The sequence below is a fragment of the Pseudoalteromonas luteoviolacea genome, assembly GCF_001696455.1.
Lineage (GTDB): Bacteria > Pseudomonadota > Gammaproteobacteria > Enterobacterales > Alteromonadaceae > Pseudoalteromonas > Pseudoalteromonas luteoviolacea_C.
In genome coordinates, this window is record NZ_MAUJ01000004.1 from 288,358 (window position 1) to 491,556 (window position 203,199).

Annotated in this window: 153 protein-coding genes, 1 tRNA gene and 4 pseudogenes (1 of these 158 only partly in view); 96 read left to right on the top strand and 62 right to left on the bottom strand. The window is 43.3% G+C overall.

Translation table 11 applies throughout. The annotated features are described in order from the left end of the window. The 5 genes from cgtA to galU all read left to right on the top strand — a co-directional run. Window positions 1-699, top strand: the 3' portion of a protein-coding gene (gene cgtA, locus A7985_RS14210) for an Obg family GTPase CgtA (protein ID WP_065791133.1). Its footprint begins 450 nt before the window's first position; only the last 699 of its 1,149 coding nucleotides appear in the window; its start codon lies off the left edge, out of view; its stop codon occupies window positions 697-699. Between the two features lie 51 nt (window positions 700-750). After that, window positions 751-1,242, top strand: coding sequence for a type 3 dihydrofolate reductase (folA, locus tag A7985_RS14215; protein ID WP_065791134.1), 492 nt, complete (start codon window positions 751-753; stop codon window positions 1,240-1,242). Between the two features lie 111 nt (window positions 1,243-1,353). Further along, window positions 1,354-1,695 (top strand): DUF3718 domain-containing protein, encoded by a 342-nt coding sequence (locus A7985_RS14220; RefSeq protein WP_370671167.1) that lies wholly within the window; start codon window positions 1,354-1,356, stop codon window positions 1,693-1,695. A gap of 270 nt (window positions 1,696-1,965) precedes the next feature. Beyond that, a complete protein-coding gene (gene hpf / locus A7985_RS14225) occupies window positions 1,966-2,322 on the top strand; it encodes a ribosome hibernation-promoting factor, HPF/YfiA family (protein ID WP_063356691.1) in 357 nt (118 codons plus the stop codon). A 147-nt stretch (window positions 2,323-2,469) separates the two neighbouring features. Then, window positions 2,470-3,345 (top strand): UTP--glucose-1-phosphate uridylyltransferase GalU, encoded by an 876-nt coding sequence (galU, locus tag A7985_RS14230; RefSeq protein ID WP_065791135.1) that lies wholly within the window; start codon window positions 2,470-2,472, stop codon window positions 3,343-3,345. Window positions 3,346-3,417: 72 nt separating this feature from the next. On the opposite strand, the gene A7985_RS14235 is transcribed toward galU, so the two are convergent. Together A7985_RS14235 and A7985_RS14240 are read right to left on the bottom strand one after the other, a co-directional pair. Next, window positions 3,418-4,095: a hypothetical protein gene (locus A7985_RS14235; protein WP_065791136.1), complete on the bottom strand. Its 678-nt coding sequence runs from the start codon at window positions 4,093-4,095 to the stop codon at window positions 3,418-3,420. 119 nt (window positions 4,096-4,214) lie between these two features. Next, window positions 4,215-4,490, bottom strand: a complete 276-nt coding sequence (locus A7985_RS14240) for a ribbon-helix-helix domain-containing protein (protein WP_065791137.1) — start codon at window positions 4,488-4,490, stop codon at window positions 4,215-4,217. A 25-nt stretch (window positions 4,491-4,515) separates the two neighbouring features. On the opposite strand from A7985_RS14240, the gene A7985_RS14245 reads away from it, so the two are divergent. Next, window positions 4,516-4,902 (top strand): VOC family protein, encoded by a 387-nt coding sequence (locus tag A7985_RS14245; RefSeq protein WP_256096776.1) that lies wholly within the window; start codon window positions 4,516-4,518, stop codon window positions 4,900-4,902. Window positions 4,903-4,914: 12 nt separating this feature from the next. Here A7985_RS14245 and recG read toward each other — a convergent pair whose 3' ends face one another. The 3 genes from recG to asnC all read right to left on the bottom strand — a co-directional run bounded on the left by recG (window position 4,915) and on the right by asnC (window position 8,254). After that, entirely contained in the window at window positions 4,915-6,999 is a 2,085-nt protein-coding gene (gene recG / locus A7985_RS14250) for an ATP-dependent DNA helicase RecG (protein ID WP_065791139.1), read from the bottom strand. Between the two features lie 8 nt (window positions 7,000-7,007). Then, window positions 7,008-7,703 (bottom strand): tRNA (guanosine(18)-2'-O)-methyltransferase TrmH, encoded by a 696-nt coding sequence (trmH, locus tag A7985_RS14255; protein ID WP_065791140.1) that lies wholly within the window; start codon window positions 7,701-7,703, stop codon window positions 7,008-7,010. A gap of 92 nt (window positions 7,704-7,795) precedes the next feature. Continuing rightward, window positions 7,796-8,254 (bottom strand): transcriptional regulator AsnC, encoded by a 459-nt coding sequence (gene asnC / locus A7985_RS14260; RefSeq protein WP_065791141.1) that lies wholly within the window; start codon window positions 8,252-8,254, stop codon window positions 7,796-7,798. Between the two features lie 176 nt (window positions 8,255-8,430). Here asnC and asnA point away from each other — a divergent pair, with 176 nt between their 5' ends. After that, window positions 8,431-9,426 carry an aspartate--ammonia ligase gene (gene asnA, locus A7985_RS14265; protein WP_065791142.1) on the top strand — a complete coding sequence of 332 codons (996 nt, stop codon included), beginning with the start codon at window positions 8,431-8,433 and terminating at the stop codon, window positions 9,424-9,426. Between the two features lie 23 nt (window positions 9,427-9,449). On the opposite strand, the gene A7985_RS14270 is transcribed toward asnA, so the two are convergent. From A7985_RS14270 to A7985_RS14305, 10 genes are all read right to left on the bottom strand, one after another. Continuing rightward, window positions 9,450-11,060, bottom strand: coding sequence for a DUF342 domain-containing protein (locus A7985_RS14270; protein WP_065791143.1), 1,611 nt, complete (start codon window positions 11,058-11,060; stop codon window positions 9,450-9,452). Between the two features lie 379 nt (window positions 11,061-11,439). Next, window positions 11,440-11,832, bottom strand: a complete 393-nt coding sequence (locus A7985_RS14275; RefSeq protein ID WP_065791144.1) for a RidA family protein — start codon at window positions 11,830-11,832, stop codon at window positions 11,440-11,442. Between the two features lie 11 nt (window positions 11,833-11,843). Beyond that, window positions 11,844-13,946: a bifunctional GTP diphosphokinase/guanosine-3',5'-bis pyrophosphate 3'-pyrophosphohydrolase gene (spoT, locus tag A7985_RS14280; RefSeq protein WP_065791145.1), complete on the bottom strand. Its 2,103-nt coding sequence runs from the start codon at window positions 13,944-13,946 to the stop codon at window positions 11,844-11,846. Between the two features lie 182 nt (window positions 13,947-14,128). Further along, window positions 14,129-14,404 carry a DNA-directed RNA polymerase subunit omega gene (gene rpoZ / locus A7985_RS14285; RefSeq protein ID WP_039611918.1) on the bottom strand — a complete coding sequence of 92 codons (276 nt, stop codon included), beginning with the start codon at window positions 14,402-14,404 and terminating at the stop codon, window positions 14,129-14,131. A 133-nt stretch (window positions 14,405-14,537) separates the two neighbouring features. Further along, window positions 14,538-15,158, bottom strand: a complete 621-nt coding sequence (gmk, locus tag A7985_RS14290; RefSeq protein ID WP_065791146.1) for a guanylate kinase — start codon at window positions 15,156-15,158, stop codon at window positions 14,538-14,540. 100 nt (window positions 15,159-15,258) lie between these two features. After that, window positions 15,259-17,271, bottom strand: a complete 2,013-nt coding sequence (locus tag A7985_RS14295; protein ID WP_065791147.1) for a methyl-accepting chemotaxis protein — start codon at window positions 17,269-17,271, stop codon at window positions 15,259-15,261. A gap of 554 nt (window positions 17,272-17,825) precedes the next feature. Further along, entirely contained in the window at window positions 17,826-17,960 is a 135-nt protein-coding gene (locus A7985_RS26940; RefSeq protein WP_256096771.1) for a hypothetical protein, read from the bottom strand. Window positions 17,961-18,165: 205 nt separating this feature from the next. Then, a complete protein-coding gene (locus A7985_RS26945; protein WP_256096772.1) occupies window positions 18,166-18,300 on the bottom strand; it encodes a hypothetical protein in 135 nt (44 codons plus the stop codon). A gap of 53 nt (window positions 18,301-18,353) precedes the next feature. Next, entirely contained in the window at window positions 18,354-18,503 is a 150-nt protein-coding gene (locus tag A7985_RS26530; RefSeq protein ID WP_176716752.1) for a hypothetical protein, read from the bottom strand. A 722-nt stretch (window positions 18,504-19,225) separates the two neighbouring features. Beyond that, the gene (locus A7985_RS14305; RefSeq protein WP_065791149.1) at window positions 19,226-19,513 is read right to left on the bottom strand and encodes a helix-turn-helix transcriptional regulator; all 288 of its coding nucleotides are present in this window, start codon (window positions 19,511-19,513) and stop codon (window positions 19,226-19,228) included. A 488-nt stretch (window positions 19,514-20,001) separates the two neighbouring features. Here A7985_RS14305 and A7985_RS14315 point away from each other — a divergent pair, with 488 nt between their 5' ends. Then, window positions 20,002-21,756, top strand: coding sequence for a hypothetical protein (locus tag A7985_RS14315; RefSeq protein WP_065791151.1), 1,755 nt, complete (start codon window positions 20,002-20,004; stop codon window positions 21,754-21,756). 316 nt (window positions 21,757-22,072) lie between these two features. On the opposite strand, the gene A7985_RS14320 is transcribed toward A7985_RS14315, so the two are convergent. Beyond that, the gene (locus tag A7985_RS14320) at window positions 22,073-22,933 is read right to left on the bottom strand and encodes a YicC/YloC family endoribonuclease (RefSeq protein ID WP_063377190.1); all 861 of its coding nucleotides are present in this window, start codon (window positions 22,931-22,933) and stop codon (window positions 22,073-22,075) included. A 153-nt stretch (window positions 22,934-23,086) separates the two neighbouring features. Between A7985_RS14320 and rph the strand changes: the two genes are divergently transcribed. The 7 genes and pseudogenes from rph to trmB all read left to right on the top strand — a co-directional run bounded on the left by rph (window position 23,087) and on the right by trmB (window position 29,096). Further along, window positions 23,087-23,800 (top strand): ribonuclease PH, encoded by a 714-nt coding sequence (gene rph / locus A7985_RS14325; protein ID WP_023399777.1) that lies wholly within the window; start codon window positions 23,087-23,089, stop codon window positions 23,798-23,800. 16 nt (window positions 23,801-23,816) lie between these two features. Beyond that, window positions 23,817-24,461 (top strand): orotate phosphoribosyltransferase, encoded by a 645-nt coding sequence (pyrE, locus tag A7985_RS14330; protein WP_065791152.1) that lies wholly within the window; start codon window positions 23,817-23,819, stop codon window positions 24,459-24,461. Window positions 24,462-24,595: 134 nt separating this feature from the next. Further along, window positions 24,596-25,945 carry a UDP-N-acetylmuramate:L-alanyl-gamma-D-glutamyl-meso-diaminopimelate ligase gene (gene mpl, locus A7985_RS14335; protein WP_065791153.1) on the top strand — a complete coding sequence of 450 codons (1,350 nt, stop codon included), beginning with the start codon at window positions 24,596-24,598 and terminating at the stop codon, window positions 25,943-25,945. 4 nt (window positions 25,946-25,949) lie between these two features. Then, complete coding sequence (locus A7985_RS14340) at window positions 25,950-26,567, top strand: flavin prenyltransferase UbiX (protein ID WP_063374664.1); 618 nt, start codon at window positions 25,950-25,952, stop codon at window positions 26,565-26,567. A 43-nt stretch (window positions 26,568-26,610) separates the two neighbouring features. Continuing rightward, complete coding sequence (locus tag A7985_RS14345; RefSeq protein WP_065791154.1) at window positions 26,611-27,531, top strand: ABC transporter ATP-binding protein; 921 nt, start codon at window positions 26,611-26,613, stop codon at window positions 27,529-27,531. Window positions 27,532-27,533: 2 nt separating this feature from the next. Next, complete coding sequence (locus A7985_RS14350; RefSeq protein ID WP_065791274.1) at window positions 27,534-28,301, top strand: ABC transporter permease; 768 nt, start codon at window positions 27,534-27,536, stop codon at window positions 28,299-28,301. A 121-nt stretch (window positions 28,302-28,422) separates the two neighbouring features. After that, window positions 28,423-29,096, top strand: a pseudogene (gene trmB, locus A7985_RS14355) (tRNA (guanine(46)-N(7))-methyltransferase TrmB). A gap of 26 nt (window positions 29,097-29,122) precedes the next feature. Here the strand turns inward: trmB and A7985_RS14360 are convergent. Then, window positions 29,123-31,009, bottom strand: coding sequence for a bifunctional diguanylate cyclase/phosphodiesterase (locus A7985_RS14360; RefSeq protein ID WP_065791155.1), 1,887 nt, complete (start codon window positions 31,007-31,009; stop codon window positions 29,123-29,125). A gap of 292 nt (window positions 31,010-31,301) precedes the next feature. Here A7985_RS14360 and panP point away from each other — a divergent pair, with 292 nt between their 5' ends. Beyond that, window positions 31,302-32,927: a pyridoxal-dependent aspartate 1-decarboxylase PanP gene (panP, locus tag A7985_RS14365; RefSeq protein WP_065791156.1), complete on the top strand. Its 1,626-nt coding sequence runs from the start codon at window positions 31,302-31,304 to the stop codon at window positions 32,925-32,927. Window positions 32,928-33,348: 421 nt separating this feature from the next. Continuing rightward, complete coding sequence (locus A7985_RS14370; protein WP_247684870.1) at window positions 33,349-34,431, top strand: sensor domain-containing diguanylate cyclase; 1,083 nt, start codon at window positions 33,349-33,351, stop codon at window positions 34,429-34,431. A 6-nt stretch (window positions 34,432-34,437) separates the two neighbouring features. Here the strand turns inward: A7985_RS14370 and A7985_RS14375 are convergent, their stop codons facing one another. Continuing rightward, on the bottom strand, window positions 34,438-37,857 hold the full coding sequence (locus A7985_RS14375; RefSeq protein ID WP_065791157.1) for a PAS domain-containing hybrid sensor histidine kinase/response regulator: 3,420 nt from the start codon (window positions 37,855-37,857) through the stop codon (window positions 34,438-34,440). A gap of 398 nt (window positions 37,858-38,255) precedes the next feature. Here A7985_RS14375 and A7985_RS14380 point away from each other — a divergent pair, with 398 nt between their 5' ends. From A7985_RS14380 to A7985_RS14425, 10 genes are all read left to right on the top strand, one after another. Next, window positions 38,256-38,519, top strand: coding sequence for a DUF4212 domain-containing protein (locus A7985_RS14380; RefSeq protein ID WP_063374658.1), 264 nt, complete (start codon window positions 38,256-38,258; stop codon window positions 38,517-38,519). An 11-nt stretch (window positions 38,520-38,530) separates the two neighbouring features. Beyond that, on the top strand, window positions 38,531-40,255 hold the full coding sequence (locus A7985_RS14385; protein ID WP_065791158.1) for a sodium:solute symporter family protein: 1,725 nt from the start codon (window positions 38,531-38,533) through the stop codon (window positions 40,253-40,255). An 80-nt stretch (window positions 40,256-40,335) separates the two neighbouring features. Continuing rightward, the gene (locus A7985_RS14390) at window positions 40,336-42,174 is read left to right on the top strand and encodes a DUF294 nucleotidyltransferase-like domain-containing protein (RefSeq protein ID WP_065791276.1); all 1,839 of its coding nucleotides are present in this window, start codon (window positions 40,336-40,338) and stop codon (window positions 42,172-42,174) included. A 4-nt stretch (window positions 42,175-42,178) separates the two neighbouring features. Then, window positions 42,179-42,796, top strand: a complete 618-nt coding sequence (locus A7985_RS14395; protein WP_065791159.1) for a 3'-5' exonuclease — start codon at window positions 42,179-42,181, stop codon at window positions 42,794-42,796. Window positions 42,797-42,954: 158 nt separating this feature from the next. Continuing rightward, window positions 42,955-43,968, top strand: a complete 1,014-nt coding sequence (gene epd / locus A7985_RS14400) for an erythrose-4-phosphate dehydrogenase (protein ID WP_065791160.1) — start codon at window positions 42,955-42,957, stop codon at window positions 43,966-43,968. A gap of 30 nt (window positions 43,969-43,998) precedes the next feature. After that, window positions 43,999-45,177, top strand: coding sequence for a phosphoglycerate kinase (locus A7985_RS14405; RefSeq protein ID WP_065791161.1), 1,179 nt, complete (start codon window positions 43,999-44,001; stop codon window positions 45,175-45,177). A 144-nt stretch (window positions 45,178-45,321) separates the two neighbouring features. After that, window positions 45,322-46,386: a class II fructose-bisphosphate aldolase gene (fba, locus tag A7985_RS14410; RefSeq protein WP_065791162.1), complete on the top strand. Its 1,065-nt coding sequence runs from the start codon at window positions 45,322-45,324 to the stop codon at window positions 46,384-46,386. Window positions 46,387-47,062: 676 nt separating this feature from the next. Beyond that, window positions 47,063-47,752, top strand: a complete 690-nt coding sequence (phoB, locus tag A7985_RS14415) for a phosphate regulon transcriptional regulator PhoB (protein ID WP_023399796.1) — start codon at window positions 47,063-47,065, stop codon at window positions 47,750-47,752. A 61-nt stretch (window positions 47,753-47,813) separates the two neighbouring features. Beyond that, entirely contained in the window at window positions 47,814-49,142 is a 1,329-nt protein-coding gene (gene phoR, locus A7985_RS14420) for a phosphate regulon sensor histidine kinase PhoR (RefSeq protein ID WP_065791163.1), read from the top strand. A gap of 78 nt (window positions 49,143-49,220) precedes the next feature. Continuing rightward, entirely contained in the window at window positions 49,221-50,189 is a 969-nt protein-coding gene (locus A7985_RS14425) for a PstS family phosphate ABC transporter substrate-binding protein (RefSeq protein WP_065791164.1), read from the top strand. Between the two features lie 71 nt (window positions 50,190-50,260). Here the strand turns inward: A7985_RS14425 and A7985_RS14430 are convergent, their stop codons facing one another. The 8 genes from A7985_RS14430 to sfsA form a co-directional block, all read right to left on the bottom strand. Then, complete coding sequence (locus A7985_RS14430) at window positions 50,261-50,497, bottom strand: hypothetical protein (protein WP_063376702.1); 237 nt, start codon at window positions 50,495-50,497, stop codon at window positions 50,261-50,263. Between the two features lie 205 nt (window positions 50,498-50,702). After that, a complete protein-coding gene (gene panC / locus A7985_RS14435) occupies window positions 50,703-51,551 on the bottom strand; it encodes a pantoate--beta-alanine ligase (protein ID WP_065791165.1) in 849 nt (282 codons plus the stop codon). Beyond that, window positions 51,551-52,345, bottom strand: coding sequence for a 3-methyl-2-oxobutanoate hydroxymethyltransferase (panB, locus tag A7985_RS14440; protein ID WP_065791166.1), 795 nt, complete (start codon window positions 52,343-52,345; stop codon window positions 51,551-51,553). The genes panC and panB overlap by 1 nt, the downstream gene beginning before the upstream one ends. A 2-nt stretch (window positions 52,346-52,347) precedes the next feature. After that, on the bottom strand, window positions 52,348-52,851 hold the full coding sequence (gene folK / locus A7985_RS14445) for a 2-amino-4-hydroxy-6-hydroxymethyldihydropteridine diphosphokinase (protein ID WP_065791167.1): 504 nt from the start codon (window positions 52,849-52,851) through the stop codon (window positions 52,348-52,350). Continuing rightward, window positions 52,848-54,296, bottom strand: a complete 1,449-nt coding sequence (pcnB, locus tag A7985_RS14450; RefSeq protein ID WP_081310580.1) for a polynucleotide adenylyltransferase PcnB — start codon at window positions 54,294-54,296, stop codon at window positions 52,848-52,850. Before pcnB ends, folK begins: the two co-directional genes overlap by 4 nt. A gap of 237 nt (window positions 54,297-54,533) precedes the next feature. Next, window positions 54,534-55,499: a tRNA glutamyl-Q(34) synthetase GluQRS gene (gene gluQRS, locus A7985_RS14455; RefSeq protein ID WP_081310581.1), complete on the bottom strand. Its 966-nt coding sequence runs from the start codon at window positions 55,497-55,499 to the stop codon at window positions 54,534-54,536. A gap of 43 nt (window positions 55,500-55,542) precedes the next feature. Next, window positions 55,543-55,986 carry an RNA polymerase-binding protein DksA gene (dksA, locus tag A7985_RS14460; protein WP_063356637.1) on the bottom strand — a complete coding sequence of 148 codons (444 nt, stop codon included), beginning with the start codon at window positions 55,984-55,986 and terminating at the stop codon, window positions 55,543-55,545. A 164-nt stretch (window positions 55,987-56,150) separates the two neighbouring features. Next, on the bottom strand, window positions 56,151-56,861 hold the full coding sequence (sfsA, locus tag A7985_RS14465; RefSeq protein ID WP_065791168.1) for a DNA/RNA nuclease SfsA: 711 nt from the start codon (window positions 56,859-56,861) through the stop codon (window positions 56,151-56,153). Between the two features lie 82 nt (window positions 56,862-56,943). Here sfsA and pepB point away from each other — a divergent pair, with 82 nt between their 5' ends. Next, window positions 56,944-58,239: an aminopeptidase PepB gene (gene pepB, locus A7985_RS14470; RefSeq protein WP_065791169.1), complete on the top strand. Its 1,296-nt coding sequence runs from the start codon at window positions 56,944-56,946 to the stop codon at window positions 58,237-58,239. A 53-nt stretch (window positions 58,240-58,292) separates the two neighbouring features. Here pepB and A7985_RS14475 read toward each other — a convergent pair whose 3' ends face one another. The 5 genes from A7985_RS14475 to gpmM all read right to left on the bottom strand — a co-directional run bounded on the left by A7985_RS14475 (window position 58,293) and on the right by gpmM (window position 63,663). After that, the gene (locus tag A7985_RS14475; RefSeq protein ID WP_065791170.1) at window positions 58,293-58,712 is read right to left on the bottom strand and encodes a CBS domain-containing protein; all 420 of its coding nucleotides are present in this window, start codon (window positions 58,710-58,712) and stop codon (window positions 58,293-58,295) included. A gap of 97 nt (window positions 58,713-58,809) precedes the next feature. Beyond that, window positions 58,810-59,532, bottom strand: coding sequence for a divergent polysaccharide deacetylase family protein (locus A7985_RS14480; protein ID WP_065791171.1), 723 nt, complete (start codon window positions 59,530-59,532; stop codon window positions 58,810-58,812). Window positions 59,533-59,710: 178 nt separating this feature from the next. After that, window positions 59,711-60,934 carry a S41 family peptidase gene (locus A7985_RS14485; RefSeq protein WP_141685368.1) on the bottom strand — a complete coding sequence of 408 codons (1,224 nt, stop codon included), beginning with the start codon at window positions 60,932-60,934 and terminating at the stop codon, window positions 59,711-59,713. A gap of 37 nt (window positions 60,935-60,971) precedes the next feature. After that, window positions 60,972-62,117 (bottom strand): murein hydrolase activator EnvC family protein, encoded by a 1,146-nt coding sequence (locus A7985_RS14490; protein WP_065791172.1) that lies wholly within the window; start codon window positions 62,115-62,117, stop codon window positions 60,972-60,974. 1 nt (window position 62,118) lies between these two features. Then, on the bottom strand, window positions 62,119-63,663 hold the full coding sequence (gene gpmM, locus A7985_RS14495; protein WP_065791173.1) for a 2,3-bisphosphoglycerate-independent phosphoglycerate mutase: 1,545 nt from the start codon (window positions 63,661-63,663) through the stop codon (window positions 62,119-62,121). Between the two features lie 281 nt (window positions 63,664-63,944). Between gpmM and A7985_RS14500 the strand changes: the two genes are divergently transcribed. From A7985_RS14500 to gpsA, 4 genes are all read left to right on the top strand, one after another. Beyond that, window positions 63,945-64,376 carry a rhodanese-like domain-containing protein gene (locus A7985_RS14500; RefSeq protein ID WP_065791174.1) on the top strand — a complete coding sequence of 144 codons (432 nt, stop codon included), beginning with the start codon at window positions 63,945-63,947 and terminating at the stop codon, window positions 64,374-64,376. 12 nt (window positions 64,377-64,388) lie between these two features. Continuing rightward, on the top strand, window positions 64,389-64,646 hold the full coding sequence (gene grxC / locus A7985_RS14505; RefSeq protein ID WP_063379257.1) for a glutaredoxin 3: 258 nt from the start codon (window positions 64,389-64,391) through the stop codon (window positions 64,644-64,646). 88 nt (window positions 64,647-64,734) lie between these two features. Next, window positions 64,735-65,217: a protein-export chaperone SecB gene (gene secB / locus A7985_RS14510; RefSeq protein ID WP_065791175.1), complete on the top strand. Its 483-nt coding sequence runs from the start codon at window positions 64,735-64,737 to the stop codon at window positions 65,215-65,217. A gap of 3 nt (window positions 65,218-65,220) precedes the next feature. Then, on the top strand, window positions 65,221-66,228 hold the full coding sequence (gene gpsA / locus A7985_RS14515; protein WP_065791176.1) for an NAD(P)H-dependent glycerol-3-phosphate dehydrogenase: 1,008 nt from the start codon (window positions 65,221-65,223) through the stop codon (window positions 66,226-66,228). Window positions 66,229-66,263: 35 nt separating this feature from the next. Here the strand turns inward: gpsA and A7985_RS14520 are convergent, their stop codons facing one another. Continuing rightward, window positions 66,264-67,427, bottom strand: a complete 1,164-nt coding sequence (locus tag A7985_RS14520) for a DcaP family trimeric outer membrane transporter (protein WP_065791177.1) — start codon at window positions 67,425-67,427, stop codon at window positions 66,264-66,266. 368 nt (window positions 67,428-67,795) lie between these two features. Here A7985_RS14520 and acs point away from each other — a divergent pair, with 368 nt between their 5' ends. Both acs and A7985_RS14530 read left to right on the top strand, forming a co-directional pair. Further along, window positions 67,796-69,736, top strand: coding sequence for an acetate--CoA ligase (gene acs, locus A7985_RS14525; protein WP_065791178.1), 1,941 nt, complete (start codon window positions 67,796-67,798; stop codon window positions 69,734-69,736). 91 nt (window positions 69,737-69,827) lie between these two features. Next, entirely contained in the window at window positions 69,828-70,481 is a 654-nt protein-coding gene (locus A7985_RS14530) for a LuxR C-terminal-related transcriptional regulator (protein WP_065791179.1), read from the top strand. Between the two features lie 31 nt (window positions 70,482-70,512). Here the strand turns inward: A7985_RS14530 and purU are convergent, their stop codons facing one another. Further along, the gene (gene purU, locus A7985_RS14535; protein WP_065791180.1) at window positions 70,513-71,343 is read right to left on the bottom strand and encodes a formyltetrahydrofolate deformylase; all 831 of its coding nucleotides are present in this window, start codon (window positions 71,341-71,343) and stop codon (window positions 70,513-70,515) included. 193 nt (window positions 71,344-71,536) lie between these two features. Between purU and A7985_RS14540 the strand changes: the two genes are divergently transcribed. Continuing rightward, on the top strand, window positions 71,537-71,917 hold the full coding sequence (locus A7985_RS14540; protein WP_065791181.1) for a response regulator: 381 nt from the start codon (window positions 71,537-71,539) through the stop codon (window positions 71,915-71,917). Between the two features lie 10 nt (window positions 71,918-71,927). On the opposite strand, the gene A7985_RS14545 is transcribed toward A7985_RS14540, so the two are convergent. Genes A7985_RS14545 through A7985_RS14555 form a run of 3 tightly spaced genes read right to left on the bottom strand, consistent with a single transcriptional unit; the run spans window position 71,928 to window position 74,258 of the window. Next, window positions 71,928-72,521 (bottom strand): Crp/Fnr family transcriptional regulator, encoded by a 594-nt coding sequence (locus tag A7985_RS14545; RefSeq protein ID WP_065791182.1) that lies wholly within the window; start codon window positions 72,519-72,521, stop codon window positions 71,928-71,930. A 35-nt stretch (window positions 72,522-72,556) separates the two neighbouring features. Further along, window positions 72,557-73,429 carry a DMT family transporter gene (locus A7985_RS14550; RefSeq protein ID WP_065791183.1) on the bottom strand — a complete coding sequence of 291 codons (873 nt, stop codon included), beginning with the start codon at window positions 73,427-73,429 and terminating at the stop codon, window positions 72,557-72,559. Window positions 73,430-73,445: 16 nt separating this feature from the next. Next, window positions 73,446-74,258: an arylamine N-acetyltransferase family protein gene (locus tag A7985_RS14555; RefSeq protein ID WP_065791184.1), complete on the bottom strand. Its 813-nt coding sequence runs from the start codon at window positions 74,256-74,258 to the stop codon at window positions 73,446-73,448. A 185-nt stretch (window positions 74,259-74,443) separates the two neighbouring features. Between A7985_RS14555 and A7985_RS14560 the strand changes: the two genes are divergently transcribed. Then, window positions 74,444-75,085: an NAD(P)-dependent oxidoreductase gene (locus tag A7985_RS14560; protein ID WP_065791185.1), complete on the top strand. Its 642-nt coding sequence runs from the start codon at window positions 74,444-74,446 to the stop codon at window positions 75,083-75,085. A gap of 13 nt (window positions 75,086-75,098) precedes the next feature. Here A7985_RS14560 and A7985_RS14565 read toward each other — a convergent pair whose 3' ends face one another. After that, window positions 75,099-75,881 carry an AraC family transcriptional regulator gene (locus A7985_RS14565; protein WP_065791186.1) on the bottom strand — a complete coding sequence of 261 codons (783 nt, stop codon included), beginning with the start codon at window positions 75,879-75,881 and terminating at the stop codon, window positions 75,099-75,101. 104 nt (window positions 75,882-75,985) lie between these two features. Between A7985_RS14565 and A7985_RS14570 the strand changes: the two genes are divergently transcribed. Further along, window positions 75,986-76,699 carry a glutamine amidotransferase-related protein gene (locus tag A7985_RS14570; RefSeq protein WP_065791187.1) on the top strand — a complete coding sequence of 238 codons (714 nt, stop codon included), beginning with the start codon at window positions 75,986-75,988 and terminating at the stop codon, window positions 76,697-76,699. Window positions 76,700-76,781: 82 nt separating this feature from the next. Then, on the top strand, window positions 76,782-77,267 hold the full coding sequence (locus tag A7985_RS14575; RefSeq protein ID WP_065791188.1) for a MarR family winged helix-turn-helix transcriptional regulator: 486 nt from the start codon (window positions 76,782-76,784) through the stop codon (window positions 77,265-77,267). A 5-nt stretch (window positions 77,268-77,272) separates the two neighbouring features. Here A7985_RS14575 and A7985_RS14580 read toward each other — a convergent pair whose 3' ends face one another. From A7985_RS14580 to gorA, 3 genes are all read right to left on the bottom strand, one after another. Then, window positions 77,273-79,225, bottom strand: coding sequence for a BCCT family transporter (locus A7985_RS14580; RefSeq protein ID WP_065791189.1), 1,953 nt, complete (start codon window positions 79,223-79,225; stop codon window positions 77,273-77,275). A gap of 300 nt (window positions 79,226-79,525) precedes the next feature. Next, window positions 79,526-80,386, bottom strand: coding sequence for a substrate-binding periplasmic protein (locus A7985_RS14585; RefSeq protein WP_065791190.1), 861 nt, complete (start codon window positions 80,384-80,386; stop codon window positions 79,526-79,528). A 150-nt stretch (window positions 80,387-80,536) separates the two neighbouring features. Next, the gene (gorA, locus tag A7985_RS14590) at window positions 80,537-81,895 is read right to left on the bottom strand and encodes a glutathione-disulfide reductase (RefSeq protein WP_065791191.1); all 1,359 of its coding nucleotides are present in this window, start codon (window positions 81,893-81,895) and stop codon (window positions 80,537-80,539) included. 153 nt (window positions 81,896-82,048) lie between these two features. Between gorA and prlC the strand changes: the two genes are divergently transcribed. The 4 genes from prlC (at window position 82,049) to A7985_RS14610 (ending at window position 88,342) form a co-directional block, all read left to right on the top strand. Next, on the top strand, window positions 82,049-84,094 hold the full coding sequence (prlC, locus tag A7985_RS14595; RefSeq protein ID WP_065791192.1) for an oligopeptidase A: 2,046 nt from the start codon (window positions 82,049-82,051) through the stop codon (window positions 84,092-84,094). Between the two features lie 126 nt (window positions 84,095-84,220). Next, window positions 84,221-85,375: a response regulator transcription factor gene (locus A7985_RS14600; RefSeq protein ID WP_065791193.1), complete on the top strand. Its 1,155-nt coding sequence runs from the start codon at window positions 84,221-84,223 to the stop codon at window positions 85,373-85,375. A gap of 76 nt (window positions 85,376-85,451) precedes the next feature. Then, a complete protein-coding gene (locus tag A7985_RS14605; RefSeq protein ID WP_065791194.1) occupies window positions 85,452-86,219 on the top strand; it encodes a class I SAM-dependent methyltransferase in 768 nt (255 codons plus the stop codon). 200 nt (window positions 86,220-86,419) lie between these two features. Then, a complete protein-coding gene (locus A7985_RS14610; RefSeq protein ID WP_065791195.1) occupies window positions 86,420-88,342 on the top strand; it encodes a methyl-accepting chemotaxis protein in 1,923 nt (640 codons plus the stop codon). Window positions 88,343-88,627: 285 nt separating this feature from the next. Here A7985_RS14610 and A7985_RS14615 read toward each other — a convergent pair whose 3' ends face one another. Next, on the bottom strand, window positions 88,628-90,784 hold the full coding sequence (locus tag A7985_RS14615) for a S8 family peptidase (protein WP_065791196.1): 2,157 nt from the start codon (window positions 90,782-90,784) through the stop codon (window positions 88,628-88,630). A 366-nt stretch (window positions 90,785-91,150) separates the two neighbouring features. On the opposite strand from A7985_RS14615, the gene A7985_RS14625 reads away from it, so the two are divergent. After that, a complete protein-coding gene (locus A7985_RS14625) occupies window positions 91,151-92,338 on the top strand; it encodes an NAD(P)/FAD-dependent oxidoreductase (RefSeq protein WP_065791198.1) in 1,188 nt (395 codons plus the stop codon). 395 nt (window positions 92,339-92,733) lie between these two features. On the opposite strand, the pseudogene A7985_RS14635 reads toward A7985_RS14625, so the two are convergent. After that, window positions 92,734-93,794: pseudogene (locus A7985_RS14635) on the bottom strand (IS3 family transposase). A gap of 531 nt (window positions 93,795-94,325) precedes the next feature. On the opposite strand from A7985_RS14635, the gene A7985_RS14645 reads away from it, so the two are divergent. The 16 genes and pseudogenes from A7985_RS14645 (at window position 94,326) to A7985_RS14720 (ending at window position 139,497) form a co-directional block, all read left to right on the top strand. Further along, complete coding sequence (locus A7985_RS14645) at window positions 94,326-95,624, top strand: MFS transporter (protein WP_065791201.1); 1,299 nt, start codon at window positions 94,326-94,328, stop codon at window positions 95,622-95,624. Window position 95,625: 1 nt separating this feature from the next. Continuing rightward, on the top strand, window positions 95,626-96,912 hold the full coding sequence (locus tag A7985_RS14650) for an efflux RND transporter periplasmic adaptor subunit (RefSeq protein ID WP_065791202.1): 1,287 nt from the start codon (window positions 95,626-95,628) through the stop codon (window positions 96,910-96,912). 164 nt (window positions 96,913-97,076) lie between these two features. Then, a complete protein-coding gene (locus A7985_RS14655; RefSeq protein WP_065791203.1) occupies window positions 97,077-99,464 on the top strand; it encodes an ABC transporter permease in 2,388 nt (795 codons plus the stop codon). A 105-nt stretch (window positions 99,465-99,569) separates the two neighbouring features. Further along, window positions 99,570-100,241: an ABC transporter ATP-binding protein gene (locus A7985_RS14660; protein WP_065791204.1), complete on the top strand. Its 672-nt coding sequence runs from the start codon at window positions 99,570-99,572 to the stop codon at window positions 100,239-100,241. Window positions 100,242-100,267: 26 nt separating this feature from the next. After that, entirely contained in the window at window positions 100,268-101,884 is a 1,617-nt protein-coding gene (locus A7985_RS14665; RefSeq protein WP_218061295.1) for an MBL fold metallo-hydrolase, read from the top strand. 129 nt (window positions 101,885-102,013) lie between these two features. After that, window positions 102,014-103,342 (top strand): hypothetical protein, encoded by a 1,329-nt coding sequence (locus A7985_RS14670; protein ID WP_065791206.1) that lies wholly within the window; start codon window positions 102,014-102,016, stop codon window positions 103,340-103,342. A gap of 22 nt (window positions 103,343-103,364) precedes the next feature. Further along, on the top strand, window positions 103,365-111,674 hold the full coding sequence (locus A7985_RS14675; protein ID WP_065791207.1) for a non-ribosomal peptide synthetase: 8,310 nt from the start codon (window positions 103,365-103,367) through the stop codon (window positions 111,672-111,674). Then, entirely contained in the window at window positions 111,665-118,291 is a 6,627-nt protein-coding gene (locus A7985_RS14680; RefSeq protein ID WP_065791208.1) for a non-ribosomal peptide synthetase, read from the top strand. Before A7985_RS14675 ends, A7985_RS14680 begins: the two co-directional genes overlap by 10 nt. A gap of 119 nt (window positions 118,292-118,410) precedes the next feature. Beyond that, on the top strand, window positions 118,411-124,098 hold the full coding sequence (locus A7985_RS14685) for a non-ribosomal peptide synthetase (protein ID WP_065791209.1): 5,688 nt from the start codon (window positions 118,411-118,413) through the stop codon (window positions 124,096-124,098). A 70-nt stretch (window positions 124,099-124,168) separates the two neighbouring features. Further along, window positions 124,169-128,002: a beta-ketoacyl synthase N-terminal-like domain-containing protein gene (locus A7985_RS14690; RefSeq protein ID WP_065791210.1), complete on the top strand. Its 3,834-nt coding sequence runs from the start codon at window positions 124,169-124,171 to the stop codon at window positions 128,000-128,002. A gap of 6 nt (window positions 128,003-128,008) precedes the next feature. Beyond that, window positions 128,009-132,373 (top strand): type I polyketide synthase, encoded by a 4,365-nt coding sequence (locus tag A7985_RS14695; protein WP_081310583.1) that lies wholly within the window; start codon window positions 128,009-128,011, stop codon window positions 132,371-132,373. A gap of 42 nt (window positions 132,374-132,415) precedes the next feature. Next, window positions 132,416-133,186, top strand: coding sequence for a thioesterase II family protein (locus tag A7985_RS14700; protein WP_065791212.1), 771 nt, complete (start codon window positions 132,416-132,418; stop codon window positions 133,184-133,186). 56 nt (window positions 133,187-133,242) lie between these two features. Then, the gene (locus A7985_RS14705) at window positions 133,243-133,794 is read left to right on the top strand and encodes a GNAT family N-acetyltransferase (protein WP_065791213.1); all 552 of its coding nucleotides are present in this window, start codon (window positions 133,243-133,245) and stop codon (window positions 133,792-133,794) included. A 182-nt stretch (window positions 133,795-133,976) separates the two neighbouring features. After that, window positions 133,977-134,811 (top strand): annotated as a pseudogene (locus A7985_RS26950) (IS3 family transposase); the annotation flags it as partial. Window positions 134,812-134,983: 172 nt separating this feature from the next. Continuing rightward, window positions 134,984-135,408: pseudogene (locus A7985_RS27175) on the top strand (IS110 family transposase); the annotation flags it as partial. 1,263 nt (window positions 135,409-136,671) lie between these two features. Beyond that, a complete protein-coding gene (locus A7985_RS14720; RefSeq protein ID WP_065791215.1) occupies window positions 136,672-139,497 on the top strand; it encodes a TonB-dependent receptor plug domain-containing protein in 2,826 nt (941 codons plus the stop codon). Here the strand turns inward: A7985_RS14720 and A7985_RS14725 are convergent. Further along, window positions 139,411-140,484 (bottom strand): LysR family transcriptional regulator, encoded by a 1,074-nt coding sequence (locus A7985_RS14725; RefSeq protein WP_065791216.1) that lies wholly within the window; start codon window positions 140,482-140,484, stop codon window positions 139,411-139,413. The genes A7985_RS14720 and A7985_RS14725 overlap by 87 nt on opposite strands. A gap of 214 nt (window positions 140,485-140,698) precedes the next feature. Here A7985_RS14725 and A7985_RS14730 point away from each other — a divergent pair, with 214 nt between their 5' ends. From A7985_RS14730 to A7985_RS14740, 3 genes are all read left to right on the top strand, one after another. Continuing rightward, a complete protein-coding gene (locus A7985_RS14730; protein WP_065791217.1) occupies window positions 140,699-141,418 on the top strand; it encodes an SDR family oxidoreductase in 720 nt (239 codons plus the stop codon). A gap of 243 nt (window positions 141,419-141,661) precedes the next feature. Then, window positions 141,662-142,690: a cytochrome-c peroxidase gene (locus A7985_RS14735; RefSeq protein ID WP_063374605.1), complete on the top strand. Its 1,029-nt coding sequence runs from the start codon at window positions 141,662-141,664 to the stop codon at window positions 142,688-142,690. Continuing rightward, window positions 142,687-145,038 (top strand): hybrid sensor histidine kinase/response regulator, encoded by a 2,352-nt coding sequence (locus A7985_RS14740; protein WP_065791218.1) that lies wholly within the window; start codon window positions 142,687-142,689, stop codon window positions 145,036-145,038. Before A7985_RS14735 ends, A7985_RS14740 begins: the two co-directional genes overlap by 4 nt. Window positions 145,039-145,130: 92 nt before the next feature. On the opposite strand, the gene A7985_RS14745 is transcribed toward A7985_RS14740, so the two are convergent. Further along, window positions 145,131-146,006 carry an SDR family oxidoreductase gene (locus A7985_RS14745; RefSeq protein WP_065791219.1) on the bottom strand — a complete coding sequence of 292 codons (876 nt, stop codon included), beginning with the start codon at window positions 146,004-146,006 and terminating at the stop codon, window positions 145,131-145,133. Window positions 146,007-146,051: 45 nt separating this feature from the next. Beyond that, window positions 146,052-146,894, bottom strand: coding sequence for a type 1 glutamine amidotransferase domain-containing protein (locus A7985_RS14750; RefSeq protein ID WP_065791220.1), 843 nt, complete (start codon window positions 146,892-146,894; stop codon window positions 146,052-146,054). A 123-nt stretch (window positions 146,895-147,017) separates the two neighbouring features. Between A7985_RS14750 and A7985_RS14755 the strand changes: the two genes are divergently transcribed. Both A7985_RS14755 and A7985_RS14760 read left to right on the top strand, forming a co-directional pair. After that, window positions 147,018-147,926, top strand: a complete 909-nt coding sequence (locus A7985_RS14755) for a LysR family transcriptional regulator (protein WP_065791221.1) — start codon at window positions 147,018-147,020, stop codon at window positions 147,924-147,926. A 105-nt stretch (window positions 147,927-148,031) separates the two neighbouring features. Then, window positions 148,032-148,586, top strand: a complete 555-nt coding sequence (locus A7985_RS14760) for a hypothetical protein (RefSeq protein WP_065791222.1) — start codon at window positions 148,032-148,034, stop codon at window positions 148,584-148,586. On the opposite strand, the gene A7985_RS14765 is transcribed toward A7985_RS14760, so the two are convergent. After that, window positions 148,572-149,492 (bottom strand): LysR family transcriptional regulator, encoded by a 921-nt coding sequence (locus A7985_RS14765; protein WP_218061296.1) that lies wholly within the window; start codon window positions 149,490-149,492, stop codon window positions 148,572-148,574. The two genes, A7985_RS14760 and A7985_RS14765, sit on opposite strands and share 15 nt — an antisense overlap. Window positions 149,493-149,587: 95 nt before the next feature. Between A7985_RS14765 and A7985_RS14770 the strand changes: the two genes are divergently transcribed. The 3 genes from A7985_RS14770 (at window position 149,588) to A7985_RS14780 (ending at window position 154,177) form a co-directional block, all read left to right on the top strand. Continuing rightward, entirely contained in the window at window positions 149,588-150,109 is a 522-nt protein-coding gene (locus A7985_RS14770) for an SRPBCC family protein (protein WP_065791223.1), read from the top strand. Window positions 150,110-150,409: 300 nt separating this feature from the next. Beyond that, window positions 150,410-152,833 carry an ATP-binding protein gene (locus A7985_RS14775; RefSeq protein ID WP_081310586.1) on the top strand — a complete coding sequence of 808 codons (2,424 nt, stop codon included), beginning with the start codon at window positions 150,410-150,412 and terminating at the stop codon, window positions 152,831-152,833. A gap of 153 nt (window positions 152,834-152,986) precedes the next feature. Further along, window positions 152,987-154,177 carry an RNA polymerase sigma factor gene (locus A7985_RS14780; RefSeq protein WP_081310587.1) on the top strand — a complete coding sequence of 397 codons (1,191 nt, stop codon included), beginning with the start codon at window positions 152,987-152,989 and terminating at the stop codon, window positions 154,175-154,177. 49 nt (window positions 154,178-154,226) lie between these two features. Here the strand turns inward: A7985_RS14780 and A7985_RS14785 are convergent, their stop codons facing one another. From A7985_RS14785 to A7985_RS14800, 4 genes are all read right to left on the bottom strand, one after another. Then, window positions 154,227-155,705 (bottom strand): DUF3526 domain-containing protein, encoded by a 1,479-nt coding sequence (locus A7985_RS14785; RefSeq protein WP_065791225.1) that lies wholly within the window; start codon window positions 155,703-155,705, stop codon window positions 154,227-154,229. Further along, window positions 155,702-157,108, bottom strand: coding sequence for an ABC transporter permease (locus tag A7985_RS14790; protein WP_065791226.1), 1,407 nt, complete (start codon window positions 157,106-157,108; stop codon window positions 155,702-155,704). Before A7985_RS14790 ends, A7985_RS14785 begins: the two co-directional genes overlap by 4 nt. Continuing rightward, the gene (locus tag A7985_RS14795; protein ID WP_065791227.1) at window positions 157,108-157,839 is read right to left on the bottom strand and encodes an ABC transporter ATP-binding protein; all 732 of its coding nucleotides are present in this window, start codon (window positions 157,837-157,839) and stop codon (window positions 157,108-157,110) included. The genes A7985_RS14790 and A7985_RS14795 overlap by 1 nt, the downstream gene beginning before the upstream one ends. A 226-nt stretch (window positions 157,840-158,065) precedes the next feature. Further along, on the bottom strand, window positions 158,066-158,707 hold the full coding sequence (locus A7985_RS14800; protein WP_065791228.1) for a peroxiredoxin-like family protein: 642 nt from the start codon (window positions 158,705-158,707) through the stop codon (window positions 158,066-158,068). Window positions 158,708-158,912: 205 nt separating this feature from the next. Here A7985_RS14800 and A7985_RS14805 point away from each other — a divergent pair, with 205 nt between their 5' ends. Next, window positions 158,913-159,527, top strand: a complete 615-nt coding sequence (locus tag A7985_RS14805) for a flavin reductase family protein (RefSeq protein WP_065791229.1) — start codon at window positions 158,913-158,915, stop codon at window positions 159,525-159,527. A gap of 46 nt (window positions 159,528-159,573) precedes the next feature. Here A7985_RS14805 and A7985_RS14810 read toward each other — a convergent pair whose 3' ends face one another. Beyond that, window positions 159,574-162,075: a S8 family serine peptidase gene (locus tag A7985_RS14810; RefSeq protein WP_065791230.1), complete on the bottom strand. Its 2,502-nt coding sequence runs from the start codon at window positions 162,073-162,075 to the stop codon at window positions 159,574-159,576. Between the two features lie 714 nt (window positions 162,076-162,789). On the opposite strand from A7985_RS14810, the gene A7985_RS14815 reads away from it, so the two are divergent. The 4 genes from A7985_RS14815 to A7985_RS14830 are packed head-to-tail and all read left to right on the top strand — an operon-like array spanning window position 162,790 to window position 165,928. Continuing rightward, a complete protein-coding gene (locus tag A7985_RS14815; protein WP_065791231.1) occupies window positions 162,790-164,310 on the top strand; it encodes a curlin in 1,521 nt (506 codons plus the stop codon). Window positions 164,311-164,341: 31 nt separating this feature from the next. Then, window positions 164,342-164,740, top strand: a complete 399-nt coding sequence (locus A7985_RS14820; RefSeq protein ID WP_081310588.1) for a CsgE family curli-type amyloid fiber assembly protein — start codon at window positions 164,342-164,344, stop codon at window positions 164,738-164,740. Window position 164,741: 1 nt separating this feature from the next. Continuing rightward, window positions 164,742-165,155, top strand: a complete 414-nt coding sequence (locus A7985_RS14825) for a curli assembly protein CsgF (protein ID WP_176716754.1) — start codon at window positions 164,742-164,744, stop codon at window positions 165,153-165,155. 53 nt (window positions 165,156-165,208) lie between these two features. Beyond that, window positions 165,209-165,928 (top strand): CsgG/HfaB family protein, encoded by a 720-nt coding sequence (locus tag A7985_RS14830; RefSeq protein ID WP_370671168.1) that lies wholly within the window; start codon window positions 165,209-165,211, stop codon window positions 165,926-165,928. Between the two features lie 50 nt (window positions 165,929-165,978). Here the strand turns inward: A7985_RS14830 and A7985_RS14835 are convergent, their stop codons facing one another. The 4 genes from A7985_RS14835 to trhP form a co-directional block, all read right to left on the bottom strand. Next, window positions 165,979-166,695: a helix-turn-helix transcriptional regulator gene (locus tag A7985_RS14835; RefSeq protein ID WP_065791234.1), complete on the bottom strand. Its 717-nt coding sequence runs from the start codon at window positions 166,693-166,695 to the stop codon at window positions 165,979-165,981. 204 nt (window positions 166,696-166,899) lie between these two features. Next, complete coding sequence (locus A7985_RS14840) at window positions 166,900-168,051, bottom strand: M23 family metallopeptidase (RefSeq protein ID WP_081310589.1); 1,152 nt, start codon at window positions 168,049-168,051, stop codon at window positions 166,900-166,902. Between the two features lie 207 nt (window positions 168,052-168,258). Beyond that, window positions 168,259-168,516, bottom strand: coding sequence for a YfhL family 4Fe-4S dicluster ferredoxin (locus tag A7985_RS14845; protein ID WP_065791235.1), 258 nt, complete (start codon window positions 168,514-168,516; stop codon window positions 168,259-168,261). Window positions 168,517-168,518: 2 nt separating this feature from the next. Next, window positions 168,519-169,877, bottom strand: a complete 1,359-nt coding sequence (trhP, locus tag A7985_RS14850; protein ID WP_065791236.1) for a prephenate-dependent tRNA uridine(34) hydroxylase TrhP — start codon at window positions 169,875-169,877, stop codon at window positions 168,519-168,521. Window positions 169,878-170,101: 224 nt separating this feature from the next. Here trhP and ndk point away from each other — a divergent pair, with 224 nt between their 5' ends. The 10 genes from ndk to A7985_RS14900 all read left to right on the top strand — a co-directional run bounded on the left by ndk (window position 170,102) and on the right by A7985_RS14900 (window position 181,040). Beyond that, window positions 170,102-170,533, top strand: coding sequence for a nucleoside-diphosphate kinase (gene ndk, locus A7985_RS14855; RefSeq protein WP_063358800.1), 432 nt, complete (start codon window positions 170,102-170,104; stop codon window positions 170,531-170,533). Between the two features lie 188 nt (window positions 170,534-170,721). Beyond that, on the top strand, window positions 170,722-171,852 hold the full coding sequence (locus A7985_RS14860; protein ID WP_065791237.1) for a bifunctional tRNA (adenosine(37)-C2)-methyltransferase TrmG/ribosomal RNA large subunit methyltransferase RlmN: 1,131 nt from the start codon (window positions 170,722-170,724) through the stop codon (window positions 171,850-171,852). 67 nt (window positions 171,853-171,919) lie between these two features. Next, the gene (gene pilW / locus A7985_RS14865; RefSeq protein WP_256096773.1) at window positions 171,920-173,611 is read left to right on the top strand and encodes a type IV pilus biogenesis/stability protein PilW; all 1,692 of its coding nucleotides are present in this window, start codon (window positions 171,920-171,922) and stop codon (window positions 173,609-173,611) included. Beyond that, complete coding sequence (locus A7985_RS14870) at window positions 173,608-174,594, top strand: RodZ domain-containing protein (RefSeq protein ID WP_065791238.1); 987 nt, start codon at window positions 173,608-173,610, stop codon at window positions 174,592-174,594. The genes pilW and A7985_RS14870 overlap by 4 nt, the downstream gene beginning before the upstream one ends. A gap of 5 nt (window positions 174,595-174,599) precedes the next feature. Further along, window positions 174,600-175,721, top strand: a complete 1,122-nt coding sequence (gene ispG, locus A7985_RS14875; RefSeq protein WP_065791239.1) for a flavodoxin-dependent (E)-4-hydroxy-3-methylbut-2-enyl-diphosphate synthase — start codon at window positions 174,600-174,602, stop codon at window positions 175,719-175,721. A 143-nt stretch (window positions 175,722-175,864) separates the two neighbouring features. Then, window positions 175,865-177,142 (top strand): histidine--tRNA ligase, encoded by a 1,278-nt coding sequence (gene hisS / locus A7985_RS14880; RefSeq protein ID WP_065791240.1) that lies wholly within the window; start codon window positions 175,865-175,867, stop codon window positions 177,140-177,142. 9 nt (window positions 177,143-177,151) lie between these two features. Beyond that, window positions 177,152-177,766 (top strand): YfgM family protein, encoded by a 615-nt coding sequence (locus A7985_RS14885; RefSeq protein WP_065791241.1) that lies wholly within the window; start codon window positions 177,152-177,154, stop codon window positions 177,764-177,766. A 9-nt stretch (window positions 177,767-177,775) separates the two neighbouring features. Then, window positions 177,776-178,951, top strand: a complete 1,176-nt coding sequence (gene bamB / locus A7985_RS14890) for an outer membrane protein assembly factor BamB (RefSeq protein ID WP_065791242.1) — start codon at window positions 177,776-177,778, stop codon at window positions 178,949-178,951. Between the two features lie 72 nt (window positions 178,952-179,023). Next, the gene (gene der, locus A7985_RS14895; RefSeq protein WP_065791243.1) at window positions 179,024-180,496 is read left to right on the top strand and encodes a ribosome biogenesis GTPase Der; all 1,473 of its coding nucleotides are present in this window, start codon (window positions 179,024-179,026) and stop codon (window positions 180,494-180,496) included. Window positions 180,497-180,650: 154 nt separating this feature from the next. Beyond that, on the top strand, window positions 180,651-181,040 hold the full coding sequence (locus tag A7985_RS14900) for a VOC family protein (protein WP_065791244.1): 390 nt from the start codon (window positions 180,651-180,653) through the stop codon (window positions 181,038-181,040). Here A7985_RS14900 and A7985_RS14905 read toward each other — a convergent pair. The 4 genes from A7985_RS14905 to A7985_RS14920 form a co-directional block, all read right to left on the bottom strand. After that, window positions 181,017-181,367: a DUF2750 domain-containing protein gene (locus A7985_RS14905; RefSeq protein ID WP_065791245.1), complete on the bottom strand. Its 351-nt coding sequence runs from the start codon at window positions 181,365-181,367 to the stop codon at window positions 181,017-181,019. The genes A7985_RS14900 and A7985_RS14905 overlap by 24 nt on opposite strands. A 20-nt stretch (window positions 181,368-181,387) precedes the next feature. After that, window positions 181,388-181,966 carry a glutathione S-transferase family protein gene (locus A7985_RS14910; protein ID WP_065791246.1) on the bottom strand — a complete coding sequence of 193 codons (579 nt, stop codon included), beginning with the start codon at window positions 181,964-181,966 and terminating at the stop codon, window positions 181,388-181,390. A gap of 162 nt (window positions 181,967-182,128) precedes the next feature. Further along, the gene (locus A7985_RS14915; protein WP_063358812.1) at window positions 182,129-182,410 is read right to left on the bottom strand and encodes a peptidylprolyl isomerase; all 282 of its coding nucleotides are present in this window, start codon (window positions 182,408-182,410) and stop codon (window positions 182,129-182,131) included. 70 nt (window positions 182,411-182,480) lie between these two features. Then, entirely contained in the window at window positions 182,481-183,014 is a 534-nt protein-coding gene (locus tag A7985_RS14920) for a glutathione peroxidase (RefSeq protein WP_065791247.1), read from the bottom strand. Window positions 183,015-183,218: 204 nt separating this feature from the next. On the opposite strand from A7985_RS14920, the gene A7985_RS14925 reads away from it, so the two are divergent. Both A7985_RS14925 and A7985_RS14930 read left to right on the top strand, forming a co-directional pair. Beyond that, on the top strand, window positions 183,219-185,171 hold the full coding sequence (locus A7985_RS14925; RefSeq protein WP_065791248.1) for an ATP-binding protein: 1,953 nt from the start codon (window positions 183,219-183,221) through the stop codon (window positions 185,169-185,171). A gap of 59 nt (window positions 185,172-185,230) precedes the next feature. Continuing rightward, window positions 185,231-186,373 (top strand): response regulator, encoded by a 1,143-nt coding sequence (locus A7985_RS14930; RefSeq protein WP_065791249.1) that lies wholly within the window; start codon window positions 185,231-185,233, stop codon window positions 186,371-186,373. A gap of 1 nt (window position 186,374) precedes the next feature. On the opposite strand, the gene queG is transcribed toward A7985_RS14930, so the two are convergent. Next, window positions 186,375-187,511: a tRNA epoxyqueuosine(34) reductase QueG gene (gene queG / locus A7985_RS14935; RefSeq protein WP_256096774.1), complete on the bottom strand. Its 1,137-nt coding sequence runs from the start codon at window positions 187,509-187,511 to the stop codon at window positions 186,375-186,377. 3 nt (window positions 187,512-187,514) lie between these two features. Here queG and A7985_RS14940 point away from each other — a divergent pair, with 3 nt between their 5' ends. The 11 genes from A7985_RS14940 to A7985_RS14990 all read left to right on the top strand — a co-directional run bounded on the left by A7985_RS14940 (window position 187,515) and on the right by A7985_RS14990 (window position 199,697). Further along, window positions 187,515-189,002, top strand: a complete 1,488-nt coding sequence (locus A7985_RS14940) for a bifunctional ADP-dependent NAD(P)H-hydrate dehydratase/NAD(P)H-hydrate epimerase (RefSeq protein WP_065791251.1) — start codon at window positions 187,515-187,517, stop codon at window positions 189,000-189,002. Continuing rightward, on the top strand, window positions 188,999-189,475 hold the full coding sequence (gene tsaE, locus A7985_RS14945; RefSeq protein ID WP_065791252.1) for a tRNA (adenosine(37)-N6)-threonylcarbamoyltransferase complex ATPase subunit type 1 TsaE: 477 nt from the start codon (window positions 188,999-189,001) through the stop codon (window positions 189,473-189,475). Before A7985_RS14940 ends, tsaE begins: the two co-directional genes overlap by 4 nt. 31 nt (window positions 189,476-189,506) lie before the next feature. Continuing rightward, complete coding sequence (locus A7985_RS14950) at window positions 189,507-190,808, top strand: N-acetylmuramoyl-L-alanine amidase (RefSeq protein WP_256096775.1); 1,302 nt, start codon at window positions 189,507-189,509, stop codon at window positions 190,806-190,808. 4 nt (window positions 190,809-190,812) lie between these two features. Then, window positions 190,813-192,735 carry a DNA mismatch repair endonuclease MutL gene (gene mutL / locus A7985_RS14955; protein WP_065791254.1) on the top strand — a complete coding sequence of 641 codons (1,923 nt, stop codon included), beginning with the start codon at window positions 190,813-190,815 and terminating at the stop codon, window positions 192,733-192,735. Between the two features lie 28 nt (window positions 192,736-192,763). Beyond that, entirely contained in the window at window positions 192,764-193,654 is an 891-nt protein-coding gene (miaA, locus tag A7985_RS14960) for a tRNA (adenosine(37)-N6)-dimethylallyltransferase MiaA (protein WP_065791285.1), read from the top strand. Window positions 193,655-193,731: 77 nt separating this feature from the next. Continuing rightward, window positions 193,732-193,995 (top strand): RNA chaperone Hfq, encoded by a 264-nt coding sequence (gene hfq, locus A7985_RS14965; protein ID WP_039611821.1) that lies wholly within the window; start codon window positions 193,732-193,734, stop codon window positions 193,993-193,995. 21 nt (window positions 193,996-194,016) lie between these two features. Next, window positions 194,017-195,306 (top strand): ribosome rescue GTPase HflX, encoded by a 1,290-nt coding sequence (hflX, locus tag A7985_RS14970; RefSeq protein WP_065791255.1) that lies wholly within the window; start codon window positions 194,017-194,019, stop codon window positions 195,304-195,306. Window positions 195,307-195,397: 91 nt separating this feature from the next. Beyond that, window positions 195,398-196,561 (top strand): FtsH protease activity modulator HflK, encoded by a 1,164-nt coding sequence (gene hflK, locus A7985_RS14975; protein ID WP_063374564.1) that lies wholly within the window; start codon window positions 195,398-195,400, stop codon window positions 196,559-196,561. Between the two features lie 5 nt (window positions 196,562-196,566). After that, entirely contained in the window at window positions 196,567-197,445 is an 879-nt protein-coding gene (gene hflC, locus A7985_RS14980; protein ID WP_063374563.1) for a protease modulator HflC, read from the top strand. Window positions 197,446-197,629: 184 nt separating this feature from the next. Next, entirely contained in the window at window positions 197,630-198,946 is a 1,317-nt protein-coding gene (locus tag A7985_RS14985) for an adenylosuccinate synthase (protein WP_065791256.1), read from the top strand. 124 nt (window positions 198,947-199,070) lie between these two features. Continuing rightward, entirely contained in the window at window positions 199,071-199,697 is a 627-nt protein-coding gene (locus A7985_RS14990; protein WP_141685371.1) for a tetratricopeptide repeat protein, read from the top strand. Window positions 199,698-199,699: 2 nt separating this feature from the next. On the opposite strand, the gene A7985_RS14995 is transcribed toward A7985_RS14990, so the two are convergent. After that, window positions 199,700-201,553 (bottom strand): cation:proton antiporter, encoded by a 1,854-nt coding sequence (locus A7985_RS14995; RefSeq protein WP_065791257.1) that lies wholly within the window; start codon window positions 201,551-201,553, stop codon window positions 199,700-199,702. Between the two features lie 257 nt (window positions 201,554-201,810). Here A7985_RS14995 and A7985_RS15000 point away from each other — a divergent pair, with 257 nt between their 5' ends. Continuing rightward, window positions 201,811-203,058 carry a glutamate-5-semialdehyde dehydrogenase gene (locus tag A7985_RS15000; RefSeq protein WP_065791258.1) on the top strand — a complete coding sequence of 416 codons (1,248 nt, stop codon included), beginning with the start codon at window positions 201,811-201,813 and terminating at the stop codon, window positions 203,056-203,058. A gap of 11 nt (window positions 203,059-203,069) precedes the next feature. Here the strand turns inward: A7985_RS15000 and A7985_RS15005 are convergent. Then, a tRNA-Ala gene (locus tag A7985_RS15005) sits at window positions 203,070-203,145 on the bottom strand. Between the last annotated feature and the right edge of the window lie 54 nt (window positions 203,146-203,199).

Sequence of the window (203,199 nt, forward strand, 5' to 3'; positions counted from 1 at the left end):
AACCTAAAGTTAGAGCTTATGTTATTGGCAGACGTAGGATTACTTGGTCTTCCAAATGCTGGTAAGTCAACATTTATCCGCAGCGTTTCAGCGGCTAAGCCTAAAGTGGCTGACTATCCGTTTACAACTTTAGTACCAAATTTGGGTGTTGTTAGGCCAGAAGCAAATAAATCATTTGTTATTGCAGACATTCCAGGTCTGATTGAAGGCGCATCTGACGGTGCTGGATTAGGTATTCGTTTCTTAAAGCACTTGGAGCGTTGCCGCGTACTTTTACACGTTGTTGACGTGATGCCTATCGACGGCACCGATCCAGTGGACAATGCATTTGCAATTATTAATGAGCTGCACCAATACAGCCCAAAACTTGCGGAAAAGCCTCGCTGGCTAGTCCTCAACAAGATTGATCTACTGGCGGAAGATGAATTAGAAGAAGTGTGTGAACGTATTGCTCAAGAGCTAGATGCAGCGCAAGTTTATCGTATTTCTGCGGCGAATAAATTCAATACACAGCAACTATGCTACGATATTCAAGGCTTGTTAGATACTTTACCAAGAGACAAGTTTGACGAAGAACAGCAAGAAGAAGTTGAATTTAAGTGGGATACGTATCATCGTCAAGCAACTCAAGATAACCAGGATGACTGGGATGATTGGGATGAAGATGATTACGACGTAGAGGTAATCTACGAACGCTAATAAAGGGCCAATAGGCCCTTTTTTAATACAATATTATGATTGGAGTAAATTGTGGTTATATCAATGATAGCGGCTATGGCAAAGGATAGAGTGATTGGCGATGATAATAAAATGCCTTGGCACTTACCCGCTGACCTTCAGCACTTCAAAAAAATAACAATGGGTAAGCCGGTGATAATGGGCAGAAAGACGTTTGAGTCAATTGGTAGACCATTACCTGGAAGAAGAAATATTGTGATCACCAGAAATGCTCAGTATCAAGCTGAAGGTATCGAAGTCGCATCATCTACAGAAGCTGCATTGGCTATAGTAGATAAAATAGACGAAGTAATGGTGATAGGTGGTGGAAATATTTACGAACAGTTTCTACCCTTATGTAATAGGCTATATCTTACCTATATAGATCTCGATGTGGGTGGCGATACGCGGTTTCCTGATCACACTGTAGTGGGTGATTGGACCGAAATTGAGAGTGAATCTCATGAGCCTGACGAACGTAATCGATATAATTATAAGTTCGTAACTTTGAATAAAGGATTATGACTTTGTTGCTAACAATTGTATGGGTTGCTACAATAGTGTTTGTCCTTATGTAATAAAAAAGTGCTAGGTGAATTGGCAATGAAATTTGTACCTGTTTTGTTAAGTGTTAGTATGGGATTAGGCGCGTTTTCTTTAAGTTTTGAAACTAAAGCAAACGATCAGCTTGCAGTAACTTTATGTGAGTACATCGCTGTAGATGACAAAGGGCGTGTTCGTAAAGCGCTTAAGAGCTCACGTGTTAAGATTCGTAATGTTTTTGATGCGATTGAATGTAACGGAAACAACATGCTACGCCACGCAATTGCAAGTAATGCAGTTGAGACGGGCAAGCTGATTGTTAAAGGCCTTCCTAAAAGTGCACTGGCTGATGGCGCAGACATCGCTTGGGCTGAAAGTAACGGCCACGGTGGTTCACCTTTAATTGCAGAGATTAAAAAGCGCGCAGGTTTATAAAACTTGGCACTTATTGAAAAGCTCCCTTGAGGAGCTTTTTTACATTCTGGACCATGGAATTTAATTTTTGAACGTGTGAAATAGGGTGGAATAAGGATTTCTTCATTCGGTTGTGAAAAGCAGCAAAATAGTTAAACCAGACATAAGGTTTAAATCTGACTTAAATCAACTTTATAACAGCGTAATGACATTTTTCTTAATTTACCCCTTGAGAATTGGGTTAGTTGCTCCAATACTTATCTATAGGGTAAATAAAAAAAGGAAGATCCTATGAAGATTAATCTTTCTGGTCACCACGTTGACATGACGGATGCAGTAAAACAACATGTGCATGAAAAGTTCGCTAAGATTGCTAATCACTTTCCATCATTGTTATCACTAGATATTATCATCAGCAAAGAGCATAAAAAGTTTTATACGGAAATTAGTACAAATTATGCGGGTTCAAGAATTTCGGTAAAAGGTGACGATGATGTCATGTACCCCGCAATCGCAAGCGCTGCGAAAAAATTAGATGCATCACTAAAACACAGAAAAGGCCAGTTAAAGGCCAACAAACACGAAAAGCCAGTCAGTACCACACCGCCAATCGCGCATGAAATAATTCAAGAAATGAATTTAAATTAATCTAAAAAGGGGTCTACAATGACCCCTTTATTATTAGTTGTGTACATCCTAACGCGCAGGTTTAGTTATATATTTAAATACGGTCACTTGTAAGTTAAAATCGCGCATTAGATTTTCAAAACTATCAAAATTTTACAGCGAACATATATGAAAGCAGTGATACCTGTTGCGGGTTTAGGAACTCGTATGTTGCCAGCTACGAAGGCAATACCAAAAGAAATGCTACCAATAGTAGATAAACCGCTCATTCAGTACATAGTTAAAGAATGTGTATCAGCGGGCCTAAAAGAAATTGTGCTTGTAACCCACTCTTCAAAAAATGCAATTGAAAACCACTTTGACACGAGCTTTGAGTTAGAAGCAACATTAGAAAAGCGGGTAAAAAGAACTCTGCTAGATGAGATCAGAGGTATTTGCCCTGAAGATGTGACGATTATGCATGTTCGACAAGGTGAAGCCAAAGGCTTAGGCCATGCTGTATTGTGCGCCAAACCGATTGTAGGCGATGATGACTTTGTTGTGGTACTGCCTGATGTGATCCTTGATGAATACAGCGCTGATCAGTCTTCTGAAAACTTAGCTGCGATGGTGAAAAGGTTCCAAGAGCATGGCAGCAGTCAGATTATGCTAGAACCTGTACCAAACGAAGATGTCAGTAAGTATGGCATCGCGGATATCAATGGTGTGGAGCTTGCCCCAGGTCAAAGTACACCAATTAAGTCGATGGTAGAAAAGCCAAAGCAGTCAGAAGCCCCTTCAAACCTTGCCGTTGTAGGGCGTTACGTGCTTTCCAGAAAAATATGGGCGCTACTCAAGAAAACCCCTATAGGTGCAGGTGGGGAGATACAGCTCACGGACGCCATTGATATGTTGATGGAAAACGAAACGGTAGAAGCTTTTCATATGAGTGGTGTCGCGCATGATTGCGGCGATAAGATGGGGTATTTGAAAGCCATCGTACAGTACGCAATGAAAGATGCAACGCTCGGCGCTGAGTTTACCGATTACGTTAAGTCATTATAATAATCGCTTGACTGGGCTGTTGTAATATCACAGCAGCCTAATCTTACTTAGGCCATAAATCTAATATCAAGGCTAATGGCGCTCAAGAAACCGTTGCCAACTTATCTTTGTGTTGACTACGCGTACAGGGTTGACTATTTTTTGTAACACTTCAGAGGCTGGCTTATTAACGGCTTGGCCGTCTTCTTTTAAACCGAGTAAGTAACTCATCGTAGAGCGTTGGCCAGCTTGAATGGCGGAAATATAAATTTGCTGCTCAAAGTTAAGCCTTAAGCTGCTAATGGCGGTTTTTAGTCCTTGCTGATCGATATTTGGTAGGCCACAGCGTTGTAAATATCCCAAACGTTTTCCTTCCCCTGAAAACCAAATTCTGACTTTTTCACTATATCTCCCCGTTTTAGCCGGGAGATCATAAAGAAGTCGTTCATGCCCAAGTTGTTTAACATGCTGAATATAGTCTTCTAACCCTGCATGCCAAAGCGCAGGGTGAATTGGCACGAAACGAGGCTGGATCTTACCATGGGTTGTAAAACGGAAGGTGTGAATTGAGTCGATTTTTTCGATGTCACACAGCGTTAGATTACCCAGTTCATCACTATATGCGCCGGTGTAATATGCCAGTAACGGCAGCCAAAAATGCCAATGCTTAGGTTGCTCTCGTTTTAGTTTCTCATCGCCGTATATGAAGCCATTGAATAAACTGTATAGCTCCATATGGGTGAAGGCGCGTCTACCAAACTGAGATTTCATGGACAAGTGCTATAACTTTCAAAGAATTAATAGGTTAGTTTATAAGTTTTAAAGAGATTGATAAAGCCTTGTTATCATAATTTATTATCAGTTCTATGTAGTATCTTGTTACTACCACTTCAGCTTTTTGACTCTGTAGAATTGAGCAAATAGGTAAGGCAAGATATTCGCAGCAGTGAAGCCAAATTATCAACTTCGCCATGGCGCTCAATTGACTCTTGATAAAGAGTTGAAATAAATTTCGGAACCGTTAAGTTTTCTTGAGCTGCTATTTGTTCGAGCACTTGCCAAATTTGATTCTCAAGCGCCAGACTGGTTACGACCCCCTGTATTCGAATCGACTTCTTACTGACTTGATACAGCTGTGGGTTTTGTGAGGCGTATATTTCACACATAAAATTGGAGGCTCCTGTGGCAAAAATGCTTCACTCAATGATCCGAGTGTCAAACTTAGATAGTTCATTACAATTCTACCATGACTTATTTGATTTAGAGGTGAAGAGGCAAATAGAATTTGAGCAGTTTTCGCTGACGTATTTGGGTAATCATGCATGTGATTTTGAACTTGAATTGACGTACAACTATGCTCAGCAGGCACCGTATGAGCTTGGTAATGGTTATGGGCATCTAGCATTGGGCGTCGATGACCTAGCCATGGTTTGGGAAAAAGCCAGCAAGCTTGGATATGCTCCTATGGATATCAAAGCGCTTTATAATCAAGCGCAGCTGGTTGCTAAATTCTTTTTTATTCGAGACCCTGATGGTTATCACATCGAGGTTATTGAACGAAACGCGACCTTTGGCTAAAGAGTTGTTTGGCTAGGCCATTGCAAATTCACTGCGATTTCCCATCCACCTTAGAATAAGCGGGTCGACACAATTCGTATGATGGCGGAGTAAATCAAATGCAAGCCCTCTAATGCTGGGTAGCATATGCTTATCTCTTGTTAGATCGGCAATTTTTAGGTCGACTAAACCTGTTTGCTTTGTCCCGAGTACTTCACCTGGGCCACGAATTTCGAGGTCTTTTTCTGCAATGACAAAGCCATCATTACTGTCTCTCAGCACCCCTAAACGTTTTTGCGCTGTGTTGGATAGAGGCGCATGGTAAAGTAATAGGCAGTGTGATGCGATGTCACCTCGGCCGACTCGGCCACGTAATTGGTGCAATTGTGCCAAGCCAAGTCGTTCTGGGTTTTCAATAATAATCAAACTGGCGTTTGGGACGTCAACACCAACTTCAATCACGGTGGTTGCGACGAGTACATGATAAAGGCCAGCTTTAAAGTCTGCCATAATCTGTTGCTTTTCTTGCGCTTTCATCCTGCCGTGAACCAAAGCAACTTTGAGATCGGGTAGCTGTTTAGATAATTGTTCTGCCGTATCTTCAGCTGCCTGACATTGCAGTACCTCAGACTCATCGATTAATGTACAGACCCAGTAAACTTGTCGTTGTTGCTCTGTGCACGCATTTTCGACACGTTGTATCACTTGGTCGCGTCGAGTGTCAGGCACAGCGACGGTCATAATCGGTGTTCTCCCTGGTGGAAGTTCATCTATGACAGAGGTTTCTAAGTCGGCATAAGCCGTCATTGCCAAGGTACGTGGTATCGGTGTTGCTGTCATAACCAGTTGGTGTGGATAACACTCACCAAACTTACCTTTTTCTCTAAGGGATAAACGCTGATGGACACCAAAGCGATGTTGTTCATCAATAATAATGAGCGCTAAGTTTGAAAAAGCCACTTGCTCTTGAAATAAAGCATGCGTACCAACAACCATTTGAGCTTGGCCCGTCGCGATTTTTTCAAGTGTTTGAGTACGTTCTTTTCCTTTGGTTTTCCCGCCTAACCAACATGTTTCTATACCTAATGGTGTAAACCACGCCTTAAAGTTGAGCGCGTGTTGCTCTGAGAGGATCTCGGTTGGTGCCATTAAAGCAACTTGATATCCTTTGGCAATGGCGGTTAATGCGCTCAGAGCTGCGACTAAGGTTTTACCTGAGCCGACATCACCTTGCACTAATCGCAGCATGGGTTCTGGTTTTTGTAGATCTTGTTTTATTTCACTCACTACACGACTTTGCGCATTGGTCGGTTTAAAAGCCAGCTGAGCTAGAAATTGTGGTTCCAGTAAATTGGTTGGTGGCAGAGAAACCGCTTTTACCGCTTGGCTTTTTTGCCTAAGTTTTAGCAAGCTTAAGTTTTGTGCCAACAGCTCTTCGAATGCGAGTCTCTGCTGTGCTGGATGTTGCCCAGTCTCTAGCTGCGTTAAGTTCACATCTTGTGGTGGGCTATGCAGCAGCAGCAAGGCGTCTTTTAGGTTGAGCTGATTGGGCCTGTATTGTGGCGGAAGGTGGTCTTCAATATCATACTTTCTAAGTAATTCAACAGCTTGCTCTGCTATGGCGCGTATGCTGAGCTGCTTGAGCCCCTCCGTAGTCGGATACACTGGTGTGAGCGAGTCGCTGGCTGAGCAACTATCCTCTAATGAGTCCATTATATGGTACTCCGGATGTGCCATTTCGGGCCCAATACGGCCGCGACGAACTTCGCCAAAGCAGCGCATAAACTTGCCCGGTTGCATGGCATTTTTTTGTGCTGCAGAAAAGTTGAAAAAGCGCAGGGTTAAGCGTCCTGTCCCATCGTTAATTTGGCACACCAGCATTCGGCGCTTACCAAATGTAATATTCGCTTGTTCAATCTCACCTTGCGCAGAAACATGCATATGAGGCATCAAAGTGGCTATTGAGTATGTTTTAGCCCTGTCTTCGTACCGTAAGGGAAGGTGAAACAGCATATCTTGAACGCTTGAGATACCTAATTTAGCAAGTCGCTCAGCTGCTTTGGGGCCAACGCCTTTAAGATCGGTAATTGCATACTGTGCTAAATTAGGACTAGACATAGTTTTCCTTAAGCTTTACTAAATTTGAGCGTGTTCCAAAACGCCTCATCTGCAACAATTTCGCCGTCATCATCTAATTGTGGGTAAGGTAGTCCTTTTTCGTTACAGCGGTTAGCGATGATAGGGTGGCAGCCTTCGAAAAGCAGCTTATGCTTCACTTGAGGGTCAATCATATCTTTTCTTTCATACATACCTGCAGCATCTCTTTGTCTTTGCGCCTCATATAAAATCAACGCTGCCGCCACAGAAACATTTAATGATTGCACCATGCCAGCCATAGGAATAACAATATGTTGGTCAGCATGTTGGAGCGCTCTATCTGAAATACCTAGCCTTTCTTGCCCTACAATGACAGCTGTAGGTTTAGTGTAATCGATCTCTCTAAAGTCAACCGCACTTTCACTCAAGTTAGTGGCCAATAATTGAATGCCCGGATTTTGCTCTCGGATAGTAGCAACAGCTTGATCAATATCATCGTGCATTTGCGTATCGACCCAGTTCTTACTGCCACCTGAGGTATTATTTGTTAAGCGTCTTTGGTCTTGTGGCCATACAGCATGGACATAATGGCAGCCAACAGCGTCAGCAGTACGGACGATTGCTGATAGGTTATGGTGCTTATGTACCTCATCAAGACATACGGTTAAATCTGTCTGACGTTGTTCTAGAATGCGTTTGACGCGTTGAAAGCGATTCTCTTTCATCAAGTACTGCTCATAAATACAAAATTGGCGGCATTATATCAAATTTATTACTGTATAAGTACACACCCTTTTGATGCTTCTAATTGGGCCTACTAAGGCGTAACTTCACGCATTATTGGCGCTTGTAATGAAATTAACGTTTCCGTGGATTGAATCGCTTCGATCGATTGAATTTTATTGACGAGCACATCGTGTAAGTGGTCCATAGAGCTACTGAGTACCTTGATAAAAATACTATAGTTACCAGTTGTGTAATATGCTTCGACGACTTCATCAAAGCTTTCTAACTGCGCAATCGTATTTTGATAGTCTCTTGCATGTTTGAGGTTAATGCCGATAAAGCAGCAAACGTCATAACCTAGTTTTTTGGCATTGATGCATACTTTTGTGCCTTCAATAATGCCAGCCTGTTTCATTTTTTCGACTCGGACATGAATGGTTCCTGCACTCACCTTGAAGCGTTTGGCCAACTCGGCATAAGGCGTTCTTGCATCTTCCATTAAAGCATGAAGGATAGATTTATCGAGATTATCGATTTGATAATTTTCCATGTGATATTGGGCTGCTAATTATTGATTCACTAAATATATCGGTATTTTATTGATGATTAAAGTTATCTTTCAAAGTTTATGTTTTTGAATGTTGAATTTTATTCTAAATTTGTTGACGATGGATATATCAGCATTGGATGCACATAATCATCAACAGTTTAGAATGAGGTTTAAAAATGAAATCAGATTACTTGGTAACACAGCAACAAATAGCACGTGTAAAAAGCGCATTTTCAGCGCAGTTAACGGAGCGCCTTGGCCTAATTGAAGTACAGGCACCCATCTTGGCGAAAGTGGGTGACGGTATACAAGATAACCTAAGTGGCACCGAGCAAGCTGTTTCAGTCAAAGTGAAAACATTACCTGAAAGTGAGTTTGAGGTCGTGCATTCATTGGCAAAATGGAAGCGCAAAACCCTCGGTGATTATGGCTTTTCAATTGGTGAAGGTCTGTATACCCACATGAAAGCGCTACGTCCAGATGAAGATCGCCTTTCACCTATTCATTCTGTATTCGTTGACCAGTGGGACTGGGAAAAAGTGATTTGCGGTGACACACAACGAAGCTTAGAGACGTTAAAAGAAACGGTCAGCACGCTCTATCAATGCATCAAGGCTACAGAGCAAACAATTACAGATGAGTTTGGCTTAGCGTCTTTTTTACCTGAGAAAATTACGTTTGTTCATTCGGAAGAATTACGCAGCATGTATCCAGATTTCACAGCCAAGCAACGAGAAAAAGCAATCGCACAAGAATATGGCGCGGTGTTCTTAATCGGCATCGGCGGTGAATTAGGGGACGGCAAAATTCATGATGTTCGTGCACCTGACTATGATGACTGGTCAACACCAACTTGCGATAAATACCAAGGACTTAACGGAGATATTATTGTTTGGAACCCGATACTTGAAGACGCATTCGAAATTTCATCTATGGGTATTCGAGTATGCCCTAAATCTTTAGCGCACCAATTAGAGTTGAGTGACGCCCAAGAGCGCACAGAGTTTGATTGGCACCAAGCGCTACTTGCTGGTGAGTTACCACAGACCATTGGTGGTGGGATAGGGCAGTCTAGACTCGTTATGTTACTGCTGCAAAAAGCGCATATAGCCCAAGTGCAGGTAGGTGTTTGGCCTGACCAACTTAAGCAATCAGTTGAGGGTGTTTTATAAACTATTAGGGGGCTTTGTGCCCCTTAAGTTTTAAATTCTATTTCGATTTTTCCTTCTTGAAGTTTGGCAGTACAAGGCGGGTAGCTTCGATTAGTTCGATAGGTTTTGTCAAAAATATGCAATTCAACACCAGAGTGCAATGCATTCGTTGCTTGAAGCTGGGTGCCTTCAAGGAGTTCATGCAGGGTGTGATCCAATTCACTGAGTTTATTTTCCAGTGCTTCGGCTTGTTGGCTATAGTGTGTTTGTGTTGCACTTATCTTAGCCATGAGCATCTTTTTCTTTTCAGCATCCTTTAATTGGTCCGCTTTTTCTACCGCCTTTTGCAAGTTGTCAATTTGCTCGTCTGTTTCACCCAGCTCTCTAATACATTGATCGGTTTTGTTCGTGATCTCAATGCCAGAAGTTGCTAAATAAACAGACATGGTTGCACCGGAAGGGCTGCCTATTTCCCCCGCCGTAACCGATTGCGCATCGAAGATGGTACCGCCAATGAGTTTTCCTCTCGGATTGTCTTCAAGCCCTACGAGGACTTTGCGCAATGCCTTAATATCACAGTGGTTAGCCTGCTTTTGAATGTATACATTACGCCCTTCTAAGTAGGTATACTGACCATGCACAATATTGATATCGCCTTTGGCTACCAGTTTACTTGTGAGGCTTTGGTCATTGTCGCTGTGATCTAAGTGGCCAATAACGCCGCCGCGTACCTCAATATTACCATCGCTAAAAATTTCCCCAGAATCGACAGTGCCCATGATAGTTACGTCTCCGGACGCTTTAACCTTCATTCCCGGTTCAACATTATGCGTCACAATAACGCTGCCACTGAAGTCGATATGGCCGCTTTTAACGTTGACATCATTGATGGTAAATATATCGTCGACGCGCATGCCATTGGCAATGTCTGAAGGGCAACCTGCAATGGTCGCGATTAATTCTAGCGGATTGGATTGGGAGATTTCAGTTCCTTCACCAGCAACTAATTGAAATGTTTCTCCGGGCACGGGTTCTATTGTTTCGCCCGTGACCGTAAAGCCCTCTTTCCCCGGCGTGGCTGGTCTTTGTGTAATGAGCAAAGTACCTGGAGATACGCTCGACAAAGCACCAAAGTCACGCATATCGACTGTGCCATCTTCTCTCAGTTTGGGTTGTTTCAGGCGTTCTTTTAAGGTCAGGACATGAGAGATAAGTTTTGCGGGTAAGCCATTTTCAGGTGGGCGGCCTTGGGCAATGATGCCAGAATACTCAGAGCCCGGTTGAGCATCAAATTGCTTAGATAAAACTTTTTCTAAATAGGCCTGTTTGTAACCACGACACACACCGGCTTTTACAATAATTTTTTTTGCTTGATCGAGGCTTATCAGGCTACCACCTTTTGCAGTTATGAGCTTAGCCGAGGCCTGCATTTTATCGTCTGAGATAGAGACTATTAGCTCAGCGTCTTTTTGTTTGGCTACGAGAAGTTGTTGTTCAGAAACATCACTTTGAAAATATGCTGCGATAGAATCGTGATCTACCTCACAGTCAGCGTAAGGAGAGCACTCTAATGCCTCGACTATAAAAGCTTGGCTAGGTGGTGTTGCTGTTGCAACATCCATTAAAACTTGGCCATTTTTAGTGACTTTAAACACAGGCTTTTCCTTATCGACCGAGCGGCCTTTGCAAAAGGCTCGCAAAAAATCTAACTCTTGTAAGCTTGCAACCGTATTGCCTTTCTTAAACCCTCAAATAAAAGGGGCATTATTCGTAAGACAGGCTTGAGCCAGATAAATTCCATCACCACTCTAATCAGCGGTTTTGTCTGTTTAAAATTAATTAGTGCCAATGCGCTGGTTTATCTTATGACTCACTTCCAGCTTGCTTAATTAATATTATGTAGTCAAGTGGTTAAGATCAAAGTTCAAAGTGCAAATAAAACATTTTTTATAGATAGGTGACGGAGTGTTTGAATTGATTGGACATAAAAAAGCCCGCGTATTGCGGGCTTATTATTGAGTTTACTAAAAGTGCCTAATTAGTAGAAGGCAGCTCCATGATGCCGTCTATTTCTATTTGGACATTTTTAGGTAACTCCTTCACACCGATTGCAGCTCTTGCTGGGTACGGCGTTTTGAAATACTGACTCATAATTTCATTCACCGTTGCAAAGTGGCTCAGATCAGTCAAAAATATATTTACCTTGACCATGTCTTGTAACTCTCCACCTGCCGCTTTGCATACTGCTGAGAGGTTCTTAAACACTTGATGCGTTTGCTCTGCGAAATCTTCAGAAATGACTTCCATTGTTTTTGGAACCAGTGGAATTTGTCCAGACAAATATACGGCTGTGCCCACTTTAATCGCTTGATTATATGTCCCAATGGCTGCTGGCGCTTCGTCAGTAGATATGATTGCTTTGGTCATAATACGTTCCTTTAGCGTTTGCGATAAACGCGTTGTACATCTGGCATTACTCGGATTTTTCGCATGATATTTGCAACGTGGATCCTATCTTTTACAGTAACACCTAGATCAATAATATATAAATTGCTTTCTTTTTCTTCGGTTGCAATCTCAACGATATTTGCCTGCGCGCTGGCGACAACATTCGTCAGTTTGGCTAGCGCACCTTGGTGGTTGATAATTTCAACACGTAAAGCGGCAATATATTCTTTTTCAGGGTTATCTTCCCATTTTACCACACAGTATTTGGCGCGTTCGTTTTCCCAGCCTTTGATATTGCGACACTCTTGTCTATGTACCATTAGGCCTTTACCTTGGCTAACATAGGCTGCGATGGCATCGCCAGGTACGGGTCGACAGCACTTCGCATAGGTGACCAGCATACCTTCAGTACCGATAATGGCCGCTTTTGCTTGTTTAGCAAAGCTCTCTATCCCATCGTCGGCTTGAAGTAACCTTTTTGCAATCAACACACTCATGATATTGCCATTACCGATTTCTACAAGCAGTTCAAGTAAGGTGTTTAGGTTATGCTCTTCAAGTACGCGCTCTATTTGTTCGGTAGGGATGTCATCGAGTTTTTGCTCTCCAAGAGCTGAATCTAGAAGGCGTCTGCCCAATTGAATTGACTCTTCTTGGTGCTGGCTCTTCAAGTAGTTGCGTACTCCTAATCTCGCCTTACCGGTGACAATAAAGTTTAACCAAGTGGCGTTAGGGTGTGCTCCCGAGCTGGTAATAATCTCAACTGTTTGCCCGGTATCGAGCTCTTTACTGAGAGGATACGGCTTGCGATTAACGCGTGCCCCGACACACGTATTACCGACATCGGTGTGCACGGCGTAAGCAAAGTCTACCGCAGTTGCGCCCATGGGAAGCTCAATAATACGGCCATCAGGCGTGAACACGTATATTTCTTCAGGGAAGAGTTCTGTTTTTACGTTTTCTACGAATTCAAACGAAGACCCTGCACTTTGCTGCAGTTCCAGCAAGCTCTGCATCCATTGGCGAGCACGCTGCTGAGCAGTATGACCGGCGCTGTCTCCAGACTTTTTATACATCCAGTGTGCGGCAACCCCTTTGTCCGCCATATGATCCATATCGTGAGTACGAATTTGAATTTCTACGGGAATACCGTGAGGCCCAACAAGGGAGGTATGCAGTGATTGATAGCCATTGGTTTTAGGTACGGCGATGTAATCTTTAAAGCGTGTCTCGATAGGCTTATACAAGTTATGGGCAACACCGAGTACGCGATAACAGGTATCTATGTCATCGACATTGATTCTGAACGCATAAATATCCATCACTTCATTAAACAACAGCTCTTTATTAAGCATCTTGCGATAAATACTATACAGATGTTTCTCTCGGCCTTTTACAGAGGCTGAAATACCGGCTTCTTCTAACCTTGATTCAATTTCGGTTTGAATGTTACTGATAACTTCTTTTCTATTACCACGCGCTTTGGCGACTTCTGATTTCAAAGCGCGATGACGCATTGGGTATAACGCTTGGAAACCTAAATCTTCAAGCTCATTTTTTATGTCGTGAATACCCAACCTATTCGCAATTGGTGCGAATATTTCAAGAGTTTCTCTGGCAATTCTTCTGCGTTTTTCAGGTCTTAAAAAGCCTAATGTACGCATATTGTGGGTTCTATCAGCAAGCTTGATCAAGATAACGCGGATATCCTGCGTCATTGCCATGATCATTTTACGATAGTTCTCGGCTTGAAATTCTTTTTTGTCTTTAAAGTCGAGTTTGTCTAATTTACTGACGCCCGCAACAAGTTCAGCGACGGTTTCACCAAATATTTCAGCTAAGTCTGCCTGACTAAAGTCTGTGTCTTCAATAACATCGTGCATTAATGCCGCCATCAATGTTTCATGGTCTAGCTTCATGCTGGCAAGTATTTGCGTGACTTCTACTGGGTGGGTGATATACGGTTCACCACTTGAGCGAGTTTGTCCCTCATGCGCTTCACGAGCGACAACATAGGCTTTTTGCACCAGTTCAACGTCTTCTGGTGATAAGTACTCTGAGATTTTTTTCTTGAGGCCTTCAAATAGATACATTCACACTCCAATGTTCCAGTGAAGTTAATAGATAGTTATTATTGAATATACGATGAATTGGCTCGGAAGCCAACGCAAAGGCATACAGCTTTTGCAATATAATGAAAAAAAACGCCAGCAAAAGCTGGCGTTCATTCAAACTTTACTAAGACTTGGCATATATAGCCGTCTAAAAGTTTATTTTAGCGGTTACCACCAACGATGGCTGCTACTGCTGCTAGCTCAGCTGCCTCTTGGTTTTGTTGCTCTTCACGGTCGATCATATCCAAAGAGTCTGTTGTTACTAGACCTTCTTCAATTTCACGTAGCGCGATAACAGTTGGCTTGTCATTTTCGGCTTCAACCATAGGGTCTTTACCACCAACAGAAATCTGACGAGCGCGACGCGCTGCAACAAGGATTAAATCGAAACGGTTACCAATTTTATCTACTGCATCTTCTACAGTTACGCGAGCCATCGAAGCACTCCAAAAAATTATACATTTAGCAAAGGGCTAGTTTACTGTAAAGTGCCCGCTTCGCCAAGTGAATGGTTAAAATTTATCGAAAGCAATTGCCATGGGGCGATTGCTTAAGTGTAATAATCAACTCTTAAGCTAACAGCTGTGCTATCAGATCTTGGTGTCGAGTTTGTTGTGCTTTGGTCTGTAATCTCGCAGCAATAACAATGTGTTCTAACTCCGCTAGCGCGACATTGAAGTCATCATTGACAATCACATAGTCAAATTCATCATAGTGGCTGCTTTCTGACTTCGCTTCTGCCATACGACCCGCGATGACTTCTTGAGAGTCTTGGCCACGGTTATTAAGGCGTTTTTCTAGTTCGGCTTGAGAAGGCGGCAAAATAAAGACCGTTTTAACTTCTGGCATGAGATCTCTAACTTGTCTCGCACCTTGCCAGTCAATGTCCAAAAACACATCGATACCATTGTTTAACTGATCTTCAATCGCTTGTTTTGATGTGCCATAGTAGTTTTCAAATACTTGCGCCCATTCAAAGAAGTCACCCTTGTCAATTAAGGCTTTAAACTCATCAACGTTAACAAAGTGGTAGTGCTCACCGTTGTTCTCACCTGGGCGAGGCGCGCGTGTAGTGTGAGAAACAGAAACTTTTATGTTTGCTTGTTTTTCCAATAAAGCTTTGATTAAGCTTGATTTACCAGCACCGGATGGCGCAGATAAGATAAACAGATTACCACGTGTCATTGTCATAGTGAGACCTTTGTGTACTCAAAAGGAGATAAAATAGAGCCCGTTACTGCTCGTAAAAAAGCCCTATTTTAAATCTTTGAGCCCAGAGTTACCAGCGCAGTTATCCGCGTAACCTAAATCGACTGACTAAAGCGGCCAGTTCTTCAGCTTGCTTATTGAGCTCTTGAGCCGAGTGTGCAGCAACTTGGGTATCTTGTAAGGAGCTCTGGCTGGACTGTTCTATTTGCGAAATATCTCGCGCCATTTCACTGGCTACCACGGACTGCTCTTCAGTTGCAGTTGCAATAGATTGGATCATCGCGGCGATTTCACTGGCCCCTGTGACAATGCCTTCAAGCTGAGTCCCTGCATCTTCGGCCATAGTCACACTGTGGTTTACCTGTGAAACGCTGTTTTCCATTGATTTTACTGCATGCTCAGTTTGAGACTGAATTGATTGCACCGTACTGACAACCTCTTCAGTTGCTTTCGATGTACGCTCTGCCAATGTTCTAACTTCATCTGCAACAACGGCAAAACCTCTACCTTGTTCTCCCGCACGAGCTGCTTCGATGGCGGCGTTCAGTGCCAGTAGGTTGGTCTGCTCTGCAATACTGCCAATTACACCGATCACATTACCAATTTGGCTACTTAACTCGCCTAAATGGGTCACATTTTCTGATGTATCTTGAACTTCATTTGAGGCAGATTTAATTTTATCTACCGTTGACGTTACTGTGGAGCCACCCTCTGATGCGAGATTACGTGCGCCTTCGGCATGGCTTGCTGCAACCTGACTTTGTGAAGCAACCTCAGATACCGTTGCACTCATCTCTTCTATCGCCGTTGCGACTTGTGTCGATTGATCTGCCGAGGCTTGGCTGCGAGAGGCTATCTGGTTGTTTGTATCTGCTATTTCGTTGCTTGATGTTTTGACATCATTGACCACATTACTGATGGCTTGTAGTAAATTATTCAGGGAGTTGGACATTTTATTGGTTGCCTCGGCGAGGCTATCAATTTCATCTTTGCCTTGGTGCTGAATGAGAGGTTTAGAAATATCGCCCTCGCTGATCCCTTCGGCAATAATAAGTACCTCACTTAAGCGCGTGACAATCGAGCGGCTGATCACATAAGCCACGGCAATGGCAATAACAGCTGCAATCAGGGTGATCATAATGATGATCACAAGTGTGGTATTGAGCCCTTCTACTAAGTGGTCTAGCGCATTGGTGGCATCGACCTTTTCTTCTTCACTTGAGACACTCAAAATGTCAGACAGTTCGACCATTTGTTTGGACGTTAAATCTCTGAGTTTTTGTTGTGCTTTTATGTAGGCGGTTGAGTCATAAGTTCTAAAAACGTCTTTCGCTTCGCTTTGAATCTCGGCGAACATCTCTTCAATACGTGCGATGTCGCGCAGCTCATTTGGCTTTTGCTCTAATGGCTTCAATAAATTCAAGTAATTTCGAAAGCTTTGTGCATCATCATTAAAATCGGCTTCAGCGGCAGGCGCACCCGTAGTATGAGAAATAATGGCTGCTATCATATCCCCAGCTTCATCCACGAGTTCAAGGTAATAGCGCACACCCGGCAAGTCATCATTCAGTGACTCTTGCAAGTCTGAAGACTTCATTGCGTCATTGAACTCTTGTTCTTTCAGCGAGTCGAGCAAGCCTTCCAACTCTTCACCAGTGCCTTTGTCTAACTTATCAACTCGCTCTTTGACTTGTGCGTAGGCTCTTGGGTCATACTTGGCAAAAATTTCGTTGTTTACATCACGGTGAAATTTTTCTGCAAGCGCCATGATGCGCGCCATTTTCTCGCGATCTGATTGCTTTGCAGACTCGTACCCGTATAACTCTTTTTGTGTGGTTTTAAAGCGCTCGAATAGTTGGTTAAACTGACCTGCTTTACTCACATCTCCATTAAGGTATTCAAGTGCGGTATTGTTGAGTTGATATTCGAGGTGTAAGAGTCGGTTATAGAGGATCATACCCGGCAAATCATCACCTTTAACCTCAAATGCGCGCGCAGTTTCAGTGGAGACCTTAAACCAGACGACAGTGCTTGAAAACACCATCAATGCGATAAGGCAACCAAAGGCCAAATATAGCTTTTTGCTCAAGTTCATATTGTTACCCAAGAAAGTTGTTTACTCCAATTCCCTGGAATATCAAATTTGCCTACCCAAATTATTATTTAAGGTTAAGAAAATTGCGAATTTGGGAATTAATTTCTCAATTGATTGTTCCGTATTCAGTTATGAAGTGATTCATAATTATCTATTCAAGGGACACAGCTGATTTATAATTGGCATAGAGAGCGGGACTATTGCTTGTTTTTGAGGCGACGGGCAATACTTTTAGTCACTAAAGTGAGAAAACAAATAGCCTAAATTACAGCGCTCAGATGCATGTGCTAAGCCTTTTAAAATTAAGCGCTATAGACACGAATACTCTTTTGCAGGTTAAGGCTCATATCATTAGAAAAAACTAAACCAGTGCACGGGCTCTTGGAAGGTGAGGGCTATTGGTTAAAAATATTACCTTAAGACTCATTGTAGATTTACTAACGAAAGCGGCCTTTATAAAGCCTGTTATCAGTGTCTGGAAGATTAATATGTAAATTTTCATAAGAGTAAGCATTAAAACACGCGCTTACTCTTAAAGTCTGGCTGTTAGTTCTTTAATGCTTCGCCGGTGTATCAATCAGTTCGTAGCCAACTTGAGCGGATGCTTGAGATCTTTCTGGTAGCTTAGGAGAGCTTCCATTTGCTCCCCCTTTAATATGAATTAACAGGTCTGTTTTCAGTGATTTCATAATTCAATTCCCTCTAAATTTGCATATGTTTAATTATTCAGGACTTCTTTGATAAGACATGCGTTTTTAGGTAGTTCGGGAGAGCGAGCATTACCACCCTTAACCTCTTCCCAGTACTTTTGAGGTAAAACTTTCATTTTTTTACATCCATTTATTAAAATTTTCATTGATTCGCAGAAACTTTTTAGTCAAACCAATAGTGAAGTCAATCACGCGGTTTTACGAATAAGCTTGGTATAATACTGGACTGCGATATTGCTTGGCTTCTTTTTGGCAAATCTGGTGAACTTGCATATCCACCAACAATAAATTTAATCATTTGTTTATTCAGTGTTTTCATAATTCAATTCCTTCGATTAAGTTAGTAATACATGAGCTAAAAACTCACTGTAATTACACATAATTGCTTCCTTCCTTTATTGAATTGGGAGTTTTTTGTGCTTTATTTGGTTGCCAGTTTGCCATAGATCTATCTGGTAACTCTGGAGCGTTTGCACTTCCACCAACAATGAATTTAATCATTTTTTTATTCAGTATTTTCATAATTCAATTCCTTCGATTAAGTTAGTAATACATGAGCTAAAAGCTCACTGTAATTACATTTAGTTGTTTCCTTTCTTTATTAAATTGGGATTCCTTTGTACTTTATTTGGTTGCAGGCTTGCCATAGATCTATGTGGCAAATCTGGTGAACTACCATTCAATCCACCACAAATTGCTTTTAATTTACTCGTATTCAGTATTTTCAAAATTCAGCTCCTTCGACTTTGCTGTACTAGCATAAGTTAAAAAGCACCCACAAAGAATAAACTGGATTAATAGAATTAAATTGTCTCTTAAATGAAGCTTAATAAAGGCGTTATCAATCAAATAGTATTTGTATGCCAATACCTCAAGCCAAGTAACGACATTTAAGATAATTGACAATGCAACTACAATCGCAATAGTGCACTCTTGTGTGGAGAGCGTTTGTCTTTGGTAGACGTGCAGATAAAACTCTACAGCCGTCTTCCTATGTAGCAGTAATGCTAAGTTCCTACGATAAAATATTGGTATAAAAAAGGCAAGGTTCACTAATGCTTCAAAAATGTAGTAATGGGTATTCCATTGTATAGCAAAATGCATCGTTAATAAGTTAATCGTAACAACTGCTGAATAAGAGAGTAAAAACCATCTAGCTGTTGCTGTCGTCCAACTAAATATCAAACTGATAAATACAACCAATGGAAATATATGGTCAAAAATTGAATGAATATCGTACATCACTATTGCTCTCTTTCCTGCTGCTTTTGTGTTGAATCAGTTGAGACCGAAGACTTAAAATCAAACACACTGCTTAAATCCTTGCCAAATATTAGAAATAGCTCAAACAACTGAGTAAAGGTCATATCCGTTTTACCGGATTCATAATTACTGATGGTTGCCTGATCGACACCGAGCTTTCTGCCCAGCTGTTCCTGAGTCCACTTTTTTTCTCTGCGCAACTGTCGCATAGAGCGCTGCACATAAACGCGAAAGTTCTCTGTTTTGATCCTTCTAGTGCTACCTAACACACCTGTTACCTCTTCCTTAATCCGTCAGCGTAACATATCAATAGATACTATTTTCATCAACTAATTTTTAACAAAAACCCTTTAAAATTAGCATTTTATAAAAGTATTAATAAAAATATGCGTAAGCTTCAATACTTATTATTAGGTAGCGCGGTTTTTGGCTTTTACTTGTTAATAAGAAAGAAGGAGAAGAGCATTGAGGGGGTAATCTTGGTGTCCAAAAACGCTTTAGTGGTCTTAGCTCGATTCTACATATTTGAAGGTACAGAGGTTGGTGGCTTTATATTGCCAAGCCAAAAGGTACGCCTAAAACAGACAGGCAGTAAATTGCTATTACTTTAACTCTAAGGTCCGCGTCCCTATTTATATTGGGCATAACACCGTAATCTTTAGGAATGTAGTGGTCGTAATATCATGTAATACCAAGCCTCCCGGGATTCTTCTAACCTGCCATTACTCAATGAACGGTAAACATGAGGAATAAACCGATGAAGGATGTATTTTTTGGACTAGCAGAACAATACGACACAGGCAGTATTCCCAACGTAGCAATCAATGCTTCAGGTCAAGTACTTGAGGTACATAAGAACGAAGAGGGCTTTAAACTTTACTATCGCTTTGGCAACTTGAATAAAGCGACTGTAAACTGGGAGGCAAGTCACCATTACGATGACGGCAATACGCCTGCCGTTGCAATTAACAACCGCGGTGTTGCAGTAGAAGTTCATAAAAATCAAGCAGGCTCTTCGCTGTATTATCATGTGGGGGATGTATCCTCAAACGGTGTAAGCTGGCATAGTTCCCACAAATACGATAGTGGCATTGAACCCAATGTTGCGGTTAATGACGATGGCATTGTTGTAGAAGTTCATAAAACGCAAAGCCCTTTTAGTAATGGCCTTTACTATCATGTGGGACAGGTTAACGGTAGCAAAGTTGATTGGCATTCTAGCCACGAATACGATTCAGGTTCTGTGCCTCAGGTCGCTCTGAATAATAATGGTTATGTGGTTGAGGTACATCAGTCACAAAGCAAATCAAAAGTCTGGTATCACGTTGGTCGCGTAAATGGCAGCAAAATTGATTTTGGAAGCAGTCATGAATTCGGCTCAGGGACAGCGCCAAGCGTAGCATTGACCGACGATGAAACAGTGATTGCTGTGTGGAGTCAAGGCGGAACACTGTATCAGCGCAAAGGCCAAATTAGTGGAACTCAAATTGATTGGCAAAGTGATGCTGTTGAATTTGATGATGGTCAACGCCCTTCTGTTGGCATTGCCAATAACACAGCAGTACAAGTGCACCCTTCAGAAACAATTTTATATGGATTGTGGTATTCCACGTCCATACTTACAAACCGAGCATCATGGATGCAAGATCGATTAGGCGAGCTGGGTAACAAAACCATATCAGAATTAGCGCTACCAGCTTCGCACGATTCCGGTATGTATAAAGGTGGATTGGCTGTATTTGGCAAAACGCAAGACTTATCAATTAAAGGCCAATTAGAAGCAGGGGTTAGGTACTTCGATTTGCGCCCTAAATGGACAGGGAGTAAGTTTGTTATTTATCATGGCCCAATTACCGGACCAGATTTATCAGAAGTGCTTTCCGACATTCGCGCCTACTGTGAGCAAGGTCATAAAGAGTTGGCCATCCTCAAGTTTTCTCACTTTGATGGCATCAATAGCGATAATTACCCAGCATTTCGTCAACAAGTTGAAGATGCAATTGGTGCGTGGATGGTTAAAACTAAACCTGAAGGTAAGCGTTTGGCTGAAGGCACGCTAAATGACTACGTTAAAGACGGCACAGCCATGATGGTCACCATTGGTAATGATTTATCGATTAATCAGCCACAGCAAGGCTTTTGGGTTTACAAAGATTGGGACTCTAGCTCTGTTGCTAAAGCCGATCTCACCGTATTTGATGAGTACTCTGATACCATTAGTTTTAGTACGATGAAGCAAGATCAGTTCAAGAAGTTTGAAGAATTTACTGGTCAATGCAAAAAAGATCCAAGCGTCCCTTGTGACCTATTTTTGCTCTCATGGACACTCACCCCACCAACCGCGGTATGGCCGGTTTCCAAAGAAGCTAATCGGGCATTAGGAAGTGCCATGGTCGAGCTACCCGTAAAAAACCAATACGGAAAGATAGTAAACCTGCTTTATGTGGATTACGTGGAGTATGCTCGAGCTACTGATGTGGCAATCGCTCAAAACAACACAAATCAGCTTTAAAGTTGTTTTTTAGGTAACAGGAAGAACGTAAAAGGCTCATGTCTTTTGCTTCTTCCCATTTTACGGGCCCAGTAACGCGCACTTAGGTTGAGCTCGATCTTAAATACTTGGTTATTAATTACTACCGGAAGTTTTGCTTGGTTGTTCTTCATCAATTTGGGCGAGTTTATTGACGAGTTAGTTTAGTAATTCTAATCATCTGTGCTCAAGAAGTGGATGAAACAGATATAAAAAACACAGTGTCATAAAAACAAAACCCCGCTAGTAGCGAGGTTTCTTCAGTTGCATATGAGCTTTTTAAAGCCTTGATAGGCTTTTATTCAATATTCTGAATTTGCTCACGCATCTGCTCAATCAAGACTTTAAGCTCGACGGCTGCGTTGGTGATCTCAGAGTTGATAGACTTAGACGCGAGGGTGTTTGACTCGCGGTTAAACTCTTGCATCATAAAGTCTAAGCGGCGACCACATGCACCACCTTTTTTGAGGATTTTATGGGTTTCTTTAACGTGCGACTTTAAACGGTCCAGCTCTTCGGCGACATCTTGTTTTTGTGCAAGATAAATTAGTTCCTGCTCAAGGCGAGATTCATCGATTTCGGCCTGTAGCTCTTCAAGTTTTTGAGTAAGCTTATCACGCTGCCATTTTGCGACTTCTGGCATATGGCCTTCAACCACATCCACTTGCTCTAAAATCGCATCTAAACGGGTTGTGATCATGGTTTCAAGGTTGGCACCTTCGCTGGCTCTTGCCGCTTTAAAGTCGGTGACTAATTCATTGAAACCTTCAAGCAGTGCGCCATTTACTTCGTCTAAATCGACTTCTTCTGCTTCCATTACGCCTGGCCAGCGTAAAATGTCAGCGGGGTTGATGTCGCCACCACTGTGTGATTGAACCCATTTTGCGTTATCAATCAGTTGCTTTGCCAAGGTTTCATTAATTGACATTTGACCAACGTGCGCAGGGTTTGCTGCAAACTTTAAATAGACCTCTACTTTGCCTCGTTGTAGCTGTTTACGAAGGCGTTCACGTACTACTGGCTCTAGTGCCCTAAATTGTTCCGGTGCGCGGATAAACGTTTCAAGATAGCGTTGATTGACTGAGCGGATCTCCCAAACCCCAGTGCCCCAATCTCCTTTCACCTCTTTTCGAGCGTAGGCGGTCATACTATGGATCATATAAAGTTCCTATTTAATTAAGTTAGCGTGGCCATTATAGCCTAATAAAAACGCTGCTCGGTAGCTAAAGCTAAGATTTCTTTTGGTATTGCGTGGCATAGCGCAAAGGATCCCTTTATAATATTGCGAAACTTTGATGATAGGGGAACGTGGATGCGTCCAAGCGAAAGAACTGCGAATCAGATTAGACCTGTAACATTTACCCGTAACTATACAATGCACGCCGAAGGCTCGGTACTTGTAGAGTTTGGTAATACTAAAGTGTTGTGTACAGCAACAGTGGAAGCGGGTGTACCGCGTTTTATGAAAGGACAGGGTAAAGGTTGGATCACCGCAGAATATGGTATGCTTCCTCGCTCTACTCATACACGTAATGGTCGAGAAGCTGCGAAAGGCAAGCAAGGCGGCCGTACAATGGAAATTCAACGTCTAATCGCACGAGCTTTACGCGCAGCGGTTGACTTATCTGCACTTGGCGAAAACACAATTACGATTGATTGCGATGTTTTACAAGCTGATGGCGGTACACGTACAGCATCAATTAGTGGCGCTTGTGTTGCGCTTGTTGATGCACTTACACACATGCGTGCAAAAGGTATGATCAATGCAAACCCGCTTAAGTTTATGATTGCGGCAATCTCGGTTGGTGTATACAACGGCGAAGCGATCAGTGACTTAGAGTACCTTGAAGACTCAGAAGCTGAGACCGATATGAACGTGATCATGACTGAAACGGGTAAGCTAATTGAAGTACAAGGTACTGCTGAGGGCGAACCGTTTTCTTTTGAAGAACTTGATGAGTTGCTAGCACTGGCTAAGCATTCTATTCGTGAAATCATCGATATTCAAAAACAAGCTTTAGCGTAAACATAAAAGGTTAGTTATGAAACAGTATCAAAAAGAGTTTATTGAGTTTGCACTTGAAAAGCAGGTGCTAAAGTTTGGTGAGTTTACGCTTAAATCTGGCCGTACAAGCCCTTATTTTTTCAATGCGGGTTTGTTTAATACGGGCCGTGACCTTGCGCGTTTAGGCCGCTTTTATGCTGCAGCGTTAGAAGATGCCGGTATTGCGTACGACGTCCTATTTGGCCCTGCGTACAAGGGTATCCCAATTGCAACAACGACTGCGGTTGCACTAGCTGATCACCACGATAAAGATGTGCCTTATTGCTTTAACCGTAAAGAGAAAAAGCAGCACGGTGAAGGCGGCAACTTGGTCGGTTCTGAGCTTAACGGTCGCATCATGTTGGTTGACGACGTTATCACGGCAGGTACTGCTATTCGTGAGTCAATGGAAATCATCAAAGCCAATGAAGCGGACTTAGCAGGTGTACTCATTGCACTTGATCGCCAAGAAAAGGGTAAAGGTGAGCTTTCTGCCATCCAAGAAGTTGAACGTGACTTTGGTACTGAAGTGGTGTCTATTGTAAAACTGGCTGACCTAATTACTTATCTTGAGCAAGCAGGCAGTGCGTCTGAACATTTAGATGCCGTTAAAGCATATCGTGACCAGTACGGTGTCGCTTAATCACTCCGATTTAGAAAAATACCAGCCATAGGCTGGTATTTTTTTGTCTGTGCAAAACTGTTTTGCATACAAAGTCAGCCTAGGCTCATGGGAGTGTGTTACCCTAGGAGCAATTTTAATAACTAGCTGAACTTATGCATATTCATATTCTTGGGATCTGCGGCACCTTTATGGGTGGCATTGCAGCCATTGCGCAATCTTTGGGCCATAAAGTAACCGGCTCAGATCAAAACGTTTATCCACCAATGAGTACTCAACTAGAGGCTTTGGGCATTGAGCTAACTCAGGGCTACGACCCTGAACAGTTGGAGCCTCAGCCAGATGTTGTTGTCATTGGAAACGCAATGAGTCGTGGTAACCCATGTGTTGAATATGTGCTAGAAAAAGGTTTGCCGTATACGTCAGGCCCTGAGTGGCTAAAACATCATGTTTTGCAAAACGCGTGGGTATTGGCGGTTGCAGGGACTCATGGCAAAACTACAACCGCGAGTATGCTGGCATGGTTACTTGAGTACGCTGGACTAAAGCCCGGGTTTTTAATCGGTGGCATAGTTCAAAACTTTGGTGTATCTGCACGTGTGAGTGACACGCCATTTTTTGTGATTGAAGCGGATGAATATGACACCGCATTTTTTGATAAGCGCAGTAAATTTGTTCACTATTTACCGCGTACGCTTATTTTAAATAACCTTGAATTTGATCACGCCGATATTTTTGCTGATTTAAACGCGATTCAAACCCAATTTCATCATCTGATCAGAACCTTACCAAGCCAGGGCAAAGCCATTTACCCAGAACAAGATAGTGCAATTAATGACGTACTGGCACGCGGTTTTTGGAGTCAAAAAGAATCGCTAGGTAAAGATTGGTCGTATCAACTATGCAATCCGGATGGTAGCCGCTTTAAAGTGCTGCTTGAAGGCAAGGTTGTTGGTGAGGTGAATTGGCAGGCCATTGGCGAGCACAATGTAAAAAATGCCATTATGGCGATTGCCGCAGCCCGTCATGTTGGCATTCCTGTTGAAGTCAGTGTTGAAGCGTTAGGTCTTTTTAAGTCGCCAAAAAGGCGGATGGAATTAAAAGCGGATATTGCCAATATTCGTGTGTACGACGATTTTGCTCATCACCCTACAGCGATTGAAACAACATTGGCAGGCTTAAGAGCAAAAGTCGGCGATGAAGAAATCATTGCAGTACTTGAGCCGCGCTCAAACACCATGAAAATGGGGGTTCATCAAGATACCTTGATGAATGCACTCGAGGCTGCTGACAAAGCGCTGGTATATGAACCTGAAGGTCTATCTTGGTCTCTGAAAGATGCTGCGAATAAAGCGGGGCGTCAGTGTTTTTCAAACACAGACGACATCGTGGCCGAGGTCATAAAACAAGCAAAGCCAAACCAACATATATTAATTATGAGCAACGGCGGGTTTAATGGCATACATGAGACCTTAATCGCCGAGCTTAACAAGGTAATGTCATAATCACATGTCAAAATATAAAGATCCCATCACGTTAGCGTTTAGCGGTGCATCGGGTGCACCTTATGGTTTACGCCTATTAGAAGTACTGGTTGAACTTGATTATCAGGTTTATGTACTTATATCTAGTGCAGCACGGGTAGTATTAGACACCGAGTCTAATGTCAAACTCTCTGGCAATGAACACAAAGCAACTGAGCAGTTAAGTGCACTTTGCAAAGCCAAAGAGGGCCAAATTCAAGTATTTGGTAAAGATAATTGGTTTAGTCCTGTGGCATCGGGCTCGGCTGCACCCAAGAAAATGGTTGTTTGCCCATGCAGTGCCGGCAGTGTCTCTGCAATTGCTTTGGGTGCTTCAGATAATTTATTGGAGCGTGCAGCAGATGTGGTCATCAAAGAAAGAGGACAGCTCATCTTAGTGCCACGAGAAACGCCATTTAGTCCGATCCATTTGGAAAATATGCTTAAGCTGAGCCAGTTAGGTGTCACGATTATGCCAGCTGCACCGGGGTTTTATCACCAGCCACAGTCGATAGCAGATTTAGTGGACTTTATGGTGGCACGTATTTTAGACCATTTGAATATTGAACACACACTCGCAAAACGCTGGGGTTACGGCGATTAAAAACAGTGAAATACACATCTAGGGGATTGGGGATCCAAATTAAATGACAACTGCATTAAGTATAAAGGGCTTGAAAAAAGTCTATAAAAACGGTGTCGAAGCGGTAAAAGGGATTGATTTAGAAGTAGAGCAGGGTGACTTTTTTGCGCTGTTAGGCCCAAATGGAGCTGGGAAATCGACGACTATCGGAGTGATAGCTTCACTGGTAAACAAGACTGATGGTGAAGTAAAAGTCTTTGGCCACTCAATTGATACCGCACTAGAGGCGGCTAAATCTGAGCTTGGTCTGGTGCCACAAGAGTTTAATTTTAGTCAGTTTGAAACGCTGAACCAGATTTTGGTGAATCAGGCTGGTTACTATGGTGTACCTCGCCAAGTCGCCCATGAGCGTGCTGAGAAATACCTTAAGCAACTGGGTTTGTTTGATAAAAAAGACAAGCAAGCGCGGACCTTATCGGGTGGTATGAAGCGCCGCCTGATGATCGCACGTGCGCTGATGCATGAACCAAAACTGCTGATTTTGGATGAACCAACCGCGGGTGTCGACATAGAACTAAGGCGTTCTATGTGGGACTTTTTACGTGAAATCAACAGTCAGGGCGTGACGATTATTTTGACTACGCACTACCTAGAAGAAGCGGAGCTATTGTGTCGCAATATCGCCATCATTGATAAAGGCACCATTGTTGAACATACCACGATAAAAGCGCTTCTGGCCAAATTAGACAAAGAAACATTTGTTCTGGATTTAAAGGCGCCGATTAATCCTGTGTCACTCAATGGTTACCAATTTACGCTGGTTGACGACCATACGCTTGAAGTCGAGGTCGAGAAGTCGCAAGGGCTGAATGGGGTCTTTACTCAGCTCAGCGAGCAGGGCAATACCGTATTAAGTATGAGAAATAAGGCGAATCGATTGGAAGAGCTTTTTGTCAGTCTATTAGAGCAGGGGCGCAGTGAATGAGTATTTTAAAATATCGGGTTGCACTTAAGAGTATCTGGATAAAAGAGTGTATTCGTTTTCTACGTATTTGGGTGCAAACGCTCGTCCCACCTGCTATCACGATGACGTTGTACTTTATTATTTTCGGCAGCCTTATCGGCTCTCGAATTGGCGAAATGGGTGGGTTTGGTTACATGGAGTTTATTGTGCCAGGCCTCATCATGATGTCGGTGATCACCAACTCTTACTCCAATGTGGCGTCTAGCTTTTATTCTACTAAGTTTCAAAAGAGCATTGAGGAGCTTTTAGTCGCACCGGTGCCTAACTACGTTATTGTACTTGGTTATATGGGCGGTGGCATGGCACGAGGCATGCTGGTGGGGCTTATTGTTAGCCTCGTGAGTTTATTCTTTGTGGATATTCAAATTCATAATATAGCCGTGATAGTCGCGACCGTCGTGTTAACGTCTGCGGTGTTCGCCTTAGGTGGACTTATCAATGCGGTGTATGCGAACAGCTTTGATGATATTAGTATTATCCCTACCTTTGTTTTAACGCCACTGACGTACTTAGGCGGCGTGTTTTACTCCATTCAGCTGCTGCCTGAATTTTGGCAAGGCGTGTCTCAAATCAACCCAATCATCTATATGGTTAATGCGTTTAGATACGGCTTTTTAGGGGTCTCTGATGTCAATATTTACGTCGCCTTTAGCGTTCTAATCGGCTTTATTTCAGTGCTATTTACCATTGCATTGACACTGATAAAGCGAGGAGTTGGTTTAAGGCACTAATTAAAAGCAGAGCAATCGCTCTGCTTTTTGCATCTAAAGCCTCTATTTTGTCATTGCCCTATTTACTTTGCTCTCCAAGATTCTAAAATTGGCCCCATTTACAGATAAAAATACGAGTACTATGGCTGACGCAAACTCTCGAAGTATCACGACAAACCAGACTGAATTGCATGAAAAGCTGGATGAAATCGTCCAAAAGCACCTTAATTCAGAGTTCAAAAAGCCCATCGCAGCACATACCTTAAAGGCATTTAATGAAGTAAATGAAAAGGTACAGGCCTTTGCTGGTCCAATTATTTTAGACTCGTGCTGTGGCGTGGGGGAGAGTACGGCAAATCTGGCAAAACGGCACCCAGATGCACTCGTTATTGGTATCGATAAATCTTCCCATCGGCTTGATAAACATGATGTTGAGTACAAACAAAATGAACACGGCCAGTATATTTTGGTGCAAGCCGATTTGAATGACTTCTGGCGTTTGGCTTATGAGGCTAAATGGCAGCCTACACATCACTATTTGTTTTACCCAAACCCTTGGCCAAAATCTAAACATATTCAGCGCAGATGGCACGGTGCTGCTGTATTTCCATTTATCGTTAAGCTAGGCGCTGCTTAGAAGTTCGCAGCAATTGGGATATTTATGTCAAAGAGTTTGCTCATGCGCTGCGTCTAGCTGGTGTGCATGCGCAAGCTGAGCCTTATCACTGTGATGATGCGATTACGCCTTTTGAAAGAAAGTATTGGGCGAGCGGTCAGTCTAGTACACGCTTAGTAGTCGATATAAAGCAGTCATAAAAAAGGCACCTATCGGTGCCTATTTTTTAGTGATGAAAGGCTGAAGTCTCTCGCTGCTCTTTAATGTGAGGGGCAGCCGCGCCAATATAAGAGCCTTCAAACATGGTTATGTGGGTTTCTTTAAGTTGTTGTAGCTGTGCTTTATTCGTGATACCAGACACAATTAAAGAAATATCACTGTTTTTACACTGCTCGCCAATATGTTTAACGAGTCCTCTAACTTGCGGGTTGTCTGCCAATTGCTCAATTAAAGTTTCTTCCAATTTCACCGCATTAATAGACATTTTCAGCATACGGCTGATTGTCAGTAAACCACTATTGCGTGAATTCACGAGTATATTGACACCTTTGCTACGTAGGATGCTGATAATTGCCGACATATCGTTAAATTGGCTTATCAGCGCTTGCTCGTCTAACTCAAATGTGATGAGACTGGGTTGAGGGTAACGATTGATAGCTTGGCTGATACACTCCATCATTTGAGGGTCGCTTAAATCTTGCGGTGTCAAAGCTAGGCTCCAAGCAACATTGGTTTTTCTGAATTGGGTAACACATAACTCAAGCATCTGCTTCGTGAGTTGAGAGTTCAAACGAGAGTGCTTGATCACTTCTCCAAATGCTTGTGATTTGAGTATAACTCCCTGCTCGGTTAATACACGCGGTGCGCAGTGGTATTGCACAATTTTACCGTCTTGTATGCGAGCGCGAGGTGTAAAATATGGAATGATACGATGTTGGTCAAAGGCACTTTGCACTGTTTTTGCAATGGCTAGATTGGACTCTTGTAGTAACTTTGTTTTTTGCGTTTGCTGACCATAAATATACGTAGTTTGATGTAGCTGTTGCGCTTGCCTACAAGCAATAAATGCATTCTCTAACAGTAAACTTTTATTACCCTTTGCGATACCAGCCTTGAGCTGAATATACAAAAGGGGCTCTTCTAAAATAGGACGAGAAAAAGGAAATTCAGATATCAAATTATTTAAGTAGTGCTCCCCATTTGGTGTATCACACATTAAAACAAGTTTTGATGTGGCGAGTCGGTAAACTTTAAATGGCTTGGTAAAACCTTGAAAATAGCCCATCACATTATGAATTACTCGGTCGCCAACGGCAGCACCATAAAAACTAATGATCTCTTCAAGTTCGCAGATGGAAATAATAGCCAAGCTTAAATGTTGGCGCTTTGAGCGCAATAAATCCTGTTCCAAGGCGAGCCGATTAGCAAACCCTGTTCTTGCATCTGTGGTCAAAGTGCGCCTGTATACCAATAAATACATACCAGCGACGAGCAAGGCAATACAAAAGAAGAAACTTGCAGAGAGCGCAGCTTGGGTCACATTATCCTGAAGCTGGGCCTCTATGTGTGAAATGGTGATATCAGCACCTGTTAGGTAAACTTGGCCTTGCGGAGTAATGTGCGGTACAAAGATCGTTTTAAAGTGTCCCCATTTGTCTTTTGAGACCTCAAAAACTTCCTTGGTAGAGCGAAATGCGCCTTTATTTATCGTTGTCGCTTCAGGGTACACATCTCTAAACTGTGTTACATCGCCATTCGTGATGTCTTCTACTGTGTAGCTTGAAGCAGTAAAGCGCACATTTGGAGAGTCGTATATCATGGTATAAACATATTCGACGCCAACTGCTTGTGCTAGCTTTGTGAGTTGCTCACTGACTTGTTTAAATTCCGCTGGGCTAACCGTATCAAGGTCTTCATGATATTGAGCACCGACAAATAAATTGGCGCTTTGTGCTGCGGTGCGCAGCCTCTGGTCAATGTCTTCCATGATGACGATTTTGGTATTGTGGTAGGTATAATATACGTAACCCGCCAGTGATATTACAAAGGTGAAAAAGCCGACTAAGACCCAAGTGAAAGAGAGGGTACGGTGAGCAAAGTTCCATTTATTCATTGCAATTCCGATTGCCTGAGCGCTAACAATACTGCAAATTTTATAGCCTTGATGCACATTTTACAAAGTATTTCATAAATTGATGGCGCTGAATGTTCCTAAAAAGCTTTATTTCGTTTATTTATACGGAAAATAGCTTTTATGGCGACTTTTTTACGTTGCATTTGCAGACATTCTGGCAACTTTAAAGTAGAGTTAGTCATTTCGTAATAAATTAGCAAGGTAGATGTGCCTATCAGACGCAGCCTCGAGGCGCACACATCTACTTACTCTTTTGTGATTGGGAATTAGAATGGGTCCAAAGCGTTGTGCAGTCGCTTCTGAAGAAAGCTTAATGCGAATCTTTACCGTACCAGAAGCGCCAGGCTCTACACTCAGTAAAATAGAACAAGAAATCTCACATAACCTTGCCGGGTTTTTGAATGAGAACATTGCTGCTGTTGAGAAGCCTTTACACGAGATAGAAAAAGATTTTCAGTCTGCTTCTATCCCTGAAGAGCCGACTTTTGTATCGGATTATGCTCAAGATATCATGGAACAATTAGTGGCGCACTCGGTACATACCGCGTCCCCTAGCTTTATTGGTCACATGACTTCAGCGTTGCCACACTTTTTACTGCCTTTATCAAAGTTAATGGTGGGGTTAAACCAAAACCTCGTTAAGATTGAAACATCTAAAGCGTTCACGCCACTTGAAAGACAAGTATTGGGGATGATGCACCACTTAACTTATGGGCAAAGCGACGAGTTTTACCAAAAGTGGATGCACAGTGCTAAAAACGCACTCGGAGCGTTTTGCTCTGGAGGCACCATTGCCAATATTACGGCACTGTGGATCGCCAGAAACCGCTTACTAAAACCTGATGGGGATTTTAAAGGCATTTCTTCTCAGGGGATGTTTGCCGCTATGATGCATTACGGCTACAAGGGGTTAGCTGTATTGGTGTCTGAACGTGGGCATTACTCATTAGGAAAAGCCGCTGACGTTTTGGGAATAGGCCGAGAAAATTTCATCGCTGTTCGAACCAATGAAAACAACAAGGTAGATGTGGTCGCGATGCGTGAAAAAGCCCTTGAGCTAGAAGCTCAAGGAATTAAAGTCATGGCCATTGTTGGTGTTGCAGGTACCACTGAAACAGGCAGCATCGACCCGCTCAATGAAATGGCACAGTTATGTGAAGAGCTTAATTGTCATTTCCACGTTGACGCTGCGTGGGGTGGAGCAACGTTGCTATCCAATACTTATAGACATCTTCTGTCTGGCATCGAAAAGGCTGACTCTGTCACCATTGATGCACACAAGCAAATGTATGTCCCAATGGGGGCTGGTATCGTGTTATTCAAAGATCCCGCTGCGACAGATGTTATTGAGCATCACGCCGAATACATTTTGCGTAAAGGCTCCAAAGACTTAGGTAGCCACACGCTAGAAGGGAGTCGTCCTGGTATGGCAATGCTGGTCCATGCATGTCTTCAAGTTATTGGGCGCAAAGGCTATGAAATGCTAATTGATCACAGTATTGAAAAGGCCCATTACTTTGCAAAGCTCATTTCAGAGCAGGATGACTTTGAGCTTATTTCTCAGCCAGAGTTATGTTTGCTGACATATCGCTATGTACCAAAAGCAATCAAAGCTGCACTTGCGCAAGCTGATGAACAAGAGAAGATAGATATCTATGCTTCATTAAACCGCCTGACGGCGAGCATGCAAAAAAGGCAGCGTGAAACTGGGCGCTCGTTCGTATCTAGAACGCGTTTGACACCTGAACAGTATGAAGGTCAGCCAACGGTGGTATTCAGAGTTGTATTAGCGAATCCGCTCACATCTTACCAAATGCTGGCTGAAATATTGGAAGAGCAGCGTGAAATGGCGAAGCATGACCCAATCATGAAAAAGTATCTAAGCAAGTATTTATAAATATAAAAAGGAGTGTTTCACTCCTTTTTTTACATCCACAAGAAGAGTGGGTTTATTCTCTACAGTGTTTATGCGTATAACCTAGGCGCTAATATTCCTTTATTTATCGTTTTAGCACTTACATTAAATCAATTACTTAGCTTTACTGTACAGAAAGTCGCAATAACAACAATGTTTACTAAATATTGACCTCAGCCAACCATTCTCGGAATAAGTTCCTCTAACAGGATAAAAATGGGTGATTTTTTATCTGATCGGCGTATTATTATTCGAAGCAGTAGTTTAATTGCTCAGTCCCATTATGGGAGGTGGGGCAATTGTATAGAGCACAATCAAAGTGGCGTTTGGTACCGGCTGAGGCGGGTAAGCGATGGGCTAACTTGGAAACAAGTGCAATACTTGATGTATTTGGGTGAGAAAATTGGCTGTAGACAGTAAAGAAAATGATGGTTTGTCTAATCACAGACATAATGAACTGACGCACGTAACGCAAAGGCTTCGACGCGTATTATCTAAAGAAGTGGACGTGTCAGTTGGTCACCAGCAATTTCTTGCTGATATTATTTTAGAAGGTAAAGCCTTACTCGATGTGAGTCGTGTTTCAATATGGCTATTTGATGATGCTGCGAACCCGACAAGATTAATTAACTACGCAAATACGGACTGGGACGGCTTAGTCTCTGGCCCGCTTCCTGAGCTACAGGTTACTGATTACCCTACCTACTTTCGCACGATTGTGAGTGGCGAAACCATTTCTGCAAGAGATGCTTTAACTGATTCACGTACAAGTGAGTTCAAAGACGGATATTTAAAACCGCAACAAATTTCTGCGTTATTGGACACTGCAATTTTCCAAAATGGACTCGCAATTGGCGTGGTATGTTGCGAAGGGCGCTTTGAGCCCCGTGATTGGCTCTCATGGGAAGTGGTGGCCGCGGAACTAATCGCTGACTGTTGTAGCCGTCGCTTGCTGGTTCATGAGCTTTGGCAAATGCAACAGAAATTGACTGAAATGGCTTTTCAAGATGTATTGACAGGGCTAAAAAATCGTCGCTACTTGATGGATTACGCCAAAAGTGAAATGAGTCGTCACCAACGTGCTGATCGGCCATTAAGCTTACTCATGATTGACCTAGATAGATTTAAAGGGATCAATGATAAGTATGGCCACGATGGCGGTGATGAAGTATTGAAGCGCTTCTCAGACTGTTGCACTAACCTTGTACGCGCAGAGGATTGTGTGTGTCGTTTAGGTGGCGAGGAGTTTATTATTTTGCTCCCTGAGACCGAGGTGGCATTGGCAATGAATGTTGCTCAGCGCCTGCGTGAAGAAGCAGCTGCACTTAAAGTTCACTATGACGGCCACGACATCTCATTTACTGTGAGTATTGGTGTCGCAGACGTCAATTTAAATATGCCTTTTAGCAAGTCACTTAAAGCAGCCGATCAAGCAGTTTATCAAGCTAAAGCTGCTGGTCGCGACCAAATCAAGTTGGCATTGTAGCCCCTATCATCTGGAATGGTTCAATAGCGCTTTCAATTTAGCTGGCTTTAGAGGTTTGGTCAGATAATGTATTTGATTGTCCTTGGCTTGTGCTTTTAATGCTTGGTCTCGCACTGCGGTAATTAACACCGCTGGTATTTCGCTTTGCCATATTTCTCTCAGAGTCTTTATCAAGGTAACGCCATCACAATGTGAGCCTAACTGATAGTCTACAAGTAACATATCAGGGGCTTTGTTGTCCTTGGCATATTGTATGGTGTCATCTACTTGGCTAAACATCTCATGCTGCAATTGCCATTTGTTCAATAAGCTGGACATGGCAGAGAGGTTATTCGGATCGTCATCGATAGCCATCACTTTAAGTTTACGCTTACTATCGGTATGACTCACGGTTGTCGCCGAAACAATTTGTTGGTGATCGCCCAGTGGCACATCAATATAAAAGCGACTGCCTTTTTGAGGAATGGATTTCATTGCCAGCGGAATGCTCATTAAATCACAGAGACGCTTAACGACGCCAAGCCCTAGACCAACACCTCTATTGTCACCTGCTTCAATACGATAAAAGTCATTGAAGATTTTCTGCTGTTCATGATGCGTAATGCCAGGACCAGTATCCCATACCTCGATACGTAAACTGTGAGCACGCTTTCTACAGGCGATTAATACGCTGCCTGAGTCAGTGTACTTAACCGCGTTAGAGACGAGGTTTTGCACAACCCTGCGCAGGTACGTAATATCGCTGTGGACGGTAAACGCGCAATCCCTCACCCTGAGTTTTAAGCCTTTCTCATGACAGATGATGGCATATTCGTTTTCTAGGGGAGCCAGAATATCAGTGATTTTAAAATGACGTGGTGTAGGCTTCATTGCGCCTTGTTCTAACTTAGCGATATCTAATAAGGAGGACATTAAATGGACTGTGGAGTCCAAGCTATTACCAAGCTTATGTAGATTGCCACGCTCCGTATCCGGTATGTGTTTCTCTTCAATGGCACCGAGGTAAAGTCTCGCTGCATTAAGAGGTTGCAAGATATCATGGCTGGCGAGCGCCAAAAATCGGGTTTTACTTTCATTGGCCTGCTCGGCTTCTTTTTTCGCAGCAACTAGATCCTGTTCAATTTGCTCTCGGGTCGCTATCTGAGCCTTGAGGTCTTGGTTTATTGCCCTGATCTCCAACATTCTGGCTTCGATGCGGTTTTCTAGATCCATATTAATTTCTTCGAGTGCATTTTGTGTGGCCATATGCATCGTGATATCCGAAAAGCTGGTTACAAACCCGCCTCCAGGTAATGGGTTGCCCGTCATTTCAAACACTTGGCCATTCTCTCTATGACGAATATAGTGATGAGGAGTGCCATTCTTAAGGTGCTGCACGCGCTTTTCTACGAGCTTTTCAAGTGTCCCTGGACCGCATTCACCGCGTTGAGCGTTGTAGCGGATAATTTCTTCAATGTCTTGACCAACTTGCAGATAGCCTTTTGGGTATTCAAACATTTCATGATATCGCTTGTTCCAAGCGACTAGTTTTAAGTCTTTGTCGACTACCGAAATTCCGTGGCTCAAATTTTCTAAAGAGGTGAACAATAGGTTTTGATTGAATTGTAATGCTTGGGTTGTTTCATCGAAGAAGGTAACCACTTCTTCAAACGCCATTTGTTTACCCGATGACACCGCGTGTATTAATGCCTGTGCAGAGGATGCGCCTAGTACACCTGTGAGTGCGCGTTCACAAAAGTTGATAAAATCGGCTGTTGGAGAGGCATTATTGTCGTCAATGTCTTCATTGAGAGCATAGTGTCCGAGTAGTTGCTGACTGCGCTGAATACCGAGAAAGGTTTGCAGTAGCACTTTAAAGTCATAAACCGTCGCTTTGACTTCTTTATTGAGTTTTTTCGCGAGTGCCGCCTGCTCCTTGGGTTTGACAAAAGCGGTTGCTTGCAACTTATCAATTAATCGCTCGTGTGCACCCAGTGAAAAGCTAATATAACAGCTAATATTTGCCAAAAGCGCCAATAATGTACCGCGCGTGACGATGGATTGTTGAGTTTGATAATCTAATAGCTCGGGCGTAGAAATAATCGGCAGTAATAGAAATAGCGCCCAGCAAATTAGCCCTGCGGTCAACCCTGCATACACGCCATAGGCATGACCTTTTCGCCAATACAAACCGCCGACGATAGCGGGCAGTAATTGTGTAACTAATGAGAAAGCGACCAAACCCATACTGGCCAGTGCAGCACCATGGCCAGCCCATTGCTGGTAGAAATAAGCGAGTAACAGTATCGCAGCGATAATGAATCGCCTCACTAGAAGAATCTGCGACTTGTAATTGTTGGTCAACAAACTCTTTTTAAAGCGCCTTTTCAGAAGTAAAGGTAAAACAATGTCATTTGAGAGCATGGTGCTGAGCGTGAGCGTAGCAACAACGATCATGGCCGTCGCCGCAGATAAGCCACCTATAAAAACAAAGGTTGAAATCACGGGGTATTCGAGGTTGAGTGGCAAAGCGAGTACAAAGCTGTCTGCGGCAATTTGTTGTCCGATTTGAGGGTGAATTGCTGCGCTAGCAATTGGGATTATCATTAATGCAATCAGCATCAAATAAAGCGGAAAAGCCCACCTAGCGGTAGTTAGGTGATTGCTATTTTGGTTGTCGACGACCGTGACATGAAACTGTCGCGGTAAACAGATGATAGCAGCAGCGGCCATTAAGGTCTGACCGATAAAGTTAAAGTCGGAAAAATCGAACCCTTGCCAGTGCTGCCAAGCTATTTCTATATTGGGTTGTGACAGGAGTGCTTGCAATGAGATATAGGCTACGGCAACTAAGGCCAGCAGTTTTATCAGTGATTCGAAGGCAACCGCTAGCATCAGCCCGGAACGATATTCAGTCACGTCCACTTTTCTCGCGCCAAAGAAGATGGCAAACAAAGCCATCATTAATGTTCCTGTGAGTGCTAACGTCGCACCTGAGATATCATCGTTGTTACGTAACAGCTCAAAACTGTTTGCCAGCGCTTTAAGCTGCAATGCAATATAAGGGATGGTTGCCAACAAGGCAATTAATGTCACCATAATCGCAGTGGTTTGGCGTTTGCCGTAGCGGGCGCTAATAAAGTCAGAAATGGTGGTGATATTTTGCTTTTTACTCACCAAGATCAACTTACGTAAAAACCCATGTCCAAATATGAACAGCAGTGCAGGGCCTAATAAAATAGGGAAAAAATGCCAGCTGCTGGCAGCTGCGGTTCCGACAGAACCGTAGTAAGTCCATGAAGTACAGTAAATACCCAGAGCCAATGCATAAACAAACGGATGATGACTGATTTTTTGCGCCAGAGGCGTGTGTTTATCGCCCCAATTTGCGAGCCAAAATAGCAAGCCAATATAGCTTAGAGCAACGAGTATGAGGGCTGCAGTCATCTTAAATCCTAATCGATGTTTTTGATTACACTATTAAATCTATGTGTTGGCGCAGGTTTATCATATCTGGCTTAGTTTAGAGAAGCCAGCTACCTAGAGCTGAGATTATAATACACTGATTTATAAGTAGTATTCTTAGTTTGTTGTGCTATTTAGACTAATGTCTTATACCGTATACGCTGTTAACAAAATGCACATCAGATTGCTGATTGTTTTTTAAGTTGCTGATTTTATTAATTATTAAAGTTATTCAAGTTTGTTGTTTTTTCAGTTTACGTAAACGTAAACTTGTGCGTACGACTAAGGTCTCAATTCAATAATCCATTGCCATTGCTACAGTCAAAAGGTCAATTAATACCAACACATTCGATTCGAATGAGTTAAAGGGGGAGTCAAGAATGGCCTTTAAAAGTGAAGAACAAGCAAAAGCATATTGGTCAGAAAATCTAGCCTTGATGTTTAAATTGCTGACAGTGTGGTTTGTCGTGTCATTTGGTTTTGGCATTTTACTGGTAGATGTTTTAAACGAAATACGTTTTTTTGGATTTAAGTTGGGCTTTTGGTTTTCCCAACAAGGTGCAATTTACACGTTTGTTGCTTTGATTTTTGTCTACGTATCAAAAATGGATGCGCTTGATAAAAAATACGGCGTAGATGAATAAGGAGCGGCATGATGGATGTTCAATCGTTTACATTTTTAATCGTGGGGTTGAGTTTTGCCCTCTATATCGGCATCGCAATATGGGCGCGTGCTGGTTCAACTAATGAATTCTATGTTGCTGGTGGTGGTGTTCCACCACTTGCCAATGGGATGGCAACAGCTGCAGATTGGATGAGTGCGGCTTCGTTCATTTCTATGGCGGGGATTATTTCATTTGCCGGTTACGATGGCGGTGTTTACCTGCTCGGATGGACTGGTGGTTACGTGCTACTCGCTTTGTGCTTAGCGCCATACCTTCGTAAATTTGGTAAGTTTACCGTACCGGATTTCATCGGTGATCGTTATTATTCACAGGTTGCGCGTGTGGTAGCCATCTTGTGTGCAATATTCATCTGCTTTACTTATATTGCTGGTCAAATGCGCGGTGTTGGCGTCGTGTTTTCGCGATTCTTGGAAGTAGACATCGAAACCGGTGTATACATCGGTATGGTGATCGTATTCTTTTATGCTGTACTCGGTGGCATGAAAGGGATTACCTATACTCAGGTCGCACAGTACTGTGTACTGGTCTTTGCTTACCTTGTACCCGCTATTTTTATTTCCATGATGATGACGGGTCACATACTGCCGCAAACGGGCTTTGGCGCAACACTGGCTGACGGTTCAGGTACTTATGTGCTCGATAAGCTTGATGGCCTCAGTGCCGAACTGGGTTTTGCCCAATACACTGAAGGCTCAAAGAGTATGATTGATGTATTTGCTATCACCGCAGCATTGATGGTTGGTACCGCAGGTCTCCCTCATGTAATTGTGCGCTTCTTTACCGTTCCAAAAGTAAAAGATACTCGTATTTCAGCGGCTTGGACATTGGTATTCATTGCTATTGTCTACACGACAGCGCCTGCTGTTGCCTCATTCGCTCGCGTAAATATGATCGATACCATCAACGGTAAGGATGGTAGTGGTACCGCATATGCTGAGGCGCCTCAGTGGGTGAAAAATTGGGAAAGAACAGGGCTAATTACTTTCAATGATAAAAATGGTGATGGCAAAATGTTCTACTCGGCTGGTAAAGTTGATGACCCAGCAAGCGCAAATGAAGTAAAAATTGACCGTGATATCATGGTATTAGCAAACCCAGAAATTGCAGACTTACCTGCATGGGTTATCGCTTTGGTTGCGGCAGGTGGTATTGCGGCGGCGCTCTCTACAACGGCCGGGTTACTACTGGTTATTTCTACCTCCGTTTCCCATGACTTGCTCAAGCGTACACTCAAGCCGGATATCAGTGATAAACAAGAGCTCATGGCGGCGAGGTTAGCGGCGATGGTGGCGATTGGTATTTCAGCCTACTTTGGTATTAATCCTCCCGGGTTTGTCGCATCCGTTGTAGCCTTTGCGTTCGGTTTGGCGGCGGCAAGCTTCTTCCCTGCAATTATTATGGGTATTTTCTCTAAGCGCATGAATAAAGAAGGTGCGATTGCAGGCATGATTTCGGGTATTGGCTTTACAGCCGCGTACATTATTTACTTTAAGTTTATTAGCCCTGAGTTGAATGCACCTGCTAACTGGTTGTTTGGTATTTCACCGGAAGGCATTGGCATAATCGGTATGGTTGTAAACTTTGTTGTGGCGGCTGTCGTGATGAAGTTAACAGCTGAAACACCCGAAGAGGTAAAGCGTATGGTGGATGGGATCCGTAACCCTAAAGGGTCAAGTGCTGCCCACGCACACTAATACTCACAGCAAAAAAATAGCTCAGCTTTCTTGCTGGGCTATTTTGCTTTAAGGCGATAGAGAATATGACGCAAACAGGAATGACAGCAGAACTACAGGACGTTTTGAACTTTGTATCAAAGCAGTCGCCATTGAATGAGTTGCCAAGTGCCAGTGCGCATTACTTTGTAAACCACAGTGAAATGGTTTACCTCACCGCACATAATCAAGCCGATGCGTTGCAGGGAGAAGAAAAATACTTATATCTGGTTAGGACTGGCATATTTGATTTGGTTGATGTGTCGGGAGAGGTCATTACACGGCTATCTACAGGTGACTATTTTGGTTATCCTTCTTTACTCACCGGAGAGGAAATTCAAAGTCATCTAGAAGTACAAAGTCCTGGTCTCATCCTTATGCTGCCTCAAATCAGCTTTGACTTTTTAAGGCGTGAATACAAAGTCTTTGAACAGCACTTTGTAAAAGCACATAAAAAGCGTCTGTTATCCAGTCACTATCAAGAACGCAGTAAAGGATGGTCAGAGCGAAAAATCTCAAAGTTAATGACCAAATCGGCTGTTGTTATTGAGCCTTCGGCCACTATCGTAGAAGCAGCAAAAGTCATGCAAGTAGAAGGTGTTTCATCTGTGATGATCACAGAGAATGAGCGTTTAAAAGGCGTCGTGACCGATAGAGATCTACGTAATCGAGTATTAGCGAGTGAGTTGAACCCAGAGATGCCTGTGTCATCCATCATGACACCAGAGCCAAAATTTATTTTTGAAAACAATCGGGTTTTTTCTGCCTTACATTTGATGTTAAAACACAATATTCATCACCTGCCTGTATTAAACGAGGAACGAGTGCCGCTTGGGATGGTGACCAGTACCGATTTACTGAGATTACAAAACAGCGATCCTGTGCAGTTGATTGGTCAATTATACAAGGCCAGTAGTACTCAAGAATTAAAGTTATTAGCGAAAGAAATCCCCGTACTACTGCGCAGTTTCTCAAATACAGTGGAAGATATTTCATTTGTGGGTACTTTGTTAAGTGGCTTGACCGATGCGCTCATGAGCAGACTCACCGAGCTATTTGCAAAGCAACATGGTAAAGCGCCTTGCTCGTTTAGCTGGATATGCTTTGGTTCTCAAGCGCGAGAGGAGCAAACTCTGGACTCCGATCAGGACAATGGACTCATTTTTTGCAATGACATAAAACCAGCTGAACGTGCTTATTTTGCATCATTGGGGGAATTTGTGACATCCCACTTGGTTGAGTGTGGAATACGAGCGTGTCCAGGGAACATTATGGCAAGCAATGAGCATTGTCGAGGAACGGTGGATGAGTGGACTGCGCGATTTCACAACTGGATGACAGCGCCAACGCCCCAAGCTATGCTGAATTGCAAAATATTTTTTGACCGACGTTATATTTGTGGCGATCAGTCACTGTATCAAGATTTGAATGTACAACTAGGTGAAATTGGGCAGCAAGAATTATTTTTTGCGGCAATGGCGACGGATATTAGCACCAACAGTGTGCCAATTGGCTTGTTTCAACAATTTAAGCTACAGCGTAGTAAAGACAAAAGTAAGTACTTAGATTTGAAAACACGCGGTGTTGCCATCATCAATGACTTAGTGCGGATTTACGCTTTAAAGTGCGGTATTAGTAAAGCAAATACACAAGCACGCCTAAAAGCGCTTAAAGATCACATGCAGTTGAGTAAGCGTGATATTTATAACTTACAAGACTGTTGGCGGTTTTTAACTCAGCTTAGGCTTAGAAGTCAGATTGAGCAGCACCAGCTGCCTGCAAATTGCATTAATCCAGAGACACTGAGTTCGATGGAACGACATCAATTAAAAGAAGCTTTCCATTTAATAAAGCAAGCTCAGCAGGCGTGTGTTTTTAAGTTTGCCAGAGGAAGTTTATAACACCATGCGATGGAAGCTCCCTTGGTTTTTTAAACATGGCAAATCGCAAGATTTATGGCTGGATACTGAATTGGTGGTTGTAGATTTAGAGCTTACAGGCCTAGATGCAGCCGAACATGAAGTGGTGTCTGTGGCTTGGGTGATGATTAAGCGTGGAAAAATTGTCCTCGCGGAGTCGCGGTATATGCTCAATCGAAGTGTGCAGCACCTTTCGCAAAGCCCTGTTTTTCATGGCATTGACGAGACCCAACTTGAACAAGGCCATGACATTGAAGTCATTATGAGTGAGTTAGCAAAGGCACTCGAAGGGCGGGTGCTAGTTTGCCACAATATTTTGCTCGATTGGTCATTTATCAAAAAAGCATTTTTGGAAATGGGAATTGTGACTCGTCCAACCCAAATGCTCGATACTTTGAAAATAGAAAAGTCGAGATTACTGCGTCAGCATCAAGCAGTGATACAAGATCAACTCCGTTTGCCGGTCTGCCGAGCACGATATGGACTACCTAACTATCAAAATCACAATGCCTTGAGTGATGCGCTGGCAACTGCGGAGCTTTTGTTGGCACAAGTGAACCATTTTGATTCAGAAAAACACATTAAGTTAAGCGCATTATTATAGGCGTTATTGGTACGGGTTTTATGTTGGCTCACCGTATTACATAGAAATATTTTTGCATATCCCTTACACATTTGTTCAAGGTCGATTACAATAGCGCCATCTTTATAAGGGAGCGTCGATAACTCCTTTTTTGCATATAGAAATGGGTCTTCTAATTAATGACAATCAAACTGGCAATCAATGGTTTTGGTCGCATAGGTCGCAATATTGTCCGAGCCCTTTATGAATCTGGGCGTCACAATGAAATTCAAATCGTAGCTATTAACGAGCTTGCTGATCCTGAAGGGATTGCGCATTTGATGAAGTATGATACTTCTCACGGGCGTTTTGCCTTTCCTGTTGCCCTTAACAAACCTTATTTAGAAGTTGCCGGTCAGCAAATTCAGATTTTCAATGAACCCGATCCAAGCCATTTACCTTGGCATGCATTAGACGTAGATGTTGTACTAGAATGTACCGGTGTTTATCACTCACGTCAGCACGCAGCTGCGCATATAGCCGCTGGTGCCAAAAAAGTCTTATTTTCTCACCCAGCAGATGCCGATGTTGATGAAACCATCGTATATGGTATCAACGAAGACAATTTAAAAGCCGAGCATACAATTGTTTCGAACGGTTCCTGTACAACGAATTGTATTGTTCCTGTCATAAAAGTACTGGATGATGCATTTGGGATAGAGTCAGGCGCAATCACTACGATCCATGCTTCAATGCATGATCAGCAAGTGATAGATGCTTATCATAAAGATTTGCGACGTACTCGCGCTGCCAGTCAGTCCATTATTCCTGTGGATACTAAACTGGCACGTGGAATTGAGCGGATCTTGCCAAAGTTTCATGGCCGATTTGAGGCAATCGCAGTAAGAGTACCTACGATTAACGTAACTGCGATGGACTTAAGCGTTTCTCTGGACTCAGATGTCACGCTAGAGCAGGTAAATCAAGTACTTGAAAAAGCCGCAGTTGGCAGACTTCAAGGTATTCTTGATTATACGGAAGAGCCTTTGGTATCTGTGGATTTTAATCACGATCCACATTCAAGCATTATCGATGGAACACAGACCAGAGTGAGCCATAAGCGTTTAGTAAAAGTTTTAGTTTGGTGTGATAACGAGTGGGGATTTGCAAACCGTATGCTCGACACCGCAATGGCAATGATGAATGCCAAATAATTTTAGTATCGTTCTTTTAAGGAGATGTCCATGTCAGTCATCAAGATGGCGGATTTAGATTTAAACGGCAAACGCGTGCTTATTCGTGAAGATTTAAACGTGCCAGTGAAAGACGGCAAAGTAACGTCTGACGCACGTATTAAAGCATCGTTGCCAACCATTAAGTTAGCACTTGAAAAAGGTGCAAAAGTAATGGTTATGTCTCACCTTGGTCGCCCAACGGAAGGGGAATACGATGCTCAGTATTCACTTCAGCCCGTTGTTGATTACCTTAACGAAGCGCTCGACCAAAGTGTACGTTTGGTGACTGACTACCTAGATGGTGTAGAAGTTGCTGACGGCGAAGTGGTTGTTTTTGAAAATGTGCGCTTTAATAAAGGTGAGAAGAAAAACGACGAAGCATTGTCTAAGCAGCTAGCTGCACTGTGTGACGTTTACGTCATGGATGCATTTGGTACGGCGCACCGCGCACAAGCTTCAACACATGGTGTTGGCCTATTTGCTGAAGTAGCATGTGCAGGCCCATTGCTTGCTGCTGAACTTGATGCACTTGGTAAGGCGCTCGACAACCCTGCACGCCCATTGGTTGCTATTGTGGGTGGTTCGAAAGTGTCGACTAAGCTTACAGTGTTAGATTCGTTGTCGACTGTGGTTGATCAGCTAGTCACTGGCGGTGGTATTGCAAATACATTTATTGCGGCTTCAGGTAGCCCGGTAGGTAAGTCTCTGTATGAAGAAGAGCTTATTCCAGAAGCGCAGAAACTAAGCGCTGCGGCTAAGGCGAATGAGGGTGACATCCCTGTTCCAACAGATGTTGTTGTTGGTAAAGAATTTTCAGAGACAGCTGTTGCAGTAATCAAAGACGTTGCAGAAGTACACAGTGACGATATGATTTTTGATATTGGTCCAAATACAGCGAATGAACTGGCTAAAATCATCGAACAGGCAGGTACTGTTGTTTGGAATGGCCCAGTTGGCGTTTTCGAATTTGACCAATTTGGTAATGGTACGGAAGCCATCGCACATGCAATTGCTAAGTCAAAAGCGTTTTCAATTGCAGGTGGTGGCGACACACTGGCGGCCATAGACAAGTATGGTGTTGGTGATGAAATCTCATATATCTCGACTGGTGGTGGTGCTTTCTTAGAGTTCTTAGAAGGTAAAAAATTACCGGCAGTGGATATGCTAGAGCAAAGAGCAAAAGCATAATTTAAATGAGGCGCTTGCGCCTCAAACTATTTATTGAACACTCTCTCACTCTTTGTTTAATAAATAGCGGTTGGCAACAACCACAAAATATCTATCCCGTTCAAATAGATGGTGAAAGGCCATCAAAAATTGGAGAAAAGCAATATGGCTTTAATCAGTATGCGTCAACTTCTCGATCATGCGGCTGAGAATGGATACGGCGTTCCTGCCTTTAACGTGAATAACCAAGAGCAAATGCGTGCAATCATGGAAGCGGCTGATAGAACAAACAGCCCAGTGATCGTACAAGGCTCTGCAGGAGCTCGAAAGTATGCGGGCGCGCCTTTTATTCGCCATATGATCCTTGCAGCGGTTGAAGAATGGCCTCATATCCCAGTTGTAATGCACCAAGACCATGGTACATCACCTGCGGTATGTCAGCGTTCAATTCAACTAGGGTTTTCATCAGTCATGATGGATGGCTCACTACTTGATGATGGTAAAACTCCTTCAACTTATGAGTACAACGTTGATGTAACACGTCGCACAGTAGAAATGGCACATGCGTGTGGTGTTTCTGTAGAGGGTGAACTAGGTGTTCTAGGTTCTCTGGAAACTGGCGAAGCGGGTGAAGAAGATGGCATTGGTGCGGTGGGCAAATTGACTCAAGACCAGCTACTGACTGACCCAGAAGAAGCCGCTGACTTTGTTAAGAAAACGGGTGTAGATGCACTCGCCATTGCGTGTGGTACATCTCACGGCGCATATAAGTTTACACGCCCACCAACAGGTGACATCTTAGCGATTAACCGCATTAAAGAAATCCACGCACGTATTCCTGATACGCACCTAGTAATGCACGGTTCTTCATCGGTACCGCAAGAGTGGCTAGCGGTGATCAATGAGTTTGGTGGTGAGATCCCTGAAACTTATGGTGTGCCAGTTGAGCAGATCGTAGAAGGTATCAAACACGGTGTTCGCAAAGTTAACATCGACACAGATCTTCGTTTAGCAGCGACAGGTGCTATCCGTCGTCACCTTGCACACAATCCTGCTAACTTTGATCCACGTAAGTATTTGGCTGAAGCAACCAAGGCCATGACTGAGATCTGTATCGCACGTTATGAAGCGTTTGGTACTGCTGGACAAGCATCAAACATTAAGCCTATCTCTTTAGATGATATGCACGTTAAGTACCTATCTGGTGAATTAGCGCCAAAAGTAAAGTAATTTACCTTTGAGATCATATTGATGCTAAAAGCCCCTTAACAGGGGCTTTTTTGTGCCCGTACAATTTGGCTAGTCGAGCTTTGTTCACTGCAACAGATCGCTAAGGCATAAGTGGGATCATTATCTAACTAAGTAAGCGAGTAGAGATCGGTATCTTACTAACTGATCGCATTTTTAGATCGGGATTATACTTACTCAGCTTATTTGGATCGTATTTTTACTAACGTCAGTTTAGAAGGATCTGTTTTATACCAACTGATCTGGATAAAAGATCCGGCTCAACATGTACCCAAAGTGAAAAAGTAATTTACTAAACATAAATATCAGAGGGTTAGCTTGCATCAAACCATCATTGCGAAGTGAGCAGTGGGTAAAAGTCTGATCCCAGCGAGATCCACTAGGTAAGAATCTGATCCCATTTGTAGACAGTTAGGAAAATAGTGATCTCCAATATCTGAATATTTTTTTGCTATGTAAAAGGGCCAAGCAATACTAAGGTATTCGCCGCTAATTGCATCAAAATGAAGACAATTTAGGGACAAGTGGAGCCTAACTTATTGAAATTGTGTTCATGGGAAATTAATTTACCTGAGATTTATCAGGTAATCTTTCATAAAACTGTCATACTTAGTCATAATAATGAAACCGACTTCGGTAACGTAAGAGATAAATGGGAATGTCACGTAGAGTACTAGTAGTTGATGACGAAGCACCGATCAGAGAGATGCTGGTGTTTGTGTTGGAACAAAATGGCTTTCAAGCGATTGAAGCTGAAGACTATGATTCGGCAATTGCAGCCATGGTAGAGCCATACCCTGATATGGTACTGCTGGATTGGATGTTACCAGGAGGTAGCGGTATCCAGATTGCTAAAAAGTTCAAACAAAGCGAATATACACGTCAAATTCCAATCATCATGTTAACAGCACGTGGTGAAGAAGAAGACAAGGTTAAAGGATTAGAAGTAGGCGCAGATGACTATGTGACTAAACCTTTTTCACCAAAAGAGCTAATGGCTAGAATCAAAGCTGTAATGCGTCGCGTATCTCCAACCTCTTTGGAAGAAGCGATTGAAGTACACGGCTTGAGACTTGACCCTATTTCACACCGTGTAACTTCGGCGGGTAATGAGTTAGAAATGGGCCCGACTGAGTTTAGATTACTACACTTCTTCATGACTCACCCAGAGCGTGTATATAGCCGTGAACAGCTGCTAGACCATGTTTGGGGCACTAATGTTTATGTTGAAGATCGTACGGTAGACGTACATATTAGACGTTTGAGAAAAGCGATTGCACCGTTAGGTCATGACAGACTTGTACAAACGGTACGTGGTGCTGGTTATCGTTTCTCAAGTAAGGTATAAAGCAATAATGTACGCGCTGTGGTAGCGTTATCCTAGCGCTTAATATTTAGGATCATTTTATATGTATAGAGTGATTGATAAACAGGCGTTATTAAAGCGCCTGTTTTTGTATTTTCTCCCCCTAACCCTTATCGGCATATTACTTGGGGCTCCTTTTGTATTGTTGTTTTTGGGAGCATCAGTTTTACTGTTTTGGCATTTTAAACAACTCTATAAGTTGAGTGACTGGTTGATCAATCAACGCAGTTTCAACCCACCAGAAGGATCCGGTGCTTGGGAGCAGATATTTGAAGGGATCTATCACCTGCAACATCGTAATCGCAAAAAGCGCAATGAATTAGCCGCTTTGATCCGGCGTTTTCGTGAAGGTGCCGAAGCTGTGCCTGACGCGGTGATCGTTATGCAGCAAGATCTGAGTATTATTTGGTGCAATCAACTGGCCCTTAAAGTTTTGGGACTACAATGGCCTACGGATCATGGGCAGCGGTTAGATAATCTGATCCGCGATCCAAAGTTTGTAAAATATATGCAGGAGCATGATTTTACCGATCCCTTAGAGCTAGAAAGTGGCCACAATGGTGAGCGTGTGCTTGAGTTTCGGGTGATGCCCTATGCCGAGCAATTAATGATGGTCGTTCGTGATATCTCGAGGTTGAAAAAGCTTGAGCAAATGCGCAAAGACTTTGTTGCCAACGTCTCTCATGAACTGCGTACGCCACTCACTGTGGTAACAGGCTATTTAGAAATGATGGAAGGCGATCAGATGCCTCCGCCTGCTATGTGGCAAAAAGCACACAATACAATGATAGAGCAGTGTAAACGCATGGACAGTTTGGTCAATCAATTGCTGTCTTTGTCTCGTATTGAAGGAGACAGAGATCAAGCAAATGACAAGGCCGTAAATGTGCCAAGCATGCTGACACTTATTCGCACTGAAGGCTTATCTTTAAATCAAGACAAGCATCATGAGATTATTTTTGAAGTCGATGAAACCTTGGACATCAAAGGTTGTATTGATGAATTGAGAAGCGCGTTTTCTAACTTGGTATTCAACGCAATTCATTACACTAAACCCAACGGAAAAATAACCGTTAAGTGGTATTTAGATGGAGAGCGACCAGCATTTTCTGTTACGGACAATGGAGATGGTATTGCTCCAGAGCATATCAACCGGCTGACTGAGCGCTTTTATCGGGTTGATAAAGCACGGAGCCGCAAAACGGGCGGATCTGGCTTAGGTTTGGCAATTACAAAGCACGTGTTGAGTCGACATGACTCACATTTAGATATTGAAAGTACACTGGGAGAGGGCTCTTGCTTCTCGTTCTCTTTCCCTAAAGAAAAACGCATTTTTATGACACATAGTGAAAGTCATAAAAGTGTCATTTAAGAGTAATTTTATTGTAATTAACTGAGCGCACAATGAGCACCAGTTAAACAAATGGGACGAACAATCGGAGTGACCCCAATGAAATTTAAAAGCTTAGTTGCCGCAATGGGTGTGGCTGTAACAACATTGGTATCTACACAAGTTTCTGCACTTGATAAAAACTTACCTGAGTACAACAAAACCAGCGGAATCTCGGGTAACTTTTCATCTGTGGGTTCAGACACGCTAGCAAACATGATGACGTTTTGGGCTGAAGAGTATAAGCGTATTTACCCTAACGTAAATATTCAAATTCAAGCGGCTGGTTCTTCAACTGCGCCTCCAGCGCTAACAGAAGCAACTGCAAACTTCGGCCCAATGAGCCGTAAGATGAAGTCGAAAGAAGTTGAAGCATTTGAGAAGCGTTATGGTTACAAACCTACTGAAGTACGCGTAGCTATCGATGCATTGGCGGTTTTCGTACACAAAGATAACCCTATCAAAGGTCTTCGTATCGACCAAGTTGACTCTATTTTCTCTTCAACACGCAAGTGTGGTGGCGATAAGCAAGTTGACCGTTGGAGTGATGTTGGTCTAAATGGTCCTTGGGCTGCAAAAGATATCCAGCTTTATGGTCGTAACTCAGTATCAGGTACTTACGGTTACTTTAAAAAGAAAGCACTTTGTAAAGGTGACTTCAGAAACAACGTAAACGAGCAACCTGGTTCTGCATCTGTTGTACAGTCAATCTCTTCATCTGTGAATGCAATTGGCTACTCTGGTATCGGTTATAAGACATCTGGTGTACGTACAGTGCCACTGGCTAAGAAAGGCAGCAACTTTGTAGATGCAACTCTTGAGAATGTTGCAACTGGTAAATACCCACTGTCTCGTTTCTTATATGTATACGTGAACAAGCATCCAAACAAGCCGCTTTCACCAATCGAAGCTGAATTCTTAAAGATGGTTCTATCCAAAGAAGGTCAAAAGATTGTAGAGAAGGATGGTTATGTGCCATTAACAAATAAAATGGCAAGCCGCGAACTTAAGAAGCTAGGTCTTCTATAATCTCGGCACGAATATATAGAGCCGCCCAATCGGGCGGCTTTTTTTGTGTTGTTAATTTACCGCAGACAATATCAGTACTGACCTGTTCTAATCTTTGAAAGCTCTTCTGCTTGCGCTTTGCAATTGTTATATTTTTCTACACATTCACCGCTACATATTTGCCGTGTCATCGTTTGTTCTGTCGAGCTTAAGTTACAGTTTTGCTCACACTGATAATTTTGTTGGGCGCACTGATTCAGCTCAGGAGAGTTATTTTGATTGCTACAGGCTGCAAGCGTGACGAATATAAACGGAAGCGCAGTTCTCATAGTAGTTCCTATTATGGCGTGATTTCAGAGAGTTTTAATAATAATTATTTTTAATACTTTATTTAATTTAGCACACTTTATATTTACAAGCGTACCTATCGGGAAAAACTTGAATAACTTCAGTAGTATTAAGTCTTGAGTAGGCATAAAAAAAGCGTCTATTCAAGACGCTTAGTATTCTTAGTATTGGCATTCAATTAACTGATTATGGAGCTACTTGAATGTTATCGATTAGCCTGACTTTGCCTAAAAAGGCTGCCGCTAAGATGACAAACTCGTCATCTTCTTTAATCGCTGGTTTCAGTGTACTGCGGTGTGCAACTGAGAAGTAATCAGGCTTAAGCCCGGCGCTTTCGAGCTGCGATTTCGCATCTTGCTCAATCTGCTTGAAGTCACGCTCTCCCGATTTTAATGCGTTTGCTGCATTGCTCAATACTGTGTACAGTACTTTGGCAACGTCTTTCTCTTGATCAGACAGGTAGCCATTTCTAGAGCTCATAGCAAGTCCAGATACTTCCCTTTGTGTTGGTACACCAATTACTTCGATAGGCATTGATAAGTCGTGTACCATGGTTTTGATGACTTGAAGCTGCTGATAGTCTTTTTCACCAAAGCATGCGAAGTCAGGTTGCACCAGATTAAATAGTTTAGTGACAACTGTTGCAACACCTCTGAAATGACCCGCTCTGCTCCCTCCACAGTAACCTTCGGAGACGCCTGGTACGTCAACAAAGCTCTGTGTATCTAAACCGTTCGGATAGATAGTTTCTACGCTAGGCGTAAAAACAATGTCAGTTTCAAGTTCCGCTAAGCCTTGTTTATCCTGTGCTAAAGTTCTTGGGTAGTTATCTAAATCCTCGTTTTGGCCAAATTGCATTGGGTTGACGAAAATACTTACGACCACTTTATCTGCCAGTGTTTTGGCTTTTTCAACAAGGGAAAAGTGTCCTTGATGTAGGTTACCCATTGTGGGTACGAAGGCGATGCTATGACCTTGCTGACGCCACGCTTTGATTTGGCTACGTAGAGACTTAATTTCAGTAATTGATTGCATTAGTTAAACTCGTGTTCGCTACCTGGGAATGCGCCTGACTTCACATCGCTACAGAACTTTTTCACAGCATCTTGCATATTACCTGTTTCTGCCAAGAAGTTTTTAGAAAACTTCGGAATGTAACCTGCAGAAATGCCGACTAAGTCGTGCATTACTAATATTTGACCATCTACTTCTTTACCTGCGCCGATACCTATCACTGGGATGTTAACTGCGGCAGTGATACGTTTTGCCAAACTTGACGGCACACATTCAATGACCAGCATCTGAGCGCCCGCAGCTTCAAGCGCTTGTGCATCCGCTATCATTTGTTGTGCCTGCTGTTCCTCACGGCCTTGGATTTTAAAACCGCCAAAAACGTGCACAGACTGTGGTGTAAGGCCTAAATGGCCGCAAACCGGGATACCTTGCTGTGTAAGAAGTTTAATTGAATCTACGAGCCAGGTGCCGCCTTCTAACTTAACCATGTTCGCGCCGTTGCGCATAAGTTCCGCTGCATTGTCACATGCTTGTGCAGGGTTGGAGTAAGTCATAAATGGCATATCAGCAATAACAAACAGCTCTTTGCTGCCAGCTCTTACACTGCGTGTGTGATAAGCAATATCTCCGATGGTTACAGCAAGGGTATCTTCACCACCTTGCAGCACCATGCCAAGAGAGTCACCCACAAGGACAACATCAACGCCGTTTTCATGAAAAAGTTTAGCAAAACTTGCATCGTATGCAGTCAAGGCAGTGATTTTTTCACCTTGCTGTTTTTTCTTTGCGAGGGTGGATACCGAAACTTTTGCCATTTTTATGTCTCCTTATTTTGGGTCACAGGCAGCGTTGTTAAGCCATTGCGTGGAAGGTTAGCCGCGATATCGCTAAGTGCTGTGCCATTTGGCAGGCACAGTTTTGAGTCAATCTCTAGCATTGGGAACACGACAAACTCCCTATCGCACAGGCCGTAATGGGGAATGGTTAACCTTGGAGAGTCAATTATTGCTTCATTAAACAACAAAATGTCCAAGTCCAATGTACGAGGGCCCCACCTTTCTTCTTTTCTTACTCTACCTTGCTGCTGTTCAATCAATTGAAGTTGGTCAAGTAAAGGCTCTGGCTCTAACATGGTTGAAAATTTAGCAACCGCATTGACATAATCGGGCTGATCTTGTGGTCCCATCGGCTTCGACGCGTAGAAACTTGAGACGGTCATGTCCTTTATGTCAGGGTGGTTGAGCAGTGCTTCAACCGCTTTATTTAACTGCGCTTGGGGCTCATATAAATTAGCCCCAAGTCCTATATAAACTGTGTTCATGTATCTTGTTTTGGTTTTCTTTTTGGCTTATTACGGTGTCGGCGTTTAGGGCGATCTTTTTGGCCGAGGTTTTTAACCATGTCTTTCTGACCGGTGACATCTTGTTTCAAATACTCAGTCCACCACTCTGCCAATGTTTTTTGATCTGCCTCGCCACTTTCCACACGTAATAGTAAAAAGTCATAAGACGCTTTAAATTTAGGTTGCAAGCTTAATCGATAAGCGCGCTGTCCGCTACGTCTATCTAATCGCTGCTGAATATGCCAAATATCTCGAGCGCCCAATGTGAAGCGTTTTGGCACGGCAACTCGTTGCGCATTTTCGCTCAGAACTTGACTAATTGCTTGCATAAAGGCGTCATATTCGGCAATGCCTTGTTGTTGTAACAACGCGGCACGATTACGTAATGGGAACCATAGTAATGCGGCATAGATAAAGGCTGGTGTGACTTTTTTATTGCCATTTATTCGAGCATCCGTATTGGCAAACATCTGTTGAATAAAGCGGCGTTCGAATTCGCTATTGTCTTGCGACAAAATTTCTTCAAGGCTGGGAAATAGTTCTTTGAACAGGCCGAGCTCTCTAAGCATCAGAAAGTTTGCTTCTGCTTTGCCGCTTAAAAATAGCTTTAGAGTCTCTTCAAACAGCCTTGCAGGTGGAATGTTTCCAAGCAGTGGCGCAAGCTCTGTAATCGGGGCAAGTGTTGCAGGTGCAATTTCCATGTCTAGCTTTGTGGCAAAACGCACAGCACGTAGCATGCGCACAGGGTCTTCTCTGTAGCGTGTTTCAGGATCGCCAATCAGCTCGATTCTTCTCGCTTTAATTGCTTCAATACCGCCCGCAAAGTCCCGTACGCCAAAGTCATTGATTGAGTAATACAATGCGTTGATTGAAAAGTCCCGACGTTGTGCATCTTCTTCGATGGTGCCGTAGACATTGTCACGTAGTAACTGGCCTTGGTCGCTCGCTTTGCTGGTGGGATCTCCCTCTCCAGTAGACAGGTGATGCCCGCGCATAGTCGCAACCTCAATGACCTCTCGGCCAAATACAATGTGGGCAAGTCTGAAGCGACGGCCGATTAGACGGCAATTTCTAAACAGGCGCTTGACTTCTTCTGGTGTGGCATTTGTTACAACGTCAAAGTCTTTTGGCTCAATACCTAACAAAATATCCCGAATACAACCACCTACAAGATAAGCGTCATATCCGCCATCTTTGAGTCTATACAATACTTTGATTGCATTGGGGCTAAATTGTTTGCGTGAGATATTATGCTCACTACGAGGGATAATTTGAGGCTGTGACTTGGCCTCTATGGTTCCCTTGTCTTGCTTTGACCCAACGATTTGTCGGCACAGCTTAAAAATTTTAGAAATAATAACCACTCTCCTAACTACTCTGAGTCCCCACCCGTAGCACCATTTATTGTAACTATTGAACGCCATACATCGCTTTATTTTTGTAAAGTGTAGGCTAATTCATAAGGCTCGCTATGATATACGCAAATGCGGCTAAATTGAAGTTTCCCATGTGAATTAGCGATTAAAATTTCATCCAAGTCGTGCATAAGGTAGTTCAAAAAATAGTGGCGGGGTTTGTTTTTAAGAAAGCAATGATCTTTGAGCGTATTTTACGTATCAATGAATAAAGTGTGTTTGTCGTTGAGGTGGGTTTAGATCTAGCTAGAGTGGGGTAAATTCATAGCGTTCAGTGCTTTTCTGAACCACCTGAATTTCTTTGTTATTTGGAAGTCGAGTCACGTCATAGTGTGAAATAGCCCATTTGAGTAATGTTTCCACGTCATCAAAATGCGCTTGTGGCAAGGTAAAGCCCAAAAACTCGAGTGCTGCAACCAGTGCAGGAAGTGGTTTGCTATTGTCGATTGCTGGAGCGTGGTTCTGCTTGGAGAGCTTGAAGCCAGGCGTTGCGACCGCCAAGGGAACATGTGTGAAGTGAGGGGCTGTATAGTTGAGCTGTTTAAACAAGCTCAGTTGTCTTGCTGTGGGCTCCAATAAATCAGCACCACGGACAATATGTGTGATCTCTTGCTGGTGATCATCGACAACCACAACTAGCTGGTAGGCAAAAAGCCCATCTCTGCGTTTGACAATGTAATCTTCACGCGCGATATCATTGGGAATATGCACTTGGCCTTGTAAGCCATCATGAAATTCAAAAATCGGAAAGCGCTGTTTTAGCCGTAGGGCGTTGCCATCAAAAAGGTGATTTTTAGCTCTACAATGGTTGTCGTAATACCCTCCACGTGCCTTTATTTGCTTTCTTGTACAGATACAAGCGTATACATTTTGCTCTTTTACGAGAGAGTCAAGTACATCTTGATAAAGGTCGTGTCTTTGGCTTTGATAAACTACCTGACCATCCCAATGTAAGCCATACGCATCTAAAGTTGTAAGAATGGCATCAGCGGCCCCGGGGACGACTCTAGGAGTGTCAATGTCTTCCATCCTAACTAACCACTGTCCATGGTTTGCCTTAGCATCCAAATAACTTGCCAATGCAGCGACTAAAGAACCAAAATGAAGTGGTCCTGACGGTGAAGGGGCAAAACGGCCGCGGTAAGGGGGAGATGAAGAGCCCAGAGCATGCAATTGTTGCTGCTCTGGGTGTCGAACTTGCGATGTGTGCATTGTCGGTAAAGTTTAACCTTCGCTAATTTATTCTAGCGTCAGATTAACCTCGACCTTGCTGCTTTTCTTTGATCTCTGCAAGTGTTTTACAGTCAACACACAGGTCAGCCGTCGGTCGCGCTTCTAAGCGGCGAATACCAATCTCGATACCGCAAGAATTACAGAACCCGAAATCGTCCTCTTCAATCAGCTGCAGTGTTTTTTCTATTTTCTTGATTAGCTTACGTTCGCGGTCACGAGTACGAAGTTCAAGAGAGAATTCTTCTTCTTGTGCTGCACGGTCTACAGGATCAGGGAAATTTGCCGCTTCATCTTGCATGTGGTTCATGGTGCGATCAACTTCGTTACGAAGATCATTACGCCACGCTTCTAATATTTTTTTGAAATGAGCTAGCTGTGCCTCGCTCATGTATTCTTCGCCCGGCTTTTCTTGGTAAGGTTCTAAACCGGCCTGAGCCAATAACCCTAGTTTTTTCTGGTCTGGCATAGCATTCTCCTAAATCCTTAATAAACAACCCCAGCTAACGCCGGCGGCTATAAATAGCAAAATCTTCACCCCTTAGCAAACACTTTTTACTCATTAACTGTTCTAAGACAAGCCGTTGGCATGAAGTTTTTAACGGCAGTGATATAAGGGTGAACTTATTTTTTTCAAGTGTCTAAAACAGATAGTTGTTTAATTACTTTTACCTCTTGAGGTGTAACTTGCGCTTTATATGCATATATTTCAACCCCTTGCTGTCGTGCTTCCGTAAATAATTGGGCATATTTTTTATCTATATGCTTTGCGGCTTTTACATTCTCAATGCCGTTATGCATGACAATAAAAAGCAACACTGCACGTTGACCGCTTTTTGCAATGTGCATAAGTTCTCTCAAATGCTTTTGTCCCCTAAGTGTTTCTGCATCGGGGAAAAAGCCTTGGCCTTGTGTTTCTAATAAAGTCACTGATTTTACTTCTACGTAACAATCAGCTTGACCTTCAGAGCTCAACAAAATATCAATTCGACTATTTTCATGGCCGTATTTAACTTCACTTGCAACGTTTTGATATGCCGATAACTCGGGTATCAAGTTTTGTTCAATGGCTTCTATGGCAACCTTGTTTGCCATGCCAGTATTGACGCAAATTAGTTGGCCTTGCGCATTCTCAGTCACTTCCAAAGAGTGCGGGTATTTTCGCTTTGCATTGGAGCTGGTAGAGTAATAGGCCTTAAACCCAGAGTCTGCGCACCCTGTCATTTTTCCCGTATTCGCACAGTGCACGGTAAACTCGTCTCCATTATCTTTACGTAAATCAACTAAAAATCGTTTATAACGTTTTAACAAGGTTGCGCTTTTCAGCTCAGATGAAAATTTCATAGTTTAATCGCATTCGTTTTGGGGCTGCTGTGATGGTGGTGTACACTGACCATAATCTACAAGCGTAAGAGTGAAAACCTATATGTCTGAAAAATTTATTGTTCGCCTAAGTGAACAAGCTCCTGCTGCACATTGGGGCAGCAATGCATCGCTTTCATTTGATGAGCAAGGTGCAACAATTCATTTAGCCGAACAAGAAACCTTAAAGCATATTCAAAAAGCGGCTCGTAGCCTAGCACAGCAAGGTATCCCTGCGGTAGAGCTAAGTGGCGAAGCATGGTGTACAGAGTCCCAGTGGGCATTTTATCAAGGCTTCGTTAGTCCAAAGCAGCTTGACCCTGTTACTTTCGTTGATAACGCACAATCAGATCTTAAAGAGCTAGTCGCTTTGCAGCGTGCTGCAACTTGGACTCGTCAGATGATCAACGGCACAGCAGAAGACATCTATCCTGAAAGTTTAGCAGGAAAAGCAGCTGAATTTATCCAATCTTTAGCGCCTGAGCATGTTAGCTACCAAATTATTAAAGGTGATGCGCTGCTAGAACATCAGTGGATTGGTATTCATGAGGTGGGCAGGGGTAGTGAAAGGCCACCTGTGTTATTAGAGCTAGACTTCAACCCAACTGGCGATGAAGACGCGCCGGTGAGTGCCGCGCTAGTAGGCAAAGGTATTACTTTTGATTCAGGCGGGTACTCAATCAAGCCAAGCGAAGGCATGTTGTCAATGAAGTGTGATATGGGTGGTGCAGCTACGGTAACTGCTGGCCTGTCTTTGGCGATTCAACGCGGTATTGATAAGCGTATCAAGTTATTCTTATGTTGTGCCGAAAATTTGATTTCTGGTCATGCATACAAGTTAGGCGACATTCTAACGTATAAAAACGGCACGACTGTTGAAATCGTGAATACAGATGCAGAAGGTCGCCTAGTACTGGCTGATGGCCTAATGGCTGCGGGAGAGACTGGTGCGCCGCTTATTATTGATGCAGCTACGCTGACGGGTGCGGCATTGGTTGCTGTTGGTCAAGAATACAATGCACTGTTTGGTTTAGACAAAGAGCTTGTAAGTGAAGTACAGCATTTTGCGAGTGAAGAGTTTGAAGCTGCGTGGCCACTTCCTCTAGAAAAATGGCACCAAAATAATTGCCCTTCTCCGTATGCGGACACCGCGAATAGCCGTGCTCAAAAAGGTGGTGGATTCGGTGGTGCTTCTAATGCAGCAGGATTCTTATCACGCTTTGTGCCGAATGATGGCCAAGGCTGGGTTCACATTGACCTTGCCGCATCATTCCAAAATAGCGCTGGTGCTCAGTGGGCATCGGGTGCTACCACGCTAGGTATGCGAACGGTTGCGCGTACATTAATGGCGAAAGCATAACCAAAGATACAAAGTGTAGAAGCCTCTCATTTGAGGCTTTTTTACCATAGTCGCTAAGACAGTAATGCGGCTGCCAAACGAACAAAATCAGAAGACGTGAGTATACCCAACAGTTTACCGTTGCTATCCACGACAGGCATACAGCCGTGGCGATTCTCGACAAAAAATTTAACGACTTCATGTAAGCTTTGGTCGGGCGTAACGCTGGCAAAATCTTGTGTCATTACATCAATGACTTTCTCTTGTTTTTCTTTTCTTTCTAACGCTAATGTTCCATACGTAGCGAGTATGTTCATGACTTTGGCAATCATGATTTTTTGAGTCAGCATACCAATTAATTTGCCATCATCATCAATCACAGGGATATGGCGTATATTTTTTTCACGCATCAAATTGTGTGCATCGTGTAGCGTGTGTGACCCTTTTACCGCAAGTGGATCTGCGGTCATCAGTTGCTCAACTGTGTGCAGCATGGTGTATTCCCGTTAATTTAATCTCCTTTAGGTATAACTGAAAGTACGGGAGTTTGCCTGTGTCTAGATCAATAAAGTAAATAGAATCAGGTGGAAATTATTGTTTTTCACTTTTGGCTGATTGCAATGCAATGAGCTGTATGTGTTTGTTTTCTACAAGTGTAGAGAGGGGGACTAGTTCAAACCCTTCAGCAGTTAAATCTTGCAAGGCTTGTAGCAAAAATTGCTGTGTCTCGGGGTAAGGGTGGGCAATACCAATCGCATAACCTTGCGTTTGTGCGATCGTTTTAAGTTCTTGCAGTTGAGATTGCAAGTTATCAATGCTCAGTTCGTTATCTAAAAAGACATGTCTTGCGATATTATCTACACCATACAAGTTGGCGACCTTTTGTGCCTGACTATACGGTGTTGTTCGACTGTCTAAAAAGTACAGCGAGCGCTTTTTCAGTACTTCCATTGTCCATTTCATTGGTTCATCGTACTGGGTGAGTGCGGATCCCATGTGGTTGTTCACGCCTTTGACATGAGGCAAACTGGCCAGAGCGTGCCCCAAAGTTCGTTGCAGTTGCCATTTGGGCATATCAAGTGTTAACCCGCCAGGCCCTAAAGCTTTGTCATTCTGGGCTTGCATAGGGATATGTAAAATAATTTCTTTATTTTGCTTGGCTGCGTGATAAGCAAAGTGTTGCGAAAACGGAGTGTGTGGTAAAACGGCGTAGGTGAGATTTCCCGGTAGTGACAAAAACGCGAGATCGCGCTGGTGGTTGCCAATATCATCAATGACAATCGCAATTTGTTTTGCATAACAGGCAAATGGCATCAGACACAACAATGCTATTGATATAATTGTATTGCGCACAAGGTGAATCACATTTATTTAATTATTTTATATTTTATATTTTATATTTTATTTATAGCGAGTTATCAGCATCAAAGTTGACGCTTTTATCATCTAACCTAGCATGTTTTTTATGCAGATAAAAGCGTCTGAATGTGCATTAGTTAATGACAGGCGATGGTTTTGCCACCAACTTTTTAGCGGCTTTCCAGTGTTTAGAAAGTCGCACATAAAGGTCATTATTAGCCTCATCGTTTGTCATTATAGCTGTTTTATTCAGCCCCGATAGGGTGTTATTACTGTATTCCACATCGGGCTGTATACCCGTCCCTTCAATCGACTGTCCTGATGGGGTGTAATAACGTGCGGTCGTGAGCTTCAATGCGCTCGTCCCGTTACCAATCGGAATTAATGACTGGACAGAACCTTTTCCAAATGACTCTTGACCCAAGATCAAAGCCCGTTTGTTATCTTGAAGTGCACCAGCTAAGATTTCGGCCGCCGACGCAGACTGTTTATTGATCAGCACTAAAATGGGGGCGCCATTTAAAATGTCACCTTGTACAGCATAAAACTTCTGATTGGCATCGAAGAAACGTCCTTTGGTGGACACTATGACGCCGCTTTGTAAAAACAAGTCAGAAATCGCAACCGCGCTATTGAGTGTGCCGCCGGGGTTGTCGCGTAAATCAATGACCAGACCTTTCAATGAAATACCACTATGGGCAAAGAGCATATTAATGTGTCTCGCAACATCGTGATAACTATGGTTATTGAACGCAGATATGGCGAGGTAGCCAATATGTCCATTTAGTAGCTTACTAGAGACACTTTCTAGCGTGATTTCCTGCCGCCTCAATGCCAGCGTAACCATCATTTCAGCCCGTTCAACGGTGATATGAATAATGGATAACTTAGCCTCTCTGAGTAGTTTGGAGACTTCAGAAATCGTTTTATCAGTGACGTCATGTGTATTGACTGCAACGAGTTTGTCTCCGCCCTCTATACCTGCTTGCTCAGCAGGGGAGCCCGGTAGCGTGTCGACAATAACGATGCGATTCTCTATTTCTTCAACTTCTATACCAAGGCCTGTGTAACGCCCATTGGTGGCACTGAACAACGTTTCAAGTTCATGTTCATTCAAATACTTAGAGTAAGGATCGAGTTGTTCAAACAACTCATAAAAATTATCACGCTTGATATGGTTTAACTGCACCTCTTCGACATAGTAAGTTTGAATGTGGTAGAGGATTTCTTCCATATGGGCATGGCTGATTTGTTTAGCTTGAAGGTTGCTAAAAAACAGAGCGAATAACAATATCAGTGAGCTTATTGCTAAACTGCAATAGCTAGAGGGAGGGGAAATAGAGGCGAAATATTTCATATGCTGCTCCTAGTGAAGGGCAGCATAGGTTATTCATTTAACTTGATCTGCACCATTTAACCGGATTCACAGCGCTTCCTTTATGCCGTATCTCGAAGTATAGTCCAGGATTTTGTTGTCCGCCGCTTTGGCCGACTAAAGCGATTGCATCCCCCGGATTTACATGGTCGCCAACATCTCTGAGTAGCGTTTGAGCGTGGCCGTACAGACTCATAAAACCCTCGCCATGATCTAGTACAATGACCCAGCCAAACCCATTTAGCCAATCTGCATACACGACATGACCTGGCGCAACGCTGGTAATTTCGTCGCCATTATCTCCGGAAATCATAACGCCTTTCCAGCTCATTCCAGCATGCTTTCGTTGACCAAACCGTTTGGTTAAGCGTCCCTTTAATGGCCAAGCCAGTTTGCCCTTAAGCCTTCGTAGCCCATCCAGTTGCGCAATAAACACTTCTTCACTGGGAGCTTGAACCTCAGCTAGCGCTTCTAACGTTGTTTTTAAAGTCGTTTCATTTTCTTCTAAATAGGCAATCGCTGATTGTGTTTGTTGCAACTGTTCGTTGAGGTTTTGTAAATGTGTTTGACGTTGTTTTTGTGCCAGTTGCAGTTCATTTTGCCTAACTTGCTGTTGCTCAAGCAAATCAACCAGTCGCTGTTGTACCTTTTCTAGTTCTTGTTGATTTTTTTCTAATTCAAGAAAGATTTTTTTTAAATCTTCAAGCTGATTAATTCGTGCTTTATTGAAATAATCATAGTAACTAATCGTGCGCTCTAAAGCCGACGTTTTTTGCTGACTTAGCAGCATCTTAGAATAGTCATGGCTGCCCGTTACGTAAGCGCTTTTGAGCTGTGCTGCAAGCAGTCTTTGGAGATTCTTTTTGCGGCGATTCAGCTGTTGGCTTTCCGTTGTTAAGGCGTATTGCTGTTGCTTGTTTTCACTGATCCCTTGTTTGGTGAGCGTAAGCGCTTTAGCGCTACGTGCGATTTCTAGCTCAAACGATTTGAGTCTCTTTTTTAAAGACGTGAACGACTTACTTTGTTTGTCGTAGGCTGCCTGACTTTTTTTCAGCTCGGCCTGAACCGCTGCAAGGTCTGCTTTGGTTTGGGACTCATTGGCAACGCTTGGTAGCGTTGCCAAAAAGCAAGTAAAAGTCAGGCTAATGACGAGTTCACGAAGCATATTACTTTAGGCGCATAATAGGTGAACCGGTCATTTCAGCAGGCTGCTCTAAACCCAGCAAATGTAACATTGTGGGTGCAACATCACTGAGTGTTTTGCTCGCTTGAGGTTCAGCATGACGACCGACATATATAAAAGGAACAGGCTCACTGGTATGTGCGGTATGTGCTTGACCTGTGCTCGGGTCTTGCATCTGCTCTGCGTTGCCGTGGTCGGCTGTAATTAATGCCTCACCGCCACACTCTTCAAGGGCTTTAACAACGCGGCCAATACATTGGTCAACCGCTTCACAGGCTTTAACCGCTGCGCCAAATACGCCTGAGTGTCCCACCATATCGCCATTTGGGTAATTACAGATGATGACATCAAACTCGCCACCATGGATGGCCTCAACAAGTTTATCGGTGAGCATTTCAGAGTTCATCTCTGGTTGTAGGTCATAGGTTGCAACTTGAGGAGAAGGGATGAGTTCGCGCTTTTCGCCTTCAAATAAGTCTTCACGGCCACCACTAAAGAAGAATGTAACGTGTGCGTATTTTTCGGTTTCTGAGATACGAAGTTGCGTTTTGTCATGCTTTGCAAGCCACTCGCCTAACACGTTATTAAGCTTTTCAGGTGCAAATGCAATCGGTGCATTAATGTCTGCTGCATATTCCGTCATCATCACGAAACTACTCAGTGCCGGCGCTTTCTTTTTGTTAAATCCGTCAAAGTCAGCGTCGACAAAAGCGCGCGTCATTTGTCTCGCTCTGTCAGCCCTAAAGTTTAAAAAGAGTACGGCATCGCCATCGTTAATGGTGACGGCTTGTTGGCCCGCTGGCACAATCGTTGAGGCTTTGACAAACTCGTCGTTTTCGTCTCGTTCATACGCAGCTTGAAGGGCTTCAACCCCGTCTGTGTATGTGAATTCAGCATCACCACACACCATGAGATCATAGGCAAGCTCAACACGATCCCAACGATTGTCACGGTCCATTGCATAATAACGACCAATAATGGTTGCTAATCTACCGCTCCCCAATTTAGCAAATGTCGCTTGTACTCTTTCAATGGAAGCTTGTGCACTTCTTGGTGGCGTATCACGGCCATCTAAAAATGCATGGAAAAAGATGTCTTTTGCGCCACGCTCTGCTGCAAGTTCAATTGAAGCAATAATATGATCTTCATGGCTATGAACGCCACCAGGGCTCAACAGCCCCATCAAATGCACCGCTTTGCCTTGAGCAACCGCATCATCAATACTTTTAACTAGGGTCGGGTTATGCGCAAATTCGCCATCGTCGATAGCTTTGGTAATACGCGTGAAATCTTGATATACAATGCGGCCTGCGCCTAAGTTTACGTGCCCAACTTCAGAATTACCCATTTGACCATCAGGCAAACCCACATCCAGACCTGAACCTGAAATCAACGTTTTAGGTTTGGTTTGCCACAGCTCATCAAGTACAGGTGTATTAGCAGCGAGGACCGCATTACTCTGTGTTTCTTCTCTATATCCCCAGCCATCTAAAATCATAAGTACAAGTGGTTTTTTCTTCGCAGTCATTTGGGCTCCTGAATAATGCACGATAGATGGGCATAGAATACCTTGTTTTGCGTAATTATTCAGCCCTGTGCTGGTGATTTATGTTCAACTTTGATTCATGCTTTGGTAACAACCTTGCGATATGCTTTGGCGCAGCGTCAAAAAGGACTGCCTACTTAAACTAAGACTGCGCGCAAAATCCATTACTGAGGCTGGAAGAACAAGATGGGTTTGTACCAAGTGTATTAAAAAAGTATACTCGCTGCACTGTAAGTTTTATCTCCCAATAAGTGGCAAGGTCCATGGAACAATATATTACTTTTTTTTCTAATCACCCAGTATTGAGTATCATCTGGGTTGTCTTGGCGATTATGCTGGTACACAGCTGGTACAAAAGCCGCTTTTCTGCAATTCGACCAATCAATCCTCAGCAGCTAACCCTATTGATAAATAAAGACGATGCTCAGGTGTTGGATATGCGAGGTAAAAAAGACTTCGCTGCGGGCCGCATTGCGGGCGCTGAGATAATGAATGTAGACAAAGCCAAACAAAATGACTTTGGTGGCCTTGAAAAGTACAAAACTAAGCCCATTATACTTGTGTGTAATACAGGTATGACTGCCAATAACATTGCAGAAAGAATGCATCAGCAGGGTTACGAGCAAGTTTATGTGCTATCTGGTGGCATGAGTTCATGGCAAAGTGCAGGTTTACCTACGACTAGTGGAAAATAATCGGAGTGGTTTATGAGCAATGATGTAACGATTTATACAAAAGATTATTGCCCCTTTTGTCATCGCGCTAAAGCTTTACTAGATAGCAAAGGCGTAACATACACTGAGTACGATATTGGTGTGAAGCCAGAGCTACGTGAAGAAATGATCGAAAAAGCAAATGGCAGCCACACAGTGCCACAAATTTTTATCAATGGGCAGCACATTGGTGGCTGTGATGATATGATGGCATTGGAAGCTCAAGGCAAACTGGCATCTTTACTGAATTAATTGAGTAAAAGAAAGCATTACCAGCGTCTAAATTATGCTTATTTTTTACGTCATAGATGCTGATTAAACAAAATTTATAGGAATAATAATGACTGAACAAAATCAAAACGCGGCAGCAGAACAACAAGAAGGCCCACAATTTAACATCCAACGTATCTACGTAAAGGACGTATCGTTTGAGACGCCAAACTCTCCAGCGATCTTCCAAAAAGAGTGGACACCTGAAGTTAAGCTAGACATGGACACTCGCTCTGCGAAGCTAGACGAAGGCGTATTTGAAGTTGTTTTGGCATTGACCGTTACGGCTACTATCGGTGAAGAAACGGCTTTCCTATGTGAAATTCAACAAGCTGGTATTTTCTCTGTAGGCGAGCTAGAAGAGATCCAACTTGCACATATGTTGGGTGCGTTCTGCCCGAACCTCCTATTCCCATATGCGCGTGAAGCGGTTGCAAACTTAGTTAACCGTGGTACTTTCCCGCAATTAAACCTAGCTCCTGTAAACTTTGACGCGCTATTTGCACAGTACATGCAACAGCGTGCAGCGCAAGAGCAAACAGCTGACGCATAATTTATGAATACATCACAGTCTGCTGTGACCGTATTAGGGGCGGGGTCGTATGGCACCGCCCTTGCTATTTGTTTTGCTCGCAACGGTCACCGAGTTACCTTATGGGGGCGTAATCAAGCCGATGTTGAGACATTGGCATCTGAGCGTCAAAACAAACGCTATCTACCAGATATTACTTTTCCGGCATCTTTGACGCTTGAAGCAAATTTAGAGTCTGCGGTAAGCGCAAGCCAAACTATATTGGTTGTGGTACCAAGCCATGCTTTCGCCCAAACACTCAAACTAATTCAGCCGTATTTGCAAAGTGGTGCTCGAGTAGCCTGGGCGACCAAAGGATTAGAGCCAGATACAGGCCGATTACTGGAAGAGGTGGCCAAAGAAATACTTGGCGAATCTGTGCCTCTTGCGGTGTTATCTGGACCAACTTTTGCTAAAGAAATGGCTGCAGGATTGCCGACTGCGATTTCGGTCTCTGCGAGAGATGAAGCACTTCGCTCTGAGCTTGCAAGCTTACTTCATTGTAGTCGCTCATTTAGGGTGTATAGCAATGATGATTTCATTGGTATTCAACTTGGCGGCGCAGTTAAGAATGTAATTGCAATTGGTGCAGGCATGTCAGATGGCTTTGGCTTTGGCGCGAATACCCGTACCATGTTAATTACGCGTGGTTTGGCTGAGTTATGTCGTTTAGGTTGTGCACTGGGTGCTCGAACTGAAACTTTTATGGGGATGGCTGGGCTTGGCGACTTAATTTTAACCTGCACGGACAACCAATCAAGAAATAGGCGATTTGGCTTAGCACTTGGCAAGGGCCAAACTGTCGAAGATGCAATGGATAGTATAGGGCAGGTTGTTGAAGGTTATCGCAATACCAAAGAAGTTTATTTGCTAGCAAAGCGCAGCGGGATAGAAATGCCTATCACGGATCAGATATACCAGGTGCTTTATGAAAATAAAGATGTTAAAGAAGCTGCGATGGCCCTGTTAGGCCGAGAGCAAAAAGCAGAATAAAAAAAACCACCATAAGGTGGTTTTTTTGTCTCTGTTTAGAATGCGTACTTTACAGATAGCTGAAGTCTGTTTAAATCTCCATCGGCACCACTTTCGGTTTCTCTGTTGGCCATTTTGTACTCAGCACCAAAGGTCAGCTTTTTGACCGGTGAATATAAAATATTAGCGCTATAGCTCATAGTTGACTCGGTTGGGTCACCTGTTACGGTTGACAATGTGTTGTCATTATCTGCACTAAAGAATGAATATAAGAAAGTTGAACGCCATTGGTCATTCCAAAAATGTTGGTATGCGACAAAGCCTGATGTGGAGTCAATCGCATGCAGTTCATTACCATCATACACGCCACCATTTGCGACGTTGAGCCCAACGTACCGACCTAGCCCCTGACCATGGGTGACCATAAATTTGACGTTATTCTTGCCAAAATTGACGCGTCCAGAAGCGCTTATACCAAAAGAAGTTTCTGATTCATCCGCAGCACCAATTTTATAAGTCAGTTGACGGCCAAGTGCGGCGACGGTTAAGTGTCCCCAATCGGCTTTGTAATTATATCGCGCGGTAAAATCTGGCATCGATGCGTCATCGGTAACAGTTCGTGCGCCACCAGCTGTTGTCACCGTACTTTCAGGGTTTTCTGCTGAGAAGGACCAATTGCCAACAGTGTATTTGGCCATAGCCTGCCTTACGAATACGGTGCCTTCTGCTGGGCCAACAAAGTCGAGTGTTTCAGGTAGCGCGCCAACATTCTGGAAATTTGACCATGCTTGGCCAAATAACCACCCTTTGTACGTTACAAACGCTTGCCTGATACGCGGCGAATATGAATTACTCACGCGTTCGTTGCCACCGATCGAGGCGATAAAGTCTAACTCAATTTTTGTTTTAATCGTGCTGCCATCATCGAGCTTAGAAGCTGTGCCAAAGTTGAATCGAGATTGTCGAGCATGCATATCAAAGACGGCATCTTCTCCCGTACTAGGTGTGACAGGAGTTGTGCCAGGGACATAAAAATCACGACCGATATGTTGTGACCCGAGTGTGCCATCGGAAAAGTCACTCCAAATTGCATCTAGTTTAATATATCCACCGTAATTGACTTCGGTATTACCGATATTGGCAGCGAGCGCCTGACCACAAAGTACAGAAGACACAGCCATAGCTGCGAGATTTTTTTTCATATTAATTTTAGTTGTCATAATGTTGTTCCTGTATAACTGCCATCTCAGTTGCATCGCAGAGAATTTATTTCATCATTCACTTTTGATGATGGTTGTTATTTGCTCAATTACCTTTTGGTCTATAAGACTAAGGTTGAATGGCGGTTTTTGGATTCGAAAAAGCCTTTGGCAATAATTAATTACACTTCAATATTGACCGCTTTTAACCCCTTTCTAGCTTTACTTCTCAAGAATCAGTATGCTGGTTCTAGTTAATTTATAGTTAACACTTAGCAATTTGAGTAAAGTTAGAGCAACAATTACAACTAAGGTCTAATACTTAATCGCGTAGTTGTAAGTGATCCTTGAGTGAAGCCGTAAGGCAAGTAATTAATATGGAGATAAGTATGTCACAGAGCATTTATCCGGTACCTGAAGCGATCAAAAAGGCTGCACTGGTAGATAACGAGCAATATCAATCATTATACAAGCAGTCTATTGATGACCCAGAGGGGTTTTGGGCTGAACACGGTAAACGCCTCGACTGGTTCACACCGTATAACAAGGTAAAAAACACGTCTTTTGATAAGGGCCATATCAGCATCAAGTGGTTTGAAGACGGTGTCCTTAATGCTTCCTATAACTGTATTGATCGTCACCTTGAAAAAAATGCCGATAAAGTGGCTATGATTTGGGAAGGTGATGATCCTAGCCAAAGCGAAAACATTACTTTTCAGGCCTTACATGATGAAGTGGCTAAGCTTGCAAATGGCTTAAAAAAGCTAGGTGTTGAAAAAGGTGACCGAGTGGCAATTTATATGCCGATGACACCGCAAGCTATTTACGCAATGCAAGCATGTGCGCGTATTGGTGCGATCCATTCAGTAGTCTTTGGTGGTTTTTCTCCATCAGCTATCGCAGATAGAATTAAAGACTCAGGCGCAAAGGTCGTGATCACTTCTGACGAAGGTCGTCGCGGCGGCAACACGGTTCCACTAAAAGCTAATGTCGATGAAGCTGTAGCACAAGATTCGGTTACGACTATCGAGCATGTAATCGTGCACCAGCTGACCGGTGGTGAAGTTGAATGGCATAGTCATGATGTCTGGTGGCATGAATTAACTGCAGATGTACCGGCTGAATGTGCGCCAGAGCCAATGAATGCAGAAGACCCGCTCTTTATTCTTTATACTTCAGGCTCAACGGGCCAGCCTAAAGGCGTTGTACACACGACGGGTGGCTATTTAGTCTATGCATCTATGACGCATGAGTATGTATTTGACTTAAAAGATGACGACGTATTTTGGTGTACAGCAGATGTGGGTTGGATCACAGGCCACAGTTATATGGCATATGGCCCATTGGTTAATGGCTGTACGCAGGTTATTTTTGAAGGGGTTCCAACCTATCCAAGCTCAGGGCGTATTGGTGAAGTAGTCGATAAGCACCAAGTAACCATCTTGTATACTGCACCCACCGCTATTCGTGCCTTAATGGCGAAGGGTGACGAACCTACAGCAAGCTCCAAACGCACTAGCCTGCGTATTATGGGCTCGGTAGGTGAGCCAATTAACCCTGAAGCATGGGCATGGTACTACGAACAGATTGGTAACAGTGCTTGTCCAATTGTAGACACTTGGTGGCAGACGGAAACGGGTGGCATTATGATCACGCCGCTACCAGGTGCAATTGATATGAAGCCAGGCTCTGCAACACGTCCATTTTTTGGTATTGCCCCTGCGTTATTTGATGCCGAAGGTAATACGCTAGAGGGCGCGACAGAAGGTAATTTAGTCATTTTAGACAGTTGGCCTTCACAAGCTCGTACAGTATACGGTGATCATGAACGTTTTGAGCAAACGTATTTCTCTGCGTATCCTGGTGTGTATTTTACGGGTGACGGATGTCGTCGTGATGAAGATGATTACTATTGGATCACGGGCCGCGTAGATGATGTATTAAATGTATCTGGTCACCGATTGGGCACAGCCGAAATTGAAAGTGCACTGGTTGCGCATGAAGCGGTTGCTGAAGCGGCAGTTGTCGGTTATCCCCATGACATCAAAGGTCAAGGTATCTATGTTTACGTCACACCAAATGAAGGTGTAGTGGTAACCGATGAGCTAACAAAAGAAGTACGTAGCTGGGTAAGAAAAGAATTAAGCCCAATCGCGTCGCCGGATATGATCCAGTGGTCACCAGGTTTACCAAAGACACGTTCTGGTAAAATTATGCGCCGTATTTTACGTAAAATTGCCGCGAATGAGTACCAACAGTTGGGTGATACCTCTACATTGGCCGATCCCGGTGTAGTAGATGAGTTGATTGAAAATCGTTTGAACCGTTAATTGAGCGTTAAAAACTTGAAATTAAGCGAATTCTAAACGTACTATATCGGCTGTCTTTACAACAAAGACAGCGATTTTTTAGGAGCTATGCATGAATCAGTTTTTAATTGCGGATGATCACCCCCTTTTTAGAGAAGCGTTAAAGGGGGCATTGCAAAATCAGTTTGACGGACTAGAAGTCATTGAGTCGGAGAACTTTGAGCAGACGTTAGAACGGCTGTCAGAATATGATGACTTAGATTTATTATTATTAGATCTACATATGCCAGGCAATGGCGACTTGTACGGACTTATTCGCATCCGAGAAGATTACCCCGCTTTACCTATCGTGGTCGTATCGGGAAGTGAAGACCTTACTATTATTTCAAAGGTAATGGGGTACGGGGCGATGGGATTCATTCCAAAGGCTTCCTCTTCACAGGATATTGTCGCTGCACTGACGCAGGTATTAGCAGGTGAAACTTGGTTGCCTTTTGATATCAAAGAGAAAATAGAAGATTTGGGTGGTGAAGAAAGAGAGCTTGCACAGCAGATCGCCTCATTGACACCACAGCAGTATAAAGTGCTTCAATATCTTCACGAAGGCTTGCTTAATAAACAGATCGCTTATGAACTAAGTATTTCTGAAGCCACAGTAAAAGCCCATATTACAGCAATATTTAGAAAGTTAGGTGTATATAACCGAACACAAGCAGTACTCATCGCTTCTAAATTACAATTAGAACCAATTGAGGCGGCAAAGTAGCAAAGCGCTACTTTTGCACCTTCTGATGAATCTACTTGAAGACGACCGTTTTATTGCCATTTATGAATAGCTTGTGCTCGGACGCAAGTTGTAATGCCTTGCAAAAAACGGTTTTTTCTATGTCTCGTCCAATTTTAGCCATAGACTCAGCATTATTAGCATGCGTGACTTGCGTAACGTCTTGGACGATTATTGGTCCTTCATCAAGCTCATTATTTACAAAATGGGCCGTTGCCCCGATGATTTTTACTCCGCGTTCAAATGCCTGATGGTAAGGTTTAGCACCAATGAAAGCAGGTAAAAATGAATGGTGAATATTGATTATTTTGTCTTCAAAGCGTGCCACAAACTCGGGGCTCAGGATACGCATATACTTCGCAAGTCCAATTAGCTCAGGAGAGTATTGAGCAATTAAATCGCCCACCTGCTGATCATGCTCACTGCGGCTTAAGCCTTCATGTGAAACACAATGGAAAGGGATTTTAAACGCGCTGACAAGCGGCTCTAAATCAGGATAGTTGGCGATAACGGCCAATACCTCAATATTGAGTGCGTTTTCAAACTGTTTTAACAGTACGCCACCTAGACAATGGGCTTCTTTGGTCGCCAGTAACACAACCTTTACCTTGGTATGGCTATGTAAGTGGGTAATAGCTCCATCGGGTAGGTTAGCTTGTAGTTGCGACAAGAAAAGTTGGCTGGGTGCACCTGTCAGCTCAGTACGCATAAAAAAGCGTTTGCCTTCGGTGTCTACAAACTCATTGTTACGAACAATATTTAAATTGTGCTCATGACATAAACTTGTGATTTTGGCGATTAAGCCGATTTCGTCACGACATTGCGTGGTTAAGATATAACTCATGGTCCTCATTCCAATCGTTTAGCGGTCTTTCAGATTAACCTAATGACATATAAATGCAATGCGACTTTTGAATCGATTATTCCAATTTTTGTGCTTAATAAAATCAAACTATAAATAGGGATAGTTGAACACTAAACGTTCATATGTACTACACTCATATTTCGTTAAAAACAGCCTAGGTCTACAGGTGCGTATGGCCCGAATAAAAATTCTGATCGCGGATGATTCCAATACAATGAGGCAGTTAACATTACAGACGTTGAGAGCATTGGGGTACAGGGAGCTAGACGAAGCTCGAGATGGACGGCAGGCACTGATGAAACTCAACACGTATCATTACGATATTTTAGTCACGGACTGGAACATGCCAGGCCTGAATGGCTTTGACTTAGTTAAAATAATGAAGTCAGATGAACGCTTGAGTCGTATAAAAGTGATTATGCTGACATCTGAAACATCCATGTATAAAGTGAAGCAAATTGTTGAACTTGGTATTAATGAGTATATCTGTAAGCCTTTCTCGCCTGATATGCTCGCTAAAAAGATTTCGCGTCTCAACCTCATTCAGGGCTAAGGTATACTTTTTAGACTTCTAACTTCCTGCGGATCCGACTCAAGGCGATGGGGGTAATACCAATATGAGAGGCGATCATTTTAAGCGGCACTTTGTTGCTGAGTTCAGGGTTGTTGTTGAGAAAATTAAGATATCGCTGTTCAGCACTATGGTGCACGAAAGCATGCTCGCGCTCTTCTTTTTTGATAAAAAGGTTTTCTAATAATTGAGTGTAAGCCTCCAGAAAACCAGCCTGGTGTTTCATGGTGTTAAAAAAATTGCGCCATTCAAACTCTAAACAAATCACGTCATCAAGCGCTTCAATACTGAATAGTGCGGGTGTATTTTTCGTCATTGCTCGCGTTGAACCAGCAATACATGGTGCGCAAGCAAATGATTGAGTAAATTCCTTGCCATCGGCCGAGACATTGAAATAACGGGCGTAGCCTTGGGTAATAAAAAATAAGTATGGAGCGGGGCTGCCTTGGCTCATCAGTAAGGCGCCTTTTTGGTAGTGCTTTAACTTCCCTTGTAGACCGAACTTACTAAAGTCGTCTACTGACAACGGTTTCTGTTCGCTACTGAAAAAAGCTATAAAGTCTTCTAATTGATGTTGAATGTTCATAGCCAAACCCTACTTTTATAATTATGGGTACAATCCTAGGCCTTACTGGATATCAAGTAAAGCGCTATTAGTGTGATGGAAAAGGCGGGCAAACAGGCCGTTAAAGCACCTAACCGACCAATTCCTTGAAACAGCACAACTAAAGCAGGTACCAAATAGGTGGCGGCTAAAAAAGCGTTGGGGCTAAAGTACTTAAGCAAATATTGCTGTAAAAAAAAGGTGCCTAATGTGGTGAAAAGGGTCAAATATATAATGTTTAGCCAAAATGTCCCATTGCACCAAGCGATATGCTCCGGGTGGCCATACAATATGACAAGAGGAAGAAGTAACACACTGCCAATTGTCACGATAAAAAATGTACTTATCAATGGAGGTTGTGTACTTACCCATTTCTTAGTGAGCACCACGTGAATTGCCAGACTAATACACGAAAGCAAAAAGACGCTGTCGCCGCTGAGCCAGGTTGTTGTGAGTTGTAAATCGGTTTGCGCGACCAATAATGTCCAAATAGCGCCAAGGATACCTAACAAAAACCCGAATAACTGCTTGGCCTTTGGTGTCACCCGCAGTAAAAGGTAACTTATGAACACACTTATCAGGGGCAAAAGTGTGTAAATAACCGCCGTTCTTTGTGCGGTGGTGGTTTTTAGAGATTCAAATAATCCCACAAAAAAAAGTACAAGAAACAAACTAATTACCGCGTATTTTACGAGTTGTTTGGAACCAACGTTAAAGACTGTACCAAACCGAATTAAAGGGAGTAAACATACACTTGTTAGCAAAAAGCGTAGCCAGGTTGCAGCCACAGGAGATGCATAAGGCAGCACGTGTTCTGACACAATAAATGAGGACGCGAGGAGACTTACCCATATAAATAGTAATACAGAGTGTGTGAGTGTGGGCTGCATAATACGTCTCCTGATTTTAATTCTCGGGTTTTGCAAACTTGCTAAATAAGTAAGTAGAAACTGCAATGTCTAAGTTGAGATTAAACTGCTGATTGAGTAGCTGGTGGAGCTGTTTTTCACAGGTAATAGGGGTGATTTCTGTATGTTTATGAGTGATATGGTGGTATTGACCATTTCTGAGGGAGTATGTCGTATCGAGTGTTTTTCTACTCACTACCAAGTTTTTCACAAAAGCGGCTTCTGGGTGCTTGTGGGAGTAAAAGTGACTGAGGTCGCAATCAGATTCTGTGTAATTATTCAAATCAAAGGTATATAAGGTAAAGAACTCGCCATTTTTTAGCACTTGAAAGTGATACTCTTGCTGGTTTTTTTGGCTTATTTGAAAGGTCTCATTCTCTTGCTGTTGTGGGGTATCTAACTCAAGCTTTAACGGATAAAAAGCGCCTTGAGGGCCAAAGCCAGCGTCCAAAAGATAATCTGCACCTTCAAAGGTGATTAAAGTCGCTCTATGGGTTCTTGGTACATCAATATCGCGGTTATAAACCACTTTGGCCAACAGGCGTTTTACCTTAAATCCAAGGTGCTGTAATACGATGTATACCAACTTGTTGTGCTCAAAGCAGTATCCGCCATTTTGCTTAGCAACGAGTTTATTATACAGGTGCGGCAAATCCAAAGGCATGGGTTGATTGAGTAAGACAGAGATGCTGTTAAAACTGTATTTGGCAATGTGCTTTCGTTGCAGCTGGTTTAAAAACTCGAGATCGAGCGGGCAATTCGTTAACCCTAGATCGGCTAAATATTGCTGTGTTATTTGAGTGTGATTCATGGGGGCTCTTTATTGACGAAATAGTGAGAGCAAGTTTAAGGCGTAAACCAAGGACTGTAATGAACCTAGGTTTATTACGCACAAAAAGAAAAAACTCAGTGACTAAACCTCGGTTAATTTAACTTGGGGCCAATGTATTTAAAGTAAGCACCTAGTAAAGCGCAACACACATACAGGAGAAACATATGCGTATTACAGTATTTGGTGCAACAGGTAACATAGGTCAAGTTGTGGTCGCAGAAGCGCTCAAACGAGGCCATCATGTCACTGCTGTAACCCGCAGTGCTGCGAAAGCGGCGTTGTTGCCTGCCACGGTAGATGTTGAGGTGGCAGACGTGAGTAATATCTCTGATGTTATTCGGCTGAGCCAAGGCCAAGATCTCGTGATTAGTGCAACAAGGCCTTCAGAAGGCCAAGAAAAGCAATTAGTCGGCATTGCTGATGCGTTATTAGAAGGGCTTGACGAAACGCGTACTCGATTGCTCCTTGTTGGCGGAGCTGCTTGCCTAACGGTTCCTGACACGAATGGTCAATTGGTCCTTGATGACGAAGCATTTGTTCCCCCTGCGTGGAAAAATATTGCACAGGCTTGCTATGAGCAGTTTCAACACTGCGTCTCACATAGAAACCAAAATTGGACCTATATGAGCCCATCCGCATTAATTGGCCCAGGAGCACGCACTGGACAATTTAGAATCAGTGATGGAGAGCTGTTAATTGACAAGCAAGGGAAATCGCATATTTCTTGGCAAGACTTTGCGGTTGCATTGTTAGATGAAGCGCAATCCCCACAGTTTTTGGGCGGAAAATTTACCGTTGGATATTAGTACAACCAGAGCGTTACGTCGTTTTTGCTTGCAGTACACTATTACGATATTTGTGTGGTGTACTAAGGAAAAGTGCTTTAAATGCTTGGATGTAAGCGGCATCTGACGCAAAGCCAAGACTAAGCGCAATGTCTTGTATTGAGCGGGGTGTTGTGAGCAGCTCTAACGACAGTACGAGCCTCAAATGCTGACGCCAAGCACTGAATGACTGATTGAATTCTTTGGCGAACAAACGGCTCAATGTGCGCTCGGAAGCACCGACTTGCTGCGCCCATTTAACCAATGTGAGTTGTGTCGCTGGTTGCTCAATAAGCTGCTCGAAAATCGCCAAAATTCGTCTATCTGTGGGTTTTAAAAGGGGGATTTCATAATTGGCAGCGGACTTGATTTGATCATTTAAAACCCGCAGTAAATTTGAAATGGCGCGATTGTCGAGTTCATCTGCTGTCTTGAGTAACAGTAACACCAGCTCCTTAAAAAAGGGCGTGACGAGGCAAGATTTTAGCGTTCGGCAAAAGGGAGCTTTGGCGGTTGGATTCAGATAGAGCGCAACAAACTCCGTTTGTGTTACTGCCACCGACTTATGTGATGTCCCTGCCGGAATGAATAATAGCGCATTGTGTGGCACCACCATACTAAGGTCTCCGATATCAGATTGGAGTAAACCAGAGACAGGAAAAATGACTTGATGCCAAGGGTGTTGATGATAGTCATCAAGGTAGCCAGCTGGCATGTTGATAGATTTGGCGACAAGCTGTTTGTGTACGTTGAGATTAATGAGGGTGTTTGCATCCATGAGTTGGCGGATTTCATATGTTTTATGTCTTATAGTTTAAATTAAGCCATTGCGAATTGTTATACGATAAACACATATTTAATTTGAAAAGGTTTAAGGCAGGTATGCACCTTCATTTTGTTATTCATGAGTATTTTGAGGCGCCGGGGGCCTTTGAACAGTGGGCATTGCAAGCGCAGTATCAGGTGAGTTACTCCCATATGTATCAAGGTGATAGCTTACCAAGTAGTTCAGAAGGGATTGATATGCTGGTGGTAATGGGCGGGCCGCAAAGCCCAGCGACCACACCTGCTCAGTGCCCTCATTTCGATTCTATTGCAGAGCAGCGTTTAATCAGGCAGTTCATAGACGCAAATAAGTTAGTCATTGGCGTGTGTTTGGGCGCTCAGCTAATTGGTGAGGCGTTGGGCGCGCGCCATCAACCGAGTCCTGAAAGAGAAATTGGCAAGTTCCCCATCCATCTGACAGAAGCCGCTAAATCGCACGCTTTAGTAAGCCACTTTGGAGAGCAGCTTGAAGTTGGACACTGGCACAGCGACATGCCTGGCCTGGCACCTGAGGCTAAAGTATTAGCTTACAGTGAAGGCTGTCCAAGACAAATTGTACAATACCAAAAGTGGGTCTTTGGTTTTCAATGTCATATGGAATTGACCACCGATCTCGTTAAGCTTCTGAGTCAACATGAAGACTTTAGCGAAGCACACCACCAGCGTTTTGTGCAAAAGCCAGAAGAACTTGCAGGTCATGATTATGCACAAATGAACGAGATGCTTTTTGCCTTTTTAGACAAGCTCGCAGAGGCCTTTTCGCAAGGTTAGCGCTTTGAATGGATTGATTGATAGCTCAAGTTAACGATTGTGATTATACTGCGGTTGTTGCTGTATTTATTGGTCATAAAAAATGGAAAAATACGAAGAACTCTTAGTATCGATAAGAAAAGTCATTCGGGCGATTGATCTACATTCTAAGCATTTGAATAAATCGTCGGGTTTGACTGGGCCACAACTCTTAATCATGCAAGAAATTGCGCGAGTAAAAGGGGTAACAGCCAGTCAAATTGCGAAAAATGTGAATTTAAGTGCTGCGACGGTGACCAATATTTTGGACCGATTAGAAAGCAGGGGGCTTGTTGAGCGTGTAAGGAGCTCGCAAGATAAAAGGCGTGTTAGCTTGTTTTTATCCCCGCAGGGAAAGGGGCTGTTGATTGATGCGCCCCAGCCTTTGCAAGAACACTTCATTCAGAACTTTTGTGAATTAGAGGAGTGGGAGCAGTCACTATTACTGTCTTCGATGCAACGTATTGCAACTATGATGGACGCCAATGAGTTAGACGCCGCACCCGTGTTAGAAATTGCCCCGATGAGTCAGAACGAGTCCGGTAAATAAATGTGCTACTCGCGTAGCACATTCAAAAAGTGTAGATGCTTTTGGTACTGTGAAAGTACATCATTAATAATTGCGGTTTCCGACCAGCCCATTATATCGTAATTTTGCCCACCTTCGCTGAGATGCACTTCTGCACAGTAATAAGAGTCACTATCGGTGACATCGCTTTGGGTAAAATCTGGCTGCAGGCGCTTATTTTTATACACACCGTATACAAAGTCGTGTTCATCGCCATGGTGAACAGTAAGAATAACAGCCGAATTATGTACTTTCACCTCAGCGTCTACCTGATTATTTTCAAACTCGTCTTTGATTTTCTTTAGAGCGGGTTTGACTTCTTTCAAGATAAACTTGTCGACTTTACCTTTCGCTGGTGTCGCGATAAGTAGCGCCAAACTCTCTTGCCAAGTTTGCTCGTCATTTACTTGGTTTTCAAACGTCATAGGCATGGTTTGTGCGCTGCGTTTGGCATCGTCTACCCTGAGGGCGCTAATTAGGCCGTAGCAGGCAACCAGTAGCACAATAGAAAAGGGCAGAGCGCTCACTATGGTCAACGTTTGTAGCGCATCTAATCCGCCAGCAAGGCTTAAAGCGGCTGCAACTATCCCAACGCCAATAGACCAAAATAACCTTTGCCACAGAGGTGTGTCATTATTGCCATTAGAACACAGCATATCTATGACCATTGCGCCCGAGTCACAAGAGGTGACAAAGAACACCACAATCATGATGATTGATAGACCAATCAGCATTTGCGACAACGGATAGTTTTCTAAAAATACAAATAAAGCGACGGCCGAATTATTACTGACCATTTGTGATATGTTGGTTAACCCCTGCTCAAAAATCATCGCCAGAGCTGAATTGCCAAAAATAGTCATCCACAGTAAGGTAAAGGCCGTTGGAATACATGTCACACCAATTACAAATTCACGAATCGTGCGTCCTTTAGAAATTCGGGCGATAAACAACCCGACAAAAGGTGCCCAAGCTAGCCACCAGCCCCAATAAAAAATAGTCCAACCACCTATCCAATCTTTCTTTTCATAGGCAAATAAATTGAACGTAGTTGAAACAATATCAGAAAGGTATTCACCGACATTTTGTACATAGGCTTGAAGTAAAAACACGCTAGGGCCGATAAAAAATATCAACGCCAATAGCACGACGGCCAAAACCATATTGGTTTGAGAGAGGATTTTAATGCCTTTATCTAGTCCAGTAGCCACTGAAATAGAGGCCAATGCGGTGATACCAAGCATGATTAAGACTTGGTTGAGCGTTGAAACCTCAAAAGAAAACAGATAGGCCAGTCCAGAGTTGACTTGCGCGGCGCCCAAGCCAAGGGAGGTGGCGACACCAAATACGGTTCCCACGACTGCGAATATATCTACAGCATGGCCTGCCCAGCCATTTATTCTATCGCCAATTATCGGGTAGAGTGCGGAGCGCAGGGTTAAGGGTAAATTATGACGGTAACTAAAGTAAGCGAGGATCATCGCAACGATAGCGTAAATTGCCCAAGCGTGAAAACCCCAATGAAAGAATGTGATCTTCATTGCTTCTTTAATTGCTTCCAGAGAGCCACTCTCTTGTGATGGCGGAGAGACGAAATGCATCACAGGCTCTGCAACCCCAAAAAACATCAGTCCAATACCCATGCCGGCGGCAAAGAGCATCGCCAACCAAGTGGAAAAGCTATAGTCGGGGTCTGAGTGATCTGGTCCAAGCTTTATTTCGCCAAATCGGGACATACTCAGATACACGACTAGGCCTAAAATAATGGCCACCGTTAACACGTAAAACCAGCTCGCGTTTTGAGTGATGGCTGACTGAGTGAATGAAAATAGGGAGGAAGCAGTCGCTGGACTGAGTACGGCAAAAATAACGAGTGCCAATACGACGGCTGAGGAAGTATAAAAAACGGGTAAATTTAGAGACGAGTTGTCTTTTTTCATAGTGAAACTCTAATTATTAGATCACAAATAAATTTGTTTTGTGGTGGTGGGCATTGTAGTGAGAAGTACTGGCAGTAATGTGCGACCTTATACCATCAACTATGGCTCCCATTTCAAAACATAAAGCGCTAATAAATTTAGAGCTCTAATGATTAGTATTGTAACTTTTAACCTTGCATAGATAAAGGCAGGCATCATTTTTGGTGTCAGAATAATCAACCGAGATGCGTTTTTTGGCAGCGCAATGAAAATGTGAGAGAAGAAAAATGTTTTAGTTGTAACTAAATTAGGGATGATTAATTATTCTTGCTCTTCTTGAAGCTCTGGCTGAACAGACTGGCGCAGTTTCTCTTCGAGTTCAGCGGTATAAAAGGGCACATAGCGCTGGATAATTTCAAGCCGTTTGCCTGTTTTATTGAGTTGCTCAAGTGCACTTTGCCACTTAGCGATAATCTCGTCTGGGGTCTCTAATGAAAAAGCCATGTATACGCCTTGGGCTGGCAATTGAATATTCATCGCCTTGAGATGTGATAAAGGGTGTCCGGCCAAGCTGAGGACTTCACGGGTATTCATCAGTGATAACATTGTACAATCAAAGCGGCTTCTCGGCTGGAGCATTAGCTGAATCGCCCGCACTTGGCTCTGTGTTTCATGATAAGGGATGTTGTGTTGCGCATATAATTCAGAGTCCCGCACTTTGTGTTGCGTGATACAAGTCACCTCACTCTGCTTCACATCTTCTAAACTATTAAACTCTCGTGTGTCTTTTGACTTTTGATAGAGGACAGGACCGTCGAATAGCAAAGGGCCCACCCACTTAAAGCGTTCGAGCCTTGCAGGCGTTTGTGCGACAACCAAATGGGCGCGATGGTACACAATGGTTTGGCGGTATCGGGCACTGACAACTTTGGAGCCTTTCTCTAAAATCTTAATACTACGCGCAAAAGAGCCTATTTGGACAGAATGTTGGCGGCCAAGCATTTGCTCCAGCTCATGAAAGATATCAACGACAAACCCACTTTGCACTTCTCCTTGGTGGGTAATAACAAATGGCTCGAGAGGGTGTGCTGATACCAATAATTTATGCCTATAAGTTTGGGCATGAACTGTCTGCGCACAAATCCATATATACACCAAACTGGCAATCCACAATGCTTTCATAAGTACTTACATTACATCAATGTTTGTATGAGTATTGTGGCCAGAATCGGATTTGTCTAATTTAGGCTGGGGAAACTAAAAGAGTCTGATGAAATTCTACTATGTACAGGGCTATGCTTTTTACATAGCCCCTAATAATTGGGTAAACGATTACCTCATAGTCACAAACTCTTCAGAGCCTGTTGGGTGAATGGCGACTACTGAGTCAAAGTCGGCTTTGGTTGCGCCCATTTTCATGGCAACACCAAAGCCTTGGATCATTTCATCAACCGCGAAACCAATACCGTGTAAGCCTACAATTTTTTCTTCTGGGCCTGCGCAAACCAGCTTCATTCTGCAAGGTTGACGGTGTTGCGTCACTGCCGTGTACATAGCTGCGAAAGTAGAGTTGTACACTTTAACGTTGTCTTCGCCATACTCTGCAATCGCTTCTGGTTCAGTAAGCCCAATCGTGCCAATTGGTGGGTGGCTGAACACAACGGTTGGTACAAGGTTGTAGTCCATTTTTGCATTTGGTAATTCTGGGTTAAATAGGCGCTCAGCAAGCATACGACCTGCTTTTACAGCCACTGGCGTTAATTCAATACCGCCTTCCATGATATCGCCCAGCGCATAAATACCAGACACAGATGTATTTTGCCACTCGTCTACTTTTACATAGCCTTTATCCGTGATTTTGACATCGGTTGCGGCTAAATTGATTTTGTCTGTTACTGGCTCGCGGCCAATTGCCCAAATTACTTGGTCAACCGTGTGTGACTCGCCGTTTTCAAGGTGTAGTGTTACTGAACCATCAGCTTCTTTCACAAGCTCTTTTGGTGTTGCATGGGTATGTAGCGTTGGCCCCTCTTTCTCCATCACTTCAGTCAGTGTTTCAACGACCATAGGGTCAAAGTTACGGAGTGGCGCATGTTTACGCACAAATAAGTGGGTTTCAGTGCCCAAGCTATGTAGTACACCGGCGAGTTCAACCGCGATGTAACCTGCGCCAATAACCGCAACACGGCGGGGCTGCTCGTTCAATTCAAAGAAGCCATTTGAATCAATGCCATGCTCAGCGCCAGGGATATTTGGCACACTTGGACGGCCGCCAACAGCAATACAGATATGATCCGCTGTATATTGCTCGCCATTGACTTCAATGGTTTTGTTGTCGATGAATTTGGCAAATCCGTTTATGACTGTCACGCCATTACTGGCAAGGTATTTATTGTAACCTTGATGAATACGACCAATGTAAGCCTCTCGACTTTCCACTAATTTGGCCCAGTTAAAGTTCTTTAGCTCAACATCAAAGCCGTAGTCTGGTGCATAAAGCTTGATGGCTTCAGCAACCTGAGCACCGTGCCACATAACTTTTTTAGGCACGCACCCTACGTTTACACACGTGCCACCCATATGCTTTGCTTCGACAAGTGCGACTTTAGCGCCACGCATTGCCGCACGATTAGCTGATGCGATGCCGCCACTGCCACCACCGATGGCAATGTAGTCAAAATGTTGAGCCATAATTTTTCCTCTTTAGAATTCGCTGAACTAGTCTTAAGGTGACAGATAAAATACATCATTACTTTCAACTAGGTTAGTAAGTTTTACTTGTATTTGCGCTATTAGCCCTTATTTCAAGTTAAATTGGGAAATAAAAAATTGAAGAGAGACATTATGAGTAACCCATTAATCGGTTCAGAAGGATTACCACCGTTTTCAAAAATCAAGCCAGAGCATATTGTACCAGCCCTAAAAGCAGCCATTGAGCACTGCCGCGACACCATTGATCGTATTGTGGATCAGGAGCAGTTTACTTGGGATAACTTTGTTCTGCCTTTTGAAGAAGCGGACGATAAGCTTTCTAAAATGTGGTCACCTGTGTCTCATATGAACTATGTGGTAAACAGTGAAGAATTAAGGCAAGCCTATGAAGAGTGTTTACCGCTGATCTCTGAATATTCAACCTACACTGGTCAACACCAGGGCCTGTATCAGGGCTACTTGTCTATTCAACAAAGCAGTGAATTCGATAAGTTGTCATCGGCACAGCAAAAAACCATTACGAATGCTTTAAGAGACTTTAAATTATCCGGTATTGCATTAGATGAAGCCGGTCAAAAACGGTATGGTGAAATCAGTGCACGACTTTCAGAGCTAGGTTCAAAGTTTGGCAACAATGTGATGGATGCCACACAAGCTTGGCACCTGCATGTAACAGATGAAGCCGATCTGGGTGGGTTACCGGAGTCAGCCTTAGCGCTGGCAGCCCATACTGCACAGAGTAAAGAGCTTGAGGGGTGGGTGTTTACGTTGGATATTCCTTCTTATTTACCTGTTATGACGTATGCGGATAATCGCTCTATGCGTGAGCAAATGTATCGAGCTTATGTTACGCGTGCCTCAGATCAAGGCCCTAATGCAAACCAATTCGATAACTCAGCGTTGATGACAGAAAAGTTAGCTTTGCGTCATGAAATTGCGCAATTACTTGGGTTTGATAATTATGCAGAGCATTCTTTGGCAACGAAAATGGCAGAATCTCCTGCACAGGTCTTCGAATTTTTAAATGATTTGGCAAAAGCATCTAAGCCACAAGCTCAAAAAGAGGTTGCTGAGCTAAAAGCATTTGCGAAAGAGCAACATCAAGTGACTCAGCTGGAAGCGTGGGATTATGGCTATTATGGCGAGAAATTAAAGCAAGCTAAATATGCGATTTCTGATGAGCAATTGCGCCCTTATTTTCCAGCAGACAAAGTGCTAAGTGGGTTGTTTGAAACGGTCAACCGTTTATTTGGTATTTCCGTGACGGAATTAAAAGAGTTTGATACGTACCATGAAGATGTGCGCTTTTTTGCGATCCACGATGAACAGGGAACATTACGTGGCAACTTCTATTTAGACCTTTATGCACGTGAACATAAACGCGGTGGCGCATGGATGGATGACTGTAGAGTCCGAAGAGTATCTGAAAGCGGCACGCTGCAAACACCAGTTGCATATTTAGTGTGTAACTTTAATAAAGCCGTAGGGGACAAGCCTGCATTATTTACCCACCATGAAGTAACGACGTTATTCCATGAGTTTGGTCATGGCATTCACCACATGTTGACGCAAGTTGATGCACCTGCTGTTTCAGGTATTAATGGAGTTGCTTGGGATGCTGTTGAATTACCGAGTCAGTTCCTAGAAAACTGGTGTTATGAAGTGGAGGCGTTGAACTTTATTTCAGGCCATTATGAGACTGGCGAACCACTGCCGAAAGAGCTATTAGACAAGTTACTGGCTGCGAAAAACTACCAGTCAGCGATGATGATGCTTAGGCAAATTGAACTATCACTATTTGACTTCCATATTCATGCGGATTACGACGCTGCACAGCCTTGTCAGATACAAGCGACTTTAGATCGAGTTCGTGCGCAAACAGCAGTGGTCAAAGCGCCTGAATTCAATCGCTTTCAGCATGGGTTTAGCCATATTTTTGCAGGCGGGTACAGTGCAGGATACTACTCTTACAAATGGGCGGAAGTGCTCTCAGCAGATGCCTTTTCACGCTTTGAAGAAGAGGGTATTTTCAATGCCCAAACGGGTCGTTCCTTCCTAGAAAATATACTGGAGATGGGCGGGTCTGAAGAGCCGATGACTTTGTTCCAGCGCTTTAGAGGGCGCGCACCTCAGGTTGATGCCTTGCTTCGCCACAGCGGTATAGATAAAGCAGCCTAATAAATTAGCTAAATCATTAATTGATATATCAAAGCGTCCGAATGGGCGCTTTGTTGTTTTTGCACTCGCAAAATAAGCGTTTCCGTCTATGCTTTGGTAAAGACCTGATCTTGTAGGGAAAGCCATATGACCAACTTAGTGCTTGCCATTGACGATGACAAGCTGATCCACCATGTTATCGAGCAGTCACTATCTCAAAACTGTAAATTGATCCATGCGAAAAATGGTGAGCAGGGCTTAAGGTTAGCGATAAAATATCAGCCAGATATTATCTTACTTGACGTTGAAATGCCCGGAATGTCTGGTTTTGAAGTTTGTGAGCGGCTAAAAAGCGGCGAGCACACCGTTGATATACCCGTGATGTTTTTGTCTTCGAAAGGGGACATCAGTGAGCGAATGCGGGGCTACAATGCAGGCGCAGCAGATTACATTGTAAAGCCGTTTGAAGGGTCTGAGTTACTAGCACGAATAAAAGTGTTAGATGACTATCGACGTCAGTCGGTGACACTCAAACAAGATATGCAACGGGCGCAAATTACCGCTGAAATTGCCATGACAGATTCTGGCGATATGGGGCGTATTATGCGCTATGTGGGTCAGTCATATCATGCGCATGACTTAAGCACGTTATCGGAGTACTTCCTAGAGTTTTTTACGCCACTCAATTTAGAAGTGGCACTGGCTTTTTGGTATCACAATCAAGCTGTGTTTTTCTCTCAAGAAGGGGCTATCCAGCCCATAGAGCAAGAACTATTGGAAACCAATAAAGAGGGGAGTCGCTTTGTGGATTTTGGCCGGCGAACCATTATCAATTATCCAAAAGTATCTTTGCTTATTAAAAATATGCCCACTGACGATCCTGCACTTTATGGTCGGTTCAAGGATTTACTCCCCCATATATTGGAGGCAACCAATGCCAAAATTAAAGACATGGAAGTAAGCGAGGTTGCGCTCAACAAGGTGGAAGAAATCGGCTTGGCTTTTGCTCAACTGAGTGAGCAACTGAGCTGCATTGGGGAAGTGTATGGCACTAAAGTTTCTGAGTTAGAAGCGTTCATTAAAGAAGATGATGTAAAAGCCGCGTTAGGAGAGGAATACAAAGCATCGATGGAAAGCCTTTGTGAGCACTTTGCCTTTGTGAATGACGAGTTTTCAATTATTCGCTATAAACTGGGGGAAATAACGCAAGTACGTCAGGAGCTTATTCAAAGCCTCAATCAAATGGCGAAACCTTGGGGCGAAGAAGAAGTCCCAGCTCAAACAGATATTGAACTGTTTTAGCATCACCGGGCTGGTGCATTCTTTTTTACCTCATTAAACGTTATACTCTGCAGGCTTAAACAACAGGAGTCTGCAGTTGTACATTCATACGCCATTTACTGAAAACCGCACTTACCTAGATGACTTAACTCAGCGTTTTAAACTGGATGCGTTGACTGAGCTCGATAAAGATTTTCGGCTTGTTTACGATGAAGACGGCTTACAGCTGTTTAAAAAAGATGAGCCTAAGTTAGGTGCGATTCGAGTTGACTTTGTAACCGGAGCGAGCGCGCATCGGCGTAAATTTGGTGGTGGTAAAGGGCAAGCGATTGCCAAAGCAGTTGGTTTAAATAAGGGCGTGACACCTGTCGTGTTAGATGCCACGGCAGGGTTGGGTCGCGATGCGTTTGTATTGGCATCGTTGGGTTGTAAAGTGCTTATGCATGAGAGGCACCCAGTTGTGGCTGCTCTGTTATACGACGGGTTGCAACGCGCTTACCAAGACCCTGAAATTGGTGACTGGATGTCAGAAAATATGGCCATTGCATTTGGCTCAAGTCATGAGTTGCTTGAACAAGCTGCCAGCGATGCATCATCAAAACCAGATGTGGTGTATTTAGACCCGATGTTTCCACATCGTGAAAAGTCGGCACAAGTTAAAAAAGAAATGCGGGTGTTCCAATCTTTAGTGGGGGCAGATAATGATGCCGACGCACTATTGCCCTTTGCAACAGCGCTTGCGACAAAACGCGTGGTGGTTAAAAGGCCTGATTACGCGCCATTTTTAAATGAGCAGACACCCAGTATGCAGATCACCACAAAGAAAAACCGCTTTGATGTGTACGTTAATGCGGCCATGAAGTAATGGCATGAGGACGCCAAAAACTCAATTCTTAATTGCAATCACATACAAGTTTCAAAAAACTGTCAAAGTTGTACACAAAAAGCATACGTAAAAAGTATGCTTTTTCACTTGGCTGGACAGGAACTAACCAATTTACATCAAACTGTCATAAAACATTAATAGTCTAGCGCCGAAATCAACTGATAAGGCCTGTAGTACATATGCGTGTTTCGTCTTTCACCCGGTTGCTTGCTATTTTATTAGCGACAGCCAGTATCATTCTTGCGGTAACTTTATTTTGGGCAAGCCAAGTATTTAGCAAGTTGGATCAACAGGACAGTGCGTATACGCAGTTAAAAAATACGGTGTTGATTGACCTCGCAGGCACGATTGAAGACTATTTAAGTGCAGGAGATAGCCAGTATTTAAACCAAGCCAGTGAACAGATTAGCACCATCAAGCGTGTGCATCTTTCTGAAATTTCATCTGATGTTATGTCGAGTATGGTGCAGCAATTAGATGCGCTAGATGCAGATATTCAAGGTAAATATCGAGCCTTGGGTAAGCTGTCTGGTAACGAGTTAGCGTTGCTTGATAACGCCTTGAGACAAATGGCGGGCTCAGCATCCTCTTTAATGAATTATGTCGCAGATGCGAATGGTCATGAACTCAGTCAACGCTATTACTCTTTAGCGTCAGACTATTATTTTGAGACAACGAATTTAAGTATCTATACCTACCAGCTGGTGCTTCACTATGATAAACCAACCCAGCAAAGCTTGAATCAATCGCTTAATCGACTTCAGGAACTTGCGCGCCAAATAGAGCGCTTAGATGACTTGGGTGTGATGACCGAAATTGATGAAGACGAGCTGTTCTTAGGGGAAGAGCCTGAAGACTTAGCGCAGGAAATAAAGGCTGAACTGACAAGTTGGCCAAATCGATTTAGCCGTGATTTACAAAACACAATTGTGCAAGCACAGCAAAGGCAGCAGGGTATTACCGCACTTAGAGATGACATCAAACAGCTTTCCGCTCTGATGCTAGAAGCGGGAGAGCAGTTAAAGAGTGAGCAAGTTGCCGTTAAATCTCAGGTGTTTACGATATTTGGTGCCGCGATTGGGTTACTCGTACTCCTAGCTGGTGGTATGTATTGGGTGCAGTTTAGTCAAGTGCTTACACCACTGCGTAACTTGCGGGACGGATTTGCGTTTTTAATCGAAAGCAATGAGCTGAAGCAGATAAAATGTAAACGTGCCAATACCGAAGTGGGTGAAATTGCCCAGTACTTTAACCAGCTCATTGAAAGGCAGCGTACAGAAGCGCAAGAACGTGAGCAAATGCTGCAAGTCATTAACGACTTTATGCAGGGGATGAATCGAAACTTGGCCAGTATTGGACATCAGTCTGAAAACACCTATGAACAGGTTGAACACAATCAAACGCAACTCGAAGAAATCAAAGTCATTGGTGGCGAAGCGAGCAATATCAATCAGCAAGTAGCGGACAACGCCAGTGACACCTTTAATGCGATGACACAAAGCGTTGGGTTTGCAGAGTCGATGTTAAAGGCCAGCTCCAGTACACAGCAGCGTGTCGAGCAGGGGTTGAGTAGCTTAAATGAACTGCTTGTAGGTGTCGAAGATGTGGGCAAGGTGATTGAAATGATCCATACCATTGCAGAGCAAACCAACCTATTAGCATTAAATGCCGCGATTGAATCTGCTCGGGCAGGAGAGCATGGTAGGGGTTTTGCGGTCGTTGCCGATGAAGTCAGAAAGCTAGCTCGTCAAACGCAAGAGTCGTTGACGGATATTAACGAGCAGCTGAATATTTTAAGTGACAACTCAAGCAAGGTATCTAATCAGATCAGTGCGCTGGCATCCGAGGCACAGCAACAAACAGAACATGCACAGGAATTGAAACGTAACTCTGAAGGCGTTGCCGAGCGCGCTCAAGGTGCAAGCCAAGTTGCAGCTGATGCGATGGCGCTGTCAAATCAGCAAACCAAATTGGTAGACAGTTTCAGTAGTTCGATGGCATCAATGAAGCAGCAGGTCAGCAGTTCCAACCAGCAAATCCAACAAATTCAGCAAAGCTTAGAGCAGCAAATGGCTCAGATCAGAGACAGTCTAGGCTTGTAAGTATTAACGTGAGAGTAAGCGAAAGGCCAAACGTTTGTTTGGCCTTTTTTTATGTATTGAGAATACAGCGCCATAATCGGGTAATGATCAAACGGCCCTAAACGTGATACTGCTTGCAATGATATGAGCAATGTAACCTGTAAAAGGTATGAGTCCCATTAATTAATGCGGATCTATTTACGGGGTGTAACAGTCACAGCCAGCGACCTTGATATCACGCTAAACCGTACGCACAAAAAAGGGCCGAACAATGTTCGGCCCACATTTACTACAAGTTATAGGGGATTACTTGTATTGAGCGTCTAGTGTTACACCTGAGAAAGTGCGGTACGCTCTTACACCGAAGTGCCAAACGCCAGCAGCTGGGTTTGTGATAGTACATGTTTCAACGTTACCACTTTCGTAAGGACGACATTGGTAAGTTGAAGTAGAAGGTGCAGCACCTGGATTTACATAAAGGTCTGCATCACCTGAGCCACCAGAGATTTTTACTGTAAGGCTAGACATGCCAGCTGGTACAGTTAGTTGGTGACGGCTCCAGTTGCCTGTTGATGCTGAAAGGTTGTTTTCAGTTAGGCCACCAGGTTGTGTAGTACCAGAAGTTTCTGCATTAGCAACAAGGCTTACACCGCTGTATGCAGAGTAACCGCGCATCATTACATGGTAAGTACCTGATGGATTGTTAATTGTACATACTTCGTTGTTACCACTTTCGTATGGACGACAGTCGTAAGTTGATGTTGTAGGCTTAGAACCCGCTCTTACGTATAGATCTGCGTCACCTGTGCCACCGCTCATAGTGAAGGTGATTTTGCTAGCATTTGCAGGCGTTTCGAATGTGAAGAATGCTTCAGCATCTTTTGCACCGCTTAGGCCTGTTTTCGCTTCACCGTCAACAAGTGCGTTGTCACCTGGGTTTGTATTACCGTTACCAAGTGCCATATCTACCGCTGCACTTGCATCTACAATACCAGTACCACAGTTAGTGCATGTCGCAGGGAAACTACGAGTTGTATCTTTTAGGATTGTTTCGATTTCATCAGGTGTAGCTGTTGGCTTAGCTTGCTTAATAAGTGCCGCAATACCCGCTACGTGAGGTGCAGCCATTGACGTACCTTGTGAGTACGAGTAGCTATCAGTAGTCGGTGTAGTAGAACCCGCGTTGTAAGTTGAAAGGATACCTTCAGGGTCGTTAGCAAAGCTTTGTGCGCCACCTGGTGCTGCAACATCGATTGAAGAACCGTAGTTAGAGTAGTATGCACGACCACCGTTACGACCAACTGATGCAACGTTTACTACGCCCGCACAGTTACCTGGGTTGTAGTTGTTTGCGTTGTCGTTGTCGTTACCTGCTGCGATAACAACCACAGTGCCGTTTGCACGTGCTTGGTTGATTGCGCTTTGCGTTGTAGAACTACATGCACCACCGCCACCTAAACTCATGTTGATTACATCAGCTGGGTTCGCGTTTGCAGGTACACCTGATACTGAGCCACCAGATGCCCAGATGATGCCATCTGCGATATCAGATGTTAAACCACCACATTTACCTAGTACACGAACTGGTACAACTTTAGAGTCGTAAGCAACACCCGCAACACCTTCACCGTTGTTTGTTACAGCGGCAACTGTACCCGCAACGTGTGTACCGTGCCAGCTTGAATCTCTGTCGCTGCTAGGAACTGGTCTACCTAGGCTGTCTGTACCACACTCACCGCGAGTTGTTGCATCACCCGGGTCACGTGCATCGCTATCACGACCGCCACCGTCATTCGCTACAGATAGGTTAGAGATCATGTCATAACCAGGCAGGATATTTGGGTTTAAGTCAGCGTGAGGACGGTAACCTGTATCTAGTACCGCAACTACTACGCCGCTACCTGTCGCTTTATCCCAAGCTGCTGGTGCATTGATACCGCCCGCTGCTTCAAAGTAGTGCCACTGTGAGCTGTAGCTAGGATCGTTCGGTGTCGCAAATGGTTGTAACATTTGGTCAACTTCAATGTGCTCAACATTGCCTGATGCGATCATGTCTTGCATGAACTTTTGTGTTTCAGATGCACTTAGTTTTTTGTCTGCGCGCATTACGTGGTGGTTTGAAAGCGCCATTGGGCGAACGTACTGTGCTTTAGCTGATGCACGTTTGCTGTTGAAGCCTTTAACGAAACTACGAGCGCGTGTGTTCATCATTGCTGGTGACATGTCTGCACTTGAAATAGACATGATGTCGTTGTTGTTGTTTTTGTACTTGATGATGAACTGAGTGCCAAACCCGCTTTGTGATTCTAGTTTTTGAGCGAGTTGTGCTTGGCTTGGTACGTTTGGACCAAATTGTTCTGCTTGCATATTTGCCAGCTCTGGTAATGCCATTGCCGCGTTTGCAGAAAGTAGTCCTGTTACTGCCATTGAAAGAGCAGCTAATTTGAAATTTCCTGTTGTCATGTTTTTTACCCTTGTTTTACTTATTGTTATCTTGGCAACCTTTACTCGCCAAGAGGTTAACAAAAGTAAACTTGGTGTGATTTGTGTGAAAGTATTGTTTTGTTATTTACACTATTGTTTTGGTTATAAGGGGATGGATAAAAGTCTTTATTATTTCATTATCATTATGTTTTTATTACACTTTATCAAAATATTCCCGGTTAAAGAATAAACTATTTCATAATGTAAACGATTGTAAATGATTTATCTCATATTCTAAAAAGTGATAAAAATATGTCTTTTTGATTGTCTTTTGAACTATAAACTCCCCCTTAAGCTTAAAAATAGTTATAATTGCGACATAAGTTTTTCGTTTCAGAGTATACAATGTTGCAATATGACGTAGTGATCATCGGTGCTGGTGCGGCCGGATTAATGTGTGCGGCACAAGCTGGCTATCGTGGACGCAAGGTAGCCATCGTTGATATGGGTAAAAAAGTGGGAAGAAAAATTCTCATTAGTGGTGGTGGACGTTGCAATTTTACCAACGAAAATGCCCGCCCAGAAAACTACCTATGCGCAAATCCACACTTTGTGAAGTCCAGTTTAAGTCGTTACACACAGCATGATTTTATTGAACTGGTTGACCGTCACGGGCTTGCTTATCACCATAAAACACTTGGTCAATTATTTTGTGATAACAGTGCACAAGACATTGTGGATATTCTAATGACTGAGTGCGAGTGGGCTGGGGTCGAAGTCTTCTTACGTAACGAAGTACTTAAAGTGTCCCGCGATGAACAAGGTACATATATAGTCACAACCTCTGATCATACATTTACCTGTGAATCTTTGGTGGTGGCATCTGGCGGGCTCACCATGCCAAAGCTGGGCGCCTCTCCAATTGGGTATAAAATTGCGGAGCAATTTGGCTTACAGTTATTACCTACCACCGCTGCATTGGTGCCGTTTACGCTGCATGATCATGACAAAGCACGTTTTGAAGGGCTTTCTGGGATCAGTGTAGACAGCTTAGTGACAAGCGATGATGGCACACAGTTTAGAGAAAACATCTTATTTACACACCGTGGCCTATCCGGTCCGGCTATTTTACAGATCTCCTCATTTTGGGAAGCTGGGCAAGCTGTGAGTATCAATTTACTTCCAGACACGCACATTGCAGAGCTATTACATGATTGGCGCCAAAACCAAGGGCAAAAATCAGTCAAAAATTTACTGGGTCAGCTACTCCCTAAGCGTTTTGTGGATGTATTAATCGCAGAAAATACGGTACCAGATAAGCCTGCTAACCAGCTTTCTCATGGCGAGATTGACACCATTGCCAGCACATTAAGTCACTGGCAAATCAAACCTAATGGCACCGAAGGCTATCGTACCGCCGAAGTTACATTAGGCGGTGTTAACAGCGATGAACTGAGTTCCAAAACCTTTGAAGCGAAAAAAGCCAAAGGCCTCTACTTTATTGGTGAAGTGACCGAAGTCACCGGCTGGCTTGGCGGGTACAACTTCCAATATGCGTGGTCAAGCGGCTGGGCATGTGGGCAGGTGTGTTAGTTAGTTTTGACGAATGTAAACAGAGATTTTTGGAATTAAACAAAGAAAACTGGCATTAAACAAGGAATTACTCCCCTTGTTTGCCCAGCATACTCGTAGTTTTATAACTAATAGTTGCTGTTAGGCCTTAATAGGGTTTTACATTTTTCTAACTATGGATATAGAAACGTTAACATAGAGGTGATGTCGTTTTTAATGTTTCTATTCTCTTAGGACTGAAACCACTGCTAAGTAATTCAAAATCGCAGAGTTCAACTGTTGCTTTTTTACCTTCATCGGCAACTCTATAAATACAGCCACTTGCTGTTTTAAGTAAACCTTCCTTGGGGTTGATTTCAACCAATTTTGAGGTGCAAATGTAACTACCCCAACTTTAGTACAGTTCATTAGTAGAATTATGCTGCTTCAAGATAACTCATTGGAGTTTGATCTCCTATTGCATCGAGAGGCCATTCATAATTATAAATATCTAACCATTTATCTGCCATATCACGAACCTGCTGAAGTGACTCAAACAGATATAAAGCCAATACTTCATTCTCGATAGCTGCGATTAAATCGCTCAACAAAACTGTTCTGATATGGGCTATCTGGTTTAATAAACTTAAGTTTTATGCACTTTTCAGCAGCCCAATTTTCCAGAGCACTCTATGTAAATTCAGGACCATTATCCACTCGAATTTGTTTTGGTTTTCCGCGCCATGCAATGACCCGTTCCAACACCCGAATAACTCGTTCAGCAGTGAGGCTTGTATCGATCTGAATCGCTAATGCTTGGCGGTTGTAATCATCTAGTATATTCAGTGTTCTAAAACGATGTCCGTAGTTGAGCGTTTCGCTCATAAAATCCATCGACCACGAATCATTATGTTTGTTCGGTGCGCGTGTTGGTACACGGCGTTTTCCTTTTCGTTTAAGGTTGAGTGTAAGCATGTTATACACTCGCTCAACACGCTTTTTATTCCGTACTTTGCCGTGATGCCTAAGTCGTTTAAACAGCTTTGGCATGCCCCACCTAGGGTGCCGCTCAGCAAGCGCTAACAAAGCATCAATCACATCATCATCCAATGGTCGCTTGCATTTATAGTAATAAACGCTTCGCCCTATACCCGCTACGTTACAAGCAAATGCTACGCTAACCTCAAACCGTGCTCGTAAGTGCTCGACCCAAGCTCTGCGTCTACTTGTTTTTACGCTTTTTTGAGATGATTTCCTCGAGCATTGAGTGTTTTAAACTGAGAGTCGCAATTATATCTTTTAGCTTGCGGTTTTCATCTTCAGGCTCTTTTAAACGTTTTACATCAGAGGCTTCCATCCCACCATATTTAGAACGCCACATATAAAACGTACTTTGGCCAACGCCGTGTTTACGACATATCTCTGGTACAGGCGCACCAGATTCAGCTTCTTTGATCATGCCCACGATCTGTGTTTCAGTGAACTTACTTTTTCGCATCGTAAAATTTCCTTCTTATATTGATAGAAATTCTACTTATGAACTGCTTCTGTTTATGGGGGAGTTACAGGTAGAGAGGAATTTAATCGGGGAACGGTTCAAGAAATTGTAGATGCGCTATTTTAAATCGATTCAATGATAAATTGAGGTGTTGAATTACGGTTTCACCTGTTTCAATTGGACCGGTGTGGAATCTATTCATGTAATTTAGGTGAATTGAATTAGATTTCATCTTAAAGGCCGCTATGAGATTTACTTATGGTCGATATATTTTACTTTTTATAATGGTTTTTAGCTTCCCATAAATAAGAATATAAGTAGGTGTCAATAATAAATTCTAAACTAATAAGGCTTCTAGCTTTTCTGAATTGTTAATTATACCAAATTTTGGAATATTCACTGTTTATATTAATGCTAATTTTAAGTTTTTAAAAACACTTGAATTATTTGTTTCTTTGTGATTATTCTATTTTACCAGCCTTTATTGAAGGCAGTAGATGGAACCTAAGGCAGTGCAGAAAGGATGCTTTTATGTTGTTGATGAAATATGCCTCGGGCATAATGTCAGATAAAAATATTAAGATTATAGTGTTGGGTGCTATAACATCTTTATTTTCTACAGTCTCTTTCACGGTCACTGTTGCTTTACAAGTAATGGCTATTACTGGCAGTGCAATGGATTTGGGAATAACATTTCTAATTAGTACTGTTCCGTATATTATCTTCGGCATAATTGCAGGTATAGTATGCGATCGTTATAACCGAAAAAATATTATTATTTATTCAGATGGCATCAAGATATGTATGAGTGTCGCATTTCTGCTTGCTCTTCAAATAGTGCCTGACAGTGGTATGATATGGTTGTTGTATTGCGTTTCATTCGTATTATCTACGCTTGAAGTCTTTTCTGTTGCTGCCGTCAATAGTATTATCCCGCAAGTTGTCCCAAGAGAGAAAATTCTGGACACCAATAGTATAAAAAACTCTCTTACTCGCGCTTTTTCGGTTTTTGCTCCTGCGCTTAGTGTTATTTTGTTTTCGTTTTATGGGATAGAAGCGACTGTTTTTATTCTGATTTTATGCTATATGGTTTCGTTCATTGTGGAGCGTCAACTTGACTACACATTCGAGCCAAAAGAGGTAAATCCCCAACGAGGAGTTTTTGCACTATTTTCTTCGGAGTTACATGAAGGGGGGCGGATTTATACTCAAGATGCTCGTGTTATTTCATTAAGTGTAAATGGATTTCTAACACACTTTTTTATGTTTCCTTTTCTGGTGATTGGGTTGCCATTCATCATTATTAAAGTCCTCAGTGGTGCTAAAATTGAATATGGTATTGTTGAATCAATCACAGCGATTGGTATCATTTTATCTGTTTTTTTAATTCCAAAACTTCGAAATCTAGGTACTAGCAAAAATCTGTTTATTGGCATGATAGGTATGTTTGTTGGTTCATCTATGTTCTTAGCCCTTTTGCTACCGGAAGCTCAAGCTTTGTTCATTGAAAACCAATTAGCTAGACTGCTTTTCTTTTCAAGTGCGTGCCTCATTATATTTATATCTTTTGGCTTTTATGGCGCTTTTTTTTCCAGTTTTCTACACCAAAACATTCCACCGCATAAACTAGGAAAAGGCATGGCATTTCAAATGGTAATCATGTCGTCTGGTCGAGCTCTAGGTCTCTTGGTTTTTGGATATTTATTTACCGTGTCTTATGAACTGGCCATAGCAGTTATGGTTTTCGGAATGTTTGCAAAATTCATCATCCACATACCCTTCGTGATTGCAGAGCGCAATTTACAAATCGTAATAAAGGAGGCTCAGTAGCATGGACCGAAAAATAACTAAGAAAAAATGGACAGGCAAACGGCAATTTATGCTTGTCTCGTCAGTGGCACTTTTATCCCTTGTCACCTACAGCATGCTAAGTCAGTCGAAGGGGGGCAGTAGTATCGAAGTTGATCCGAGTAGATTGGACATTGCGCAAGTCACTTCAGAGCAGTTCTCTGAATTTGCCCCAGTAAGTGGAGTCGTACTAGCAGAAGATACTGTTTTCTTGGATTTGGAAGAAGGTGGTATTGTAGAAGACATCTTTATCGAAAGTGGTCAAAAGGTTAAAAAAGGCGAGTTAATCCTGAGTTTCTCAAACTCAACGATACAAAAACAAACTATTGACTCCGAAGCCAGAGTACTAGAAAACTTTGATCGCCTGCGCAACACAAAAATTGCTATCACAGAGAAAAAATTACTGCTCAAAGACAAACTCCTTGATTTGGATTACGAGATCAAAGAGCAAAAACGAGAGCTAAATACCTTCATCAGCCTAAATAAAAGTTATGAAAAACAGGTGTCTAGAATAGATGTTGAATCAAGCCAAGACAAACTGGACTACCTGATTGGCAAGCGCGAGTTACTACTTGAACGCATTGAGCGAGAAAACCAACTTCGCGAACAGCAAAACGATCAAGTAGACAAGTCCATCATGCGAGTAAAGCAAAGCCTAAAAGTATTATCTCAAATTAGTGACAGCCTTAACGTTCGGGCACCGATTGACGGTTTCCTCTCCTCCATGAGCGCCGAAAAAGGACAAAGTTTTCAAAGAGGGGCGCGAATTGGCCAAATCGACAAACTTGGAAAATTTGTTGTTAGGGCTGACGTTGACCAATATTTCATCTCCAAAGTGTCTTCAGACCTCACAGGAGCCTTCGATTTTGACGGCAGCAGCTATGACCTGCGAGTAACCAAAATTTATCCCGAAGTAAAAAATAACGTCTTCCAAATTGATTTGGAATTTGTTGGTGACGTAGCTGATGGCATTAAACGCGGCCAGTCGTTACAGATTGATTTAAATCTCAGCAAGACAAGTGTTACCAATGTCATACCCAAAGGCGGGTTTTACCAACACACGGGAGGGCGCTGGTTGTATGTAATAAAGGACAACGGCAAACGAGCTGAAAAAGTAAGTATTCAACCAGGAAAACAAAACCCGAAAAGTCTAGAAGTTGTAAAGGGCTTAAAACAGGGTGACTGGGTTATAACGTCAAGTTATGAGCAGTTTAACGGAGCAGATGAAATCGTATTTTCAGAAGCATTAAATACGATTTTTTCAGGCTAACTGTCAAAAAAATAAGAAAATTGTTCATCAAGTGAGATAGCCAAGTGATTGAGCAAGCGCATTTCTAAACCGCGCAATCACACAAAACTTGATACCCATTTGTAAATTTAAATATGAAATGGACCAATCTCTGCGAGATTAAAGCCAAGAGGAAGTACCACCTAATGTTTGAACTTTCTTCAATACTCAACACGATACAAAGCCATAAACTCTACAATTCTATTCGAATAATGAGTTTAATTATTGGACTCGTAACAAGCGCTATTTTACTTTTCCATGTGGCTGAAGAACTTAACTTTGATAACAACGTCATTGATCAGCCGTCGCTCTATCGAGTCAACACCGACGTTAACATTAGCGGCAATCAATTTAAAACCGCGACAGCGCCCGCTCCACTCGCAGATTTAATGCTGAGAGAGTTCAGTGAGGTAGTTGATGTGGCAAGGGTGCTTGCTGACCTACCTGTAGTTGTCACCTTTAATAATCAAAAGTTCAAGGAAGCGAAGTTTTACTATTCACAGCCTTCCATCTTCAACATGTTTGATTTCAAATTTCTTCATGGTGAAGCACAGTCTAGCCTCGAAAGGCCAAACTCCATCGTCATCACAGAGTCAGTAGCGGCGAAGTACGGCGAGCCCGAATCTCTAATGCATAAGAACATTACGATTAACGACAAGGCATACAAGATTACAGGCATCATCTCTGATCCCGAGAGAAACTCGCATATGTCTCCAAGAGCCTTCATATCGATTTCGTCCATCGGTACGGAGAGAAACGTAGTATGGTCGTCGCTAAACGATCACTCCTATATTCGCCTTGCGAATGGCGTATCGAAGCAGCAAATAGAAAGGGCTCTTCCCGATGTGCACAATAAATTTTCAGAGGAAGTTTACGCTCGATTCAATGCCAAAGTGGTGTTCTCATTGCAAGAAGTTGCAGATATTCACTTCGGTGAAAAACTGAGATACGAGTTAGATCCAACTAAAATTGGCGACATTTCTGATATCTACTTATCGCTGTTCGTTGCTGTACTTATTATTGTGCTTGCGAGTACAAACTACGCCATTTTAAGTATTGCGATTTCCATGAAACGCGCCAAAGAAATAGGCATCCGTAAGGTGCTTGGTGCAGATCGGAAGCAAATTATGATTGATAGTTTACTTGAATCGTTGGTACTAGTTTTGGGTATTCTGGTCGTGAGTGGCGTTCTAATTTACTTATTGATCCCTATTTTTAATGCCGAATTCGCCACCACGATTTCTTACTCCACTTTTTTCAGTTGGGAGTTTTTAGCTGCAGTATTAACCGTCGGTGTGATTGTTGGACTAGTGTGTGCGTGGTATCCAGCTCTTTACTTGTCGAGCTTCGAACCGATTAAAGTACTTAAGAGCCAACAACTTGAACGCAGTTCAAAATTCCCACTTAGAAGCCTTTTATTAGTCGTTCAGTTGTTACTCGTGGTGTTTATGATCGCCTGTACATGGATTGTATCTGAACAATTCCAATACTTGAGAAACACAGACTTAGGCTTCAATCACAAGAACATTATTCAACTGAACTTGGGTAGAGAAGCCAAAGCCAACTTCGAAGCTTTGAAACAAGAAATGAAGGCTGACCATGACGTGATTGAAGTGGCCTCTGCGACTGCGATGCCTGGCGGTGGTGGTGCCATCATTTCAAACTCATTTGAAATTGAGCGCGAAGAAGGCGGCACTGATATTCGTGTTACCAAGAACTTTATGGTTGACGAAAAATTTGATGATGTCGCTGAACTCCAGATGACTGACGGACGCTTTTTCGATAAGCAGTATTCAACTGATGAGTCAGGAGTTGTTGTTAACGAAGCCTTTGTTAAGTCTATGGGATGGAGCAATCCAATTGGGAAACGGATGGAAAAAATCTTAAACCAAAACATGGACAAGAAGGCATTCCGCGTAATTGGTGTAGTAAAAGATTTCCATTTCCGTGGCTTCTATGAAGAAATTGAGCCACTTGTAATGACCTATCAAGAGGCAAATACACTAGCGCTATTGCGAGTGAGTGAAAGTAATTCACCTGCTTTACAAATGCGATTGCGCCCTATCTTCGAAAGAAACATACAGAACCAAATTTTCGAGCCGCAATATGTCGAAGATGGGTTCTACGACCAGTATCAAAAAGAAGAGCAAAAGAGCAGTGTGCTGTTTTTCTTCACTACGCTTGCAATCATTATCTCAGTAGTAGGCGTTTTTGGTATTGCCTCTTACGACATCAAGCAAAAATCAAAAGAGCTGGCAATTCGAACCGTTCTCGGAGCTTCCTCAAAAGAGCTAAGCCTGTTGCTAGTAAACAACATATTCAAGCTAATCGTGATTGCGAACATCATCGCTTTACCACTGGCATTCTTATTTATGCAGGATTACCTGAAGAAGTTTGCCTATCACATCGAAATAGGCGCCGTACCTTTCGTTGTTTCAGCAGTCATCGTCATCCTGATCACAGGATTAACCATGAGCTGGCACATCATCTCTGCGCTAAGAGATAAGCCAATCAACGCCTTGAGAGATGAATAAGTCAACTAATCGAATTAAGCAAAACACATAGATGTTGTATGTGTTGATGGGGCGGAGTCTCTAAAGCGGCCCATGATTACAAACAAGATTAAAAGGAAATTGAAAATGATTGCTATCAAAGAACTAACGAAAATTCATACTACTGAAGAGGTTGAAACTACTGTACTAGACAACCTTGATTTAGAAGTTAAAGAAGGTGAGTTTGTAGCGGTAATGGGGCCTTCCGGCTGCGGTAAGTCTACTTTGTTAAACATCTTAGGTATGTTGGACTCTGCAACATCTGGCACTTTTAAATTTCTAAACCAAGACATCCAACAGCAGTCGAGCAGAGAAAGAGCAGCTGTTCGCAAAGAAAACATCGGATTTGTTTTCCAAAGCTTTAACCTAATCGATAACCTTACTGTCTTCCAAAATGTAGAGCTTCCTCTCGTTTATCAAGGTGTTAAAAAGTCTGAACGAATCAAATTAGTTGATGAACTGCTAGAGAAAATGGGCATTATGCACCGCAGAAACCACCTTCCTCTGCAGCTCTCTGGTGGGCAACAACAACGCGTCGCGGTAGCTCGAGCAGTCGTAAGCAAACCAAAGCTTATCTTAGCTGACGAACCAACCGGTAATCTCGATTCGAGTAGTAGTGATGATGCGCTCGATATCCTCAGAAAGTTAAACAATGAAGGCACCACTATCGTCATGGTAACGCACTCAGATTACGACGCTGGATTCGCTAGTCGCGTCATTCGATTAGCCGATGGAAAAGTCGTCGATCAAGCAGCCTAAAACAAAAACTAAAATGCTTTGGAGAAGTGAAAGTGTTAACGGATAAACCGGTATATTTAAAACCTAACGTTGTGATTGAGCCATTGTTTGATAACTGGTACGCATGGATGCATTTGATATCCCCTGTGACTGCAGCACGCAATGTTGCCAAACGTCACCTACCAATTATGCGCTCGTATGTACAAGCAGAAGCTGTACATGCGGCAGCGACCAAAAACCCGAAGATGAAAGGTGGTCCTTTTGTTGATTATGCCTACTCTAGAACCCAAGAAGTTAAAGACTTAATTCTAGATACAGAGGTGAAAAACAAAGATCTTTTGGAGCTCTCTGACGCCATTGACGAGCTAAATAAAATTGTTGAAAACCACCCGAAAGGTGCGTCCACAGATGGTCTTTATGCGAAAGTTCCAGAGCCATTAAAAGGACTTATTGAACTTGTATTTGATATTCACAACAACCTGTCTTTCCGACTGATTGAACCGCTTTTTTATAAAAGCAAATTCTTTGACAAGAGCGCTCAGAGTGTTTGTATCTGGAAGACAGACAGTCACCATAGGCCTTTCGTTTTAAGTACTCCTCGTATCAAAGATGCAGAGCCTGAAGTCTTACACTTCCCACTAGCATTTGATTCAGAAGTGATCGATATGTTGGGCGAAATGAAATTTACGCCCCGTCCAGCCAGAGACATTTTCGAAAAGCTATCAATGACAGATGAGCAAAAAGAAGTATTCAAGACCTTCTTTACGCCAGTGCAAGAGCGCTCTTATACGCAATGTCCAGAGAACGAAGTCCGAGTAAGGTATTTTGGTCATGCCTGTATGCTTATTGAAACGGCGTCGACGTCGATTCTGATCGACCCAATGGTTGCATATCAACGATTCGAAGCGTCAGAAGAACAATACTCATATGCGGACTTGCCAGACAATATTGATTATGTGGTTATTACGCACAATCACCAAGACCACATTCTGCTCGAAACACTGCTTCCTCTGAGACACAAAATTAAACACTTCATTGTGCCAGCGGCAGCTAGTGGTGCGTTGCAAGACCCAAGCATAAAGCTCGCAATGGAGAGTGTTGGTTTCGATAATATTATAGAGCTACGAGAACTGGAGACAGTTAAGGCTGGTGACTGTGAAGTTACTGGTATTCCATTTTTTGGTGAGCATGCAGATTTAAACATTCAAGCCAAGTTGTGTTTTCTAATTAAAGCCGGTGGCAAAAACATGCTGTTTACCGCCGACTCAACAGTCCACGAATCCAAAACATACGACTTTGTAAACGACATTGTTGGGCGTACTGATTTCATATTTATGGGTATGGAATGTGATGGTGCACCGCTTTCGTGGTTATACGGACCTTTACTTAGTAAAAAGCTGCCAAAAGAGATAGATAAGTCACGTCGACTAAACGGGTCTGACTACGAACAAGCAATAAAACTCGTAGACATCTTCCAACCTGAGGAAGTGTATGTCTACGCAATGGGGCAAGAACCCTGCGTTGAGTTCATCAGCAGTATCAAATATACCGATGAGTCTCGACCCATCGTCGAGTCAAACAAATTAGTTGAAGAATGCAAAGCTAGGAACATTAAGTCTGAGCGACTCTACGGCGCAAAGGAGTTTGTCTATGTATTCAGCTAATTAGCACCAAGCGCTTGTAAATTACGAATTAGTCCACGACCCATAGAGTATGCTCAGTTGCGAGCATTCGACACTGCTTGATCTGACAGGTTACGCTCGAGCTATTGAATTCAGAAAGGTATTACATCAATGGAAAATTTAGCTAGCTATAACGAAGAATGGATTGGCTCTTTCCTTGCCAATAAAGACTACATAACTAAACGCTCTGTATTGAAAAACATGTCTAATTTCGTGCGAAAAGACGGCGCACATTTAGTCAAGATGGTACCTATTCCCCTTATCATGCAAGAGCAAGTATTTAACGGGCTTGCACAAGCGGCTGACCTGATCGTTGAGGCGCAAACCAAAATCTTGTCCACATTGTGTAATGAGTTTAATCACGAACAGTTACTAGATATGTTCGATCTTGCCCCTGATTTTGTTGACTTTGTCGACTGGGAAGAGCTTATCGAAAACAACAACATGATAGCCCGCTTTGACATTATTCCGTCAGCAGACGGGTATCACTTCTGTGAGTTCAATTTTGGGTCTCCCATAGGCGGTTGCGAAGAAGGCTTTTGCCATACTCAATACATCGATCAATTGGACCTGCCAAGTAACCACCCCAAACCCATACCACGTTTTGAAATGGCGGAATTTTTCAAACCACTGATCGAACAGAAAAACATCGACAACATTGTGTTGCTCAGTATGAGAAGCCATCGATTCATCGGTTATTTCTCACTGGAACATTTTAGATCTGAGCTAGAGAAAGTGTTCCCAAACCTCTCTGTCACAATCCATGATGAAGTTAGCTATCCCAAGTCTTTATTAGGGCCTGGTAAAGGCCTAAACACATTGGTTTACAGAATGTTTGTCGCTGACGACGTCTGCGAAAATTTATACTTCTTCACGTCGCTTTGGCAAAGCCAAGCAACTGTAGTTAACTCATTCGAATCAGAAATTCGCGGCAATAAAAAGTGGTTATCAATGTTTCACTCTGCACGCTTTCGGCAATGCCTTGATGAAAAAGAGCTGGCGGCCATTGATCAATATATCCCTGAAACATTATCTCTTGCAGAAAACGAATTAACCTCGTTTCTGGATGCCAAAGAAGATTATGTTTTCAAGTTTGAAAACTCATTTGGCGGCAAAGGGATCGTGTTTGGTGACCAAGAAACTGTCGAGGATTTAAAAAAAAGAATCTACAGTACGGGCCAGCAAAACTGGTCTGCACAAAAGCGCATCGTGTCAACTCAGTTAGATGTACCACACACCATTAAAGGCGAAATCCAATCCCACCATACGGTATTGGGAATGATTATAGTGGGTAATCATCACATGGGCATGAACATAAAGTTAAGTCGCTCTAACAGAATAGTGAACGTGAGTTCTGGAGAAGCGTTAACGGGTTGGGCTTTCCCTATGAGTGAACAAGCAAAAAAAGAAATTATTGCGGCATTACCGTCGAAAGGTTAAGCAGTTAAACGGATTACATAACATGTCAAAAAATAGTCAGAACCAACATTTACTAGAAAAAATAATAACAAATGCACAAGTGTATGCTGACAAACCAGCCATTGTGGACGGCGAAAGGGTCTTAACCTATCGAGATTTACATCTAGCGTCACAGCATTTAGCAAAAACGCTTCAGCAATTGCCTGTAAGTGGCAATATTTCAGCAATTCCAATTATTGCAGAGCGTTCAATCGAGTTTATTGTGGCTGTACTTGCGTGCTGGAAAGTGGGTTGTGCTTACCTACCAATATCTCACGGTACACCAGACGATCGAGTTAATTTCATCTTACAAGAATCAGCATGTCCTTTTTTGTTAAATGGAACATCCGCTGATACAGAAGCAATGCACGAAGCGTTGTTAAATTGGCAGTTAGATACTAGCGACATTGAGCTAGACGAACAGGTTCTATCGGAAGAACAGCTGGCATATGTTATCTACACATCTGGTACCACAGGTAAACCTAAAGGCTGCAGCATTGGTTTCGATTCGTTTTCTCCTATTGCTTCAACGGTTGTCGAACAGTTCGAACTTTCTGAAAAATCACACACAACCGTCGTCGCAAGCTGTGCTTTTGATGCATCAGCATTTGAAATCTGGCCAGCCCTGAGTGCTGGAGCCACATTGCACATTGTTGACCAAACGTCGCTAGTGAACCCAATTAGGTTGAGCGCGTTTTTCAACAACCATGAAATTACCTTCAGTTGGTTGCCGACACCGATCGCTGAAGTGTTGATGAAAAACCCTCAACTGCAATTACCAAATTGCTTAAAAACTATCGTAACGGCAGGACAACGACTAACAGTGCGCCCACCCAAGGAATGGTCAACCGTTGTTGTAAACGCCTATGGTCCGACTGAAACAACCATAATAGCTACGAGTTCAGTTGTTTCGAGTCAAGGTGACTCTCTGCCCGACATCGGAAAACCGATTGCTGGCGTAAGTACCTTTATATTAAACGAACACAGGCTGCCTGTAAAACCAGGTGAAACGGGAGAGCTCTATGTCGCTGGTGCAGGTGTTTGTCGCGGGTACGTTAATCGATCTGAACTAACAACGGCTAAATTCGTTACTTTGGAAAACCTCTGTGAATCACCAGTGAAAGCTTATGCCACTGGGGATTTGTGCCGCGTTAATCATTTCGGTGCCCTAGAGTTTATGGGCCGTGTTGACGAGCAAATTAAACTTCATGGATATCGTATCGAGCCGGGTGAAATAGAATATTACTTAGGCAAATTCGACAATGTTTTACAAGTTGCAGTTTCACTTCAAACGCTGCCAACTGGCAACGCATTGGTCGCCCACTACGTTGCCCAAGGTGACAAAGACATTAACACGGGTGAGGTCTCTGAATTTCTTTCTCAATTCGTTCCTAGTTACTTCTTGCCGAGCCATTATCTACGTCTTGAAAACATGCCGTTAACTGCCAATGGCAAAGTTGACAAAAAAGCACTACCAGAGTTTAAAATAGAACACTCTTTTGAACTCGAACCCAATTTAACGCCAGAACAAAGCCAGTTTCTCAACATATTTAATCAGTTTTGCACAAACCCACTGAACTGGAACGACGACTGTTTTGCCAAAGGATTCAATTCCATTGCCATCATTCAACTCGTACAGCATGTGCAGCAATCGCTTTCGTTGCAACTTATGTTTGAAGATGTTTACCGTCATAAAACGCCTTGCCAAATTTGGCAGCATATACAGCGCCCAGCACATGCCCTTACGAATATACTTGCTAGGCCAGATGAATTCGCGAAAACAGCACCTCTTTCTTCAACCCAACGCGCTATTTGGTTCATTACCAGCTTTGCGCCAGAAGACAGAGCTTATCACGCTAAATCAGTGGTTAAATTCACTGGAAAACTCAACAAAAAAGCATTGCAAAGTGCCTTACAGGACATTGTTGATCACCACGAGATTTACCGTACATCTTTTGATCGAAAGCAGACGGTTCAAAATATTCATGCTGAAATGGAAGTGGTGCTAGGTGAGTTTGATTTCAGCGGTTTTTCAGCGGATGTTGCTGAAGCAAAGTTCGATACGTTAGTTGCAGACACACTAAACCAACCTTTTAATATCGAACAATTACCATTAGTGCGTTGGGCTTTGGTTAAACTGTCCGAAGAGCACTTTGGTCTGATCCATATCGAACACCACTTGGTCCACGATGGTTGGTCATACAATGTATTTTTAAAGCAGCTATTTCAAAGCTACCAGCAACACGTAAACGGTGCCGACAATGTTGTTATAGATGGTGGTATGCAATACGCAGATTACTCTGTAACCCAACAACAATGGCTCGATACCGATGACGCGGCAATGCAAAAAAGTTACTGGGTTGAGCAGTTAAAAGATGCACCTTCGGCAATCAATTTCCCTCAAATCGCCAGCGAAGAAGAAACCGATGCTGGTCGCTCAATTCGTTCGAGCATGAAACGAGAAACCTGGAATCAAATCAACGATTATTGCCAAAAAAAATCTGTCACACCTTTCTCATTTATGTTGGCGGCGTTGAATATCGTTCTTTCTCGATACACAGGTGATACGGATATATGCACTGGCGTAGGGTTGGCAAACCGAAATTGGGGTCAATCGGAAAACGTTATCGGCATGCTGGTAAACACCATTGTTCTGAGGGTCAAGCAGTCAAAGGAATTAACTATTTCTGAGTTTGTACAACAGTGTTTTGACGTCACTATGGCTGGCCAAAATAATCAGGAATACCCTTTCGAATTGATTGTGGACGAAATAAACCCTCCCCGCCCCGAAAATCGCAATCCGATTTTCCAGGTGTGCTTAGGTTTCCACGACTCCCCTGTTCCAGAGATGGATTTAAAAGACATTGAAAATATCCATATCACAGAAGCCATTGACAGTAAGTCAGCCAAGTTTGACCTGAACTTGGTACTGATTCCACGCGAAGGTCAGCTTAATGGTGATGACTTAACGTTGATTTGGGAATTCAACTTAAGTCATCTTAGTTCTTGGTTCGTAGACAACATGATGATGTCATTCCAAAGCGTTGTGCAGCAAATATTGAGCGCAGAAGATGATACTCGCTTAAGCGCATTTCATATTCATTCAGAGCAACAAACATCGCAAATTATCGACTCATTGAGCAGAGGTGCTGACAGCCAGTCCTCAAGCAACATGTTACGCGAACTTGTTGAAGCTCAGGCTTCTGAAAATCCAGACAAGATTGCGCTGATTTGTGAAGAGAATAAAGTGAGTTATGGGCAACTAAATGCGCAAGCGAACCAACTTGCTTACAAGGTAAAAGCGTCCTACATGGCACAGTTTGGTCAAGAATTACGACCAGATACTTTTGTCGCACTGTATTTTGACAGAAACATCGACATGGTTGTTAGCATGTTGGCCGTGCTTAAAGCAGGCGCAGCATATGTGCCAATTGCGCCTAAATACCCAAGCAATAGAGCGCGTTATATCCTTGAAGACACCAAAGCTTCAATTGTGTTGACACAAACCAGCTATTTGTCAACCGTCGAGGAATGGTGCCAAGAACTAGATTGGATTGCTGAGATCATCGCGATTGATGGCGAATCAAGCCTTAACGAGATGCCTACGCACAACCCTGCTCAAGTAAACATGCCGGCAGATATAGCCTATGTCATATACACCTCTGGTACCACCGGACGCCCTAAAGGTGTTTTAGTTCAAAACAACAACATCGTAGCGTTGTTGCGTGCAAATAATTTTGCGACCTCAACGCTCACTTCGTCTTTGTGGACTGACTATGTGTTTGATGTTTCCGCTTACGAGATTTACTCCGCACTGACCTCAGGTGGCGAGCTTCATATAATACCTGAATCAATGCGATTTACGCCGGAATTATATTTGGCGTATGTCGAGGAGCATCAAATTGAAAAGTGCTATATGCCACCAGCCTATATGAAGGCTCTATCTAAGTTAGTAAGTGAAGGAAAGCTACCCAGTATCAAGCACGTACTAACCGGTGTTGAAAAAATCTCTTCCGTCTATGTTGATAGCTTTCTGAGTAACAATGTAACGCTGATTAATGCATATGGTCCAACTGAAACCACCACTTGTAGTACCTCACTTTTATGTACTCAAGATGTGAACAAATACACCTCGATTCCTATCGGTCGACCCAATGATAATGAGCAGTGTTATGTTCTAGGCGAGCACAACACGCTATGTCCTATAGGCGTGCCCGGAGAGTTATTTATTGGCGGCGCGGGGGTAACACGAGGTTACTTAAATCAGTCCGAAGAGACGGCGTCTCGCTTCATCGAAAATCCATTTATGTCTGAACAAGACAAAGCAAATGGGTTCACTCGTTTGTATAAAACAGGGGACAAAGTACGCTGGTTAGCTGACGGTAACTTAGAATTCTTGGGTAGAAATGACAGCCAAGTAAAAGTACGCGGATTCAGAATCGAGTTATCGGAAATTGAATCTGTATTGACTGAAATGCGCGAAATTGATCAAGTCAAAGTGTTGGATTGGCAAAAAGACAGCACTACCTACCTCGTGGCATACATTGAGCGCAAGCAAACTGAAAACCTCTCCCAAAGTGAAATTCGCAGACGACTCGCTCTAGAGTTACCGGATTACATGACACCAGATTCCATCATGTTCATTGATGCAATTCCAATGACCAACAATGGCAAATTAGATAGAGAAAAACTGCCTACCCCTGTTTTCTCAGAAGCTAACTACTTCCAAGCTCTTGAAACCTTTGAGGAGCACCTGATTGCCAAAGTTTGGGGAGACGTGCTTGGTATCGAATGGCATGAGATTAGCAAACAAGACAGCTTCTTTGCGCTTGGCGGCCATTCGCTACTGATTATTCAATGTAAAACGCGATTATTTCAGTTGGGATATGACCTGCCAACTAACACCTTATATGGCACTGCATCGCTATCAGAAATCGCATTGCAACTTGCTATAAGCGAAGATGAATTAGCACCGGAAACAAACATACCTCCTGACGTTGAAATGTTAACGCCGGATATGTTTTCTATGGCCGATTTAGATGCGTCTCAGCTAAGCAAAATTGAAAGCCAAATCGCTGGCGGCATAGCGAATATTCAAGATATTTATCCGTTGGCACCTATTCAGACTGGCATGCTTTATCATGCTCTTCAGGCTACAGATCGCGACCCTTACATCGTCAAAACGGTGTTCGAATGTGAATCTGCGCGTTGGTGTCAGAAGTTATTGGAAGGGTTTCAATTCCTGATTTCTAGGCACGACATTTTGCGCACACAAATAGTGGTTGAGGGCTTAGAACAACCAATGCAAGTAGTACATCGAAATGCGCAATTGTCGGTGGAAGAAATTATTCTGGATGACAACCTTAGCGAAGCCCAATTGCTTTCGTATCTGCGTGCTTTTGAGCTAACTGATGCCTCAGCATTGTCAATCAATAGCACTCCGTTGCTACTGGCTAAAATAGTGAAGTATAAAGATCGCAATTTTGTTGTTACATTCCACCACCACATGGTGATCGACGATCTTACGCAACGTGTGTTCCAGACAGAACTAAAAGAGTACATGCTGAGACGCAGTGAAGAACTGCCTGAAGCGGTACCTTATCGTGACTTTATTTGGCACATGCTGAATCTGGATACCTCTGATGCCGAAGCCTACTTCGCTGAGCGTTTGGCTGGATACGATCAGCCGACTCGTCCATTCTTCGTCGAACTCGATGATAAAATGGAAGACGAAGCCAACCATTTCAGTAGCATACTGCGAGGTGGCATTCCTGAAAAAATCAAGTCATTGGCACAGAGCAATAACGTCAGCATATCTGCCGTATTGCATTTAGCTTGGTCAATTGTTCTGAGCCGTTGCAGTGATCAGTCCGACGTCGTATTTGGTACCGTGTTATCTGGTAGAATGCACTCTGTAAACAATATGGAGCGCATTACCGGGCCTTGTATCAACACACTCCCTCTGCGTATTTCATTTAAGCAGCAATCGTTACCATTACTGCTTAAAGATGTTCATGATAGCTTATCTAACCTGATGCTTTTCGAGCAAACACCGCTAGCAAGCATTCAGGCGCAGAGCGATATCGAGAACGGCAAGCCGCTATTTAACACCGTTTTGAATTGCCGCATGCTGATGCAAAACGATGATAAAAGTATGGCGCAAAGCGATACCTATCAAGTTATCAAGCCGCTATGGGGAAGTGGCCGTGTGCACTATCCTGTCTTCATGACCATTAACACCAGTGAAGATACCTTCCTGTTCAATATTGACTCTCATTCGAGCATTGAGCCTGAACACTTGTATCAATATATGGTGCATACCCTCAACTTCCTGCTGGAACTAGATAGCAAACAAAGTGACGAATTTGCCTTAAGGCAATTCAGTTTGTTGGGCGACGGCGAAATCGCACAATTAATGGCATGGAATGACACTCGAGAGCCTGTACCTGCAACCACCTTGAGAGCACTGTTTGAAGAACAAGCCTCAATAACACCGGACGACATTGCGCTGGTTTATGAGCAACAATCGTTGAGCTACGCGCAGCTAAATGCGCAAGCAAACAGATTGGCCTACAAAATCAAAGCCGTTTACACCGCGCAAACTGGCAACGAAATGCATCCTGAAACCCTTGTTGGACTGTATCTGGATAAAAGTATTGAGATGATTGTCAGCATGTTGGCCGTGCTCAAAGCGGGGGGGGCATATGTTCCAATTGCGCCGAAATACCCGAACAATCGTACTCGTTACATTCTTGAAGATACAAGTGCATCGATAGTTTTAACGCAAGAAAACCATCTCTCTACTATCAGAGGCATGTGTGGGGAGCGTAGCGATTCGATAGAGCTAATAGCGGTAGATTGTGATGAAAGTTATCGTGAGATGCCTACTCATAACCCTCAAAACATAAACACGTCTGAAGATTTGACCTACGTATTTTACACCTCAGGCACGACTGGTCGTCCAAAAGGTGTGCAGATTCAAAATAGTAATATTGTGTCACATATTCACTGTAGTCGCATGGAAACGCCGCTTCTTAGAGCGAGCATGTGGGTAGACTATGTATTTGATGTGTCTTGTCTGGAACTTTACCCCGCTCTAACAAGGGGCGAGGAGCTTCACATTGTACCCGAATCGCAGCGTTTAACACCAGAATCCTTCGTAGCGTTCATGAAGCAATATGATATTGAAAAATGCTATGCGCCGCCTGCATACATGAAGGTACTATCAGACGCGATCTATACTAATAAATTACCGAGCTTAAAGCATATTTCAACTGGCGTAGAAAAAATCCCTACATCCTATGTAGAGAATATTCTGTCACGTGATGACATCACTGTGGTCAATTACTACGGTCCAACTGAAGCTACAACCTTTAGTTCGAGCTTAGTCGTCGATGACAGCGTTCGGCAATACACCGCGTTGCCCATAGGTACACCGCATGAAAACGAACAGTGTTTCGTATTAGACAGCCAAGGAATGCTCTGTCCAATCGGTGTGCCGGGCGAACTATTTATCGCTGGAGAAGGTGTTGCACGCGGTTACCTCAATATGCCCGAGGAAACCGCTTCTCGCTTTGTTAACAATCCATTTGCGACCGAAGAAGACAAAGCTAAAGGGCTTATACGTATGTATAAAACTGGCGACAAAGCGCGCTGGTTACACGATGGCAATTTGGAGTTTTTAGGCAGAAACGACAGCCAAGTAAAAATTCGTGGTCATAGAATAGAATTGACTGAAATTGAATCAGTTTTGGGAGAAATTGATAGCGTATCTCAAGCTGCAGTAATCGATTTTACTCACGACAACCAGATTTACCTAGCTGCTTATTTGATAGGAGCAGAAGGTCATTCACTAGATATCGAAAAGTTAGACAGTGAACTTCGACAGCTGCTTCCTGACTATATGATCCCAGCGACATTCATTGAAATTGAAAGCATTCCACTGACCATTAACGGTAAGTTAAATAAACCACAACTACCCACGCCAACTTTGGATTCAAGAGCCACTTATGTTGGCCCTCGAAATGACTTCGAACAGCGCTTATGCGACGTTTGGGAGAAGGTACTGAATCGCCGTGAAATAGGTGTCTACGACAATTATTTTAATATCGGTGGAAACTCTCTTAAAGCAATGAAAATTGCCACCTTGAGTAAAGAGATAGCTGGGATCGAAATCCCACTAGAAGTGTTGCTAAAACACGCCACTATAGCAGGCATTGCATCAGCGCTAGAAAGCGCTGTCACAGCGACAGTAATTGAAGCTACCGGCAACAAAGGGAATGCATCGTCAGAAAGGACAAAGACATGGATTTAAGATTAGCGGACTTGTTGAATCAATTGGATGAACAATCCATTTGTATTTGGGTTGAAGAGGGTGGTTTGGCCATTTCAGCCGATTCAGACCTTGGTGGCAGCGCGATATTGAAAAAACTAAAGCAATACAAGCAGTTAGCAATGGATTACTTGCAAAGCAACGAAATTTATTCCGAAAAAGCCTTTCAGCAACTTCGCAATACCAATCTTCGTTGCCTCTCGTTTGGACAAGCGAGCTTGTTGTTTATTGAGCGGTTTGAAAAAGGCTCTGATCTCTATCATATGCCGCATTTGATGAAGCTCAAGGCTGATACCGACTTAGCACTTTTAGAACGCGCTTTTGCAGATACCGTGTCATATCACGATATCTTAAATAGCGTCTACCGAACTGATGCAAATGGACTTGATTATCAAACAACTGAAGAGTGCTTTAACGGCATTGCTACAAAAGTGCTATCTTCAAACGAGCGCTTTAAAGAGTCCCTGAAAGGTGACATTGCTAAGCCATTTGATTTGGCAAACGAATCAAGTTTACGCGTCGTAAATTATCAGCTCCCAGAGCACAGCTATCTGTTGATTGTATGGCACCACATTTGCTTCGATGGATGGTCATTCAACCTCTTCATGCAAACCCTATCTAATGCTTATGATTCACTAAAAGCAGGTGAAGAAACCAACTTAGCAAAACAAGATATCTCCTACACGGACTACGCCGTTTGGCAACGCGGTCACTTGCAGGGCGATACCAAAGAAAATCTGCTTACGTTCTGGAAGCAGCAATTAGACGGTTTTTCTCAGCTAAACCTTCCGACCGATTTTTCGCGCCCTGACACAAAAAATTATGAAGGGCAAAATTTGCGATTTTACATTGGGCCAGAACTGTCAGAACAACTGCGTGCGCTGGCAAAACAGCACGAGACAACCTTATTTACTTTGCTTTTAAGCGCTTACTACGTGTCTATTTCAACTCTAGCTAATCAGAAAGACATTGTAGTAGGCAGTGCATTTGACAATCGCAGCCACCCACAAACACAGTCCATCGTTGGACTCTTCTCCAACTTACTGCCACTGCGCGCAAAGATAGATTCATCGATGAGTATCAAGCAATTGATTACTCAGGTCCACAACACCTTGATTGACGCAAAATTGCATCAAGACTTGCCATTCAGTCAATTGATTTCGGAACTTGAGCTGGGACATGACCCTGCCAATACGCCGATATTCAATACTACGTTTGCATTAGAGCATCGAAATTCAAACCCTAAGAGTAACTCGTTCACCGTTGCAGATTTTGAACCAGAAATGCTTTACGAGAGTTACTGCAAATCAAAATTTGACCTCAGTTTAACCTGCTATGATGGTGCGACAGACATAGAGTTGCTAGCAAACTATGCCACGAGCTTGTTTGAGGCAAAGTCTATTTCACGATTAGTGGAAATGTATAAGCGTGTTTTGACGCTTTTTGTTGATGATACGGACATGTTTCTCAGCGAGTTAGATTGCGTCACAGAAAGTGAACGATCTTTGTTACTCACGAAATTTGCTGGCAATACCAGTCCACTCAAAATCGAAGAGCGCACAATCAACCAAGTATTTGATCAAGTTGTCGCTGCTCATCCAGATAAAAAAGCTTTAACGTTTAACGATCATTCACTTACTTACAATCAACTGAATGACCGTGTAAATCAGCTGGCAAAGGTCATTGCTAGCAGTCTGGCGAAATCCGACGCAGAGCAAATGTTTGTCGGACTTTATTTGCATAGGAACATCAATACCGTGGTGAGCATCCTCGCGGTGTTAAAGGCGGGGGCAGCCTATGTCCCTATTTCATTAGATGACCCCGAGATGAGGATCAGGGGCATTGTTGAAGATATCAAGCCTCAGCTGATAATAACAAACAGTGCATCCAAGGAGGTTATACAACAATGCATAGCGTCATTGGAGGTCGCTGTAGAGGTACATTCGGTAGACGATATAGAATCGCATGCGGATATCGACGCGCCGCTGGAAATGCCAAAAGTATCGGCAGACGACTTGGCCTACGTGATTTTTACTTCGGGTACTACCGGTAAACCCAAAGGTGTGATGGTTCAACATAAGTCAGTTACATCGTTAATTTCGAGTGATATCCATTTCGATAAATCCGTTTTAAAAAATTACGCCAGCTTTACCACATATTCCTTTGACCCCTTTGGTGTCGACTTATTCCATACGATAGCGAATAGCGCTTGCTTGCACCTATACGACATCAAAACGATGGCCGGTCAAGACCAATTTATTCAAAGCCTAAACAACAATGAGATTGACAGCTGCATCCTCACAACCTCGTTGTTTCATCAATGGGCAGAGGCAGGTTTACTGCAACAAACCAAACTTAAAAACATCATGATTGGCGGAGAAAAAGCGAATCCTAATTGGGTACAAAAAGTTCGCACTGACATGCCTCAAGTTCGTATTATCAATGCCTACGGACCTACAGAGTCAACTATCATCACGACGATTTCTGATTGTAAAACACCAAGCGATGCGCTGCACATCGGTAAACCTATCGATGGCAGGCAGACATACATCTTAGACGCCGACAGAAAACTCTGCCCTTTGGGTACGGTCGGCGAGTTGTATATAGGTGGTAATGGTCTTGCGACAGGTTATATCAACAATCAGCAGCTAACCGAAGAGCGTTTTATCGACAACCCATTTGCGTCGTCTGTAAAAGGTCAGGCGGGAAGCCCTAAGTTGTATAAAACCGGTGATCTTGTTAGGTATTTGCCGGATGGAAACATAGCGTTTATTGGCCGTGTTGACGAGCAAATTAAACTCAGAGGATTCAGGATTGAGTTAGGAGAGATTTCCTCCTCACTGATTCAGCACCCAGAGGTTGATGACGCTGTCGCTATAGCTCACAAAGATGGCGACAACACGAACCAATTGTTCGCCTATTACACGACCAAGAGCAGCGTTCTGAGCAGTGAAGAGTTGCAACAATTTGCACGTTCAATGCTACCAAAATACATGTTGCCCAATGCACTAATCAAAGTGGATAGCTTTTCTTTGAATGCCAACGGGAAGCTAGACAAGTCAACACTACCAATACCTTCTCATTTTAGCGAGTCGACGTTCTCTCCAGCGCAAGGAGAGCGAGAAGCAACCTTGGCTAGCATTTGGCAATCGCTATTGGGACTTGAACGTGTTGGCAGAGATCAAAGCTTCTTTGAGCTGGGTGGACACTCAATCAAAGCGATGCAGCTTCAAGAAAAAATAAGACTGTTTTTCGATGTTGATGTTTCTCTACAGGTTATCTTTCAAGCGCCGACGATTGCCGAACTTGCGAGGCTAATAGAAGAAAAATCAAACCAGCATTGCAAACCCATAAGTAAAGTAGCAAGAGACGGAAAGCTTCCTCTGTCAATGGCGCAGCAGCGTATGTGGTTTTTACATCACATAGAGACCCATCATAGTTCAACCTACAATGTCCCGCTTCTCACCAGACTGTCAGGAGAGCTAAATCAAAAAGCGCTTTGTAAGGCATTAAGTACTCTGCTTGCAAGACATGAAGTATTGCGTTCTCGCTTTATTGAAGAATCTGACGGTCCAACGCTCACCATAGTACCACCAAGTGACATAGCGCTACCGATTACGGTTTTTGAAAGTGAAGAAGCACTAATAGAAGACTGTTGTAAAGAGGCGTCGAAAAAATTTGATCTGGCCAATGAAAGTTTAGTCCGAATGAGGCTTGCCTCCTTATCTCCAGAAGAAAACTATTTGCAGCTGACCTTTCATCATATCGTTACTGACGGTTGGTCAATCTCGGTATTTTTAAACGAACTTGGTTGTGTGTACAACGACTTAGTTAATCAGCGGGAAGCGAAACTAGATGCATTACCGTATCAGTACATTGACTTCGCAGCCTATCAGAACGTTGAAATCAACGATGCATTTTTATCAACACAGCTGAATTACTGGAAACAAAAACTAGCTAATGTTCAACCTGTGTTAAATATGCCAACTGACAAAGTAAGACCACCAATTAAGACCTACAATGGCACTATTAAGCGATTTCAGTTGAGCAGTAAACTTCTCAAACAGTTAAAAGAACTTAGTAAGGAAGAAGACGTTACCTTATATATGACATTATTTGCTGCCTACAATGTACTTCTTCAACGCTACTGTCAGCAAGACGACATATCAATCGGCTCAGCGGCAGCAAATCGCGATAAGTTGGGCACCCAAAATCTCGTGGGGTTATTCGTTAATACGCTGGTTCTCCGCTCCGATGTAAGCAGTGAGAAAGCTTTCACTACACTGTTAAAAGAAGTCAAAGAAACGGTTGTCTCTGCCTATCAACATCAATACATCCCGTTAGAACTCCTGATTCATGAATTAGGGCTAGAAAGAAACTTAAGCTATGACCCTCTTTTTCAGACCATGTTTAACTTCCATACATTGCCTGATATTGAGTATGAATGGCATGACTTATCACTGGAACTACATGATCTTGAAACAGGTACTGCAAAGTTTGACCTCAACATGTCTTTGGCTGAAAACCAGGATGGCATTGGCGGCTCGTTGGAGTACAACACAGACCTATTTGAAGACGCAACAATTGAACGTCTCGTAATACATTTCGAGAACATCTTGCACTCAATCGTAGCCAATCGTTATCAAAAAATTACTGATATCACATTGCTTGATGAAGCAGAGAAACAAACGTTGTTGTTTGACTGGAATAACACTGCAAGTGACTATTCTGAACATTTATGCATACATGAATTGTTTGAGAAACAAGTTCAGAAAACACCTGAAGCGATAGCGATCTCTTCAGGTCAACAAATGGTTTCCTATCAGCAGTTAAATAGAGCGGCCAATAAATTAGCGCGTCAACTAGTAGAAAATGGTATCAAGCCCAATCAACTAGTTGGCATAATGATGACTAAATCACCTGAATTGATTGTGGCACTGTTAGCCATACTCAAAGCCGGCGGAGCATATGTTCCAGTTGACCCGACTTATCCTGAAGAGCGGATATACCAATTACTGACCGATTCGGGCGTGCAGTTAGTTATCACCGAACACGATATTCAGCAATCTTTGTCGTTAAAAGTGCGTAGCATTTTCTCGTCATCATCTTGGTTGGATATTGATAATAAGGAGACAGGCGAGCAATACGAGAACATAGACAAGTTATCACTTGGTCTTACCTCTAGTGATCTCTCGTATGTTATATACACCTCAGGTTCAACGGGTAACCCTAAAGGTGTCGTTGTTCAACACAAAGCCGTTGTCAATGTACTAGAGTGGATAAACAACGCGTTTGAGGTGACCGAGTCTGACAACTTACTGTTTGTCACATCAATTAGTTTTGACCTCTCGGTGTATGACATCTTTGGCATTCTTGCTGCCGGTGCTTCATTGCACCTAGCCCCGGAAGAAGTGCTGAATGAGCCAGCAAGAGTAGTTGAATTACTCACCAAAGAGAACATTACTATTTGGGACTCTGCGCCAGCTAGCTTAAATAGGTTGACTCCTTACTTTGAGCAAATAGACCAAAGTGCTCACCACAGCACATTGCGTTTGGTTATGCTAAGCGGTGATTGGATACCTGTTCACTTACCAGACACTGTAACAAACGCCTTTCCAACAGCCAATGTGATCAGCCTTGGCGGAGCCACCGAAGCAACCATTTGGTCTAACTACTACAGAATTGGTGAAGTTGCAGAGAATTGGCCAAGTATTCCTTATGGAAAACCCATACAGAACGCTCAGTACTACGTTTTAGACAAGCGTTTATCGCTTTGTCCAATCGGCGTGGTTGGTGACCTATACATATCTGGAGATTGTTTGGCCAAGGAGTACCTCAACGCGCCAGAAAAAACCACAGAAAAGTTCGTTCCTCACTTTTATTTTGAAGGCAAAAAGATGTACGCCACTGGCGACTTGGCACGCTGGATGAGTGACGGTAATTTGCAATTTATCGGCAGAGATGATGGTCAGGTAAAAGTCAGGGGCTACCGAATAGAGCTAGGGGAAATTGAAAAGCGACTCACTCAATTACAGAATATCAGTGACGCTATCGTACTTGCTCACACGGACAACAGCGGTGAGAAACACCTTTGCGCCTACCTCATTGTAAGCACCGGTTGGAGTTTGCAACACACCAAACAGCGACTCGCAAAATTGCTACCCGATTACATGGTTCCGAACTTCTTTACTGAAATTGACAGCTTGCCAATTACACCTAATGGCAAGCTAGATAAGAAAAAGTTGCCAGGACTGAATGTTATTCGAAGCAAACTGACTTCTGAAGATCACGTTCCTAAATCAGTCATGGAGCAAAAGGTATCAGAAATGATTCAGGGTGTTCTTGGCTTAGAAAGCCTTGGGACACGCGACAACCTGTTTGACCTAGGTGCAACATCGCTCAGCTTAACCAAGATAAATGGCTTATTAAACGGCGCTTTTGAGCGCCAAATGTCACTTGTAGAACTGTTTCAAAGTCCTTCAATCAGCGGCATTGTTAGCCACATTGCTGGTGATAATAAAGTGCAAGAAGAGGACGTTGACAGTGAGGAAGAGTTTGAATTTCTACAAAACTCAATGTCCATGTTTGATGATTCTTAATAGTTATTGAGAAATTGCTCAAACATGAGTGGAGAGTTGCGTGAAAAAGTGCCTCTCCAACAAGAATAAGAAAATCAATAACAAAAATATCGCGTCAGAATGGGAACGGAGTAAATAATATGAATAATTCGACAAACAGTATGCTTGGACGACTTGCAATGGAAGCAAGTCAAATGGAATCGGAGAAAGCTTATTGGTCAAATACATTGTCTGGAGTATCCAATCCAGCGAACTTTCCACTGTTAACCAGTCAACCTAGCTCGGGTGTTGAGTCATACGAATTTATCCTTTCTGATGATGTTTCGAGTAAATTAAATGCGATCTCTAGCGGATTAGATCAGCGCTTGTTTGTCATCTTAATGTCTTCACTCAGCATACTGTTGTTCAAATACAGTGACAATCCAGAAGTGTTGTTGGCGATGCCAGCTATAGACAAGAACAGTCAAGAAAAGGTGGCTAATCAATTACTCCCTGTAAGTGTCCCATTGCATGATGAAATGACTGTAAAAGCAGTATTAAGCCTGACAAAAGATGCATTTCGCGATGTATTAGTTAATCAGCAGTATCCGCTACTACTATTGCGAGAAGAGCTCAAGCGGGAAGGCTTTGATTTATTCAACACGTTAAAAAGGGTGCAAATTAGTCTTCAAGGCTTTAACACTGGAGGAGATGGCTCGGCTGACACTGAGCAACAGATTCATTGGCAGTTTGCTAAGCAAAACGATGTCATCTCTTGCAAAATTGATTACAGCCAAGCTTACTTTATGCAAACCGCAGTAATGCAGCTCGCACATCACTTTGAATTTGTTTTACAACAGATGCTCGACAGTCAGGCGACATCATTGAGTGCACTTTCTCTAGCGCCAGAAGAAGAACTGCTCAGTCTGTATCAAAAACTCAATGACACACAGCCCGCGACCTGTGACATGAGCATTTCTGAATTGTTCGACAAGCAGTGCATGCTGACACCCAATAAAGTAGCGCTCATAAGCCACGGCGTTGAGAGCACCTATTTATCGCTCAATGAACAAGCGAATACACTTTGTGCATTTTTTAAAGCTACGTACGCTATTGAATGCGGTAGCAAAGTCGCACTGCTTTTAGATAAATCGACGGATGCAATCATAACCATATTGGCTATTTTAAAAGCCGGCGCCACATATGTGCCGCTAGACAGTAGCTGGCCAACTAGAAAAACGGCAAAAATTCTTGCTGAAACCCAGCCTGAACTGTTTGTCACTGATTCTGAATTTCTCTACGAGTTTGACGAATTTGAAGGCCAAATTTTCATTTATGATTTGCAGTTTGACACCTTGCCAGAGGCAGGCGAGGCGTTTTCTAGCCCAGTCTCTGATAGCTCCCCTGCGTATATCATGTTCACGTCGGGTACGACAGGAAAACCCAAAGGGGTCAAAATCAGACACTCAGGTGTTACTCGCCTTGTGTATAAGACTAATTTTGTTGCGTTAGATACTGATACGACGATTTTATCGACTAGTTCTCTGGCATTTGACGCCTCAACCTTCGAAGTGTGGGCTGCGCTTTTAAATGGCGGTAAACTGGTGTTCGAAGACCAAAACACGCTGTTAAATCTAGACAATTTTGAGCAAACTTTAAACAAACATCAAGTAACCACATTGTGGCTTACTTCGGCGTGGTTTAATCAGTTAGTCGATCACAACCCATCAGCCTTTACGCCCCTAAAACAACTGCTTGTCGGTGGCGATAAGCTATCACCCAACCACGTTCAGCGTGTACTGAAAGAGTTGCCAGACCTTGCCATTATCAACGGCTATGGCCCTACAGAAAATACGACGTTCTCTCTACACCACATCATTAGTACACAAGACAAATCAAGCGTGCCACTGGGAACTCCAATCTCAAACAGTACAGCCTATATCGTAGACAGAGATTCAAACTTATTGCCCAAAGGTGTGTGGGGGGAGCTACTACTTGGTGGTGCAGGACTGGCATCGGGCTATCTCAACGATGAGGAAGAAACCACCAAGCGGTTTGTTAATATCTCAATTCAAGGTCTGCAACAAAAAGTTTACCATTCCGGCGACCTATGCAGATTGGGTTTTGATGGAAATGTAGAGTTTTTAGGCAGAACGGATAACCAAGTTAAAATTCGCGGTTTTAGAATTGAACTTGAAGAGATTGAACGCATATTAATGAGCCAAAACGGGGTTTTGGAGGCGAAAATCACTGTACATGGCGATGTCAGCCAAAACAAATACCTAAATGCTTACTTGGTTGTAGAACGCGACCTTAATGAAGACGAGTTATTGTCTAATGTGGCATCCGAACTGCCGGAATACATGTTGCCGAAGCACATTATTCAGATGGACAAATTTCCACTGACGAGCAACGGGAAAATAGATGTTCGCCAATTACCTGTTCCAGAAGTATCTACTAATGAAAAAGAGTTGCCAGAAACAGAGACTGAAAAGCAATTAGCACAGTATTGGGCTGACGTATTGGAGTGTGACATCGCAGAGATTGGCAGGTCCGACAACTTTTTTGATATTGGTGGACACTCACTAAAAGCAACCTTATTGATAGCGCGAGTTCTTAAAGAGATGAAGGTTAATATCACGCTTAACGATATTTTCGATTCTTCACAACTAAATGAGCTAGCGCAGGTCATTGAGCAAACCGCGACATCAAACTATCAGTCGTTGTCAAAAGCACAACACAAAGAAGCATACATTTGCACACCTCAACAACGCCAGTTGTACTTATTGCATCGATTACAGCCAGATGCCTTAACTTACAATATTCCAATAATTTTTGAGTGTGAAGGTGAGATTGACGTAGCAAAACTTGAAAATGCATTTGCAACGCTCATCAAGCGTCACGAAAGTTTACGTACACGTTTTTCATATGATGATGGCGATATAAGCCAGATCATTGAAGACCATGTCGAATGTCGAATCAACCAACGTCAGGCGAACAGTGATGATTATGAAGCGCTAATTACTGAGTGTATCAAGCCATTTTCCCTCGATATTGCGCCTTTACTGGCTGTCGATTTAATAGGACTTGAGGCACAAAAGCACCTTTTAGTCATCAATGTACACCACATCATTTTTGATGCGGTATCGCTTAGTATATTAATTTCGGAATTAAACCTGCTTTATACTGGTGAAGCATTGCCAGACCTTGAATTTCGATACAGTGATTATGCAGAATGGCTCAATACTCATAGCTCACAAGATAGCCAAGGTTACTGGCTAAACGAATTTTCAACGCCTTCGGCCAAACTCTATTTACCCCTCGCCAATCGGCGACCTAAGGTACAAAAATTTATCGGAAAAACAGTTGATTTTCGTATTGGTTCACAAACGTTATCAACGATCAAAAAAGTCGCTAATGAAAATGGCGCCACTACATATATGCTGCTGATGGCATGTATCAATATTTGGTTGCAAAAACTGAGTGGTCAAAATGAAGTAGTTATTGGCACCCCAGTTGCCGGTCGCACTAACCCAGACGTCACTAACATCATTGGCATGTTTGTTAATACGCTTGCAATACGAAATACTGTTAACGCTGACACGACTTGTATCGAATTTTTGCAACAAGTTAAGCGTAAAACAACCGACGCATTTGACAATCAACTATACCCTTTTGAAATGCTCGTCGAAAACGTTGTCAAAGAGCGAGATACTAGCCGCAACCCACTATTTGACATTATGTTTGCTTGGCAAAATGTAGGCATGACATCGCCAAAGCTAGGCGAATTGAGCTTGAAGCCCATTGAGTATCACACCGGAACCTCAAAGTTTGACATCAACATTTCCGCCAGTGAGCACAATGACGAGCTTTATTTCTCTTTCGAATACAACTCTGTTTTGTTCTCAGAGCAAGCAGCAAATGACCTAACAATCTATTTGCAGGAGGTGATTTCGTCATTTGCCACGTCTCCTGCTCAACCTTTATCTGAAGTGCGCCTAATATCAGTCGCTTCAGAAGAAACACTGTTACATAAGCATGCAAAGAATGAACAGGCTTTCGGAACGCCACGTAAAGTGCATGAACAAGTAGAGACTTATGCGTTCCAAAAGCCTGACGCTTGTGCTGCACATTTCAACGGACAAAAGTTAACGTATGCCCAGTTAAACAAGCGAGCCAATGCACTGGCCAACACCATCTGGCAAGCGACAAATGGAAATAACGATATTGTAGTACTAAACCTCAGCCGTTCTATTGAGCTTCTGGTTTCGATCATAGCTGCACATAAAGCAGGTTGCGCATTCTTAATCGTAGATCCTGAACTACCAAGTATACGTCAACAGTTTATGATTTGTGACAGCGGCGCAACATTGTTGATTGATCAACACCAAGGGGCGCTCACCGTTCAAAAAACGGATACAACTGGCGAGGTTGATGTACTTAGTGTCAGCAGTGATACACACAACCTTGCACACGAGGTAGCGAATGAAGATCTCGCTTATATCATTTACACATCCGGCTCGACGGGCAAGCCCAAGGGTGTAAAAGTTCCCCATCGCGCACTGCTGAATTTCTTAAATGGCCTAAATGGCATATATAAAACTGGACTTGAATCTACTTCTGGCTACCTAAGTTTGACCAATTCATCGTTTGATGTAGCTATTGCTGAGACAATGTTGTCACTGTTTAACGGTGGGCAATTGACCATCGTGCCGATAGAGCAAGTTATTGATGTGGAAGCGATTTCTGATCTGATTTCCACCCAAAATGTTGAGTTCTGTTACTTACCATTAGTGCTTATTCGACCTGTAATCACCGCACTAAACAATAAGCCAAATCAGCTGAGTAAAATGCTAATCGGTGCCGAGCCAATAAAAGACAATGTGTTAGACGGAATCAGGCAACTGTCACCGTCAATTGAAGTCGTGAATGGCTACGGCCCGTCAGAAACGACAATTTGTGCTTCTTTGTACAATTGCACAAACCACATCATAACCGGCGATTACTTACCAATAGGCAAACCGCTAGCAAATAGTGAGCTATACGTCGTAAACCCTTCCTATCAGTTGCAACCTTTTGGTGTTCCAGGTGAATTGTTGATTGCGGGGCAAGGATTAAGTCATGGTTACACCAACAGTGAGCTAAACGCCAGCAGATTTATCGAAGTCGAGTTGTCAGATACCACACCGGTTTATGCGACCGGCGATGTTGTTAAGTGGGACAAACACGGTAATCTTATTTTCCTTGGTAGAAAAGACGACCAAATAAAAGTGTCAGGCGTTCGTATTGAACCAGGTGAGATTGAAAGTGTGCTCAGTGGCCACACGGAAATTAATGAGGTCGTTGTACAGCTGAGACATATCCCTGGTATCAATGCTGATAGCCTTATTGCGTATTACACCTCTAACCAAGCGCTACACAAAGATAACTTGGAAAGCTGGTGCAGTGAGCAACTGCCAAGCTATATGATGCCGAAGCACTTTGTTCACATACAAAACCCGACGTTGACGCTTTCCGGCAAGATTGACCGAAAAGCCCTGCCACTGCCTGCAATAACAAGTGAATTTGAAATAACGCCGCCTAAAGGTGAAACAGAAAGAGCATTAGCCTCAATGTGGTCGGCTGCACTCAATATTCCAAAAGAAGAGTTAAGTACAACGGCTAACTTTTTTGACCTTGGTGGCAACTCTAAAGCTGTTATAGAACTGGTGGCAGCGTTAACTAAAACATTCAACACAAAGGTTACGCCAATAGATTTATTTAGCATGACCACAATAAAAGAGCTGGCGGCGCATATCGCTGAACCACAAGCTAATTTCGCACTGGATATTGAAGACTTGTCTTTTTGATAACCGACAATAAAGCACTAACAATGACAGACGTTTTAACTAGGAAACATAAGGGAAAAAGGAAAATCAAATGAACTATGAAGATATCGCAATCATTGGTATGTCAGGTCGCTTTCCCGAAGCAGAAAATCTTCAACAATTCTGGCAGAACTTGGCTAATGCTAGAGACTCAATTCGAGATCTGCCCGCTACAAGAATCACAGAACTTGAACATATAAAATCAACGCGAGGTACGCGATTTGTTAAGAACGGTTATCTCAATTGGATGGCAGAGTTTGAGCCGGGATACTTCGACATTTCTGCTGAAGAGGCAAAATACATCGACCCACAACAAAGAATGTCACTAGAGCTAATTGAAGAGGCGATTCAGGATGCTGGTTATGACGCCTCAGAGTTGCGCCAGCAATCGGTCGGTATTTTCATGGCCCATAGTAGCAATACTTATCGAGAGTTATTAGAAAACCATCCACTCGGTGTTGTCAATGGACTGGACTCCGCAATGGCAGGTAGGGTCGCGTACACCTTTGACTTTGATGGACCTACGATGACCATTGATACTGCGTGCTCCTCCTCATTGGTTGCCTTGCATACTGCTTGTCTAAATTTGATGACCGAGCAGTGCCAAGTCGCGGTTGTAGGTGGTTGTCAAATTTTCGTCCGCCCAGCAACGTGGCAAGGCATGCAAGATTACCCGGTATTTGCAAAAAACGAAAAATTGGCGGCATTTTCCGCAGATGCTGAGGGAACCCTCGGTGGTGAAGGAGGCGGTGCGTTCTTGCTAAAACCCCTTGCAAAAGCACAGCAAGACAACGATGTTATTCATGCCGTGATTAAAGGCTCAGCATTGAACAGTGATGCCGGCAAATCGAATGGAATGAGTTCGCCGAGTAAAGAAGCACAGGCAAAGTTGATTCGCCAAGCCTTATCTGCTGCCAATCTGACCCCTGATGATATAGACTATATTGAAGCACACGGCACTGGAACTGAATTGGGCGATCCTATTGAGGTTGGTGCAATTGCCGAAGTCTTTGAAAACAAGAAACAGAAAATGCCCATTGGTACGGTAAAGTCTAATATCGGACACCTTGTCGGTATGGCTGGGTTTGCCGGTGTAACCAAGGCTATTTTGTCACTCAAACACCAGCAATTACCGGCGTCTTTACACTTCGACAAGCCCAATCCACATATTGATTTCGAAAACCTGAATGTATTTGTCAATGACATATTGTGCCCTTTAGCAAGTAACAGCAACTCTAAACGAATTGGCGTTAGCTCATTTGGCATTATTGGTACCAATGCACATGTTATTTTGGAACAACCGCCAGTTGCGAAAACTCGAAAAGACAAACAGCAAAATCAACCATTCTTAGTCCCTCTTTCTGCAAGAAGTGACCTCAGTTTATTTAGACAAGTGCAAAACTTAAATGTGTGGCTTGAAACCAATATCCACGCGAAATTAGAGGATATCGCTTACACTTTGTCAGTAGGGCGCAGACATCTCGCATTCAGAGCCGCATTTATCGCATCGAGCACCCAAGACTTGCACTCTCAAGTAAGGGCCTATTTGGAGAGCCCTCCCATTGTAGCAATGAAAGCCGAAAGCAAACTGTTCTTATTTCCTGAATGCACTGATTGGTCTAACGATGAAGCACTCGTTGTAGATAACTATTTATCCGATTTGCCCGATTTTAATGAAAAAAGCAGTTTCACTGAGCGTTTGACGCTTTCTAAATTTACACAAAATGCAGGCATAAAACCCAAAGGTGTACTTGGTTGGGGTAACGGCAAACTTGTTGCCAATATACTTTCAGGAAAACTTTCCAAAGCCAAACTATTGGATGCGATTCAACAAGTAGAAGACGTTAACGAAAGCGAGCTTGTTTCTAAGTTATTCTCAGTATTTGATAAAGGGTTTGACGAATGGGTTTGTTTTGACCATCAGCAAGGTGTATTCGAAGGGGAGTTCAAACAGAAACTGCTCAACAAAGGCATCAAACTGCGCTTTATCAGCGATTTCAAGTCAGCATTAGAATTAATAAGCACCGAATATCAGCACGGCCTACATATTGATTGGCATTCTATGTATCAAAACGTTGATGCACGCAGAATATCCATGCCTGCTTATCAATTCGAACGAACACTGTTTTTGCCAAGTGGTAGTAGCGTAAGAAGCGTTCAAAGCACTCAACAAACGACAACTAGTAAAGTAAACGGAGCAACGCTACATGCCCGTGTTGAACAGATTAGAAAAGTGCTTTTAAGCAACCTAGCAGGCGAGGCAGACATGAGCCTCTCGTTCGAAGAGAATGGTGGTGACTCTCTTGACGCATTGCAAGTACAAGAGCAATTAGCCTCAGCTTTCGGTGAAAAAGTGTCGTTAGAAACGATTTTTTCAAACTCTTCGCTCGAGCAACTTACAAATATTATTTTAACGCAAGTAGCACCAGCCTCAGATTCCAATACCCCTTCGTCCGAGACAATGCCTAATTTTACTGCCCTGAAAGATTTGTGCAGCGGATTTTTAACATCCGAGCCAAATTTGGAATTGTCATTTGAAGACAACGGCGGGGTGTCACTTGATGCCATTGAAATTGCTGACAGAGTCGAATCTGAGTATGGAATTAAGATCACGCTGGAGGAACTCTTCAGCTTCAAAAGCATACGCGAATTAATCGACTACATGCTCCGTGGGGCACACGAGAATGAAGAAAAAGCCCTTCCTGAGCTCAGCAGTTTCTGCCGTGGTCTTCAAGACCCGATTGATAACGACTGCTACAGCAAACATATTTTAATTACTGGCGCTACCGGCTTCTTTGGTGCACATCTAGTCAGTGAATTGCTAGAAGACAAAGACAGCTTAATCTACTGCCTCGTCAGAGCAAGCGACGAATTCATTGCAGAACAACGTTTACGAGAAACGTTGCACGCATATTTTGGCGAAACCTACCAATCAGTATTTGGAGAGAGGCTCATCGCCGTACCGGGTGATATCTCGCAGGACAATCTAGCAATGAGCGAGCAACAATATGTTGCGCTTAGTAAGCGTATCACCGATGTCATAAATGCAGCTGCCGACGTAAGGCAAGTAGCGCGTAAAGAAGAGATGTTTAAGGTTAATGTTGAAGGCACCCAACGACTTATTTCTTTTTGTTTAACGGAGCAACAAAAGTCTCTCCATCATTGCTCAACCTATACGGTATCAGGCCGCACAGCTTCAGCAGCCCCGTTTGCTGAGAATGATTTGGACCGACAACAGTTTTTTCTCGGAAGCAACTATGCAGAGTCGAAGTTTGAATCGGAAAAGCTGATCCATACATACAGAGATCAAGGTCTTCAAGCATCGATATACAGAATAGGTAACCTAAGCGGCCGCTTCAGTGATGGTAAGTTTCAAACCAACTTCTCGTCTAACCTTTTATACTCGAGCTGGAGAGCAATCGGCGAGCTAGGTCATTACACACCTGCAATGGCAGAAGACAAATTGGAATTGTGCCCTGTCGATCTGTGCGCCTCAGCTTTTTGTAAACTCTTACATGCTAAAAATACTGTAGGACATACCTTTCACTTGATGAACCCCACACAGACGTCTTTCATGCAAATCATTACTGCATTAAAAAACAATGGATTTGCACTTGGAGAGTCTTCCAAAGCCCGCTTTTCTGAAGAACTTGAAACGGCAATTGAAATGGGCGATAGCGGTGGGCTATTCAGACGATTAAAGCTATTGTATGGCTCAAAAGAACAGCAAAGCCGAACAGAAGACTTGGTAAGGCCTACCTATGCTTTCGACCAAACTGCTAAAATTCTCAAGGAGGTCAACTTCAACTGGCCTGACCTAGACGCAGATTATGTTGAGAAGATTGTTGAGCCATTAGCGCGCTGGGAACTGCCAGTTTCGGCGTAAACACGGATGAAAAAGAACATGCAGCAAAAAGACTATACAGGAATGGAAATAGCGGTTATTGGCATGGCTGCGCGTTTCCCTGGCGCATCCAATATTGATGAGTATTGGGCTAACCTCTCAGGCACAATTGATTCCATTGCAACCTTAACAAAAGAAGAGCTTATCGATTGTGGTGTACCAAGTGAGCTAGTAAACCACAACAAGTATGTTCCAGCGAAAGGCTTGATAAGCGACTCCGACAAGTTTGATGAACGCTTTTTTGGATACACTCCCCGTGAAGCACACTTAATGGATCCGCAGATTCGACTGATGCACCAATGTACTTGGCATGCGCTTGAGGACGCAGGGTATAACTCTTATTCATATGATAAGAGAATTGGAATTTACGCAGGCGCTAGCTCAAATCCAATCTGGTTACTTTCATCTATGCTCTCTGAACATCCAAAAGTGGCCAGTTTCGTAGCTGATAGGGATTACTTGTGCTCCAGAGTTGCAAATAAACTTGATTTAAAGGGGCCTGCGGTCTTTATCCAAACGGCTTGCTCTACTTCTCTGGTAAGTATTCACATCGCTTGTAGGGCCTTATTGACTGGTGATTGTGAAATGGCGCTTGCCGGTGGGGTTTCGATAAAAGTCCCCAATAAGGTAGGCCACTTACACCAAGAAGGCATGATCACCTCTTCAGATGGTCGCTGCCGTAGTTTTGACGCCAAGGCCGATGGTACGGTCGGTGGAGAAGGTGTTGGCATGGTCTTGCTTAAACCCCTTGCCAAAGCCATCCAAGACAAAGACAACATACATGCTGTCATCAGAGCATCCGCTATTAATAATGACGGCTATGAAAAAGGGAGCTTTTCTGCACCAAGCATCACGGGGCAAGCTGACGCAATCAAACGTGCGCATCGCATAGGTAAAGTGCCTGCTAACACGCTGGGTTTTCTAGAGGCACATGGAACCGGAACCATTATTGGCGACCCAATAGAAGTACAAGCACTACATAATGCGTTTAATACGACAGAGACCAATATTTGTGCACTTGGCTCAGTCAAATCAAACATAGGTCACCTAGATCATGCCGCTGGTGTGGCGGGATTTATAAAAGCAGTACTCAGCCTTAAGCATAAAAAAATACCTGCTACCGCGCATTATCGTTCGCCAAATCCAAAGTTGAACATACAGAGCAGCCCGTTCTTTGTTAACGATTCGCTCTTAAATTGGGAGGCGCCACTGAATCATCCCCGCAGAGCTGCGGTAAATTCACTGGGGATTGGTGGCACAAATGCATATGTGGTGCTGGAAGAGTTTGACAGTAGTAAAACGCGCACTCAAGAGGAAGAGGTTCAACTGTTGCTGCTATCCGCAAAATCTGCAAGCAGTTTAAAAGATAACAAACGTAACCTTGCGACTTTTATACGTAGCCATTACAACGACATCAACCCGGCCGATATCGCATATACGTTGCAAGCTGGCAGGGCAAATTGGGACCACCGAGAAGCATTTATATTTAATAACACAGAGCAACTACTCGCCAACCTTGAAGGTGAAGAAATCGATAGTTTGACGCACACTATTGGTAGCAGCATACTGCAGGAAAGTGACAATAGCGTTGTGTTTGTTTTTCCAGGCCAAGGCGCACAGTATGAGAAAATGGGCAAAGAGCTTTACTCAGAAGTCAAAATATTCAGAGAGTTACTTGACCCATTGTTTGAACAACTAAAGCAGTTCAGCGAAATAGACTTTAAAGCTATCTGGTTATCTGACAGCACCACTAAAAGAGATATCTATCGTACTGAGGTTGCACAGCCTCTCATGTTTGTATTCGAATACGCTCTTGCCAAAACGCTAATTGAGCTGGGCATTAAACCAGACGCCATGTTGGGCCACAGTTTGGGAGAAATAACTGCAGCAGCAATATCAGGCGCAATGAAATTGGAACATGCGCTTGATTTAGTGTGTATCAGAGGCCGCCTGATGCAAACTATAGCGTCTGGAGAGATGGTGAGCGTGCGTTTAAGCGCAGAAGAGATAATTCCGTTTTTACAGGATGGAGTTACCATTGCAGCAATTAACTCGCTAAAATCCACCGTAATTGCTGGACAAAGTGACAAGGTCAGCGAAGTGGTAAAAAAACTCGAATTGGCAAATATTGCATTGCAGGTGCTACCTACCTCACACGCGTTTCATACGCCAATGGTTGATTCGATAACCTCGACCTTTGCCGCTAAAATTAGACATATTCCATTTAGCATTCCCCAAGTTCCCTATGTTTCAAACGTGTCTGGTAATTGGATTAACCCTTCGTCTGCGTTAACGCCAGAATACTGGGTAGATCACATGCGCCGTCCTGTGCAATTTTCAGCGGGCATAGAAACGCTTAGTACTTTGGAAAACCCCTTGTTTTTAGAGGTAGGACCGGGAAGTGCAATGTCCAGATTTATTATAAATCACGATAGAAAGTGGAATGATAGAAGTTTGACATTAGTAGTTTCGAAACACGGCAAGGCGAATGGCAAAGAACACTTTACATCATCGTTAGCAAAACTTTGGTTGAATGGCGTCGACATCGATTGGCACAAATGTGCCACCGAAAGTGCGAAACGTATCTCTTTGCCAGGCTATGCATTTACTCCAACACCATACCCTTTCCCCAAACTAAGCATAAATACCGCTAATAGGCTTTCACCTTTTGAAATACAAGAGTCGGCAACCGTGAAGCCTAAAGGCAACGGTATCACTAGCAATGAAACCATGTTCGATACTTTGCCACTTTCTGCAACTCAATCGAAAATTGCCGAGATCTTTAAGCGAGCACTTGGACTTAGTGAGCTTGAGTTAACGGACGATTTCTTTACTTTGGGTGGAGATTCATTAACTGCAATTGGCGTGATTGCGAGCATTCACAAAGAGCTATCGGTAAAACTGACCATAGCCAAGTTCTTTGAACTAACCAGTGTTGCCAAAATAGCTGAATACGTTGATAGTCACGAAAAGTCCGCACATTTTGTCATTCCAAAGGCGCCGATGCTTGGCTCTTATCCTCTCTCACCTGCTCAATTGCGCTTGTACATAGTGCAGCAAACAGAGTTGGACAACACAGGCTATAACGAAACGTTAGAGACCTACATTTTAGGCAATCTTGATCGCGCCAAATTAGAATCGGTGTTTCAGCAATTAATAGTTCGACATGAGGCACTTAGAACCTCCTACCATGTCGAAGATGCCAACATTGTGCAAAAAGTGCATAGTGCTGTGACATTTAATATGGAGTACTACAAAGCTTCAGAAAATGAAATTGAGATTACGTTAAACAATTTTGTAAGGCCGTTCTTATTAGATAACGCACCATTATTCAGAGTTGCGCTGGTACAGGTGTCTGAAGAAAAGCACTTACTACTGATGGATTTTCATCATATCATAATTGATGGCGTTGCCATGACATTGCTGTTCAAAGAAATGATCGCGTTGTATGAAGACAAAGCGCTACCAGATATGGAGTGTCAGTACAAAGACTATGCACTGTGGCAAAACGGTACACAACAGCGCCAATTGGTTGCCGAACAAGAATCTTACTGGCTAAACAAGTTTACCGAGAATCCAATTACACCGTTAAACTTGCCGACCGACTATCCTCGCCCCAAATTCAGAACCTTTGAAGGTAAACGAATCAGTTTCAAGATTGAAAAGGATGAATTGAATTTGCTCAAAGCAGCGGTGCTAAAAGAAGGTGTTTCTCTTTTCATGCTGTTGATCGGTGTTTACAACGTTTTGCTTTGCAAACTAAGTGCAAAAGAGGATATCCTGATAGGTACAGTAGTTGCTGGTAGACGCCACGAATCGATACAAAGTGTGATTGGTGTCTTTATTAACACGCTAGTGCTACGAAACTACCCCAAAAAAGAGCTTGCCTTTGATTCGTTCTTACAGAATGTTAAATGTGACTGCCTTGAGGCATTCGAAAATCAAGAATATCAGTATGAAGACTTGATTGAAAAATTAGGCATAGAACGCGACTCAAGTCACAATTCGTTGTTTGATGTTGCTTTTGTTTTACAAAACATGGCTGATGGAAAAGACACCCCAGATAAGATGGGAGATACCTGCTTCGTCCCATATCATCGTGATAAAGACACTTCCAAGTTTGACATTACCCTAACAGCTTTCGAATCTGTACACGGAATTCAATTTAGCTGGGATTACAGTACGAACCTTTTCTCAGAAGATACCATAAACCTTTACACACAAGCTTATCTAAACATTCTTCGAACGATAGTTGAGGACCCGCAAATATTGATACGAGACATTGAGCTTATGGCAAAAGCCGACAAGGCTCAGCAAGCCGACTTACAAGAACTTGAAGATTGGGTCTTTTGACAAACTGACAGTATCAATAGAATAGATAAGGATTAAAAATATATGCCTGAAAGTAACTGGTTTGTTAAACCTAAAGTTCAACATGGTGCAGCTGTTAAGCTCTTTTGTTTTCCGTTTGCCGGCGGAGGGACTTCAACCTACGCAAACTGGGCTGAAAAATTATCTGACGATATCCAAGTTGTCGCGGTGCAGCCGCCTGGGCGTTCCAACCGATTTTTTGAACCTGCTTTTGATAGTATGGGTGCGCTCATCGACGATCTTTTGCCAAGGTTCATTGAACAAATCGACGGGCAGTACATGATTTTTGGCCATAGTTTAGGTAGCCGAGTGGCGTATGAGTTAATTACTCGACTGAAAAAACGTGGCGTACAATTGCCCGAACACTTTTTTGCTTCAGGTTCGAGAGCGGCTCATTTACCGTGTCATGATCACGAGTACCATGAGATGAAAGATGAAGCGTTTATTAAAAAATTGGAAGAGCTAAATGGCACACCAAAAGAAGTGCTCGAAAATAAAGAACTCGTGAATATGATTCTGCCGACGCTACGTGCAGATTTCAAAATCGCTGATTCTTACCGAGCGGAAATGAAAAAACTACCTTGTTCAGCCACAATCTATAGCGGGCGCTTGGACAGCTCTATCTCCATGGAAAACCTAAAAGCATGGCGTGAATTATTTGCAGAGATTAATGCTGTAAAGATTTTTCCAGGTGACCACTTTTTCATAAATTCAAGTGAAGATATGGTGCTTGACCATCTGACAAAAGTCATCGAAACTGTTGGTACGAAAGCGCGTTTCGTGGCTCATGTTTAGGCCATTTAGCATTAAATGCAAGCGACTGATACTGAGTAAAAAAAGGAGAAGCCCATTTGTCATTTCCAATACTAGAGACTGACCGCCTTCAATTAAATGAAATAACAAAAGACGATGTAGATGCCATCTTTACCATTTTTTCAAATCCAGACGTTATAGAGTATTATGACACGCCAATCTTCACATCAAAGGAGCAAGCGGAAAATTTAATCAACGTATTCACTGCTCGATTTGAAAACGGGTTAGGTATTCGCTGGGCAATTAGGACTAAATCCGATAATCAGCTCATAGGTACCTGTGGTTTCAATAGTTGGAACGCAAAGATGCAATACACAAATATCGGTTATGAACTAATTCCGTCTTGCTGGGGGATGGGCTATGCGCATGAGTCTGTAAACGCAATTATTAAATTGGCATTTGAAGATAAGCTCCCGTGCGGTCCAATTCATCGTATTCAGGCTGATACCGTTCCAGGTAATGACGCTTCTGATAGGTTGTTGACCAATCTACGTTTTAAGGAAGAAGGACTCAGACGAGAAAGTGGGTACTGGAAAAATAAATTTCATGACCTTAAGTGCTTTGGACTTCTGAGGAATGAATTTAAGTGAGTATCTTGGGCTTTGTTGCAAATAAGGCGAGTTCCGCTAAGTGAATCACACTGGGTGTGTCGGAGGCTAATGTTCTTGAGAGAATTAGCCAATGAAATGTTAAAGAAAGCCGCTGTGTTTTTTGCTTAAGTGGAGCTCGATCGTAAACTTGATACATATCCTGCGTTGTATGGCGCCGAGCTTTAAAGATCGAGCCCTCAAAGTATTACCTGTGTAAGGGACAGGAAGCCAATGAAGCATTGCGTTGTCAGCGATATCATCAGGATAAGGCGCTTAAACCTGAAGTTATGAGTGTATGGCAGAAAGCTAACGTTGTTACGGTGTCAGAAAAGTATGGACGCAATTGAAGCGAGAAGGCTTCATTGTAGCTCGTTGTACTGTAGCCAGGTTGATGTGTGAGTTGGAGGTACAGGGGGAACGCCAGGGTAGCGTTTGTATCACAACTATTTCAGACTAACATGCTGATAAAAAATTAGATTTAGTTAATCGTGAGTTTACAGCGCAAAGATACAATCAGTTGTGGGTGTCTGATATCACTTACGTCACAACTTGGTCTGGCTTTGTTTATGTGGCATTCGTAATCGATGTATTCCCACGGATGATAGTGGGCTGGCGAGTGATGACATCAATGACAACACCGTTGATTTTAGATGCACTGGAACAGGTATTATTGTCACGAGGCAAACCAAAAGGTGTTATCGACCATAGTGGCAGGGGGAGCCAATACCTATCGATTAAATACTCAGATAGATTGTCAGAAGCAGGCTTCACCGTTTCTGTTGGGAGTGTAGGGGACTCCTACGACAATGCATTAGCAGAGACAATTAACGGCCTATACAAAACTGAGATCATCCGTAAAGATGGCCCGTGGAAAGGTGTCGAGCAAGTGGAGTAGGCAACGTTAGACAGGGTCGATGGGTTCAACAACAGTAGACTACTGAGCTCAATTGGTGCATTCCTCCGGTTGAACATGAACAAAACTATTATCGACAATTAGTCGAAGATGCGGCAGCATGACTCAAATAAATCCGCCTCCGAATTTACCGGTGCGATTCACTTGTGACTCAAGAAGGGCCTAGTAATTATCTCATTACTGTCATGTCCAAGTTTTTGATTCGGTGCTTTCATCCATGACGAATTGAACATTGGAGATAAGTAATGAAACAAACCCAAAAGATAGACGCTGAATATGTTGTGGGGGGGAGATACCCACAAGGATATCCATGTTGCTGCTGTTGTAAATCAGTCTAACCAAGTTCTATCCATAAAAAAGCTTTCTCACAGCCAGGCACGGCTAGTAAGAAGATACTGACGTGGATGTCATCATTTGGGAGAGTTTCACGAGTAGGAATTGAATGCTCAGGTACATATGGCTTAGGTTTATTACGTTATAAGTGGGATTGATGTTTTAGAAGTGACATTGCCAGACAAGTCAGAGCGTCGCAAAGCGAGGAAAAAAATGATACTTTAAGAAGTTGAAAATGCGGCTCATGCGGCTTTTAGTTGACTGCGAAATGTCACTCCAAAACAAGAGACGGTATGGTTGAGTCTCTTAGAGTTCTGAAAAGCTGTCGTAAAAGTGCTGTAGCAGCTAGAACAGTTGCATTACGGCTATTTTCGCCCATCCCCCTATATGGTGCTGGATATCAAAATGACTAATTCTTGCTGTAGAGACAATTTGTTACGCTTGACCTTTTGCTATGGCTAAAATGTGCTCAATATTGGTAACCGAGTAAGGTTACATCATATTAAAGACTGCAGCATCTTTAGGTATCACAGATAATTTACTTTATAACTGGAAAGCTACGTTTGAAGCACTGTAATCAGGTACTAGTTGTGAAGAACCGTTCTTAGTTACAGACCAAAGAGGGCACTCAGAACCAAGGTAAACACCAATTTGAATATACTGCTTGTTTCCTAAACATAGTTAAAAGTCAGATAATAGATACGACTACTAATCGCTATATGAGTGGGCATCAGCGCATTCAAAAACGGGAGAAGAAATATCACTTTCTTTCAGATTTTTCTTTTAGTGTACAAACTTTATTGTTCCATAACATTAGTCTAATGAGAGTCGCTACACACTCGTTGTGTGCTCTGTGTCAGGGGTTTAAAGCTGGCTCGTCTTAATGACACAATAAGCTGCTTTGGCGTAAGCCCTGTTTTGTACCCTATTACCGGAGTGTCGGGTTGAACACTCCTTTCAGGTTCATGCCTGATCGAGAGAATACTTTGTACTATAAAGGCACCTTTCCCTGACTTTTTAAGCCTTATAACAGATCTTGACTATCACACTCGTGTAGCTCTAACTCCGATAAATTGCATAATTTATACCTTTTTGTTTTTCTGGCTTGGGCAGGGGTGTCCGAGCATTTAATCATAGCGGCTTGTTTTTCACATTTTATGTTGTCGAGAAGTGAGTAAAAAGCTTCTTGAAATAAGTTAAATAATGGCATGGTTTCTCACAATTAAAGCGTTCTCACATCTCTGGGTAGATTATTACCATACCTTTAATTCTCCCAGTGTGTAAGTACATACTTTTTATTTTTGTTATATATTAAAGGGAGTTGTCACTTCATTTATAATTTATAATGTGTTTTTTATAACCAAAGTAAATTTACATATACTTAAATATTATACACTAAATAGGAACGCTCCTATTTGCATAGATACCTGCACGGAATGATTTTTTATCCGCTATATCCTCAAAGTACCGAAATTACATTCATCTTGGCGCATTGGTATTTTTTATGCGTTGAATTTTTGCACTTGTCATAATTGTATATTTTATACATTCTAATTTTGCTTCATCAAAATGTAACAAATTTCATTACATCAACAAGGGGAGCCTCCAGCCAGTTTGGAGGTGGGAATAAAATGCGAAATACATTTATAAGAAAAACCATCTTGGGCATTGCGATTAGTAGCGCTTTGGGCACGTCACAATATTCATTTGCGCAGGAAAGTGGCGCTGACGATGAAAAAATTGAGAAAATATCGGTTACGGGAAGTCGGATCTTAAGACAAGGCATGACCACCGTTGCTCCCGTAATGGTGATAAGCTCAGATGAACTGAACGTCGGTGGCAACCTGAATGTAGGCGATGTACTTGCGACATTACCGCAGTTTGCTCAGGGGATTGAATCTACAGACAATGCCTACAACCCCGCCAACGCAGGTTTGTCTGTTCCTGATTTGAGGGGGCTTGGTGAAATTCGTACCTTGGTGCTGATTAATGGTCGTCGCCCGGCGCAAACGGTAGATAGCAGTGGCTTGTTAGTCACTGACGTCAGCAATATTCCCGCAAGACTTATTGAACGCGTGGAGATACTCACCGGTGGGGCTTCGTCAATTTATGGCTCAGATGCGGTCGCTGGGGTGATTAATGTCATTTTAAAAGAAAGCTACAATGATTTTACCGTGGATGCGCAAGCGGGTACGTCCGAGCGAGGAGATGCAGAATCACAAAGTCTGACATTAACCTATGGTAAAGAAATCGATGGGGGCAACATTATGATGAGCTTCGATTTCTTTAATCAAGAGAACCTAAGGGTTGTCGACCGTAAAGGTGCTAGAGGGCAGACAAGTTATATTCGTAACCCAGATGGCGACAATCCAAGAAACATTATTTTAAATAACGTGGGTTGGTCGGACTATAACATTACGCCCGATCGTCCAACCTTTATGATTGATAAGACCTACAACTATTATCAATTTCAACGTCAGGACGACGGCCAATTAGGTGAAGGGTATCTCGCCATTTTAGACTCCGAGTTACATTCATATTATAAGCAGTCTCACGATTTAAACCCTAATTTGTATTCCAGCGCAGGCCCGACAGAACCCATTCAGCCATATCAGCGCCACAGTGCCTATGTGACGGGCAACTATGAATTACCGTCTGACATCTATATGACGGGCAGTGTGTCATATAGCAAAGTCAGTGCGACTACCCAGCTCGACCCTGAGTTTATCTTTAGTAACAAGGGGTGGGTAGATATCACCGATGCGCCATTTACCGTGCCGCAGCAAGTTATCGATACGGTAAAACAAGCGGATACGGGTTCTAACTGGATTGCCATCCCGTATACGTTTAATGATTTTGGCAATCGCACAACCGATACAGAGAGAGAGTATTTTGGTGCATCATTGTCTTTTGAAGGTGAATTGGAGAATGGCTGGGTGTGGGATGCATATGTAGCAAGTGGCCAAACAACCTCTCAAGCGACGTCATTGAATCGTATCAACAGTGAACGGTACGATGGTGGCTACACATTGATTGGTGAGTGTGAACCCAACTGTCCTGAATTCAACCCATTTATGCCTTTGAGTAAAGAGGTGGTGGACTACTTACGATTGGACCCTTTCACCGATGAGCGGGTGATCTCGCAGCATACTTTCTCGGCAAATATCACGGGTGATATTCTTGATTTACCAGCGGGTTACCTGTCTTTTGCAACCGGTGTCGAAATACGCAAAGAAGGCATGGAAGTTAACTTGTCAGAAACCACATTATTGGGTTTAAACCGGAACAAGAAAAGCCAGAACAACGATGTGGACCGCACGGTGAAAGAGGCATATGTTGAATTGGTTGTGCCTGTATTGTCTGATGCGCCAGCGGTGAAACAGCTTGATATTGAAACCGCCTATCGTAAGGCGAACTATACCTATGCGGGTACTACAGATAGCTGGAAGTTGGGAATCAACTGGGCTGTCACCGATGATCTTCGTTTGCGCGCGGTTAAATCAAAAGCCGTGAGAGCGCCTCAGTTAACCGAGTTATTGAGCCCAAGTTCGATTACCTTTATTCGCGGCGATGATCCGTGTGATGCAACAGAAATCGACACCATATCGACAGACAAACAAGCAACCCGCAAAGCCAATTGTCAGGCTTTGGGCTTGCCTGCGGATTTCAACGCCGCGACGAATGTCACAACCGGTGTGGATGTTACCGTATCTGGCAACGCGCAATTAGAAGTTGAAACGGCTTACACAAAAACAGTGGGGTTGGTGTTCACGCCAAGCTTTGTTGAAGACTTAAGCTTGACTGTGGACTACTTTGACATTGACCTGAATGACGGGATTGCGCGATTTGGCGCATTTGATACTGCAGAAATGTGTGTTGACTCTGCCACCATTAATAATGGCTTTTGTGCGCAGGTTACACGCGCAGCAGATGGCAATATCACCAATATTAATGACACTTGGGTTAATGCGAATCTACTTTCTCGCCGAGGTGTGGATGTCGGCGTTTACTACCCGTGGAAGTTAGGAGATTACGGCAACCTGCAGTTGAGCGCCTATGCAACACGCATTATCAATTCGACTTTTGTCGACTCTCCGCTAGAGGGAGAAACCGTCTTTGAATATGCAGGCTCCTCTGGCACGCCTGAATGGAAAGGCAGCTTTGTCGCGAAATACAGCTTAAATGACTTATCCGTGCGTTGGAAAACCAATTACGTACATTCTGTTTTATATCGAAGGGATGTTACTGCCGAAGACTACGAGCAACATGTTTTGCCAACGTCAGTTCTTCATCATTTGCGGGTCGGTTATTACTTAAATGATGATTTTGAGGTTTATTTTAACGTAAACAATGTAATGGATAAGGATTGGTTAGGCCATCCGGGCACTAGCTCCGGTGGTAGCACTTATCCAATCACTGGTCGTAGCTTTAGTTTGGGACTGAGTTACACCCTTTAGTGATTTATTAGAGCGCCGTGCTCCGTCACAGATGTTCCCCTGTGCGCAAATGCCAGCAAGCAACCTTGCTGGCATTTTTCGCTGATCAGCAGGCTGCGTAATGTGCAAGTTGTTCAAGGCAAATTCCTTGAACGCCGTCACTCTTGAAGGCGGGTGCTTATCTTGTAAATAAACAAGATACAGTGGAGAGGGCCTTGGCTGCCAATGATCAAACACGGGCAGCAGCTTACCTTCTTTGATTTCAGTCGTGCAGTAAATTTCTGGTATACGAACAATGCCATTCCCTCGTATGGCTGAATAGAGCATTACTCTGCCATTTTTACACGTCAGGTCGCCTTTGATGTTGACCTCTTGTGTCTCGAGCGCTTGTGTATTTGTAAACGTCCATGTTTTCATGCTACCTGTGATGCACTTGTGCGTTATGAGGTTTTTAGGGTGTTCGGGTTTTCCGTATAGCTCAATATATTCAGGGCTGGCATATGTTCCAATAGTGAGGTCCATCAACTTTCTGGCTATCAAGGCGGAGTCGGTGAGTTCCCCCATCCGAAATACAAAATCGAATTCACCAGCAATGAGATCGACTCTTCGGCTACTAAAATCAAGGTTAACGGTGACTTCGGGGTGTTGCTGCATAAAGTCCGCGACCAGTGGGCCAACTATATTCTCACCAATAAAACCGCCAACACAGTTAATTTTAATTTCACCAGAAAGGCGACTCGTCGCCTCAATGGTATTGTCTATCGCTTTGTCTATACCGACAAATGCGCGTTTACACTGCGCATAAAATACCTGACCGGAGGGGGTTAAATGCTGTGTTCGGGTTGTTCTAACGAGCAGGCTTACGCCTAAATTAGCCTCAAGTTGAGAAAGTTGTTTAGAAACCTGCGAGCGTGAACATTGCAGCTTTTCAGCAGCGTTTGTAAAGCTGCCTTCTTCTACCAATACCAAAAAGCTATTTATATCCGCGTAATTTACTTCTTTTCTCATACCATTGACCAACTGTGAGCATGTTTAAATCATAACTATTAGTCATTATTTGTAAACAGTGATGTGAATTTGATCATATATATCATCAATAACGGCTGCCTTAAAATACTCTCCTAAGTTTGAGGGACGATATTTATTTGAGTAGACAAGCTCTGGTTTATCCGTCGTCAAGCAAACTTCTTTATAACAAACAGGCATAGTCAAAGAGGTCAGTATGAAAAAGTTAGTGGTTATTACAGGTGCAAGTTCGGGCATTGGTGAGGCGATAGCTAGGCGTTTTAGCGAAGCTGGTTACCCGTTACTGTTAGTTGCCAGACGCGTTGATAGATTAACGGCGCTAAATTTACCAAACTGCCTTTGTGCACAGGTTGATGTAACAGACCGCACCGCATTTGAGCAGGCCTTAAAACTCGCTGAAGAAACGTATGGCCCAGTTGAGTGTCTCATTAATAATGCGGGTGTGATGTTGCTTGGCCAAATAGACAATCAAGACAGCAGTGAGTGGCACAAAATGTTTGACGTCAATGTGTTAGCTCTTATGAACACCATGCAAGCCGTGCTTGCACCGATGAAAGCGCGACGCAGCGGTACCATTATCAATATCAGTTCAATTGCGGGTAAGAAAACGTTTCCAAACCATGCCGCATATTGCGGTACTAAGTTTGCGGTTTCTGCTATCAGCGAAAACGTGCGAGAAGAGGTTGCGGACTTTGGCGTGCGGGTGAGTAATGTTTGTCCAGGTGCTGTCGAAACTGAGTTACTCAGTCATACAACGTCCGACGAAATTAAAGATGGCTATGAGGAGTGGAAGCAAACGATGGGCGGCGCTTTGCTTGCCGATGATATTGCGCGCACCGCGCTGTTTATTCAAGCGCAACCTCAGCAAGTGTGTATCCGAGAAATCCAAGTCGCAGCGACCCGTCAGCAGCCTTAATTTTTTAGTGTTTGGGTCCGTTAATACTGCGCTTTTTGTGTGTGGTATGCGGACCAAACCGTTTGCTCATAAACTCGCGTGTACAGGTGTTGAATAGCATCCCTTTAGCTGGCTCAGCGTAACTAAAATCATACCAAGATGATGTAACTCAGTTCACAAATTAAACAAGCACTTGGGTGTGTTGTGTCTATACTTACTGGTATCGAATCATAGACGAAATAAGAGTTCAGCAAGGATGTATAAATGAGTACAAGATATGTGTTGCTGATCACTGGGCTTCTACTTTGTATTTGCCTTAGCCTCGTACTTCAGTTCTTTACGGCAGAGCAAAAATATCGTTGGAAGCAAAATACAGAGCGCAGCGTCATCAAAATGCGGTTTTTGGAGCGTGACGTCGATGCGCCGATCCAGCCATTACCTAAGGTGATGGAATATGATTTAGCTTGGGCAAAACTCGGTAAGGCGCTATTCAAAAGTCCACTGCTTTCGGCCGATAACTCCACATCTTGCGCCTCGTGTCACGACTTGTATAACGGGGGGGATGATGGGTTTCCTGTTTCAGTGGGGATCAAGCAGCAATTGGGTGACCGCAATTCCCCAACGGTGATAAATGCGGTTTTCAACTTTCGTCAATTTTGGGATGGCCGCAGTTCTGACTTAATAGAACAAGCACCTCAACCTATCCATAATCCACTTGAAATGGGCACTAACTGGGCGCAAGTGATTGAAAAGCTAAGTGCTCAGCCCGGTTTTGTCAGTAGTTTTAATGCCCTCTCTGAAGAGGGGATCACAGAACAAAACATCATCAAAGCCATTGTGGCTTTTGAAGAGTCTTTGGTTTCCGAAAATACCCCTATTGATGCGTTTTTACTCGGTGATACCAATGCACTGAGCCCCCAACAAAAAAGAGGGTATGACAAGTTTGTAAATTATGGCTGTGTCACTTGCCATCAGGGGCGCAATATTGGCGGTAATCTCTATCAAAAAATAGGTCGGTTAGACAGAGTACCGACGAGTTTGCAGGACGATTTTGGCCGATATGAATTGACTAAAAATGAACAAGATAAATATGTATTTAAAGTACCAAGTTTGAGAAATGTCGCCGACACCTCACCTTACTTTCACAATGGGTCAGTTGATGAGTTAGCTGATGCAATTCGCATTATGGCAAGAGGGCAACTGGGCCTAGAGCTCAGTGATGAGGATGTCGCAGATATTGAGGCGCTTTTACATGCTTTTTCTGGTGAATTACCGAGGTCTTTGACAGAGTGAAATATCTAATCGAAGCAATATTGCTAGGGTTGATATGGTTTTTTGGCTTTGCCGCCATTGATGCCTACCACCTTCTTAACCGACACCAACATGAGCTGGAATTAAAAAGCCGCCTCAACTTGGTGGCAACGGAGCTATCACTTGAAACGCTGTCTGCGATGGATAGCAATATTTACCATTTTGACCGGCATGCGCAAAAGCAATTGGAATTTGAACGTTACCTCCAAGAGTTAGATTTAAATGACTTATTGAACCAAGATGTGGCCACAGAGTTAGATAAATTTCAGGTGACTATCGACACTTACATGCAATTGGCGTCAATGCTAAAAACATCCTACCGATACATCGCGAAACAAGAATTAGAAAGAGGAGAATATGCGCCGCAATCGCAGAACATTATCAGTGAAGTGGTATCGCTAGTTTCAAATCTGATGGTGACTAACTCCATCCCTGTCATTGAACGTGTAAGAGCAAAGCTTGAAGCAACTTTGCCAGCGCTTGAGCAACTTGAAGAAGCTGAGCCTAGATTCAGGATAATGCGACTGCATGTCGAGTTTGTACTAGAAAACGCGTTGCAGGCTTCGAACTTATTAGTGCCCATTCAACAAAGTGAGATTTCTCGTGTCATTTTAAAAGATAACCAATTACTGGCTGAAAATATCAAGGGCACGTACTGGTCGATGATGCGCTCTATTATGCTGCTATTGGCAGTGGTCTTTTTGTTGGTGATCACCGCTTTGGCTCGCTTGATGATGGATTTGAAAAAGGCGAATCAATTGGCTAACCAAGCCGCCGAAACCAAGTCGCTATTTGTATCGAACATGTCTCATGAAATTCGCACGCCAATGAATGGGATCTTGGGACTGACAGACATTTTGCTTAATACTGAGCTTACCGCGATACAGCGAAACTACCTTGAAAAGGTGCGCTTTTCGGCCAATGCCCTGACAACAATCATCAATGATATTTTAGACTTTTCTAAGATAGAATCTAAAAAGCTGCATATCGAGCACGTGTCTTTTCAATTTGAAGACTTGCTCGATAACTTACGCTCCTTGATAACGCCGATAGCAAATACGAAGGGGATCAAATTGATATTTGATTTGGACCCAGAATTGAACGACCAATATGTGGGCGACCCTGTTCGCATTAATCAGATTATGCTCAATTTTGCTTCTAATGCGGTCAAATTCACTGAGCAGGGAACCGTCACGCTTAGCGTTCGCAAAAAACACAAAGCGCAAGATAAAGAGTGGGTAGAGATCTCAATCATAGACACCGGCATCGGCATTGCAGAAGATAAAGTGGCATTGTTATTTGAACGATTTACACAAGCAGAGTCATCCACGACACGAAAATACGGTGGCACGGGCTTGGGGCTCACGATTTGTAAGTTATTAACGGAGCTGATGCACGGTGAAATTCATGTGGAAAGTACAGTAGGGCAAGGCTCTAAATTTACAGTAACGTTGCCGTTGGACACCGTATGTAACGAAGAGCCTGAAATCGTAGTTAACATGCAAGGCTCAATGTTAATCGTAGAAGATGACCCAATTTATTTGGAAGTGAGCACTAACATCGCACGTTCGTTGGGCTTAGAAGTGACAGGTGCCACACGAGGGTGTGAAGCACAGCTGCGCTTGTCTGAATCTCAATTTGATATCCTACTGCTTGATTGGGTCCTACCTGATTATGAAGCCAATGAATTGCTTAAAAAGCTCGAGAGCCTCGACGTACTGCCACAAAGGGTCGTGATATATACGGCGCACACGGAAGAGTTTATTAAAACAGATTTGAATTACCCTATTTTATATAAACCGCTGCTTAAGCGTGATTTAATTGATGTGCTAACGCGCCCCCATGATTGTACGCCCGGTACGGCAAGTCGCTCTGGTGGTGCAACTGGCCGTGATGAAACGGCAAAGCCATCCGGTGATGTATCATCCAATGTATTACAAGGCTCTCAGTTGAAGGTTTTACTGGTTGAAGACAATGAGATAAATCGCATTGTGGCGTTAAAACTACTTGGGCGTATTGATGGACTGGAAGTCGATGTGGCAGTAAACGGGCAAGAAGCGGTGGAAGTCATTAATGCCTGCGACGGCGCATTTGATATGGTGTTTATGGATATTCAAATGCCTGTAATGGATGGTGTAGAAGCCACGAAAGTAATTCGGCAAAGCTATGATGCAGACACGCTGACCATTATTGCACTAACGGCGAACGTGATGCAGTCAGAAATTGATAAATATTTTGCAATTGGCATGAATGGTCATTTAGGCAAGCCGTTTAAAATGAGTGAGCTAGAAGATGTGTTTAAGCAGCATGCAGACTTGGCCGATCAATAATTGAGCGCTGAAAATAAAAAAGTAACCACACCAAATACGAAGTCGTCGTTCGCAAGGGCAGTGTGGCCACTTTAAAGTACTGTTTATTGTGATTAGCGTGTTTTAAGGGCCAGCATATCCTGCATGCCATATAAGTCGTATATATGTTGCATGGCATTTTCAGTGGCGTGATTGACTGACTCGATAATCGGGTTCAGCCCTGTGCCATCGACCGTTGTTCTAAATAGGCGCTCAGCAGGGGCCGTTTGCAATAGCTTAAGCACCGCATCAGCTACCATTTGTGGGTTTGGTGCGTCGTCGGCATCGTGCCCTTGCTCTGTACCTGCCCACATTTTCTCAGGTGCGTCAGCAAATTCTCCATAACTTTGGCTCACAGCAGCATCGCTCGATCTTAATAAGTTTGCGCCAAAATCAGTTCCAAACCCGCCCGGTTGGACGATTAAAGACTGAATGCCAAATTGCGAAAGTTCGACGCGATAGTTTTCAGCTAAGCCCTCCACCGCGTGTTTGGTGGCGTTGTAAGCACCAAGAAATGGTAAAACAAACTGGCCTAAAATACTCGATACTTGAATCAGGGTACCGCTGCCTTGCTGTTTCATGTTGGGTAAAACAGCGCGGGTCATTCTTTGCACCCCAAATACATTAATATCAAACACGCGTTTAAAGTCCTCAATATCAAAACTTTCTTGCCAGCCTAAGGTACCCACACCGGCATTGTTTATGAGTACGTCAATTTTGCCTGTATGTGTCAGAGCCAATTTGACACCCTGCGCAACACTTTGGTCATTAGTGACATCAATATCGACGATTTTAATGCCTTTGGCTTTAAGTTCATTGGCGATTGAGGCATTACGACCCAGCGGGTCGCGCATGGTGCCAATCACGTGGTAGCCTGCATCAATTAATGTATTTGCGATTAAATAGCCAAAGCCACTGTTTGCGCCGGTTACTAAAACTGTTTGTGTCATGGTGTTCTCCAAAAATTGTGTGATAAATGTGTGAGTAGGTGTGGTTTAGTTCAGCTTTTCTAGTAGTGCTTTGGCGACGCCCACGGAAGACTTGTTGTTTTGGCCTGTGATGAGCTCTCGGTCAATCACGATATGAGGCTGCCAATCTTGTTCTCCTCTCGTGTATTTGCCACCGGCTTTAGTAAGCGCATCTTGTGGCCAATAAAAGAGTTCATCACCACCTAGGTAATACTTTGTTGCAACCGCTTCTTCTGAGTTGCTAAAAGTCGTCATTTTATAGCCGTCGTATACCCAACCCTTAGCGGCTGTGGCCTTGCCGTTTGATTTCATTTGCTGCTCGAACTGCTGTGCATTGGGTAAAGCAGAAAGTAGCGCCACAGGTCCATGACAAACGAGCCCTGTGGGTTTTTGCTTGGCATTGAAGTGACGTAAAAACTGACCAAGCTGCGCATTACTGACTAAGTCGCCAAGTGGCGCGTGCCCACCTGGGACAAATACAGCATCAAACTGCTCAATGCCGATTTGCTCGATGCGAGAAAAGCTCATAACGGGGCTATGTGTCTTGTCGTCAATCATTAGCTGATTAAAGAGTGCTTTGTGTGCAGCGTAGTTTTCTTGGCTTACATCTAAAAAATGATCCGGTGTATCAGATACTGGGTCCAACCTTGGTGCCATACCCTTAGGTGATGCAAAGGTCAGAGTATGCCCAGCTTCTAAAAACAATTTAACCGGTTCCATCAGCTCATTCAGATAGACGCCTGTTTCGTAGTTTGAACCATTTTTTAAAGTCATTTGTGCGGTGTCCGACATCACAACCAGAATTTCATCGGCCAAAGTGAGCGGGCTCATTGTGAGTGCGGCCAGTGCAAATAGCGGTTTAAGTTTCATAACGGTTATTCCTAATAGTCTGTATGTCTTTTCGAGATGCATTCAGAATATGCGGTAGAGCTTCATTAATGAAATTAATAGCTGTAATATTGCTATTAGAAAAATTAATAGCTGGTGGGTGTTATGGGCAATATTTCAGATATTGAATTGAATCAATTAAGATTGCTGCAGATTATCTTTGAAACGAAAAACTTAACTCGTGCAGGAGAAAGAGCGGGTTTGACGCAGTCTGCGGTGAGTCATGTGTTGAAAAAGCTGCGTCACAGTTTTAATGACTCATTGGTTATTCGCCAAGGCAATCAGCTGGTATTAACGCCGAGGGCAGAAGCCTTAAAGCCTCAATTGGGGCGCTGGTTAAATGACTTTGAGCGGCACATTTTACATCAAGAGCAGTTTGACCCGGGAACCTCTTCGCGCATTTTTTATATTGCCACCAGTGATCTTGTCGAGCAGATGCTTGCAGGGCCTTTGCTGACGTACCTTGGTCGTATTGCGCCTAATATTCGAGTCGTGTTTACTAAGCTGGATAAACGGGGATTTGCCAGTCAGATTGAAAGTGGTGAGGTAGACTTTTCGATTAGTGTCATGGAGTCAAACCACCCAAGCCTTATGGTAACCACATTGTATCGAGATGATTTTGTTTCTATCGTGCGATGTGACCACCCACTGTTGCAAGGGCCAAATGTGCCAGAGGCTTTTTGCCAGTATCCCCATGTACTGGCTGGCACGGGTAAAGATATAAAAGGTATGGTCGATGATGCGCTTGCACAGGTTGGCTTATCTCGAACTGTGCAGTACAAAGTTGCCAACTTTTCGAGTGCGCCTTATATCGTCGAAGACAGTGACGCCGTATTTACAGCACCACGCAAGTTTATCCGTGCGATTACATCGCGGTTTAAAGTCACTGAGTTTGAAACACCTTGTGCGATACAGGGTTATGCCATGAAGATTTACTGGAATATCAGGAACAAAGATGATGAGGCCATCAACTGGTTGCGAAAGCAGATTGTCGCAGTGACGAAAGCGCATTAAGTTTGGTTTGTGATTAACCCCATGTGTTGGTGGCTAAACGCAATTGCCATTGTAACTAAGGCATGATTCATTATTATTCTCTAAAAAATGATTAAGGATAGTAGGATGCGTTCTATTTCTATTTGTGGTTTATTCGTGCTGATGGGGTGTGCTAATACAAATCTAGATCAAGCATTTGTTGAAGACAATTGGCGCTACGCCACGGATCCACATGGCAGTATAGTTATCCTAAAGGAGCCTCTAGTACAGGCAAATCGGGTAAAAATTGGATTTGATAGGGTGCCTCGTGTCGACAAAGCAAATAACTCTTGGGTGGAGCTGATTTATGACATTCCCGCGGGAGATTTGAGCGCGGTATCGGGTATCGCAATAACCTATGAGAGCGACCGCCCTCTGGTTATTAAGTTGTCGCAAAAAGAGTATGGAGGGGAAGGTGATAAAAGCTATGCGCACTATCAAGCTATATTACCTGTCGCTGCCACACCGACTTCTAAACGCGTCGATATTGCGAGCTTTGCTCGCCCTGATTGGACTCCCGAGTGGTCGCAGGACAAGGGCATCGTAAAAACCTCTGTGTCGGCGTTGTATTTTGTGCCAGATTTGACAGATAAAGCCGGAGGCAAAGCCCAAATGACCATTCACAAATTAGCGCTTTATTGATTCTACTTGGCCAAGTAAGAGGCTGTTTTGGGCTGCAAATGAGTCCACGAGTTGTGTTTTAAAGGCGCGGATCCGCGCCACTTCTCTCGAGTCGTGGTGTGACAGCATCCAGATATCAAAGGCAATGTCCGGTTTGCAGTTTGGCACTCTAATTAATTCAGGCGTTTTATCCCCTATAAAACAAGGTAAACGGGCAATACCTAGGCCGGATTTAGCCGCTTCTACTTGCATCGCCGAATGATTTAAACGGCAGATAGTTCCCAAATGTGCAAATGGCGAGGTTTTTATCCATTCAGGGTAGCGACCTAATTCACCCCAGCCAATGAGCTTGGCGCTACTTTGTTCTGTCCAAGGGTCGTGCTTGGCTAAATAGGCTGGCGTGGCGTAGTAACAGGTAGCAATTTTACCAACCATCCGACCTATCAAGGGTTCTGGTGGCATCATATTGTTGGGTAATATTCGAAGAGCAATATCAACTTCTCGTTCGTTTAAGTCCATAACTTGGCTTGATAACACCACTTCAATATCGATGTCTGGATAGGTTTGGCTGAATGAAGTTATCATCGGCATGAGCAAGTGGTTGGCTATCGCATCTGAGGTCGTAACACGTATTGCACCACTGAGCTGCGCGTCAAGCCCTTGAATTAAGTTACATGCAGTACCAATCGCTGACTCAGCTTGCTCTGCAAAGTGTACTAGCGTTTCGCCTTGCTCTGTTAATTTAAACCCAGAGACGTCTCGCTGGAATAGTTTAGTGCCTAAACTTGACTCCAACTGATCTATACGTCGTGTAATGGTTGAGTGGCTACTGCCTAGCTGCTGCGCAGTGGCGCGTGCACTACCACTTCGCACCATGGCTAAAAAGTAGTGAAGATCTTGCCAGTTCATGTTCGATTTTTGCAACATGATGTTCCAATAATGTCTGTATCGTATCGTTTTTAGTCCGCTTATAGTTACACCAGACAAAGAAATTGGCAACTAAATAAACGGTAAGTATTGCTATGAACATATACAACAAACAGACAATTAACGCACCCATCGAACAGGTATGGAAGTTAGTCGCAGAAGATTTTGCAAATGCATATAAATGGATGAGTGGGGTTGTGCACAGTTACGAGATAAATCATGGCCTAAAAGGTGAAACCCCTGTCGCTGGGCGTGTATGTAACTTAGAGAATCACGAGAACCCATTTCACGCCGTAGAAAATATTTTGCGCTTTGATAAAACATCACACACCTTAGTCTTTGAAGTTATTCCAGTTAAAGAGCGAGGCCCTCAACTACCCATTGTAAAAAACAAAGTGACGATTCAGCTAACGGCCACATCAGGCGGACAGACTTTAGTGCGCTGGCACAGCAACGTGACCCTTAAATGGATAGGAAAGGTGCTGTATCCAATTTTAAAGCTGGGCCTTTATAAAGCATTTTCGGATATTTTACAGGATTTGAAGGCCTATATAGAAACCGGCCACCCCAGCAAGCGCAAAGTGAGCTCAGACAAAAAGTTACTGGCGGCGACGTAGACAAAGCACATCTTTGCGCACAGATGGTTAAATGTAAATACACTCATAGAAGCTGAGTTTGGGAAGCCTTTGGAGGAGTGATTTAAGTACTTTGATAAAACTCAAAGTTGAAAATTCGCAGTTTTTGACGATGCTTAAAGGACTGAATGTTCACCTCAGTAATATTAAAAAGATTTGTATACTCAGACTGTAAGCGCAGTCTGACGTCCTGATCTTCGTTGTATTGCCGACTAGGGTGTGGAGCGTGGCTATTGATGTATCACTTCCTCTTTTTGTTTCGAAGCGCACAGTTGGGCGGGAATGAGTATTAAATACCGTCAGACACCTTGGTTCATGCCTGCTGTATCAGCTTTTTTGGTGCTGATGATTTTGCTTTACTTTAGTGTAAAAGAGCAATCGAACCTCATTGAAAAAGAACTGTTTGAAATAAAGGAGCAGCGGGCATGGCAAGCTGGATTCATTGCCGAACAATTAGAGCAACGCTTGCGCTATGCGTCCGCATCGTCATTTCGATTGGCCAAAGCCGTACAAACTCGTTTAGAGCAAGACAATTTAACCACAAAAAATAGCCTTGCAAGTATCACCCAGCCATACCCCGACGGGTCAATTCGAACGCGAGAAGCTGTATTTAGTGGCTTGCATCAGGCGGGTATATATTTGCCAGCAGGCGTTATGCTCACAGCTGAAAAGTCAAGGCACTTAATGCTTGTCAAAGAGACCGTTGAAATGTTTGGGCAAGGCGCACTTTCAAATCAATTTTCAGATACTTGGTTTATGAACGAAGATGGCGGCATTGTTATTTACTGGCCCCAAGAGCCGGATTTTGTTTTCAAGGCACCGGAAGGGTTTAGCTACTTAGGCAGTGCTTGGTTGGTGCCCAATGCGCCGCCGAGCACGTATTGGACTCCTTTGATGCAAGACCCAATACCAGAGCTACTCATGCTATCGGCAGTGACGCCTGTATATGTCGATGGGGTATGGCGTGGCTCTGTAGGGCACGATATCACACTACAAAGCTTGCTTGATAATGCGCAATTGTTAAAAGGCGAGCAACAAAGCGAGTTTATTCTACTCAATGAAAAAGGTTTAGTCGTTGCATCTGATGTAGCGGGGTTACTGCAAACAGGCAATGATAGAAACTTCGATACTCAGCTTATGGTGCGAGATTGGAATGAAGCTTATCAAAGCCTTTGGGCTCAAAGTGCCACTTATTTAGTCCATAAACAGCGGCTATATACGATGTCTACGATTAACTCTCAAGGTTGGGTATTTATGACCTCCACGCCACTACAACCTGTAACAGATAAAATAAAAAGTGCATTTACCGCATTGCAGAGCATGGCTTTTTTGAGCATTGCGGCAGAAGTCATCATTTTAACTCTGTTGTTTGCGTACTTTCACCGGCGTAATAAAGCGTATGTCAAACATCTTAAAGATGCGTCAGCGCTATTGGCTGAAGAGAAACTCCGTTACGAAACATTAGTGGATAAAATCCCTTCCATTGTGTATCGGTGCCTGAATGACAAATATTGGACCATGCTCTATTTAAATGGCGCGGTGGAGTTCGCAACGGGCTACCATGCCGAGGATTTTATTGACAACAAGTCGTTGGCATTTGCCGATATCATCTATCCAGATGATCAGGGTATGGTGTGGCAAGTTATCCAAGAGGCGCTCGATGTCAGTGGACGCTTTAAAGTAGTTTACCGAGTTATTCATAAAAATGGGCAAGTACGATGGATGATAGAGCGGGGAGGCTATAGCGATAATCAAGAGCACATTGAAGGCGTGATCACAGATATTACTGAGTTGAAAGAAGCTGAGCAGCAGCTGAAAGTGTCAAACATGACATTAGATGAAAAGGTGGCTTCTAAAACTGCTGAACTTCAAACGACCAATGAACAGCTGACCGAAAAAACCGCAAAACTCCAAGACTCGATTCTGACATTACAGGAAACACAAAACGAACTCATTGAAGCAGAAAAAATGGTTTCAATGACAAGTATGGTGGTGGGTATGGCCCATGAGATAAACACGCCGCTGGGGAATGTTGCGACTGCTGAGTCTACCATAGCAACCAAAGTAGAGCAGCTACAGTATGCGCTAGCACATGACCAGCTTAAAAAGTCGGATTTGGTGCAAAGTTTAGAGGTCATTCAATTAAGTCTGCAATCCAATGATGCAAGCCTCAAAGCGTTATTAAGCCTTAGTGAGCGGTTTCAGAGTTTGCATTACAGCCATGATGTAAAATTGGAGCGAGGTGAATTTTCACTTAAGCTCTTAGCAACGCAAATTGTGGAGAAGTTTACGACAACGCTTGGACGTAAGAATATTCAATTTGATATTAACATTGATGAGGGGCTTACTTTACATGGTTCGATTGAAGCCATTGATGAGGTACTCACCAAACTGATTGAAAACTCGCTCAAACATGGGTTTGTATCTTTAGATGACGGGCACATCTGGCTCGATGCCCACTTTGATACGCATTTGCATGCAGCGGTGATTACGTATCGTGACAATGGCAATGGTATCTCTCCCAGCATCGAAGGGAATATTTTTATTCCTTTTGCCTCGCAAGCCCTTAATCAAGGTGGTGGTGGTTTAGGGTTGAGTCGAGTTTATAACATTATTCGCTCGGAGTTTGAGGGCAAGATAGAATTTCAATCTCCCGAAAACCAGCAAGGAGTTTGCTTTGTGATTACGCTCCCCATGACTGAGTAATCTATTTTCCTGCTTAACCCTACATGCCTTCTTGATGACAAACTAGTTTGCCAAAAATCGTGTTTATTGTGTGATGAATCAAAATTTATTGTCACAGTTTCAATGTGCGTCGTGACTATGTATATAAGCTAGTTAAATTGGAGTGATGTGGTAATGTTGAATGATGCACTTGAACAAATGGAAATTAAACAAGAAGGCAGTATGAGCAGCTTAGACGTACAGTTGGCACAATTGGTACAGCAAGCAAAAAATGGAGATGAAAAAGCGTTTTCACAACTCGTAGAGCGACTCTCGAATATGGTCAGTAGCATTGCATTGGCGATTACCAAAGATATTGCCCACAGTGAAGATGTAACACAGAAAGTGTTTATCAAAGTGTGGCAAAAACTACATGAGCTTAAAAACAATGGTAGTGTCTTGCCTTGGGTGCGGCAATTAACACGCTACACAGCGCTTAATCACATTAGAGACTTAGGTGGCTCGCACGACACCGCGATGAGCAATGAAAATATTGAGATACTGTTGGCGCAATTAGCTGACACAGGCGCTAGTCAGGACAAAGCGCTGATTCAATGGCAGCAAAACGAAGTGCTTTATCATTTACTTGAAAGTTTACCCGATGAAAGTCGAGAGGTGGTCGTGCTATTTTATCGCGAAGAACAAAACTCTCGGGTTGTTGGCAGTTTATTGGGGATCAGCGAGAGTCTGGTTAGAAAGCGTTTACAGCGTACGCGTGCTGTGCTCAAGGAGCAGATACTTGCGCAATATGGCAAAGTACTCTTAGCCAGTGCACCGCTTGGTATGTCATCGGCGCTCGTGGCGTTGAGTGTAACCGCTTCACCGGTTGCAGCAGCTTCAACAGGCTCCATGCTGGCCAGTAGTCAGAGTCAATGGTTTATTAAACTGTTTGCTATGTTTGGCGGTGCGGTCTTTGGCGGCGGCATGGCATTGTTTGCAAATAACGTTAGCGCAAAACGGGCCCTCACTTATTTTGACGACCCACAAGTTGTCCGACGACTGCACAAAGAGCGAAGGCAAACCAATATTTGGATTGTGCTCAGTACGGTATTAATGAGCTTAGCCTACATGTATACGTCGGGTTGGCTTATGCCTGCCTTAAGCTTCGTGTTCTTGCTGGTGGGGGTGACTCGGTTTGTACTCAGTATGGCAGCCGCTAATCGGTCGCGTTTGTTGAAACAAGCAGAGTTTGATGATAGTGCATATCAGCGTCTCGTGCGGCAACAAAGAAATGGTTTTTTGGGGTTAGGGTTGGGCGCGCTGGGGGGAGCTTGCGGACTTATTTGGGGTTTGATTCTAAGTGGTCGATTCAGCCAGTTGTTATAAATCTATGAGGGTCAGTCTTATATAGAGCGCTAAGATTGACCCTTGAATTTTAATCTATATGACCGCCCCTTCGGCCTGTGGCCTGTGGCCTTGTGAGTGTGCATACATTTTTGAATGTGCTGTAGATCAGCAGCATAGACAATAAAATGAGCCAAAATAGCGGTGTAAAGCTGACGTTTGGTGTAGAAAAGTGCTTATCAAATTGAGGCAATGTCGAGAGATCGGTGATTGTGGGTCGCGCATTGCAGCCTTTACAAGGAGAAAAGTCGCCATTTTGATTGGCTTTGACTATCTCTTTTGCAAAAAAGGACTTTAAAGCTTGATGATGCATCTGTACCTGGGACATAAATGCGGTGTGCCGCGAAAGCCCATTGCCTGACAGCTCAACTAACATAGAATGCGTCAAAGTGGCTACAGATAAATATTTTAGCCACATGACTTTATCTAGCTGCGCCTGCTGTATTTGGTGGTATTGCACGTCTAATTCTTGCATCGCTTGTTCAACGGCGCTTATGGTTGCTATTTTTTTTGTTGCAAAATCACTTCTCGATCCATTGGCATTGGCAAGTTCTGGGTGATCTTGAAAAAACTGCGCTAACGTTTTTTCGGCGGCTTTTTTGGCTTCATCGGTGTGCGCTCTGAAGCTGTCTAAATATTGCATTCTAGAGGGCGTGGGGTTGGCATGGGTAATAAAGGTATTGATAAGCGCAGGCAGCACGACCACAAATGATAGCCAACACGTGACCAAGATAGCGGCATTGGTGGCGGCACTTTTTCCTCGACTATTCACCCAAGCGCACAACGCAAGCCAAAAGCAGCAGTACAACAGCGCAATGGTGGTAAAGCTCAACAGCACGGCAGGGTCAATATGTGGCCTAACTAATACAAATAACAGGTTACTGATCAGTAAAAAGGGTATCAATATAATAGCGCCGCGCAACAGAATTTGTATCGTTAAAAGCTGACTGGCGGATCCGCCTTGCAATAAAAAGAGGCGCAGTTGGCCGTTATGCTGCTCGTTTGATAGCGCATTAAAGCATATACCGATAATCAGCAAGGGCAGCAGGTATATCAGTACGAAACTGAGATCAAATTGGCCAAGCAGTAAGTTAAGTGGATGAACGTAGTCATATTGCTGAACAACTTGCTGCTTTTCCTGCACGAGCATTCGAAAATAATAGGGAAGTACGTCAGCTTGCCCGATGGCGATTGGGGATTGTGCAAGCGGTGGTTTAGTTGCGTAGTTGAGCATGACATAAAATGCTTGCGCGCGTAGGTCGTAGCGATCTTGCCACCAGTTCACCGGTTCCGTTGTCGAGAGCCTTTCTGGCAACTGGGTTGCAGCCGTTGTGATGCTGTCTTGCTGACTTTGCAAAGCTGTTTTGACGACCTTACTTTGCGTCTCGCTAAAAAGGTGGCCATTAAAAAATGCTAGAATTGCCAATACGGCACTGAATATCACTATGATGAAAGTGACCTTTTCACGACACAGGTGTTTAAACTCAGTACTGATTAATAACCGTTTCATCGCAGTGGCTCCTTTGTTAATTTTCGAACCGCGATAGCACCTAATAATAAAGCGGTCATAAGCCAGAGTATTAAGCCAACCCAATTAACTCGATAGTGATGGGCTAGCGCTTTAAATGCTGGAGGGTGATATTCAAATTTGGGAATTTGTTGCCATAATTCTAGGTTGGCGACATAGCGGCCATGGCGCTTATGCGCATTATCACGTTGATTGTGATTGAGCACGCGTTGCATCATACGTCGATGCTGTTCGGCCTGTGCTAAAAAATGTTGGTGATGATGAAAGTCACTGGCACTAAAAGCCATAGACAGTGATTGCACTGCTACCATAGGGCTTAACAAACTGGCTAAAAAGTAACTATTTGATTGCGCTTGCAACTGTTCTAGGCGCTCGCCAAATAAACGATCAAAGATTGCATCGGCATACTGCTCTCCAAATTGCAGTCTTGCTCCTGCATAGTCAAATGGGAGTTCGTTTGTAGAGTTCACCCCATAATCTTGCAATAAAGACTGCTTAAAGCGCGCCAACGCTAATTCACGTTGCTCGGTATATACTTCGCGCTTTAGTCGGCTCTGGAAGGCTTGGCTTGAATCGAGTGGGTGAGCTGCTGCGCTATAATTCATCGCCAACTTGGGCACTAACAAAGTAGAAAAGGCCCACAGAGTTAACAGTACAATGAGGCTGCGTCTCGTACTTTGTAATAGACAAGAAATCGCTACCGTTACAATCGACCACAGACCTACATAGCCAATATAAACACCAGCTAAACCGGCACTGCGTGACACTAACGTGGTGACACGACCTTGCTCAAATGAAATGGCGAATAGGTAAATCATAACGGGGAGGAGTAAGGCGAATGCGATGGCAAAAAGCACGCAGCATTTAGCGACAAACAATTGCATCGGGTGCACTCCTGACGCCAAAGTTTGTTTTAATGTGCCTTGTTCTTTTTCAGCTGCAAACATCGGGTAGCCTATCAACAGTATCAGCAGTGGTAACAGTACTTGCAGGACAAATGCAGGTGTTAGGGAACCAAAGCGTGCGATAGGGAGGTTGTCTTGTATGGTTCTAAACAGGCCGTCATTTCGGGTATGCGCTTCGAGACGCACTATGTTCCCTTGAAACGCTTGCAGCCCGCCATCAATGGCGATAAATGGTAACGCCGGTTTTATCACATAAATTCCGTAGTGGGCTGCCGAGTGAGGGCCCTTTTCCCCTTGGTTTAGCCAACGCTTTTGTTCTTGCTGCGCGACCTCTTTGGCATCATTTTGGTAACTCTGATAACTTTGCCAGCCTGTAGTACATGCGAGCAATAAAAGTAACGAAGCGATGAGGCATAGCCACCAAAGTTGGCCTTGGCGTTTGGCGTCTAACCACTCTTTTTCGAGTGTTAATTTAAACATTAAGCACCTACCTTGATGTGTTTTAAGTAGTGCGCTTCTAATTGCGTTTCTTGAAGCTGCTGATAACTCAGTGTGTCAACCAATTGGCCTTTGTTGATGATGGCCACTCGATGGGCGTCTTCTTGGGCTCGAAAGAGGTCATGGGTGGCCATTAAAATCGCAACGCCCTGTCTTGCTAGGCGCTGAATCAGTTGGCTAAACTCATGACTTGCGGATGGGTCAAGGCCTGAAGTCGGCTCGTCTAGAATCAAGACTTTTGCTTTCTTAGCTAAGGCAATTGCAATACCGACTTTTTGGCGCATGCCTTTTGAATAACCGGAAACGGGCTTGTCCATAGCGTGATTGGGCAGGGACACGATTTCGAGTAGGGCTCTAAAATCGCTGTCGGCCACCTTCACACCCGCGACTTTACTGAAGTAAGCAAGGTTCTCAAGTCCAGACAAACGCGGATAGAGTGCGACTTGCTCTGGGATATAAGCGAGCTGTTGACGGACCAAAGCCGCATTTTCTTGGGGGCAGTAACCTGCAACTGAAATACGGCCTTTGTCGGGACTCAAAAACCCTAATAAACAATTAATCGTTGTCGTTTTTCCTGCGCCATTTGGGCCAAGTAAAGCGAGTATCTCTCCTTGATTAACTGTCAAGCTTAGCCCTTGAAGCACCGTCTGATCGGCGAATGCTTTGACTAAGTTGTCTATTTGAATGACAGGACGCTTTGGTTGTGTGTGCATCGAGTGTAATCCTTAAAATACTAGAGCTGGGAAAAATCAGGAGATTGACTGCGGCTTAGGCAGGGTCATAAGTCACGCTGATTTTAATTTGTTATAACATAACAATTTGTATCAGGTTGTGGGAATAATTAAAAGAGGAACAGAGAAATCGTACTAATTTAATGGCATCGGCTGATTGCTTACGCCAAACCACATTAGGACCAAGGTACCGTTAAGGGCAGTACCTTTAGTTAAGCTGCTGATAAATAGTCAGTACCTCACTGGGCTCTGCCCGTGACGTATAATCCTCTTCGACAAATGCGTACTGGACGATACCGTCTGAATCAATGATATAGGTCGCAGGAATAGGCAGCACAAACTCTTTAAGTGCCGTGCGCTCGGTGAGGTCCACCCCCCATTTTAGCAACACTTGTTTAAGTGCGTCATTGACTTCATAGACCAATCCAAATTGCTCCATCACCGAAAAGTTAGGGTCAATTAGCACTGGAAAACTCAGGGCATTGTCATGTTGGACTTGCTCAGTAAAGCTTTGCGTTTCGCCAGATACGGCTATGAGGTTTGGCTTTAGAGGTTGTTGATTCATTAATTGCTGCCAAGCCTGTAATTCCAACATGCAATAGGGACACCAACCACCACGAAAAAAAGTAATAATAAGAGGGCGTTGTAATAAAGCATGCAATTTAACAGCATGGCCTTTGTTATCAAAGAGCGTGCCGTTCGGCATGGGTTCTGAAACTTGTGGGCCTTTAGTTTGGCGCTGTTGTTGTAACAGTGAGACATTACGGCTGAGAGTTTCTAATATTTCTGCGGGAGCAGATTGCTCATAAGTTTGCTTGAATTCACGTAAAGCTTGCGCCAGTGATGCCATAAGTTTTCACTCAGTTCGATTTGTGACTAAGGCTAAGTGTAGAGTGTGTATTGAGTTTCAACAATATTGATACGGCGAAGGAGAGGGGGGATTTTTTGGTGACGAGCTGTCAGCAACCGAGCATTTTTATTGTGAGTGATCAGCAATCGTATACAAATGAACATTGCTCCCTTATGCTAGTTTTCATTTGCGCTAAGGCAAGTCAATGATTTTAAATTTTAAGGATCTTTCGCCCAATCGAGTCTATCACACGCTTACTCAAACGGTGGTGCCTCGGCCTATCGCTTGGGTGTTATCAAAAAATACCGAGGGGACTTTGAATTTGGCTCCCTTTTCTTACTTCACTGCAATAAGTTCTGACCCTGCAATTTTAATGTATGCCGTGGGTCAAAAACCGACGGGAGAGTACAAAGACTCTGTCGTGAATGTCGAGGTGAACAATGAACTTGTCATCCATATTGCGGACAGTGATCTAGCAAATGATGTAACACAATCAGCAGCGACACTACCAAATGAGCAATCGGAGTTAGATTTACTCGATCTAAACCTAGTCGAGTTCACAGGCTTTAGTTTACCGAGGATTGAGAAGGCAAAGGTCGCTTTTGGTTGCAAGCTGCATAAGGTGGTGGAGATGGGTGAACTGCCAATGAAATTGGTCTTTGTCGAGGTTACTCAGGCTTATATCGATGACGAAGTGGTTGAGCTGGACGACAAAGGTCGCAGTAAAGTCGATGCGCTTAAGCTCGATCCGCTTGCGCGATTGGGGGGCGCTGAATATGCCAATTTAAAAGCGGTATTTAAATCCGAACGGCCACAATAGCAGTACCATGAGAAATGGGGTGAATGTCACCCCATTTTTAACTCATTTATTGAAAGTTGACGGTTACTTCTTCTGAGCAAACATCACCGTACTGGCACACTTTATAGGTGTAGCTTGTTGCCGCTGCGTTGCGTGAGAAGTCACGGTACTTCCCTGTGTTATTGACTGTTCTGATGGCTTCACCGTCGCGGTAAATCGTGACTTGATCGGCACTAGTACCTGTCCACGCTAATTCAACGCGGATTGAACCTAGACGTGATTTATTAACACGTACAACAGAAAGCTCAGGGTTGTCAGAGCTTACAGAAATAGTTTGAGTCGAGGTGTCAGTATTACCTTGACTGTCAGTCACTGTTAGTGCGACCTGATAATCACCCGAAGCTGCAAATGTATGTACAGGGTTTTGCTCGGTACTTGTATTACCATCACCGAAGTCCCATGATCTGCTTACAATGTCGCCATTTGAATCGCTACTGGTATCCGTAAACGTGACGTCAAGACCGTTTTTAGCAAACTCAAACCCTGCCACAGGTGGTACTTCAGATACTTCACCTAAACCGGTGAGCGTAATTGACCAGTTGTTTAACGTACCTGTGTCAAGATTTGCATTATCAACCACTTTCAGCAACCAATCACCTGCTGCCGCTTCACCATTGAAGGCATCAGAGCTAAAGCTATCTACGATGTCATCTGCACTTCCACCGGCTCTATTGTGTAGTGTTGCAACCGTGCCAGACGGAGATGTTAATGTCACAAGTAAGTCACCAATGTAAGTGTGGCTGATGTTCAGCGCTGTGCTACTACCGAAAATTGTCACATCATCTGCAATGGTGATCGTAGAAGTTACACCTGCTTGGTCATTATCAGGAATATCTGCACTTGTGGTATTGTCGTAGACAAAGTCACGCAAGCCATTTGGTAAAACGCTTAATGCGAGTTGTTTCTGTTGGTTTAATTCGCCTGACACTGCATCTACAGTGAAGTTGTAATTACCCCATTGCGTTTCTGTTGTGGTCGCAACACTGAGTACCGCAGTGTCACCCGGCGTTACCGTCGTTTTTGAAAGTGTTACACCGTTTAAGCCGCCGGTTGCTGACAGGTCGATATCACCTTGCCAGTTTGCCACAGACGTGAAAGTTAATTGATAATCAGCAGTTTGCCCTGCGGTGATCTCTTGTGATACCGGCGTTGCGACGACTCTGAAGCCAGGTGTTGGATCTGCATCAATGAGCATTTGCTGTGCATCTAAACGTTTACCTGAAACTGTTTTACCATCTAGTGCTGCAATGCTTTTACCTGAATCCATAAGTAGTGCTTTGAGCTCAAGTGTGGTCAGATTAGGGTTTACAGATAATGCCAGTGCTGCCGCGCCAGCTACATGTGGTGTCGCCATGGATGTGCCTGAATATGAAGCATATTGGCCACCAGGCGTAGTAGAAAGAATGTCACTGCCCGGAGCACCCATATCAACATGCGTAAGACCCCATTGTGAGAATGAAGACATCGCATCAGTGTGCGTTGTTGAGGCAATCGCCATTACGCTGTCATGATCATAGCTTGCTGGGTAGCTTGGCGATAAGTCATTGTCGCGCGCACCATTACCTGCCGCTGCGACAAATAGAATACCCGCTTGCTCACTGGCCGTGATTGAATCGTATAACGCTTGGCTAAAGCCACCACCACCCCAGCTGTTATTTAGCACGCTGATGTTGTGACCAGCATTCTTCATTGCCACCATGTAATCGATACACTTTATCGCGTCAGCTGTTGAACCGCTGCCTGAAGCGTTAAGGAATTTACATCCGATAATTGATACTTCATGGTTTACACCTACAACCCCTTGACCGTTGTTACCGGTCGCACCAATAGTACCAGATACGTGCGTACCATGACCTTGGTCATCCATTGGGTCGCCACTGTCTGTGATTGCGTTTATACCGTATATATCATCGACATAGCCATTGTTGTCGTTGTCGATACCGTCGCCCGCAATTTCATTTGGGTTAACCCACATATTCGCAGTGAGGTCTGGGTGTGTATAGTCTACACCTGTATCAATGACACCGACGATGACGTCACGAGAACCAATGCTGATATCCCACGCCTCTGGTGCATTGATATCTGCGTCATTGGTACCGCCAGTTTGACCTGTATTGTGCAAGCCCCATAGTTCATCAAAACGGCTATCATCTGGTAGTGCCATTGCTTTAACAGTGTAGTTTGGTTCTACATAGGAAATGGCTGGGTGCTTCTCTAATAATTTAATTGCCTGCTTAGAAGTCATGCCATTTAATTGGAAATGCGCAAGGCGACCATTGAGGACATTTTTATAGTTGTCGTCTTTTTCATCAGCATTGCTGTCTGAAATGCGCGCCTTTACTAAACCCCGTGCTTGTGCGCGCATGGCGGCCGTCGCGTCATTTTTAAATACGACAATGACACTGTCATCTGCCGTTTGGGTTGTTGTGTTGATCTGTATTGCAGCGTGAGATGTGAACGCAAACAACGGCATCAATGCCATTGTTAAAGCTGTAAATTTTGTTTTCATCATTCTTCCAAATGTTAGTTGTTCAGACTTTGTAGATGTATGAGTACATAGCTACATATAAATGACTTCTTTTAGAACTGATGACAGCATCGTTTTTGGCAACGAGTAACAACCTAATATAGAGGAATGAGCCACATCAAATTGAAATTAGTTCAATATTAAAATTTCATTACTTTTTGTGATTTAACTCGGTGTGTTGAGAAGTGGATTGGTACTTTTTTGGTAATTTTTGTCTGGAACGACGTTAAAATTAGGTAAAAATCAACTCATACTTTTTTTGTATACAATTGTGGTGAAAACGGTTTTTTTACTTCTTTGTGTTGTAAGTTTATGATTATAAATTGATTTTTTAACCAAGAAAATTTCTCATTTATCTTCTGCTAGGAGCCAATTAGAGTGAATACGTGACTCAGTTTTTAGTTTATTCGTTACGGATTACGTAAGTACTGAAATAGATCAAAAATTGATGAAACAATAATTACAGAACTTCTAATAAGAACAGGACGCATCTTGATTTATTTTCATAAATGCATTTTTCGAGAATAGGTCAAATTAAGTCAATAGTGCTCAAATATTGAATATCGGTTTAATAAAACTAAAGTAATCTTCGCTATGGCAACGGCAAGGTTAACTGAAGTTAGGTTTTAGAGCTGTAGAGCATGTATTGGCGATTACTCTAATTTCAATTGCGAAAAAAACACTAAGGAGAAAAGTGTGAAGTTTTCTAAATCATTAATTAGCTGCGCAGTGGCTATTGCATTCTCACAATCTGTTGTGGCTCAGACAGTCGAAGAAACAGGTAAAGCACAATCAACTTCAAACCTAAGTCAATTAGAGCGCGGCCTGACAACGGGTAATGCACTTACAATTAAGCAACAGGCCGTCGTTTCAGGCAATACACTGGCGAGTTTTCAAGAAGGCACGAGTAATCAGATCAATGTCACAACAGTAGGCGATAATAATGAAACAGTGACAAACCAGTCTGGTACTCAGCATGCAATTATTGTGTCTACTACAGGTGATAGCAATGTACAAAGTTACGTACAAAGTGGCGAGGCACATGGCGCTGAGTCGAGCGTAACAGGTAACTTCAATAATATCGCTGTGGCGCAAAGTGGCGCGGGACACTTGGGCATTGATAATGAAGTGACCAATCTCATTGTAGGTGATGAGAATGACGTGCGTATCTCTCAAGGTGCAGGCGGTCACTGGTACTACAACAAAAACATGCAAGGTAATCAGAACTCAGTAACGGGTACACAAGCTGGATCTTGGCATGAAATTCATATTGACAGTGTAAGTGGTGACCAAAACTCGATTGAAACAACGCAAGAAGGTGACTACAACAAATCTGAATTTAACACCATTGAAGGGGATGAAAACTCAATTGAGGTAAGTCAACTGGGTGATGATCACCGTGTTGTCATTGAACAAGTTATTGGTAATGACAATGAAATTGAGCTGGAGCAAAGCGAAGGCAATGACAACAGCATCAATATTACGGGAATTGTCGGTGAAGACAACGATTTAAGCGTTGATCAAGAAGGCAATGATAACAAATTTGTCAGTGCGCTTTATGAAGGGGACGACAATGACGTAGCTGTAAGTCAAAGTGGTGACGAATCAGAAGTCAGTATTGATATCTCAGGTAATGACAACACATTCACGGCATCGCAGCAAATCGGTAATAAAAACACGTTATATGTCGGTGCGATTGGCGATAACAATGAAGTGAATACCATTCAGACGGGCACAGAAAACAGCACACACATCGCAGTGTTTAATGGTGACAACAACGATATCGATGTTGGCCAGTATGGTATCCAAAACGAATTTGTCTATCAAACGTCTCAGCCTGATCCTAACATTGAAGCAAACGATAACGATATCAATGTTTTACAACGTAAAACGGGTAACAGCGCTGCTGTCACCATGGGTTATGTAACAGCGAGTTCGAACAACCAGGTTGATATTGCTCAAACTGGTGATTTGAACGCCATCGACTTATTGCTTGAGGGTAACAACAATATGGTTGACCTAATGCAAGATGGCGACAATAACTTCATTGTTGGCATCGAGTCGAGTGGTTTTGTGGTTAGTGGCAGTGACAATGTTGTGTCTATTAGCCAAACGGGTAATGGCAACTTAGTTGAAGGCGGCATCGCCGGTAATGGTCAAAACCTGAATATTACACAGGTTGGTGATTACAACGTAGCAACGATTATCCAACAGTAATTAGGAAGGGGGCTATGCCCCCTTTGCTGCAATGAAAGCGATTTCCTTTATTTTTTTAATTGCCTTGGCGATTGGCCAAGCGCAAAGCAAGCAAATAACCGCTCATGAAGAAGAAGAGCTGGGGGGCTTGGTGATTGATCAAAGCATCAGTCGTTTTGGCTACCAGTTTTATTTTGACTTTTCTCAGCTGTGGCGGGACGTGCCCAATACCTCTGGAGTCAACATCATCATCAAAGAAACCGTACTACCTCGAGCTGGTACGCGCCTGCAAGTGTTGATGAACCGACGTGTTGTATACAGTACAGCAATGGGACGCCGAGGTGGATCGCTAGACGATAGAATTGAAACTGCGCTGTTTGCAGTAATGGATGCAATGGCCAGCGAGCGATATCAACAACGCTCTCCAGATTTAGCTGAAAGTGGATGGTAAAATGAAAACAATAACACTGATTCCGTTTTTGATGGTCTCCTGTTCGGTATTCGCAACCGAGATAGTATATAAGCCAATCAATCCGTCGTTTGGCGGTAACCCTTTAAATGCGAGCATGTTACTCAACAAAGCCAATTCTCAAAACAAACACCGTGCGCCAGTTATCGAAAAGTCTTATGGGGAGCGTTTTCAAGAGTCTTTAGAGCGAACCTACTTAAACCGTATGGTGCGAGAAATCTCGGATATGGCGTTTGGTGATGACGTAGAAGATAGCATTTTTAATGAAGATTCTGTATTTGTCAGCGGTGACTACGAAATTCAAGTCATCACCAGCACACCTGACTCAATCACTGTGCAGATCAAGCATATTAACAATGGGGATACCACCATCATTGAAGTGCCGAGGTTTGGCTGATGCGAAGTGTCGTAGTATTTTTTATTGTGTTAATTGCCAGTGGCTGTACGCAAATGCGCTCGGTTATTCCACCGGCACAAAGCTTGCCGCAAGAGTTAGCTGAAAGTCATGAGTTTCAAGCGCTCAAAGCATTACCAAAGCCATTGGGACGTATTCCCGTTGCGGTCTATTCGTTTCGAGATCAGACCGGACAATACAAGCCAAAAGACAATGTGAGCTCATTTTCTACAGCGGTAACACAGGGGGCTAACTCAATATTGACCCAAGCGTTACACGAAACAGATTGGTTTATTCCCGTTGAGCGAGAAGGGCTACAAAACTTACTGACAGAGCGCAAAATAACGCGGGCAGCGATGAGTGAGGAGCAAAAGAATAATGCGCAGTTACCGCCACTCACGATGGCTAAAATCATCTTTGAAGGTGGCATTATAAGTTACGACTCAAATGTTAAAACCGGTGGTTTAGGCATGGAGTACTTTGGTATCGGAGCGTCAGAATTATATCGAGAAGATGTGATCTCGATTTATTTACGGGCGGTGGATGTGAGAACCGGTCAGGTACTTTTGTCCGTGGCGACAACTAAAAAAGTCTTGTCTATGGAAATGAGAGCCGGTTTTTTTCGCTACGTGAGCTATAAAAGACTCGCCGAAGCGGAAGCGGGTTATAGTGACAATGAACCGATGCATATTTGTGTGACTCAAGCGATTGAAAAAGCGTTAACTATGCTGGTGGAGCAGGGCATTGAAAAAGGGGTGTGGTCTGCTAAATCCTAAACGGAGATTCAATGTTTCAAAGAGATAGGGCGTACATAGTACGCCCTTTTTTAATGCCGCCTCATGGATTCCGTATTGGTATTGAGTGGAATATGTTTTTGGGCCCAATTTGCTAACTCAATTCTATTTCTTGAATTGGTTTTTTTAAATGCACTATAAATATGTGTTTTCACCGTGTGGCTGCTGATATTGAGCGAATCGGCAATATCATCGTTTTTGGCGCCGTTTGCCAATAATTTGATAACTGACTTTTCCCTAGCTGTTAGTAGCTCTAATTCAGTATCTTCGACATCTTGTGGCAGTGAATAAGTGGTGTTGGGTAGCTGTTTGATCAGCATATTAAAAGCTTGTGAAATAGAGGTGCGACAAAACCACAGCTCCCCATTTAATACGCGTTGTATTCCCTTAAAAATGTTTTCAACAGATGTATTTTGGTAAATGACTCCTTTGATGTTCGCCAGAAGCGCGGTTTGCTCATTAACGAGGTGAGATTGGGCATTAAACAGTAATACATTGTGATTGGATGCGAGAAGGCGTACTTCAGCGCTGAGTAAATCTTGGCATTCTCGCTGACTTATATCCACTAAATATAAATAATGTAGGTCTCGTGATGTGGAATCAGGAAGTCGAGTGTCGACTTTGATATGGTGACTTGTGGCTTCTAGAATTTTCACAAATCGGACGAATTCTGACTCTTGCGTATCGGTATCTTTGTGTGTCAAAACAAAAAGACTAACTTCCGTGTTATTTGCTTGTATCGCATTCATTCGTACAACAACCTCTTATTGTTCCTATTACTTTAAATATACATATTTTTCACAATAAGTTTAGCTTTAATTTTCATTTTGTTTTTTGCAGTATCAATTTGTGATTAAAAAGTCTTGGTTTTACAGATGGTGTGGGTTGTTTTGGAAGTCATTGAATAAGTTTCAAGTGGCTAGATTGTTAGCCACTTGCTGTTTGAGAGAGGATTAACGATATAACCTTGACCAAGCACAGGTTTTGTAGCCATTTCTTTCAAAATAGAAACGGTAGCAATTGTCGTCATAATTTGAGTTGCCCACGTCGATGCGATATCCACTTATGTAGGTATTGTGTAACGAGATAAAGCGGCCATTGTAAAGCAGTGAAAAGTGAACGTGTGGCCCAGAAGATTGGCCCCCTTGGCATAATGCCATGGAACGATTATTGGCATATCGACCAAGCCAAGCGCCAGCTGAGATGTAGTCACCGCTGCGATACTGCAGATTATCCATATGATAATACTGGGTTGCATAGCCGCTTGAATGCGTAACTCTGATATTACAGGCTGAATACCGTGTGACCGTGCCGCCATGTGCTGCTTGGACCCAAGGGGTATTGGACCCCCAACCACCAGAGCCATTATTGAAGTCTAGCGAAGAGTAGGGGTATCCCGATCCGGTATTGGAGTGTGCACCGCCGCTGTACCAAGCATAGCCAGATGGCCAGGGTAAATTCATAGAGAAGTTAACTTGTGGCTCTACATTTGCCGCTTCAAACTGTACTTTTTCTGGTGCAAATAAGTCGTTTGAAAAAGTGGTTCTATATTGCTTTGCAAAAGATGCTAACGCGCTCGCGTCGCCCAATAAGCTAGTTAAAGCTGCCGTCGAAGGGTTGCTTTTTTCTGTTTTGTGTTTGGTCGTGTATAGCTCAAACGCATAAAATCGTTGACTTAACTTAAGTGCCACATCCTCTAGCTGCGATGCAAAGCCAACTCTATCAGACCAATCACCGAAAGGCTTAATGTGTGCTTGCTTAGTCGGATTGCTCAGCAGCTGGCTTTTCTGTTCCATTAATGCGAGCAATAACTTTGGGTTAATACTGGTATGCCCTGCCCAATGTAGTAGCACCTCCTGATGATCTATCAGGTGTGGCGCTGTGCTATACAGAATGGCTTGCCAATCCTCGTTGAGTAACTCATTGGTGAAAATGAATTGTGATTCATCTACTTGAATAAGTGGGTTGATTGCCAGCGCCTGAACATCAGATTGGTCAAAATGGAAGGGGGCTATATCAAGATGTTGGCCTTGTGCCGTACTATAAGTTGATGTGAATAACAGGGCGCAAAGTGCGCCTGTTTTGGTGCTTAGTTGAATTTTCATGTTGTATCCTCTTGATTGTTTTTTGTACTACAGTGTTCTGTATATCGGTAAGTAACAAAATTGTAAAATAGGAGTAAACAATCTAAAGGAGGGTCTTTGTACAAAAAACACTACAAACTGACAGGATAATCAATCAAAGTGCAAGAGTGGGAGAGAGAAAACGGCAAACTCACTACGACTATGTATGCAGTGTGCTTGCCTTGCAGGTTAGGCGTCTACTTGCCCTGTAAGGACTAGGTACTTCTCCGCTAAAGTATCTAAGCTTTCTCGATGGTTTGGATCTGGCTTAATACAGTCAATGGGACAAACACTGACACAAGTGGGTTGGTCATAATGTCCAACACACTCGGTACATTTGTCAGGATCGATTTCATATACTTTACTGCCCATATAAATGGCTTGATTGGGACACTCAGGGTCGCACATATCACAGTTTATGCACTTACTGGTGATGAGCAGCGCCATAATTATGCCTTTTTGAACGGGTTGCGCGTGTCTTCCTCATTACCCAAGTTGCGCATTAAAATGGCATGCTCAAGGTTGATGTCTTCGGGCAATGGGATTTGAACGATGTGACCGGAACCTTTCGCGTCGCAAATTGACTCACCTTTTTTGTTTTCCATGTGTTCCAAATTGAAAGCAATGTTACCTTGAGGTGTCATAAGCTCTAAGCTATGGCCAGTGCAGAACTTGTTCTTTACATCAATTTCTACGAGGCCGTTGTTGTTTCTTCCCAGTACTTCACCCACAAACTGTTGTTTATCAGATACAGAGTGACCGTATTCGTAGTTTTGATAGTCCTGATGTGCGTGGCGTTTCAAAAAGCCTTCAGTATAACCACGGTGAGCTAGGTTCTCTAATGTGCGCATTAAGCTTGGATCAAATGGCTTACCTGCAACGGCGTCATCTATCGCTTTGCGGTATACTTGTGCGGTTCTCGCGACATAATAAAAAGACTTAGTTCGACCTTCTATCTTAAGACTATGCACGCCCATTTTGGTTAACTGGTCGACATATTGAACCGCTCTTAAGTCTTTTGAGTTCATTATATAGGTGCCATGTTCATCCTCGAAAGCAGGCATGAACTCACCAGGTCGTCCCTGCTCTTCGAGCATAAATACTTGCTCTGTTGGTTGGCCATCTCCGAGTGTTGGGATCACATCCTTTGGGTTTACTTTATGGACGACGTCCCCAAGCTCGGTTTCTTGACCGGGTTTAACATCATAGCTCCAACGACAGGCATTGGTGCAAGTGCCCTGATTGGGATCTCGTTTGTTAATATAGCCAGAGAGTAAACAACGGCCTGAATAGGCCATACACAGTGCGCCATGTACAAATACTTCTAGCTCAGTATTTGGGCATAGCGAACGTATTTCGGCTATTTCTTCTAAAGATAGCTCGCGAGATAGAATGACACGTTCAATCCCTTGACTCGCCCAAAATTGCACCGATGCATAGTTGACTGCATTGGCTTGTACCGACAGGTGTATTGGCATATCTGGCCATTTGTCTCGGACCAGCATGATTAATCCGGGATCTGACATGATGAGTGCATCAGGCTGCATGGCGATAACAGGCTCGATGTCTCTTAAGTATGTTTTTACTTTACTATTGTGAGGCGCAATATTTGAGACGACGTAGAGTTTTTTGTTTTGCTGATGCGCTTCATTGATGCCGATTTCTAGATTGGCTAAATCGAACTCATTATTTCTGACACGTAAACTATACCTTGGTTGGCCCGCATAAACCGCGTCAGCACCATACGCAAAAGCGTAACGCATATTCTTTAAACTACCGGCTGGTGAAAGTAGCTCTGGTACAAACATAACTAAACCTCATACATTGAACTGGGTGCAAGCCAGCTGCTGGGGATTAAAAAGCGGCGCAGTATAAGTGAGATTTTGCAGTGAGATGTTGACGCAGATCAGGTTTAGTAAGGTGCTATCTCCACACTAACTAAATAAAGCGGGCGCAAAGTGTAGGCTTTTAGTCATAAAGCGCGTATAATTCGCGCCCGTAAATATCAACAATTATTAATGGAGCTAAAAAGATGGCTTTAGAGCGTACTTTTTCAATCGTTAAGCCTGATGCGGTAGCAAAAAACCACATCGGTGCAATCTACAACCGTTTCGAGTCTGCTGGTCTTAAGATCGTTGCTTCTAAAATGGTTCACCTTTCTCAAGAGAAAGCTGAAGGTTTCTACGCAGAGCACAAAGAGCGTCCTTTCTTTGGTGCACTAGTTGAATTCATGACGTCTGGTCCAGTAATGGTTCAGGTTCTTGAAGGTGAAGACGCAGTTCGTAAAAACCGCGAAATCATGGGTGCTACTAACCCTGCTGAAGCACTAGCTGGTACTTTACGTGCTGACTACGCTGACAGCATCGACGAGAACGCTGTACACGGTTCAGATGCTCCTGAGTCAGCTGCTCGCGAAATCGCTTACTTCTTCAGCGATGAAGAGATCTGCCCACGTACTCGTTAATATCGAGTTGAGCAGAAAAAAAGGGCTCTCGGGCCCTTTTTTAATCTCTTTAATTAGCTTGATCGTTTTTAAAAGCAATTGGGGTGTTTCTAAAAGCGATTACATCATTGCGATGTTTGATTGATTTTTGTACAATTGCGCGCTTTTATTTATGTTGTTCAATCCGTCACCTGAACTGAGGTTGTTTCATGGCCACGACTGAGAAAAAAATTAACCTATTAGATTTAAACCGCGAGGGGATGCGCGAGTTATTTGCTTCATTTGGCGAAAAGCCATTCCGCGCCGATCAGGTGATGAAGTGGATGTACCATTTTGGTATTGATAACTTTGATGATATGAGCAATATCAATAAGAAGTTACGAGCGAAACTACAAAGCCAGTGTGAAATCAAAGCACCTGAGATCTCGGTAAAGCAAGTAGCGAGTGATGGTACAATCAAGTACGCAATGCTCTTAGAAGGCGGCCAGGAAGTAGAAACTGTCTGGATCCCAGAAAAAGACCGTGCAACATTATGTGTATCCTCGCAGGTTGGCTGTGCATTAGAGTGTACGTTCTGCTCGACTGCGCAACAGGGGTTCAACCGAAACCTTAAAGTGTCAGAAATTATCGGTCAGGTGTGGCGTGTGGCCACCGATATTGGTCTTAACAATGGTGATAGCACAAAACGCCCAATCACCAACGTGGTCATGATGGGTATGGGTGAGCCATTACTCAACATTAATAATGTGGTTCCAGCGATGGAGCTGATGATGGATGACTGGGCATTTGGTCTGTCTAAGCGCCGTGTAACGTTGAGTACATCAGGTGTTGTGCCAGCGTTGGATATCTTAAAAGAAAAAATTGATGTTGCTTTGGCCATTTCACTGCACGCACCAAATAATCCGTTGCGTGATGAACTTGTGCCTATCAACAAAAAGTATCCAATCGAAGAGTTTTTAGCAGCTTGCCGTCGATATATTGATGGGTCAAAAGCAAACAAAGATGTGACGATTGAGTACGTGATGTTGCAAGGGGTGAACGACAGCACGGATCATGCCCATGAATTGGTTCAGGTACTAAAAGGCACGCCTTCAAAAATCAACTTGATCCCTTTCAACCCATTCCCTGGTAATGACTATGGCCGTTCGAGTAACAGCCGTATCGACCGCTTCTCTAAAGTATTACAAGCAGCAGGGCTGACTTGTATTGTACGTCGTACCCGTGGTGATGACATTGACGCTGCATGTGGTCAGTTGGTCGGTGATGTTGTGGACAGAACTAAACGTGTGGTTAGAAAGCAACAAAACCAAGACAATGCCATTGCAGTGAAGGTGGGCTAAAAAATAGGTGATTCGCGGTGGCTTTCAGGTAATATAGAGTCACCGTGTCTTGGCAAAAGGGTGGTTAATGCCTGCTTTTACTGATGTTTTGCTCTCGAAGCTCACCTGCGTGATGAATAAGCGCTGGTTAGTTGGTGTGGGTGTTCCTGTAATATTATTTGGTTTAAGTGGCTGCGTGACGGAAACCCGTTATGCAAACAGTAATAAACCTGTCGTTCAGAAAAAAACGGATAATCAGGATGCGGCGAAAACTCGAATCGCCTTAGCTTTGCAGTATTTAGGTGCTGGCAACAACACGCAAGCTAAGTACAATTTAGATCGCGCGTTAAAACTTGCGCCAAAACTTCCCGAAAGCCACTACGCACTTGCTTATTATTTTGAACAAGTGGGTGAAAACGAAAAGGCTGAAAGTGCTTACATTCAGGCGCTGAAATTTGGCCCCAATGACCCTAACACACGTAATAATTACGGTACCTTTTTGTGTCGCATTGGCGAATATGACAAAGCAACAGAGCAGTTTTTTAAGGCAATAGATATACCAAGCTATCTGCGCGTTGCTGAGAGTTATGAAAATTTAGCGCTGTGCGCGTTGCGTCAAGATAATTTTGATTTGGCGTTGGATTATCTAAAACGAGCGCTTGATCACAATTCTCAAAGGCAATCAGTACTGATTTTAACTGCCAGTATTTTTTACGCCAAAAGTGAGTTACACAAAGCTGAAGATGTACTTAAATTATATGCCAATAAAGGATTTGTCTCTGCGAGAGGTATGTTGTTAGAGCACTTACTTGTATCTAGAATGGGCCGCCTGCAATATGCTCAAGAATTAGAGACTTTGCTTTTGCAAACTTACCCGAAGTCTGTAGAAGCCCAATTAGTGCTTAATAATACTTTACACTTAAGTGAATTCGAGCAGTTAAAAGAACAGTTTAGAACTTCACAGCTGGATAAAATTACCAGTGCAGATGGCACTAGAGCGGTTGCAAATCCACAAATTAAAATCAAGCGCAAGACATCAAACCGTCAAACGAACCCCATTACTGCGCCTGTTCAAAAGCCGAGTCAGGTTGAGTTGGGGGCATCACGCTCTCTGATCTCAACAGCAACTTCTCAAAAAGTGACGAATGACACTTCAGTACAGCCTGTCGCTAAAGTGTACACTGAGCAAGATGTGCAGAATGAAACAGACGCATTCATAACAGATTCACCAGAGCCCCGTAGAGTGCAGTTTGCGAAGCCTGCTCAAGTGCAGATGAAACAAGCTTCTGAGCCACTACAACAGACGGTGAATTTTGCTACAGAAACATCTAATCAACGCGCTGAGCAAGTGGTCTTCCATCGCACCGATCCCAATGACATTGTATTTACGCCAGAGTCTAGCGCCGTGCCAACCGTCGCTTTTGCTGGTCAAGGCAAGATGCTTAATGAAGAGATACGGATACCCGAGGTACCCTCCCATAGCATTGAAATGGGCGAAAACTTATTTAGTTTGTCGGTTAAATATAATATTAAGCTGGAAAAGTTGTTAAAATGGAATGCGCTTAAGAAATCTGATCGGCTCTCAATTGGGCAGGTCGTATACCTAAATGACCCGAATACAACGCATTCAATTGCCAAAGGTGAGTCATTATTTGATATCGCAATAAAGCATAAATTGCTGATAGATGACTTGATGCGTTGGAACCGGTTAACACCAGATGTCGCTCTAGAGCCGGGGCGACGTATTTTAATAGTAGATCCCAATAACTATATTTTATGAACCAAGAAGAGATTGAAACTACAACCGAGACAGTATCACTCGGGGAAACGTTAGCTAACGCAAGGAATCAGCAAAACCTGAGCCTTGAAGATGTTGCTGCGCGATTGAAGCTTAACCACACTCAAATCACAAAACTAGAGCAGGATGAATATCATAGCTTGGGTCCAGAAACGTTTGTTAGGGGCTATATAAAAAGCTACAGTGCGTTACTTGGTTTACAAAGTGAGCAAGTGCTTGCTCTTTATGAAACCCCAAATATTCCTGAACAAAAGCGTAATATGAAAAGTTTCTCAAGGCGCACTGAGAAAGAAGCTAATGACAGTCGATTAATGATCGTTAGCTATATTGTGTTGATTGTTTTTATTGGCTTGTCTGCATTTTGGTGGTGGCAAACTGCGAGTACTTCGGACACCGTAGAGGAAGGTAATTTTATTCCTGACACACCCAGTGCCACTCAACCTTCAGCGCCTCAAGTTTCAGAATCAGATGAGCAGCCAGAGCGTGAAGTTACTCTGACGAATGAGACGCCAGCAACTGCGCAAGTAGCTGTAGTGGAGAACGCCGCTGTCGAATCCGCGCCATCAATAGAAACGGCCGAACAGCAAATACAAGAAACAGCGCAAGCTCTTGCCACTGAGACCTCTGTAGAGGCAGTGCCTCAAGAGCTCGCACCTGAGGTCTCTGAATCTCAAGTATCTCCTCAAGTTGAGGAAATACCATCGTCTGAAGTGAAGTCGACTAGCCAAGTTGTGATGTACTTTGAAGATGACAGTTGGGTTGAAATTTTCGATGCTACGCAAGAGCGTATTGCATTTGGTGTAAAAAAGGCAGGCTACACTATGACAGTGAATGGTATTACACCATTCTCTGTTGTTTTAGGGAAGCATCAAGTAGTCAGTATTGAGCTGGATGGTCAACCAGTCGATATTTCTGGGTTGCCTCGTAATCGTTTAGCAAAATTTAATTTACCGTTAGCAGAGTAGTCGTCATGTTTTCAGAATCACCTATCAAACGAAGAAAGTCCACGCGGATTAATGTTGGCAATGTGCCAATCGGCGATGGTGCACCAATCGCTGTTCAGTCGATGACTAATACCGATACACTAGATGTGGATGCCACGGTAGCCCAAATTCGCGCAATTCAAGATGCTGGGGCTGATATTGTACGTGTCTCAGTACCAACGATGGATGCTGCTGAAGCGTTTAAAAGCATTAAAGAGCAAGTTGATATCCCACTGGTTGCAGACATACATTTTGATTATCGTATTGCATTGAAAGTCGCGCAGTACGGGGTAGACTGCCTTAGAATAAACCCGGGTAATATCGGTAGTGAAGACCGGATCAGAGCAGTTGTTGATGCCGCACAAGAGCGTAATATACCAATCCGTATCGGCGTAAATGGCGGTTCACTAGAGCGAGATCTTCAAGAGAAGTATGGTGAGCCCACACCAGAGGCATTACTTGAGTCGGCAATGCGCCATGTAGAAATTTTACAACGCTTGAACTTCGACCAGTTTAAAGTTTCTGTAAAAGCATCAGATGTATTTTTAGCCGTGGGTGCATACCGTTTATTAGCAAAAGAAATCGATCAACCTTTACACTTAGGGATCACGGAAGCGGGCGGTTTTAGAGCTGGCTCTGTGAAGTCTGCGGTGGGCTTAGGTATGCTACTCGCAGAAGGTATCGGAGACACATTAAGGGTGTCATTAGCGGCTGATCCTGTTCAAGAGATCAAGGTCGGTTTCGATATCTTAAAGTCGCTGCGCATTCGCTCTCGCGGCATTAATTTTATTGCTTGCCCAAGTTGTTCTCGTCAAGAGTTTGATGTTGTTAACACGATGAATCAGTTAGAAGAGCGACTTGAAGACATTATTTCACCCATTACGGTTTCTGTGATTGGCTGTGTTGTGAATGGCCCTGGTGAAGCCTTGGTAAGTGACCTAGGTTTAGCGGGTGCGAATCGCCGTTCAGGCCTTTACATCAATGGCGAACGTCAAAAGACCCGCATTGATAATAATCATATTGTCGAGCAGTTAGAAGAACAAGTAAGAGAATACGTGGCAAAGAAAGAAGCACAACCAAGTATAGACGTTAAGATAATCGAAGAATAGCACTCACACTGGTTGAATTTATTTCGTTTACGTTTTAAGCGAGCAGGGTATAATGGGCGCATTTTATCGCACTGTACTCAGGATTTTGTTGTATCCTGCACCCGTATTTAAGTGAAAAGAATAGTTAAAGTTTAGGAATTTCAGTGGCAAATCAAATTAAGGCAATTCGTGGCATGAAAGATTGCCTACCAGGTACAACTCAGATCTGGCAAAAAATTGAAACGACGCTAAGAGATACATTAGCAGCGTTTGGTTATCAGGAAATACGCTTTCCAATTGTTGAGTCAACAGATCTGTTCAAACGCTCTATTGGTGAAGTAACCGATATCGTTGAAAAGGAAATGTATACCTTTGAAGACCGCAATGGTGATAACTTAACTTTGCGTCCTGAAGGCACCGCTGTTTGTGTTAGAGCTGGTATCCAAGAAGGCTTGCTTTACAACCAAGAGCAACGACTTTGGTACATGGGCCCTATGTTCCGCCGTGAGCGTCCACAAAAAGGTCGTTACCGTCAGTTTAACCAATTTGGTGTAGAAACCTTTGGCATTGCGACAGCTGATATAGATGCTGAGCTGATTATTATGACGGCACGTTTGTGGAAAGCGTTTGGTATTAGTGAACATGTTCGCCTTGAGCTGAACTCTCTTGGTTCAAATGAGGCGCGTGCAGCATATAAAGATATCTTAATTGCTTATCTCGAGCAGCATCAAGACAAGTTAGATGAAGATGCGAAACGCCGCATGTATACTAACCCATTACGTGTTTTAGATAGCAAAAACCCTGAAGTACAAGCCGTTGTTGCCGATGCGCCAAAGTTATCCAAACACTTAGACGAAGAGTCTCAACAACATTTTTCAAATTTATGTGAACGTTTAGACGCGGCTGGCGTCGAATACCAAGTAAATGAGAACCTTGTTCGTGGTTTAGATTATTATAATCGAACAGTATTTGAGTGGGTTACTGATAGTCTTGGTGCACAGGGTACAGTATGTGCCGGTGGCCGATATGATGGCCTTGTGGAGCAACTTGGTGGTAAAGGCACGCCGGCAGTTGGTTTTGCAATGGGCATGGAAAGACTCGTTTTATTGCTTGAAGAGCTGAACAGTGTAGGCGAAATTCGCCGCAACGTAGATGTTTATGTTGCAGCTATGGGTGAAGCGGCCAGTATCAAAGCGCCAGCGCTTGCCGATCAGTTACGAGATGATATCAAGGGGTTACGAGTACAGGTGCATGCCGGTGGTGGTAATTTCAAAAAACAATTGAAGCGTGCTGATAACAGTGGTGCTGTGGTTGCGTTGATTTTCGGTGAAGATGAAATTACTAACGGCACTGTCACGATTAAATATTTACGCGAACAAAAAGAACAAGTAACTCTGCCAATGGCTGAAGCACAGGCACTATTAGCCGAATTGGCTAGTTAAGAGGTTAGAATGGAAATTTATTCAACAGAAGAACAACAAGCAGAAGCAATAAAACGCTTTTTCAAAGAAAATGGCACATCTCTTATCGTAGGTGCGGTATTAGGTCTAGGTGGTTTATATGGCTGGAAAGCATATAACCAAAACCAGATTTCATCAGCTGAATCAAGCTCAGAAGCTTACAATCAACTAATTGAAAGTGGCGAAATCCTGTCGAAAAGCGATGCGTTTTTAACCGAAAACGCGGGTTCTAATTACGCAGTTTTAGCGGCATTCGTTGCTGCAAAAGAAGCCGTAGATGCGGGAGAGTTAGAGCAGGCAGCAAATAAATTGACCTTTATTGCTGACAATGTGAAGAGCCCTGAGCTACAAGCGACGGCGTTGTTACGTCTTGCGCGAGTTCAGCTTGCTCAATCTAAGCATGATGAAGCACTTGCAACATTGAGCAAGTCAATTCCAGCTAGTTTTTCAGCGCAAGTTGCTGAAATTAAAGGTGACGTATTCTTATCTCAAGGCGATCAAGTAAAAGCGCGTGAGCAATATCAAAAAGCGATTGATGCAGATGGTGCAAACAACAATGCCCTATTGCAGATTAAGTTGGATGATTTAGCAACAGCGTCGAACTAAGGAGCCGCCATGAAGAAGTTGACTATGGCCTCATTGGCGCTGTGTATGGCGTCACTTCTGGGTTGTTCTTCAAGTGATGATGAAGAAGAACTTGTATTACCTGAAATTGTAAATCAGTTTGAACCACAAACGGTTTGGCAGGAGTCTTTAGGGAGTGGTGTTGAACACTATTTCTCTCGTTTGACGCCAACCGTGCATAACCAGCGCATTTTCGTTGCAGAACGAAAAGGGCGTGTCGCCGCACTTGATATTGAGAGTGGTGAGACATTATGGGAAGTTGATACGCGTCAAGAAACATCATTTTGGCCATGGGCCGATGACGACTCTGCTAAGCTATCAGGTGGCATTTTACAGGCATACGGTAAAATTTATATCGGTTCAGAGCATGGCGAAGTTATCGCACTTGACCGTGAAACAGGTGAAACTGTTTGGCGTAAGGCTGTTCCCGGTGAAGCCCTATCCACGCCTAGCGCAGGTGATGGGTTAATATATGTCAACTTAGGCTCAGGTAAATTATTAGCGCTTCACCCAGATACAGGTGAGCAACGCTGGAGTTACGAGCAAGAAGTGCCGGCACTGACATTGCGCGGTCTGAGCTCGCCAACATCAGCCAATGGTGGTGTCCTTGTTGGCGAAGAAAGCGGCAAGTTAACGGTACTTATCGCCGATAGCGGTTTCTCTGCTTGGAGTACTGATATTGCATTGGCTGAAGGTTCATCTGAGTTTGAGCGTTTGGTTGATGTTGATACAAAACCGATAGTATCCGGTGCTTATGTTTACACGATAGCGTATAATGGCAAGCTTGCCGCGCTTGATGTTCGCTCTGGAAACATAGTTTGGGACCGTGAATACAGTAGCTATCGTGATTTGACGATTGAGTTGAATACCATTTACTTGGTAGATAGTGAAGGTGTGCTCTATGCTCTAGATAAAGATTCGGGCACGGAGCGTTGGAGCCAATCAGGGTTACGAGGTTGGTACCTAACTGCACCTGCAATCGCTGGTGATTATGTCGTAGTTGGTGATCAGGAAGGTAACCTGCACTGGCTAGACAAGAAAACTGGCGCGTTAGTCTCGCGACAAGAGTTTGATGATTCAGGCTTTTTTGTAGAGCCAGTCGTGGTTGATGACAAGTTATTTGTCTACACGCGTGATGGTGAAATCAGTGCGATAAAAGTTCCTTAGTAGTTACTAGGTCAAAGATTTTGTAAGGCTTCGCACTGCGAAGCCTTTTGTTGTTTAAAAAAGAGGTAGTCTATGCTTCCTGTGATCGCTCTGGTAGGGCGGCCGAATGTGGGTAAGTCCACATTATTTAATCGATTAACGCGTACTCGTGACGCACTAGTCGCCGACTTTCCTGGTCTGACACGTGATCGTAAATACGGTCAAGCAGATTATGATGGCTATGAATTTATTGTCGTTGATACGGGTGGTATCGATGGCAGTGAGGAAGGCATTGAAACTGAAATGGCAGAACAATCGCTGCTTGCAATTGAAGAAGCCGATATTGTGTTGTTTTTAGTGGATGCACGTGCCGGCATGACTGCTGCCGATCAAGCGATTGCTCAGCACTTGCGAAAACAGGAAAAGAAAAGCTTTATTGTTGCCAATAAAACAGATGGTATAGACGCCGACTCTAGTTGTGCTGAGTTCTATCAGTTGGCTCTGGGTGATATCCACCAAATCGCAGCAGCTCACGGACGCGGTGTAACACAACTTCTAGAAGCAACGCTTGGCCCAATTGTGGCTGAATTAGCGCAGCAAGAAGATGATATTGAGCAAAGCGATGAGAGCATTGCGGAGTTATACCTAGAAGGTGAAGAAGCACCAGAAGAAGGCAAGTCAGGTTTTGAAGATAAGCCTGTAAAGCTGGCAATTATCGGTCGACCAAATGTGGGTAAGTCGACTCTGACAAACCGAATTTTAGGTGAAGAGCGAGTTATCGTTTACGATATGCCGGGTACCACACGAGACTCAATTTATATTCCAATGACACGCAATGAACGCGAGTATGTGTTAATTGATACTGCCGGTGTGCGTAAGCGTAAGAAAGTCAGCGATGTTGTTGAAAAATTCTCCGTCATTAAAACGCTAAAAGCCATCGAAGATGCAAATGTGATTTTATTGGTAGTTGATGCGCGTGAGGGGATTTCAGATCAGGATCTTAGCTTACTAGGGTTTGCGCTAAATTCAGGCCGTTCTTTGGTCATCGCAGTCAACAAATGGGATGGGCTGGACAACTACGTCAAAGAGCGAATTAAATCCGAGCTAGATCGTCGATTGGGCTTTATAGACTTTGCACGTTTGCACTTTATTTCAGCGTTACATGGCACTGGTGTCGGTCACTTATTTGAGTCTGTAGATGAAGCTTATGAGTCTGCAACGAAACGTGTGAGTACTGCCATGTTAAGACGTATTATGGACATGGCGCAAGCTGACCACCAGCCACCACTGGTTCGTGGGCGTCGCGTTAAGTTGAAATACGCACACGCAGGTGGTTATAACCCACCTAGAATCGTTATTCACGGTAATCAGGTACATGACCTGCCTGATAGTTATAAACGCTACCTGATGAACTACTATCGCAAGGCACTCAATATTATGGGTACTCCGATAAAAATTGAATTCAGAGAAGGCGACAACCCTTATTCAGGGCGAACGAACAAGATGACTTTATCTCAAAAGCGCAAACTTAGAGCGTTTACTAAAGAGCAAAGAAATAAATCTTGATAAAAAAATGGCGCATTGAGCGCCATTTTTAATTGTATTTACTCCCTCAACTTTATACTTCACTCTGCCCTTCAAGCTGTTGGTGTGAGCTAAATTCTTTACGCTGCTCATTAATTATGCTTTATTAGTATTTATTTCTTAACTTATTGTTGTGATGCATTTTCTTAAAACGGTCATTTATGTAGATGACGTAGAAGAAGTCTTAGATTTTTATTTTCAAGCTTTTGGCCTGAGTGCGCATTCAGTGACAGAAAATGGGGATTATGGAGAGCTTGAAACGGGTACCGTTTTGCTGGCATTTGCAACCCACCCGGTAGCTCAATCTCAGTTCAAGCAAACTTACATTCGCTCTCAGCCCAAGCAGCCTGCTTTAGGGTTTGAGCTCACTTTGGGTTGTGAGAATGTGTCTAGCAGTTATGACAAGGCGGTTGCGGCTGGGGCAGAACCGTTGTCTGCACCAAGCCAGAAAGGAGTACATACACAGGCGTATGTACGCGCCATTGAAGGGACATTAATTGCCTTAGTCAGCGAGTGCGCGAGCTAGGCTAACAGGCTCAATCTCAACGCAAACGTTATCGTTATTCCAATTGATCCCGATCAGCGCGTTGTCATCTCTAAGATCCTCAACCCATTCATCTAGGAAAGAGTCAAGGTCGATAGCGATTGGCTTAAACTCATCCCATTCTTCTTTACACTGTTCTAAAGCAGCAGACTCGTCAGCCCATAACAATAACACGTCAGATTCTTCGAATTGGTTTGATTCAACAATGACAAAACCACCATCTTCTGCTCCAAGGGCCCATACCTGCTCACTTTGTTTTACGACAGTAACAAAGTTGACCACTTCTGATTCTAACTCTAGATCATTCATATTATTTACCAGTTAAAAAATTAGCTGCGAGGATCCGTTTCTTTTGCACTGGCATGCACATGCCATTTCTCTAGGTGACTCAACAAGCTATTAAAGCCAGACAAATCAGCTAGGCTTCTGAATTGGATCCAATCTAACAAGCAGTATAAACTGATCTGCAGATACTCGCAGTTCAAAAAAACGTCTGTTGTGCATTGCTTATCTAAATAGCTCAATGTTTCAGTTATGCGTTCACGCTGCAAATTAAAGAATAAAACATCGGCATGCGTATCAAGTTCTGAGCGTTGCCCCAGCAATATTTCAATCAAAGAGTCATTACACGCATTGATGGTGGTTAATAGGTTCTCTTGATCCCAGTTTAAATGTGGCAATGAAAACTTATCTTGTAGATAGCGAGCAATTACGTTGGAATCGTTTATGACTTGCTCTCCACAGACTAGAAATGGAATTTTTCTAGCGGGGTTATGCTCAACCAGCACCTTTCGCTCATTGGCATCAAATATGTTCAATGTCTTATATTCGTATGATAATTCGTGGATTGCACAGTACATTCGCAACCTTCTCACGTATGGAGAAGTGTTAGAGCCGTATAAAATCATTGGTATTCCCTTATTTCATCAAATTGCTAAAACGTAGCATGACAAATAGAACAATCAAAGTATACGGAAAAATAAGGATAGGGGCAGAAAGAGGGCTGAGGTTCCACGACAAAGCGGCACTGTGGGGCAATGCTAGCATACCACTAGTTTGCCCACAGAATCTTAGTCTTGTCGACTGGTTACTTCTAGTAAGTGATAGCCAAACTGAGTTTGAACTGGACCTTGCACCTCATTGAGTGGTGCTGAAAATACAACTTTATCAAACTCTGGTACCATCATACCGGGACCAAACTCGCCGAGTGCTCCACCGTCTTGGCCGGAAGGGCAGTTAGAAAACTCTTTTGCAAGCGCAGCAAAGTCTTCTCCATCATCTATTCTCTTTTTGAGCTCTAAACATTGCGCTTCACTGTCCACTAAAATATGTCTTGCACTTGCTAATGTCATGTTCTCTCCATGCTTGCCTCAATTTAGTTCATACAATATTCTAATGCAAAAGTGCGAAAAACGCATGCTTTTACCTTATTTCCTTTTCAATTGCAGTGGTAAGTTCTTCTGATAATGGCTTCGTTCGGCTACCAAAACGCTGAATTTCTTTTCTGTCAGCAGATACTAAATATTTGTAGAAATTCCATTTTGGCGAACCTGCTTGCTCACCCAAATGCTTGAATATAGCGTTGGCATCGTCTCCACGCACATCGCTTGTAGCGATCATGGTAAAGGTTACGCCATAATTTACAAAGCACACTTTCGCGGTGTCTGCTTCATCGTTTTCTTCCTGAAAAAAGTCGTCAGACGGGAATCCAATAACCACGAGGCCTTTGTCTTCGTATTTTTTGTGGAGCTTTTCTAATTCTTCGAATTGACCCGTGAAACCACAGTTACTGGCTGTGTTGACTAACAATAACGGTTTGTCTTTGAATTCACACAAATTGACAGTTTCTTTTGAGCGCAGCTTTCTTAATTCGACATTGGTAAAGTCATTACAGTTGGCAATTGCCACGGGACTGGCTAAGGCGACTGCAACGGCCAAAATGGTTTGTTTTATCATAGTTTTTTCCACGTTTTTTTTAGGTATACGTTGAAGACGGTAAAAAGTTCAGTTGGCGTATCGACGGCTTGCAATCTGTTTCGATATTTTTGCCAATGCACTATAACAAGGACAGTGTAATCGACCTTTTAATTGCAACAAATTTTTATTTGCTTTGATTAATTTCTACTACACTGGATCTTACTATGGATACAGGACGTTGCTATGTCGAATAAGGTTTTGATCATAGATAGTAATAGTGTTTTAGCGATGCGCATAAAAGTACTATTTGAACTATTGGGCAGTGAAGTAGAACATATACACTATGAATCTCTAGACGCTGATATTGCATTTTCTAACTTTGATGTAATCGCCATTGCACATGGGATCCCTCAAGAGTATTTCGAGACACTAGAGTTACTCAGCCAACACGAAAAAATCATACTTCTTGCGCCTAAACCAGAAAATTCAGAACACCTCAGTGCGTTTAGTCAATTAAATCGTGTCCTATCTAATGCCATCGTGATCTACCCTTTTTTCGGCAATAAGGAGATAACGGGCCTTTTGGAGCGGGTATTAGAGATTGGCGAGCAAGCCCAGTTACTGTTACCGAAAGTGTTGCTAGTTGATCATCTACCAAGCCGATTAAAACAGCTGTCAGTGAGTTTACGCGGCGCGCAGTTAGATGTGAAAACGGCCAGCAGTGCCAAAGAAGTTGAGGAATTGATAAAGCAAAATCACTTTGACTTACTCATTTGCGATTTTAACTTAGGCAGTGAGACGGGGTTGGATATATTTGAATTAGTGCGCCAAGTTCAGGTGAATTGCCGTTGCTTACTGATGACGTCGCGAGAAAGTCAGGTCGATATGCTAAAAGCGATCCGACAAGGAGTTGAAGATGTGTTGACTAAGCCTGTTGACGAAAACTCCCTGTTACAATCGCTGCACAAATTATGGCAAACCGAGTTGTTGAGGCGCCATAATCAAGAGCTTGTCGAAAGACTACAAGACACCGTAGATGCATTGATAGAGCGAGATAGTTTGTTGCGGGTGATTTATAAGCATACGCCCGATCCCATTATGCTTTTTAATTTGAAAGGGTATGTCATTGAAGCAAATGATGCCTGCCTGAATTTGTTTGGCCTAAATGCTGAAGAGTTAGAAGCGCACTCTATATTTAATCTCTTTGAAAAAAAGTCGGTCGAAGCACTCCAAGATTGTATAGAGACGAGTTTAATTGCTCGGCATTTCGATTGTGATTTAGTCCTGCCTAGAAATGATGGGTTGTCTATTCCACTCATGGGGACATTCATTGAAATTGATCATCATGGAGAAATCGCCCTCGCAGCTATTTTTAAAAACGTTGCACATTTAAAGCGTAAGCAGCAGTTGCTCGAGGAAGCCAAGGAGGTTTTAGAGGCAGAAGTGCAAGCGAGGACCTATCAATTGCAGTCAGCGAAGGAAGCGGCGGAGAGAGCAAACATCAGTAAATCTGAGTTTTTAGCCAATATGTCTCATGAGCTGAGAACCCCAATGCACTCAATTTTGAGTTTTGCTCGTTTTGGTATTGATAAATTACAGGCCAAAGAAGCACCCATAGACAAATTAAATAAGTATTTATCAAGGATTGAGACCAGTGGAGAGCGTTTGTTGATGTTGCTGAACAACTTACTCGATTTATCTAAACTGGACGCGGGCAGATTTCCTTTTAACCCCAGTGACAATAACTTTGTTTCTTTGCTAAAAGAAGGAATCGAGGATGTTTCTGGTTCAGCAATGGAAAAAGGCATCGTCATCAATTTACATGCAGATGACAGGAGCCTAGCTATTTACTGCGACAGAGATCAAATGGTGCAAGTTGTGCGCAATTTGCTAGGGAATGCCTTGAAATTCAGCCCAGCGAATAGCCAAGTGCAGGTTTACCTCTCAGCCGATGACAGCAAGTTGTACCTCACTATTTGTGATCAAGGTGTTGGCATTCCAAATGATGAACTCGAGCATATTTTCGATAAGTTTGCGCAAAGCAGTAAAACAAATAGCGGAGCAGGCGGCACTGGTTTAGGACTAGCAATATGTAAAGAGTTTATTTTGTTGCACAAAGGGTGCATTTATGCACGAAACAGCGATTCAGGAGGGGCTGAGTTTGTTATTGAGCTGCCAAGGAGTCAGACTAACTAGCGACAGGTAGGATCAGTGTCTATAACTATTAGTAATAAAACTCAAAAGGACATTTAGCGATGGCATTACAACGAATTTTGGCAGTGGATGACGAACCCTTCAATCTTGAGATCATAGAAGAGATACTTGAAGACCTCGACTTCGAAGTGCAAACTGCAACCAGTGGACATGAGTGTTTAGAAGTTGTTGGGGACTTTGACCCACAAGTTATTTTATTGGATGTCAGCATGCCACAAATGAGTGGCTATGAAGTATGTAAAGCCATTAAAGCTGATCCAAACCTACAGCATATTATTGTGATGTTTGTGTCTGCCAGAGGGTCTGTAGAAGAACGCATGGAAGGCTACTCTGTTGGTGCCGAAGACTACATTGTGAAACCTTTTGGCCATAGCGAACTAAAAGCGAAATTGCTTCATTTGGGTCAAATGCTATTGGAAAAGGATATTTTGGAACAACAAGTAGAAGATGCTACTACGACGGCTTTTAGTGCAATGGCAACCAGCAGCGAAATGGGGCAAATTGTTAATTTTGTTGAGCAAGTTGGCGCAATTCAAGATGTTTCGGAGTTAGCTGATGCCTTGATTAGCTGCTTGGCGAATTTTGGCTTGAGTTGCAATATTGAGATGCGTGTTGACGCTGATAGATTACATTTTGCTTCAACAGGTATGTGTTCACCCATTGTGATTGAGCTGTTTGAAATTTTACATTCCAAGGGGCGGCTGCATGAATTTACCAGTCGAATTCTCGTCAACTACGAGTTGCTCAGTGTACTTATCTTAAATATGCCTTCTGAGGATCCAGATAAACATGGTCGTATACGAGATCATATCTGTTTCATTGTGAGTGTTACTGAACAACAGTTGATGTCAATTTTGACTAAAAATCAACTGATTAGTCAACAATCTGAACTCAATGGCGCGATCAAAACTATCCATAGTAAATTCACTGGTTTGCTATCAATGCTGAATAATAACCGCTCTCAAAATGAAGCGATTTTTAAAAGGTTGCAAGAGTTGTTTGAATCTAGGATACCCACAATGGGGCTAGATGAAGATCAAGAAGTGTTTATTTTCCGTCATATTGACGAAGCCATTCAAAGTTCAGTAGCCAGAGAAGAAGCTATTTCTCAGGTAAGAGAGGCATTTTCAGAAATTGAAAATGACTTGTGTTTATTAACCAATAAGGATGCTGCTCAACATTAAGCTAGGCATCTCGAGGCAAGCCTTTTTCAATGATGCGAATGAGTCTTGCCTTTTTTCGCTCATCTTGCTGTTTTTGTTTTTGTTGCGCTAAAGCCCATTGAATGTGTTCTGCGACTAATGGTGTGGCAGAGCGCAGCTTCTGTGAGAGTGCAAGTACAATATTTTCGTCGAAGTCTGCGTTACCCAAACCGACTGCGAGGTTTCTTAGCCATCGCTCGTGGCCTATCCGTCTTATTGGGCTGCCTTCTGTATTTTTTAAAAACGTACTTTCATCCCAGGCGAATAATTCAAGCATTTCTCTGTCTTTAATCGTCTTTCTGGGGTGGAAGTCGGCTTCATCTGTCAGTTGACCAAATCGATTCCAAGGGCAAACAAGTTGACAGTCATCGCAACCGTATATTCTGTTTCCAAGTAATGAACGAAACTCTTCAGGAATGGGACCTTGCAATTCAATGGTTAGATACGAAATACAACGTCTTGCGTCTACGACATAGGGTTCAACAATGGCGCCCGTTGGGCACAAACTGATACAAGCATTACATTTACCACAACCTTCTTCTACTTTATTGCTGTCCGCAGGCAAAGGAAGATCGACAAATAATTCACCAAGGAAAAACCATGAGCCAGCTTGTTTATGAATAAGTAAGCTGTTTTTACCTCGCCAACCAAGACCTGCCTTTTCGGCAATTTGCCGCTCCAAAACGGGGGCTGAGTCAACAAAGGGACGAAAGCCATATTGCCCTACCTCTTGCTCAATACGTTGCCCTAGCTTTTTTAATCTATTTCTCAATACTTTATGGTAGTCACGCCCCAGCGCATAGCGACTGATATAAGCCGTTGAGTTATTTTTTAGTGCTCTGGCAAAACTGGCATCAGGCGGCAGGTAGTTCATTTTGACTGACACTATACTTTTGGTACCGGGTACCAATTCTGCCGGGCGGGCACGTTTCATGCCATGGGCAGCCATATACTCCATTTCACCGTGATACCCTAAATCGAGCCAGCGTTGTAGTTGGTTTTCGTGTTCACTTAGGTCAATATCACTGATCCCCACTTCAGCAAAGCCTAATTCTTTGCCCCAATACTTAATTTTTTCTGCAAGTTCAGTATAGTTAATAGTAGGTCTAGCTTTATCCACGGAATGTCTATTTTGCAAGGTCAATACACACATAATTTACCACAGATTGCTTACTGCGCCCAAGAAGTAAAGCTTCACGAGGAACAAGCCGCGTTAAATTCTGGTACCACGCTCAGAGAGTTAATGCAAAGAGCGGGGCATGCGCTTTATGAATTGATACGGAATAAGGCGGTTAAGAATATTTTGGTTTTTACTGGCAAAGGTAACAATGCTGGTGACGGTTTTATGCTAGCAAATCGCTGCTTGCATGCACAAATGAATGTGACTGTGTGCGCTTTATTCGAGCCGACTTTGTTAAAGGGGGATGCCGCGGAGGCTTATCAACTGTTTTGTCGCAGTGGTGGAAAAGTCGTCGCGCTAAGGTCGTGCTCCGGAAAAAAATACGATGCCATTGTTGATGCTGTATTTGGCACTGGTTTTCGCGGAGAGTTACCAAGTCACGTTAAAGAGGCGTTTTCAGAATACAACTCAAGCAAAGCTTGGAAGTTGGCTGTTGATATCCCCAGTGGCGTTAACGGCACTACGTCGGAAGTGGCACAGGGGACGTTTCACGCCGACACGACATTGACATTTATCGCGCTCAAACAAGGTATGCTGACTGGCGTTGCACCGAGTTACAGCGGTGAAGTACTCCTTGCAGATCTTGGTATCGCGGAAGCTTTTGGTGATCTATCTCACACCAATTGTTGTTACCCCGGCGGTAAATATTTGCGTTCTTTGCGGCCGCAAAGAGCGCCCGACAGCTATAAAAATCAATGTGGACACGTGTTACTGGTAGGGGGCGGTAAGGGCATGGCTGGTGCAATTCGCCTTGCAGCTGAAGCGTGTTTACGAACCGGCGCTGGGTTAGTCTCTGTGGCCACTCACCCTGAAAATCAGGCCAGTGTACTGCAAGGGCGTTATGAGCTGATGGTACATGGTATCTCGATGGTCTCAGAATTAGAGGCACTATTAACCAAGGTGGATGTCGTAGTCATAGGGCCAGGTTTAGGACAAGACTCTTGGGCGCGCAAAATGTTTACTGCCGCTAAACAGTTTCAAGGCGCAGTGGTGTGCGACGCAGATGGACTCAATTTACTCGCTCAAAGCCACTTGCCTTGGCATCGTGCAATCCTGACTCCACACTTAGGAGAAGCCAAACGGTTATTAGACGATCATGGCGTTAATACTGATAAGCGCTTTGAGCTAGCTGAAATGTTAAGTAAGCAATATGCCGCTTGTATTGTACTTAAGGGACCTGGGAGCTTAATTGTAGATGGAAAACGCATAAACATTAACCGCTCAGGCTCTGAAGCTATGGCGAGTGCTGGGATGGGCGATGTATTATCTGGTATAATTGCAGGTTTATTGGCACAAGGCTTGAATAGGTTTGAAGCGGCCACACTTGGTGTGTATATTCATGGTCTTGCAGCTGAACAAGCTGCTCGCGATGGCCATCTTGGGCTGCTTGCGAGTGATTTATTTGTCCATATTAGAGGTATTATGGGATGAACCAAAACAGTACTTTACAGCTTTCACTGGCAGATGAGGAGGCAACAATTGCACTCGGACAGCAATTGGCCTCGGCTATTTGTGAGGGTGCTGTTTTTTACATGCACGGTGATTTGGGCGCCGGTAAAACCACCATGACGCGAGGTTTGGTACAGGGGCTAGGTCACTCTGGCAATGTGAAAAGTCCAACTTATACACTGGTTGAGCCTTATGAGTTGGCAGACAGATCTGTTTACCATTTTGACTTGTATCGCTTAGGCGACCCAGAAGAATTAGAGTTTATGGGAATTAGGGATTACTTTTCAGCGCAAGCTGTGTGTATAGTAGAGTGGCCTGAAAAAGGACACGGGTATATTCCAAACCCTGATATGGATGTTTACTTGGCGTATGAAGGGGAAGCAAGAAGTGCGACTCTAGAAGCGCACAGTGAACGAGGTAAGCAAATATTAGCAGCTATAAGTAGTTATGCGTAGTGCACAGAGTAAATATCTAAATATAATAATAATGTTCGTGCTGCTCGTTTTTGCAGCCGAAACGTTTGCTATAAATGCCATCAACAATGTACGTATTAGGCCTTCAGCCGAAAGTACACGTGTGGTATTTGACTTGTCTAAAAAGCCAGACTTTAGCTATTTTGTTTTGCAAAAGCCATTAAGACTGGTCGTCGATTTTGAAAACACGAAACGGTTGCCCAAACTGCCGGCAATCCCTAAAAGTCACCGTGTGATTAGCAAGATTCGCTATAGTACACCCAAAAAAAAGGGCAGTACGCGGGTTGTCTTTGAATTAAATCGACCAACTAAGCCCGTGATTTTTGCACTGGCGCCGACAGGCTCTAGCTCAAATCGGCTCGTGGTCGATTTATATGGGCAAAAGAAAGCTGCACCACCAAAAACCAGTAATAAAAAACGAGCATTAAAACGCGACCGAGACATTGTGATTGCGATTGATGCTGGTCATGGTGGTCAGGACCCGGGGTCAATTGGTCCGTCAGGGACCTATGAAAAGCACATCACCCTACAGATTGCGAGGCGTCTGGCTAAGCTGATAAATAAAGAACCCGGAATGTCAGCGGAATTGACTCGAGGTGGAGACTACTTTCTCAAATTAAATACGCGAACAGCAAAAGCAAGAAAGAAGCGGGCAGACTTTTTTGTGTCCATTCACGCGGATGCGTTTTCAAGCCCACAACCTAGGGGGGCGTCGGTTTGGACTTTATCGTTACGCCGTGCAAACTCTGAAATAGGTAAATGGCTAGAGAATAAAGAGAAGCAATCGCAGCTTTTAGGTGGCGCTGCTGGCGTAATCAAAGATACTGAGAACGAAAAATATTTAGCGAAGGCTTTGCTAGATATGTCAATGGACCATTCGATGAAAACCGGGTTTCAGGTTGCAGAAGAGATAGTATCTGAACTGAAAAAGGTTGCAAAGTTACACAAAAAACGGCCTCAAGCTGCGAACTTTGGGGTGCTAAAGTCACCGGATATTCCATCAATTTTGGTAGAAACTGGCTTTATTTCTAACCCCCAAGAAGAAAGACAGCTCAAAACAGCATACCATCAGCAGCGGTTAGCGAATGCGGTTTTTGTATCTTTAAAGCGATATTATCAAAAGAACCCACCAGACGATTCATTGTTCGCAAGACTAAAAGAAAAGAAACCTCTTCATCACAAAGTGAAGCGTGGGGAGTCTTTAAGTTTGTTAGCTGCTCGATATGGCACGACTGTATCAGCCCTAAAGAAATTGAATCGACTGAAGAATAATACGTTATATATTGGTCAAGTGTTGACCATACCCAAGGCTTAAATCTATGGCAATCGAGATATTACCTGCTCGCTTAGCAAACCAAATTGCAGCTGGCGAAGTTGTCGAACGCCCAGCATCAGTGGTCAAAGAGCTGGTTGAAAATAGCATTGATGCAGGCGCAACGCGTATTCAAATTGATATAGAGCGTGGCGGCCACAAGCTTATTCGAATTCGCGATAACGGCTCAGGTATCGTCAAAGATGAACTTGCCTTGGCATTATCTCGTCATGCCACCAGTAAACTTAAGAATCTAGATGATCTAGAGGCGATTGCGTCTTTGGGTTTTAGAGGAGAGGCTTTGGCGTCCATCAGCTCAGTATCAAGATTAACGTTGAGCTCAAAACCACGAGCTCAAGATACTGCTTGGCAAGCGTGTGCTGAAGGTCGAGATATGGCCGTCCAAGTTCAGCCCACAGCGCACCCTGATGGCACCACCATAGAGGTCAAAGACCTCTTTTTTAATACGCCAGCTAGGCGTAAATTTCTTCGTACTGAAAAAACGGAGTTTAGTCATATAGATGAACTCGTTAAGCGTATTGCGTTAAGTCGATTTGATGTGGCAATTACATTAACGCACAATCAAAAAGTGGTTCGTCAATTTAGGGCGCAATCTAATCCTCGCAGCATTGAACGAGTCGCACATGTTGCTGGGCGAGTATTTCAACGTGAAGCCAGTTTTATTGAATCAGGTTATGAAGGTTTAGAGCTATATGGCTGGGTTTTACCGCTTGGCAGTAATTCTCAACCGCAATACACTTATGTCAACGGCAGAATGATGCGGGATAAATTGATACTCCATGCAATTCGTCAAGCGTTTGAAGAAGCATCTGGAAGTCAAGAAACGCCAGGATTTGTCGTTTATTTAAATCTGGACCCTAAGCAGGTAGATGTAAACGTACACCCAGCAAAGCATGAGGTCAGATTTCACCAAGCACGCCTTGTGCATGATTTTATTGTCCAAGCCATAAAGCAGGTAGTTGAGCCCCGCAGTGCATCTTTACTGGCACAAACGGGTGAATCAGAACCAATGTATATGGAGCAGACTGCTCAAATTGAGAGTACGGCTCCACCAGAGCAGCAGTCAATTCATCAAGAGTACCGAACGCCACTTAGGCAAAGTGATTCCCAAGTGAGAGAACCTGTTAGCTTTGACACGCACACCGAACAAAGACCTCCAAGGGGGGCCTCTGTAAGTCAGTCAGCGTATTCTTCAGGTCGCACCGTGAGCCCAAGCCGAGATTTTAGTTCAGCTGCTACTCAGCAAAAAAAAGTTAATGTAAATCAGCTGTACCAAGCATTTAATCAAGAGCAAGAACCTGTGCCTTCGGCATCGTCACATTTATCGATGGACGCCAACTCGAGTACAGCGAATGAATTTGAAACGGCTACCCAAACGCAGTGGATGGCACTCCCGCAAGGGGCCATCTTGTTACAGGTGGCGCAGCAATTACTCATAACACATGGCCGATATGGACTGAAACCAATGTGGCAGGAGCAAATCGAATCTGATGGGACTTTATTGGGTAAAGCGTTATTGCTGCCTGTTCGGGTGAACCAAAGTACGGACGAAGCTTTGCTGTTGCAACGAGAAAGCTCTTGGCTAACCCTGTTAGGTTTTGAATTGCTTTTTAAAGACAAGCACGTGATGGTGAAAAAATTACCCGTTAGCTTGTACAGCCTAGATGTTGGGCAGTGTATTTCGTTACTGGTTGAGACGTGCCAAAACCTTCAAGGCCGCGTGTCTGACTTAGACTTCTGGATAGATTGGTTGCTATCTCATACCCCAGATAGTTACTTTTCTTCCCAGCATTTTGAAATGGTTCGTGAAAAAATGCTAAAAAAACAGAAAAGCAAAGCAGCAATTACTGCAAAAGCAGTTAAAATAGAGCCAAATTATATTTTAGATTTATTACCGAAAGGTCGTTAGTTTGCAGAATAAACCAGTTATCACCCTAATGGGCCCAACCGCAGCGGGAAAAACCGCGCTGGCTATTGAGCTGTGTAGGCAGTTGAACACTGAAATTATCAGTGTCGATTCTGCGCTTGTATATAAAGGGATGGATATAGGTACGGCAAAACCTGATCAGGAAGAACTCGCGCAAGCCCCGCACCATTTAATCGATTTGATAGATCCTCGAGAGAGTTACTCTGTGGCTGATTTTCGAAAAGATGCGATAGCATGTATTGACCAACTTCATTCGCAGGGTAAAGTACCTGTGCTTGTAGGTGGTACAATGATGTATTTTAAGGGCTTAATCGAGGGCCTATCGCCGTTGCCAGAAGCGTCCAGTGAAGTGAGAAAGGAGCTAGAGCAGCAAGCCTCAGAGTTAGGATGGCCTGCATTACATGCTCAGTTAATAGACATTGATCCACAGGCCGCGCAAAAAATCAGTGAAAATGATTCACAAAGGATTAATCGTGCACTGGAGGTTTATCGTATAACTGGAAAACCAATGTCAGTATTGCAAAAAGAGAAACAACCTCCGTTGCCATACGACTTTTATCAATTTGCTATCGCCCCCAGTGATCGTAAAATACTGCACGAGCGAATTGAAAAAAGATTTAAAATAATGCTAGAACAAGGGTTTAAAAACGAAGTTTTGGCCTTATATAATCGAAAGGATTTACACTCAGACCTGCCTTCTATCCGATGCGTCGGATACAGACAGATGTGGGACTATTTAGCCGGTGAATATGACTATGATGAAATGGTTTTCAGAGGTATCGCCGCAACCAGACAACTAGCAAAGCGCCAGTTGACTTGGCTTCGGAGTTGGCCAGAGGTAAATTGGTTAGAAACCGGAGAGCAAGAAAACTTGCAACGAATTTTAAGTTCGCTAAGCTAATAGTAGTTGAACCAATATTTTGTTGATATTTATTCAACTAACTCAACATAATAACACCTAGAACGAAGGATAAGAAAATGGCAAAAGGCCAATCGTTACAAGACCCATTTTTGAATGTCTTGCGTCGTGAGCGCATTCCAGTTTCAATTTTTTTAGTTAACGGCATCAAATTACAAGGTAAAATTCAGTCTTTTGACCAATTCGTGATTTTACTAGAAAATACCGTCAATCAAATGGTATATAAACATGCTATCTCAACTGTTGTTCCTGCAAGAGCCGTAAATTTCCAAAACACACAAGGGAATGAAGGCGCGGAACAAAATGAAGATGGTAATTTTTAATAGATATTAGGAGCATGTTGCTTGTTTGACCGTTATGAAGCCGGCGAACAGGCAGTCTTAGTGCACATAGAATTTCCAAATGAAGGTGATCGTGAGGATCTACAAGAACTGGAAATGCTAGTATCTTCTGCTGGTGTTAGTAGTGTGGCGGTTGTGCAAGGCAGCCGTCAGGCACCTCACCCCAAACTGTTTGTCGGAACGGGTAAAGCGGAAGAGATTGCCGAGATTGTCAGAACTTATAAAGCAGACGTCATTATATTTAATCACCAACTCAGTCCCTCTCAAGAACGTAACTTAGAGCATGTCTGCCGTTGCCGTGTTTTGGACAGAACTACACTTATCTTGGATATATTTGCGCAGCGAGCTCGTACGCATGAAGGTAAATTGCAGGTGGAGCTTGCGCAGTTGAGACATATTTCGACTCGGCTGATCAGAGGATGGACTCACCTAGAAAGGCAAAAAGGTGGAATTGGTTTACGAGGACCTGGCGAAACGCAGCTTGAAACGGACCGCCGTTTACTTCGAGAAAGAATTAAAAGTATTCGTAAACGTTTAGATAAAGTGTCGGTTGTGCGTGAACAAGGGCGCAGGGCGAGAAGCCGTAATGAGATCCCTACGGTATCATTAGTGGGTTATACCAATGCTGGTAAATCTACGCTCTTCAATCGAATCACAAACTCTGATGTTTACGCTGCCGATCAATTGTTTGCTACGTTGGACCCGACTTTAAGGAAGTTGGAAATCGATGATGTTGGTGCTGTCATCCTCGCTGATACCGTTGGGTTCATTAGGCATTTGCCACATGACCTTGTTGCGGCATTTAAAGCAACATTGACCGAAACAAGAGAAGCAGATCTGCAACTTCATGTTGTGGATGTAGCCGACCACAGAAGAAAAGAGAATATAGAACAGGTACAATCGGTGCTTGAAGAGATTGAAGCGGATGAAATACCGCAGTTGCTGGTGTATAACAAAATTGACTTAGTGGAAGAGATCCAGCCAAAAATCGACCGAGACGAAAACGGTATGCCGATCAGAGTATGGCTGTCTGCTCAAGCCAATGAAGGTATTGAACTATTATCTCAAGCAATATCAGAGTTACTTGCAAAGAAGATGTTCAGCAACCGATTGGTGTTGCCACCTGCTTTTGGCAAGTTACGCGGAGCACTGTTTAATCTGAATGCGGTTAATCATGAAAGTTACGATGATCAAGGTAACTGGCTGCTAGATGTTCGATTACCCCAAGCTGATTGGGAGCGTCTTAAAAAAGAACAAGGGCCAGAAATTGAGCAGTTTATCGCTCAAAATTGAAAAAATTACGAATTCACCCCAATTCTCTATTAGAATGGGGTGAATTTTGATAGATTAAATTTAATTCATTTTATAACAATGGAGTATAGCTATGGCCTGGAACGAACCGGGTAATAATGGCAATGATAACGACCCATGGAAAAACCGTGGTGGGCGAGATCAAGGGCCACCTGATCTGGACGAGGTATTCCGTAAGTTCAACAATAAGTTTGGCGGTATATTTGGTGGTAAGCCAGGTAACAACAAAGGCGGACTTGGCGGTGCAGGAGTCACCTTTATTTTCATTATTGCGCTAATTGTATGGGCGTTAAGCGGGATTTATACCGTAAAGGAAGCTGAACGAGGAATCGTACTGCAGTTTGGTAAATTTGACCGAATTGCTGAGCCTGGTTTACGCTGGAAAATGACTTTCGTTGAGCGTGTTATTCCTATCGATATCGAAGCGGTACGTTCTTTGTCTGCCTCTGGTTTCATGCTGACGGAAGACGAAAATGTGGTGAGCGTCGAGTTTGAAGTTCAGTATCGAGTTGTTGATCCGACTCTATACCGTTTCAGCGTAACAGATGCCGATCACAGCTTACAACAGGCGCTAGACAGCGCACTGCGTTATGTTGTTGGTCACTCTCGAATGGACCAAGTACTAACGACGGGTCGTGAGCAAGTACGTCAACGTACTTGGGATGAACTGAATAAAATTATTGAACCATATAACCTTGGTTTGATTGTGACGGATGTCAACTTCAAAGACTCAAGACCGCCAGCAGAAGTAAAAGATGCATTTGATGATGCAATTGCGGCGCAAGAAGATGAAGAGCGTTTCATTCGTGAAGCAGAAGCATACGCGAGAGAAATTGAGCCGCGTGCGCGTGGTCAAGTTACGCGTATGACGCAAGAAGCTGAAGCATATAAAGAGCGCATCATGCTTGAAGCACAGGGTGAAGTAGCACGATTTGAAAAGCTACTACCTGAATATGCAGCAGCGAAAGAAGTAACACGTGAGCGTCTATATATTGAAACAATGGAAGAAATTTTAGGACGCAGTTCTAAAGTCATTGTGGATGTAAAAGGTGGCAATAATATGATGTATTTACCACTAGATAAGATCATGCAGCAATCTCAGTCGTCTTCAGCGGTTACTCTGCCAAGCAGAAACGACATTAATCAATTGCGTCAGTCATTAGGCCAGTCACGAAATAGTACCGTGAACAGTGGCAATGACCGCTTTTCGCAAGATCGTTTTAACAGTGGGAGATAATATTGATGAGAAATTTTAGCTTTGTCTTATTGATACTAGGCGGCCTACTGGCTTTTTCTTCGGTGTTTGTGGTAACTGAAGGCCAAAGAGCAATCGTGATGTTATTCAGCAAGGTGCAAAAAGACAGCCAAGACAATGCGGTTGTTTATGAGCCTGGTTTACATTTTAAGGTGCCATTTTTCAGTCAGGTACGCCATCTTGATGCGCGTATTCAAACGCTGGACGGTGCGCCTGATCGCTTTGTAACAAGTGAGAAAAAAGACCTTATCGTTGACTCGTTTGTAAAGTGGCGTGTAAGCGACTTTTCGAACTTCTACCTACGTGCTCGTGGTGATAAGCAATACGCAGAAACACTGCTACAGCAAAAAGTGAACAACGGCTTGAGAACAAACTTTGGTTCTAGAACCATCAAAGAGATTGTATCAGGTGAGCGTAGCGAGTTGATGCTAGAAGCTTTGGCACAAGCATCAGAAAGTGCACAAGAGCTAGGTATTGAAGTTTTAGACGTACGTGTTAAGCAAATTAACCTGCCTAACGAAGTAAGTAACTCTATTTTCCAACGTATGCGTGCTGAACGTACTGCTGTGGCTAAAGAGCACCGCTCAGAAGGTCAAGAAAAAGCAGAAACAATCCGTGCAGAAGTGGATCGTCGTGTTACGGTTATGTTGGCAGATGCAGAGCGAAATGCGCGAACAGTTCGAGGTGAAGGTGATGCTGAAGCTGCGAATATCTACGCGCAGGCATATAATAAAGATCCTGAATTCTTTGGCTTTATTCGCTCGTTAGAAGCGTATAAAAAGACTTTCACAAGCAAGAGTGATGTGATGGTACTTTCACCAGACAGTGAGTTCTTTGATTATATGAAGCAAAAGCAGGCTCAGTAATTGAACCTGAATTTGTAACTGACAATTTATTAAAAAGCCCATCTTTTGATGGGCTTTTTTGTATTTAATTCAATCGTTTTTGAAAGATATCAATTTGGCTGAAGAAAAATCACCCGAAACAGGGTGATTTTCACCTCACTTTTCTGGTAAAATCTGCGCCTAATTTTTTCTAAGTGATATTGCAATGGGTAAAAACGTCGTTGTATTAGGCACCCAATGGGGTGACGAAGGTAAAGGTAAGGTTGTAGACCTACTAACAGATAAAGCTTCTCTAGTTGTTCGCTATCAAGGTGGGCACAATGCTGGGCACACATTGGTTATCAATGGTGAGAAAACGGTATTGCACCTAATTCCATCTGGTATTTTACGTGATAACGTAAAATGTGTAATCGGTAACGGTGTAGTATTGGCACCTGATGCTTTAATGAAAGAAGTTAACATGCTTGAAGAGCGCGGCGTACCAGTACGTGAGCGTCTACTGATCAGTGAAGCATGTCCTCTAATTCTTCCTTACCATGTTGCACTAGACCAAGCTCGTGAGCTTGCGCGAGGCAATAAAGCTATTGGTACAACTGGACGTGGTATTGGTCCTGCATACGAAGATAAAGTCGCTCGTCGTGGTCTTCGTGTTGGTGATTTATTCAACCCAGAGCAATTCGCAGCTAAGCTTAAAGAAGTGATTGAGTACCATAACTTCTCACTTGAGCACTACTACAAAGTTGAGCCTGTTGACTTCCAGAAAACTTATGATGACGCAATGGAAATTGCAGAAATCCTTAAGGCAATGGTTGTTGATGTAACTGAGCTACTTGATCAGACGCGTGAAAAAGGTGACAACATCCTATTTGAAGGCGCACAAGGTACGCTTCTAGATATCGACCACGGTACATACCCATACGTAACGTCGTCAAACACAACAGCTGGCGGTGTAGCGACAGGTGCTGGTTTTGGTCCATTAAACCTAGATTATGTGCTTGGTATCGTGAAAGCGTACACAACACGTGTTGGTTCAGGTCCATTCCCTACTGAGTTGTATGATGGCGTAGACAAGCAAGACCCAGTTGGTAAACACTTGGGTGAGAAAGGTCATGAGTTCGGTGCTACAACAGGTCGTTTGCGTCGTACTGGTTGGTTTGACGCGGTTGCTATGCGCCGTGCAGTTCAGATCAATAGCATCACTGGTTTCTGCTTAACTAAGCTTGACGTACTTGACGGTATCGAGACTATTAAAATCTGTACAGGTTACCAACTTGAAGATGGCACAGTAACAAATGTGACGCCACTTGCAGCTGAAGGCTACGAGAAAGTAACACCTGTATACGAAGAAATGCCAGGTTGGAGCGAAAATACGTTTGGTGCAACATCAGTAGAGCAACTACCAGAAGCTGCAATCAACTATATCAAACGCTTAGAAGAAATTACCGGTGTACCAATCGATATTATATCGACAGGCCCAGACCGCGTAGAAACCATGATTGTTCGCAACCCATTTGGCGAATAATTAAAAAAAAGCTGCTTCGGCAGCTTTTTTTATGCCTGTAGATATGCAGGTTATTATTTGAAGTCGTATTAAATTGGTACAATTATTGTATTATAAGTTCAGGTCCAACAGTGTTTGCCAAAATATGATGACGACTAAATTACGAAATATCTTTTTCCTAGTAGGTGTGGCTTTCTCTTCTTGTTCACTGGCTAATGAGCAAATTGAAGCAGTGCCCCTTTACACTCAGGATGAGCTGATCACGCTCATTAATAATAATGCCCATCTGCAACGCGTTAAAGACGATGATTGCCAACTAGTCCAAGATATCGAAGCCAGAGCTGAAATTATGGGGCTACCTTCCTATCAATTCTTATATGGCGATATGCTGGCCTACGCTGTGTGTGTCGAGCAGGATGTTGAACTTGGCCTGTATTACATGCGCCAAGCGGCCCAGCAAGGGCTTGCCGCAGCGTTAGAACAGCTCGGCCGCTACTATGATGTAGGCCAGCTAGTACAGGCAGACAAAGCGATGGCGATTGTTTACTTACGAGAAGCAGCGGCACTGGGTAATTTGAATGCTCAACTGCGCTTGGTGGGATTATTTAATAAAGGTTATGGCAGTCCTCGCGATTATGAAGATGCTTACCGTTGGCTATTTCATGCAGTGGTTGCTGATAAAGAAGTGCATAAAAAAATTGAGCGCTCACTATCACAGCTTGGAGAAAAAATGCCCGCCAGCGTCATTAAGCGGGCACGTCTACCAAATTAGCTTTAGCTACTTAGCTTTTCGCCTATGGATGCTTCTTTAATCGTTGGGTCTTTTAAAATGGACATCTTGGGCGGTTGCAATGCCAAGATTTTGTCACCTTGCTCTGGGAGCTTCTTATCTTCCGAAGTAAATGGTCTAATAGAAAGAGGCTCATCTTTTTTCTGCTCAGAAATTATAAATAAAGGAATTGCCTCTTTATTCACTTCCAAATATTGTTCCCAACTAAACTCTTCAGACAGTTTTGTCGCACTGACTTTTCCACCTTTAGCCATTAAGCTACTTAATTTCGCATAGTTGCCCGTTTCGCCAAAGAGTATTTGACGGGACAAAAAAGTTGCACTGTCTTTATTCGCTTTAGCATGATTTGTGGAAGATTTGAGTGAGTAAACACTCTCTTCATCTAGTAGATGGGAAAAATACTGAACACCTAGGGCATTGTGATGCCTATTTGGAGACAAGGCCAACACCGAGCGAAGGCTTGTCAGAGGTAAGTAGCGCTCGGCATGTTCTGACTGAGGGTTTCCGTAGTAACAGGGAAGACCATCCATTCTGGCCATTTTGCAGTTTTCCCACGCAGGGTCGGATAAGTACACATCAATATTTTGTTCTTTTAGTCCACATGCAATGGCGCGAGCGACATGATTAGCACCGATAATGAGCAGAGTACTTGGGCAGGGCTGACGAACTCCGAGTAACCTCGCCAAAGGCGTGGCAGTGAGGCTTTGCAGGATGACAGTCACAATTATGACGGTGAATATCAGCGGTACTATCTTTTGTGCATCCGGCGTACCAGATTGCGCCATACTTAGGGCAAAGACGGAGCCAACAGCTGCGGCGACGATACCACGAGGGGCTATCCAAGCGAGCATTAGGCGGGACTTAAGGGGGATGTCACTATTGAATGTAGATACTGCTATACTCAATGGCCGCGCGACAAACAATACAATGGCCAAAAACCAAAAGATACCACTGTCTAGCATCAGTAACTCTTCAACTTTAAGGCGGGCAGCAAGCAGGATAAATAAACTTGAGATCAGTATCATCGAGAGGTCTTCTTTGAACTCAAGGACGGCATCAATTTCCAAGTCATCCTGATTGGCAAGCCAGATACCAAACACGGTGACAGCAAGTAATCCTGATTCGTGGCTTAGATGATTCGACAGGGTAAAGCTCATTAAAACTAGCGCGAGAATACCAAATTTGTGTAATTCGAACGGCAGCCATTCATTGCGAATAAGATAGCTGGTAATCCAACCAGACACGAGACCAACACTCAATCCCACACCTAACGTCGAAAGCAATGCCATAAGCGTATGGCTAAAAACGCCGTCTTTATCCACCAGACTGACAGCTTCAAACACCAAAACCGCAAAAAGCGCGCCTATCGGGTCAATCACAATGCCTTCCCAGCGCAGAATTCTATCGATGTCTTTGGTCGGGCGCATTGCATTAAGCATAGGGGCGATGACAGTAGGTCCGGTCACAACCAGTACCGCGCCTAAAACTGCCGCGACCCGCCAGTCCAATTCTAAAATGTAGATTGCACAGGCTGTGATAATGATAAAGGTGGTGAGCATGCCGATAGAACAGAGGTTTCGGACGACTTTTCCTATGCCCTTTAATTCGCGAAAATGCAGGGTCAGAGAGCCTTCGAAAAGGATTATAGCCACCGACAAAGAAACCACCGGGAATAGCAAATCACCCAGTAGTTTATCTGGGTCAAGTACGCCAGTCACCGGCCCTAACATCAGCCCAGTCAGTAATAAAAATAAAATAGCAGGCACTCGCACAACCCAAGCGAGCCATTGAGCAATCACAGAGCATACGGCGATTGCCGCAATAAAAATAGCTGACATAAACTCTCCAGCTTAGTTAGCGTATTGAATATTAGTATAGTGGTAGCCTCGTTATATCATAGTAAAGATGTCAAAAAAGAGAATAAACGCTTAAAAAATAGATAAATTTTCCGAGATATAAACTGTTTACTTGGGAATTAAGCTTGACAAAATAAGAGCAATATTCACTTTACCTGCAAGAAGGTTCTTGCTTATTATCGGGGGCGGTGGTTAAAAAGACCATGGCTAAATATCAGCAATTTGGGAATGAGAGGAAAATGAGTTTAATAGAAGAACTCGCTAAAAATGCGTCGAAAGCTGCTAAGCAGCTCGCAATTTTGAGCACAGAGCAAAAAAATACGATCCTTGTGGAATTGGCTTCAGCGTTGCGCGCGCAGTCAGAGGAGATATTACAGGCAAATCAGCGAGACCTTGATGCTGCAAAGCACAATCACTTGAGTGCGGCGATGATAGATAGGTTGACATTAACCACACAACGCATCGATGAAATGGCTTTAGGTGTAGAAAAAATAGCAAAGTTGCCGGACCCAGTTGGTAACATAAGGGAGCTTGGACGTCAGCCAAGTGGCATTTTGGTAAAAAAAATGCGTGTTCCGTTGGGGGTGATTTGTATGATCTACGAGGCCCGTCCAAATGTCACCGCAGATGCAGGCGCGCTTTGCTTTAAGTCTGGTAATGGGGTTATTTTGCGCGGCGGGAAAGAGGCGCTCAACAGCTCTTTGGCTATTGCGAAAGTCATGCATCAGGTATTGATTAAGTTTAACTTACCTGAGGAGCTTATTACTGTGGTGCCAGATCCTGATAGAGCGTTGCTATTGGAGTTGATGCAGCAGAAAGATGATATTGACTTGATCATTCCACGCGGTGGAGAGGGCCTAATCGAGTTTGTTACAAAAAACAGCGCAATTCCTGTGATCCAACACTTTAAGGGTGTATGTCATTTGTATGTTGATGCCGAGGCGGACTTAGACATTGCCATGGGGCTTTTACTCAATGGTAAAACGCAGCGAACCGGTGTGTGTAATGCATTAGAGTGCTTGGTGGTCCATCGAGATATTGCAAGGGAGTTTCTCCCACAAGTCAACAAAGCGCTTACTCAAGCACAAGTTAGAATCAATGCTTGTCATCAGGCTGAAAAATATTTCGATACTGCCAATGTATTGTCTGAAAACGAATTTGGTGAGGAATACTTAAGCTTGGAAATTGCCGTTCGTATCGTAGACGACTTTACTGGTGCGCTGGCGCATATTGATAGGTTTGGAAGTCATCATACTGAAGTGATCTGTACTAAAAATTCAGACACAGCAACGCTGTTTCAACAGTGTGTGGATGCATCTGTCGTAATGGTGAATGCGTCATCTAGATTTAGTGATGGCGGTCAACTTGGACTTGGTGCCGAAATTGGTATTGCAACGACAAAACTTCATGCATATGGTCCAATGGGGCTTGAATCTTTAACCACTGAAAAGTATTTGGTTGAAGGTGAAGGTCAAATTAGAACTTAGAGAAGGAAAAGTGGTGGAGCTAAGCAGGATCGAACTGCTGACCTCCTGCGTGCAAGGCAGGCGCTCTCCCAGCTGAGCTATAGCCCCACTTTACTTGGGAATATCGCAAAAGAAATTGGTGGAGCTAAGCAGGATCGAACT

Bases quoted from the DNA above. Each gene is read 5' to 3' on its own strand.
- A7985_RS14220 (WP_370671167.1), top strand. From the start codon at position 1,354: ATGGGATTAGGCGCGTTTTCTTTAAGTTTTGAAACTAAAGCAAACGAT.
- hpf (WP_063356691.1), top strand. From the start codon at position 1,966: ATGAAGATTAATCTTTCTGGTCACCACGTTGACATGACGGATGCAGTA.
- galU (WP_065791135.1), top strand. From the start codon at position 2,470: ATGAAAGCAGTGATACCTGTTGCGGGTTTAGGAACTCGTATGTTGCCA.
- A7985_RS14235 (WP_065791136.1), bottom strand. From the start codon at position 4,095: ATGAAATCTCAGTTTGGTAGACGCGCCTTCACCCATATGGAGCTATAC.
- A7985_RS14240 (WP_065791137.1), bottom strand. From the start codon at position 4,490: ATGTGTGAAATATACGCCTCACAAAACCCACAGCTGTATCAAGTCAGT.
- A7985_RS14245 (WP_256096776.1), top strand. From the start codon at position 4,516: ATGCTTCACTCAATGATCCGAGTGTCAAACTTAGATAGTTCATTACAA.
- recG (WP_065791139.1), bottom strand. From the start codon at position 6,999: ATGTCTAGTCCTAATTTAGCACAGTATGCAATTACCGATCTTAAAGGC.
- trmH (WP_065791140.1), bottom strand. From the start codon at position 7,703: ATGAAAGAGAATCGCTTTCAACGCGTCAAACGCATTCTAGAACAACGT.
- asnC (WP_065791141.1), bottom strand. From the start codon at position 8,254: ATGGAAAATTATCAAATCGATAATCTCGATAAATCTATCCTTCATGCT.
- asnA (WP_065791142.1), top strand. From the start codon at position 8,431: ATGAAATCAGATTACTTGGTAACACAGCAACAAATAGCACGTGTAAAA.
- A7985_RS14275 (WP_065791144.1), bottom strand. From the start codon at position 11,832: ATGACCAAAGCAATCATATCTACTGACGAAGCGCCAGCAGCCATTGGG.
- spoT (WP_065791145.1), bottom strand. From the start codon at position 13,946: ATGTATCTATTTGAAGGCCTCAAGAAAAAAATCTCAGAGTACTTATCA.
- rpoZ (WP_039611918.1), bottom strand. From the start codon at position 14,404: ATGGCTCGCGTAACTGTAGAAGATGCAGTAGATAAAATTGGTAACCGT.
- gmk (WP_065791146.1), bottom strand. From the start codon at position 15,158: ATGACAATGACACGTGGTAATCTGTTTATCTTATCTGCGCCATCCGGT.
- A7985_RS14295 (WP_065791147.1), bottom strand. From the start codon at position 17,271: ATGAACTTGAGCAAAAAGCTATATTTGGCCTTTGGTTGCCTTATCGCA.
- A7985_RS26940 (WP_256096771.1), bottom strand. From the start codon at position 17,960: ATGAAATCACTGAAAACAGACCTGTTAATTCATATTAAAGGGGGAGCA.
- A7985_RS26945 (WP_256096772.1), bottom strand. From the start codon at position 18,300: ATGAAAACACTGAATAAACAAATGATTAAATTTATTGTTGGTGGATAT.
- A7985_RS26530 (WP_176716752.1), bottom strand. From the start codon at position 18,503: ATGAAAATACTGAATAAAAAAATGATTAAATTCATTGTTGGTGGAAGT.
- A7985_RS14315 (WP_065791151.1), top strand. From the start codon at position 20,002: ATGAAGGATGTATTTTTTGGACTAGCAGAACAATACGACACAGGCAGT.
- A7985_RS14320 (WP_063377190.1), bottom strand. From the start codon at position 22,933: ATGATCCATAGTATGACCGCCTACGCTCGAAAAGAGGTGAAAGGAGAT.
- rph (WP_023399777.1), top strand. From the start codon at position 23,087: ATGCGTCCAAGCGAAAGAACTGCGAATCAGATTAGACCTGTAACATTT.
- pyrE (WP_065791152.1), top strand. From the start codon at position 23,817: ATGAAACAGTATCAAAAAGAGTTTATTGAGTTTGCACTTGAAAAGCAG.
- mpl (WP_065791153.1), top strand. From the start codon at position 24,596: ATGCATATTCATATTCTTGGGATCTGCGGCACCTTTATGGGTGGCATT.
- A7985_RS14340 (WP_063374664.1), top strand. From the start codon at position 25,950: ATGTCAAAATATAAAGATCCCATCACGTTAGCGTTTAGCGGTGCATCG.
- A7985_RS14345 (WP_065791154.1), top strand. From the start codon at position 26,611: ATGACAACTGCATTAAGTATAAAGGGCTTGAAAAAAGTCTATAAAAAC.
- A7985_RS14360 (WP_065791155.1), bottom strand. From the start codon at position 31,009: ATGAATAAATGGAACTTTGCTCACCGTACCCTCTCTTTCACTTGGGTC.
- panP (WP_065791156.1), top strand. From the start codon at position 31,302: ATGGGTCCAAAGCGTTGTGCAGTCGCTTCTGAAGAAAGCTTAATGCGA.
- A7985_RS14375 (WP_065791157.1), bottom strand. From the start codon at position 37,857: ATGACTGCAGCCCTCATACTCGTTGCTCTAAGCTATATTGGCTTGCTA.
- A7985_RS14380 (WP_063374658.1), top strand. From the start codon at position 38,256: ATGGCCTTTAAAAGTGAAGAACAAGCAAAAGCATATTGGTCAGAAAAT.
- A7985_RS14385 (WP_065791158.1), top strand. From the start codon at position 38,531: ATGGATGTTCAATCGTTTACATTTTTAATCGTGGGGTTGAGTTTTGCC.
- A7985_RS14390 (WP_065791276.1), top strand. From the start codon at position 40,336: ATGACAGCAGAACTACAGGACGTTTTGAACTTTGTATCAAAGCAGTCG.
- A7985_RS14395 (WP_065791159.1), top strand. From the start codon at position 42,179: ATGCGATGGAAGCTCCCTTGGTTTTTTAAACATGGCAAATCGCAAGAT.
- epd (WP_065791160.1), top strand. From the start codon at position 42,955: ATGACAATCAAACTGGCAATCAATGGTTTTGGTCGCATAGGTCGCAAT.
- A7985_RS14405 (WP_065791161.1), top strand. From the start codon at position 43,999: ATGTCAGTCATCAAGATGGCGGATTTAGATTTAAACGGCAAACGCGTG.
- fba (WP_065791162.1), top strand. From the start codon at position 45,322: ATGGCTTTAATCAGTATGCGTCAACTTCTCGATCATGCGGCTGAGAAT.
- phoB (WP_023399796.1), top strand. From the start codon at position 47,063: ATGTCACGTAGAGTACTAGTAGTTGATGACGAAGCACCGATCAGAGAG.
- phoR (WP_065791163.1), top strand. From the start codon at position 47,814: ATGTATAGAGTGATTGATAAACAGGCGTTATTAAAGCGCCTGTTTTTG.
- A7985_RS14425 (WP_065791164.1), top strand. From the start codon at position 49,221: ATGAAATTTAAAAGCTTAGTTGCCGCAATGGGTGTGGCTGTAACAACA.
- A7985_RS14430 (WP_063376702.1), bottom strand. From the start codon at position 50,497: ATGAGAACTGCGCTTCCGTTTATATTCGTCACGCTTGCAGCCTGTAGC.
- panC (WP_065791165.1), bottom strand. From the start codon at position 51,551: ATGCAATCAATTACTGAAATTAAGTCTCTACGTAGCCAAATCAAAGCG.
- panB (WP_065791166.1), bottom strand. From the start codon at position 52,345: ATGGCAAAAGTTTCGGTATCCACCCTCGCAAAGAAAAAACAGCAAGGT.
- folK (WP_065791167.1), bottom strand. From the start codon at position 52,851: ATGAACACAGTTTATATAGGACTTGGGGCTAATTTATATGAGCCCCAA.
- pcnB (WP_081310580.1), bottom strand. From the start codon at position 54,296: ATGGCGTTCAATAGTTACAATAAATGGTGCTACGGGTGGGGACTCAGA.
- gluQRS (WP_081310581.1), bottom strand. From the start codon at position 55,499: ATGCACACATCGCAAGTTCGACACCCAGAGCAGCAACAATTGCATGCT.
- dksA (WP_063356637.1), bottom strand. From the start codon at position 55,986: ATGCCAGACCAGAAAAAACTAGGGTTATTGGCTCAGGCCGGTTTAGAA.
- sfsA (WP_065791168.1), bottom strand. From the start codon at position 56,861: ATGAAATTTTCATCTGAGCTGAAAAGCGCAACCTTGTTAAAACGTTAT.
- pepB (WP_065791169.1), top strand. From the start codon at position 56,944: ATGTCTGAAAAATTTATTGTTCGCCTAAGTGAACAAGCTCCTGCTGCA.
- A7985_RS14475 (WP_065791170.1), bottom strand. From the start codon at position 58,712: ATGCTGCACACAGTTGAGCAACTGATGACCGCAGATCCACTTGCGGTA.
- A7985_RS14480 (WP_065791171.1), bottom strand. From the start codon at position 59,532: ATGCCATTTGCCTGTTATGCAAAACAAATTGCGATTGTCATTGATGAT.
- A7985_RS14485 (WP_141685368.1), bottom strand. From the start codon at position 60,934: ATGAAATATTTCGCCTCTATTTCCCCTCCCTCTAGCTATTGCAGTTTA.
- A7985_RS14490 (WP_065791172.1), bottom strand. From the start codon at position 62,117: ATGCTTCGTGAACTCGTCATTAGCCTGACTTTTACTTGCTTTTTGGCA.
- gpmM (WP_065791173.1), bottom strand. From the start codon at position 63,663: ATGACTGCGAAGAAAAAACCACTTGTACTTATGATTTTAGATGGCTGG.
- A7985_RS14500 (WP_065791174.1), top strand. From the start codon at position 63,945: ATGGAACAATATATTACTTTTTTTTCTAATCACCCAGTATTGAGTATC.
- grxC (WP_063379257.1), top strand. From the start codon at position 64,389: ATGAGCAATGATGTAACGATTTATACAAAAGATTATTGCCCCTTTTGT.
- secB (WP_065791175.1), top strand. From the start codon at position 64,735: ATGACTGAACAAAATCAAAACGCGGCAGCAGAACAACAAGAAGGCCCA.
- gpsA (WP_065791176.1), top strand. From the start codon at position 65,221: ATGAATACATCACAGTCTGCTGTGACCGTATTAGGGGCGGGGTCGTAT.
- A7985_RS14520 (WP_065791177.1), bottom strand. From the start codon at position 67,427: ATGACAACTAAAATTAATATGAAAAAAAATCTCGCAGCTATGGCTGTG.
- acs (WP_065791178.1), top strand. From the start codon at position 67,796: ATGTCACAGAGCATTTATCCGGTACCTGAAGCGATCAAAAAGGCTGCA.
- A7985_RS14530 (WP_065791179.1), top strand. From the start codon at position 69,828: ATGAATCAGTTTTTAATTGCGGATGATCACCCCCTTTTTAGAGAAGCG.
- purU (WP_065791180.1), bottom strand. From the start codon at position 71,343: ATGAGTTATATCTTAACCACGCAATGTCGTGACGAAATCGGCTTAATC.
- A7985_RS14540 (WP_065791181.1), top strand. From the start codon at position 71,537: ATGGCCCGAATAAAAATTCTGATCGCGGATGATTCCAATACAATGAGG.
- A7985_RS14545 (WP_065791182.1), bottom strand. From the start codon at position 72,521: ATGAACATTCAACATCAATTAGAAGACTTTATAGCTTTTTTCAGTAGC.
- A7985_RS14550 (WP_065791183.1), bottom strand. From the start codon at position 73,429: ATGCAGCCCACACTCACACACTCTGTATTACTATTTATATGGGTAAGT.
- A7985_RS14555 (WP_065791184.1), bottom strand. From the start codon at position 74,258: ATGAATCACACTCAAATAACACAGCAATATTTAGCCGATCTAGGGTTA.
- A7985_RS14560 (WP_065791185.1), top strand. From the start codon at position 74,444: ATGCGTATTACAGTATTTGGTGCAACAGGTAACATAGGTCAAGTTGTG.
- A7985_RS14565 (WP_065791186.1), bottom strand. From the start codon at position 75,881: ATGGATGCAAACACCCTCATTAATCTCAACGTACACAAACAGCTTGTC.
- A7985_RS14570 (WP_065791187.1), top strand. From the start codon at position 75,986: ATGCACCTTCATTTTGTTATTCATGAGTATTTTGAGGCGCCGGGGGCC.
- A7985_RS14575 (WP_065791188.1), top strand. From the start codon at position 76,782: ATGGAAAAATACGAAGAACTCTTAGTATCGATAAGAAAAGTCATTCGG.
- A7985_RS14580 (WP_065791189.1), bottom strand. From the start codon at position 79,225: ATGAAAAAAGACAACTCGTCTCTAAATTTACCCGTTTTTTATACTTCC.
- A7985_RS14585 (WP_065791190.1), bottom strand. From the start codon at position 80,386: ATGAAAGCATTGTGGATTGCCAGTTTGGTGTATATATGGATTTGTGCG.
- gorA (WP_065791191.1), bottom strand. From the start codon at position 81,895: ATGGCTCAACATTTTGACTACATTGCCATCGGTGGTGGCAGTGGCGGC.
- prlC (WP_065791192.1), top strand. From the start codon at position 82,049: ATGAGTAACCCATTAATCGGTTCAGAAGGATTACCACCGTTTTCAAAA.
- A7985_RS14600 (WP_065791193.1), top strand. From the start codon at position 84,221: ATGACCAACTTAGTGCTTGCCATTGACGATGACAAGCTGATCCACCAT.
- A7985_RS14610 (WP_065791195.1), top strand. From the start codon at position 86,420: ATGCGTGTTTCGTCTTTCACCCGGTTGCTTGCTATTTTATTAGCGACA.
- A7985_RS14615 (WP_065791196.1), bottom strand. From the start codon at position 90,784: ATGACAACAGGAAATTTCAAATTAGCTGCTCTTTCAATGGCAGTAACA.
- A7985_RS14625 (WP_065791198.1), top strand. From the start codon at position 91,151: ATGTTGCAATATGACGTAGTGATCATCGGTGCTGGTGCGGCCGGATTA.
- A7985_RS14645 (WP_065791201.1), top strand. From the start codon at position 94,326: ATGTTGTTGATGAAATATGCCTCGGGCATAATGTCAGATAAAAATATT.
- A7985_RS14650 (WP_065791202.1), top strand. From the start codon at position 95,626: ATGGACCGAAAAATAACTAAGAAAAAATGGACAGGCAAACGGCAATTT.
- A7985_RS14655 (WP_065791203.1), top strand. From the start codon at position 97,077: ATGTTTGAACTTTCTTCAATACTCAACACGATACAAAGCCATAAACTC.
- A7985_RS14660 (WP_065791204.1), top strand. From the start codon at position 99,570: ATGATTGCTATCAAAGAACTAACGAAAATTCATACTACTGAAGAGGTT.
- A7985_RS14670 (WP_065791206.1), top strand. From the start codon at position 102,014: ATGGAAAATTTAGCTAGCTATAACGAAGAATGGATTGGCTCTTTCCTT.
- A7985_RS14675 (WP_065791207.1), top strand. From the start codon at position 103,365: ATGTCAAAAAATAGTCAGAACCAACATTTACTAGAAAAAATAATAACA.
- A7985_RS14680 (WP_065791208.1), top strand. From the start codon at position 111,665: ATGGATTTAAGATTAGCGGACTTGTTGAATCAATTGGATGAACAATCC.
- A7985_RS14685 (WP_065791209.1), top strand. From the start codon at position 118,411: ATGAATAATTCGACAAACAGTATGCTTGGACGACTTGCAATGGAAGCA.
- A7985_RS14690 (WP_065791210.1), top strand. From the start codon at position 124,169: ATGAACTATGAAGATATCGCAATCATTGGTATGTCAGGTCGCTTTCCC.
- A7985_RS14695 (WP_081310583.1), top strand. From the start codon at position 128,009: ATGAAAAAGAACATGCAGCAAAAAGACTATACAGGAATGGAAATAGCG.
- A7985_RS14700 (WP_065791212.1), top strand. From the start codon at position 132,416: ATGCCTGAAAGTAACTGGTTTGTTAAACCTAAAGTTCAACATGGTGCA.
- A7985_RS14720 (WP_065791215.1), top strand. From the start codon at position 136,672: ATGCGAAATACATTTATAAGAAAAACCATCTTGGGCATTGCGATTAGT.
- A7985_RS14725 (WP_065791216.1), bottom strand. From the start codon at position 140,484: ATGAGAAAAGAAGTAAATTACGCGGATATAAATAGCTTTTTGGTATTG.
- A7985_RS14730 (WP_065791217.1), top strand. From the start codon at position 140,699: ATGAAAAAGTTAGTGGTTATTACAGGTGCAAGTTCGGGCATTGGTGAG.
- A7985_RS14735 (WP_063374605.1), top strand. From the start codon at position 141,662: ATGAGTACAAGATATGTGTTGCTGATCACTGGGCTTCTACTTTGTATT.
- A7985_RS14745 (WP_065791219.1), bottom strand. From the start codon at position 146,006: ATGACACAAACAGTTTTAGTAACCGGCGCAAACAGTGGCTTTGGCTAT.
- A7985_RS14750 (WP_065791220.1), bottom strand. From the start codon at position 146,894: ATGAAACTTAAACCGCTATTTGCACTGGCCGCACTCACAATGAGCCCG.
- A7985_RS14755 (WP_065791221.1), top strand. From the start codon at position 147,018: ATGGGCAATATTTCAGATATTGAATTGAATCAATTAAGATTGCTGCAG.
- A7985_RS14760 (WP_065791222.1), top strand. From the start codon at position 148,032: ATGCGTTCTATTTCTATTTGTGGTTTATTCGTGCTGATGGGGTGTGCT.
- A7985_RS14765 (WP_218061296.1), bottom strand. From the start codon at position 149,492: ATGTTGCAAAAATCGAACATGAACTGGCAAGATCTTCACTACTTTTTA.
- A7985_RS14770 (WP_065791223.1), top strand. From the start codon at position 149,588: ATGAACATATACAACAAACAGACAATTAACGCACCCATCGAACAGGTA.
- A7985_RS14775 (WP_081310586.1), top strand. From the start codon at position 150,410: ATGAGTATTAAATACCGTCAGACACCTTGGTTCATGCCTGCTGTATCA.
- A7985_RS14780 (WP_081310587.1), top strand. From the start codon at position 152,987: ATGTTGAATGATGCACTTGAACAAATGGAAATTAAACAAGAAGGCAGT.
- A7985_RS14785 (WP_065791225.1), bottom strand. From the start codon at position 155,705: ATGAAACGGTTATTAATCAGTACTGAGTTTAAACACCTGTGTCGTGAA.
- A7985_RS14790 (WP_065791226.1), bottom strand. From the start codon at position 157,108: ATGTTTAAATTAACACTCGAAAAAGAGTGGTTAGACGCCAAACGCCAA.
- A7985_RS14795 (WP_065791227.1), bottom strand. From the start codon at position 157,839: ATGCACACACAACCAAAGCGTCCTGTCATTCAAATAGACAACTTAGTC.
- A7985_RS14800 (WP_065791228.1), bottom strand. From the start codon at position 158,707: ATGGCATCACTGGCGCAAGCTTTACGTGAATTCAAGCAAACTTATGAG.
- A7985_RS14805 (WP_065791229.1), top strand. From the start codon at position 158,913: ATGATTTTAAATTTTAAGGATCTTTCGCCCAATCGAGTCTATCACACG.
- A7985_RS14810 (WP_065791230.1), bottom strand. From the start codon at position 162,075: ATGAAAACAAAATTTACAGCTTTAACAATGGCATTGATGCCGTTGTTT.
- A7985_RS14820 (WP_081310588.1), top strand. From the start codon at position 164,342: ATGAAAGCGATTTCCTTTATTTTTTTAATTGCCTTGGCGATTGGCCAA.
- A7985_RS14825 (WP_176716754.1), top strand. From the start codon at position 164,742: ATGAAAACAATAACACTGATTCCGTTTTTGATGGTCTCCTGTTCGGTA.
- A7985_RS14830 (WP_370671168.1), top strand. From the start codon at position 165,209: ATGCGCTCGGTTATTCCACCGGCACAAAGCTTGCCGCAAGAGTTAGCT.
- A7985_RS14835 (WP_065791234.1), bottom strand. From the start codon at position 166,695: ATGAATGCGATACAAGCAAATAACACGGAAGTTAGTCTTTTTGTTTTG.
- A7985_RS14840 (WP_081310589.1), bottom strand. From the start codon at position 168,051: ATGAAAATTCAACTAAGCACCAAAACAGGCGCACTTTGCGCCCTGTTA.
- A7985_RS14845 (WP_065791235.1), bottom strand. From the start codon at position 168,516: ATGGCGCTGCTCATCACCAGTAAGTGCATAAACTGTGATATGTGCGAC.
- trhP (WP_065791236.1), bottom strand. From the start codon at position 169,877: ATGTTTGTACCAGAGCTACTTTCACCAGCCGGTAGTTTAAAGAATATG.
- ndk (WP_063358800.1), top strand. From the start codon at position 170,102: ATGGCTTTAGAGCGTACTTTTTCAATCGTTAAGCCTGATGCGGTAGCA.
- A7985_RS14860 (WP_065791237.1), top strand. From the start codon at position 170,722: ATGGCCACGACTGAGAAAAAAATTAACCTATTAGATTTAAACCGCGAG.
- pilW (WP_256096773.1), top strand. From the start codon at position 171,920: ATGCCTGCTTTTACTGATGTTTTGCTCTCGAAGCTCACCTGCGTGATG.
- A7985_RS14870 (WP_065791238.1), top strand. From the start codon at position 173,608: ATGAACCAAGAAGAGATTGAAACTACAACCGAGACAGTATCACTCGGG.
- ispG (WP_065791239.1), top strand. From the start codon at position 174,600: ATGTTTTCAGAATCACCTATCAAACGAAGAAAGTCCACGCGGATTAAT.
- A7985_RS14885 (WP_065791241.1), top strand. From the start codon at position 177,152: ATGGAAATTTATTCAACAGAAGAACAACAAGCAGAAGCAATAAAACGC.
- bamB (WP_065791242.1), top strand. From the start codon at position 177,776: ATGAAGAAGTTGACTATGGCCTCATTGGCGCTGTGTATGGCGTCACTT.
- der (WP_065791243.1), top strand. From the start codon at position 179,024: ATGCTTCCTGTGATCGCTCTGGTAGGGCGGCCGAATGTGGGTAAGTCC.
- A7985_RS14900 (WP_065791244.1), top strand. From the start codon at position 180,651: ATGCATTTTCTTAAAACGGTCATTTATGTAGATGACGTAGAAGAAGTC.
- A7985_RS14905 (WP_065791245.1), bottom strand. From the start codon at position 181,367: ATGAATGATCTAGAGTTAGAATCAGAAGTGGTCAACTTTGTTACTGTC.
- A7985_RS14910 (WP_065791246.1), bottom strand. From the start codon at position 181,966: ATGATTTTATACGGCTCTAACACTTCTCCATACGTGAGAAGGTTGCGA.
- A7985_RS14915 (WP_063358812.1), bottom strand. From the start codon at position 182,410: ATGACATTAGCAAGTGCAAGACATATTTTAGTGGACAGTGAAGCGCAA.
- A7985_RS14920 (WP_065791247.1), bottom strand. From the start codon at position 183,014: ATGATAAAACAAACCATTTTGGCCGTTGCAGTCGCCTTAGCCAGTCCC.
- A7985_RS14925 (WP_065791248.1), top strand. From the start codon at position 183,219: ATGTCGAATAAGGTTTTGATCATAGATAGTAATAGTGTTTTAGCGATG.
- A7985_RS14930 (WP_065791249.1), top strand. From the start codon at position 185,231: ATGGCATTACAACGAATTTTGGCAGTGGATGACGAACCCTTCAATCTT.
- A7985_RS14940 (WP_065791251.1), top strand. From the start codon at position 187,515: ATGTCTATTTTGCAAGGTCAATACACACATAATTTACCACAGATTGCT.
- tsaE (WP_065791252.1), top strand. From the start codon at position 188,999: ATGAACCAAAACAGTACTTTACAGCTTTCACTGGCAGATGAGGAGGCA.
- A7985_RS14950 (WP_256096775.1), top strand. From the start codon at position 189,507: ATGTTCGTGCTGCTCGTTTTTGCAGCCGAAACGTTTGCTATAAATGCC.
- mutL (WP_065791254.1), top strand. From the start codon at position 190,813: ATGGCAATCGAGATATTACCTGCTCGCTTAGCAAACCAAATTGCAGCT.
- miaA (WP_065791285.1), top strand. From the start codon at position 192,764: ATGGGCCCAACCGCAGCGGGAAAAACCGCGCTGGCTATTGAGCTGTGT.
- hfq (WP_039611821.1), top strand. From the start codon at position 193,732: ATGGCAAAAGGCCAATCGTTACAAGACCCATTTTTGAATGTCTTGCGT.
- hflK (WP_063374564.1), top strand. From the start codon at position 195,398: ATGGCCTGGAACGAACCGGGTAATAATGGCAATGATAACGACCCATGG.
- hflC (WP_063374563.1), top strand. From the start codon at position 196,567: ATGAGAAATTTTAGCTTTGTCTTATTGATACTAGGCGGCCTACTGGCT.
- A7985_RS14985 (WP_065791256.1), top strand. From the start codon at position 197,630: ATGGGTAAAAACGTCGTTGTATTAGGCACCCAATGGGGTGACGAAGGT.
- A7985_RS14990 (WP_141685371.1), top strand. From the start codon at position 199,071: ATGATGACGACTAAATTACGAAATATCTTTTTCCTAGTAGGTGTGGCT.
- A7985_RS14995 (WP_065791257.1), bottom strand. From the start codon at position 201,553: ATGTCAGCTATTTTTATTGCGGCAATCGCCGTATGCTCTGTGATTGCT.
- A7985_RS15000 (WP_065791258.1), top strand. From the start codon at position 201,811: ATGAGTTTAATAGAAGAACTCGCTAAAAATGCGTCGAAAGCTGCTAAG.